At 68.5% G+C, this 227,471-nt stretch carries 199 protein-coding genes, 1 other RNA gene and 1 riboswitch (1 of these 201 running past the window's edge); of the genes, 82 read left to right on the top strand and 118 right to left on the bottom strand.

Annotated features, from left to right (window positions below; genetic code table 11):
- The 4 genes from ML539_RS08815 to leuS all read right to left on the bottom strand — a co-directional run.
- Positions 1-188, bottom strand: the start of a protein-coding gene (locus tag ML539_RS08815) for a cob(I)yrinic acid a,c-diamide adenosyltransferase (protein ID WP_243322631.1). The gene continues 370 nt to the left of window position 1, outside the view; only the first 188 of its 558 coding nucleotides appear in the window; the start codon lies at positions 186-188; the stop codon falls past the left edge of the window.
- Between the two features lie 169 nt (positions 189-357).
- The gene (pyrE, locus tag ML539_RS08810) at positions 358-999 is read right to left on the bottom strand and encodes an orotate phosphoribosyltransferase (protein WP_243322629.1); all 642 of its coding nucleotides are present in this window, start codon (positions 997-999) and stop codon (positions 358-360) included.
- Positions 999-1,937 carry a cysteine synthase family protein gene (locus tag ML539_RS08805; protein ID WP_243322627.1) on the bottom strand — a complete coding sequence of 313 codons (939 nt, stop codon included), beginning with the start codon at positions 1,935-1,937 and terminating at the stop codon, positions 999-1,001. The genes pyrE and ML539_RS08805 overlap by 1 nt, the downstream gene beginning before the upstream one ends.
- A 4-nt stretch (positions 1,938-1,941) precedes the next feature.
- Positions 1,942-4,368 carry a leucine--tRNA ligase gene (gene leuS, locus ML539_RS08800; RefSeq protein WP_243322624.1) on the bottom strand — a complete coding sequence of 809 codons (2,427 nt, stop codon included), beginning with the start codon at positions 4,366-4,368 and terminating at the stop codon, positions 1,942-1,944.
- Positions 4,369-4,515: 147 nt separating this feature from the next.
- Here leuS and ML539_RS08795 point away from each other — a divergent pair, with 147 nt between their 5' ends.
- Together ML539_RS08795 and ML539_RS08790 are read left to right on the top strand one after the other, a co-directional pair.
- A complete protein-coding gene (locus tag ML539_RS08795) occupies positions 4,516-5,790 on the top strand; it encodes an amidohydrolase (RefSeq protein ID WP_243322622.1) in 1,275 nt (424 codons plus the stop codon).
- The gene (locus tag ML539_RS08790) at positions 5,783-6,406 is read left to right on the top strand and encodes a trimeric intracellular cation channel family protein (RefSeq protein WP_243322620.1); all 624 of its coding nucleotides are present in this window, start codon (positions 5,783-5,785) and stop codon (positions 6,404-6,406) included. Before ML539_RS08795 ends, ML539_RS08790 begins: the two co-directional genes overlap by 8 nt.
- A 6-nt stretch (positions 6,407-6,412) precedes the next feature.
- On the opposite strand, the gene ML539_RS08785 is transcribed toward ML539_RS08790, so the two are convergent.
- The 3 genes from ML539_RS08785 to ML539_RS08775 form a co-directional block, all read right to left on the bottom strand.
- Entirely contained in the window at positions 6,413-8,680 is a 2,268-nt protein-coding gene (locus ML539_RS08785) for an aconitate hydratase (RefSeq protein WP_243322618.1), read from the bottom strand.
- Between the two features lie 46 nt (positions 8,681-8,726).
- Positions 8,727-10,439: a sodium:solute symporter gene (locus ML539_RS08780; RefSeq protein WP_243322617.1), complete on the bottom strand. Its 1,713-nt coding sequence runs from the start codon at positions 10,437-10,439 to the stop codon at positions 8,727-8,729.
- A gap of 102 nt (positions 10,440-10,541) precedes the next feature.
- Positions 10,542-13,136, bottom strand: a complete 2,595-nt coding sequence (locus ML539_RS08775; protein WP_243322614.1) for a PIG-L family deacetylase — start codon at positions 13,134-13,136, stop codon at positions 10,542-10,544.
- Positions 13,137-13,308: 172 nt separating this feature from the next.
- Here ML539_RS08775 and ML539_RS08770 point away from each other — a divergent pair, with 172 nt between their 5' ends.
- Positions 13,309-13,692, top strand: a complete 384-nt coding sequence (locus tag ML539_RS08770; RefSeq protein ID WP_243322612.1) for a BlaI/MecI/CopY family transcriptional regulator — start codon at positions 13,309-13,311, stop codon at positions 13,690-13,692.
- Positions 13,689-15,719, top strand: a complete 2,031-nt coding sequence (locus tag ML539_RS15500) for a M56 family metallopeptidase (RefSeq protein ID WP_279341573.1) — start codon at positions 13,689-13,691, stop codon at positions 15,717-15,719. The genes ML539_RS08770 and ML539_RS15500 overlap by 4 nt, the downstream gene beginning before the upstream one ends.
- A 46-nt stretch (positions 15,720-15,765) precedes the next feature.
- On the opposite strand, the gene ML539_RS15495 is transcribed toward ML539_RS15500, so the two are convergent.
- Both ML539_RS15495 and ML539_RS08750 read right to left on the bottom strand, forming a co-directional pair.
- Positions 15,766-17,814: an ATP-dependent DNA helicase gene (locus ML539_RS15495; RefSeq protein WP_279341572.1), complete on the bottom strand. Its 2,049-nt coding sequence runs from the start codon at positions 17,812-17,814 to the stop codon at positions 15,766-15,768.
- A 124-nt stretch (positions 17,815-17,938) separates the two neighbouring features.
- Positions 17,939-18,397, bottom strand: coding sequence for a 23S rRNA (pseudouridine(1915)-N(3))-methyltransferase RlmH (locus ML539_RS08750; protein WP_243322611.1), 459 nt, complete (start codon positions 18,395-18,397; stop codon positions 17,939-17,941).
- A 90-nt stretch (positions 18,398-18,487) separates the two neighbouring features.
- On the opposite strand from ML539_RS08750, the gene ML539_RS08745 reads away from it, so the two are divergent.
- From ML539_RS08745 to ssrA, 7 genes are all read left to right on the top strand, one after another.
- Complete coding sequence (locus ML539_RS08745; RefSeq protein WP_243322609.1) at positions 18,488-19,108, top strand: hypothetical protein; 621 nt, start codon at positions 18,488-18,490, stop codon at positions 19,106-19,108.
- Between the two features lie 94 nt (positions 19,109-19,202).
- Positions 19,203-20,450: a Glu/Leu/Phe/Val dehydrogenase dimerization domain-containing protein gene (locus ML539_RS08740; protein ID WP_243322607.1), complete on the top strand. Its 1,248-nt coding sequence runs from the start codon at positions 19,203-19,205 to the stop codon at positions 20,448-20,450.
- Positions 20,451-20,568: 118 nt separating this feature from the next.
- Positions 20,569-21,624 carry a hypothetical protein gene (locus ML539_RS08735; protein WP_243322606.1) on the top strand — a complete coding sequence of 352 codons (1,056 nt, stop codon included), beginning with the start codon at positions 20,569-20,571 and terminating at the stop codon, positions 21,622-21,624.
- A gap of 209 nt (positions 21,625-21,833) precedes the next feature.
- On the top strand, positions 21,834-22,313 hold the full coding sequence (locus ML539_RS08730) for a YcxB family protein (protein WP_243322603.1): 480 nt from the start codon (positions 21,834-21,836) through the stop codon (positions 22,311-22,313).
- Positions 22,310-22,888 (top strand): DNA-3-methyladenine glycosylase, encoded by a 579-nt coding sequence (locus ML539_RS08725; protein ID WP_243322601.1) that lies wholly within the window; start codon positions 22,310-22,312, stop codon positions 22,886-22,888. The genes ML539_RS08730 and ML539_RS08725 overlap by 4 nt, the downstream gene beginning before the upstream one ends.
- Positions 22,889-22,921: 33 nt before the next feature.
- Positions 22,922-23,125, top strand: coding sequence for a 4-oxalocrotonate tautomerase family protein (locus tag ML539_RS08720; RefSeq protein WP_243322599.1), 204 nt, complete (start codon positions 22,922-22,924; stop codon positions 23,123-23,125).
- 117 nt (positions 23,126-23,242) lie between these two features.
- Positions 23,243-23,633: a transfer-messenger RNA gene (gene ssrA, locus ML539_RS08715) on the top strand.
- A gap of 71 nt (positions 23,634-23,704) precedes the next feature.
- Here the strand turns inward: ssrA and ML539_RS08710 are convergent.
- The 7 genes from ML539_RS08710 to ML539_RS08680 all read right to left on the bottom strand — a co-directional run bounded on the left by ML539_RS08710 (position 23,705) and on the right by ML539_RS08680 (position 36,195).
- A complete protein-coding gene (locus ML539_RS08710) occupies positions 23,705-27,130 on the bottom strand; it encodes a hypothetical protein (RefSeq protein WP_243322596.1) in 3,426 nt (1,141 codons plus the stop codon).
- Positions 27,127-28,101 (bottom strand): glycosyl hydrolase family 17 protein, encoded by a 975-nt coding sequence (locus tag ML539_RS08705; protein ID WP_243322594.1) that lies wholly within the window; start codon positions 28,099-28,101, stop codon positions 27,127-27,129. Before ML539_RS08705 ends, ML539_RS08710 begins: the two co-directional genes overlap by 4 nt.
- Positions 28,098-29,558 (bottom strand): MFS transporter, encoded by a 1,461-nt coding sequence (locus tag ML539_RS08700; RefSeq protein WP_243322592.1) that lies wholly within the window; start codon positions 29,556-29,558, stop codon positions 28,098-28,100. Before ML539_RS08700 ends, ML539_RS08705 begins: the two co-directional genes overlap by 4 nt.
- Positions 29,559-29,599: 41 nt before the next feature.
- Positions 29,600-30,187: an outer membrane beta-barrel protein gene (locus ML539_RS08695; RefSeq protein ID WP_243322590.1), complete on the bottom strand. Its 588-nt coding sequence runs from the start codon at positions 30,185-30,187 to the stop codon at positions 29,600-29,602.
- Between the two features lie 24 nt (positions 30,188-30,211).
- Positions 30,212-33,637 carry a TonB-dependent receptor gene (locus tag ML539_RS08690; protein ID WP_243322588.1) on the bottom strand — a complete coding sequence of 1,142 codons (3,426 nt, stop codon included), beginning with the start codon at positions 33,635-33,637 and terminating at the stop codon, positions 30,212-30,214.
- A gap of 24 nt (positions 33,638-33,661) precedes the next feature.
- Positions 33,662-34,432 (bottom strand): hypothetical protein, encoded by a 771-nt coding sequence (locus ML539_RS08685; RefSeq protein ID WP_243322587.1) that lies wholly within the window; start codon positions 34,430-34,432, stop codon positions 33,662-33,664.
- A gap of 149 nt (positions 34,433-34,581) precedes the next feature.
- Complete coding sequence (locus tag ML539_RS08680; protein WP_243322585.1) at positions 34,582-36,195, bottom strand: Ig-like domain-containing protein; 1,614 nt, start codon at positions 36,193-36,195, stop codon at positions 34,582-34,584.
- 303 nt (positions 36,196-36,498) lie between these two features.
- On the opposite strand from ML539_RS08680, the gene ML539_RS08675 reads away from it, so the two are divergent.
- The 6 genes from ML539_RS08675 to ML539_RS08650 all read left to right on the top strand — a co-directional run bounded on the left by ML539_RS08675 (position 36,499) and on the right by ML539_RS08650 (position 49,090).
- Positions 36,499-37,686, top strand: a complete 1,188-nt coding sequence (locus ML539_RS08675; protein ID WP_243322583.1) for a XylR family transcriptional regulator — start codon at positions 36,499-36,501, stop codon at positions 37,684-37,686.
- A gap of 88 nt (positions 37,687-37,774) precedes the next feature.
- Complete coding sequence (locus ML539_RS08670; RefSeq protein ID WP_243322580.1) at positions 37,775-38,620, top strand: glycoside hydrolase family 16 protein; 846 nt, start codon at positions 37,775-37,777, stop codon at positions 38,618-38,620.
- A gap of 45 nt (positions 38,621-38,665) precedes the next feature.
- Positions 38,666-40,306: a hypothetical protein gene (locus ML539_RS08665; RefSeq protein ID WP_243322578.1), complete on the top strand. Its 1,641-nt coding sequence runs from the start codon at positions 38,666-38,668 to the stop codon at positions 40,304-40,306.
- Positions 40,307-40,488: 182 nt separating this feature from the next.
- Entirely contained in the window at positions 40,489-42,444 is a 1,956-nt protein-coding gene (locus tag ML539_RS08660; protein WP_243322576.1) for an Ig-like domain-containing protein, read from the top strand.
- Between the two features lie 158 nt (positions 42,445-42,602).
- Positions 42,603-44,267: a hypothetical protein gene (locus ML539_RS08655; RefSeq protein WP_243322575.1), complete on the top strand. Its 1,665-nt coding sequence runs from the start codon at positions 42,603-42,605 to the stop codon at positions 44,265-44,267.
- A 1,025-nt stretch (positions 44,268-45,292) separates the two neighbouring features.
- Positions 45,293-49,090 carry a hypothetical protein gene (locus ML539_RS08650; protein WP_243322573.1) on the top strand — a complete coding sequence of 1,266 codons (3,798 nt, stop codon included), beginning with the start codon at positions 45,293-45,295 and terminating at the stop codon, positions 49,088-49,090.
- 86 nt (positions 49,091-49,176) lie between these two features.
- Here the strand turns inward: ML539_RS08650 and ML539_RS08645 are convergent, their stop codons facing one another.
- From ML539_RS08645 to ML539_RS08625, 5 genes are all read right to left on the bottom strand, one after another.
- Positions 49,177-50,139: an AraC family transcriptional regulator gene (locus tag ML539_RS08645; protein WP_243322572.1), complete on the bottom strand. Its 963-nt coding sequence runs from the start codon at positions 50,137-50,139 to the stop codon at positions 49,177-49,179.
- A 16-nt stretch (positions 50,140-50,155) separates the two neighbouring features.
- Positions 50,156-50,920, bottom strand: a complete 765-nt coding sequence (locus ML539_RS08640; RefSeq protein ID WP_243322570.1) for a carboxymuconolactone decarboxylase family protein — start codon at positions 50,918-50,920, stop codon at positions 50,156-50,158.
- A 40-nt stretch (positions 50,921-50,960) separates the two neighbouring features.
- The gene (locus ML539_RS08635) at positions 50,961-51,956 is read right to left on the bottom strand and encodes an aldo/keto reductase (RefSeq protein WP_243322569.1); all 996 of its coding nucleotides are present in this window, start codon (positions 51,954-51,956) and stop codon (positions 50,961-50,963) included.
- Between the two features lie 24 nt (positions 51,957-51,980).
- Entirely contained in the window at positions 51,981-53,042 is a 1,062-nt protein-coding gene (locus ML539_RS08630) for an NAD(P)-dependent alcohol dehydrogenase (protein ID WP_243322567.1), read from the bottom strand.
- Positions 53,043-53,211: 169 nt separating this feature from the next.
- Positions 53,212-54,495: a 4Fe-4S dicluster domain-containing protein gene (locus tag ML539_RS08625; RefSeq protein ID WP_243322565.1), complete on the bottom strand. Its 1,284-nt coding sequence runs from the start codon at positions 54,493-54,495 to the stop codon at positions 53,212-53,214.
- Positions 54,496-54,635: 140 nt separating this feature from the next.
- Here ML539_RS08625 and ML539_RS08620 point away from each other — a divergent pair, with 140 nt between their 5' ends.
- The 3 genes from ML539_RS08620 to ML539_RS08610 all read left to right on the top strand — a co-directional run bounded on the left by ML539_RS08620 (position 54,636) and on the right by ML539_RS08610 (position 61,355).
- Positions 54,636-56,654: a molybdopterin oxidoreductase family protein gene (locus ML539_RS08620; RefSeq protein ID WP_243322563.1), complete on the top strand. Its 2,019-nt coding sequence runs from the start codon at positions 54,636-54,638 to the stop codon at positions 56,652-56,654.
- Positions 56,655-56,896: 242 nt separating this feature from the next.
- Complete coding sequence (gene gdhA, locus ML539_RS08615) at positions 56,897-58,246, top strand: NADP-specific glutamate dehydrogenase (protein ID WP_243287336.1); 1,350 nt, start codon at positions 56,897-56,899, stop codon at positions 58,244-58,246.
- A gap of 94 nt (positions 58,247-58,340) precedes the next feature.
- Positions 58,341-61,355, top strand: coding sequence for a PEP/pyruvate-binding domain-containing protein (locus ML539_RS08610; RefSeq protein ID WP_243322560.1), 3,015 nt, complete (start codon positions 58,341-58,343; stop codon positions 61,353-61,355).
- A gap of 21 nt (positions 61,356-61,376) precedes the next feature.
- Here the strand turns inward: ML539_RS08610 and ML539_RS08605 are convergent, their stop codons facing one another.
- Entirely contained in the window at positions 61,377-61,910 is a 534-nt protein-coding gene (locus ML539_RS08605; protein WP_243322558.1) for a DUF1579 domain-containing protein, read from the bottom strand.
- Positions 61,911-61,991: 81 nt separating this feature from the next.
- Here ML539_RS08605 and gmk point away from each other — a divergent pair, with 81 nt between their 5' ends.
- The 4 genes from gmk to ML539_RS15490 all read left to right on the top strand — a co-directional run bounded on the left by gmk (position 61,992) and on the right by ML539_RS15490 (position 67,561).
- Positions 61,992-62,606: a guanylate kinase gene (gene gmk / locus ML539_RS08600; protein WP_243322556.1), complete on the top strand. Its 615-nt coding sequence runs from the start codon at positions 61,992-61,994 to the stop codon at positions 62,604-62,606.
- A 65-nt stretch (positions 62,607-62,671) separates the two neighbouring features.
- Positions 62,672-64,252: a S41 family peptidase gene (locus ML539_RS08595; protein WP_243322554.1), complete on the top strand. Its 1,581-nt coding sequence runs from the start codon at positions 62,672-62,674 to the stop codon at positions 64,250-64,252.
- 12 nt (positions 64,253-64,264) lie between these two features.
- A complete protein-coding gene (locus ML539_RS08590) occupies positions 64,265-65,422 on the top strand; it encodes an acyl-CoA dehydrogenase family protein (protein WP_243322551.1) in 1,158 nt (385 codons plus the stop codon).
- Positions 65,423-65,533: 111 nt separating this feature from the next.
- A complete protein-coding gene (locus ML539_RS15490; RefSeq protein ID WP_279341571.1) occupies positions 65,534-67,561 on the top strand; it encodes a S9 family peptidase in 2,028 nt (675 codons plus the stop codon).
- A gap of 79 nt (positions 67,562-67,640) precedes the next feature.
- Here the strand turns inward: ML539_RS15490 and folK are convergent, their stop codons facing one another.
- The 8 genes from folK to ML539_RS15485 form a co-directional block, all read right to left on the bottom strand.
- Positions 67,641-68,120, bottom strand: a complete 480-nt coding sequence (gene folK, locus ML539_RS08580; protein WP_243322549.1) for a 2-amino-4-hydroxy-6-hydroxymethyldihydropteridine diphosphokinase — start codon at positions 68,118-68,120, stop codon at positions 67,641-67,643.
- A gap of 76 nt (positions 68,121-68,196) precedes the next feature.
- Complete coding sequence (queF, locus tag ML539_RS08575) at positions 68,197-68,556, bottom strand: preQ(1) synthase (RefSeq protein WP_347710752.1); 360 nt, start codon at positions 68,554-68,556, stop codon at positions 68,197-68,199.
- Between the two features lie 56 nt (positions 68,557-68,612).
- The gene (queC, locus tag ML539_RS08570; RefSeq protein ID WP_243322546.1) at positions 68,613-69,311 is read right to left on the bottom strand and encodes a 7-cyano-7-deazaguanine synthase QueC; all 699 of its coding nucleotides are present in this window, start codon (positions 69,309-69,311) and stop codon (positions 68,613-68,615) included.
- Positions 69,304-70,023 carry a lysophospholipid acyltransferase family protein gene (locus ML539_RS08565; RefSeq protein WP_243322544.1) on the bottom strand — a complete coding sequence of 240 codons (720 nt, stop codon included), beginning with the start codon at positions 70,021-70,023 and terminating at the stop codon, positions 69,304-69,306. The genes queC and ML539_RS08565 overlap by 8 nt, the downstream gene beginning before the upstream one ends.
- Positions 70,020-70,844 (bottom strand): Hsp33 family molecular chaperone HslO, encoded by an 825-nt coding sequence (locus tag ML539_RS08560; RefSeq protein WP_243322541.1) that lies wholly within the window; start codon positions 70,842-70,844, stop codon positions 70,020-70,022. Before ML539_RS08560 ends, ML539_RS08565 begins: the two co-directional genes overlap by 4 nt.
- 2 nt (positions 70,845-70,846) lie before the next feature.
- Entirely contained in the window at positions 70,847-72,634 is a 1,788-nt protein-coding gene (locus ML539_RS08555) for a M2 family metallopeptidase (RefSeq protein WP_243322539.1), read from the bottom strand.
- 47 nt (positions 72,635-72,681) lie between these two features.
- A complete protein-coding gene (locus ML539_RS08550; RefSeq protein ID WP_243322537.1) occupies positions 72,682-73,812 on the bottom strand; it encodes a hybrid sensor histidine kinase/response regulator in 1,131 nt (376 codons plus the stop codon).
- A 14-nt stretch (positions 73,813-73,826) separates the two neighbouring features.
- The gene (locus tag ML539_RS15485; protein WP_279341569.1) at positions 73,827-76,421 is read right to left on the bottom strand and encodes an ATP-binding protein; all 2,595 of its coding nucleotides are present in this window, start codon (positions 76,419-76,421) and stop codon (positions 73,827-73,829) included.
- Between the two features lie 185 nt (positions 76,422-76,606).
- Here ML539_RS15485 and modA point away from each other — a divergent pair, with 185 nt between their 5' ends.
- From modA to ML539_RS08525, 3 genes are read left to right on the top strand one after another with little or no spacing between them, the layout of a single operon-like run.
- Positions 76,607-77,401 carry a molybdate ABC transporter substrate-binding protein gene (gene modA / locus ML539_RS08535; RefSeq protein WP_243322535.1) on the top strand — a complete coding sequence of 265 codons (795 nt, stop codon included), beginning with the start codon at positions 76,607-76,609 and terminating at the stop codon, positions 77,399-77,401.
- Positions 77,401-78,075, top strand: coding sequence for a molybdate ABC transporter permease subunit (modB, locus tag ML539_RS08530; protein ID WP_243322532.1), 675 nt, complete (start codon positions 77,401-77,403; stop codon positions 78,073-78,075). Before modA ends, modB begins: the two co-directional genes overlap by 1 nt.
- On the top strand, positions 78,060-79,166 hold the full coding sequence (locus ML539_RS08525) for an ATP-binding cassette domain-containing protein (RefSeq protein WP_243322530.1): 1,107 nt from the start codon (positions 78,060-78,062) through the stop codon (positions 79,164-79,166). The genes modB and ML539_RS08525 overlap by 16 nt, the downstream gene beginning before the upstream one ends.
- A gap of 12 nt (positions 79,167-79,178) precedes the next feature.
- Here the strand turns inward: ML539_RS08525 and ML539_RS08520 are convergent, their stop codons facing one another.
- Positions 79,179-80,249, bottom strand: coding sequence for a S41 family peptidase (locus tag ML539_RS08520; protein ID WP_243322528.1), 1,071 nt, complete (start codon positions 80,247-80,249; stop codon positions 79,179-79,181).
- 93 nt (positions 80,250-80,342) lie between these two features.
- Here ML539_RS08520 and ML539_RS08515 point away from each other — a divergent pair, with 93 nt between their 5' ends.
- Entirely contained in the window at positions 80,343-80,783 is a 441-nt protein-coding gene (locus ML539_RS08515; RefSeq protein WP_243322525.1) for an Lrp/AsnC family transcriptional regulator, read from the top strand.
- A gap of 58 nt (positions 80,784-80,841) precedes the next feature.
- Here ML539_RS08515 and gcvPB read toward each other — a convergent pair whose 3' ends face one another.
- The 5 genes from gcvPB to rpiB form a co-directional block, all read right to left on the bottom strand.
- Positions 80,842-82,371: an aminomethyl-transferring glycine dehydrogenase subunit GcvPB gene (gene gcvPB / locus ML539_RS08510; RefSeq protein ID WP_243322524.1), complete on the bottom strand. Its 1,530-nt coding sequence runs from the start codon at positions 82,369-82,371 to the stop codon at positions 80,842-80,844.
- Between the two features lie 11 nt (positions 82,372-82,382).
- Positions 82,383-83,735, bottom strand: coding sequence for an aminomethyl-transferring glycine dehydrogenase subunit GcvPA (gene gcvPA / locus ML539_RS08505; protein ID WP_243322522.1), 1,353 nt, complete (start codon positions 83,733-83,735; stop codon positions 82,383-82,385).
- A gap of 110 nt (positions 83,736-83,845) precedes the next feature.
- Complete coding sequence (locus tag ML539_RS08500) at positions 83,846-86,671, bottom strand: patatin-like phospholipase family protein (protein WP_243322520.1); 2,826 nt, start codon at positions 86,669-86,671, stop codon at positions 83,846-83,848.
- Positions 86,668-87,387 carry a ribonuclease PH gene (gene rph / locus ML539_RS08495; protein WP_243322518.1) on the bottom strand — a complete coding sequence of 240 codons (720 nt, stop codon included), beginning with the start codon at positions 87,385-87,387 and terminating at the stop codon, positions 86,668-86,670. Before rph ends, ML539_RS08500 begins: the two co-directional genes overlap by 4 nt.
- Entirely contained in the window at positions 87,387-87,818 is a 432-nt protein-coding gene (gene rpiB, locus ML539_RS08490) for a ribose 5-phosphate isomerase B (RefSeq protein WP_243295167.1), read from the bottom strand. Before rpiB ends, rph begins: the two co-directional genes overlap by 1 nt.
- Positions 87,819-87,904: 86 nt before the next feature.
- On the opposite strand from rpiB, the gene ML539_RS08485 reads away from it, so the two are divergent.
- From ML539_RS08485 to ML539_RS08475, 3 genes are read left to right on the top strand one after another with little or no spacing between them, the layout of a single operon-like run.
- On the top strand, positions 87,905-91,030 hold the full coding sequence (locus ML539_RS08485) for a DEAD/DEAH box helicase (RefSeq protein ID WP_243322516.1): 3,126 nt from the start codon (positions 87,905-87,907) through the stop codon (positions 91,028-91,030).
- On the top strand, positions 91,027-92,001 hold the full coding sequence (locus ML539_RS08480; protein ID WP_243322514.1) for an SWIM zinc finger family protein: 975 nt from the start codon (positions 91,027-91,029) through the stop codon (positions 91,999-92,001). Before ML539_RS08485 ends, ML539_RS08480 begins: the two co-directional genes overlap by 4 nt.
- 18 nt (positions 92,002-92,019) lie before the next feature.
- The gene (locus tag ML539_RS08475) at positions 92,020-92,394 is read left to right on the top strand and encodes a RidA family protein (protein WP_243322511.1); all 375 of its coding nucleotides are present in this window, start codon (positions 92,020-92,022) and stop codon (positions 92,392-92,394) included.
- A 314-nt stretch (positions 92,395-92,708) separates the two neighbouring features.
- On the opposite strand, the gene ML539_RS08470 is transcribed toward ML539_RS08475, so the two are convergent.
- The 5 genes from ML539_RS08470 to ML539_RS08450 all read right to left on the bottom strand — a co-directional run bounded on the left by ML539_RS08470 (position 92,709) and on the right by ML539_RS08450 (position 96,840).
- Complete coding sequence (locus tag ML539_RS08470) at positions 92,709-93,419, bottom strand: response regulator (RefSeq protein WP_243322776.1); 711 nt, start codon at positions 93,417-93,419, stop codon at positions 92,709-92,711.
- Positions 93,416-94,561, bottom strand: coding sequence for a histidine kinase (locus tag ML539_RS15480; RefSeq protein WP_279341568.1), 1,146 nt, complete (start codon positions 94,559-94,561; stop codon positions 93,416-93,418). The genes ML539_RS08470 and ML539_RS15480 overlap by 4 nt, the downstream gene beginning before the upstream one ends.
- A 26-nt stretch (positions 94,562-94,587) precedes the next feature.
- Positions 94,588-95,103 carry a Spy/CpxP family protein refolding chaperone gene (locus ML539_RS08460; RefSeq protein WP_243322509.1) on the bottom strand — a complete coding sequence of 172 codons (516 nt, stop codon included), beginning with the start codon at positions 95,101-95,103 and terminating at the stop codon, positions 94,588-94,590.
- Between the two features lie 135 nt (positions 95,104-95,238).
- Positions 95,239-96,219 (bottom strand): substrate-binding domain-containing protein, encoded by a 981-nt coding sequence (locus ML539_RS08455; protein WP_243322507.1) that lies wholly within the window; start codon positions 96,217-96,219, stop codon positions 95,239-95,241.
- Between the two features lie 147 nt (positions 96,220-96,366).
- Positions 96,367-96,840 carry a hypothetical protein gene (locus tag ML539_RS08450; protein ID WP_243322506.1) on the bottom strand — a complete coding sequence of 158 codons (474 nt, stop codon included), beginning with the start codon at positions 96,838-96,840 and terminating at the stop codon, positions 96,367-96,369.
- A gap of 85 nt (positions 96,841-96,925) precedes the next feature.
- Between ML539_RS08450 and ML539_RS08445 the strand changes: the two genes are divergently transcribed.
- The gene (locus tag ML539_RS08445) at positions 96,926-97,294 is read left to right on the top strand and encodes an Hpt domain-containing protein (RefSeq protein WP_243322505.1); all 369 of its coding nucleotides are present in this window, start codon (positions 96,926-96,928) and stop codon (positions 97,292-97,294) included.
- Positions 97,295-97,297: 3 nt separating this feature from the next.
- On the opposite strand, the gene ML539_RS15475 is transcribed toward ML539_RS08445, so the two are convergent.
- The 3 genes from ML539_RS15475 to ML539_RS08425 form a co-directional block, all read right to left on the bottom strand.
- Positions 97,298-98,155, bottom strand: a complete 858-nt coding sequence (locus ML539_RS15475; protein ID WP_279341567.1) for a transglycosylase SLT domain-containing protein — start codon at positions 98,153-98,155, stop codon at positions 97,298-97,300.
- Between the two features lie 209 nt (positions 98,156-98,364).
- Positions 98,365-101,778, bottom strand: coding sequence for a methylmalonyl-CoA mutase family protein (locus ML539_RS08430; protein ID WP_243322503.1), 3,414 nt, complete (start codon positions 101,776-101,778; stop codon positions 98,365-98,367).
- A gap of 73 nt (positions 101,779-101,851) precedes the next feature.
- Complete coding sequence (locus ML539_RS08425) at positions 101,852-103,393, bottom strand: hypothetical protein (protein WP_243322501.1); 1,542 nt, start codon at positions 103,391-103,393, stop codon at positions 101,852-101,854.
- Positions 103,394-103,514: 121 nt separating this feature from the next.
- On the opposite strand from ML539_RS08425, the gene ML539_RS08420 reads away from it, so the two are divergent.
- Positions 103,515-104,720: a trypsin-like peptidase domain-containing protein gene (locus ML539_RS08420; RefSeq protein WP_243322499.1), complete on the top strand. Its 1,206-nt coding sequence runs from the start codon at positions 103,515-103,517 to the stop codon at positions 104,718-104,720.
- Positions 104,721-104,752: 32 nt separating this feature from the next.
- On the opposite strand, the gene ML539_RS08415 is transcribed toward ML539_RS08420, so the two are convergent.
- Positions 104,753-105,790, bottom strand: a complete 1,038-nt coding sequence (locus ML539_RS08415) for a hypothetical protein (protein ID WP_243322497.1) — start codon at positions 105,788-105,790, stop codon at positions 104,753-104,755.
- Between the two features lie 149 nt (positions 105,791-105,939).
- Here ML539_RS08415 and ML539_RS08410 point away from each other — a divergent pair, with 149 nt between their 5' ends.
- The 3 genes from ML539_RS08410 (at position 105,940) to ML539_RS08400 (ending at position 109,037) form a co-directional block, all read left to right on the top strand.
- Entirely contained in the window at positions 105,940-107,793 is a 1,854-nt protein-coding gene (locus tag ML539_RS08410) for a PKD domain-containing protein (protein WP_243322495.1), read from the top strand.
- Positions 107,794-107,852: 59 nt separating this feature from the next.
- A complete protein-coding gene (locus ML539_RS08405) occupies positions 107,853-108,287 on the top strand; it encodes a secondary thiamine-phosphate synthase enzyme YjbQ (protein ID WP_243322493.1) in 435 nt (144 codons plus the stop codon).
- A 132-nt stretch (positions 108,288-108,419) separates the two neighbouring features.
- Positions 108,420-109,037, top strand: a complete 618-nt coding sequence (locus tag ML539_RS08400) for a flavin reductase family protein (RefSeq protein WP_243322491.1) — start codon at positions 108,420-108,422, stop codon at positions 109,035-109,037.
- Here ML539_RS08400 and ML539_RS08395 read toward each other — a convergent pair whose 3' ends face one another.
- The 9 genes from ML539_RS08395 to ML539_RS08355 all read right to left on the bottom strand — a co-directional run bounded on the left by ML539_RS08395 (position 109,038) and on the right by ML539_RS08355 (position 117,772).
- Entirely contained in the window at positions 109,038-109,940 is a 903-nt protein-coding gene (locus tag ML539_RS08395) for a cation diffusion facilitator family transporter (RefSeq protein WP_243322489.1), read from the bottom strand.
- Between the two features lie 34 nt (positions 109,941-109,974).
- A complete protein-coding gene (locus ML539_RS08390; protein ID WP_243322487.1) occupies positions 109,975-111,204 on the bottom strand; it encodes a Mur ligase family protein in 1,230 nt (409 codons plus the stop codon).
- Complete coding sequence (gene accD / locus ML539_RS08385) at positions 111,204-112,058, bottom strand: acetyl-CoA carboxylase, carboxyltransferase subunit beta (protein WP_243322485.1); 855 nt, start codon at positions 112,056-112,058, stop codon at positions 111,204-111,206. Before accD ends, ML539_RS08390 begins: the two co-directional genes overlap by 1 nt.
- Before the next feature lie 8 nt (positions 112,059-112,066).
- Positions 112,067-112,936, bottom strand: coding sequence for a ParB/RepB/Spo0J family partition protein (locus ML539_RS08380; RefSeq protein ID WP_243287377.1), 870 nt, complete (start codon positions 112,934-112,936; stop codon positions 112,067-112,069).
- A complete protein-coding gene (locus tag ML539_RS08375; RefSeq protein WP_243317956.1) occupies positions 112,936-113,715 on the bottom strand; it encodes a ParA family protein in 780 nt (259 codons plus the stop codon). Before ML539_RS08375 ends, ML539_RS08380 begins: the two co-directional genes overlap by 1 nt.
- Before the next feature lie 127 nt (positions 113,716-113,842).
- Positions 113,843-114,304, bottom strand: coding sequence for a hypothetical protein (locus ML539_RS08370; protein WP_243322483.1), 462 nt, complete (start codon positions 114,302-114,304; stop codon positions 113,843-113,845).
- Between the two features lie 334 nt (positions 114,305-114,638).
- A complete protein-coding gene (locus tag ML539_RS08365; RefSeq protein WP_243322481.1) occupies positions 114,639-114,941 on the bottom strand; it encodes a septum formation initiator family protein in 303 nt (100 codons plus the stop codon).
- Positions 114,942-114,963: 22 nt separating this feature from the next.
- Positions 114,964-116,241, bottom strand: a complete 1,278-nt coding sequence (gene eno / locus ML539_RS08360) for a phosphopyruvate hydratase (protein WP_243322479.1) — start codon at positions 116,239-116,241, stop codon at positions 114,964-114,966.
- A gap of 82 nt (positions 116,242-116,323) precedes the next feature.
- Positions 116,324-117,772 (bottom strand): indole-3-glycerol phosphate synthase TrpC, encoded by a 1,449-nt coding sequence (locus tag ML539_RS08355; RefSeq protein WP_243322477.1) that lies wholly within the window; start codon positions 117,770-117,772, stop codon positions 116,324-116,326.
- A 480-nt stretch (positions 117,773-118,252) separates the two neighbouring features.
- Here ML539_RS08355 and upp point away from each other — a divergent pair, with 480 nt between their 5' ends.
- Entirely contained in the window at positions 118,253-118,879 is a 627-nt protein-coding gene (upp, locus tag ML539_RS08350) for a uracil phosphoribosyltransferase (protein WP_243322476.1), read from the top strand.
- Between the two features lie 24 nt (positions 118,880-118,903).
- On the opposite strand, the gene ML539_RS15690 is transcribed toward upp, so the two are convergent.
- The gene (locus ML539_RS15690) at positions 118,904-120,325 is read right to left on the bottom strand and encodes a tetratricopeptide repeat protein (RefSeq protein ID WP_243322474.1); all 1,422 of its coding nucleotides are present in this window, start codon (positions 120,323-120,325) and stop codon (positions 118,904-118,906) included.
- A 158-nt stretch (positions 120,326-120,483) separates the two neighbouring features.
- Between ML539_RS15690 and ML539_RS08340 the strand changes: the two genes are divergently transcribed.
- Genes ML539_RS08340 through queA form a run of 10 tightly spaced genes read left to right on the top strand, consistent with a single transcriptional unit; the run spans position 120,484 to position 131,513 of the window.
- On the top strand, positions 120,484-122,160 hold the full coding sequence (locus ML539_RS08340) for a serine/threonine-protein kinase (protein ID WP_243322472.1): 1,677 nt from the start codon (positions 120,484-120,486) through the stop codon (positions 122,158-122,160).
- 2 nt (positions 122,161-122,162) lie between these two features.
- Positions 122,163-122,870 (top strand): ribonuclease III domain-containing protein, encoded by a 708-nt coding sequence (locus ML539_RS08335; RefSeq protein WP_243322468.1) that lies wholly within the window; start codon positions 122,163-122,165, stop codon positions 122,868-122,870.
- Positions 122,871-122,914: 44 nt separating this feature from the next.
- Positions 122,915-123,631, top strand: a complete 717-nt coding sequence (locus ML539_RS08330; protein WP_243295195.1) for a HisA/HisF-related TIM barrel protein — start codon at positions 122,915-122,917, stop codon at positions 123,629-123,631.
- 11 nt (positions 123,632-123,642) lie between these two features.
- Positions 123,643-125,427: a hypothetical protein gene (locus ML539_RS08325; RefSeq protein WP_243322466.1), complete on the top strand. Its 1,785-nt coding sequence runs from the start codon at positions 123,643-123,645 to the stop codon at positions 125,425-125,427.
- A gap of 42 nt (positions 125,428-125,469) precedes the next feature.
- Positions 125,470-126,495 carry a hypothetical protein gene (locus ML539_RS08320; RefSeq protein WP_243322464.1) on the top strand — a complete coding sequence of 342 codons (1,026 nt, stop codon included), beginning with the start codon at positions 125,470-125,472 and terminating at the stop codon, positions 126,493-126,495.
- Positions 126,492-127,082, top strand: a complete 591-nt coding sequence (locus ML539_RS08315) for an RNA polymerase sigma factor (RefSeq protein ID WP_243322462.1) — start codon at positions 126,492-126,494, stop codon at positions 127,080-127,082. Before ML539_RS08320 ends, ML539_RS08315 begins: the two co-directional genes overlap by 4 nt.
- Positions 127,079-127,765: a hypothetical protein gene (locus ML539_RS08310; protein ID WP_243322460.1), complete on the top strand. Its 687-nt coding sequence runs from the start codon at positions 127,079-127,081 to the stop codon at positions 127,763-127,765. The genes ML539_RS08315 and ML539_RS08310 overlap by 4 nt, the downstream gene beginning before the upstream one ends.
- On the top strand, positions 127,762-128,583 hold the full coding sequence (locus ML539_RS08305) for a tetratricopeptide repeat protein (RefSeq protein ID WP_243322458.1): 822 nt from the start codon (positions 127,762-127,764) through the stop codon (positions 128,581-128,583). The genes ML539_RS08310 and ML539_RS08305 overlap by 4 nt, the downstream gene beginning before the upstream one ends.
- A gap of 49 nt (positions 128,584-128,632) precedes the next feature.
- Entirely contained in the window at positions 128,633-130,438 is a 1,806-nt protein-coding gene (locus ML539_RS08300; RefSeq protein ID WP_243322457.1) for an ABC transporter transmembrane domain-containing protein, read from the top strand.
- A 10-nt stretch (positions 130,439-130,448) separates the two neighbouring features.
- Entirely contained in the window at positions 130,449-131,513 is a 1,065-nt protein-coding gene (queA, locus tag ML539_RS08295) for a tRNA preQ1(34) S-adenosylmethionine ribosyltransferase-isomerase QueA (RefSeq protein ID WP_243322455.1), read from the top strand.
- 109 nt (positions 131,514-131,622) lie between these two features.
- Here queA and ML539_RS08290 read toward each other — a convergent pair whose 3' ends face one another.
- The 3 genes from ML539_RS08290 to ML539_RS15685 form a co-directional block, all read right to left on the bottom strand.
- Positions 131,623-131,970 carry a hypothetical protein gene (locus ML539_RS08290; RefSeq protein ID WP_243322453.1) on the bottom strand — a complete coding sequence of 116 codons (348 nt, stop codon included), beginning with the start codon at positions 131,968-131,970 and terminating at the stop codon, positions 131,623-131,625.
- A 62-nt stretch (positions 131,971-132,032) separates the two neighbouring features.
- Positions 132,033-132,821, bottom strand: coding sequence for a sulfite exporter TauE/SafE family protein (locus tag ML539_RS08285; protein WP_243322451.1), 789 nt, complete (start codon positions 132,819-132,821; stop codon positions 132,033-132,035).
- Positions 132,818-133,663 carry a PHB depolymerase family esterase gene (locus ML539_RS15685; RefSeq protein ID WP_243322449.1) on the bottom strand — a complete coding sequence of 282 codons (846 nt, stop codon included), beginning with the start codon at positions 133,661-133,663 and terminating at the stop codon, positions 132,818-132,820. The genes ML539_RS08285 and ML539_RS15685 overlap by 4 nt, the downstream gene beginning before the upstream one ends.
- 60 nt (positions 133,664-133,723) lie before the next feature.
- Between ML539_RS15685 and ML539_RS15680 the strand changes: the two genes are divergently transcribed.
- Positions 133,724-134,494, top strand: coding sequence for a hypothetical protein (locus ML539_RS15680; protein ID WP_243322447.1), 771 nt, complete (start codon positions 133,724-133,726; stop codon positions 134,492-134,494).
- Positions 134,495-134,499: 5 nt separating this feature from the next.
- On the opposite strand, the gene ML539_RS08270 is transcribed toward ML539_RS15680, so the two are convergent.
- Complete coding sequence (locus ML539_RS08270; protein ID WP_243322445.1) at positions 134,500-134,979, bottom strand: DUF192 domain-containing protein; 480 nt, start codon at positions 134,977-134,979, stop codon at positions 134,500-134,502.
- Positions 134,980-135,097: 118 nt separating this feature from the next.
- Between ML539_RS08270 and ML539_RS08265 the strand changes: the two genes are divergently transcribed.
- A complete protein-coding gene (locus tag ML539_RS08265; protein WP_243322443.1) occupies positions 135,098-137,533 on the top strand; it encodes a DUF5916 domain-containing protein in 2,436 nt (811 codons plus the stop codon).
- 22 nt (positions 137,534-137,555) lie between these two features.
- On the opposite strand, the gene ML539_RS08260 is transcribed toward ML539_RS08265, so the two are convergent.
- Both ML539_RS08260 and thyX read right to left on the bottom strand, forming a co-directional pair.
- Positions 137,556-138,764: an aminotransferase class V-fold PLP-dependent enzyme gene (locus ML539_RS08260; RefSeq protein WP_243322441.1), complete on the bottom strand. Its 1,209-nt coding sequence runs from the start codon at positions 138,762-138,764 to the stop codon at positions 137,556-137,558.
- Positions 138,761-139,441 carry an FAD-dependent thymidylate synthase gene (gene thyX, locus ML539_RS08255; RefSeq protein ID WP_243322439.1) on the bottom strand — a complete coding sequence of 227 codons (681 nt, stop codon included), beginning with the start codon at positions 139,439-139,441 and terminating at the stop codon, positions 138,761-138,763. The genes ML539_RS08260 and thyX overlap by 4 nt, the downstream gene beginning before the upstream one ends.
- Positions 139,442-139,605: 164 nt before the next feature.
- Here thyX and fsa point away from each other — a divergent pair, with 164 nt between their 5' ends.
- The 5 genes from fsa to ML539_RS08230 all read left to right on the top strand — a co-directional run bounded on the left by fsa (position 139,606) and on the right by ML539_RS08230 (position 145,925).
- A complete protein-coding gene (gene fsa / locus ML539_RS08250) occupies positions 139,606-140,253 on the top strand; it encodes a fructose-6-phosphate aldolase (protein WP_243322437.1) in 648 nt (215 codons plus the stop codon).
- 113 nt (positions 140,254-140,366) lie between these two features.
- Complete coding sequence (locus tag ML539_RS08245; RefSeq protein WP_243322435.1) at positions 140,367-142,226, top strand: aspartate ammonia-lyase; 1,860 nt, start codon at positions 140,367-140,369, stop codon at positions 142,224-142,226.
- Positions 142,227-142,371: 145 nt separating this feature from the next.
- Positions 142,372-143,910 carry an acyl-CoA carboxylase subunit beta gene (locus ML539_RS08240; protein WP_243322434.1) on the top strand — a complete coding sequence of 513 codons (1,539 nt, stop codon included), beginning with the start codon at positions 142,372-142,374 and terminating at the stop codon, positions 143,908-143,910.
- Positions 143,911-143,918: 8 nt separating this feature from the next.
- On the top strand, positions 143,919-144,995 hold the full coding sequence (locus ML539_RS08235; RefSeq protein WP_243322432.1) for a hypothetical protein: 1,077 nt from the start codon (positions 143,919-143,921) through the stop codon (positions 144,993-144,995).
- Positions 144,996-145,055: 60 nt separating this feature from the next.
- Complete coding sequence (locus tag ML539_RS08230; protein WP_243322431.1) at positions 145,056-145,925, top strand: CPBP family intramembrane glutamic endopeptidase; 870 nt, start codon at positions 145,056-145,058, stop codon at positions 145,923-145,925.
- Here ML539_RS08230 and ML539_RS08225 read toward each other — a convergent pair.
- Complete coding sequence (locus ML539_RS08225) at positions 145,891-146,391, bottom strand: GNAT family N-acetyltransferase (protein WP_243322429.1); 501 nt, start codon at positions 146,389-146,391, stop codon at positions 145,891-145,893. The two genes, ML539_RS08230 and ML539_RS08225, sit on opposite strands and share 35 nt — an antisense overlap.
- 28 nt (positions 146,392-146,419) lie before the next feature.
- Here ML539_RS08225 and ML539_RS08220 point away from each other — a divergent pair, with 28 nt between their 5' ends.
- The 5 genes from ML539_RS08220 (at position 146,420) to ML539_RS08200 (ending at position 151,259) form a co-directional block, all read left to right on the top strand.
- Entirely contained in the window at positions 146,420-147,199 is a 780-nt protein-coding gene (locus tag ML539_RS08220) for an MBL fold metallo-hydrolase (protein ID WP_243322427.1), read from the top strand.
- Between the two features lie 16 nt (positions 147,200-147,215).
- Positions 147,216-147,911 (top strand): outer membrane lipoprotein carrier protein LolA, encoded by a 696-nt coding sequence (locus tag ML539_RS08215; protein ID WP_243322426.1) that lies wholly within the window; start codon positions 147,216-147,218, stop codon positions 147,909-147,911.
- 34 nt (positions 147,912-147,945) lie between these two features.
- A complete protein-coding gene (locus ML539_RS08210; protein ID WP_243322424.1) occupies positions 147,946-148,590 on the top strand; it encodes an FHA domain-containing protein in 645 nt (214 codons plus the stop codon).
- Between the two features lie 35 nt (positions 148,591-148,625).
- The gene (locus tag ML539_RS08205; protein WP_243322423.1) at positions 148,626-150,521 is read left to right on the top strand and encodes a hypothetical protein; all 1,896 of its coding nucleotides are present in this window, start codon (positions 148,626-148,628) and stop codon (positions 150,519-150,521) included.
- A gap of 108 nt (positions 150,522-150,629) precedes the next feature.
- The gene (locus tag ML539_RS08200) at positions 150,630-151,259 is read left to right on the top strand and encodes a flavin reductase family protein (RefSeq protein WP_243322421.1); all 630 of its coding nucleotides are present in this window, start codon (positions 150,630-150,632) and stop codon (positions 151,257-151,259) included.
- Positions 151,260-151,290: 31 nt separating this feature from the next.
- Here ML539_RS08200 and ML539_RS08195 read toward each other — a convergent pair whose 3' ends face one another.
- The 11 genes from ML539_RS08195 to ML539_RS08145 all read right to left on the bottom strand — a co-directional run bounded on the left by ML539_RS08195 (position 151,291) and on the right by ML539_RS08145 (position 161,867).
- The gene (locus ML539_RS08195; protein WP_243322419.1) at positions 151,291-152,127 is read right to left on the bottom strand and encodes a methylated-DNA--[protein]-cysteine S-methyltransferase; all 837 of its coding nucleotides are present in this window, start codon (positions 152,125-152,127) and stop codon (positions 151,291-151,293) included.
- Between the two features lie 62 nt (positions 152,128-152,189).
- Positions 152,190-153,377 (bottom strand): hypothetical protein, encoded by a 1,188-nt coding sequence (locus ML539_RS08190; protein ID WP_243322417.1) that lies wholly within the window; start codon positions 153,375-153,377, stop codon positions 152,190-152,192.
- 19 nt (positions 153,378-153,396) lie between these two features.
- A complete protein-coding gene (locus ML539_RS08185) occupies positions 153,397-154,512 on the bottom strand; it encodes a pyridoxal phosphate-dependent aminotransferase (RefSeq protein WP_243322416.1) in 1,116 nt (371 codons plus the stop codon).
- A gap of 28 nt (positions 154,513-154,540) precedes the next feature.
- A complete protein-coding gene (locus ML539_RS08180; RefSeq protein WP_243322414.1) occupies positions 154,541-155,362 on the bottom strand; it encodes a 2,3,4,5-tetrahydropyridine-2,6-dicarboxylate N-succinyltransferase in 822 nt (273 codons plus the stop codon).
- The gene (gene dapA / locus ML539_RS08175) at positions 155,362-156,264 is read right to left on the bottom strand and encodes a 4-hydroxy-tetrahydrodipicolinate synthase (RefSeq protein WP_243322413.1); all 903 of its coding nucleotides are present in this window, start codon (positions 156,262-156,264) and stop codon (positions 155,362-155,364) included. Before dapA ends, ML539_RS08180 begins: the two co-directional genes overlap by 1 nt.
- Entirely contained in the window at positions 156,261-156,989 is a 729-nt protein-coding gene (locus tag ML539_RS08170; protein ID WP_243322410.1) for a dihydrodipicolinate reductase C-terminal domain-containing protein, read from the bottom strand. Before ML539_RS08170 ends, dapA begins: the two co-directional genes overlap by 4 nt.
- Complete coding sequence (gene lysC / locus ML539_RS08165; protein ID WP_243322408.1) at positions 156,986-158,326, bottom strand: lysine-sensitive aspartokinase 3; 1,341 nt, start codon at positions 158,324-158,326, stop codon at positions 156,986-156,988. Before lysC ends, ML539_RS08170 begins: the two co-directional genes overlap by 4 nt.
- The gene (gene asd / locus ML539_RS08160) at positions 158,323-159,378 is read right to left on the bottom strand and encodes an aspartate-semialdehyde dehydrogenase (RefSeq protein WP_243322407.1); all 1,056 of its coding nucleotides are present in this window, start codon (positions 159,376-159,378) and stop codon (positions 158,323-158,325) included. The genes lysC and asd overlap by 4 nt, the downstream gene beginning before the upstream one ends.
- 3 nt (positions 159,379-159,381) lie before the next feature.
- Positions 159,382-160,416 (bottom strand): M20/M25/M40 family metallo-hydrolase, encoded by a 1,035-nt coding sequence (locus ML539_RS08155; RefSeq protein WP_243322404.1) that lies wholly within the window; start codon positions 160,414-160,416, stop codon positions 159,382-159,384.
- Between the two features lie 61 nt (positions 160,417-160,477).
- A riboswitch (Lysine riboswitch) is annotated at positions 160,478-160,653 on the bottom strand.
- A gap of 37 nt (positions 160,654-160,690) precedes the next feature.
- Positions 160,691-161,215 (bottom strand): alpha/beta fold hydrolase, encoded by a 525-nt coding sequence (locus ML539_RS08150; protein WP_243322402.1) that lies wholly within the window; start codon positions 161,213-161,215, stop codon positions 160,691-160,693.
- 46 nt (positions 161,216-161,261) lie between these two features.
- A complete protein-coding gene (locus ML539_RS08145; protein ID WP_243322400.1) occupies positions 161,262-161,867 on the bottom strand; it encodes a TetR/AcrR family transcriptional regulator in 606 nt (201 codons plus the stop codon).
- Between the two features lie 93 nt (positions 161,868-161,960).
- Here ML539_RS08145 and rhlP point away from each other — a divergent pair, with 93 nt between their 5' ends.
- Genes rhlP through ML539_RS08130 form a run of 3 tightly spaced genes read left to right on the top strand, consistent with a single transcriptional unit; the run spans position 161,961 to position 164,129 of the window.
- Entirely contained in the window at positions 161,961-162,821 is an 861-nt protein-coding gene (gene rhlP, locus ML539_RS08140; RefSeq protein WP_243322398.1) for a rhombotarget lipoprotein, read from the top strand.
- Positions 162,821-163,315: a rhomboid family intramembrane serine protease gene (locus tag ML539_RS08135; RefSeq protein WP_243322396.1), complete on the top strand. Its 495-nt coding sequence runs from the start codon at positions 162,821-162,823 to the stop codon at positions 163,313-163,315. The genes rhlP and ML539_RS08135 overlap by 1 nt, the downstream gene beginning before the upstream one ends.
- 37 nt (positions 163,316-163,352) lie before the next feature.
- Complete coding sequence (locus ML539_RS08130; RefSeq protein ID WP_243322393.1) at positions 163,353-164,129, top strand: thiazole synthase; 777 nt, start codon at positions 163,353-163,355, stop codon at positions 164,127-164,129.
- A gap of 58 nt (positions 164,130-164,187) precedes the next feature.
- Here ML539_RS08130 and ML539_RS08125 read toward each other — a convergent pair whose 3' ends face one another.
- Positions 164,188-164,796 carry a hypothetical protein gene (locus tag ML539_RS08125; RefSeq protein ID WP_243322392.1) on the bottom strand — a complete coding sequence of 203 codons (609 nt, stop codon included), beginning with the start codon at positions 164,794-164,796 and terminating at the stop codon, positions 164,188-164,190.
- A 247-nt stretch (positions 164,797-165,043) separates the two neighbouring features.
- Positions 165,044-165,952 (bottom strand): LysR substrate-binding domain-containing protein, encoded by a 909-nt coding sequence (locus ML539_RS08120; RefSeq protein ID WP_243322390.1) that lies wholly within the window; start codon positions 165,950-165,952, stop codon positions 165,044-165,046.
- Between the two features lie 144 nt (positions 165,953-166,096).
- Between ML539_RS08120 and ML539_RS08115 the strand changes: the two genes are divergently transcribed.
- The 4 genes from ML539_RS08115 (at position 166,097) to ML539_RS08100 (ending at position 169,234) form a co-directional block, all read left to right on the top strand.
- Positions 166,097-166,516 (top strand): rubrerythrin family protein, encoded by a 420-nt coding sequence (locus ML539_RS08115; RefSeq protein ID WP_243287429.1) that lies wholly within the window; start codon positions 166,097-166,099, stop codon positions 166,514-166,516.
- 114 nt (positions 166,517-166,630) lie between these two features.
- Positions 166,631-168,025 (top strand): heterodisulfide reductase-related iron-sulfur binding cluster, encoded by a 1,395-nt coding sequence (locus ML539_RS08110; protein WP_243322387.1) that lies wholly within the window; start codon positions 166,631-166,633, stop codon positions 168,023-168,025.
- The gene (locus tag ML539_RS08105; RefSeq protein WP_243322385.1) at positions 168,022-168,594 is read left to right on the top strand and encodes a DUF3501 family protein; all 573 of its coding nucleotides are present in this window, start codon (positions 168,022-168,024) and stop codon (positions 168,592-168,594) included. Before ML539_RS08110 ends, ML539_RS08105 begins: the two co-directional genes overlap by 4 nt.
- Before the next feature lie 7 nt (positions 168,595-168,601).
- Positions 168,602-169,234 carry a YceH family protein gene (locus ML539_RS08100; protein WP_243322384.1) on the top strand — a complete coding sequence of 211 codons (633 nt, stop codon included), beginning with the start codon at positions 168,602-168,604 and terminating at the stop codon, positions 169,232-169,234.
- Between the two features lie 12 nt (positions 169,235-169,246).
- On the opposite strand, the gene ML539_RS08095 is transcribed toward ML539_RS08100, so the two are convergent.
- The 3 genes from ML539_RS08095 to ML539_RS08085 are packed head-to-tail and all read right to left on the bottom strand — an operon-like array spanning position 169,247 to position 171,498.
- Positions 169,247-169,705 (bottom strand): barstar family protein, encoded by a 459-nt coding sequence (locus ML539_RS08095; RefSeq protein ID WP_243322381.1) that lies wholly within the window; start codon positions 169,703-169,705, stop codon positions 169,247-169,249.
- Positions 169,705-170,130, bottom strand: a complete 426-nt coding sequence (locus tag ML539_RS08090) for a ribonuclease domain-containing protein (protein ID WP_243322379.1) — start codon at positions 170,128-170,130, stop codon at positions 169,705-169,707. The genes ML539_RS08095 and ML539_RS08090 overlap by 1 nt, the downstream gene beginning before the upstream one ends.
- A 48-nt stretch (positions 170,131-170,178) precedes the next feature.
- Entirely contained in the window at positions 170,179-171,498 is a 1,320-nt protein-coding gene (locus ML539_RS08085) for an MFS transporter (protein WP_243322376.1), read from the bottom strand.
- Between the two features lie 239 nt (positions 171,499-171,737).
- Here ML539_RS08085 and ML539_RS08080 point away from each other — a divergent pair, with 239 nt between their 5' ends.
- Positions 171,738-173,408, top strand: a complete 1,671-nt coding sequence (locus ML539_RS08080) for a M4 family metallopeptidase (RefSeq protein ID WP_243322375.1) — start codon at positions 171,738-171,740, stop codon at positions 173,406-173,408.
- 98 nt (positions 173,409-173,506) lie between these two features.
- Positions 173,507-174,226 (top strand): FYDLN acid domain-containing protein, encoded by a 720-nt coding sequence (locus tag ML539_RS08075; RefSeq protein ID WP_243322373.1) that lies wholly within the window; start codon positions 173,507-173,509, stop codon positions 174,224-174,226.
- Positions 174,227-174,251: 25 nt separating this feature from the next.
- Here the strand turns inward: ML539_RS08075 and ML539_RS08070 are convergent, their stop codons facing one another.
- From ML539_RS08070 to ML539_RS08060, 3 genes are read right to left on the bottom strand one after another with little or no spacing between them, the layout of a single operon-like run.
- On the bottom strand, positions 174,252-176,183 hold the full coding sequence (locus ML539_RS08070; protein ID WP_243322372.1) for an APC family permease: 1,932 nt from the start codon (positions 176,181-176,183) through the stop codon (positions 174,252-174,254).
- A gap of 21 nt (positions 176,184-176,204) precedes the next feature.
- Positions 176,205-178,094 (bottom strand): APC family permease, encoded by a 1,890-nt coding sequence (locus ML539_RS08065; protein ID WP_243322370.1) that lies wholly within the window; start codon positions 178,092-178,094, stop codon positions 176,205-176,207.
- A gap of 16 nt (positions 178,095-178,110) precedes the next feature.
- Positions 178,111-178,521 carry an EamA family transporter gene (locus tag ML539_RS08060; protein ID WP_279341239.1) on the bottom strand — a complete coding sequence of 137 codons (411 nt, stop codon included), beginning with the start codon at positions 178,519-178,521 and terminating at the stop codon, positions 178,111-178,113.
- 158 nt (positions 178,522-178,679) lie between these two features.
- Between ML539_RS08060 and lipA the strand changes: the two genes are divergently transcribed.
- On the top strand, positions 178,680-179,606 hold the full coding sequence (gene lipA, locus ML539_RS08055; RefSeq protein WP_243322368.1) for a lipoyl synthase: 927 nt from the start codon (positions 178,680-178,682) through the stop codon (positions 179,604-179,606).
- A 27-nt stretch (positions 179,607-179,633) separates the two neighbouring features.
- On the opposite strand, the gene ML539_RS08050 is transcribed toward lipA, so the two are convergent.
- The 3 genes from ML539_RS08050 to purB are packed head-to-tail and all read right to left on the bottom strand — an operon-like array spanning position 179,634 to position 182,593.
- Complete coding sequence (locus ML539_RS08050) at positions 179,634-180,281, bottom strand: 4Fe-4S dicluster domain-containing protein (protein ID WP_243322367.1); 648 nt, start codon at positions 180,279-180,281, stop codon at positions 179,634-179,636.
- Positions 180,282-180,288: 7 nt separating this feature from the next.
- Positions 180,289-181,119, bottom strand: coding sequence for a hypothetical protein (locus ML539_RS08045; RefSeq protein ID WP_243322366.1), 831 nt, complete (start codon positions 181,117-181,119; stop codon positions 180,289-180,291).
- 22 nt (positions 181,120-181,141) lie between these two features.
- Positions 181,142-182,593 carry an adenylosuccinate lyase gene (gene purB / locus ML539_RS08040; RefSeq protein ID WP_243322365.1) on the bottom strand — a complete coding sequence of 484 codons (1,452 nt, stop codon included), beginning with the start codon at positions 182,591-182,593 and terminating at the stop codon, positions 181,142-181,144.
- Between the two features lie 117 nt (positions 182,594-182,710).
- Here purB and glyA point away from each other — a divergent pair, with 117 nt between their 5' ends.
- Together glyA and ML539_RS08030 are read left to right on the top strand one after the other, a co-directional pair.
- Complete coding sequence (gene glyA, locus ML539_RS08035) at positions 182,711-183,949, top strand: serine hydroxymethyltransferase (protein WP_243322364.1); 1,239 nt, start codon at positions 182,711-182,713, stop codon at positions 183,947-183,949.
- Positions 183,950-184,023: 74 nt separating this feature from the next.
- A complete protein-coding gene (locus ML539_RS08030) occupies positions 184,024-184,452 on the top strand; it encodes a gamma-glutamylcyclotransferase family protein (RefSeq protein WP_243322362.1) in 429 nt (142 codons plus the stop codon).
- A gap of 52 nt (positions 184,453-184,504) precedes the next feature.
- Here ML539_RS08030 and gyrA read toward each other — a convergent pair whose 3' ends face one another.
- From gyrA to dnaA, 4 genes are all read right to left on the bottom strand, one after another.
- Positions 184,505-187,111 carry a DNA gyrase subunit A gene (gyrA, locus tag ML539_RS08025; RefSeq protein ID WP_243322360.1) on the bottom strand — a complete coding sequence of 869 codons (2,607 nt, stop codon included), beginning with the start codon at positions 187,109-187,111 and terminating at the stop codon, positions 184,505-184,507.
- 54 nt (positions 187,112-187,165) lie between these two features.
- Positions 187,166-189,730, bottom strand: coding sequence for a DNA topoisomerase (ATP-hydrolyzing) subunit B (gyrB, locus tag ML539_RS08020; RefSeq protein ID WP_243322357.1), 2,565 nt, complete (start codon positions 189,728-189,730; stop codon positions 187,166-187,168).
- Positions 189,731-189,779: 49 nt separating this feature from the next.
- On the bottom strand, positions 189,780-190,913 hold the full coding sequence (gene dnaN / locus ML539_RS08015) for a DNA polymerase III subunit beta (protein WP_243322355.1): 1,134 nt from the start codon (positions 190,911-190,913) through the stop codon (positions 189,780-189,782).
- 214 nt (positions 190,914-191,127) lie between these two features.
- Positions 191,128-192,513, bottom strand: a complete 1,386-nt coding sequence (dnaA, locus tag ML539_RS08010) for a chromosomal replication initiator protein DnaA (protein ID WP_243322353.1) — start codon at positions 192,511-192,513, stop codon at positions 191,128-191,130.
- A gap of 233 nt (positions 192,514-192,746) precedes the next feature.
- On the opposite strand from dnaA, the gene rpmH reads away from it, so the two are divergent.
- From rpmH to thiS, 9 genes are all read left to right on the top strand, one after another.
- Complete coding sequence (rpmH, locus tag ML539_RS08005; RefSeq protein ID WP_026852422.1) at positions 192,747-192,881, top strand: 50S ribosomal protein L34; 135 nt, start codon at positions 192,747-192,749, stop codon at positions 192,879-192,881.
- A gap of 10 nt (positions 192,882-192,891) precedes the next feature.
- Entirely contained in the window at positions 192,892-193,260 is a 369-nt protein-coding gene (locus ML539_RS15675) for a ribonuclease P protein component (protein WP_243322351.1), read from the top strand.
- On the top strand, positions 193,257-194,828 hold the full coding sequence (locus ML539_RS07995) for a YidC/Oxa1 family insertase periplasmic-domain containing protein (protein WP_243322348.1): 1,572 nt from the start codon (positions 193,257-193,259) through the stop codon (positions 194,826-194,828). The genes ML539_RS15675 and ML539_RS07995 overlap by 4 nt, the downstream gene beginning before the upstream one ends.
- 9 nt (positions 194,829-194,837) lie before the next feature.
- The gene (locus tag ML539_RS07990; protein ID WP_243318026.1) at positions 194,838-195,302 is read left to right on the top strand and encodes a R3H domain-containing nucleic acid-binding protein; all 465 of its coding nucleotides are present in this window, start codon (positions 194,838-194,840) and stop codon (positions 195,300-195,302) included.
- 9 nt (positions 195,303-195,311) lie between these two features.
- Positions 195,312-196,613: a tRNA modification GTPase gene (locus ML539_RS07980; protein WP_347710749.1), complete on the top strand. Its 1,302-nt coding sequence runs from the start codon at positions 195,312-195,314 to the stop codon at positions 196,611-196,613.
- A 33-nt stretch (positions 196,614-196,646) separates the two neighbouring features.
- A complete protein-coding gene (gene gatB / locus ML539_RS07975) occupies positions 196,647-198,131 on the top strand; it encodes an Asp-tRNA(Asn)/Glu-tRNA(Gln) amidotransferase subunit GatB (protein WP_243322346.1) in 1,485 nt (494 codons plus the stop codon).
- Positions 198,128-198,418, top strand: coding sequence for a hypothetical protein (locus tag ML539_RS07970; RefSeq protein ID WP_243322345.1), 291 nt, complete (start codon positions 198,128-198,130; stop codon positions 198,416-198,418). The genes gatB and ML539_RS07970 overlap by 4 nt, the downstream gene beginning before the upstream one ends.
- 72 nt (positions 198,419-198,490) lie before the next feature.
- Entirely contained in the window at positions 198,491-199,684 is a 1,194-nt protein-coding gene (locus ML539_RS07965; RefSeq protein WP_243322342.1) for a PLP-dependent aspartate aminotransferase family protein, read from the top strand.
- Positions 199,681-199,881, top strand: coding sequence for a sulfur carrier protein ThiS (thiS, locus tag ML539_RS07960; protein WP_243322339.1), 201 nt, complete (start codon positions 199,681-199,683; stop codon positions 199,879-199,881). The genes ML539_RS07965 and thiS overlap by 4 nt, the downstream gene beginning before the upstream one ends.
- Position 199,882: 1 nt before the next feature.
- Here the strand turns inward: thiS and ML539_RS07955 are convergent, their stop codons facing one another.
- From ML539_RS07955 to ML539_RS07920, 8 genes are all read right to left on the bottom strand, one after another.
- Positions 199,883-201,559, bottom strand: a complete 1,677-nt coding sequence (locus ML539_RS07955; protein ID WP_243322338.1) for a hypothetical protein — start codon at positions 201,557-201,559, stop codon at positions 199,883-199,885.
- Positions 201,560-201,627: 68 nt separating this feature from the next.
- A complete protein-coding gene (gene ribD, locus ML539_RS07950) occupies positions 201,628-202,791 on the bottom strand; it encodes a bifunctional diaminohydroxyphosphoribosylaminopyrimidine deaminase/5-amino-6-(5-phosphoribosylamino)uracil reductase RibD (RefSeq protein WP_243322336.1) in 1,164 nt (387 codons plus the stop codon).
- Positions 202,784-203,701, bottom strand: a complete 918-nt coding sequence (gene ftsY / locus ML539_RS07945) for a signal recognition particle-docking protein FtsY (protein WP_243322334.1) — start codon at positions 203,699-203,701, stop codon at positions 202,784-202,786. The genes ribD and ftsY overlap by 8 nt, the downstream gene beginning before the upstream one ends.
- 73 nt (positions 203,702-203,774) lie before the next feature.
- Entirely contained in the window at positions 203,775-204,155 is a 381-nt protein-coding gene (locus ML539_RS07940) for a hypothetical protein (protein WP_243322332.1), read from the bottom strand.
- A gap of 47 nt (positions 204,156-204,202) precedes the next feature.
- Positions 204,203-205,057 (bottom strand): tetratricopeptide repeat protein, encoded by an 855-nt coding sequence (locus ML539_RS07935; RefSeq protein ID WP_243322330.1) that lies wholly within the window; start codon positions 205,055-205,057, stop codon positions 204,203-204,205.
- A gap of 7 nt (positions 205,058-205,064) precedes the next feature.
- A complete protein-coding gene (gene lon / locus ML539_RS07930; RefSeq protein WP_243322329.1) occupies positions 205,065-207,488 on the bottom strand; it encodes an endopeptidase La in 2,424 nt (807 codons plus the stop codon).
- A 27-nt stretch (positions 207,489-207,515) separates the two neighbouring features.
- Positions 207,516-208,163, bottom strand: a complete 648-nt coding sequence (gene nrdR, locus ML539_RS07925) for a transcriptional regulator NrdR (protein ID WP_243322327.1) — start codon at positions 208,161-208,163, stop codon at positions 207,516-207,518.
- Positions 208,164-208,182: 19 nt separating this feature from the next.
- Positions 208,183-208,629: an OsmC family protein gene (locus ML539_RS07920; RefSeq protein WP_243322325.1), complete on the bottom strand. Its 447-nt coding sequence runs from the start codon at positions 208,627-208,629 to the stop codon at positions 208,183-208,185.
- A gap of 78 nt (positions 208,630-208,707) precedes the next feature.
- On the opposite strand from ML539_RS07920, the gene ML539_RS07915 reads away from it, so the two are divergent.
- Entirely contained in the window at positions 208,708-209,871 is a 1,164-nt protein-coding gene (locus ML539_RS07915; RefSeq protein ID WP_243322323.1) for a CsgG/HfaB family protein, read from the top strand.
- A gap of 35 nt (positions 209,872-209,906) precedes the next feature.
- Positions 209,907-211,193, top strand: a complete 1,287-nt coding sequence (locus tag ML539_RS07910; RefSeq protein ID WP_243322322.1) for a transcription antitermination factor NusB — start codon at positions 209,907-209,909, stop codon at positions 211,191-211,193.
- A 27-nt stretch (positions 211,194-211,220) separates the two neighbouring features.
- Here ML539_RS07910 and ML539_RS07905 read toward each other — a convergent pair whose 3' ends face one another.
- The 22 genes from ML539_RS07905 to ML539_RS07800 all read right to left on the bottom strand — a co-directional run bounded on the left by ML539_RS07905 (position 211,221) and on the right by ML539_RS07800 (position 226,899).
- Entirely contained in the window at positions 211,221-211,436 is a 216-nt protein-coding gene (locus ML539_RS07905) for a hypothetical protein (protein WP_243322320.1), read from the bottom strand.
- Positions 211,433-212,035: a metal-dependent hydrolase gene (locus tag ML539_RS07900; protein ID WP_243322317.1), complete on the bottom strand. Its 603-nt coding sequence runs from the start codon at positions 212,033-212,035 to the stop codon at positions 211,433-211,435. Before ML539_RS07900 ends, ML539_RS07905 begins: the two co-directional genes overlap by 4 nt.
- A gap of 71 nt (positions 212,036-212,106) precedes the next feature.
- Positions 212,107-212,385: a hypothetical protein gene (locus tag ML539_RS07895; protein WP_243322316.1), complete on the bottom strand. Its 279-nt coding sequence runs from the start codon at positions 212,383-212,385 to the stop codon at positions 212,107-212,109.
- Positions 212,386-212,557: 172 nt separating this feature from the next.
- Positions 212,558-212,902: a cupin domain-containing protein gene (locus tag ML539_RS07890; RefSeq protein WP_243322313.1), complete on the bottom strand. Its 345-nt coding sequence runs from the start codon at positions 212,900-212,902 to the stop codon at positions 212,558-212,560.
- 130 nt (positions 212,903-213,032) lie between these two features.
- Positions 213,033-213,494, bottom strand: a complete 462-nt coding sequence (locus ML539_RS07885; RefSeq protein WP_347710751.1) for a GNAT family N-acetyltransferase — start codon at positions 213,492-213,494, stop codon at positions 213,033-213,035.
- A 117-nt stretch (positions 213,495-213,611) separates the two neighbouring features.
- Complete coding sequence (locus ML539_RS07880) at positions 213,612-214,022, bottom strand: nuclear transport factor 2 family protein (RefSeq protein ID WP_243322310.1); 411 nt, start codon at positions 214,020-214,022, stop codon at positions 213,612-213,614.
- 78 nt (positions 214,023-214,100) lie between these two features.
- Positions 214,101-214,763: a dihydrofolate reductase family protein gene (locus ML539_RS07875; protein ID WP_243322308.1), complete on the bottom strand. Its 663-nt coding sequence runs from the start codon at positions 214,761-214,763 to the stop codon at positions 214,101-214,103.
- A gap of 172 nt (positions 214,764-214,935) precedes the next feature.
- Positions 214,936-215,475 (bottom strand): DinB family protein, encoded by a 540-nt coding sequence (locus ML539_RS07870; protein WP_243322307.1) that lies wholly within the window; start codon positions 215,473-215,475, stop codon positions 214,936-214,938.
- A gap of 148 nt (positions 215,476-215,623) precedes the next feature.
- Positions 215,624-216,208 (bottom strand): YdeI/OmpD-associated family protein, encoded by a 585-nt coding sequence (locus ML539_RS07865; protein ID WP_243322304.1) that lies wholly within the window; start codon positions 216,206-216,208, stop codon positions 215,624-215,626.
- 191 nt (positions 216,209-216,399) lie between these two features.
- Entirely contained in the window at positions 216,400-216,885 is a 486-nt protein-coding gene (locus tag ML539_RS07860; RefSeq protein ID WP_243322302.1) for a methyltransferase, read from the bottom strand.
- A 702-nt stretch (positions 216,886-217,587) separates the two neighbouring features.
- A complete protein-coding gene (locus ML539_RS07855; protein ID WP_243322301.1) occupies positions 217,588-218,139 on the bottom strand; it encodes a hypothetical protein in 552 nt (183 codons plus the stop codon).
- A gap of 459 nt (positions 218,140-218,598) precedes the next feature.
- Entirely contained in the window at positions 218,599-219,453 is an 855-nt protein-coding gene (locus tag ML539_RS07850; RefSeq protein ID WP_243322298.1) for an alpha/beta hydrolase, read from the bottom strand.
- Between the two features lie 188 nt (positions 219,454-219,641).
- Positions 219,642-220,097 (bottom strand): hypothetical protein, encoded by a 456-nt coding sequence (locus tag ML539_RS07845; RefSeq protein ID WP_243322296.1) that lies wholly within the window; start codon positions 220,095-220,097, stop codon positions 219,642-219,644.
- Between the two features lie 148 nt (positions 220,098-220,245).
- A complete protein-coding gene (locus ML539_RS07840) occupies positions 220,246-221,055 on the bottom strand; it encodes a hypothetical protein (RefSeq protein ID WP_243322294.1) in 810 nt (269 codons plus the stop codon).
- A 181-nt stretch (positions 221,056-221,236) separates the two neighbouring features.
- A complete protein-coding gene (locus ML539_RS07835; protein ID WP_243322292.1) occupies positions 221,237-221,686 on the bottom strand; it encodes a hypothetical protein in 450 nt (149 codons plus the stop codon).
- A 139-nt stretch (positions 221,687-221,825) separates the two neighbouring features.
- A complete protein-coding gene (locus tag ML539_RS07830; protein ID WP_243322291.1) occupies positions 221,826-222,155 on the bottom strand; it encodes a hypothetical protein in 330 nt (109 codons plus the stop codon).
- 153 nt (positions 222,156-222,308) lie between these two features.
- A complete protein-coding gene (locus tag ML539_RS07825; protein ID WP_243322289.1) occupies positions 222,309-222,563 on the bottom strand; it encodes a hypothetical protein in 255 nt (84 codons plus the stop codon).
- 605 nt (positions 222,564-223,168) lie between these two features.
- Positions 223,169-223,879 carry a hypothetical protein gene (locus ML539_RS07820; RefSeq protein ID WP_243322287.1) on the bottom strand — a complete coding sequence of 237 codons (711 nt, stop codon included), beginning with the start codon at positions 223,877-223,879 and terminating at the stop codon, positions 223,169-223,171.
- Positions 223,880-224,068: 189 nt separating this feature from the next.
- Entirely contained in the window at positions 224,069-224,467 is a 399-nt protein-coding gene (locus ML539_RS07815; RefSeq protein ID WP_243322284.1) for a hypothetical protein, read from the bottom strand.
- A 125-nt stretch (positions 224,468-224,592) separates the two neighbouring features.
- Positions 224,593-224,889, bottom strand: a complete 297-nt coding sequence (locus ML539_RS07810) for a hypothetical protein (RefSeq protein ID WP_243322282.1) — start codon at positions 224,887-224,889, stop codon at positions 224,593-224,595.
- Between the two features lie 159 nt (positions 224,890-225,048).
- Positions 225,049-225,711: a uracil-DNA glycosylase family protein gene (locus tag ML539_RS07805; protein WP_243322280.1), complete on the bottom strand. Its 663-nt coding sequence runs from the start codon at positions 225,709-225,711 to the stop codon at positions 225,049-225,051.
- Between the two features lie 819 nt (positions 225,712-226,530).
- Positions 226,531-226,899 carry a hypothetical protein gene (locus tag ML539_RS07800; protein WP_243322278.1) on the bottom strand — a complete coding sequence of 123 codons (369 nt, stop codon included), beginning with the start codon at positions 226,897-226,899 and terminating at the stop codon, positions 226,531-226,533.
- Between the last annotated feature and the right edge of the window lie 572 nt (positions 226,900-227,471).

Below are 227,471 nucleotides of genomic sequence, written 5' to 3'. Positions count from 1 at the left end.
TGCTGGATGCGCTGCAGGGTCTCCTGCGTGGCGCAGGGAGCCGTGGCGTGGAGCAGCAGCAGGCCCATGACGCTGTTCAGCTCGTCCAGTGTGCCGTAGGCCACCAGCCGCAGATGGGACTTGCTGACCCGCTCCCCCCCGAAGAGACCCGAGGAGCCGTCATCGCCGGTGCGTGTGTAGAGCTTCATGACTGGACCCCAAAAAACAGGACAGGATGAACAGGATTTTGAAGGATGAACAGGATTCAAAAACAAATGACGGAAGCAACATCAGAACTGTTTTTCTTCATTCATCCTGTTAATCCATCTTTCCATCCTGTTAATCCTGTCCGCGACTTTCGCCGATGCGGGTCGGCGCCTACGCCCCGCCACGGGCGCGGCTCCAGGCCACAGTATCCATCCGCCAGTCCGCCAGGTCGGCCAGGCCGGCGGCATCCAGGATGCCGCGGTGTTCGGCTTCCTCGGACAGCACCTGGAAGGAGCCGAGCACCTCGAACGGAATGTGAGCCGAGGCGAAGGCCTGTTCCGCCTGGGGCAGGCCGTAGCTGAAGAGGGCCAGCACCGCCGGCACCTCCGCGCCCTCGGCCCGAAGTGCGTCCGCGCACTTGAGGCTGGACATGCCCGTGGAGATCAGGTCCTCGATGAGCACCGCGCGGTGTCCCTTGGCCAGGGGGCCCTCCACCTGACGACCCATGCCGTGGTTCTTGGGCGTGGGGCGTACGTAGGCCATGGGCAGGCCCAGGCGGTCCGCCACCATGGCCGCCCAGGGCACGCCTGCGGTGGCGGCGCCGGCCACGAGCGTGGGGGTGAAGCTGGCGGCCCGCTCCGCCAGGGCCGCCACGATCTGGCCGCGGGCCTCGGGAAAGCCCAGGAGCTGGCGGTTGTCGCAGTAGATGGGCGCCTTCAGGCCGCTGGCCCAGGTGAAGGGGTCCAGGGGCTGGAGGCGCACCGCGCCGGCGTCCAGCAGGCAGGCGGCGAGGTCTCGGGGCGAGAGCGACATCAGAGCTCCAGGTCGGCCACGGGCTGCTTGGACATGTAGCGCTCGGCCCCGTCTGGGAAGAGCGTCACCACCCGGGAACCGGCGGGCAGGGTATTCGCATACTCGCGGGCCGCCCAGGCATTGGCGCCGGCGGAGGCGCCCACCAGGCAGCCCTCGGTGGCGATGAGCTCCCGGGCCGTGGCCAGGCTGTCGGCGTCCGCCACGTCGATGATCCGGTCGGCGATGGAAAGGTCGAGGCTGGCGGGAATGAAGCCGTTGCCCACGCCCTCCACCACCCACTCGCCCACGGGAGCGCCGCAGTAGACTGAGCCCACGGGCTGCACCACCACGGCCTTGAGGGCGGGGTTCTTCTCCTTGAGGTAGCGGGCGATGCCTGTGAAGGTGCCGCCGCTGCCGGCGCCCAGCACCACGGCGTCCACGCGGCCCTCCATCTGCTGCCAGATCTCGGGGCCCGTGGTGGCGTAGTGGCTGTCGGGGTTGCTGGGGTTGTCGAACTGCTGGGGCACGAAGGCGTGGGGAATGCTCGCCGCCAGCTCCTGGCACTTGGCGATGGCGCCCTTCATGCCCTGCTCCTTGGGGATGAGCACCAGCTCCGCCCCCAGGGCCTTCATGAGCATCATCTTCTCCCGGCTGTACTTCGTCGGCACGCAGAGGATGCAGCGGTAGCCCAGGGCCTTGGCGGCGATGGCCAGGCCCACGCCGGTGTTCCCGGCGGTGGGCTCGATGATGGTGCTCACGCCGGGCTTGATCTGGCCGAGCGCCTCCGCGGCCTTGATCATCCCCACGCCGATGCGGTCCTTCACGCTGCCGCCGGGGTTCAGGTACTCGAGCTTGGAGAAGAGCTGGAGGCCCGGCGCGAAGCGGGTCAGGCGCAGCAGGGGGGTGTTCCCCACCAGGTCAAGGACGGTATCGACGACGGAAGGGAGGGTCTTGGTCACGGGATCAGCCTTTCACCACGATGCTCACGAGCTTGCCGCCCGGAGGAAGAACCACTTTCACGATCTCCTTGCCCGCCAGGTGGGGCTGGGCCTCGGCGCAGGCCAGGGCGGCCTCGCGGCGCTGCGCCTCGCCGGCGTGGGCCGGCACGGTGATGCGGCCGCGCACTTTGCCGTTCACCTGCACCACCACCAGCACCTCGTCGGCCTCCAGGAAGGCCGGGTCAGCCTCGGGCCAGGCCGCCTGCATGCAGAGGCCCGCCTTCCCGAGCTGATTCCAGAGCTGCTCGGCCAGGTGGGGCGCCACGGGCGACATCATGCGCACGAAGGCGTCGAGGGCGTGTTGCATGACGGCCCGGCGGTGCGGCGCGTCCGCGGGCAGGTCACCCAGGGCGTTGGACAGCTCCATGAGGCCCGACACCACGGTGTTGAACTGGTAGCGTCGCTCCAGGTCGTCCGTGAGCCGGGCAATGGTCTGGTTGAGCTTGATGAGGAGGGTCTTCTCCGCAGGGGCGAGCTGATCCTTGGCCGGCATAGCATCCGCGGTCACCTCGTGGTCTTCCACCATGCGCGTGACGCGCTTGAGGAAGCGGCTGGCGCCTTCGATGCCCTCGAAGCCCGTCCAGTCGATCTCCTTCTCGATGGGGGCGGCGAAGATCATGAAGAGGCGCAGGGCGTCCGCACCGTATTTGGAGATCACCTCGTCGGGATCGACGATGTTGCCCTTGGACTTGCTCATCTTCGAGCCGTCCTTCAGCACCATGCCCTGGCAGATGAGCTTCTGGAAAGGCTCAGGGCCGCTGGCCAGGCCCAGGTCGCGCAGCACCTTGTAGAAGAAGCGGGCGTAGATGAGGTGCATGGTGGCATGCTCGATGCCGCCCACATACAGGTCCACGGGCATCCAGGCGTCGCTCTCGGCCTTGGCGAAGGGCAGCTCCGTGTTCCTGGGATCCAGGTAGCGAAGCCAGTACCAGCTCGAGTCCACGAAGGTGTCCATGGTGTCGGTCTCGCGCTTGGCCGGCTTGCCACAGCTTGGACACGTCGTGTCCAAGAAGGAGGAAGACGTCGTCAGGGGCGAGGGACCAACGCCGGTGAAGGCCACATCCTCGGGCAGACGCACAGGGAGGTTCTCGGGCTTCTCGGGAACGACCCCGCAGGCCGAGCAGTGTACCGTCGGGATGGGCGTGCCCCAGTAGCGCTGGCGACTGAGGCCCCAGTCCTTGAGCTTGTAGGTGGTGGTCTTCTCGGCGCGGGCGCCGAGCTTGGCGATCATGGCCGCGACGGCATCCTCGCTCTTCATGCCCGTGAACTCGCCGCTGTTCACCAGGGTGCCGAGGTCCCATTCGCTTTCCGATTCGATGACCTGGGGAATGGGCAGGCCGTACTTCTTCGCGAAGTCGTGGTCGCGTTCGTCGTGGGCGGGCACGCCCATGACGGCCCCGGTGCCGTAGTCCATGAGCACGTAGTTGGCAGCGAAGACCGGGACCTTCTCGCCCGTGAACGGGTGGATGGCGGAAAGCGACGTGCGGTGGCCCAGCTTCACATCGCTGGTGAGGCGCTCCTCGCGGCTCACCGAGGCCACCTGATCGCAGAAGGCCTTCAGCGCCGCATCGGTCTCGGCGGCCTTTTCGATGGCGGGATGCTCGGTGCTGAGGGCCATGAAGGTGACGCCGAAGAGCGTGTCCAGGCGCGTGGTGAAGACCTCTATCCGGCCATCGCCTTCGAGGTCGAAGGCCAGGCGCGCGCCCTCGGAGCGGCCGATCCAGTTGCGCTGCATCGTCTTCACGTTCTCGGGCCAGTCCAGGCCGTCCAGGCACTCGAGCAGCTCGTCCGCGTACTTCGTGGTCTTGAAGAAATACTGCTCCAGGGGCTTCTGCACGACGGGGAACCCCGTACGTTCGTCCTTGCCGTCCACCACCTGCTCGTTGGCCAGCACGGTGCCCAGCTCCTCGCACCAGTTCACGGTGCGCATGGCGCGGAACACGTCGCCCGCCTCCCACATCTTGAGGAAGAGCCACTGGTTCCAGCGGTAGTAGTCGTCCTGGAAGCTGGCGATCTCACGGTCCCAGTCGTAGCTGATGCCCATCTTCTGGATCTGGCCCTTCATCTCCTCGATGTTCTTGCGAGTCCAGATGGCGGGGTGAATGCCGTGCTTGATGGCAGCGTTCTCCGCCGGCAGGCCGAAGCTGTCCCAGCCGAGCGGATGCATGACCTCGCAGCCCCGCATGCGGCGGAAGCGGGCCGTGACGTCGCCCAGGGTGTAGTTCCGCACGTGGCCCATGTGGATGCGGCCGCTGGGGTAGGGCAGCATCACCAGCATGTAGAAGGTCTTCGACCCGGGCAGCAGCTCCGAGGCCCGCTTGGCGCGGAAGGCGCCGGACTCGAGCCAGCGGCGCTGGATCTCGGGTTCCTGGGTCAGGGGCTGGAAGGGCATGGCGAAACTCCGCTAGAACCCTTGATTCTACAAGGAAACCCTCCTGCCTCCAGCCACGGCTTGCCGCAGGCAGGACAACCGCTTCATCTCACGGAATTCCCCACCTGGATCTGGAATCAGGGCAGGATACTTGCCCACGGAGGCTCCATGGACCCGCTGGCCAAGGCGCTCGATTCCCATCTGGAGGCGCTCCTGCCGGAGCTGGAGGCCATCTACAAGGACCTGCACAGCCATCCGGAGCTGTCCATGCAGGAGGTGCGCACGGCGAGACGGGCGGCCGCGCACCTTGCCGAGCAAGGCTTCGAGGTGACATCCGGGGTGGGCGGCACGGGCGTGGTGGGCCTCCTGCACAACGGGCCTGGGCCCACGGTGATGCTGCGGGCGGACATGGACGCCCTGCCAGTCACAGAAGCCACCGGCCTGCCCTACGCGAGCACGGCCCGGGCCACGAACGACGAAGGCGCGGACGTGGGGGTCTCGCACGCTTGCGGCCACGACCTGCACGTGACCTGGCTCATGGGCGCGACCCAAGTGCTCAGCCAGCACCGGGACCTTTGGAGGGGGACCCTCCTGGCCGTGTTCCAGCCCGGCGAGGAGGTCGGCCGCGGCGCCCAGGGCATGGTGGACGACGGCATGACCACGCGCTTCCCCCGGCCCGACGTCATCCTGGGCCAGCACGTGATGGTGGGAGCGGCCGGCACCGTGGGCACCCGCAGCGGCACCATCCTTTCCGCCGGGGACAGCCTCCAGGTCCGGCTCTTCGGGCGGGGCTCCCACGGCTCCCAGCCCCAGACGTCCATCGACCCGGTGGTCATGGCGGCCTCCACGGTCCTGCGCCTTCAGACCATCGTCTCCCGTGAGGTGGGGCCGCTGGACAGCGCGGTGCTGACCATCGGCTCGCTCCAGGCCGGCACCAAGGAGAACATCATCCCCGAGGACGCCACCCTCAAGCTGAACATCCGCACCTACGACGAGGGCGTCCGCGACCATGTCCTGTCCGCGGTGAAACGGATCTGCTGCGCGGAGTGCGCGGCCTCGAACGCGCCGCGGGAGCCTGAGTTCACCCCCCTGAACAGCTATCCCATGACCGTGAACGACGCCGCCGCCACGGCCCGGGTGACGAAGGCCTTCCAGGCCCAGTTCGGCGAGCGGGCCTACGAGACGGCGCCCGCCGCCGCCAGCGAGGACTTCAGCCTCTTCGGCCGTGCCTGGAAGACGCCCTACGTGTTCTGGATCGTGGGCGGCACCGATCCTGAGGTCTACGCCGAGGCGAAAGCCGAGGGACAGGTCAACCGCATCCCCAGCAACCACTCCTCCCGGTTCGCCCCGGTGCTGCATCCCACCCTGAAGACCGGACTCCAGGCCATGCTGGCGGCCGCCGGGGCCTGGCTCTGTGATGGGGAGTCCGCCGACCATGCCTGAGCATGCGATCTTCGAGTTCCTCGACCTGGGGGGCATCTTCGTCTTCGCCATCAGCGGCGCGGCCGCGGCTCGGGAACGGGACCTGGATCTGTTCGGCATCGTGGCCCTGGCCTTCGTCACCGCCTGCGGTGGGGGCATCGTGCGCGACCTCTGCCTGGGCGCGCTGCCCCCCGTGGGCCTGGCGGACTGGCGCTACCTGGCCTGCGCCACCCTGGGCGCCCTGGCCACCATCGGCGCCTACAGCTGGGTGCGGCGCCTGCGCTACCCCGTGCTCCTCTTCGATGCGCTGGGCATGGCCATGTTCGCCGTGGCCGGCACCCAGAAGGCGCTGGGAATGGGCCGCAACGCCGAGACCGCTATCCTCCTGGGAATGATGACTGCCGTGGGCGGGGGCATCCTCCGCGACATGCTGCTCAACCGGGTGGCCGTGGTGCTGGAGCGCGAGATCTACGCCTCCGCGGCCCTGCTGGGCGCCCTGTTGGTGGTGCTGGCGCACCACTTCCACGGAGGCCCGGCCTGGGCCACCTGGCCCGGCCTCCTGGCCTGCTTCGGGTTGCGCTACCTGTCGCTGCGGTTCGGGTGGAACATGCCCCGCTTCGGCCGGCGGACTGCCTGAGCGGGCCTACGTCCGGGCTTTGCCCATGAGGTTCAGGGCCGAGCCCGCCTTGAACCAGGCGATCTGGCCCTCGTTGAAGGTGTGGTTCAGGGTGATCCGGTCTTCGGTTCCATCCGCGTGCGACGCCACCAGGGTGAGGGGCTGGCCGGGCGAGAAGGCGGTGAGGCCCTGGATGGCGAGGCGGTCGTCCTCCTGGAGCTTGTCGTAGTCCTGGGGGTCCGCGAAGGTGAGGGGCAGCATGCCCTGCTTCTTGAGGTTGGTCTCGTGGATGCGGGCGAAGCTCTTCACGATGATGGCGCGACCGCCCAGGTGCCGCGGCTCCATGGCCGCGTGCTCGCGGCTGGAGCCCTCGCCGTAGTTCTCGTCGCCGATGACCACCCAGCCGCCCATTTCTCCGCGTTCGGCCGCGGCCTTGTAGGCCCGGGCCACCTTGGGCACCTCGTCGGTGTCGCCGGTGAGCAGGTTCTTCACGCGGTTGACGGAGCCGTTGAAGGCGTTGGTGGCGCCGATGAGGAGGTTGTTGCTGATGTTGTCCAAGTGCCCCCGGAAGCGCAGCCAGGGTCCGGCGGCGGAGATGTGGTCGGTGGTGCACTTGCCCTGGGCCTTGATGAGGATGCGCAGGTCCGCCAGATCCTTCCCTTCCCAGGCCTTGAAGGGCTCCAGCTTCTGGAGGCGCTGGCTGGCGGGATCAATCTTCACCTCGACGCGGTGACGGTCCGCGGGGGGCGCCTGGTAGGTGGCCTGGCCGGGGTCGTAGCCCTTCTTCGGGAGGCTGTCGCCGCTGGGCGGCTGGAGCTTGAAGGGCTTGCCATCCGCGCCCGTGAGCGTGTCCGTCTCGGGGTTGAAGGTGAGGCGGCCCGCCAGGGCGAAGGCCGTGACGATCTCCGGCGAGGCCACAAAGGCGCAGGTCTCGGGGTTGGCGTCGTTCCGCGCGGCGAAGTTCCGGTTGAAGCTCGTGATGATGGAGTTCCGCTCGCCCTTCTGGATGTCGTGGCGCTTCCACTGGCCGATGCAGGGCCCGCAGGCGTTGGCCAGCACGGTCCCGCCCACCTGCGTGAAGACGGCCATCTGCCCGTCGCGCTCGATGGTGGCTCGGATCTGTTCGCTGCCCGGTGTGATGGTGAAGGTGGATCTGGCCTTCACGCCGTGGTCCAGGGCCTGCCGCGCCACGCTGGCGGCCCGCTCCATGTCCTCGTAGCTCGAGTTGGTGCAGCTGCCGATGAGGCCCACCTTCAGCTCCTCGGGATAGCCCTTCTCCTTCACGGCCGCCGCGAACTTGGACAGTGGCCAGGCCAGGTCCGGCGTGAAGGGGCCGTTGATGTGGGGTTCCAGGGTGCTGAGGTCGATCTCCACCACCTGGTCGTACTGACAGCCCTCGTCGGCCCGCAGGTGCTCAGCGAAGCCCTCGGCCAGCGCCGCAAGCTCGCCTCGGCCCGTGGCCCGCAGGTAGTCGGCCATGCGGTGGTTGAAGGGGAAGAGGCTGGTGGTGGCTCCGATCTCGGCGCCCATGTTGCAGATGGTGCCCATGCCCGTGCAGGAGATGGCGTCCACGCCGGGGCCGAAGTACTCCACGATGGCGCCGGTGCCGCCTTTCACCGTGAGGATGCCCGCCAGCCTGAGGATGACGTCCTTGGGGGAGGTCCATCCGCGGAAGGCGCCGGTCAGCTTCACGCCGATGAGCTTGGGCGCCTTCAGCTCCCAGGGCAGGCCGGCCATGACGTCCACGGCGTCCGCCCCGCCCACGCCGATGGCCACCATGCCCAGGCCGCCCGCATTGGGCGTGTGCGAGTCCGTGCCGATCATGAGGCCGCCGGGGAAGGCGTAATTCTCCAACACCACCTGGTGGATGATGCCGCTGCCGGGGCGCCAGAAGCCCAGGCCGTACTTGTCGCACACGGACGACAGGAAGTCGTAGACCTCCTGGTTCTCGGTGTTGGCCCGCACCAGGTCCGGCCCGGAGCCCACCTCGGCCTGGATCAGGTGGTCGCAGTGGACCGTGGAAGGCACCGCCACCTCGGGCAGGCCCGAGGTCATGAACTGGAGGAGGGCCATCTGGGCCGTGGCATCTTGCATGGCCACGCGGTCCGGGCGCAGCTCCAGGTAGCTCTTCCCCCGGACGATCTCGGCCGCCTCTGGATCCTCGAGGTGGCCGTAGACGATCTTCTCGGCCAGGGAGAGGGGCCGGTTCAGCCGCCGGCGCACCACCGCCAGGCGGGCGGCCATGCGGTCGTAGACGGCCTTCGCGAACGTGGGGGTGGATTCGATCTGCGCCATGGCGGAATCCTCCGGGGCCAGTAGTGTAGTCCTTCCACCTGGGAGGTCACGCGGTTTCGAGCGGATCTCCCGGTGCCTCGGCCGACGGCTGAAGGAAGCTGAACGCATATGCGAGTCCCACCACCGCCACACAGCCGACCACGTTGTACCAGAGGAAGGAGATGGAGGTGAACGCGAAGCAGAGCAGGACGGCGGCCTCGGCCGCCAGGGCCGCGTAGAACGCCGTGCCGCCGCGGGCCCGCTTCACGTAGAAGGCCGTGATGAAGATGCCCAGGATGGTGCCGTAGAACAGCGACCCGAGGATGTTCACGGCCTCGATGAGGGAGCCGAGGCGGGCCGCGTATTCGGCGAAGGCCATGCCGAAGCAGCCCCAGGCGAACGTGGCGGCGCGGCCCACCCACACCTCGCGCACGCCACGACTGCCGCCGATGAGGCGGCGCCAGAAGTCCACCACCGTGGTCGCGCCCAGGGCGCTGATCTCCCCCGACATGGAGGACATGGAGCCCGAGAACACGGCGGCGAGCACCAGGCCCACCAGGCCGGCGGGCAGGCTGCTCAGCACGTAGGCGAGGAAGATGTAGTTGACGTCGCTGGGGCGGGTGCCCGGATTGGCCTTCTCGATGAGGGCCAGCCCCTTCTGCCGTACCGCCTCGCTCTCCGCCTGCGCCTGCTGGAGCTGCCGTTTGGCGGCGGCGATCGCCCCTGCCTCCCCGGCGTGCCGGGCGGCCACGAAGGCCTCGGCCCGCTGGCGCTGCAGGTCCCTGGCCTTCGCGTAGTCGGTCTCGAGGGCCCGGTAGGCCGGGCCCTCCGGGCCCGCCAGGGCCTGCTTCACGGGCCCCGGGTTGAAGAAGAGCGGCGGCGCGTGGAACTGGTAGAAGGCGAAGACCATCACGCCCAGCAGCAGAATGAGGAACTGCAGCGGCACCTTCACCATGCCGTTCAGCAGGAGCCCGAGGCGCCCCTGGGTGAGCGAGCTGCCCGCGAGGTAGCGCTGCACCTGGGACTGGTCTGTGCCGAAATAGGAAAGCATGAGGAAGAAGCCTCCGATGAGCCCCGACCACAGGTTGTAGCGGTTGTTCAGGTCGAAGCGCAGATCGACGGCGTTCAACCGCCCAAGGCCTCCCGCCACATGCAAGGCGTCGCCGAGGCTCACATGGGCGGGCAGGCGGTGGACGGTCATCACGCCCGCCAGGATCATCCCGAAGGCGATGATCACCATCTGCGAGCTGTGGGCCCAGGCCACGGCCCGGGTGCCGCCCGCCACCGTGTAGGTCATGACCAGCACGCCCACCAACAGGATGTTGGCATGGATGCTCCAGCCCAGCAGCACCGAGAGGACCAGGGCCGGGGCGAAGATCGTGATGCCGACCGAGAGGCTGCGCTGGATCAGGAAGAGGCCGGCGGCGAGGAGCCGGGTCTTCAGGTCGAAGCGGGCCTCGAGGATCTCGTAGGCGGTGGAGACCTTCAGGCGGTGGTAGAGCGGAAGCGCCGTCATCGACAGCACGATGGCGGCCAGCGGCAGGCCAAAGTAGAACTGCACGAACCGCATGCCGTCCACGTAGGCCAGGCCCGGCGTGGAGAGGAAGGTGATGGCGCTCATCTGCGTCGCGATGATCGAAAGGCCGATGAGCCACCAGCGATGATCGCGCCCGCCGCCGATGTAGGCTTCGCCCGAGGTGGCGCCACGGCCCTTGTAGAGGCCCCAGCACACGACGACCAGCAGGGCGCCGCCGAGAACGAGCCAGTCGAGCCGGCTCACGAGAAGGCCCAGGCGAGGAGGCGGAGGCCCAGGATGCAGAGCAGCAGCTCGCCGAGAACCATCAGGTAGAGGCGCTTCCAGGTGCCCAGGAGGGGCGGGGCGTCAGTCATGGGCATGCCCCAGGGCCAGCAGGTTGGCGAAGAGCCGGGTGGCGCCGGGCACGCCGTCCGGCAGCTGGCGGAAGAAGGAGAGCCCCGTGTAGACGTAGTGACCCTTCCCGTGCCGCGCCACGATCAGGGCCCCGGCGTCCTCGGCCTCGCCGGGATCCGCCATGCCCAGCAGGGGCGTGTAGCGGGCATCCCAGCCCTCGGCGTGGTAGAGGCTGCGTTCCTGCACCCAACCGTCGAAGTCCGCCGCTCTGATTTCGTTGGGCCAGTGGAACACGGGATGGTCGGGCTTCAGGAGGCGCACCGGCACCGTCTCCACGGTGACGCGCTTCCGGCCCACCTTGAAGGGGTAGGGGCCGATAGCCTCCGTGACCATGGCGGCGTTGATCCCCGGGAAGCCGGTGTTCACCGTGTAGAGCACCAGCTCGGTCCCGCCTGCGGCGACGTAGGCGTGGAGCCGCTCCTTGAGGGTCTGGAGGGCCGGACGGGTGTTGAAGGCGCGGATGCCCAGCACGATGGCGTCGAAGCGAGCCAGGTCCTCCCGCGCCAGCGCCTCGTCCGTGAGGAGGTCCACCTCGTAGCCGATGCGGCGCAGCGCCTGGGGGATGTCGTCGCCTGCCCCCATGACATAGCCGATGCGCCGGCCGTCGTGCTTCAGGTCGAAGCGCTCCAGGCGCACGCGCGCCTCGGGCAGCAGCGTCTGCAGGGGAATGTGCGGGTGGTCCACCACCACGAGGCCGCGGGCGCCCGAGAAGCCAGCGCCCAAGTCCACCTCGGCGAGGAGCGCGCCGGACGCGGCCGAGGCCGGCGGCGTGATGCGGAAGCTCAGCTCCTTCTTCTCGCCGGCATGGGCCAGGGCGAAGGTCTGCTCGGACGGGTCCACCGCCCAGCCCGCGGGCACCCGGAGGCGCACGCGCCCGGTGGCGGCCGCGCCGCCAGCGAGCACCTGGAGGCGCAGCTCCTTTGCGGCCTGCGTCTCGAAGGCCAGGACCGGGTCTGCGAAGGTCACGAGCGCGGCCGGCACCACCGCCAGCGGCTGGTACCGCTCGCCCAGGACCGGATCCCGGAACCGGTACTGCACGGGCACCGTGACCTCGAAGGAGCCGTCAGAGGTCTTCAGACGGGCCCGGAGGCGGAAGGGCGCCGGGGATTCGGGCAGGCCCGCCCAGGCCTCCGCGCCCGGCCCTCCCAGCCAGTGGGGCTGGCTCAGGGGCGTGTCCGCCGGCACGGCGAAGGAGAAGGCCGCCTTCCAGGGTGCATTGCCGGGCAGGATTGCTCCCTCCCTCCGGGACTCCAGGACACGGCTTCCCTCCGGCCGGACCGATTCCAGCGCGAGGGACTCGAGTGCCAGGGCACCGTCTCCGCGCGCCAACAGGGCGGCATGCACCGTGAGCCGGTCACCGGGCGCCAGGCGCTGGCGGTCGGCGATGGCCTCCACCCAGAGCCCGGCCGCCGCGCGGATCGCGTCCTCCAACTCCGCGGCCTTGGCCTGGACCAGGGGCTCGGCCAGGGTCCCGGCCGGCAGCGCGCCAAGGGCCTGCCGGGCGCGGATCAGCGGCGAGAGGACGCCGGCGGGATGCTCCGGACGGAAGCCCTCGCGGGCCTCGCGCAGGAGGGTGGCGAGGCCGCGGGTCCCCCGGAAGCGGGACCAGGTGAGGTCGATCCCCTCGAAGAGGTCCGCCGTTGCGGGGCGGCCCTCCAGGCGTTCGAAGGTCTCCAGCCGCCGGCCCCGCTGGGCCAGCACCCCGAAGCCCTGGCTACGGTGCTGGCTGCGGCTCTCGGCGGCCAACTCGCCGTACGATCGCCCCAGCAGGGGGTCGTAGGCGCCGACCTCCAGGGTCAGGCTCCCGGCTGGCGGCGCGGGGGCCTCGTCGGTGAAGAGGTAGTGGTTCCACAGCAGGCGCGTGGCCTGCCAGGGGCGGAGGCCGGCCGCGATCTGTTCTGGGAAGCGGTCCGGATCGGCGGCGGCCTTGAAGGCCTCGATGGCCAGCAGGGCCGAGGCGGCGTGGTGCCCATGCCCCGCCCGCGCATCCGGCGGGAACCGCGTGAGGATGACGTCCGGCCGGAAGGTGCGGATGGTCCGCACCACCTCGGCGAGGATCCGGTCGTGGCCCCACATCCGCAGGCTCTCCTCCGCCGTCTTGGAGAACCCGAAGTCCACGGCCGAGGTGAAGTACTGCTCGGCGCCATCGATTCGGCGCGCGGCCAGCAGCTCCTGGGTGCGGATGGCCGCGAGGCCGTCGCCCAGCTCGGGGCCGATGAGGTTCTGCCCGCCCCCGCCCCGGGTGATGGCCAGGTAGGCCGTGCGGAGGTTGCGCCCCTTGGAGAGGGTGGCCAGCACGGCGGTGTTCTCGTCATCCGGGTGAGCCGCGAGGTAGAGGACGCTGCCCACGGTCTGGAGACGATCCAGCTGTTTCTCCAGCTCCGCCGCGTCCCGCACCGGCACCTGGGCCGAAAGTCCGGGCCCCAGTCCCACGCCCAGCGCCAGGAGGGGCGCCAGGAGGAGCGCCCGGCCCAGCGCCGAGGACGCGTTCCGCCATGCGGCGCCGTGGACAGGAAGGGTCGGGCGCAGGGCGGCAGGACGCGGCATGGGGCTCCTCGATCAGGACGGCCAGCATACCGCCGGGCCAGGGAAGGGCGGGGACCCGGGGCATGGGGGGAGTGTTTTTCAGCCGAGCGACTAAACCGAGTACGACAATCTTCGTTGACAGCTACGAAACTTGTCGTATCTTTTCCGCATCCCCCTTCCGGAGCCCCTTCCCATGACCTCTGCCCCCAGGCCCACCGACGCCGAGCTCGCCATCCTCCGGGTGCTCTGGGAGCGGGGGCCCAGCACGGTTCGGCAGGTCTTCGAGGTGCTGGCGGCGGAGCGGGAGCTGGGCTACACCACGGTGCTGAAGATGCTCCAGATCATGCATGACAAGGGCCTGGTGGCGCGGGACGTCACGGACCGGACCCATGTGTTCTCCGCCTGCGAGACCCAGGTCCAGACCCAGCGGCATCTGCTGGACGACCTGCTGGACAAGGCCTTCGGGGGCTCCTCCCTGAGCCTCGTCATGCAGGCCCTGGCCACCCGCCGGGCCAGCCGCGAGGAGCTGGCGGAGATGCGGAAACTGCTCGACCAGGCCGAAGGAGGGAAGCGATGAACCCCCTGCTCTCTGTCGTCCACGAGCCCTGGGCCCAGGCCCTGGGCTGGAGCCTGATCCACTTCCTGTGGCAGGGCGCCGCCCTGGGCCTGCTGGCCTGGCTGGCACTGGCCCTGCTGCGGGGCGCCAGCGCCCGGGCCCGCTACGGCGTGGCCTGCGCCGCCCTCCTCCTGATGGCGGCCGCACCCGTGGCCACCTTCCTGGTCCTTCAGCGTCAGATCGTCCCGGCGGAGCCCCTCCGCCTGGGCGCGGAGGCCTCCGCGGTCCTGGTTTCCGACGCGCCGCTGCCCCTGCGGCTGAAGATGGCCCTGGATCCCGCCCTGCCCTGGCTGCTGGGCGTTTGGGCCCTGGGCGTGGTCCTGCTCTCCGCCCGGTTCCTCGGCGGCTGGGCCCGCGTGCAGCGCCTGCGCCGCGAAGGGATCACGCCGGCTCCTGCGGAGTGGCACCTGGTGCTGTCGCGGCTCTGCCGGGAGCTGAAGCTCTCCCGCACCGTGCGCCTGCTCCGGTCCGCGGCGGTGGAGGTGCCCACGGCCCTGGGGTGGCTGCGCCCTGTCATCCTGCTGCCCGCCTGCGCCCTGGCGGGCCTCGCGCCTCAGCAGCTGGAGGCCATCCTGGCCCACGAGCTGGCCCACATCCGCCGGGGCGACTTCCTGGTGAACCTGCTCCAGTCCCTGGTGGAGGTCGCCCTCTTCTACCACCCCGCCGTGTGGTGGCTGTCGGCCCGTATCCGGCACGAGCGCGAGCTCTGCTGCGACGACGTGGCGGCCGCCCTCTGCGGCGATCCCCTGCTCCTGGCCCGCGCCCTCACCGATCTGGAGGCCTTGCGCGAGGCCGCGTCCCCCGCCCCCCACCTCGCCCTGGCCGCCAATGGAGGTTCCCTCATGCACCGTGTCCGCCACCTGCTCCAGCCCGCCCTTCCCGCCTCCAACGCCGCCCGGGCCGCGGCCCTGGCCCTGCTGGCCGCCTCGATCCTGGGCGCCGGCGTGGTCCTCCAGGACAAGGGTCAGGAATCCACCCCCAAGGCCGAGCCGGCCACCCGCATGAAGGTCATCGACGGGGACCGGAAGCTCGATCTCCAGATGAAGGGTGACGTGAAGCTCGATGCGACCGCCAAGGACCCCGTGGCCGTGCCCGGCGACGGCAGCTTCCGCGTGGAGGAGAAGAAGGCCGGAAAGACCCGTGCCTACAGCGCCTCCAAGGGCCAGCGCACCTACACCGTGGACGGCAAGGCGCAGCCCCTCGACGCCGAAGGCGAGGCCTGGCTGCGCGAGGCCGTGAAGGATGCCGCCAAGGCCCAGAAGGCCCGCGACAAGGCCCAGCGCATCGAGATCCGCACGCGGCATCTGGATGCCCAGACCCGCGAGCTGGACACTCACCTGAAGGACCTGGACGTGCACCTGAAGGACCTGGACCGTCTCCCGGAGCTGAGCCCCGAGGAGCGCGCCAAGGTCCGCGCCGACATTGACAAGGCGCGGGCCGAGATCGAGAAGGCCCGGGCGGAGCGCCGAAAGGTGCGGATGGAGGTGATCCGGAGAAAGTCCGAGGGGGGAAACAACGTGGAGATCCTCACCGAGGACGTGGGCTCAGGCACCGTCGTGATCCACAAGCGGGTGGACGGCAAGGACGTCATCGAGAAGCGCGTGAAGGTTCGAGGGGAGAAGAAGGGCGAGGGCGGCACCTGGACCTTCGTGGGCCCCGATGAGGAAGACATGGTCGTGGGAGTCCCCGGGGACATCGACATCCCCCCCATCCACATCCCCGAGATCCACATCAACCACCCGGGTGTCGAGGCCGATCCCCAGGCGGAGATCCGCGCCCTGCAGGCGGCCATGACGTCCATGCAGAAGCGCCTGGATCAGCTCCAGAAGCAGGTGGCCACCACTCCGAAGCCGCCCAAGACCCCCATGGCACCCAGGGCCCCCGAGGCTCCACCCCTTCCCCCGCCGCCGCCCCCGGCGCCCGAGGCCCCGCCGGCACCGCCCGCGCCGCCCGCGCCGCCCGCGCCGCCCGCGGATCCCGGACACTGACCAGATCTGCCTCCACCTGTGAATCGGGCCCGCATGCGGGCCCGATTCACAGCAGGCGCAGGAACGCTTCCACCCGCTCCCAGTCCCGGGTCACCGGGAAGGGCGGCAGGGCCGCGCGGACCTGGGCGGCGTAGCGCTTCCCCAGGCGGTCCTCGCTGGGCAGCATGAGGCGGGGGTCCAACACGGCCACCACGCCGCGGTCGCCTCGGGTGCGGATGAGGCGGCCGATGCCCTGCTTGAGCTTCAGGGTCATCTGGGGGACCTGGATGCCGATGAAGCCGAGACCGTCGCGCTGGGCGTCCGCCTCGCGGATGCGGGCCTGGAGCACCGGATCGTCCGGGGGCGCGAAGGGGAGGGCCGAGACCACCACCAGGCTGAGCGCGTCGCCCGGCAGGTCCACGCCCTGCCAGAAGCTGGCCAGGCCCAGCAGCACGGCCGAGGGCGTGGCCCGGAAGCGGTCCAGCAGCTGGGTGCGGGAGAGGCCGTCGCCCTGCACGAAGAACGTGAACTCCGGCAGCGCGTCCTCCAGCCGGGGGCGGAAGGCCGCCAGCATCTTGCGGCTGGTGAAGAGCAGGAGGGCCCGGCCGCGGCTGGCCCGCAGCATGCGCTCCATGGCGGAGAGCGAGGCTTCGATCCAGGCGGGATCGCCCACGCCGCCCCCGGAGGCCCGGCGTTCCGGCAGATCCGGCGGGACGAAGAGCAGGCCCTGCGCCTCGAAGTCGAAGGGGCTTTCCACGTGCTCGGCCTGCTCCACCTCCGGCCGCGTGAGCCCCAGGCGCAGGCCCAGGCCGTTGAAGCCCCGGCCGTCGCGCAGGGTGGCGCTGGTCAGCACCACGCTCTCGAAGCCGCGGCGCACGTGCTGGTGGAAGAAGGGCCGCACGTCCACCGGGTTGGACTTGAAGTGGACGAGGTGCGAGCCCTCCCGGTTCACCGTGGACACCCAGCCCTCGGGCTGGGCGAAGATCTGCTCCATGCGCGAGAACGCCGTCCCCACGCGCTCCGCCAGGCGCATCCACAGCGGGTTCTCGGGATCGGCCCCCGCCAGGCGCCGCGCCTCCATCCAGAGGGGATGCCCCGCCTCCACCCAGGCCCCCACGGCGTCCGCGAGGGCCTTCATCTCCGGGCCCGGCGAGAGCAGGGGCAGCACGCCGCTTTCGAGGGGAACCCAGGTGAGGAGGTCTCCCCAGGCGCGTTCCCAGGGCTCCAGGAGCGCCATCAGGCCCGCACCCGATCCCTTGGCCGCGTCGCGCAGATCCGTGAAGAGCAGCTGCATGGCGCGGCTGGACCAGGCCTCGGCGCAGCTCTCCGTGAGCTGCTCCTCCAGGTCGTGGGCCTCGTCGAGGATGAGCACCGGCGCGTCCGGCAGCACCTGGCCGAAGGCGGATTCGCGGAGCACGCGGTCCGCCAGCAGCAGCGCATGGTTGACGATGATGAGGTCGGCCTCGGCCACCTCCGCCCGCAGTTTCGTGAGGTAGCAGTCCTCGAAGCGGGGGCACTGGCGGCCCGTGCAGCGCTCGGCCCGGGCGTTGATCTTGTCCCACAGGGGCGACTCGCCCTCGCCGAAGCGGCCCAGGCCCTCCCGGTCGCCGTCCTGGGTCTCGCGGGTCCAGCGCTGGAGCGCCAGCCAGAGCTGCTGGTCGGCGCGGGTGAACTCCAGGTGCGCATCCGTGGAGACCGCCTCCCAGGCCGTGCGGCAGAGGTAGTTGGCCCGGCCCTTGGCGAGCACGGCCTTCACAGGCCGGCCCAGGATGCCCGAGGCCCGGGGCACATCCTCCTCCAGCAGCTGGCGCTGGAGCTGCTTGGTGCGGGTGGCCACCAGGATGGGGTGGCGGCCGGCGGCCAGGGCCGGCACCAGGTAGCCCAGGCTCTTGCCCGTGCCCGTGCCCGCCTCCACCGCCTGGATGACGGCCTCGGGCCGGTCCTCAGGCTCGCCGCCCTGGTTGCGCCAGGCCTGGAATCGGGCGCTGCCCTCCACCACCGCGTTGTGGACCAGCTCCGCCATGCGCCGCTGTCCGGGCCGGTCCTCGGCCCCGGGAAAGCAGGCGAAGATCCGTCCCTCCGGCGGGGCGAAGTAGCGGTCCATGGGATGCGCCATCTTCCCAGTGTCCCTCAAAGGCGGAAAAAGGGCGAATGGCCTTGCTCGTGTGGGTCGCAGGGATCGGCTATGCCTCGGCGCCCGAGACAGGCTCGCCTGGACCGGGCGCTGCGTCCCCCCTTGATTATTTGTGATACTCCTTGCCGCGAAGGATCGTGAAGGCCCGGTAGAGCTGCTCCAGGAGCATCACCCGGCTCAGCTCGTGGGGGAAGGTCAGGGGCGAGAGGCTGAGCTGCTCTTTCACCTCGGCCTTGAGGGCCGGGTCGAAGCCGTGGCTGCTGCCGAGGACGAAGGCCAGGCTCTCGCCCCGGTCCATGCGCTCGCCCAGCCACCTGGCCAGGGCCTCGCTGTCCCGGAGTTTTCCTTCCGGCGTGAGCAGGACCGGACAGGTCACCGCCTTCAGCTTCGGCCGCAGGCGCTCGGCCTCCTCCCGGAGCCCCCGGACCGGATCCCCCTTCCCCTCCGCCAGTTCCGTCACGTCCATCCGGGCGTAGGGCCGCAGCATATCCAGGTAGTGCCGCTCCAGCCCCCGGCAGGGTTCCAGGCGCAGGCGTCCGAAGGCGATGAGACCGATGGGATACACGATCCCATTGTGATGAATTTCCCTTGGCAGCGCAGTGGGAAGACTGCATCCTCACAATCATCCAGACCACCCCGTTCCGGAGGCTTATCCATGCGACGTACCCTGATGCTACCCCTTGCCAGCCTGCTCCTCGTGCCCGCGTTCATCAGCTGCGGCGGTGACGAAATCCCCACCACGCCCCCACCCGCCGCCACCGAACCCGCCGACATCCTCTATCACCTGCAGTACCTGGCGGTGCGGAAGGACTACAAGCACGTGACCCTGATCGCGCCCATCACGCCGGACGTGGTGTTCCCCTCCGCGCGGCAGATGCACATGGACGCCAAGGCCCTGGGCCTCACGCTCACCCCCGAGGAACTGAAGGGCCTGGGCGTCGAGCACCTGGCCGACAAGCTCGATTCCCTGCCGGGCGGTCCCGACCCCGTCAACTTCCCGGACTACACCATCAAGGACGCCCGGCTGGCCTACAACGCCGGCATCTACCGCCTGACCAAGGGCCTCACCGCCAAGTCCTGGGGCAAGATGCGGCACATGGGCATCGTGGACAACACGGCCGCCCGCCAGTTCGGCTCCCAGACCATCGTGAAGGACATGTCCCTGGGCTTTGACGGCAACAAGATCCTCTCCGTCAGCTGCCTCAAGAAGCCCGATGGCACCTACGGCGTCTCCTTCATGCGCTACCTGGTCTCCCTCCAGGGCCTGAAGCAGTAGCCCCTGCGCCGGTCCCTTTCGTGCGGCCCCGGTCCCCCGGGGCCGCGCTATGCTTGGGGCGGCCCGGCGTCGGCCGGGCGCGAGAGGGGCACCCATGGCCGGGCAGACCAACCTCTTCGAGAACGTGAACCGGCAGTTCGACGAGGCCGCGGACATCCTGGGCTTCTCGCACGAGCTCCGCGAACTCCTCAAGACGCCCTACCGGGAGATCACCGTGGCCATGCCCATCCGCATGGAGGACGGGACGCTGCGCGTGTTCAAGGGCTACCGCGTGCAGCACAACGGCGTGCGCGGCCCCCAGAAGGGCGGCATCCGCTTCCACCCGGACCTGGCCCTGGACGACGTGCGGGCCCTGGCCAGCCTCAACACCTGGAAGACCGCCGTGGTGAACATCCCCTTCGGCGGCGCCAAGGGGGGCATCCAGTGCGACCCCTCGAAGATGTCCCCGCACGAGCTGGAGATGCTCACGCGCCGCTACATCTCCAAGATCTCCATGGTGCTGGGCCCCACCCGGGACATCATCTCCCCCGACCTGAACACCAACGCCCAGATCATGGCCTGGGTCATGGACGAGTACGGCCGGAAGAACGGCCACCAGCCCGCCTGCGTGACGGGCAAGCCCCTGGAGCTGGGCGGCAGCCAGGGCCGCGAGGCCGCCACCGGCCGGGGCGTGGCCCTCTGCGCACGGGAAGCCTGGACGCGCGTGCTGGGCCGCGACCTGAGGGGCGCCCGGGTGATCCTCCAGGGCTTCGGCAACGTGGGGGGCCACAGCGCGCGCTTCCTGCACGAGATGGGCGCCCGCGTGGTGGCCGTGGCCGATCTCGGCGGCGCGGTCCGGCGCCAGGAGGGCCTGGACGTGCCGGCCCTCCTGGCCCACGCACGGCAGAACCGGGGCACCGTGGCAGGCTTCCCGGGCGGCGAACCCTTCGATTCCGTCGAGATCTGGGCCCAGGAGGGCGACATCCTCGTCCCCGCGGCCCTCGGCGGGGTGCTCACCGAAACCACAGCCCCGACCGTGAGAGCCAGCCTCATCGTCGAGGGCGCGAACGCCCCCACCACCCCGGAGGCCGACCGGATCTTCCTCGAGCGGGGCATCCTGCTGATGCCCGACATCCTGGCCAATGCCGGCGGGGCCACGGTGTCCTACTTCGAGTGGGTGCAGAACCTCCAGCACCTCTTCTGGGAGGAGGCCGAGATCTTCGAGAAGGAAGAAAAGGTCCTCCTCCAGGCCTTCCGCGACGTCGAGGAGCAGGTGCGCCGGCACCACTGCACCTGGCGCACCGGGGCCCTGGTCCTGGCCCTGGACCGCGTCCGGAAGGCCAACGAATTGAGGGGATGGTAGGGATTCCCCGTCACAAGGGATCCGCATCCGGCGTTTGCGGGTGGCTTTTCCTACGGCCGCCTGGGAAAATCCTCAGTTGGGCCGGGGGGCGTCCCGAAAATCCGGCCAGGGAGGACCCATGTCCAAGAAGAACATCGTGCACGTGGTCGGCACGGGCACCATCGGCGAGCCGCTGATCGGCCTGCTGACCGAGTACAAGAAGGAACTGGGCATCGATGACGTGACGTTCCACAAGAACAGCGTCAGCGACCGCCCCAAGGTGAAGGCCCTGCTGCGCCGCGGCGCGAAGCTGGTGGTGGACGCCGACAAGGTCGACGGCTTCAAGGCCTGGGGCATCGAGCCCGCCATGCTGCACGACCAGGCCCTCAACGACGCCACGGTCGTCATCGACTGCAGCCCCAAGGGCCTGGACATGAAGGAGAAGCTCTACACCCACTACGAGCACAACACCAAGGGCTTCATCGCCCAGGGCAGCGAGTTCGGCTTCGGCACCATGTACGCCCGCGGCATCAACGACGACGTGCTCAAGAAGAGCGGCCAGTACGTGCAGGTCGTGAGCTGCAACACCCACAACCTCTCCTGCATCATCGACACCCTGGCCCTGGCCGAGGGCGACGACAACCTGCTGGAAGGCAGCTTTGTCTGCATGCGCCGCGCGAACGACATCAGCCAGGTGAAGGACTTCTGCCCCGCGCCCCAGGTGGGCACCCACAAGGACGGCAAGTTCGGCACCCACCACGCCCGGGACGCCTACCACCTGTTCCAGACCCGCGGCCTGGAGCTGAACCTCTTCAGCAGCGCCATCAAGCTCTCCACCCAGTACATGCACAGCCTCTGGTTCGACCTGCGCCTCAAGCGCCCCACCACGCTGGAGAGCCTCAAGGCCCGCATCAAGGCCAACGACCGCATCGCCATCACCGAGAAGAAGGACGCCAACACCGTGTTCTCCTTCGGCCGCGACCAGGGCCACTACGGCCGCATCCTCAACCAGACCGTGATCCCCCTCAGCACCCTCACCATGCCCAGCGAGACCCGCGTGGTGGGCTTCTGCTTCACCCCCCAGGACGGCAACAGCCTCCTCTCCAGCGTGGCCGCCGCCCTGCACTTCATCCACCCGGACGACTTCGAGCAGCGCATCCAGGTGCTGAAGCCCTACTTCTTCGACGAGGTCTGATTCGATGCGGGTCGCGCAGTGAAGCCCGGGGGGCTTCACGAAGCGGGGCCCCGCACGGATCAGAATCATGCCGGCGTGGGTCGCCACGCCCGCAGTCTCGAATCGCTTCGCGGTTCGACTAAGGGAGAAAGGGCCCGCTTGCGGGCCCTTTCTCGTGGAATCCTTTCTCTGCTAGGGCCGCGCAGCGGCCCTAGCCTTCCGGGGCGCCCATGCAGATCACGGCCACCTACACCCTGACGCCCGATGAGGCCCTGCGGGGCACCCGCGCCTTCAAGCGCCTCTGGTACGCCCTGTCGGTCCTGTGCGGCGCCCTGCTGCTGATGGGGGGCCTCGGCCGGATCGGGCTCGCGCCTGGACAGCCGGGCCCGGGCCTCTTCCTGGCCTTCAACGGCCTGCTCCTGATCGCCCTTCCGGAGGCGGTGCTCCGCTGGGGACGCCGGCGCCGCGGCAGCCAGCCCTACCCGCCCATGGAGGTGCGCCTGGACGACGAAGGCCTCTCCCTGAGCACGACGGCCACCGAGGGCGGCCTGCCCTGGGGCGCCTTCACCCGGGTCGTCCGCCGCAGCGGATTCTGGATCTTCCGGGTTGGCCCCTCCCAGGCCGTGCTTGTGCCCGAGCGGGCCTTGGAGGCCCCAGCCGCCGCGGACCTGGAGGCCTTCCTCCGGGGCCGCGGCCTGATGGGGCGATGAACCTCGCCGGCCCTGTCCAGGACGCGGCGCCCGGCCTGCTGGGCGCGCACCTCGCCCGCGAAGGCGTCGTCCTGCGCATCACCGAAGTGGAGGCCTATGGCGGGCCCGGGGACAGCGCCAGCCACGCCCGCCACGGGCGCACGCCCCGCAACGCGCCCATGTGGGGGCCGCCGGGTCGGGCCTACCTCTACTTCTGCTACGGCATGCATTGGATGCTGAACGTGGTGACGGGCCCCGAAGGCGAGGCTTCCGCCGTGCTCATCCGCGGGGCGGAGGTGGTCTCCGGGCTCGAGACCGTGCTGGCGCGGCGTCGGGCGGCCAAGGCCTCGCCCCAGCTCTGCGCGGGACCCGGCAAGGTGGCCCAGGCCCTGGGCCTCGACCGCGCCTTCGACGGCCACGACCTCCTGGCCCCCGGCGGCCTGGAGCTGCGGCCCGGCCCGGCCCCCGCAGCCATTCTCAAGGGCCCGCGCCTGGGCATCGCTTTCGCCACCCCCGAGGATCAGGCCCGCCTCTGGCGTTTCGCCGACGGGGACAGCCGGGCCGTGCTGCAGCGGGCCGCCCTCCTCCCTCGCTGAGGTGCCTATCTTGGAGACGTCCAGGAGGCCGCCATGCCCTACGTGAACATCCGCATCACCCGCGAAGGCGCCACCGCCGACCAGAAGGCTCGGCTCATCCAGGGCGCCACCCAGCTCCTCGTGGACGTGCTGGGCAAGAATCCCCAGACCACCCTCGTCGTCATCGACGAGGTGGAAACGGACAACTGGGGCATCGGCGGCGAGACTGTCACCGCCCGGCGGAAGCAGGGGCACTGAAGCGGAGCCTTGTGCAGGCGCTCTCCCGCCCCCATACTCAGGATCCGCCCGATTCGCACCCTTGAGGGGGAACGAGACGACGGCACCGCCCTTCCTCGGGAGGTGATCACCACACACGGGGGTGACCGGTTTCGACAGGTCGTGATCCGGGTGCCTGGTGCAGGCGGGGGTTGGACGGCTGGCCCCCTCATCAAGCCGCCCAAAACAAACTGCCAACGATAACTTCGAACTGGCTCTCGCTGCCTAGGGCAACCTAGGTTCCGAGCGAGTCCCCGGGATCTCTGGGTACCGGGCTCGTTAAACCTCTGAAAGGGTGGCTTCGGCCTGCCGGACAGAGGCACCAGATGGGCCGCCGCGACGCCCCCTGACGGCGGCCGAGACCAGGGGGCACACGTCCCGAGCGGCTCGTCCGTTCCCCGCCGGGAGGTTTCAAGAGCGGACCAAGCCTGTGGAAGAGCCGCCATCCGGCATGTCTTGGACGTGGGTTCGAGTCCCACCACCTCCACCACAAAAAACCCCCGCTCGCGGGGGCTTTTTTGTGGTGGGAAGCATAAGAATCGTGGGACGAGCCCGATAGCCTCAACCTACCTCGAGCCGCGCCACACGGCCGGTTCGCATGAATACGGCGGCCGAGTCCACGGTGCTGAGCCGACACTCGTCGAGAATCCGGCTGGTCCCGTCGGCTTCCACCAGACGGAGGCGCCCGGCGGTGAGGGACCTCACGACCACCAGCACCTGGCAGATCGTAAAGGCCAGCGACCCCGGCGCCAGTAGCTCCTCCTGCCACTGGCCCCTGACGTCCTGCCAGCGGAAGGGGCGGGCGGCGGAGAGCAGGAGGCCAGGCGGGATGCGGTGTGGATGGAGACCAAGTCGCCCATCCTCCACAGACACCCCCAGCTCGAGGAACCGGGCGAGGAAGTCCTCCTTCACCTGCCCGGTCATGCCCGGCTGCTGGGCCCCGGCGAACCCGGGGGTGTGGGAGTAGGGATCCGTCGGGATGGCGCCGTACTCCGCGGGGCCACGATGGACGCCAAGCCCTTCGCGGATGTCCTCGGCGTGGGCCTCCAGGCGGGCCCGGAGTGCAGGGGTCAGGTCCGACGCAAGCAGCGCCTCGTCCACGGCCAGCCGCAGCTTGGACACCATGTGCCAGTAGATGCAGCCCAGGCCCTCGTACTTGTAGAAGGTCCCAGACCGGCCGGTGAACGACTGGTGGTCGAAGGTTGCTTCGTACAGGTCCAGGAGGAGGTCGCGCTCCCGCACCGCCAGGGAGCCGAACTCCGAGGTGGCGAGCCGGTCCAGCGCCTCAGCCAGGCTCCGTGCGCTCCGGAGGTCTGCGTTGAACCGCAGGCGCCCCTGGGGATCCCGCTTCACGAGCCGGGTGTCGCCGCCGCGCAGCATGGCCCGGATCAGCTCTGATCGACCCTCCGCATCCGGAGGCAGCTGATTCTTGTCGAGGAAGGAGGGCAGGGTGCGGTCTGGATAGAGCAGGTAGCTCCCTAGATCCTGCCGCCGCAGGGGGCTGGCCCGAAGGGAATCCAGGAGGTCCGCAGCCTCCGAGCCTCCCAGAAGGCCGGAGCTCAGCACGGCCACCTGGCCCTCGAGCATGGGATAGAGGCGCCGAAGCACGATGGCGTCCCCCTCAAGCCTCAGGAGGTTGTAGGCGTGGTAGAGGCCGTCCTCCCGGCGGTTGGCGCGGAGACTGTGATCCACGTGGGCCAGGGCGGAGGAGAGGAAGGCCTGGACCTCACCAGCCTGCAGCAGGGTGCGCTCACCCGAGAAGCCAGAAGTGTAGATGCCGCCGCGGTACGCTGAGGCGGCCTGCCCGACCAGGTCGAGCAGGACCTTGCGGCCATGGTCGTCCACGGGAACGCCGGGTGCCGGCCGGTAGGCCTCCAGGGCCTCGCCCACCCGCCGGAAGAACCGCCCGAGTTCGGCGGAGACCTCATAAGGTCCCACCCCAGCCAGAAGGGCTTGGCAGAAGGTCAGGTAGCGCCGGAGGTAGGCCAGGGTGACCACGGAGACACCGGAGCCCACCAGGGCGTTGTTGGCGTCGTTCCACTCGGGGCGCTGGGTGTTCAGCCAGATGCCGGCTCCGGGAATGAAGTTGGCCAGCTTGGCGAGGGCCACCAGCAGCAGCTTCTCCGCCAGGGTGGCGCGCTCCAGCCCCTGGCGGCCTGGAAGGAGCTTGCCGTCGGAACCCAGCTGGGCGGCCCTCGCCAGAATCACCCGGTGGGCCTCCGCGTCGAAGTCGATGGTGGCCCTGGGATCCGCCAGCAGCGCCTCATAGGGGCGGATCCGGTAGGGCACGTCGGCGTAGGTGAAGAGCCGCCGCCCAAGCAGCCCCGCCAGGGCGCCCGGGCGGTACCGCTCCGAGGCCTCCAGCAGCTTGAGAAGGTAGATCACTTGGTGATCCCCCCAGTACCCGATGAAGCTCCAGGGATCGTGCGGATCCACCGTCTCCCAGTCGAAGCCCTCGCGCAGCACCCGGTAGGGGTTATGCCCATCCGCGGTGGAGGCATTGAGGAACTTGAAGATCATGCCCTCGAGGTAGCCGGGAAAGGAGAAGGCCAGCGCCTCCCAATTTTGGAAGAGGTCGCGCCAGTTGCCCTGGTAGGCGAAGATGGGCCGGCCGTCTGGGTGGCGCACCTGGATCGAGAAGATGTTCCAGGGGCGGCTGGGATCGCCGTGACGCCGACTGAAGGTGAAGGGGAGATATTCCCGCGCCAGGCGCTCCAGGTCCGGATCCCCGGTGGCGGCAAGGCGGGCCAGCCAAATCTCGCGGTCCATCCGATCGGGGAGGTTCCCGAGGAAGGCGTCGTGGCTGCCGGCAACCTCCTGGTTCGAGGCGGCCAGGAACGCCTGGAAGTCGCTCCGGGGCATGCCGTAGCCGTCCGCGGGCATGCCTCCCCTCATGAGGTTGAAGAGGGTGTTGGAGATGTGGCGGACATCCATGCGCTCGTCGGCAGTGGCCTGGAAGCCGTCGGCCGCGGCCACGCGTCGGGCCAGCCCGGCCTCTCCCCTGGCCTGATCCGCCAGCACCAGCGCGGCGGGATCCTCCGCCCCCTGGATCGTCTGGCGGAGGGCGATCACGTCCGCGGCGTCCAGGTCCACATCCGCCACCACCAGCCAGGATCGGGCCTTGCCCGCGGGTAGTTCCAGGGACGCCTGTTGCAGGAAGGCGCCTCTGCGGCCCAGCAGGTCCTGCTCGGAGATCAGCGACTTCCCTCGGCGGAAGGCTCCGATCTGGCCACTGCTCAGGAGGCGGGCGCCGGCCTCCAGGCCCGTGGACCAGGCTACGTTCACGCGCAGCGCCTCGGCGGGCTCGGGCTTGTCCGCAGGAAGGGAACTGAGCCGAAAGAGGGCCAGCCCCCCTTCCGCCAGCCACTCGGTGCGCTTGTACCCGTCGCCGAGGGTGCTGTACTCCAGCTGGAACCGCCAGCCCAGGCCTGCGGGCAGCACGTTCTGGATGCCGTCCAGGAGGTCCAGCTCCACCGCCTCGGTGCCCAGGTTCCTCAGCTCCGCCTGGCGGACGAAGCCGAAGCGCTCGCTGGTGGTCCAGCCAACGCGGAAGGACAGGCCGAGGTCCTCGTTCACCTCCTCGAAGAGGATGCGGTTCCCGAGCAGGCTCTTGTAGAGGTTCCGCCGGACCCGCCAGAGGCCCTCGAGCCGCTGCGATAAGGGTTCCCACAGCTGGAAGCCTCCGCCGGCCCGGACGCGCACCACGGTCTTACTGCCGGTGTGCTCCTGGCTGTCGTGGATGCGGTCATCGGCGTGGTAGGGGAAGAGGGCGTGGTCAGGATCCCGTCGGCCGGCTGTGAGCGCACCGTTGCTGGAGACGAAGAGCCAGTGGTCGCTGTCGCTCACCAGGCTCATGAAGAAGGGGGGCAGGCCGTCCAGGTTGGCCACCCGGAACCAGCGCACGCCATCGAGTTCCACCAGTTCGCCCGTCACAGGCGCTTCGGCTGGCCTCCCATTCACCCGGGCAACGGCACCCGGAAAGGTCATGGTGCCTCCTTGGGGTACGTGGGGGAGGTCGGCCCTTCCGGCTTCAGGTCGGGGTAGAGGGCCTGAACGGCGGGCTTGGCCTTCCGGTCCACCGTGAAGAGCCCCCAGTGGCCTTCGGTGCCCTCTCCCTTCCAGGGTTCGTCGAAGGCCTCGAAGAAGAATGTGGTGACGCCCTCGCGCCGGGCCCAGGCTTCCATTTCCTGGAGGTAGCGGGCCTGCTTGGCCTCGCTCCCGGCCCTGGGCGTGTGCTTGGCGCCCACGGTGTAGGTCGCCCAGCCCACCTCGCCGAAGACCACGGGCTTGCCGGGATAGAGGCGCTGGATCTCGGCGTGCTTGTCGATGGTGCCGCTGAAGCCCTTGTCGATGTCCTGCCGGCCCCAGATGGGGTAGCTGTGCAGGGTGATGAAATCCAGGTGCGGGACGAGGCGGTTGCCGGGCTTGCACCAGTAGAGGTAGTCATCGGCGACGGTCACCGGGCAGGGCACGGCAGCCTTCACCTCCTTCACGAAACCGATGACCTCCGGCTCCGTGAGGCGGTGATCGGACCACTCCACGAGGGTCTCGTTGCCCACGCTGACGGCGATCACGACCTCGGGATAGGCCCGGGCGAGGCGGATGCCCTCGGCCACCTGCTGGCGGTTGGCCGCCGCCTTCCCAGGCTTGCCGCTGAGCCAGATGCCGAGCATGACCTTGAGCCGGATCCCCTGCGACCGGATCACCTCGAGCACGTCCCGGCTGTGCTGGTCGGAGCCGTAGAGGCGGATGATTTGCCAGTGGCGCTCGAGGATGCGCAGGTCCTCCAGCACCTGGGCCTGGGTGGGGAAGCGACCCTTGTCAGGATCCTGGCCACGCCGGTACCCGGAGTAGCACAGGGCGCGCCCCTGCCAGCCCGGCTTGGCGAGGTCGGGTCCGCCGGCCCGCAGGGCCCCGGACAGCACGAGCGCGACCGCGAGGAGGGTCCGCCTGATCATGACTTGCGGCCCTTCAGGTCCTGCTCGATGCGGACCATGGTGGCATCGTCCAGGGGGTAGGCCTTCATCATCAGCGCCGCGGCCACCAGGAGAGCGGCCGGAATGAAGCTCATGGACAGGCGGATGCCCGTGAGGGAGCGCGCGGTCTGCTCCACGTTCGCGACATAGCCGAAGGCGGTGAGGATGATGCCTGTCACCCAGGCTCCCATGGCCAGACCGATCTTGGTGCCGAAGATGGCCGAGGCGAAGACCAGTCCTGTGTTGCGTCGACCGGTGCGCCATTCCGCATCGTCGGCGGTGTCGGCGAACATGGCCCAGAGCAGGGGCGAGTTGAATCCGATGATGAAGCTAGAGGCGATCTGGAGGAGGAACATCGCGGGGATGTCCCCGGGCCCGGCGAACCAGAACCCCGCGATGACGGCCCCCCCGATGCCAATGGAGGCCATGAACAGGGCCTTCTTGTCGAAGCGCTTGGCCAGCGCCGGGGCCAGCATGACCGCCCCCAGGAAGGCCAGCGCGTTGCTCACCAGGAAGGGCCCCAGCAGGTCGTTCCGGTGCACGAAGTACTTGAAGTAGTAGGCGGAGACGGAACCCTTCAGCACGAAGGAGGTGATCATCACCACGCAGACCGCCAGCATCACCACGAAGGACCGGCTGCCGAGCAGCGCCTTGAGGTCGCCCTTGAAGTCGGCGCCCTGATTCGCAGGCGGGGCCACGCGCTCCCGGGTGGTCAAGAAGCAGAGCAGGAACAACAGCACGGCCAGGATCCCGTAGAGGACCATGGTGAACTGCCAGCCGCGCGCCGGGTCCGAAGGCAGTGCCAGGAACTCCTTGGACAGGACCCATCGCGTCCAACCGATGGGGTGGGACAGGAAGGACTGCTGGGCCCGGAGGGCCGGCGCCATGCCGAACCACTGGGCGAGGCTGGGCGTGCAGTACTGGACGACGACGGCCACGGAGAAGGCGCCCACGAAGCGGTAGGAGGCCAGCGAAGTGCGCTCCTTGGAGTTCGGCGTCATCACGCCCAAGAGGGCGCTGTAGGGGATGTTCACGGCCGTGTAGAGGATCATGAGCAGGCAGTAGGTGACGTAGGCATAGGCCACCTTCCCGCCGGGCGCGAGGTTCGGGGTCGTGAAGGTGAGGACGCCTGCCGCCGCCAGGGGCACGCTGAACCAGATCAGGTAGGGTCGGAAGTGGCCCCAGCGCGTGCGGGTGCGGTCCGCCACCATACCCATGAGCGGATCGGCCACCGCGTCCACCACCCGGGTCACCAGCATCATGGTGCCCACGGCGGCCGCGGAGATGCCGAAGACATCCGTGTAGAAGAAGATGATGAAGAACTCGAAGGTCTTCCAGTAGAAGTTCGAGGCGGAGTCACCCAGGGCATAGCCCGCCTTCTCGCGGAAGGAGAGGCGGCCGTCGGTCGCCGATCCCGTGTCCGGGGCCTGTCCAGTCATGTCGTCCTCCCAGGGGTGGCGGGTGGGGGGGGTCCCCCTCCTCAGAAGCGGTAACGGACCCCGAACTCCAGCCACGCGGGATTGATGCCGCCCCTCCGGATCAGGGGATCGTTGCGGTCGCGCCCCGACAGCTCGGTGGTCTGGAGCAGCACCTGACCGGACCAGTGGCTCCCGGTGGCGTATTCCAGGCCGAGGCGCAGGCCGCCCTTCAGGCCCTTGGCGTCATGGAAGGGGAAGTGGTGGTCCACGTCGTAGACGGCGGGGCTCTCCTGGCCCGAGAACTTGGCGGTGTAGCTGTTCAGGGAGAGCCCGATGACACCCCGGAGGTTGCGGGCCCCGGTGTCCACCAGGATGTCCCCGGCCAGCTGGTACAGGGTGAGGGAGGTCTTCAGCCCGTTGGTCTCCTTGCCTGGCATCAGGCTGAGGCCGAAGCTGATGCGGGCAGGCACCCCGGACTTCAGCAGGTTCGTGTCGTAGCCCGCGTTGAGGGTGAATCCGGTGCTGCTGTTGACGGCCTTCTTGTAGCTATCCAGGCCAAGGATGAGCCCGCCGCCGACCGAAAACGGCGAGGATTGGGCGAGCGCCGGGAGGGCCAGGAGGCCGAGCAGGCAGGTGCGTGCGAGGTTCATGGGTGGCTCCTTCTCGTCGACTGGTTAGAACTTGAACCCGATGCTGAAATCCCCGACCCGGCGTCCGCCGTACCCGAGGTTGTAGTCACCGTACTTGGCGCCCACATCCCCAGGTGTCTGCCCGTAGTAGCGGTTGCTGATGAAGAGGGCCATGGGACTGCCGGGGGCCACGTTGGCGTTCTGGTTCGGCGAATCGCCGGTGAAGTAGCCGTACACGTTGGTCATCACCATGTGGTTGAAGATGTTGTCCACCTTCACATAGCCGATCAGGTGCACCTTCCCGACCCCGAGGGGGATGTCCCACTGCAATTGGGCGCCCACCTGGTAGTAGTCCACGCCCGTCTTGAAGGCCCCCATGTCGCCGTAGTAGGTGGGGAAGAAGGTCTGCCAGTTCCCGGTGCGCTGGTCCACATCTATGACGCGCTGCCCGCCGATCGTCGTGGGCAGCTGCAAGTTGGCGAAGCCCGGGAGGGTGCGGTAGTCCGTCCAGCCCTGGGCCTGGATGACGCCGCCGGTCCAGGTGTCGGCCTTCAGGGAGAAGGAGACGTTGCCCTTCCCGACCGGCAGGGTGTAGGTCAGGAAGAGGTGGGAGATCTGGTTGCGGCTGAGGACGCCCTGCCCCACCGCGGCCTTCTGCTGCGCCGGCGTGAGCAGCTTCTCCCGGAGCGTCTTGTAGTTGTAGTAGTCCAGGTCGTTGGTACCGGTGGACTGGTCCCAGGTGTAGGACCCCATGACGCTCCAGCGCGAGCTGAGCTGCTTCTGGAAGGCCACCTCGAGGCCCGTGTAGATGCGGTTGAACTCGGAATTCAGCCACATGGTCTTCTGCTTCCACATGCGCAGGGGATCGCCGGGAGCGGGGCTCACCATGTGCACCATGCTGTCCATCCCGTAGTCGTGGATGGGCCCGACGATGTTGTCCTTGTAGACGCGCCGGGTGGCGTTGAGGCGGAAGTATCCCGTGTCGTAGTTCCTCAGGTAGCCCAGGCCGACCTCGATGGCGTAGGGCGCCCTCAGCCCCGGGGCCAGGTAGGTCTGCCGGGCATCGAGCATGTCGTAGGCCGGTCCGTAGTTGTCGGGGTTGGTGAGGGTGGCGTAGTCGACGAAGCGCACGCCGTTCATGTTCTGGCCAGTGTAGGTGTAGCCGTTGTAGGTTCCGACCGGGGCGTCCGAGGCGGCGCCAGGGGTGTCGAACCCGGGCTGCAGGGTGCCGAGGGCGGCGCCGCTCCAGAGGTGCACGGTGCGCACTTCCCAGGCGTTGCCCCGGAAGTTGTTGGCGATGGCATCTGAGTATGCGGAGGCGAGCTTGGCCACCGAGATGGAGTAGACCTCCTTGTTCTGCCCGTCGGGGTTGAACTTCAGGAGGAAGCGGGGCTCGAAGATGGTCATGTCCTGGAGCTTGTTGCCGCCCTGGTCCTCCATCACGAGCTTGTTGAACCGGGCGCCCACCATGAGGTTCCAGTTGGCGTTCACGGTCCAGTTGTCGTTCGCATAGAACGAGGTGGTACTGTTCCTCGAGTCGCCGGGGTTGTCGAAGAACCGCTCCATGTGGGCGCTGGGGCCGCGGATCGCTTCCCAGTGGATGAAGGGGGCCTGGGTGCCCAGGCCGTTGGGCATGTTGCCCCAGGCCGCCCAGCCGTTGGCCACGGGATCCTCCCCTGGACCGATCTGGAGGATCTCCGTGGGATCCGTTCCGGGTTCGCCACGGCGGAACACGGGGTAGAGGTACTGACCCGTGGAGGGGTCGAGGTACCAGCCGCCCGTGAAGACGCCGCGGTTGCCGTACTTGGTCCGGCCGAAGTTGTAGAGGGTGGCCACGCGCTCAATGCCCAAATCGATGTCGTGGCTTCCGTGGAAGTCCTGGATGGTCTTCACGTTCACAGAGACGGTGTCGTTCCCCCGCTTCAGAGGGTTGATGTAGGTGCTCATGTTGGTGAGCAGCGGGCCGAAGTCGTAGCTGTCCGGGGAGCCCAGCCAGGAGTGCGGGCCCGTCTCGCCCCGGAGCATGAGGGTGGGATCGCCGGTGGAGAAGTAGCCGGCGACGGCCACTCCGGGCTTGGGATTGGGCACGTCATAGGCCGACACATCCGCATGGGTCGCCCGGGCTTCCACGGTCCAGTTGGGTGCCAGCACGCCGTTCCAGGAGAGGGTGTAGGCCTTGGTTTCCGTGGTCATCGAACCGATGCCCCGCAGGATGTTGCCTTCCCAGGGATCGGTGTTCTTCTGGCCCTGGACACCACCCTGGGTGGTCTTCTCCGTGAGGTAGGTCACGCTGAGGGCGTGGTTGGGCGTGACCATGCCCGTGAGCTTGCCCTCGAGCTTGCGGAACCGGATGGATGAGCTGAGCTGGGTGCCCGCATCCTCCGGGCTCACGATGTAGTTCCCGCCAGGGCCGGCGTTCACGGCCGAGTCCACGCCCGGGTTGAGGCCGTAGGTGGACATGGGATGGAGCATGGTGCTGACGGTATTCCATGGGATCGGGCTGGACTGCCCGGCCCGGATCCCCGTCACCGTGTAGCCCAGCAGGCCGGTGGTGGCCTGGGAGGGGGTGAACCGGGTGCCGAGGGTGAACCAGAGGCGGTCCTTGAGGATGGGCCCGCTCAGGAGCACATCGAGGGTGTGGGTCAGGTCTTCCCGGAGCAGGTTGCTGTTATTGGACGCGTTCGTGAGGTAGTAGTCGGCCCCCATGGAGGCGCGGGACATGTTGGCCCGCACGGTGCCTTCGAAGCTGTTGGAGCCGCTCTTGGTGACCATATTCACCTGGCCGCCGGACACGAGCCCGTTTCGCGCATTCAGGGCGGAGGAGACCACCTGCACATCCTCGATGGAGTCGGGCAGCGGCGCGTACAGGGAGGCGGCCAGGCCCGAATCGTCCTTCACGTTGATGCCATCGATGCTGTAGAGGATCTGGTTCGCGTCCGAGCCGCGGACGCGAGCTCCAGTGCCATAGCCGGCCACGCCGGGCGCCATGTTGGTGATGTCGTCAAAGCCCCGCATGGACACGGGCAGCTTCAGCAGCTGCTCCGCGGAGTAGTTCACCGAGACCTTGTCACTGGTCTTGGCCTCCGCGGCGGTGGTGGTGCTCGTCACCTCGACCACTGCCGAGGCGGTCTCCTGGGACTTGAGGACGAACGGAAGGGACAGGTCGGAGCCCACGCCCACGCGGAAGTCCTTCACGGTCTTACCGAGCTTGCCCTCGGCGCTGACGCGGATGGTGTAGTTCCCGACCGGCAGCAGCAAGGCGTGGTAGGCCCCACCCGCCTCGGAAACCACCGTGCGGGTCTGGAAGAGGGCCGGGCTCTCGAAGGCGATGCGAGCGCCGGCCACCGGGCGGCCGGCCTCATCGGTGACGCGCCCGCGAACGGCCCCGGTGGTCGTCTGGGCGACGAGGCTCACGCCACCGGCGAGAACCGCCGCCAGGACGGGGAGCTGGAGGGTGTATCGCATCTTCATGGTCGATCTCCTGGGTGCGGGGGCCTAGAAACGGAACACGTAGGCGAGTTCGAAGTGCGGCACGACCCTGCGGGTCTTGTCGAGGCGGTCGTGGGGGTAGACCGTGGTCCCATCGGAGTAGGGCCCTGAGGCGCTGTTCGCGTAGACCGTCCCGGTTCCCGCGAAGTGGTGGTACTCAAGGGCCGTGTAGTTCAGGAGCATGAGGTTCAGCTCCACGCTCGAGTCCTTGTCCACCTTCCAAGTGACGCCCCCGAAGGGCGAAGGGTTCAGACCACCCTTGGTGGGAACGCCCAGGTAGAAGTCCCGCCAGCCCGCGGCACCTGTGGTCGCGTCCCAAGGGCTGCTCTGGGTGTCGCCCACGTACTGGTGGGTGAAGGTGCCACCGAACTGGACACCGGCCTGCCACCGCCAATCCCCTCCGAGGTCCCGGCTGAAGGTCGTGCGCACGGTGAACCCGGCAAACTGGTTCCGCTTGTCCTCCATGGACTTGGCGGGATTCGCAGGCAGCTGGGAGGAGGAGAGCAGCGACCGATCGGCCTGGGTGAAGTAGTTGTCGCCGGTCTTGTAGATGTAGCCCAATTCAAGACCGATCCGCCCCAGACCCAGCCCGTAGCCCAGGTCCAGGCTGAACCCGGAATAGGGCGCGCGGAGATGATCCTTGGGACTCGGGGCGTACCCGAGGCGGAACTTGAAGGCCTTCGAGAACCCCGTCTCCTCCTGGGCGGCCAGGGGCATGAGCGAGCCGCACATGCACACCAGGAGCCCACTGCGGAGCGCGTTCAATGCCTTGGTCATGTCTTCCTCCCGTGGTTGCCCAGGCGCGTGGCCCCTGGACGAAACTTGAATGCGGTTCTGGAATCGGTTCAGAGCGGTCGGCGGCAGGCAGCCTTCCCCAACCGGCCGGAGGCTGGCGGTCCGGAATCGCCGGGCCGCCAGCCTCCGGCCTACTTGTGGTAGTAGACGTTGGTGAGGAAGACCGTTCCGGCCTGGTAGGGCTCGCCCACGATGACGATCTGGGCCTGATTGCGGAAGTTCATCCCGGTGAAGGAGCTCAGCGGCAGGTCGATGCTCTGCCACTGCTTCAGGGCCGTGACGGGAACGGTGATCTCAAAGGCGGTGTCATCCACAGAGGGTGAGTAGATGCCATCGGCCCCGAAGTCGACGAGCTTGACGTGGAAGGCACTCATGTCGGGGGTCCAGATGTCCACGTGGAAGTAGCCCATCTGGCTGGCGTCGACCTGGTGGTTCGTGAACTCGATGCCGGCGTAGCCGAGGTTGGCGTACTTCTGCATGGTCTGCCCGACGATGACCATCTCGGAGTGGCCGCCCACCACGCCCCAGGAGGCGCTCCAGGTGTCCACGGGACTGTTCGGGTAGACCTTGGTGAGCAGGGAGATCACGCTGCTGGCCGGGAGGGTGGGTGCAGGCGGGAGGGTGGTGGGCGTCGCAGGCGCCACTGTCACGGTCCCGACCCCGGCAGGCACGCCGCCCAGAGTGGCCGTCAACTGCGCGGTTCCAAAGGCCAGTCCCTTCACCGTGCCGTCCGTGCCCGGGAGGGCGATGCCAGGGTTGCTCGAGGTGAGGTCGAAGTACCCGATGCCGAGGTTGGTGAGGGTCACGCTGGGAAGGGTAAAGGTCGCGGTGTTTCCGCTGCCGTTGCCGCTGGGCAGCTTGGCGGTGCGGCCGAGGTCGATGTTGATGGGCGTCCAGCCCACAGCTGCGGCCGTGGGAGCGCCCAGCTCGGAAGCGGGAAGCGCTTCGTACTGGATGTCGTCGAACCAGATGGCGTAGGCGGATCCGGAGCTCCCCTGGGCGAAGTGGAAGAGGGCAGTGTTCCCACTGAGCTTCGCGGGCGCGGGGATGGGCAGCACGAACTTGGCCCACTCGGTGGAAAGCGGAAGGCCGGATAGCTCGGCCTTGAAGCGCACGTCGCCCGCCGCGTCATCCCCGAAGCCCGCCACCGCCAGAGAGGTCGGCGTGCTGGCCTTGGCCCAGAAGGTCACGGCGTTGTACAGGGACATGTTCTGGGGGGAAGCGACCTTGAGCGTCCCACCGGTGTAGCCGGAGGCGGGCACGGCCACCTTGAGGGAAGTGGCCCAGGAGTGGTGTTCCAGGGGATCGACGCTGAGGCTGTTCGTGGAGCCGCCAAAGGGCGCGAAGGCAACTCCGCTGGCATAGTCGTCGATGAACACGGGTCCGGGGAACAGGGGGGTCACCTTCACCACGGCATCAGCGGACTTCCCGTCCAGGGTGGCCGTGACGGTCCCGATCCCGATCGCGACCCCGGTCACGATGCCCGAGGCGCTCACGGTGGCCACGCCGTCCGCGGAAGCGCGGAAGGAGACCCCCGAGCTCACCTGGGAGCTCGATCCATCCGGGGCGTGCAGGGTGACCCGGAGCTGGGTGGCCTGTCCCGGATACAGGGTCTGGGTCACGGGATCCACCGAGAGGTAGGCCGAGGAGGTATTGGGCTTGGTGGTCCCGCCGCAATCGACCGTCAGGGCCAGGGCCGTGGTTACCAGAAGTGCCAGAACGCCTCGGAAGTGCTGGGTCGTCATGTTGCTCTCCTTGTGAGGGGCGCGATGGGGCAGGGATCAGAAAAGCTGCTGGGGGGGGCGGGGACAGCCTGGGGGTCCATGGCGCCTTCCGACCGGGTCTCCGGGAATCCTGCCCAGTCCGACCGGGAGGCCAACGGTCGTCGGCGAGCCCCAGGTGGGACGGTCACAATCCCCTGAATCAAAGAAGACTGGGCAAGCCTGTATTCTAAAATTGGACTTGTATATGGTCTTTTTTGGTTTCCTTAGCGCCAATTTTCCGGTGCCCCTCCGCCCGGGCGGGAACACCTGGGGGCCGGAGGTAACATGATCGCCATGCCTCCCATCCGTCACATCGCGCTGCTGGTGCCCGCTGGAGGCGGGTACAGCCGGGGCATTTGCCGTGGGGTGGCCACCTATGCCCTGGAACGGGACGACCTGCTGATCTTCCCCTACGAGCGCGCCGAGTTCATGCGCCTGCCGTCCTGGCTGAAGAAGGGGAACATCGATGGGGTCATCGGCTTCATCACCACGCCCGACCTGGGCCGCCAGATCACCGCCCTGGGCGTGCCCCTCGTGGATGTGCAGGGGGAAGGAAACTGCCCCGGCTCCCCAGTGCTCGACACCGACCCCAACGTGGTGGCCCACATGGCGGTCGACTTCTTCCTCCAAGCGGGGTTCATCCATCTTGCGTTCTGCGGCTACCCGGGACTCTTCTTCTCCGACCGGCGTTCGGACGCGTTCTCTGCGATCCTCCAGCGGCGGGGCCGCAGCCCGCATGTCTACCAGCCCTCCACCAAGGTATCCGCCAGCATCAAGGCCCAGTTCAAGGAGCGGCGGGGACTCGAGTACGAGCCCGAGCTCGCGGCCTGGCTGGCCCAGCTTCCCAAGCCCGTGGCCATCCTGGCCTGCAACGACAGCCGGGGCCAGCAGATCATCACCGCCTGCCGGGACCAGGGCATCGCCATGCCGGCGGAGGTCTGCGTCATCGGCGTGGACAACGACGACATCCTCTGCCGCCTCTGCCGCCCGACCCTGACCAGCATCGCCCCTGATACCGAGGGCATCGGGCAACGGGCCGCCGACATGCTCATGCGCCTGCTGGACGGCGAGGTGATCGAACCCAAGCTGTACTACCATCCCCCCCTCCGGGTGGTGGAGCGCCAGTCCACCGACATCACCACCGCCGAACACCCAGTCGTGGTGGCCGCATCCCGGGTCATCCGCGACCGGGCCTGCCAGGGCATCTCGGTCGAGCAGGTCTGCGAACTGTCGGGGTGCTCCCGTTCGACCCTCGACAGCCTCTTCAAGAAGCACCTGGGTCGCCCCGTGGCGGGCGAGGTGCTGCGGGTGCGCCTCAACCGGGGTCAGCGCCTGTTGGAGAACACCAGCCTCTCGGTCGAGGAGGTGGGCCGGGCCTGCGGGTTCACGTCGGCCACCTACTTCTGCCGGTTCTTCAAGCGGGAGACAGGGGTCACGCCCGCCCTCTACCGGTCCCGGGTCTTCAAGCGTTGAAAACGGACCGCAGAAAACTAAAAAAGACTATTTAATCGCCTCTTTTTGTGACCTCATGCTGGGGCCTGTCGGTTCCAACGGAGGTTCCATGAAGCCCATGCACCTGCTCTCCATGGCCGCGGTGCTCCTTCTCCTGGGCTGTGGCGGCAGTTCCACGCCCCAGGTGGCGGGCCCGCCCCCATCCGGCGGCACCTGGGTGCTGAGCTGGAGCGACGAGTTCAACGGCGCCGATGGCAGCGCCCCCGACCCCACCAAGTGGACCTACGACCTGGGCGCCGGAGGCTGGGGGAACGGCGAGCTGGAGTCCTACACCAATCGTTCTCAGAACGTGGTGGTCCAGGGAGGGAACCTGGTGATCACCGCCCTGAAGGAGAACTACACAGGCGGCGATGGGATCCCCAGCAGCTACACGTCGGCCCGGCTCAAGACCCAGGGCCTCTTCTCCCAGTCGAGCGGCCGGTTCGAGGCGCGCATCAAGATCCCCTCGGGGCGCGGGATCTGGCCGGCCTTCTGGCTACTCGGCACCGACATCAGCTCCAACGGCTGGCCCACCTGTGGCGAGATCGACATCATGGAGAGCATCGGCTCCCAGCCGTCCTGGATCTACGGCACCATCCACGGCCCCGGCTACAGCGGCGCCTCGGGCCTCAGCACTGGCAGCCAGCTGGGAACCGGGACCTACGCGGATGCCTTCCACACCTATGCGGTCGAGTGGGAGGGCACCCAGATCCGGTTCTACGTGGACAATTTCCTGTACGTCACCCGCACTCCGGCGGACCTTCCGAAGAACGGAGCGCTCTGGGTGTTCGACCATCCGTTCTTCATCCTGCTGAACGTCGCGGTGGGGGGCAACTGGCCCGGTTCCCCGGACAGCAGCACGGTCTTCCCCCAGCAGATGCTGGTGGACTACGTGCGCGTCTACCGCCGCTCCTAGGACGGGCCGCCCTCAGCCCGCGGGCCTCCCATCCGGAGGATGTCCATGCCGCGTCTCCTCGCGCTCCTGCTCGCCCTCGCCTGCCTGCCCTGGACATCCGCCCGGGCCTCCAGTCCACCCCGAATCGAGCTCAAGGACGGGTGGTACTACCTGGACGGCCGCCGATGGCTGATCAACGCCCTGGGATATGAGTCCGGGGCGAGACCAGGGGAAACCCCCTACGGGACCGCCACCCGCGACCTGGGCCAGGTGGCGCGGGATCTGGCGCGGATCAAGGCGGCGGGCTTCAACGGCATCCGCACCTGGTCCCAGATGTCCGAGGCCGAGCTCAAGGTGGTTCAGGCCTCCGGCCTCAAGATGGTGTTCGGGATCTGGCTCAAGCCTGATGAGGATTTCTCAGACGCGGCCGTGGTGGCCAGGGACCTGGCCCTCATCCAGCGCGTGGTGGCCTACACCAGGAAGTACGACTGCGTGATCACCTACCTGATCATGAACGAGCCCATGCCCGAGCACCTCCGCAAGGTGGGGGCCGGCGCCACGCGCGACCTCTGGCGGAAGGCCATCGAGCTCATCCACCGGCTGCACCCGGGCGTGCCTGTGACCATCTCCGGCAACACGGCCATCACCGAGTGGCTGGACATGAACCTCTTCGACGTGTACGGCCGGAATGCCTACGACTACAAGGACGGTGCCAACTTCACCGTGGGCTTCGCGCAGGCTCAGCGCGCCATCACCGAGGCCCTTGGCGGTTCCAGGCCTGTTCTCCTGACCGAATTCGGCCGCTCCGTATCGCGCCGGGGGGGCGGCCTTTACGGCGGCAACACCCTGCAGGAGCAGGCGGAGGCCCTGGTGCGGAACACGCGGGACTTGCTGGACGCGGGGGTCACCGGGCTGTGCCCGTTCTACTACGCGGACGGCTGGTGGAAGGCCGGCGAACCCGGGATCCACAACGACGAGGCGGAGGAGTGGTTCGGCCTCCTGGGCTTCGCCAGCCTGGCCGACGAGGAGGGGCTCCCGCGGCCCGCCTGGCACGCCATCCGCCAGTACAACCAAGCCCTGGTGACCTCTCCCAAGAACCAGACCTTCTACCGCAACGAGGTGCCCATCGAGGCGTTCTGCCAGCCTTCCGTGAGGCGCCTCCGGGTGATCCACGAGGACCGGGTGATCCTGGAGCTGACTCCCGACCGCCACGGGCATGCGGAAGGCCGCGTCTCATTCGCGGGCCAGCCCCTCCTGGATCGTGAGCTGGTGCTGGAGGCCCGGGACGGGAGGGGACGGGTGCTCAAGGTCGAGACCCTGATGGTGCTGACGGGCCCGGAACCCCTCCAGTGGCCCACTCTGGAGCTCGCGACGCCTGTCACCAACCTCGAGGGGGTCCGGAACCTTCCCGTGACCTTTCGGGTGCGCCAGCAGGGACCGTTCACCCTCGGTTCGGAACTCCGGGTCGCCTACGCCTTCCACAAGGGCTGGGACCGGGCGGAGGCCCGCGTCCACCCGCTGGCTCCGGGGCGGTCCGAGCAGACGATCCCGGACGAATGCACCCTGCCTGACGGCTGTCCCATGGTGGCCATCTACGCGGGAGTCGATCTGCGATTCGGACGGTTCGTACGCACCCTTGGCGCCCAGCGCTTCCTCTATCCCGGGACCTGGGCCGACCCCATCCGGATCGGTGGCGGAACCCCGTAAACTTCGCCTCCGAAAAATCAAAAAAGACCATTGATCCACCAATTTTTTGAGAACAGCCTGGGAGCACTTTTCGCGATGGCTCCGCCTTTCGGCCTGGCTTGCGGCTGAACGTGCCACAGATTCCCAACACATGTTTCCCGTTCCCGTTCGGCCTTCAGCCGAACCCGACAGAAGGAGAGCACATGAAGACCGATCGCACTCGGAGCATGCTCCTGGCTGGATCGCTCCTGGCCGTAGCCGCCTTCACCGCCCTCTCGGTGGGATGTTCCAGCAAGTCCAAGAGCCCGGCCCCGGCGCCCACGCCGGCCGACACGACCCCTCCCACTGTCACCCTCAGCGGCACCAGCGCCTCCGCGGTTTCTGCCCCCATCACAGTGACTTTCACCTTCAGTGAGTCCGTGGGCACGAGCTTCACCCTGGGCGATGTGGTCGTCACCAACGGCACGGCCGCGACCTCTCTGGTCCGAGTCGATCCCACCCACTACACCCTCCTCGTGAGCCCCACGCCCGACAGCAGCGGCACCATGGACATCAGCGTCCCAGCCGGCTCCTTCAGCGACCTGGCCGGGAACCTCAACACGGCCGCCACCGCCACCTCCCAGGCCTTCAACACGGTGAGCGTGCCGGTCCAGTACGCCGTGCTGGACTTCAACACCGCCGGGCTCACCTACAAGGCCACGGACTTCGGCGGGACCGTGTCCACCTTCCCCGCCTCCGCCCCTCCGGCAGGCGGGCCGTCCACACCGGTGCTGCAGGTCAACAAGACCGCGGGCTCGCAGTTCTGGGCCGGCACCACCCTTTCGGTGGGCTACCTGGACTCGGTGGGCGCCATTCCCTTCTCCAGCCTCCACACCAAGCTGACCGCCGTGGTCTATGCTCCCGTCGCCGGCGCGAGCATCAAGCTCAAGGTCGAGGATGCGAGCAACGGCGGGCACTCCGTGGAGAGCGACGCCACCGCCACGCTCGGCTGGCAGACCCTCACCTTCGACATGGCCCTCCCGTCCGCCGGCACCAATCCCCTCGACTTCAGCTACACCTACAACAAGGTGTCTCTGTTCCCCAACTTCGGGGATGTACCGGGCTCCGACCAGGTCTTCTTCGTGGGGCCCGTCTGCTTCCTGGGCACCTCGCAGCCCTCCGCCCCGCCCCTGGCCTCACCGGTGGCCGTGGCACCCACGGACGCGCCGACCGCCCCCACCCAGCCCGCAGCCCAGGTCCTCTCCCTCTACAACAGCAGCGCCACCTACACCAACGTCCCGGTGGACAACTGGAACCCGAACTGGGGTCAGGGCGGTTCGATCACGGACACCACCATCAACGGGATGACGCTCAAGCTGATGAACCTCGTGAACTACCAGGGCGTGGCCATCTCCTCCAACGGCGGGGATCCCGGCGGCACCGGCGTGCTGAACATCACTGGCAGGAACATCCTGCATCTCAGCTACTGGACCGCCGACGGCACCAACCTCCAGATCTTCCCCATCAACGCCTCCGCGGAGTACGGCATCGACGCCGGCACCCTCACCCAGGGCGGCTGGACCGACCTGGACATCGCCATCGACCAGCCCGGCTTCGACCTCACCACGATCCGCCAGCTCAAGTTCGTGGCCTCGGCACCTGGCCAATTCTACCTGGACAACATCTACTTCCACGCCCCAACCGTCCCCACCACCCTGCCGCCCGCACCCAGCCTGGCCGCCGCCAGCGTCATCTCCCTCCTGAACAGCAGCGGCACCTATACCAACATCGCCGTGGGCGACTGGAATCCCAACTGGGGCCAAGGTGGATCCATCTCGGACGCCACCGTCGCCGGCAAGACCATCAAGCTGATGAACCTCGTGAACTACCAGGGCATCAACGTCTCCCCCACGGGAGGCGTGGCCGGCGCCCTCGACATCACCGGAAAGAACACGCTCCACATCAGTTACTGGACCCCCGACGGCGCCAGCATCAACGTCTACCCCATCAACGCCGCGACGGAGTACGCCATCCCCTCGGGGCCGCTCACCCAGGGCGCCTGGGCGGACCTGGAAATCCCCATCACCCAGAGCGGCTTTGACCTCACCACGATCCGGCAGCTCAAGTTCGACACCACCTCCGGCGGGCGCTTCTACCTGGACAACATCTATTTCCATTGAGCAAGGCCGGGCCCTGTGAATGCCCCCTGCACGCCGTTCTGGAGGCACCCTCCAGGACGGCGTGTGGGTTTAACCCCTCAGGCCGCGCCGCCCCTGGCCATGGCCGCCGCATCCCAAGGGCGCCTCCCCGGCGGGCATTGATGAAAGGAGCAGGCGGCATGCCCTCCTCCAGGTTCCTCCTCCTGTTGGCCTTCGGTGCGGCCTCGGCCAGCCTGCTGGTGGCCGGGACGCCCCGCCCCGCCACCGAACAACCCGCGCCCCTCGGCCCCAGGCTGGCTGAGTTCGTCCAGACCAGTGCGGCGGGTGACCGCTTCCGGCAGATGCCCCGCTTGAAGTTCACCAAGGGCAGTCCCTCCAGGGGTGTCACCGTCACCGTGGATCCTTCCGTCCAGCGCCAGACCCTCGAGGGCATCGGCGGCGGCCTGACGGAGTCCTCGGCTTACGTCCTGGCTCACCTGGCGAAGCCGGCCAGGGGCCGCATCCTCGACCGGTTCTTCGGCCCCACCGGTGCCCGCTTCACCATGGCTCGCACCCACATCGGCGCCTGCGACTTCTGCCTGACGGGCCGCTATTCCTACGACGATGTGCCCGAAGACTCAGCCCTGGAACACTTCAGCATCGCCCCCGACCAACGGGGGTTCAGAGAGGCCAGGGATCCCGAGTACGCCCTTCTTCCACTCATCAAGGACGCCCTGGCCCGGAACCCCGGCCTGAAGGTGGTGGCAAGTCCATGGACCGCGCCCGCCTGGATGAAGGACAACCGCGATTGGTACGGACAGGGCCGTGGCGGAACCCTGCTTCCCGAACACTGGGATACCTTCGCCCGCTACATGGTGAAGTACCTTCAGGCCTATCGCGCCGAAGGCGTGCCCATCTGGGGAGTCACGCCGGAGAATGAGCCGGTGGGCAACGGCGGTCAGTGGGAGAGCATGGAATTCACTGCCGAGGGCCTGCGCGACTACATCAAGCTCCATCTGGGGCCTCAGTTCGCGAAGCATGGGCTTGCCGGGGTGAAGCTCATCCAGTTCGACCACAACCGCGACGCCAACGCCCTCCGGTTCAGCGAGGCGGTGCTGGGCGATCCGTCCGCCGCCGCCTTTGTCTGGGGCACCGGCCTCCACTGGTACAGCACCACCAACAGCGTCCGGACGGAACTCCTGGATCACCTCCGGGCCAGCTACCCCACCAAGGCCCTGCTCCACACGGAAGGGTGCATCGATGCCATCGGCACCGAGGACAGCTCACCCGGCGGTGCCTTCCGGGGCTGGAAGAACGAGGCCTGGTGGTGGGGGGCTTCCGCCACGGACTGGGGCTTCTACTGGGCGCCACCGGAGGAGCGGCCTGCCCACCCGAGGTACTCCCCGGTACATCGCTACGCCCTGGACCTGCTGGAAGGGCTGAACCACGGCTTCGTGGGGTGGATCGACTGGAACATCGTGCTGGACCGCCGCGGCGGTCCGAACCACGTGAACAACTTCTGCGCAGCGCCGATCATGGTGGATACGACCAGCGGCGAGACCCACGTCACCCCCCTCTACTACGTGCTGGCGCACTTCAGCCGCTACCTCCAGCCTGGGGACCGGGTGGTGCGGGTTTCAACCTCCCCGCAGGGCCCTGATTCCGAGGGCCTCCACGCCACCGCCGCCCTCCGCCAGGACGGGAGGCACCTGATCGTCATCGCCTACAACCCGACTCCACGCGCCATCATCTACACCCTCCAGGTGGGCATCCTCCGGGCTCCCGTGGTGATTCCTGGTCAGGCGCTGCAATCCTTTTGCATCTCCATGGACCACTTGAGGCGGGGAACGATGGAAGTTCGTTGACGCTCCCCCCACATGATCAGCCACCGATTCCGGGGATTTGGATCTATTGAATCATCGCGGTCTTTGGCATTCCGGGGAACCAGCAGCCAATCGGAGGGCATCCGCATGCATCCGGTTCCCATCCATGACTACCAGCCGTGTATTGCGTAGATCCCCAACGGCCTTGAGGGTCCCCTTGGATTAACACCAGATCCGCAGCCGTCCTGCCCTGAATGAATCCAGTCTTCCGGCCAGCTCCAACAAGGCGAACTGAAACAGTTGTGGCCGATGCGAAAGCCTCCGCGGGAGTGAAGCCAGTCTGCGCATAGAGCTCAAGCTCACGAATCAGCTCAAGACCTCTGCCTTCTGTACCGGCCACCATCGGAATCCCGGCCTTGTGCATGGCCCGACCAATGTGACCAGGTTGTCGAAACTGCATTCTGCCGGGGTCAAGCCCTTCGGGATGCATCGCTTGAGGTGTGGGTACTGGTGCACTCATCCAGCAGCATCAGCTACTCAGCTACGAGAACCCGGCTGGGAGATATCTTTCAGCACGAAGCTAAGGTGGATTAAGCCTTCGGGTCAGGCATTTCACTTTATCTCACCACTACACCAAGAAAGCTCGCTCTCAATTTGAATAATAATTCAGTTTATGATGTTTATGCACAACCAGACAGCTTATGCTTCCGACTTTGCACGATCGGACAAATTTTGGTTCCAACACCGGATCTGTTCGGTCGATTTTTGACCCTCAAAAGGGGGTGAAATCGGCTCCATGTGGACAGATTATGCTTCCTGGATCGGACAGTTTTTCATTCACGACACACCTTTTTTAGGTGGAATGGATGATGTGTAAATCTGGTGCCTCGACTGGTGATGGCTGTAAATTTAATGGAACCCATCTCAGGACACTTCCAGGAATGAGCAGGCCTATCGCTCTGGACGCGATCATGCAAAGGTTGGACCCCAACTCTTCCCCGCTTGAATCCATCTGTGGTCTTCCCGCAATCCGGTGCCTGCGGCGGCGGTTTTCATTCAGGTGCCCCATGGACTCGAACCATTCCCTCGCGTGGCGTCAGATCGCAGGTGCGGTGCTGCTTGCAGGTCTCATCTCCTGCGGCGGTGGCGGTGGCTCGGCACCCGCCGGAAGCACCTCGGGCGGAGGGGACACGCCCCCTCCCCCGCCCCAACCCCTTGCGGCCCCCGTAGCGGTCTATCCGATCCCGCACCCGTACAAGGGGGCAAGCTGGAACGACACCGTCGTTCCCTCCACGTGGGAGCTGGCGGCCGGCAGCGGGCAGCTCTTCTTCATCAACAATGGCAGTGTCCAGACCTTCAACCCCGCGACCGGCGAAACGCCCTTCGGGCCCAGGACCACCGGCCGCTGGCTGGTCTACGAGAAGGGTCTGTGGGCCGTCGGAGGGGGAACCTGGCCCATGGCGGAAACGCTCGTGAACGGCGCCATGGTCCAAGTGCCGCTCGGGGGGTACTACGGCTGGGCCAACTCCACGGCGTCCGATGGGCGGGGCAACCTCTACGTCGTGGCCGAAGGTCACCGTGGACAAACCACCGATCCGGCGGTCGCGGCGATGGGGGCCAACCTCCTCAAGGTCAATGTGGACACCCATGCCGTCACCCCCATGCTGTTCCGTCCATGGGGTCCGGATGACGAGGCCCGGAGCGTGGCCTTCCCCTACTCCGGATTGGTAGTGGATCCGGCGCGCAACGCCGCCTGGATTTTGAGCTACTTCCACCACGACATCACTCGGATCGATCTGAACACCGGGGGGGTCACGCGTTATGCGGATGCCAGGCTAAATGAGTCCACCCAGCTCCTCCTGGATGCCCAGGGCGGCGTCGTGTTCGATCACACCTCCGGCTTAGTCCGCTTGTCACCCACGGGCGAGTTCAGCCAGCGGGTCTGGCCGAGCGATTTCTCTCCCTACCGAGGGCCCAATGGAGCCCAGCGGCTCATGGCGCTCGACGACAAGGGCAGGATCTGGGTGGCAGGGTACGGTGGGAGGCTGGTGTGCTTCCCAGAATCAGGAACCGCCAAGCTCTACAGCTTCAGCTACACCGCGGGCGGCGGCGAAGGGTGGGTCTATCCGGGAACCCTGGTCTGGTCACAGGGCCGGCTGTGGCTCTCGAACAACAACTATTCCTGGGACGCCGTCGGGAACCTGCTCGAATTCCAGGTCCCTCCCGAGGGCAGTCGGGATCTGCCGTCCGCCCCCGCGATCCTCACTCAGCCTCAGGATCAGAGGGTGGGCCAGTACCGGGCCGCCCAGCTGAGCCTGGAGGCCTCCGGCAACGGCACGCTGACCTACCAGTGGGCCCGGAACGGCGTGCCCATCCCATGGGCCACCACCCGGAATCTCGATGTCTCCTTCATGACCGAGGCCGAAGCCGGGAACTACGTCTGCCAGGTGACCAACGCCCTGTACGGTCAGGAGCAGTCGGGTGTCACCCGATCCGCTGTCCTCGGGCTGATTCCCGACCCGGTCATCGGAGGCTTCTCGGCCTCTTCGTCCATCACCCGTGCCGGGCAGCCCGTGTCGCTGTCACCCTGGTTTTCCGGAGGCACCGGGCGGGTGGATCCCGGCGGGTGGACGGTCACCTCGGGGATTCCTCTGGCCGTGGCGCCTTCCGCCACCACCACCTACCGGCTGAGCGTCGCAAATGACCTCGGGGTGACCCTGGCGGCGGAAACCACCGTCTCCGTGGAGGATCCAGGCACCGCGATCTCAGCGTTCAGCGCGGTGCCTCCGGTGGTGGATTTCGGCCAGACCACCTCCCTGGCCTGGCTCACGCAGTGGCCTTTGACCGGCTTGACGCTTCAGGATGACCTGGGCCTGGCGGGGCCGCTGGATGTCCTGGGCCGTTCAGCCTTGCAGCAAGTCCCCACGCGACGACAGTCCTTCTTGTTGACCGCGGAGACCGGCGGCGCCAAGGCCACGGCTTCCGTGAGCACCGCCGCGCGCGGGCTGGACGGCCTCGCGGGTTGGCCGGGTGGGCAGGGTGCGCTGGATGGCAAGGGCAGTGAAGCCCGCATGAGCCATCCAGGGCCCATGACCGTGCGGGCCGACGGAACCCTGATCTTCGCCGAAGAATTCGACCCGGTCATCCGGCAGGTCACTCCAGACGGTCAGGTAACGACGCTGTGCGGGGGCTACGGCGCGGTGGGCGACGCGGATGGGCCGGCGGCCTCCGCCCGGTTCTCCAAGGTGGCAGGACTGGCGCTCACCCAGAACGGCCTGCTGTACATCCTGGATGAAGTTCCGGTTCCCGGCACCCTCCAGGGGCAGGTCAAGCTGAAGCAGATGGATGCTTCCGGTCAGGTCACCACCCTTCAGATCCTGGGTGTCTGCGGATCGGGCGGACGGGGCGACATGACCTTCGACCTCACAGGCAACCTCCTGGTTCCCCTTCAAGACTCGAACCAGGTGCTCCGGGTCTCGCCATCCGGCGTGGTTTCCGTGGCGGCCTCCGGGGTGACCTACCCGAGGGCCCTCGGGGTCAAGCCGGATGGCCGGTTGATCGTCCTGAGCGGCATGGGCTGGCTGTATGAGGTTGGCACCGATGGGGTGGCCATCGAACGGTGGCCCACGATCGCTCCCGGAGACCCTCAGTCCGGCAAGCCTTTCGGCGCCCTGATGGGGCTGGCCGCCTCGGCCGCGGGCGACGTGTACCTCGCCTGCTCGACCGGCGTCTACACGCTGGATGAGGCATTCCAAGCACGCTCTCTGGCCCAGAGCCAGGGCAGCGTCTATGGGAGCGGGTACTACACGAGTGTCACGGTGACGCCGCAGGGCGACCTCTGGGCGTCCCATGAGGGGATGGGCGCCGAGCTGGTCAGGATCTCCCCGGGTTCGGCCCCCGTGTCGCTGGCCGGGCTCATCCGCCCCTACCCTGATCAGGCCGACCCTGTGGCCCCGGATGTCTTTGCCACGCCGTCTGGACTTGCACTCGGTCCCAACCGGACGGTATTCGTGGCGGACGGATGGTTGGGGAAAGTCCGCCAAGTGACACGGTCGGGCCAGTCCACGGACGTCCCCCTCGGAACGATGGTGTCCGGTCTCTACAAAGCGCCGATCTACTGTGACACCGCCGGAAGACTCTACTTCAGCAGCCTGAATGACCTCCGGCGGTTCGACCCGGCCACGGGCCTCACCACGGCGATCACCCATTTCTCCCTGATGAGTGGCATCCGGGATGGCGGACTTCAAGACGCGAGGACCGGAGAGATCCGGGGCATCGTGGGGGATCGGCAGGGGACCCTCTACTTCCTGGACACCGTCTCGGAGGGGGACTACACCATCGCGGAACTGTATGTCCGGAAGGTCACCCCGGGCGGCATGGTGGTGACCCTCGCCGGCGGCCGCTACGGCCATGTGGATGGCACAGGCTCCTCCGCGCGATTCAAGGCGCTGCGCGGGATCACCCTCCATCCCAGCGGCGACCTGATCATCGTGGATCAGGGGAGCCATGCCATCCGGAGAATGACGCCCGAGGGTGTGGTGTCCACGGTCGCCGGGGGTGCGGGGGCAGGTTGGGTCGATGGGCCGGCCTCCGAGGCCCGCTTCCGTTCGCCCGGTGGCGTGGCGGTGGATTCGAAGGGAAACATATTCGTCGCGGACACCGAAAACGCGGCCATCCGCCTGGTCACGCCGGACGGCCAAGTGAGCACCCTGCTCGGGAATCCGTCCCAGCCGGGGACGCGGGCCGGTTCCCCCGCACATGCCGGCCTGTACCGCCCCCAGGACATTGTCGTGAACGCCGACGGCGATCTGTTGGTCACGGATTCAGGTCAGGTGCTCCAGTTCACCGCTCCCCTGGGGCCTTGACGCAACCCCGCGGCCATCCGGCTGGGCCCCGGTCACAAGGCTGTGCAGCCTCATCGTCAACAACCGCCCCGCCACCTACCGGCGGTTCAGTCTCCCGGCCCCAGCCCCTCCGCCTGCTCCCGCAGCCGCGCCACATCCTTGGTGGGCGCATGGCCGAAGTATCGCCCGTACTCCCGGGCGAACTGGGAGGGGCTCTGGTAGCCCACGCGGCGACCGGCGGTGCCCGCGTCCAGGCGGGCGAGCAGCATGAGGCGCCGCGCCTCCTGGAGGCGGATGGCCTTCTGGTACTGCAGGGGGCTCATGGCGGTGACGGCCTTGAAGTGCTGGTGGAAGGAGGAGGGGCTCATGTGCACCAGGGTGGCCAGACGCTCCACGTCCAGGGGCTGGTCGAAGTGGGCGCGGACCCAGGACACGGCCTTGGCGACGCGGTGGAGCTGGCTCTCCTCCTGGCCGATCAGGGCCACCCGGGGCCCCAGCGGGCTCCGCAGGAGCCGGATGAGGATCTCGTCGAGGACGAGGGGGGCCAGGAGGTCCGCCTCGTCCGGCCGGGAGGCCAGCTCCATCAGCCGCACCACCGCGTTGATCACCGGCACGTCCAGCTGATCCACGCAGACCGCCCGGCCCTCGCCCCGACGGGGCAGGCCGAGGGGGTAGACCTTGGCCGTCAGGTCGGCGATCCGCGCCGGATCCAGGTCGATCCGGAGGCCAAGGTAGGGCGCGTCCAGGCTGGCTTGCGTGACCTGGGCCGACACGGGGACATCCACGGAATAGACCAGCACCCGCGAGGCGTCGTACTCGTAGAGCTCCTGCCCCAGCAGCACCCGCTTCGCGCCCTGGGCCACCAGGCAGAGCGCCGGCCTCTGCACGGCGTGGTGGAAGTCCGCGTGGGCCCGGGAGGCCCGGGAGACATGCACCCCCGGAAGCCGCAGCTCGAAGGTGCCGTCGTAGGGGGCGAGCGCCTTCAGCAGATCCGCGAGCCGGGCCAGGTCCGGCCGAAGGGGCTCCGGTTCGAGGCTGTCGGAGGAGGGTGGCTTTGGGAGGCGGGCCATGGACCATTGTCTCCTTTCAGGCCAATCCGGAGGCGGGCAGGACCTCATTCAGGGCCTGCAGGGCATTGAGGGTCCTCGGGTAGCCGAGGTAGGGCAGCAGCTGCGTGATGACGCCCAGCAGGGTGGCCCGATCGTTGCCGACCTGGAGGTTGCCCCGGATGTGCCCCTTCACCTGGGCCTCGCAGCCGCGCTGCGCGAGCAACATCGAGAAGGTGAGCAGCTCCCTCAGGCGCAGGTCCAATCCCGTTCGGGTGTAGTAGTCCCCGAAGCAATTGGCGGAGAGGTGATCCTGAATGTGGCGCTGATCGACCGGCGCGGCCTCGCGCATGCGGTCGATCGCCTCGCCGAAGATCGCCTTCTGCAGCGCCACCCCACGTTCCATCCGCGTCTCCCGCGTGGTCGTGGACTGGCCTTCCAGCGGCAGCTGCACCCCGGCGCCCGCGAGGATCTCGTTGGTGGCGTGGAGGAAGTCGAAGACCACGGCGATGCCGCAGTACGGCACCGCCTGGTAGACGATCTCCTTCACCTCAGCCGGCGTCACCCCCACGGTCAGGGCGGCCCGGAGCATGATCTTGTATTCCCCTAGCGCCTGTCCCGCGATCAAGGCCGCCAGGATGACCATCAGGCGGGTCCGGTCGTCCAGGTGGACCTGGGCATCCACCTCGTCGAAGGCGAAGCCGTCGAACAGCTCGATGAATTCCGGATCCGTGACCTTCAGCGTGGATACGTGGCCCGGAAACCAGCGCGCGTGGTTCCGCTCAGCGGCTTCTGAAAGGGCCATCACATCCTCCTTGTCCGCAGGGATGCCAGTCGCAGGCCCATCAGCGGCCCACCAGCTTCTGCAGGTGCTCCGGGTACCGGGCGCCCTGGAGCTCGACCTGGGAGGCGGCGCTCTCGATGGCCTTCAGGTCTTCAGCCTTGAGTTCGAGGGCGGCGCCCCCCAGGTTCTCCTCCAGCCGATGCAGCTTGGTCGTGCCCGGAATCGGTACGATCCAGGGCTTCTGGGCCAGCAGCCAGGCGAGGGCGAGCTGGGCCGGGGTCACTCCCTTCGCGGTCGCCAGGGCCTTCAACACCTCCACCAGGGCGAGGTTCGCCTTGCGCGCTTCCGGCGTGAACCGCGGAACGATGCTGCGGAAGTCCGTGGGATCGAAGGTGGTGGTCTCGTCGATCTTGCCCGTGAGGAAGCCCTTGCCGAGGGGGCTGAAGGGCACGAAGCCGATGCCCAGTGCTTCCAGCGTGGGGATGATCTCCGCTTCCGGCTCCCGCCAGAACAAGGAGTACTCGCTCTGGAGGGCGGTCACGGGCTGCACAGCGTGGGCCTTGCGGATGGTGGCGGCGCCGGCTTCGGAGAGGCCGAAGTGCCGGACCTTGCCCTCCTGGATGAGCTCCTTGACCGTGCCGGCCACGTCCTCGATGGGCACCTCGGGGTCCACGCGGTGCTGGTAGAAGAGGTCAATGGCGTCGACGCGCAGGCGCTTCAGGGAGGCCTCGGCCACGGCCCGGATGCGCTCGGGCCGGCTGTTCAGGCCGCCTGGGTTCTGGCCCGTGACCTGGTCGATGGCGAAGCCGAACTTGGTGGCGATGGCCACCCGGCCCTTGAAGGGGGCCAGGGCCTCCCCCACCAGTTCCTCGTTGATCCAGGGTCCGTAGACCTCGGCCGTGTCGAAGAAGGTGACGCCGCGCTCCACGGCGGCCCGGATGAGGGCGATGCCTTCCTGCTTGTCGACGGCGGGGCCGAGGCCGAAGCTCAGGCCCATGCAGCCCAGGCCGAGGGCGGAGACATTCAGGCCGCTGGTGCCGAGTGTTCGCATCTTCATGTGAATTCTCCTTGTGGGGCGGGTTCAGGCCTTCGTCTTCAGCGAGGCCATGTCGATGACGAAGCGGTACTTCACGTCGCTCTTCAGCAGGCGCTCATAGGCCCCGTTGATGTCCTGCATGCGGATCACTTCCACGTCCGAGGTGATGCCGTGCTCGCCGCAGAAATCCAGGAGCTCCTGGGTTTCCGGGATGCCGCCGATGAGGGAGCCAGCCACGGACTTGCGGCCGAGGACCATGGGCACGGTGTTGAGCATGGGTTCCAGCCCGCCCAGGTAGCCCACCAGCACGAGGGCACCGTTCGTGGCGAGGGTCGGAACGTAGGGGTTCAGGTCGTGGACGTAGGGCACGGTGTCGACGATGAGGTCGAAGCGGCCCGCGACCGACGCCATCTGGGCGGCATCGGTGGACAGCACCACGCGGTCGGCGCCCAGGCGCCGGGCGTCGGCCTCCTTGCCTTTGGATCGCGTGAAGAGGGTCACCTCGGCGCCCAGGGCCTTGGCCAGCTTCAGGCCCATGTGGCCCAGGCCGCCCAGGCCCACCACGGCCACCTGGCTGCCCTTCCCCACCCTCCAGTGCCGCAGGGGCGACCAGGTGGTGATGCCGGCGCAGAGGAGGGGCGCGGCGCCCCGGAGGTCCAGGCTGTCCGGCACCTTCAGCACGAAGCGGTCGGAGACCACGATCTGGTCCGAGTAGCCGCCCTGGGTGGGCCGGCCGTCGTGGCGGTCCGTGCCGCCGTAGGTGCCGGTGAAGCCGTTCTGGCAGTACTGCTCTTCGCCGTGCTCGCAGGGCTGGCAGTGGCGGCAGGAGTCCACCAGGCAGCCCACGCCGACGGCGTCGCCGGCCTTGAATCGGGTGACGGCGGCGCCCACTTCGCGCACGCGACCAATGATCTCGTGGCCGGGGACGATGGGGTACGTGGTCCAGCCCCAGTCGTTGCGGGCCGTGTGCAGGTCCGAGTGGCACACCCCGCAGTACAGGATGTCGATCACCACGTCATCGGGCCGGGGATCACGGCGCTCGAAGGGAAAGGGCGCCAGGTCCGAGGTGGGGGACTGGGCGGCGTAGCCGAGAACGTTCAGAGTCATGCATTCCTCCATGCCAGGGGCGAGGGTCGTCCACCCTGCCCGCGGACTTTCTTATGCGGGGCCGCCTGGTTCGGGGACGGCATGGGCAAGTCTAGGAAGCGGGCGGCCGGCCGACTTGCCTGATGCTCCGAACTTCTAGCCCAATCCTCCGGGATCGGTTGTCCGACCCTCACCGCCCCGCCATCAGGCGATCCAGGTAGCGCGACTTGACCTGCCTGGAGGCGAGGGCCCGCTGGAGGGGCGGGAGCTTGAGAACGGCGCCGAGGATGGCGGCCACGGCCCGGTGCCCGTGGGTGGATTGCCCGTCCACCAGGAGCTCCGCCAGCTGACCGCGCTCGAGGGCCATCACCACGGTGCGGTGGGCGGTGTTCGCCGGGGTCAGCACGCGGGCCTTGCGGGGCCTGAGCCGGATCGCCGCCGGAGCGCAGGTCCGCACGCACACGCCGCAGCCCAGGCAGCGGTCCTCGTCCAGCCGCGCCCGCCGGGCGGCGGGACGGCGGGGATCGTGGGCCGAGACGAGGGCGAGCGCCTCCACAGGGCAAGCGCCGACGCACTTCCCGCAGCCGGTGCACCGCGCCTCCTCCAGCTCCGGGAGGAAGTTCGTGGTGTGGACGGGTTTCATGAACGCAAAGCGGCGGGCCGCGACCATGGCCTCGCAGCAGCAGCCGCAGCAGTTGCAGATGAAGCTCACCTGCTCGCGCACGTTCTCGCCGAACTGCACCAGGCCCCGCTCACGGGCCTGATCGAGCAGGTCGAGGCACTCCGCGGCCTCCACGCGCCGCGCCACCTGGTGGCGCGTCAGGGAATCCGCGCAGGTGCCGAAGGTCATGCAGATCTCCATGGGCGCGTCGCAGGCCCGACCCAGGCGGGCCATCTTGTGCCGGCAGTAGCAGGCGCCGATGCCGATGGCCCCCGCCGTGCGCACCACCTCGCTGGCCCGCTCGTGGTCGAGCACCACGAGGGCGTCCTCCCGGGGGAGCGCCGTCTCGTCCACGAAGACCCGCCCCAGCTGCGTCTCGCCGTTCGCGAACAGGGCCCGGAGGAAGTCCTCCTCCACGTTCAGGTACTGGTGGAAGAGCTCCGCCAGGGCCGCCTGGTCCGCATCGCCCCGCACCCGCATCATGGAGAACTCGAAGAAACCGGCCATGGGCGGCGGCACCACGTAGCGCGTCTCGCCGTCCTGCTCCCAGTCCAGCAGCATGGCGCGCCCGGCCAGGGTCTCCAGGATCGCGCGGGCCCGCGCCTCCGGGAGCTTCCAGATCGCCGCGGCGCGTCGGGCCGTGAAGGGGCGGATCGGCACCTGGGCCAGCAGGCCGGCCTCCTCCTCGCTCACCAGGAGGCGGAGGATCTGGAAGAGGCGCTCCGAGGGCGGCGCGCCCTGGGGGAAGCGGTTCAAGCGGGCCGCGAAGCGCGCGTAGGCGCCGTGGCCGGGGCGGAGGGTGGCGTGGGCCATGGGGGGTTCCCGCCCCCAGGATAGTCCCGGAGCCGGCCGGATCGTCCGTCTCAGGGAATAAAACCGCTGACCCCAGGTCCAGGCGGGGCTGGGATTCTCTCCAGAAATGGTGACAATGGAGCCTTCCGCCGGGGGTGCCCATGCCGTCCAGCCTCCATCGTTCCGTCTGCCCCTACGACTGCCCGGATGCTTGCGGCCTCCTGATCACGGTGGAGGATGGCCGCGCCGTGGCCGTGGCGGGCGATCCCGAACACCCGTTCACCCGCGGGGCCCTCTGCCCCAAGATGAACCGCTACCAGGACACGGTGCACCATCCCGAGCGGCTCACCACACCGCTGCGGCGCACCGGCCGGAAGGGGGAGGGCGCGTTCGCGCCCGTCTCCTGGGAGGAGGCCATCGGGGAGATCACGGACCGCTGGCGGGGGATCATCACCGCGCACGGCGCCGAAGCCATCCTGCCCTACTCGTACGCGGGCACCATGGGCCTGATCCAGCGCAATGCCGGGCACGCCTTCTTCCATCGGCTGGGCGCCTCGAGGCTGGACCGCACCATCTGCTCGCCGGCCAAGAACGAGGGTTGGGCCCTGGTGATGGGCGGCACGCCCGCGCCCCACCCGGACGCCTGCGCCGCCAGCGACCTCATCCTGCTCTGGGGCATCAACGCCGCGGCCACCAACGTCCACGGCCTCCATGCCGTGCGCGAGGCCAAGCGGAAGGGCGCGCAGGTCTGGCTCATCGACACCTACGCCCACGCCACCGCGCCCCTCTGCGACCGCGTGGTGCTGGTGCGCCCGGGCACGGACGGCGCCCTGGCCCTGGGAATCCTCCACCTGCTGGACCGGATGAAGCTCTGCGACGAGGCCTTCCTCGCGGCCCACGTCCAGGGCGCCGCCGAGCTGCGGGAACGCATCCTCCCGGACTATCCGCCGGAGCGGGTGGAGGCGATCACCGGCGTGCCCGCAGCCACGGTCCGCGAGCTGGCGGAGGCCTACGGCCGCGCCCGCGATCCGCACCTGCGCCCGGGGAACGGGATCTCCCGCTACGGCAACGGGGCCATGACCCTGCGCACGCTGGCCTGCCTGCCCGCCTTCGTGGGGGCCTACGCCAAGCCCGGCGGCGGCGCCTTCGCCTCCACCAGCACCGGGGGCATCTTCCCCATGCGCCTCATCGAGCGCGAAGACCTGCTGCCCCGCCCCGTCCGCACCCTCAACATGAACCAGCTGGGTCGCGCCCTGAACGAGCTGCAGGACCCGCCGGTGGCCTCGCTCTACGTCTACCACTCGAATCCCGCCGTGGTGGCGCCGGACCAGAACGCCGTGCTGAAGGGCCTCGGCCGCGAGGACCTCTTCACCGTGGTGCACGAGCGGTTCATGACGGACACGGCCCTGTTCGCCGACCTCGTCCTGCCCGCTACCACCTCCCTGGAACACAGCGACCTCTACCGCGCCTTCGGGCACTACGCCATCCAGCGCGCGCGCCCCGTGGTGCCGCCCGTGGGGGAGAGCCGCTCGAACCTCGAGGTGTTCCAGGCCCTGGCCCGGGCCATGGGCTTCACGGAGGAGGTGTTCTCCCAATCCGCGGACGACCTCATCGACGCCCTCCTGGCCGAGCCCCATCCCTGGAAGGCGGGCGTGGACGCAGGCCGGCTCGCCGAGGGCTTCGCCGTGGAGCTGGACCCTCACCGGCAGGCGCTCCAGTTCGGCACGCCCAGCGGCAAGGTGGAGGTCCTCAACCCCCGTGACCCGGAACCCCTGCCCCGCTTCCTGCCGCCCCACAGCGATGCCGACCCGCATCCGCTCCAGCTCGTCACGGCGCCTGCCGTGCAGGGGCTCAACTCCACCTTCCACGAGCGGGAGGACCTGCGGCGGCGCATGGGCCGGATGGCCCTCCGGGTGAACCCCGCCGAGGCCGCGGCCCGGGGCCTGGCGGACGGCGGTCCGGTGACCGCGTTCAACGGCCTGGGCGAGGTGGCCTTCACCCTGGAGGTGACGGACAAGGTGCCCGTGGGCGTGGCGGTGGCGGAAGGGGTGTGGTGGCGCCGCCACGCTCCCGGCGACCGCACCGTGAACGCCCTGACCTCCCAGCGCCTCACGGACCGCGGCGGCGGCAGCACGTTCTACGACAACCGGGTGGACCTGCGGGCGGGTCGGCCCTTTTAACGAATCGTCAACAAAATGCCCGATGCCCCAGGCAAATGGCCCTCTTTTAGTGCTTCGCATCACCTCTTGATACTCCGCCCTCCCTCGGGGCAGCCCGTGCGGCTAGAGTCATGTCGTCCTGTTTTTGCCCCTGCATCGCGCCGCGGACGCCTCGGGACGGCCCCGCGGGATCTCAGCACGAATGCTTTTCCCGGCCGGAGCCCCGCTTCCGCCTCCACACCCCCTTCCTTCCCGGAGGAACCATGAGCCAGTACGTCAATGAAGTCCTTGAGGGCCTCAAGAAGAAGGCCCCCTGGGAGAGCCTGTTCATCCAGGCTGCCACCGAAATCCTCCACTCCCTGGCCCCGGTCCTCGAGAAGGAGCCCAAGTACAAGAAGAACGCCATCCTGGAGCGGCTGATCGAGCCCGAACGCGCCATCGGCTTCCGCGTGCCCTGGGTGGACGACAAGGGCCAGATCCGCGTCAATCCGGGCTGGCGCGTGCAGTTCAGCAGCGCCATCGGGCCCTACAAGGGCGGCATCCGCTTCCATCCCAACGTCACCCTCGACACCCTGAAGTTCCTGGGCTTCGAGCAGATCTTCAAGAACAGCCTCACGGGCCTGCCCATGGGCGGCGGCAAGGGCGGCTCCAACTTCGACCCCAACGGCAAGTCCGACGCGGAGGTGATGCGCTTCTGCCAGTCCTTCATGATGGAGCTCTTCCGCCACATCGGTGCCGACACGGACGTGCCGGCCGGTGACATCGGCGTGGGCGGCCGCGAGGTCGGCTACATGTTCGGCATGTACAAGAAGCTGCGGAACGAGTTCACCGGCGTGCTCACGGGCAAGGGCCAGTACTGGGGCGGCAGCCTCATCCGTCCCGAAGCCACGGGCTACGGCGTGGTCTACTTCGCGGAGGAGGCGCTGAAGACCAAGGGCGAGTCCATCGGCGGGAAGAAGGTGGCCGTCTCCGGCTTCGGCAACGTGGCCTGGGGCGCCGTCACCAAGGCCACCCAGCTGGGCGCCAAGGTCGTCACCATCTCCGGTCCCGACGGCTACATCTACGATCCCGACGGCATCTCCGGCGAGAAGATCGAGTACATGACCGAGATGCTGCGCATCGACCGCATGTCCGTGGCCCCCTACGCCCAGAAGTTCAAGACCGCCCAGTTCCACGCCGGCAAGCGCCCCTGGGAGCAGAAGGTGGACGTGGCCCTGCCCTGCGCCATCCAGAACGAGCTGAACCTCGACGAGGCCAAGAACCTGATGGCCAACGGCTGCATGGCCGTCATCGAGGGCGCCAACATGCCCAGCACGCTGGATGCCGTGGAGTTCTTCCAGGCCAACACCGGCAAGATCCTCTTCTCCCCCGGCAAGGCCTCCAACGCCGGCGGCGTGGCCACTTCGGGCCTGGAGATGAGCCAGAACTCCATGCGCCTGGGCTGGACCGCCGAAGAGGTGGACGCCCGCCTGCACCAGATCATGATCAACATCCATAAGTCCTGCGCCGACGCGGCCGCCCGCTTCGGCACCCCCGGCAACTACGTGAACGGCGCCAACATCGCCGGCTTCATCAAGGTGGCCGACTCCATGATCGACCAGGGCCTTGTGTAGTTCCCGATCCTTTCCGTCCGAAGAAAAGGGGGGCCGACTGCGGCCCCCCTTTTCTTCGCAGATCGCTACACTGCCTGAAATCGCCGGGGCCCCGATGATCAGCCGCGACTTCAACGAGATCTTCCACAAGTACGCGACGGACAAGGAGATCTTCCATGAGCTCATGCCTCTGCGCACCCGGGAGATCCTCCTGGTGGCCCCGGCCTTCGACGCCTTCACGCTGGAGCAGGACGGCCTGCTGACCGAGATCCTCTTCGACGGCTACTACCAGCTCAACATGAGCAACCCGCCCCGGGTGACCAACGTGTCCACCGTGGACGAGGCCCTGGATCGCTGCGCCAGCCGCCACTTCGACATCATCATCGTCATGAGCCGCCTGGGCCAGGGCGGCCATGTGGAGCTGTCACGCGCCCTGCGGAAGGCCGCCCCGCGGATCCCCATCTACCTGCTGCTCAACGACAATGTGGAAGTGGGCGTCATGGATCGTCGGCGCCAGGAGCTGCTGCGCCACTACGACCAGATCTTCGTGTGGAACGGGAACCCCGAGATCTTCATGGCCATGGTGAAGTTCATGGAGGACCGGGCCAACGTCCTCAACGACACCAAGGTGGGCCTCACCCGCGTGATCCTCCTGGTGGAGGACAGCATCCGCTACTACTCGCGGTACCTGCCCATCCTCTACAGCGAGATCCTCAAGCAGACCACGCGCCTGGCCAAGGAACAGAACATGGACCGCATGACGCGCACGCTGTCCATGCGCGTCCGCCCCAAGGTGATCCTGGCCACCTCGTACGAGGAGGCCATGGCCTTCTGCGACCAGTTCCAGGACTGCCTGCTCTGCGTCATCTCGGACCGCAAGTTCCCCAAGGACGGCACCCTCGACCGCGAGGCCGGCATCAAGCTGATACGGGCCCTGAAGGAGCGGATCCCGGACCTGCCGACCCTGCTCCAGTCCTCGGATCCCCTGAAGGAATCCTGGGCCACGGCCCTGGGCAGCGGCTTCCTCAACAAGAACTCGTTCACCCTGGGCGCGGAGCTCTCGAGCTTCTTCTACGAGCGCCTGGGCTTCGGCGACTTCATCTTCCGGAACCAGGCCGGCGAGGAGATCGCCCGGGCCACGGACATGGAGGACCTGCGGGAAAAGCTGCGCACCGTGCCCGCCGAGTCCCTGGTCTACCACGCCCTGCGCAACCACTTCTCCTCCTGGATCATGGCCCGCGGCGAGGTCCAGGTCGCCAAGGTCCTGGCCCGCTTCCGCATCTCCGACTACCGGGACCCGGAGGACATGCGGACCTTCCTCATCGACGTGGGCGACTACGTGCAGCGCATGCGAACCCTGGGCAAGGTGATCCCCCTCACGGAATCCACGCCCCGGGACGAGCCCAACATCCTCCGCCTGGGCTCTGGCTCCATGGGCGGCAAGGCGCGGGGCGTGGCCTTCACCCACTCCCTGCTCTCCCGGCTGGACCTGGAGAGCCTGATCCCCGGCGCGAACATCCGGATCCCGCGCTCCGCCATCATCGGCACGGAGGAGTTCACCGGCTTCATCCACCGGAACGGCCTGAGGCAGATGGTCCAGAGCGACGCCGACGACGACGCGATCAAGCGGCGCTTCCTCATGGGCTCGCTGTCGCCGGAGCTGATCGGCAAGCTGCGGCTCTTCCTCACCAAGCACGCCAAGGTGCCCCTGGCTGTCCGTTCCTCGGGCCTGCTGGAGGACAGCCTCTCCCATCCCTTCGCGGGCCTCTACAGCACCTTCTTCCTGCCCAACAACGACGCCGATCCCGCCGTGCGCGAGGTCCAGCTCATGGAGGCCATCAAGCTGGTCTACGCCTCGGTCTATTCGAAGGCCTCCCGCGCCTACTTCCAGGCCATCGACTACAAGATCGAGGAAGAGCAGATGGCCATCCTCATCCAGGAGGTCTCGGGACGCCGCTTCGGCAGCCGCTTCTACCCGCACATCTCCGGCGTGGCCCAGTCCTTCAACTACTACCCGGTGGCCTACACGCTGCCTCAGGACGGCATCGCCAGCATCGCCGTGGGGCTCGGCAAGTACGTGGTGGAGGGTGAGAAGGCCTACTGCTTCGCGCCGCCCTATCCCGAGATGGACATGCTGCCCCCCAAGGAGCAGCTGCGCACCACCCAGAAGCGCTTCTACGCCCTGGACATGAGCCGCACCTCCGTGGACCTCTACGCCGGGGAGGACGCCACCCTGCTCAGCCTCGACATCCAGGAGGCGGAGGCGGATGGGGCCCTGCAGCACTGCGCCTCCGTCTGGGACTGGAACGACGACCGCATCCAGGACGGCCTCGACCGCCCGGGGCCCCGCATCGTGAACTTCCGCAACATCCTCAAGTACGACCAGTTCCCCCTGGCTCCGATCCTCCAGCGGCTGCTGGAGCTGATCCGCGGGGCCATGGAGACGCCCGTGGAGCTCGAGTTCGCCGTGAACCTCGACCCCGATCCGCACAACGGCAAGCCCACCTTCACCCTCCTCCAGATCAAGCACCAGCTCATGGAGACGGGGGACGTGAACCTGTCCCCGGCGGACCTCGACCCGGCGGACCTCTTCCTCTTCTCCGAGAAGTGCGTGGGGAACGGCATCGTGGAGGGCCTGCGGGACGTCGTGTGGGTGGACCCTGAGGGCTTCGACAAATTCGAGACGCCCGCCCTGGCGGCGGAGATCGAGAAACTCAACGACCGCTTCCGCACCGAGGGCGGGAAGTACGTCCTGCTGGGCCCCGGGCGCTGGGGCAGCAACGACCGCCACCTGGGCATCCCCATCGTGTGGTCCATGATCTCCTGCGCCCAGGTGATCGTGGAGTACGCCATGGAGAACTTCCAGGCCGACGCCTCGCTGGGCTCGCACTTCTTCCACAACGTGACGTCCCTGAACATCGGCTACTTCACGGTGCCCTACCCCCGGGGCACGAGCCTGCTCGACTGGGACTGGCTGCGCCGCCAGCCAGAGGTCTGGCGCTCGGGCTGCCTGGTGCACACGCGGCTGGACGAGCCCGTCCACATCGTCATGGACGGCCGGCGCAGCGCCTCGGCCATCTTCAAGCGCGCGCCGAAACCCGCGCCCGAGGAGCCGGAGGAGTTCCAGTAGAAACGTCGAGGAGCGTCGCGCCTACTTCGCCCGGGTGTACTCCATCTCCATGAGCTTCACGAAGGCACCGTCCTTGCCCTTCACGAACATCGACGCGAAGCGGTGGTCGTGGTCCGGCTGGGTGTGGACCTCCTTGAAGGTGAGGGGCTTCCCGGCCTCGTCGTAGCCCTCGAAGTAGAGGGTCATCTCCCGGCAGTCCTTGGTGCAGGTGCCCTTGCTGACGGCCATCCAGGTGCCGCCGTTGTCCACCCAGCTGCCCACGTGGGCGTTCTGGTGGGTGTCGTAGCCGAAGAGGCCGTGCCCCTCGAAGGCCTGGCCCATCATCTCGGCGCGCATCTCCGACTTCAGCCACAGGCCGCCCGACACGAGCGTGTTGGTCTCCGTCCCCTTGGACACCACGGGCGGCTTGGACGGGTCCATGTACATCTTCGCCACGGCGATCCAGGTGCCGGCCTGCTCCTTCATGGCCAGGTGATGGGCCGTGGGCTTGGGAAGGGGGCTTTCCTGGGCGGACAGGGCCAGAACACAGCCGAGCGAGAGGATCAGGGCGCGCATGGAACCTCCAGACGCCCATGCTACCCCCGCCGGAACCCGGCGCCAGCCCGGCTTCCGCTAAAGTGGGGGAAGGAGGGGCCCTTGATCCAGCATCCCGGCAACGTGTTCGTGGTCTCCGCGCCGTCGGGCGCGGGCAAGTCCACGCTGACCCAGCGGCTGGTGCAGAGCGTCCCGGACCTGATCTTCTCCATCTCCTTCACCACCCGGAAGCCCCGGCCCGGCGAGGTGGACGGCCGGGACTACTTCTTCATCGACGACGCCCGGTTCGATGCCATGGTGGCGGAAGGCGGCTTCGTGGAGTGGGTGCAGGTCTACGGCCACCGGTACGGCACGGGCCGCGCCTGGCTGGAGGAGGTACTGGATACCGGGCGCGACGTGCTGCTCGACATCGAGACCACCGGCGCCCTGAACGTGCGCCACGCCATGCCCGAAGCGCGGATGATCTTCATCCTGCCTCCCTCCGCCGCCTCCCTGGAGCAGCGGCTGCGCAGCCGAGGCAAGGACTCGGACGAGCAGATCCGCATCCGCATGGAGCATGCCCGCCACGAGCTGGAGCTGTATCCCGCCTACGACTACCTGATCCTCAATGACGACCTTGAACTCGCCTACCAGCAGTTCGAGGGCATCGTCCACGCCGCCCGGGCCAGCCGGGAGCGCATGGCCCCCACGGCCCGGCGGATCCTCGAGGGGTTCTGATAAAACCGCGCTTCGTCCTCCCTGCGGGCGGGGCGTATCCTGGAGGGACACTCCCCGGGAGCCTCATGGCCCGTTTCATCAAGCGCAATTGGATGTGGATGGTGGTGGCCGCCACGGTCGCCGTGGCGGGCCCCCTGCTGGCCCGGTCCGGCGCCGAGAGCGCCCGCCAGCGGGGCCTGGACACCCTCACCGAGGTCATGGACCTGGTGCAGAAGCAGAGCCCCGAGCCGCCCACCCCCCGCCAGATCACCCACGCCACCATCCAGGGCATGCTCCACACCCTGGACCCCCACTCGAACTACATGGACGAGAGCGAGTTCCGCCTGCTGCGCGAAGAGCAGAAGGGCTCCTTCTTCGGCATCGGCGCCATCATCCAGCAGCACGACCAGGGCATCGCCATCATCAGCCCCATGAAGGGCGGCCCGGCTGAGCGCCTGGGCGTCCGGTCCGGCGACATCATCAAGGAGATCGACGGCACGAGCACCGAGGGCATGACCTCCAACGCCGCCCTCCAGAAGCTGCGCGGCGAGAAGGGCACCCTGGTGGAGATCGCCGTGCAGCGCTCGGGCATCGCCGACCTGCTGCGCTTCTCCATCCCCCGTGCCGAGGTCCCCACCAACAGCGTCTACTACAGCTTCATGCTCAACCCCACGACGGGCTTCATCCTCATCAAGGACTTCGGCGAGACCACCTCGGACGAGTTCGAGAAGGCCGTGTCCTCCCTGAAGAAGCAGGGCATGAAGCAGCTCATCCTCGACCTCCGCGGCAATGGCGGTGGCGTCCTGGATTCGGCCATCGGGATCTGCCGCCAGCTCCTGGGCCCCGACCAGCTCATCGTGAGCCAGAAGGGCCGGGACGGCCGGGACGAGAACCAGACCCGCACCAGGAAGGGCGCGCAGCTCGACCCCTTCCCCCTGGTGGTCCTCATCAACCGCGGATCGGCCAGCGCCAGCGAGATCGTCACCGGCGCCGTCCAGGACCACGACCGCGGGGTCGTCGTCGGCCAGACCAGCTGGGGCAAGGGGCTCGTCCAGAGCGTGCTGCCCATCAACCGCTCCCGGGGTCTGGCCCTGACCACCGCCCGCTACTACACCCCCTCGGGCCGCAGCATCCAGCGGGACTACACCCATGGCCTGGACGACTACTACAACCCCGAGGACGAGAAGGACCCCAAGCCCCAGGGCCCGGCTTTCAAGACCGACCTGGGCCGCACGGTCTACGGCGGAGGCGGCATCAATCCCGACTACCCCATGCCCCTCGTCCGCCTCGACGAGTTCATGATCAACCTCCGCTTCCGGTACTCCGCCTTCTTCCGGTATGCCGTGCAGGAGAAGGAGCGCTTCGGCATCCGGCCCGGCGAGCGCGCCGACGACGCCGTGATGGCGCGGTTCCGTGCCTGGGCCCAGGAACAGAAGCTCACCATCAGCGACAAGGACTGGGAGACCCACCTGGAGGCCATCCGGGAGCAGCTCTCCATCGAAATGCAGAACGTCGCCTTCGGCGTGGAAGCCGGCTTCAAGCTCCAGTGCGAGAAGGATCCGGTGATCCTCAAGGGCCTGGAAGTGATGCCGGAGGCCGAGGCTCTGCTACGCAAGAAGCAGCTCCTGAGCCGCGCCCCCGCCCCCAGCACAGCCACCCTCCGCTGAATCGAGGCTCCCATGGATGTCACGCTCCCCGAGCACGTTGAGGCCCTGCGCCAGGAAGTGCGCCGGTTCGCCGAAAAGGAGATCCGCCCGCACGTCATGGCCTGGGACGAGGCCAAGACCTTCCCCATGGGCGTGGTGAAGCAGCTGGGCGAGATGGGCATGATGGGCGTCATCTTCCCCGAGGAGTACGGCGGCGCCGGCATGGGCTACCAGGAGTACGCGGTGGTGGTGGAGGAGCTCTCCCGGGTGGACGGCTCCGTGGGCATCACCGTGGCCGCCCACAACAGCCTCTGCAGCAACCACATCTACGCCATGGGCGACGAGCGCCAGAGGCAGGCCTACCTGAAGCCCCTGGCCAGCGGCAAGGCCATCGGCGCCTGGGGGCTCACGGAGCCGGGATCGGGCAGCGACGCGGGCTCGCTGCGCACCTCCGCCAAGAAGGAGGGCTCGCACTACGTCCTGAACGGCACCAAGACCTTCATCACCCACGGCACCGTGGGCGACATCTTCGTGGTCATGGCCCGCACCCGGCCCTCGCTTCCGGGCCGCAGCAGCGCCGACGGCATCAGCGCCTTCGTGCTTGAGAAGGGCATGAACGGCTTCCGGGCCGGCAAGCAGGAGAACAAGCTGGGCCTCCGGGCCAGCGACACCTCCGAGCTGATCCTGGAGGATGTGAAGGTGCCTGAGGCCAACCTCCTGGGCGAGGAGGGCGTGGGCTTCAAGCAGGCCATGAAGACCCTCGACGGCGGCCGCATCAGCATCGGGGCCCTGGGCCTCGGCATGGCCCAGGGCGCCTTCGAGGAGGCCCTGCGCTACAGCAAGATCCGTCACACCTTCGGCCGCCCCCTGGCGGACCACCAGGGCATCCAGTTCAAGCTGGCGGACATGGGCATGGAGATCGAGGCGGCCCGCCTGCTCATCTACCGCGCCGCGGGCCTGAAGGACGCCGGCCTGCCCTACGCCAAAGCCGCCAGCATGGCCAAGCTCTACAGCTCGGAAGTGGCCTGCCGCGTGGCGGACCAGGCCGTGCAGATCCTCGGCGGCTACGGCTACATCAAGGACTACCCGGTGGAGAAGTACTACCGGGACGTGAAGCTCTGCACCATCGGCGAAGGCACCAGCGAGATCCAGCGCACCGTCATCGCCCGTCACCTCCTCTCTGAATACTGACATGAACAAGGGGGACCGCCCGGCCGCTTCGCGTCCTCTGCGTCCCCCCTCGTGCACCCCCACGCGGTGTCCGGGCGAAGCCCGGCCACCACGTCTAATCCCGGAGTCCCCATGAAGGCCCAGCTCCTCCTCCTCGCCGCAGGCCTGCCCCTCCTGGCCGCCCGCCCCCTCCAGGTGGACGACCTGTTCAAGGTCAAGCGTGTCACCGATCCCCAGCTCTCCGTCACGGGAGCCCTGGCCTACCAGGTGGGCGCCCCGGACGTCGCCGCCAACAAGAGCACCACCCACGTCTGGTACAAGCCCGCCGGCGGCGAGGCGAAGGCCCTGGACCTGGGCGCCGGCAGCCAGACCCGGCCCCGTTTCAGTCCGGACGGGAAGAAGCTGGCCTACCAGTCCGGCGGCCAGATCTGGGTCGTGGACCTCGGCACCCATGAGAAGCGCCAGCTCACGAAGCTGAGCGGCGGCGCCGAAGGCCAGGTGTGGAGCCCCGACGGCAAGTGGATCGCCTTCCTCTCCACCACCGTGCCCTCGGGGAACGAGGCTGAGAACGCGGCCTACCTGAAGCGCCAGGAGGAGAGCAAGGTCAAGGCCCGCGTCATCACCCACCTCATGTACCGCCACTGGAACGAGTGGAAGGACGACCAGCAGGTGAGCCACCTCTTCGTGGTGCCCGCCGACGGCAGTACCGCGCCGCGGGATCTCACCGCGGGCCTCACCACGGACGTGCCCAACTTCGCCGACGTGGCGGCCGGGGACGGCTTCGACTGGGCCCCCGACAGCAAGGCCCTGGCCTTCGAGACCCACCCCGAACAGACCAAGGCCACCAGCACCAACGGCGAGATCTACGAGGTGGCCCTCTCCGGCGGCCCCGCCAAGAAGCTCTCCGACAACCCGGCCATGGACACCACGCCCCGCTACTCGCCGGACGGCAAGGCCCTCGCCTGGCGCGCCCAGCGCCGGCCGGGCTTCGAATCCGACAAGTTCGAGCTGTGGGTGTTCGATCGCACGGCCGGAAAGGTCGTGCGCACCACCCAGGCCTTCGACCAGAGCTTCGGCGACTTCCAGTGGCAGGGCCAGGACCTGGTGGCCGTCAGCGACCAGCAGGGCCACGCGGACCTCTTCCGCTGGAACGACCAGGGCCTCCAGCGCCTCAGCAAGGGCCTGCACGTCGAGGGCTTCGCGCTGCCCCCGAGCGGCTCCGCCGCGGCGAAGGACCACGCCGTGCTGGTCTCCACCAGCCTCGCCACGCCCCAGGACCTCTACGCCCTGGACCTGAAGACGGGGACTGTCGCCCGCGCCTCCCACCACAACGAGGCCCTGGCCAGGGAGCTGAGCCTCAACCCCGGCGAGGACCTCTGGGTGGACACCCTGCCCGTGGACGGGAAGCCCACCAAGGCCCACGCCTTCGTCGTGAAGCCCGTGGGCTTTGATCCGAAGAAGTCCTATCCCGTGGCCTTCGTCATCCACGGCGGGCCCCAGGGCGCCTGGGCCGACAGCTGGCACCCCCGCTGGAACGCGCAGGCCTGGGCCGGTCGCGGCTTCATCACCGTGCTGCCCAACCCCCGCGGGTCGACGGGCTTCGGCCAGGCCTACTGCGACGCCATCAGCGGCGACTGGAACGGCGCGGTGATGAAGGACCTCATGACCACCCTGGACGCCGTCCTCAAGCAGTTCCCCAACGCCGACCCCAAGCGCGTGGTGGCCTGCGGTGGCAGCTACGGCGGCTACGCCACCAACTGGCTGGCCGGGCACGAGGCCGACCGCTTCGCCGCCTTCGTGACCCATGCGGGCATCTTCAACACCGAGAGCATGCAGGTGGGCAGCGAGGAGCTGTGGTTCCCCCGCTGGGAGTTCAAGGGCTGGCCCTGGGAGAGCGCCGAAACCAAGGCCCGCTGGCAGTCCCAGAGCCCCAGCAGCGCCGCCGCCAGCTTCAAGAAGCCCATGCTCGTCGTCCACGGCGAGCTGGACTATCGCGTGCCCGTGGGCGAGGCCTTCCAGCTCTTCAACACCCTCCAGCTTCGCGGCGTCCCCAGCGAGCTGCTCTACTTCCCCGACGAGTTCCACTTCGTCCTCAAGCCCCAGAACAGCAAGCTCTGGTACGAGACCGTCCTCGGCTGGTGCGAGCGCTGGACGAAGTAGAAAAGACTGGTTAACCGCAGAGGCCGCAAAGGGCGCAGAGAAGGCATTCCTCTCTCTGCGATCTCTGCGGCCTCTGCGGTTAAGGTTTTTTTTCTTTCGGAATGACTCCACCGCACGCGCCCGGATCGGACAGGGCCCGCCAGGGCTCGAGGACGAAGGGACGGCTGAAGGCGCGGGGGTGGGGCAGCTCCAGGGTCAGCTCAGGCCCGAGGGCCCGCAGGTCCTCCGGCGCCTCCCAGGCCCAGCGCCCCGGCGGGCCGTCCGTGGTGATGAGGTCCAGGTCCAGGGTGCGGGGTGCGTTCTTTCCGGCGCTGCGGTCCCGGCCGTTGGCCAGCTCCAGGCGCAGCAGGGCCTCCAGCAGGTGACGAGGATCAGCCTCCTCCGTCACCAGGATGGCCACGGTGTTGAGGTAGGCGGGCCCCCGGCCCGACTCGTCTGGCGTCTCCATCACCAGCGGCGAAGGCAGCACCACCCCCAGCGTCCGCAGGGCCGCCAGCCCGGCCGTAAGGTGCGCCCTGCGGTCGCCGAGGTTCGAGCCGAGGGCGATGACGGCCTTCATGGGACCCGCGAAATCACGTGTAAAGGCGCGAAAGCAAGACACACCCTTTTCGCAACATTTCGCGTCTTTCGCGGTTTCATTTCTTTTTCCCGTGTTCTGCCACCACCAGCGTGCGAATGCCCCCGCGAATGAGGAAGTCGCCCTCCACGCGCATCCACTGTGGTTTCGTGGCCTTCACGAGGTCGTCGAGGATCTGGTTGGTGACGGCTTCGTGGAAGGCGCCCTGGTCGCGGAAGCTCCAGAGGTAGAGCTTGAGGGACTTCGACTCCACGCAGAGCTGGTCTGGCTGGTAGAGGATGCGGAGCTTGGCGAAGTCCGGCTGGCCCGTGAGCGGACAGAGGCAGGTGAACTCCTCTGTCTCGAAGGTGATCGTGAACGGCCGCCCCGGACGCGGGCTGGCGAAGGTGTCCAGCTTCCCCGTGGGGCGAGTCACCACGAACGTCGGCAGCGGATTCGGCAGGGAGGGCTTGGAGGGCTTTTTCGTGGCCATGGTCATACCTTCAGGTGGTCGGGAATGTGGGCGTACGGGATGGGGTCGGCCACGCCGGCCTCCTTGAACCCGCGCAGACGCAGGTGACAGGAGTCGCAGTGGCCGCAGGCCTCGGCCTCGCTCTGGTAGCAGGACCAGCTGAGGTGGAGCGGGGCCTGCAGCTCGAGACCCTTCCGAACGATCTCTGACTTGCGCAGGTGCAGCAGGGGCGCGTGGAAGGCCAGGCGCGTCTCAGGCTTCGTGCCCAGGTTGGCGGTCTGCTCGAAGCTCCTCAGGAAGGCTTCGCGACAGTCGGGGTAGCCGCTGCTGTCCTCCTCCACGAAGCCCACGAAGATGGCCGTGGCGCCCAGCACCTCGGCCCAGCTCACGCAGGTGGCCAGCAGGTGGGCGTTGCGGAAGGGCACGTAGCTCACGGGCACGCCCTGGCGCTCTGGGTCGCCCTCGGGCAGGGCGATGGTGGGATCCGTCAGGGCGGAGCCGCCGATGGCCTTCAGGGAATCGAAGCCGATGATGAGGCGGCGGGAGGCGGGGACGCCGTAGAAACTCGCGATGTCGCGGAAAGCCTGCTTCTCGCGCGCCTGGGTGCGCTGGCCGTAGTCGGCATGGAGCAGCGCCAGCTCAAAACCTTCGGCCCTGGCGAGGGCGGCGGTGACGCAGCTGTCCATGCCGCCGGACAGGGAGACGACGGCAAGCTTAGTCACGGCTGAATCCCTCCGCCCACGCTTCCAGGCCATCCATCTCGCCTTGAAGGCGCACGGCTTCCGCGCCATCGTCCGCCTTCGGCGGGATCTGGTAGGGCGCTCCGTACCGGATCACGCAGGTCGCGAACGGAAAGGGGATCACCATGCGGTCCCAGGTCCCCAGCTGGAAGCTGTGATCGTAGGCGAGGCTCACGGGGATGATCCAGGCGCCGGTCTTGCGGGCCAGGGCGACGGTGCCGGGCTTGAGCTGCATGAGCGGGCCCCGGGGGCCGTCGGGGGTGATGCCGAAGTCCCAGCCCTGCTTCACGGCCTGAATCATGCGCACCAGGGCCTTGGCGCCGTCTTCGCTGGCGGTGCCGCGCACGGCGTGGATGCCGAACCAGCGCCAGGTGGCCGCGCTGCGCTCGCCGTCCTTGCTGTCGCTGGAGAGGATGGCCACGCCCCGCGCCTCGCCCTGGGCATTCCGCCGGTGGAAGGGGTACGAGAGGGGCATCATGAAGAGGCGGCGGTGCCAGAAGGCCAGGATGATGCGCTGGTCCCGGGTCACGAGATCCTCGACGGGACCGAAGCCCTCGCGGCGCACCCGCAGGGTGTAGGACCAGAGCTTGGTGAGGCCGGCCACCAGGAAGGGCACCACGCGGAAATTCAGCCACACGGACAGGGGCGAGCCCAGGGGGCGGCCCCGCTCGGCGATGGCCACGCGGGTCTTCATGGCAGCAGGTCCTCGCGGGTGATGGGGTACATCGTCCCGCAGTAGTCGCAGCGGACTTCCAGGGCCCCCGGCTCCTTGAAAAGGTCCTCTTTCTGGTCCTCGGGGAAGCGGCGCAGGGTCTCCAGCAGGGCCTCGCGGGTGCAGCGGCAGCGGTAGAAGAGGTCGGTGGCGGCCAGCTCGTCGGCCCCTTCGCCCTGGGACACCCACGCGGCCAGGAAGTCTGGCGTGCGCTCCCAGAGGGGCACCACCTCCAGGCCTTCGATCGCCTGGACGAGGCGCGCGAGGCGCTCCGGCGGACAGTCCGGCAGGGGCTCCACCAGCAGGCCCCCGGCCTCGCCCGTGCCCGCGTCGCACCAGAGGGTGAGGCTGGCCTGGATCTGCTCCGACTGCTGGAGGTAGTGCTCCACCTGCACCTGGATGCCGCCCTCCACCACGGGGAGGTGGCCCACGTAGGGCTGGCCCGTGGCGTTGGAGCGCATCACTTGGAAGACGCCGGGGCCCTGGATCCATGCCGACACGTCCTCGGGCCCGGGGTCGAGCACGCCCCGGATGGTGCCGTCGGGCCAGCTGTCCGAGACCACGGCCTTGGCCCGGCCGGATCCCTTCACGAGCAGCTGCAGGCGCTCCGCGAAGAACGTGCGGCTCTGCAGCAGGGCGGTGGACGTGAGCAGTTCCGTGAGGCAGCCGCAGGCCGCGGGCTCCAGATGCGGATGCCCCCGCCGGACGCCGTCCCACAGGGGGCTGGCGTCCACCGAGGACAGGCGGATGTGGCGGTCCCGGGTGAGGGACTTGACCACGCGGGCCTTGGGAACCTCTGCCATCGCTACTCCCAGCCGATCTGCCGGCCCTTGTTCTGCTGCTCCAGCCAGGCCATCAGGGGCTTGAAGTAGTCCATCATGGCGCGGGTGGAGAGATCCTCGCCCGTGGCCTCCTTCAGCACCTTCCGCCAGTCCTCGGTGGCGCCCTTCTCGAGGATCTTCTTCAGGAAGGCGCCCACCTCCTTGTTCCCGGCGTAGTTGCAGCTGCGGGGGTCCTGGTGGAGGATCTTCCGCGCGATGTGGTCGTGCATCTGGAACTTGAAGACCGTGGCCCAGCCGTAGCTGTAGTAGTAGGCGGGGTTGTCGTTGATGTGGGTCTTGGTGGCGGCGTCGCAGAACTGCTCGCCGCGGGGGCTGGGGGGCTCCACGCCCTGCTCGTCGCGCACGAGCTTCCACCAGCGGGCGTTCATCTGGTCAGCGGGCATCTTCTTGCCGTAGAACTCCGCCTCCCACTCGGGCATGGTGCCGCAGGCCCAGTACATGAAGGGGATGGCCACCTCCAGGGCGTCGTTCAGCAGCACCTGCATCTGGTCGGCCTTGTAGTCCGCCGGAAGCACGCCCGCGGTCTTGAGGTACGGGATCTGCCGGGTGGCCATAGCGATGAGCTCGCCCACCCCCTCATGGAAGCTGGGGTTGGCGCCGTCGCGCAGGAGGGGCGGAACGTCGGGGCGGGTGTAGCTCATGAAGTAGTAGCCGTGGCCCAGCTCGTGGTGGACCGTCTCGAACCACTCGGCATTGGGCTCCACGCTCATCAGCGAGCGGATGTCGTGGTCCAGGTCCAGGTGCCAGCAGGAGGCGTGGGCGTTCTTCTTGCGCGGGTCGCCGGCCTTCACGGGGTAGAGGTCGGACTTGGCCCAGAAGCTCACGGGCAGGGGATCGAAGCCCAGGCCCACGTAGAAGGCCTCGGCAGTCTTCACGATGCGCTCGGGCTGCCAGCCCTTGAAGTAGGGATCGAAGTCCACGGCGCTGACGAAGCCGGTCCAGTTCTGGCTCCAGCGGTTGTTGATCCAGTGGGCGGGAATGGCCTTGGGCACGGGCTGGCCGTACTTCTTCGCCATCTCGTACTTCACCCAGGTGTGGAGCTGGAGGTAGAGGGGCTTCAGCTCGGCCAGGAACTTCCGGTTGAAGGCCATCATCTCGTCGGTGGTGAGGCCGTAGCGGGCCACCTGGAGGGCGAAGTAATCGGGGTAGCCCAGCTCCTGCGCCACCCCGTTGCGCAGATCGCGCAGGCGCACCAGGCCGTCCTTCAGGGGCACGCCGATCTCCTTGCTGGCCTCCCACCACTGCCGACGCTCCGCCAGGTCGCGGCTGGAGGCCAGCTTGTTGTCGATGTCGTTGGCGCTGACGGGTCGGCCGCCCACCTTGAACTGGTAGCCGTTCATGATGGAAACCTGCTTCGTTTCCGCCTCGATGCGGGCGGCCACGAGCTCGGGCTTGGTCATGGGCCCCTCGGCGCCGTAGGGCATGAGCAGCACCCGCTCCAGCTGGCGCACAGTCTTCTCGTCGAGCTGGGCCCGGGATTTGAGCAGCTCCTTGGCCTCGGTGATGACCAGCGGATTGCCGTTGAAGGCGGCGAAGGCCTTGCCCGCCCACTCGGCCGCGGCGTCGTGCTCGGGCTTCACGTCCGTGGAGGCGGCCCAGGTGGCCTGCTGGCTCACGTAGTAGAGGGACTGGTAGCCGGCGTTCACCAGCTTGAGGAAGCGGTCGGCCCGTTCCTGGACGGGCGAGAGGGCCTGGGCCATGAGGGGGGCACCAAGAACAAGGGCGGGGAGAAGGGACGGGAGGAGGCGCATGCGGGGCTCCGGGGAACCCTCTATTGTGCCTTCGGGGCGGGTGGGCGTCAGCAGGGGAGGAGGATGCTGAAGCTGGAACCGAAGCCAACCTGGCTCTGGGCCCGGATCTGGCCCTTGTGGGCCGCCACCAGGCGCTGGACGATGGCCAGGCCCAGCCCGACCCCCTTGCTGGCGTCGCTGCGCTCGGACTGGCGGAAGGGGTCGAAGATGTAGGGGAGGTCCCCCGCCGGAATGCCGCGCCCGGTGTCGATGACCGACAGGCGGAGGAAGCGCAGGCCAGCCTCCACGCCGGAACCGAACTCGATCCCGGCCTCCACCCGGACGGCCCCGCCCCTGGGGGTGAACTTGAAGGCGTTGTCCACGAGGTTCACCAGGACGCGGTCCAGCTTCGAAACGTCCGCGCGGATCATCGGCAGGCCCTCGGGGATCGCTACCTGGAATTCGAGACCGGCCGAGGCGGCCCGCAGCGGGTACGGAGACATCAGGGCCTTCAGCCAGGGCCCCGGCTCGATCTCTCCGAATTCCATGGGGAGCTGCCCGCTTTCGCTGCGGTAGATCTCCAGCATCTCGTCGAGCAGGGTCTTGATCCGCCCGACGGAGGCCTCGGCCTTGTCCAGCGTGCCGTCTCCCGCCGAGCCCTCCCGCAGCCGCTCCAGGACGAGCCCCAGCACGGTCAGGGGTGAACGGAGGTCGTGGACCAGCATGGTGGTGAAGTTGGTCTTGAGGGTGTTCACTTCCTTGAGCTTGAGGTTGGCGTCCACCAGGTTCTGGTTCTGGATCTCCAACTCGCGCTGGAGCCGGCCCAGGTTGACCTGGTGCTCCACCCGCACCAGCACCTCCTCCGCGCTGAAGGGCTTGGTCACGTAGTCGCGCCCTCCCACCTGGAAGGCCCGCACCTTGTCCAGCGGGTCGTCCAGGGCGCTGATGAAGATGATGGGGATGCGGGCCAGCACCGGATCCTGCTTGAAGGCCTCGCAGGTCTCATAGCCGTCCATGCCCGGCATGTTCACGTCGAGCATCACCAGTTCGGGCGGGTGGCGGCGGGCGGCCGCCAGGGCCATGGCGCCGGAAGGCACGGCCCTCACCCGGTACTGGCGCTCCCGCAGGACCGCCCCCAGCAGGTCGAGGTTGGCCGCGTTGTCGTCCACGATGAGGATGTCGCCCTGGGGCACCAGCATGTCGGTCTCCTGATTCATCGGTTCAGCGCGTCAAGCAGTGCCTCGAGCTTGTAGGCCTTGAGCAGCCGCCGCAAGTCCTCCGCCAGCGCGCCGTGGCCCAAGCCCTCCACCAGGGCCAGGGCCACCTCGGTATCGCCCGTGACGACCGCCTCCTTCAGCGAAGCCCGCCAGGATTCCGGCTGGAGCTGGAGGCCGGCCAGGTCGCCGGGCGTTGACGGGGCTTCGGGTTCCCGGGTGAGGAAGCGAAGGCCGAGCAGGCGGCCGGCCACCTCGAAGAGCTGCGCCTCGCGGAAGGGCTTGCCCAGGAAGTCGTCGAAGCCCGCCTTGCGGAGGGTCTCCCGGTCCAGGTCGATGACGCTGGCGGAGATGGCCACGACAAAGGTGTGCGGGAGCCCCTGCTCCAGCTCCTTTCCGCGGAGGACCTGCAGGGCCTCGAAGCCGCTCATGCGCGGCATCCGGAGGTCCATCCAGATCAGGTCGGGATGGTGGCGCTCCCAGAGCTCCAGGGCCTCGACGCCATCGGCCGCGGTGCGCACCTGGAAGCCGACGGAGGCCAGAAGCTGGGCCAGGAGGTCGCGGTTCTCGGGCCGGTCGTCCACCACCAGCACAGCCGGGCGCCGCTGCCCGCGCGCCAGGCCCACCACCTGCCCGCCTCCCGTCAATTCCAGGGGGGGCTCCGCCTCCTCCATGGGCAGCTCGAAGCTGAAGCGGCTGCCTTCGCCGAGCCGGCTCTGGAGGTGCAGCTCGCCGCCCATGAGGTGGACCAGGGAACGGCTGATGTGGAGGCCCAGGCCCGTGCCCTCGGCCGCCAGCGGCTGGGTGGAGGCCTGGAAGAAAGCCTGGAAGAGCTGCCGCTGGTCCTCCTCGGAGATCCCCGGGCCCGTATCCTCCACGGCGAAGGTCGCCCGCCCCGCGACGTAGCCCGCCCGGAGGGTCACCGATCCCTGCCGGGTGAACTTCACGGCGTTTCCCAGCAGGTTCACCAGCACCTGCCGGAGCTTGGGCGCGTCCCCCTCCAGGTGGGGCGGCAGGGCCGGATCCACCTCCAGGCGCAACGCCAGCCCCTTCGCCTCGGCCCGAATCCGCTGCATGTCCACCACGCCCTCCAGAAGGGCGGCGGTGCCGAAGGGCTCCGGGCGCAGCTCGAGACCGCCGGATTCGATCTTGCTAAGGGACAGCACATCGTTGATGAGGGACAGAAGGTGCTCGCCGGCGGCCAGGATACGGCCAAGCTGCTCGTGATCCTCCGGGCTGCGCGCGGACCGCCGGGCCATCAGCTGGGCGTAGCCGAGAATGGCGTTGAGCGGCGTGCGGAGCTCGTGGCTCATGTTGGAGAGGAAGGCGCTCTTCGCGCGGTTCGCCGCCTGGGCCTTCGCTTCGCTCGCCCGAAGGCCGGCTTCCAGGGCCTTCCGCTCCGACAGGTCCGAGGCGACGCTCAGGTAGCCCATGGGCTCCCCCTCGGGGCCCGTCACCTGGGAGAGGGCCACCAGCATGGGGATGCGCCGCCCGTCTCTGGCCCGGAAAGTCCATTCCCGCTGGTCAGGCCCCGCCTCCGTGAGCAGGCGGATGATCTCGAGGTCACTGACCACCGGCCGGCCCGCGGTCCGAGCCAGTTCCCCGGCCCGGGCCGCCACTTCCTCCGGATCGAGCCAGTTCGCGGATGGCTGGCCCAGGACCTCGTCGGCGCGGTAGCCCAGCAACGTCTCCGCATAGGGATTGAACCGGCGCACCAGGCCATCCCGGTCGCGGACGATGACGGCTACCTGGGCGTTCTGCAGCACCGCGCGCTCGCCGGCCTCCTGTTCGGCCAGGGCCTGGATGGTCTCCCGGAGCCGGGCGACCATGCGATTCAGCTCGTGCCCCAAGTCCGCGAGCTCGTCCCGCCCCCGGACTTCGACCCGCGCCGTGAGATCGCCCTCGGCGGCGCGGCGCACCTGCGTCAGCATCCCCCGGATGCTGACGGAGAGGTCGCGGGCGATCAGGTAGCCCAAGCCCAGGGCCGTGACCAGGCCGGCGAGGATCATGGCGTAGGACAGCACCCGGGTCCGGCGGGCCCGCGCCGCCATGGCCTCCAGGCTCTGCTGGGCCGCGTCCTCCTGGGCCTGGACCAGCCCGGCGAGCAGGTTGGTCATGGGCAGGATCTGCGGCAGCAGGTCGTCGTCCACGAAGCGCCCGAGCTCCGGCAGCCGGCTCTCGGCCAGGAGCCCCTCCAGCCGGTCGAGGTCCGCGGCCAGGTAGAGCGAGAGGTGGTCCACGCGGGCCAGCGCCTCCGCGTCCGTCTGGGCCGGCGCTGAGGCCTTGAACTCCGCCCAGTGGCGACCCGCCTCCCGCCGGGCGGAACGCACCTGCGCGAGCCCTTCGGCGGGGTCCAGGGTGCCTCCCCGCACCTGGCGGGCGGCGAACAGGATGCGGATGCTGTAGGCGTCCGACACCACCTTCAAGTGCCGAACGGGCACCATGCGGTTCTCGAAGACCCGGATGGCCTGCTGTTCCTCCTGGTGGAGCAGTCCAAGCTGGATCAGCGCCAGGCCGGTCAGGATCGCCGCCACGGCGCTGTACCCCAGCCAGAGTTTGGTGGCGATGCGAAACCGGCTGAGGAACACGGTCATGCGGCCTTCCCCCGGGGTCCGATGGCCTGAACGGCCCAGGATGGGAACCCCCGGGGTCCGGCCAGTGGTGTGGCGGTGGTTCCGTGGAATGATGACGGGACGCCCCGCTGGCGGCAATGCTTCCAGTCCCGCCGGCTTAGAATCGACCCAGCGCCCCGGCGTCCGCCGCCCAGCCCGGAAACACCATGACCACCCTCCGCCTCCGTCTGCGCTCCGTCTTCATGGCCCTTGGCATCCTGGGCTTCGGCAACGCGGCACACGCCGCAGCCCCGCCCCCACCGCTTGCCATCGCCGCCGCGGCAGACCTGCAGTTCGCCCTGGCCGAAGTGAGGACCGCGTTCATGGCTGCCCATCCGGGCCAGGAGGTGGCCATCACCTACGGCTCCTCCGGCAACTTCTACACCCAGCTCACCAACAAGGCGCCCTTCGACCTCTTCCTGTCCGCGGACCTCGCCTACCCGAAGAAGCTGGTGGAGGCGGGCCTGGCGGACGGCAGCACGGAATTCCGCTACAGCCGGGGCCGCCTGGTGCTGTGGGTGCCAAACGGCTCGCCCATTCCCGTGGAGCAGGGCCTGTCGGCGCTCCTGCATCCCGCTGCCCGCAAGGTGGCCATCGCCAACCCGCGCCACGCGCCCTACGGCCGCGCCGCCGAGGCCGCCCTGGCGAAGCTCGGCCTGCTGGAGACCCTGCGGCCCCGCCTGGTCTTCGGGGAGAACATCGCCCAGACCGCCCAGTTCGTGCAGACCGGCGCCGCGGACATCGGCATCCTCGCGCTCTCCCTGGCCAAGGCCCCGGCCATGACGGCCACAGGCCGCATGTGGGAGCTGCCCCTGGAGGCCTACCCCGCCCTGGACCAGGGCGGAGTGATCCCCAACCACGCCCGGAACCGCGCCGCCGCCCTGGCCTTCCGGGAGTTCATGCGGTCCCCGGCGGGGAAGGCCATCCTGCGGAACTACGGCTTCACCACGGACGCCCCCTGATGGACTGGCAGGCCATCCGCCTGAGCCTCTGGCTCGCCTCGCTCACCACGGTGGCGCTGCTGGTCCTGGGCCTGCCCCTGGCCTACTGGCTGGCCTTCTCCCGGCGGCGCTGGAGGTTCCTGGTGGAGGCGGTGGTGGCCATGCCCCTGGTTCTGCCGCCCACGGTGCTGGGCTTCTACCTGCTGCTGGCCATGGGTCCCCGCAGCCCCCTGGGCCGCGCCTGGGAGAGCCTCTTCGGCAGCACGCTGCCCTTCTCCTTCGAGGGCCTGCTCATCGCATCCGTGCTCTACAGCCTCCCCTTCATGATCCAGCCCCTGGCGGCGGCCTTTGCCTCCGTGGACCGCGGGCTCATCGAGGCCTCCTGGTGCCTGGGCGAATCACGCGCCCGTACCTTCTTCCGGGTGATCGCGCCGCTCTCCTGGGCCGGCATCCTCACAGGCCTGGTGCTCACCTTCGCCCACACCCTGGGGGAGTTCGGCGTGGTGCTCATGGTGGGCGGCAACCTGCCGGGCCGCACCCGCACCGTGAGCATCGCCATCTACGACCAGGTGCAGGCCATGGACTACGCCCCGGCGGGACGCACGGCCGCCCTGCTGCTGGGCGTGTCCTTCCTGGTCCTGGCCTTCACCTACGCCCTGCAGCGCCGCCAGAGGAAGCCGTGGACACTCACCTGACTTCCGGCCGCCCCTTCCTCCAGGCGGAAGCCGAGCGCCGCTATCCGGGAGGACCCACCGTCGAGGCGCGCTTCGAGATCCCCGAGCCGGGCTTCTCCATCACCGTGCTCTTCGGGCCGTCGGGCTCGGGCAAGACCACCGCCCTGCGCCTGCTCGCGGGCCTTGAGCCCGTGGACCGCGGGGTCATCCGGGTGGATGGCGAGATGTGGTCCGATGCCGAGACCCGGATCCACCGCCCCCCCCAGGCCCGCCGCCTGGGCTTCCTCTCACAGACCTACGACCTGTTCCCCCACCTCACGGTGGCCGCGAACCTCGGCTATGGCCTGACGGTGCCGGAGCGGCCCGCCCGTGCGGCGGAGCTCCTCCCCCTCCTCGGCCTGGAGGGCCTCGGCGACCGCCTCCCCGGGGAGCTCTCCGGAGGCCAGCAGCAGCGCGTGGCCCTGGGCCGGGCTCTGGCGAGAAAGCCCCGGCTGCTGCTGCTGGACGAGCCCCTCTCGGCCCTGGACCGGCCTTCGCAGCAGCGCCTGCGCAAGGAGCTCCGCGAGCTGCTGCGGACGCTCGACATCCCCACCATCCTTGTGACCCACGACCGCACGGAGGCCCTCCAGCTGGGCGACCGGCTGGTGGTGATGGACCAGGGCCGCGTCTGCCAGAGCGGAAGCATCCAGCAGGTCTTCAACCGCCCCACAGATCCCGCCGTGGCGCGCATCCTGGGCGTGGAGACCGTGGTGCTGGGCCGCATCGAATCCATCGCCGACGGCATGGCCACCCTCTCCGTGGGCACCGCGCAGATCCATGCGGCCGATCCGGGCAGCCTCGGCTGGCAGGTCTTCGTCTGCATCCGCGGCGAGGATGTGGCCGTGGAGCGCGGCTGCGGCCCCGGCCCCGGGTCCACCGTCCGCAACCGCCTGCCCTCCCGCATCACGGGGCTGAATCCCGAAGGTCCGCTCATGCGGATCGGCCTCGACTGCGGGTTCCCTCTGGAAGCCCTGGTTACCCGCCAGGCCTGCCAGGATCTGGGCCTGCGGGAGGGGGATGAGGTCTGCGCCATCCTAAAGGCCGCCGCCGTGCATCTGATCCCGCACGACTGAGGGCCGAATCCGCTAGCGGCTGTACCGCGCCGGCTCGGATTCGCCTTTCTCCACCCGGCCGAGGATGGCCTCCAACCGCTTGCGGTAGTCGGCATCCTTCTCCTTCGCCAGGATGTCCTTGAGGATGGCCAGGTGTGCCGCCTTCAGGGCCTCGGCGGCCGGCACGGCCAGGTCAGGTTTCACGCCGACGTGCTCCCAGTTCGTCTGGGTCACGGGGTTGACCGCGCGGCCCGTGGGAATGAATGCGTTGAAGCCGTGGGCCAAGGCCACCGCATGGCCGGGATTGGCCCCGCCGCCAGTCACTTCCCCCACCAGGGTGGCCCGTTTCTGAGTCTGGAAATCGTAGGCGCACTCCTCGCCGCCGGAAAAGGTGCGCCGGGAGGTCAGCACGTACACCGGTCGCGTGTAGCGCACTGCCACGGGGCTGGTCCAGTACTGCCGCGTGGCGTTCCTGGGCCGGTTGTAGATGGAGTTGAGGTGGCGCACATCCCCCTCCCCGAAGAAATGGCTCACAAGGAACGCCACGCTCTCAGGGTCGCCACCGCCATTCCGCCGCAGGTCGAGAATGAGCGCCTCGGTGCCTGACAGGATCTGCATGGCCGCCGTGAAGGCTGGGCCCACGAACTCCGTGGGGCCGAAGCCCAGGATCTCCAGGTAGCCCACGTTGCCGGGCAGCTGTTCCACCTTGGCGATGCCGTACGCGCGGCGGGCCGACTGCTGCCGGGCCTCGGCCACTTCCGCCGGCGTCGGGACGTGGTCCTCGTCTTCATCCCTGGGGTTGAAGGCGGGATCGAAGCGCACGCGGAAGTGGCCGTCCTTGCCCTGTTCCCGCAGATCTCTGGTCAGGGCCTCGGCGAAAGCGCTGACCGTGACCGCACCGTCGTACCCGCCCCGCTCGACCTTGGCTGCCAAAACCTTCCCGAGGTCGTCGGCCACTTCCGGAAAGACGTACTGGGCCTTCAGCTCCCGGGCCAACGCCGTCACCACGGCCTTGCGCTGGCCGGGGGAGACCGCGGGAGCCGCGTCCTGGGCGGCCAGGCAGATCATGAGCGCGGGGAGGAGGAAGGCGGTTCTAAGCTGCATGGGCACTCCGGCGGATGTTCAAGTTTCGTCCGGGCACTCCAATGGTCTAGCCGGCAAGATGCCGGAAACCCGGCGAACTGCCAGAATGCCGGAATGCCCAGGCCTGACCTCGATGACATGGACCGCCGGCTCCTCACGGAGCTGAGCGCGGACGCGCGCCTCACCCAGGTGGCGCTGGCGGCGCGGGTGGGGCTCTCGCGCTCGGCCGTGCAGGAGCGCATCAAGCGCCTGGAGCGCGAGGGCGTCATCCAGGGCTACACGCTGCGGCTGGGCCTGGAGCCGAAACCCGGCGTCCGCGCCTACCTGATGGTGAAGGGCAGCGGGCCCAGCCACGAGCGGGCCGTGCGCATCCTGGAGGCCTTTCCGGAGGTGCGCGTGGCCGATTCCGTGGGCGGCGACATCGACCTGGTCCTGCAGCTGGAGGGCGAGCGCCTCGAAGACATCAACCGCGTCCGCGACGAGGTGGCGAAGCTGCCGGGCATCGCCTCCACCCAGACCCTGCTGGTCATGTCGCCCCGCTTCGACCGGCGCTGAGAGATCCCCCAAGGCGAAGGGCCCCGGAGGGCCCTTCGAGCGGCGAGGTTGGCGCGGCCTAGGCCTTCGTCCACCGCAGCACGGGCTTGCGAGCCGCTGTGGTCTCATCCATGCGGCGCATGGGAGCCAGGGTCGGCGCCTGGTGCAGGGCCTCGGCGTCGGTCTCGGCCTCCTTCGCGATGGCGAGCAGGGTGTCGCAGAAGGCGTCCAGCTCGTCCTTGCCCTCGCTCTCCGTGGGCTCGATCATGAGCGCGCCCGGCACGATCAGGGGGAAGTAGATCGTGGGCGGGTGGTAGCCATGGTCGATGAGGCGCTTGGCGATGTCCAGGGTGTGGACGTCGTGCTTGGCCTGGAGCGTGTCGCTGAAGACCACCTCGTGCAGGCTGGGCGAGTCGATGTGCAGGGCGTAGGCGTCCTTGAGGCGGGCGCGGATGTAGTTGGCGTTCACGATGGCGCGCAGCGTCGCCTCGCGCAGGCCGTCGGAGCCGTGGCTCAGGCAATAGGTGAGGGCGCGCACCAGGATCCCGAAGTTGCCGAAGAAGGTGTGCACCTTGCCGATGCTCTGGGGGCGGTTCCAGTCCCAGCGATACGAATGCTTGGGCACCTCGCCCTCGCCCACCTTCACCGTGTCGCGCACGACCACCGGCACGGGCAGGAAGGGCAGCAGCTTCTCGCCCACGCAGACCGGACCGGCGCCGGGGCCGCCGCCTCCGTGGGGGGTGGAGAAGGTCTTGTGCAGGTTCAGGTGCATGACGTCCACGCCGAAGTCGCCGGGACGGGCCACGCCCACGAGGGCGTTCATGTTGGCGCCGTCCATGTAGACCAGGGCGCCCACGCTGTGCAGCAGGTCGCTGATCTCCTTGAAGCGGTACTCGAAGACGCCCACGGTGTTGGGGTTGGTGATCATGGCGCCCGCGATCTCGGGGCCCAGCTCACCCACCAGGGTCTTCAGGCCTTTGCGGACCTTGCCGTTCACGGGATCGGTCACGTCCTCGAAGCTGATGGTGCCGTCGGGACGGGAGGGCAGCTCCACCACGTCGTACCCCGCCATGGCGGCGGTGGCGGGATTGGTGCCGTGGCCGCTGTCGGGGATGAGGATCACGCGGCGCTTGGCGCCCTGGGCCACGTGGTAGGCCCGGATCAGCATGACGCCGGTCAGCTCGCCGGCGGCGCCCGCGCTGGGCTGCAAGGTGACGCCGGGCAGGCCGGTGATCTCCTTCAGCCACTCCTGCAGGGTGTAGAGCAGCTCCAGGTTGCCCTGCACGAGGGCGTCCGGCGCCATGGGGTGGCTGTCCGTGAAGCCGGGCAGTCCGGCGACCTTCTCGTTCAGCCGCGGGTTGTGCTTCATGGTGCAGGAGCCCAGCGGGTAGATGCCGTCGTCCACGCCGTAGTTCCACTTGGAGAGGCGCGTGAAGTGGCGGATGACCTCCACCTCGCTCAGCTCGGGAAGGGCGTCGAAGCCGCTGCGCTTGAGGTGGGCGGGCCGGGTGTCCTGGGCGGCGGGCACGTCGAGCTTGGGCAGGTCCATGCCCCGCTTGCCGGGGACGGAGCGTTCGAAGGAGAGGGGTTCGCGCTGACGAAGGAACATGGGACCTCTCCTTAAACCGTGGCGGGGACGCGGGCCAGGATCTCGACGAGGCTCTCGATCATCCGGCGGGTGTGGAGTTCGGTGGCGCACCAGAGGATGCAGCCCTGGTACTCGGGATAGAAGCGGCCCAAATCCAGGCCCGGCAGCAGGCTCTCCGCGAGGCAGGCCTCCTGCAGCGCGGCCAGATCGCCCTTGTAGCGCAACACGAACTCGTTGAAGAAGGGCGCATCGAAGACCGGCTCCATGTCCGGCAGGTCCAGCAGCCGCTGGCGCAGGTGCTGGGCCTTGGCCACGTTCTGCGCCGCCAGGCCCTTCAGCCCCTCGGGGCCGGCGAGCTGCAAGAAGAGGTTGGCCCGCAGGGTCACGAGGCCCTGGTTCGAGCAGATGTTGCTGGTGGCCTTGTCGCGGCGGATGTGCTGCTCGCGGGCGGTGAGCGTCAGCACGTAGCCGGTCTTGCCGTCCAGGTCCTTGGTCTGGCCCACCACGCGGCCGGGGATCTCGCGCTTGTGCGCGTCCTTCACCGCCAGGAAGCCGAGGTAGGGGCCGCCGAAGGTGGGCCGGTTGCCGAAGCTCATGGCCTCGCCGCAGGCCATGTCGGCGCCCACCTTGCCGGGCGCCTCCAGCCATCCGAAAGCCAGGGCCTCCTGGGTGACGCTCACCAGCAGGGCGCCCGCCGCGTGGACGGGGCCGGCCAGGGCCGTGAGGTCCTCCACGGCGCCCAGGAAGTTGGGGTAGCCCACCATCACGGCGGCCACGTCGTCATTCAGCTTGGCCTGCAGGTCGGCCAGGTCCGTCACGCCATCCTTGAGGCCCACTTCGACGAGGTGCAGATCCTGGTGGGGCGCGAAGGCGGTCTGGAGCACGTCGCGGTAGAGCGGGTGGATCCCGCGGCTCACCAGCACGGTGTGGCGCTTCTTCTGGACGCGCACGGCCATGAGGGCGGTCTCGACGCAGGCGGTGCCGCCGTCGTAGAGGCTGGCGTTGGTCACGTCCAGGCCCGTCAGGTCGCAGATGAGGGTCTGGTACTCGAAGATGTGCTGCAGGGTGCCCTGGCTGATCTCCGGCTGGTAGGGCGTGTAGGCCGTGAACCACTCCTGGCGGCTCACCATGGCGTCGATGGCCGAGGGCACGAAGTGGTCGTAGGCACCGGCGCCGAGGAACTGGGCGCAGAAGCGGGTGTTCTTGTTGGCCAGATCCAGCATCTGCCAGGCCACTTCCTGCTCGGAGCCCTGGGAGGGCAGGTCCAGCGCCCGGTTCAGGCGCAACCCCTCCGGAATGCCCGAGAGGAGATCCTCGGCGCGGGCGGCGCCGATCGTGTCCAGGAGGGCTCGATCTTCGGCAGGAGAAGAGGGCAGGTAGCGCATGACGGCCTCGGTGAGAGCGGATGAAATCCCAGCACTTCAGGGTATCAGCCCGGGGCGGGAGCCCCTCCTGTGCAGGCGATCACAGACCACCCAGGCGCAGACCACCACCCTCACCTTCGCTTCCATAAGTCGAACGACTGGGTCCCGATGACCACGTCGAAGCTGCCCGTGGCCGGGCGGGTTCCCTGGGGAGCCCTCAGCTTGAGGAACCCATAGGACAGCTCCACATAGAACTTGGACAGGAGGGTGGTGCGCACCAGGAGCCCCTTGCCCTCCGCCCGGTAGTTCATGTCCGCGTGGAAGAGGGTGCTCGCGTCCCGGGACATCCAGGCCAGGTCGAAGCGGGGCACCACTTCCAGGGTGAGGCCCAGGCCGCTGTACAGGCGGAAGGGCACGCCGAACCTCGCCACCCCGAAATTGGGCGCCACGAGGCCCGAGGCCCGGGAGCCGAGGACGAAAGAGGGGCCCCCCAGCACCCACCAGCGGTCCAGGGGCAGCCGGCGGCCCTGGCCCCACTCCAGGTCCAGGTCGGCCCCCACGAACTCGGTGAACGAATGCAGGCCCCGGGCCCGGAAGTAGGCCTGCTGGAAGTCGCCGCCGGGAAGGGTCCCCGCCTTCGTCCGGCCCGCGCCGCCCCGGAGCCTCAGGAGCAGCCCCTCCCGGGGCAGGGTGTGCCGGTCGAAGTTGTCCCATTCGGCGGATAGGAACGCCGCGTCCTGGGCCTGGGTCTGGCGCAGCCCTTCCTCCAGGAAGGCCACGTTCCGCCGCTCCAGGTCGAAGCTCACCTTTCCCGTCCCCAGGTTGCTGAACCGGAAGTAGGTCCGCAGCACCAGATCCGAGGCGCTGATGCGCCCCTCCACACCGCCGACGGGCAACTGGGGGACGGGCCACAGCGGGGGCACCTCCAGGCGCTGCTGCCAGTAGTTCCCGCTGAGCTCCAACCCGGCCCCCGGCGAGAAGCTGAAGGGGGCCCGCAGGGCCAGGGTGGCCTGCTGCTGCAGCCGGTTGCGGGCCGCGCTCAGCTCCAGTTCCGAACCCGTGAAGCCGAGGTTGAGGGCCTGATAGGTCAGGCCCAGCTGCCCGCCCAGCGTGCTCTCGTAGCCCAGGGACAGGTCGAGCCGATCCTGCCGCTGGGGCACGGGGATCAGGGTCAGGACGGTTCCCCCCTGGCCGTCGGGGCGGGTGAGGTAGCGCAGCTCGGCCAGGTGGAGCCGGTGTTCGGCCAGGGCGATGCGCTGCTGGAGGGTGACCGGCCGGAAGGGCGCGCCCTCCAGGCGGCCCAGGATCCGCAGCAGGTGGGCCTCGTCCACCGCCGGGCCGGACGCGGGCCACACGTTGACCTGGGTGATCAGGGGCTCCCGGAGGACCACGCTGAGGCGGCCGGATTCGGGGTCGAAGCCGGATCCGCGCGCATCCACCAGGGGACTGCCGTCCATCAGGAGGCCGTAGATCACCTGGGAGACCACGTCTCCGAAGGTCTTGGGATTGAAGGCGGCACCGACCTTGATCCGTCTGGCCAGGGCCCGCTCGACGCGGGGGATCCATGCCGGCGGCGCGTTCACGGCGAGCTCGGTCACCGGCGGGTAGGGCCGCAGGTGGACGGTCAGGGTCCGGTCAGGCTCCACCGTGGCCCAGGCTTCCCGCGCGAGTCCGTGGACCAGGACCTGCTGGAGGAGGATCCGCACGTCCTGCAGAGAGAACCCCCCAACCCCTCTCCCGCCGCCAGGGCCGGCGCCGGGGACGGTTTTCAGCGTCGCGGCCAGGATCCCCTCCAGGGTCTCCCCGACCGGAAGGGGGCTCTCGAAGACCACCCGGTCCGCCGGCAGGATCTCCTGCCCCGGAGTCTTCCCGCGCAGGAAGGTCGCGAGCTCCTCCAGGCGGGCGTCGAAGGCCTCGCGGCCCTGCAGCACCAGCTTCGGCGCCAGGCTCCCGTACTCCAGGAACGGGGCGTCGCGGATGTCTGGGCGGATGAGGAAGTCGGCCGCCGCGCGGCTCTCCCACTGGCGGCGCTCCACCACCAGGTCGAGGCTGCGGGAGGCCACGGAGAAGATGCTGGTGGCCTGGCGGTGCTCCAGGGGGCTGCTGATGTCCACCGCGATGACCACGTCGGGGTGGAAGGCTTCCTTCGCCGTGGTCACGGGCAGGTTTTCCACCAGGGCGCCATCGACGTACTGCTGCCCTTCGATCAGCACGGGCCGGAAACCCCCGGGCACCGCCATGGAGGCGCGCACGGCCTCCACCAGGTCCCCGTTTCCGAAGACGCGCCCCTGGCCGGTCTCCAGGTTCGTGGCCAGGATCCGGAGGGGCCGCCGCATCCGGTCGAAGTCCCCCTCGGAGAAGTAGGCGCCCCGGGCCAGCAGGCCCTGGAGGGTGCGCTGCACCTCCAGGCCGCTCCGCAGGCCCTGGGCGAAGGTCGTCTGGCCATTCTTGCGTTCGATGGACATGAGGGTGGACTCCCGGTCCTCCTGCTCGTCCAGCGTCTCGCCCGGGTTGCGCAGCAGCGGCTCCAGGAAGGCGCGGGTCAGGTCCAGGCGCCGGAAGAGATCCTCGATCTCGCCGCCCGAGAAGCCGCTGGCGTAGAGGGCCCCCACCAGGGCCCCGGCGCTGGTGCCCGTGACGCTGTCCAGGGGGAAGCCGACCTCCTCGAACCGCTGCAGCACCCCGATGTGCGCCAGGCCGCGCGCTCCCCCGCCGCTGAGGGCCAGGGCCACCCGCGGCATGCCGGGGATCTCCACCCGGGGCACGAAGCGGAACACCATGTCCGGCGGCTGGACCGGCACTTCGATGCGCCGGGGAAGGACGGGAGGCTGGGCAGGCAGTTGGACAGGCGGCTGGGCGGGCGGCAATGCGGCTGGAGCGGCCTGGGCCGCCAGCAGAGCCGGCACGGCCAGGGCCGCCAGGAGCGGCACGGCCGGGGCCCGCAGCTTCCGCCTCATGCGAGCGCGGCCCGCTGCGCCTCCATCAGCGCCGCGCATCCCGCGAGACCCAGGTCCACCAGTCCATCGGCCTCGGCCCGGCTGAAGGGACGGCCTTCGCCCGTGCCCTGGAGCTCCACCAGCATCAGCTCGCCGGTCCCGGTCACCCCACGAGCCGCCACCAGGTTGCAGTCCACCGCGGCCAGGTGGTCCTCTTCGTATTCGAGATCCAGCACCAGGCCCCGGCGCCCGTCGCCAGCTTCCACGATGCCCGCGCTCACCGCGGCCACTTGGCGAGCCAGGGCCGCCTCCAGCCCCCGGGACCGCAGCGCCAGCGCCGCGGCCACCCAGGCCCCGGTGATCGAGGCGCAGCGGGTGCCCCCGTCGGCGTTCAGCACGTCGCAGTCCACGGTGAGGGTGCGCTCGCCCAGGGCGGCCAGGTCCACGGCCTGGCGGAGGCTGCGGCCGATGAGGCGCTGGATCTCCACCGTGCGGCCCTGCTGTTTGCCCCGGGAGGCCTCGCGGTCAGACCGGGTGTTCGTGGCCGCGGGCAGCATGCCGTACTCCGCCGTAAGCCAGCCGGTGCCTCGGCCCTTCATCCAGCCCGGCACTTTTTCCTCCAAAGAGGCGGCGCAGAGCACGTGGGTGCGGCCCATGCGGACGAGGCAGGATCCGGCCGCGTGGAGCTGGACGCCGGTTTCAAAATCCAGGCTCCGGAGCTCGTCGCCGCGGCGCATCAGCAGCCCTTCCACTCGATCTTTTCGACGCGGCGCTGGTGCCGCCCCCCTTCGAAAGGTGTTTCCAGGAACAATTTCAGGTAGTATTCCGCCTTGAGCGGATCCGTCAGCCGCTGGCCGAAAGCGATGGCGTTCGCGTCATTGTGCTGCCGTGCCAGTGCCGCGTGCTCAGGGGAGGTCACCAGCGCGCAGCGGATGCCGGCATGGCGGTTGGCCGAGATGCTGATGCCGATGCCGGAGCCGCAGACCAGCACCAGGCGCTCCCATTGATCCATGCCCTGTGCCGCCCGGTGCGCGAAATCCGGGTAGTCCACCGAGGCGGTCCCGTCCGTGCCGAAATCCACCACCTCATGTCCCTGACCCAGGGCCCACGCCTTCAGCCGTTCCTTCAGGTCGAACCCCGCATGATCGCTTGCAAAGCCGAGTCTCATCGTCCTGCTCCCTGGGCCGCGCCCCATAGCCCCAAGCCTACATCGGCCAGCGCGCGCGCCGTCCGATATCTAGGGTCCGTCTCTTCATGCTGAACCCCTTCCTCCAGTACCGCCCCCAGGATCGGGGCTTCCTGCTCTGCATGCCCGAGGCGGTGGAACCCGCCGAGTGGGCGCGCGCCCTCCGGACCCTCCCGGGCGAGCTGCAGGGCCGCGAGCGCCTCACCCCCGCCAAGGCCCAGATCTTCCTGCCGGACGCCGCCCTGGTGGAGATGCACGCGGTGCCCCTCCGCTGGCAGCGGGCCTACCCCTGGCTCTCCTCCCTGGCCCTCCGCCCGGCCCATGCCGGGCCCACCCTCCGCTACTGGGCCACGGCCCTGCGCCTGCTCCAGTCCCTGGTGGTCCGCGGCGCCCTGCTGCCCCAGCTGGACACCCGCGGGAACCCCTGGAAGGCCCGCTGGGGCGTGAGCCTCACCAGCCCCTCGGACCGCACCGCCCTGCGCCAGCTGGCGGAGGCCATGCCCCCCGCGGCCCTGGCCTTCCCCGAGAACGACACCTGGGCCTTCACCAAGACCGTGGCCCTGGGCGAGCTGGACGCCTTCGACATCGAGGACGACCTCGCCATGCCGCCCTCCGTGGACGCCGTGCTGTCGGCCTTCCTGGAGGACGGGGCGGACTTCATCATGCGCTTCGTGGCCGGCGGCCTGCGGGCCGGCGATGATCCCCGCCTGGGCCTCATCCACCGGCTGCGGGGCCACAAGCGGGACCGCCTGCCCTGGGACGAACGGCTCATGGTGGCCCTGTCCCATCAGCTGCCGGAGTTCCCCACCATCGGCATCACCGAGCGCACCCTGGGCGAGCAGCTGGCCCAGTGGAGCGAGGGCGCCCGTCCCCAGTGGCTGCGGCCCCGCCTGGCCCTGGAGGCCCCGCCCGTGCCCACCCACAGCCAGGCCGTGCAGGAGGCGGACCGGCTCGTGGAGGAGGGGTGGATCCTGAAGGTGGGCCTGGAGACCGAAGCGGGCGTGGACATCGGCGTCGCCAAGCTCTGGGAGCCCAGCACCGAGCCCGAAGTGCTCCAGGCGCGCCAGGTCCTGCTGCGGGGCCTGGCCCGCGCCGTGCCCTTCTTCCCCGCCCTGGAGCGGGCCCTCTCGGGCCAGCGCCCCGAGGACCTGCTGCTGCGCCCCACCGAGGCCTGGAGCTTCCTGACCCGGGGCGCGGCCCAGCTGAAGGAGGCCGGCTTCCTCGTCCACATCCCCGAGGCCCTGGCGGACTTCGGCGGCGCCAAGCGGCTGCGCGCCAAGGTGCGCCTGGGCGCCCGCAGCGTCATCGAATCGGCCCCCGCCACCCAGGTGGGCCTGGAGGGCAGCGTCAGCGCCGACTGGTCGCTCATGCTGGGCGACGACGCCCTGAGCGTGGAGGACTTCGCCCAGATGGCGAGCCTCAAGCACCCGCTGGTGGCCTGGAAGGGCAAGTGGGTGGCCCTGGATCCCGAGACCCTCAAGCAGATCTCCACGGTCCTCCAGGCCAGCCGGGGCGCCGGCTTCGAGAGCATGACTAAGGGCGAGGCCCTGGCCGCCGCCCTCACGGGCACCGCCCGGATTCCCGGCGTGAGCGAGGCCATCGAGGTGGAGGTGGCCGGCGACTTCGGCGCCGCCCTGGAGGACCTCAAGATCCTCCCCGACAAGCCCATCACCCAGCCCGCCAGCTTCCAGGGACAGCTGCGCCCCTACCAGCTGCGCGGCCTGGCCTGGCTCGAGGGCCTGTCCCGCCTGGGCCTGGGCGGCATCCTGGCCGACGACATGGGCCTGGGCAAGACGATCCAGGTGCTGGCCCTGCTGCTGCACCGCCAGGAGCAGAGCCCCCAGCACGGCCCTGCCACCCTGCTGGTCTGCCCGACCTCTCTGCTGGGCAACTGGGAGCGGGAGCTGGCCAAGTTCGCGCCCAGCCTGCCGGTCTTCGTGCACCACGGCAACAACCGCGACCCGCTGCCCGGCACCTTCAAGCCCCACACCCTCGTGCTCACCACGTACGGCGTGGTGCGCCGCGAGGAGGACACGTTCTCCGCCCGCGCCTGGGGCATGGTGGTGGTGGACGAGGCCCAGGCCATCAAGAACGCGGGTTCGGCCCAGGCCAAGGCCGTCCGGCGCCTGCGGGGCAGCTTCCGCCTGGCCCTCACGGGCACGCCCATCGAGAACCGGCTCACGGAGCTCTGGTCCATCCTCAGCGCCGCCCTGCCCGGCTACCTGGGCAGCGAGTCCCACTTCAAGGAGGGCTTCGCCACGCCCATCGAGAAGTACCGGGATCCCGACGCCGCCCAGGAGCTGCGCCAGCGCATCGGCCCCTTCATCCTGCGCCGCCTCAAGAGCGACCGCGCCATCATCCAGGACCTGCCGGACAAGCAGGAGATGAAGGTGTTCACCACGCTCAGCCGCGAGCAGGCGGAGCTCTACCAGTACCGCGTCGAGAAGATGGACGAGGAGCTGACTGCCGCCAGCGGCATCGAACGCCGGGGCCGCATCCTGGCCCTGCTCACCCACCTCAAGCAGATCTGCAACCACCCCAGCCAGTTCCTGAAGGCCCAGGGGCCCTACCGCGGCCGAAGCGGCAAGCTGGACCGCCTCACGGAGATGCTCGAGGAGGTCGTCGAGGCCGGCGAGCGCGCCCTCGTCTTCACGCAGTTCAAGGAGATGGGCGACCGCCTGCAGATCCACCTGCAGGACGCCCTGGGCTTCGAGCCGCCCTTCCTCCATGGCGGTACCACGCGGGAGGGCCGCGACGAGCTGGTGCGCAGCTTCCAGGAGGATCCCGACTCCTCGCCGGTGCTGCTGCTGAGCCTCAAGGCCGGCGGCGTGGGCCTCAACCTCACGGCGGCCACCCATGTCTTCCACTTCGACCGCTGGTGGAACCCGGCCGTGGAGGACCAGGCCACGGACCGCACCTACCGCATCGGTCAGACCAAGAACGTGCAGGTGCACAAGCTGGTCACCATCGGCACCCTGGAGGAGAAGATCGACGCCCTGCTGGAGTCCAAGCGCGACCTCGCGGACCGCGTGGTGGGCACGGGCGAAGGATGGCTCACGGAGCTGGACGACGACGCCCTGCGGCGCCTGGTGGCGCTGGATCCCGACGCCGAGCTCATGGATGCCGATGAAGGCGGCGGGGAGGACCAGGCCCCCAGGCCGGTCCGCCGCAAGGCGAAGGAGGTGGCGCCATGATGAGCCACGCCGACCGCTTCGGCACCACCTGGTGGGGCCGCCTCTGGATCCAGGGCCTCGAGAAGCTCGGGGACGACTACGAGAACCGCCTGCCCCGCGGGAAGAAGTACGCGGAGGACGGCCACGTGTCGCACTTCAGCGTCCAGCCCGGCGAGATCCAGGCCCGGGTCCACGGCCGCAAGACCTACAACGTGACCCTGGGCCTGCCCGCCCTCACGACCGCCCAGTGGGACAAGGCCCTGGCCCGCATCGCGCAGGAGAGCCGTTTCGTGGCCTCGCTGCTGGCCGGTGAGATGCCCCAGGGCCTGGACGAGACCTTCCGCGAGGCGGGCGCCAGCCTCTACCCCCGCGTGCCCAAGGAGCTGCAGACCCACTGCGACTGCCCGGACTGGGCCAACCCCTGCAAGCACGTGGCCGCCGTCTGCTACGTGATGGCCGAGGCCCTGGACCGCGATCCCTGGCTGCTCTTCGACCTGCGCGGCAAGAGCCGCGACGAGGTGATGCAGGCCCTCCAGGCCGCCCTGGAGGCCGCCGCCGTGGCCGCCCCCAAGAAGCGCGGTCGCCCTCCCAAGAAGCAGACGACGGTGGCGGATCTCCTCAAGCGGGAGCAGGCCCAGCCCGAGCCGTGGCGGCACCTCCCCGAGGAGGCCTATGACGCCCTGCCCATGCCCCTTCCCGAGATCGCCATCCCGCGCGTGATCCCGCCCGACCCGTCCGTGTTCACCCAGCTGGGGCCCCTGCCCCACGCCCGCATCGAGACCAGCCTCTGCCTGGCGGCCCTCATGCATCGCACGGCCCAGTGGGTGCTGCAGCAGATCGAAGAAGGCCCGCGCCGCCTCGATGACGGCGAAGGCGAGGGCGAGCCTGAGCAGCCCGCCTCGCCCTTCGACACGCCCCTGCCGCCCCCGGCCAAGGCCGGCCGGAACTGGCGCCACAAGAAGCGGCGCTGGGGCAAAAAACAAGGACAATAGTCTGTTCCAGGAGTTCCCATGCGCGCCATCTCCACGTCGAACGCTCCCGCCGCCATCGGCCCCTATAGCCAGGCCCAGATCTCCGGCGGCCACCTGTTCACCTCCGGCCAGATCCCCCTCATCCCGGAAACCATGGAGATGGTCACCGGCCCCATCGAGGCCCAGGCCGAGCAGGTGCTGAAGAACCTCAGCGCCGTGCTCGCCGCCGCCAACACCGGCTGGGACCGGGTGGTGAAGACGACGGTCTTCCTCACGGACATGGGCGATTTCGCGGCCTTCAACGCCGTCTACGAGAAGGCCCTGGGCGCCGCCAAGCCCGCCCGCAGCACCGTCGCCGTGGCCGCGTTGCCGAAGGGGGCGAAGGTCGAGATCGAGCTCATCGCGGAAGTCTAAGGGTCGGGCTCTCCCTTGGCCGCTGGGCGCTCGGCTGCGCCTCGGCGCACGCGGCCCTGGCAGCCCACGAACGCACAGGGCCCCGCCCTGTGCTCCCACTCGCCTTCGGCTCGCGGAGTGGGACCCCCGGTCGAGATCGAGCTCATCGCGGAAGTCTAAGGGTCGGGCTCTCCCTTGGCCGCTGGGCGCTCGGCTGCGCCTCGGCGCACGCGGCCCTGGCAGCCCACGAACGCACAGGGCCCCGCCCTGTGCTCCCACTCGCCTTCGGCTCAGGGAGTGGGACCCCCGGTGGAAATCGAACTTATCGCCGAGGTCTAGCCCAGCCCCAGCCTCGCCTTGAGGGCCGGCGCTGCCCCGCGGCTCACTTCCACCTCGAAGCCCCCCGTCAACCGGACGAGGAGGCGGCCGGAGTCGCCGATGCGAACGCCCACCACGGCTTCGGGCCGGATCAGCAGGTGCCGGTGGCCGCGCACCACCCGGGCGCCCAGGGCCGTCTCCGCCTCGGCGAGGGTCTTCCAGGTGGTGCGCAGGCGATCCCCGGCGTAGGCCCACACGGCCTCCTCCTCGAAGGCGAAGTGGGTGGTCTTGGCCAGGTCCACGAACACCAGGCCGTCCCCCGCGCGCACGGGGAAGCGGAAGGGTCCGCCCGGGCGGGGGCCCTCCCGCTCCACGCGCGTCCGCAGGCGCTGGAGGGTGGCGCCGAGCCGCTCGGCGGTGACGGGCTTGAGCAGGTAGTCCGCCGCGGCCTGCTCGAAGGCCTTCACGGCATGCTCGGCGTAGGCCGTCACGAACACCACGGGGAGGTCCCGGGGCAGGTCGGCGGACACGTCCAGGCCCGTGAGGCCAGGCATCTGGATGTCCATGAAGAGGGCATCCACGGCCTCGCCGCGGTCCAGCCAGGCCAGCACGGAGGGGCCGTCCTCGAGCTCGGCGACCACCTCGCAGCCCGCCTCACGCAGCAGCCGTGAAAGGCGCTTCAGGTTGAAGGGCTCGTCCTCGGCCACGAGCACGCGCAGGGGCTTCACGGCGCCACCTCCAGATCCAGCTCGGCGATGGTCCAGTCGCCCTCCCGGCGCAGCCGCAGAGCCTCCGGTCCCGCCCCCAGCAGGTCCAGGCGCTCCCGCAGGTTCGCCAGCCCCACGCCCTTCCCCTCGCCGTCCGGCGCCGGGCCGGTGTTGGCCACGCGGATGTGGAGGCGGGTCCCCTCGCCGCGCACCACGACCTCCAGCTCGCCGCCCCCGACGGCCTTCGACACGCCGTGCTTCAGGGCGTTCTCGACCAGCGGCTGGATCATGAGGGGCGGGACCTCCGTGGCGTCCAGCCCGGCGGGCCAGTCCCAGCGCTCCCGGAGGCGCCGGCCCAGGCGGATGCGCTCCAAGGCCAGGTGCCGCTCCACCAGGCGGCGCTCGTCGCCCAGGGGGACCCGCAGGCGAGAGCCCTGGTCCAGCAGGGCCCTCAACAGGTCCGACAGGTTCACCAGCGCGGCTTCCGCAGCCGCCGGATCCTCGCGCACCAGCTCCGTGAGCCCGCTGATGGCGTTGAAGAGCACGTGCGGGTTCATCTGACCCTGAAGGGCACGGGTCTGGGCCTCCTTCGCCGCGCGGCGTGCGGCCGCCTCCTGGAACTCGGCGCGCTCGCGATCCGCCAGCACCCAGCCCAGCAGGAGGCCGAAGCAGAGGTGCGCGACGCCGAGGGCCCAGAAGCGCGGATGGATGGGGAACCCATGCCCTTCGGCGCCCGGACCCATCATTGAGCCGGGCATCGGGCCCGGTCCTCGGCGGGGGCCGCCGTGCTCCATCATGCCCATGCCCCGGCCCGGCCCGGCCCCCGGCCCCCGGCCCATGGGCATGGGCGAGGCGCCCGCGGCCGTCAGGGCCAGCAGCGCCACCAGAGTGAGGGCCGCCATCCAGGGGAGGGCCTGGACGGCCCCGCGCAGGGGACCGGCCATGGGCGCCTCGTCCCCGCTCCACTGCCAGGGCAGCGGCGCGAGCACCAGGAAGAGGACCACCCACAGCGAGGGCGCCAGCAGGTCCAGGAGATCGGGACCGGGCCATCCCAGGAGCAGCCTCGCGCCGTTCCAGGCGAGGCCGAACAGCAGCGCGGCGCCCCAGGTCCGGGGGCGCCGCGTCCGCTGCCAGGTGGCCTGGAGGACCGCAGAGGCGCGCATCGCTGGTCAGGATAGCGGCTGGCCGGTCACTTCCCCATCGGACAGTCAGGGTTCATCCCCGGGCCGCGCCCGTGGCGAGGCCCCATGCCGGCGCCGCGTCCCATGCCGGGACCCATGCCGGGACCCATGCCGGGACCTTGGGGCATCTTCTCGAACTGGGCCTTCTGCTCGGGCGTCAGCAGAGGGACGATCTCCTGCCGCACGGCGCGGTGCTCCAGCATCACGGCGAACTGGGCGGCGGAGGCCTTCTCGTGCAGGGCCTGGAGCGTCTTGGCATCGGTGCCGGCGTTGGCCATGGCCTCCCGCAGGGCCTGGCGGGCGGCCTGGGCGGTTTCCACCTTGGCCTGGATGGCCGCCTGGTGGCGCTCATGGATGGCCTTCACCTGGGTCTGCTGGGCCTCGGTGAGGTGGAGGGCCCTGAGGCCCCGACCAGACGCAAATCCGGGTCCGAAGCCTGGGCCCCGGCCCTGGGCGGCCAGAGAGACGCCGAGAACCAGCACGGCGGCGGCGAGCGTGGTGAATCGGAAGGGATGGGAGGTCATGGGAAGCTCCTGGAGGGTCGGGGACGGATCATCCGTCCACACCAGGAGATGCCCACCACAGGGGAAAGGTGGAGCCGGGTTCGCGAATGGCAGAAGCAGGGGGCCGAATCGCAGCTTCAGGGGGTCGAACGGCGCTCAGTTGCTCCGCAGCCGCTTCCGGTAGAGCTGGGCGATCTCCGCGGGCAGCGGGTAGAGGGAGGCCTGCGTCACGGCCGTCTGGCCCTGGCGGGACAGGATGAACTGCAGGAACTCGGAGAGGGCCGGCGCGAGGGCCTTGCCCGGAGCCCGGTTCAGGTAGAAGTAGTAGGTCCGGGACAGGGGGTACTTGCCCGACACCACGTTCTCCTGGGTGGGCGGCACCGGGTCCTTGGCCTGCAGGGGCGTCACTGCCAGCGTCTTGTTCCGCGACAGCCAGTTGGAGAGCGTGGCGATCCCGAGACCGTTGCCGTCGGTCATCACGGCCTCCGCGATGCTCGGCCAGTCCACTTCGTCATGCACGGTGGGCTTGTACTTGCCCTTCAGGAGCACCAGGTCGCGGATGGCCGAGCGCGAGGCCGTGCCCTCCGCGCGCATGTAGGGGTGGATGGGGCGCTTGGCGTAGTCGCCCCGCACGCCCAGGTCGCCCCAGGTGTCCACGGCCGAGTCCTTGTGGTAGCCGGCGTTGCGGGTGGTGGAGAAGGCCGCGTCCAGCTGGTCCATCCCGATGTCCTTGATGGGATTGCCAGCGTTCACCAAGACGATGAAGGCGTCGTAGCAGACCACCAGCTTGGTGGGCGCATAGCCGAACTTCTTCTCGAAGGCCTGGTACTCGTCGAGGGTGAGCTCCCGGGCCATGTGGATCATGGGAACCGTGCCGTCCATCAGCGCCTTCACGGCGGTGGTGGACAGGCCATTGACGACCCGGAACTGCACCTGGGGCTGCACCGCCCGGAACCCGGTCTTCCACTCCTCCCAGACATCCGTGAGGGAGTCGGCCCCGACGCTTTCGATGGTCGCGTTCACGTTCTGGGTGGCGGCATAGGAGGACAGGCCTGGGTCCAGCTTGGAGGCGTGCTGGGCCACCCCCTGGCCGAGAAGCAGGGTGCTGGTGGCGATGGCGAAGAAGAACGGGCGCACGGAAACTCCTGCCTAGACAAACACGGAACTCATGAAGCAAGTCGACTTGTAGGGTCCTGGTAAGGCCCCGGAAAGCTCCAGCTTACTGTATTTCATGATTATTCTTTTAGCTTTTTACCAAGCCAGGCCGGGACCGCAGACCGGAGATCACCCTTCCTCGGTTTCCCCGATGTCCTCCTCGATGCCCTCCCACCGCCGGTGCGCCTGGAAGGCGGGATCCTCCAAGCGGGTCATGAAATCCGCCATGCGAGGACCCCAGGTCGAGCCGGACACGCAGCCTTCCGGGGCGTGGGGCAGCAGGTCCGCCGGAGCCTCCTCCAGGCAGAGCTGGGTGAGGATCAGGCTCTGGCGGTAGCTTTCCCCCACCGGGGTGAGATTGGCGGCCAGGGTCTCCAGCACCTCTGCCAAGGGGGCGTCCTCGGCCAGCCCTTCGAGTTCCGCCTCCAGGAGCGCCACGGTCTTCAACCGCGCCGCGAGGAGCTTGAGATGCAACCGCTCCAGGTCCCGGCGGGCGGCACCCCGGGCCAGGGCATGGGCCGCGTCCTCCAGGTGCGGGTGGAGCTTGCGGAACAGCAGGGACAGGGCGGTTTCCGCCGCAGACAGGGGCACAGCTTCGGTCATGACCCCAGCCTACTACCGCCGCCTCCGGACGCATCCCATTGGACGGATGGGCCTCCCCTGGTTCAGCATGAGGGCAGGAGTTCCTGTGGCCCTATCGGACCTGCTCGATCTGACGACGCTCCAGAATCTGGTGGAGCTGGACGACGGCCAGCATGGGCTGGTGGTCGAGATGATCGGCATCTTCCGGGACGATACCCAGGGGCGCATCGAGGACATCCTCGCGGCGGCAGGCCTGGACGATGCCGAAGCTTTTTCCCGGGCCTCGCACGCCCTCAAGGGCGGGGCCGGCGCCCTGGGCGCCAAGGCGCTTCGGGCCCTGGCGGCGGACCTGGAGGCGCTGGGCCGCAAGGGCTCCGTGGAGGCCGGCCCCGATCTGCGTCCCCGCCTGGAAGCCCTGTTCCAGGAGAGCCTCGCGGCCCTGGAGGCCTATGTGCGCGAGGGTCAGGCCAAGTAAGGTTCAGGGCTCGCCGAAGGACTTCACGCCGACGGTGCCCTTGGGCGGTGGCTGATCGCTGATCTGCACGCGGCCCGTGGCGTCGGTCCACTGGTAGATGCGCGTGGCGGCCCGCTGCTGGACCGTGGGTTCGGATACGGTCTTCTCTTCCTCCACCTTGAATCCGCCGCGACCCTTCTTGAGCAGGGCCATGCTGCCCGCCAGCTTCGGATCGGGCTGGACGGCCTTGCGCTGGTAGAGGTCCAGCACCTTGGGCACGTAGGCCCGGGTCTCGCGGAAGGGGGGGATGCCCTTGTAGCGGTTCACGGCGCCCTCGCCGGCGTTGTAGGCCGCCACCACCTTGTTCAGGTCGCCCTCGTAGTAGCCGTGGAGCCACTTCAGGTACTTCACGCCGCCGCTGATGTTCTGGCGGGGATCGAAGGGATCGAGCACACCGAAACGCTCGGCCGTGGAGGGCATGAGCTGCATGAGCCCCAGGGCCCCTGCCTTCGATCGGGCCTTGTAGTTGAAGGCGCTCTCGGCCTGGATGATGGCCCGGGCCAGGTGGATGTCCACGCCCTCCGCCTGGGCGATCTCGTCCACCAGCGCGATGAGCTCGGGGCTCCGGAGCGCCTTCGCCATCTCCGCGGAGGTCACTGCGAGGCGCACCTTGCCCACACCCACATGCTTGAGCACCAGGCCCTGGCTCTTGACGTAGCTGGGCGGCAGGTTGTTGATCACCAGCCGGCCCTGCTTGTCGTAGTAGGTGTAGAGGTAGGTGACGCCGGGCTTCGCGGCCCTGGAAGCCTTCGGCATCCCGGCGCCGAGCATCAGGGCAGGCACCAGGGCGGCGAAGGGGAGGATGAGGAACGGGCGGACCATCGAACTCCATGATACGTGCACGGAAATCGACAAGCCCGCTTTTGGGGGCGGGCATCCTCGGCCTCCTGGCATAAGCTCCTCGCCGGGTCCCGACTTCGCAGGCTGCCCCGCAGCCTGCTCCGTCACCCGGCGGTCGTGTGGCATAAGCTCCTCGCCGGGTCCCGACTTCGCAGGCTGCCCCGCAGCCTGCTCCGTCACCCGGCGGTCGCTTACATATTTCTCCGGTACTGCCCGCCCACCTCGTAGAGGGCGCTGCTGATCTGGCCGAGGCTGCAGACCTTGGCGGCGTCCAGCAGGGCCAGGAAGAGGTTGCCGCGGGCCTGGGCGACCTCCTTGAGTCGGGCCAGGGCCGCGGGCGCACGGTCGGCGTTGCGGGCGTGGAAGGCCTCGAGGTTGCGGATCTGCTGCTGCTTCTCGGCCTCGGTGCTGCGGATCAGCTCGGGCGCGCCCAGCTCGGCGGGCTTGGGGTTCAGGAAGGTGTTCACGCCCACGATGGGCAGCTCCCCGCTGTGCTTGAGGTGCTCGTAGTGCATGGACTCTTCCTGGATCTTGCCGCGCTGGTACATGGTCTCCATGGCGCCCAGCACGCCGCCGCGGTCCGCGATGCGGCGGAACTCCGCCAGCACGGCCTCCTCCACCAGCTCCGTGAGCTGCTCGATGAGGAAGGAGCCCTGGAGCGGGTTCTCGTTCTTCGCCTCGCCCAGTTCGCGGTTGATGATGAGCTGGATGGCGATGGCCCGGCGCACGCTCTCCTCGGTGGGCGTGGTGATGGCCTCGTCATAGGCGTTGGTGTGCAGGCTGTTGCAGTTGTCATAGATGGCGTAGAGGGCCTGCAGCGTGGTGCGGATGTCGTTGAAGTCGATCTCCTGCGCGTGCAGGGAGCGGCCCGAGGTCTGGATGTGGTACTTCAGCTTCTGGCTGCGGTCATTGGCGCCGTACTTCTCCTTCATGGCCACGGCCCAGATGCGGCGGGCCACACGGCCGATGACGCTGTACTCGGGATCGAGGCCGTTGCTGAAGAAGAAGCTGAGGTTCGGCGCAAAGTCGTCGATGTGCATGCCGCGGGAGAGGTAGTACTCGACGAAGGTGAAGCCGTTGGCCAGGGTGAAGGCCAGCTGGCTGATGGGGTTCGCCCCCGCCTCGGCGATGTGGTAGCCGCTGATGCTCACGGAGTAGAAGTTGCGGACCTTCTCCTCGATGAAGGTCTGCTGGATGTCGCCCATGACCTTGAGGCTGAACTCCGTGCTGAAGATGCAGGTGTTCTGGGCCTGGTCCTCCTTGAGGATGTCGGCCTGAACGGTGCCACGCACGGTCTGGAGGGCTTCGGTCCGCAGCTTGGCGTAGACCTCGGGCGGCAGCACCTCGTCGGCGGTGGCGCCCAGGAGCGCCAGGCCCAGGCCGTCGTTGCCCTCGGGCAGCGTCTCGCCATAGCGGGGGCGGGTCATGCCCTTGGCCGCGTACAGCGCGTCGATCTTCTTCTGGGCCGTCTCCAGCTGTCCGTGTTCCTTCAGCCACACCTCGGCCCGCTGATCGATGGCGGCGTTGAGGAAGAAGGCCAGCATGGTGGGCGCTGGCCCGTTGATGGTCATGCTCACGCTGGTGGTGGGGCAGAGCAGGTCGAAGCCGGAATAGAGCTTCTTGGCGTCGTCCACGGTGCAGACGGAGACGCCGCTGTTGCCGATCTTGCCGTAGATGTCGGGGCGGACGTGGGGGTCCTCGCCGTAGAGGGTCACGCTGTCGAAGGCGGTGCTGAGGCGCACGGCCGGCTGGCCCTTGCTCACGTAGTGGAAGCGCTTGTTGGTGCGCTCGGGCGTGCCCTCGCCGGCGAACATGCGGGTGGGATCCTCGCCCACGCGCTTGTACTCGAACACGCCGGCCGTGTACGGGAAGCGGCCCGGCAGGTTCTCCAGCAGCTGCCAGCGGAGCAGCTCGCCCCAGCCCGAGAAGGGCGGCAGGGCCACCTTGGGGACCATAGAGCCGCTGAGGGACATCGTGTAGTTCTGGGTCCGGATCTCCTTGCCGCGCACCACGTAAACGTTCTCGGGCTCGGTGTAGCTGCGCTTCAGCTCGGCCCAGTCGTGGATGAGGCGCCGGCTCTCGGCGTGCAGCTCGCCCAGGTGCTCCTGGTAGCGCTGGCGCAGCACCAGGATGGCTGTGCCCTGGTCTCCCTCGCCAGCTTCCGTGAGGTGCACGGCGTCGTAGAAGGCGCCCGCGGGCGGCACTTTGTCACCCAGGGCGCGGAGGCTGGTCCAGAGGGCGTGGGCCAGCTCGGCGGTCTCCGCCTGGCGACGGGCCCAGGCCTTGAAGCCCTGGACGGCGTCGGCGATCTCCGCCAGGTAGCGCACCCGCTCCGGCGGGATGATGGCGGCGCGGCGCGGGTTCCCCGGCTCGGCTTCCAGCGTCGGGGCCCAGGCCACGCCCGTCTTCGCCGCCAGGGCCTTCACCAGGTTCACGAAGAGCCAGTTGGTGGCGGGGTCGTTGAACTGGCTGGCGCAGGTGGCGTAGACCGGCATGTCGTCGGCGGGCTCGCTGAAGCGCTTGTGGGCCCGCTGGTACTGCTTCCGCACGTCCCGCAGGGCATCCTCGGCCCCGCGCTTGTCGGCCTTGTTGAGCACGACGAGGTCGGCGAAGTCCAGCATGTCGATCTTCTCGAGCTGGCTGGCGGCGCCGTATTCCGGCGTCATCACGTACATCGAGAGATCCACCAGGTCCGCGATCTCGCTGTCGCTCTGGCCAATGCCCGCGGTCTCGACGATGACCAGGTCGTAGCCCTCGGCCTTGGCGGCGGCGATGCTGGCCACCAGCGCCTCGCTGGTGGCTCGGTGGGCCGCGCCGCGGGTGGCCAGGCTGCGCATGAAGACCCGGTCCCGCAGCTGGGGATGGTAGAGCGAGTTCATGCGGATGCGGTCGCCCAGCAGGGCGCCGCCAGTCTTGCGCTTGGTGGGATCCACGCTGAGCACCGCGACGCGGTTCTCGGGGAAATCCACCAGGAAACGGCGGAGGAGCTCGTCGATGAGGGACGATTTGCCGGCGCCTCCCGTACCGGTGATGCCGAGGACGGGCACCTTCTTGGAAGGCGCTTCGAACCTGCCCGCGGCGCCCGCCTCGACCTCGGTGATCTTCCGCGCCAGCGGCAGCGCCGCGGGCTTTTCGCGCGGATCGAAGTCGCAGCGCGCCACCATGTCGTCGATCATGCCCTGGAGGCCCATGTGGCGTCCGTCCTCGGGGCTGTAGATGCGGCCCACGCCGTAGGCCTCCAGCTCGCGGATCTCCTCGGGGACGATGACGCCGCCGCCGCCGCCGAAGACCTGGATGTGGCCGGCGCCCCGCTCCCGGAGCAGGTCCACCATGTACTTGAAGAACTCCACGTGGCCGCCCTGGTAGCTGGAGAGGGCGATGCCCTGGGCATCCTCCTGGATGGCCGTCTCCACGATGTCCTGCACCGAGCGGTTGTGGCCCAGGTGGATCACCTCGCAGCCCGTGGCCTGGATGATGCGCCGCATGATGTTGATGGCCGCGTCGTGGCCGTCGAAGAGGCTGGCGGCCGTGACGAACCGGATCTTGTGCTTGGGCGTGTAGCCCTCCGTCGCGTGGGCGGCTTCGGGCATGGCGAGTGTGGACATGGATCCCCCCATCGGGCGAACCCTCAGTCTACCCGGGGCCTGCGCCCCTCTCGAAGGGCTGTTCACCTGGAGGTCAGTTGTCCTCGAGCAGGCCGATGGGGAAGCGGTCCTCCATGAGGCTCTGCCGCTCCTTCAGATGCTGCAGGAGGGCCTTCCACTTGGGCAGGCCCCGGAGCGGCTCCAGCATGGGGCTGCGCTCATACCAGGCTGTGCAGCCGAACCCGCGGGCGAAAGCCCGTCCCGCCATGTCCATGGCGCTGGCCCGGTCGCCGATGAGGGCATAGGCCTCGGCCAGCCGGAGGGTGAACTCGCCGTCGGGCTCGCGCATGCCGATGCGCTCCTGGTCGTATTCCCGCAGCCGCTTCCAGGCCTCGTCCTTGCGGCCCTCCAGGATCAGGTCGTAGATCTGGCTCAGGCGGACGATGTTCGGATAGCCGTTGGCCAGGGATGCCGCGGCCTTGAACTCCCGCTGGGCCTTCGTCTGGTCCCCCAGCACCAGGGCCAGGTAGCCCCGGTAGAAGGGCAGCACCCCGGAGGTGCTGCGCAGGTGGCCCGGCTGCTCCTGGAGGCTGGCCTCGAAGCGCTGGATCTCCCCGGTGTACAGGCAGGTGATGTCCACGGCCTGGGGCTGCAGATGGGCGAAGGCCAGCTGGTCCCGGAGGTCCATGGCGCGCCGCGCCAGGGGCAGGAGTCCGGCTCCTCGGGCCGCATAGGCGATGCCGGTGAGCAGCGTGGGGTTGTAGGGCTGCCGGCGCCGTGCCTGCATCAGCAGGTCCAGGGCCTCGCCCTGATCGCCGCCGTCCGTCTTCAGCAGCGACAGCAGGAAGAGCCCTCTGGGATGGTAGGGGGCCAGGTCCAACCCGCGCTGGATGAGGTTCTCCGTCTCCGCCTGCTCCTGGCGGAAGGCCGCCGGGTTGTTCAACATGCGCCGGTAGCGGAGGTTGCCGATGAGGATCCAGGCGCTGGCGCAGGACGGCTCCGTCGCGGCGGACCGCTCCGCCAGCGCCAGGGCCTCCTCCAGGTGCTCGTTCTTGAGCCGCCAGGCGCCGGCCTTGATCAGGTCCCAGAAGCTGGCGGGCTGCCGGGGGACCAGCGGAGAGGCCGAAGGCACGCGGATGCGCTTCGGGAAGCCGCCCAGGAAGGCTTCGAAGGCCTCCGCGGGCTTCAGCGGCGGCGCCTGGACGCGCTTCCAGACAGGGGGCGCACCCTTCGTCAGACCATCCCCCCAGACATAGCGATAGGAAAGCGCCAGCGCCTCTCCCTGCCGGGAGGGCTGCAGCTCCACCACCAGGGTCTGGGCCTGGGTGCGGAGGTCCTCCAGGTCCGCAGGCAGCTCCGTGACGCTGGTGACGGCCGCCTGGCCAAAGGCCTCCAGGTGGTCCTGCACCAGGGCCCCGATGGCCCGGCAGGAGGCAGGGTCGAGGCTTGCGCCCGGGTCCAGGCCTGGGTCCGCGCTCAGCCCGCTGCCCGGCGTGACCAGAAGCACGCGGAGAGGGCTGCGGAGGCCCCGGGCGGCCAGCCACCAGGCCAGGCCTCCCCCCGCACCGAGGATGGCAAGGAACAGCAGGCCCAGGACCAGGGCTGGGCGGCGGGGATGGAAGGTGGATTCACGCATCGGGTCATTCAAGGTTACGGGTTTTTCATGATCCCCCAAAGGAGGAAGGTGGTTCGGCGACCCCCACGTCTGCGCTTGGCCCCATATCCCCGCAAAGCCGCATAATCTCCGAGGAGCCGCCATGAACCCCAGCCCCCGCCGCCTCCTATCGGTCCTGGCCACCCTCCTGGCCTGCCTCGCGGCCACCCTCGCGGCTTGGCCCCTCATGGCCCAGTCGACGGCCCAGGCACCCAGCGAGGAGGCCACCATCCAGCGCTTCCGCGCCCACGCGGCCCCCCGCGCCGTCGCGAAGCGCCCTCCCCTCAGCGCCGAGGAGCAGAACACCATCCGGCGCTTCAAGGAGGCCAAACCCAGCGTGGTGTATGTCTCCGCCATCGCCCCCGTCCAGGACCTGCGGACTCGGGACATCACCAAGATCCCCACGGGCACGGGCACCGGCTTCGTGTGGGACGAGTGGGGGCACGTGGTCACCAACCACCACGTCATCACTGTGGAGGACCAGGGCAAGCGCATCGGCGATGTGGACGAGGTGGAGGTCACCCTCGCGGACGGCAAGACCTACAAGGGCCGGGTCATCGGCACCAGCTTCGCCTACGACATCTCCGTGCTTCAGGTCTTCGCGCCCCTGGGCGCCATGCGGCCCATCCCCATCGGGCGCAGCTCCGACCTCCAGGTGGGGCAGGCCGTGATGGCCATCGGCAATCCCTTTGGCCTGGACCACACCCTCACCCGGGGCGTCATCTCCGCCCTGGGCCGGGAGATCGGCACGGGCTACAACACCCATATCCTGAACGTCATCCAGACGGACGCCGCCGTAAATCCCGGCAACTCCGGCGGGCCGCTCCTGGACAGCGCCGGGCGCCTGGTAGGCATGAACACCGCCATCGCCGCCGCCACGGGGGCCTCCGTGGGCATCGGCTTCGCCATCCCCGTGGACACCCTGAACCGGGTGGTGCCCCTGCTGATCGCGAAGGGCCGGCTGGAGCCGCCCCGCATGGGCTTCGAGACTCTGGGCAGCTACGAGGCCCAACAGATCTTCGGCATCACGCGCGGCCTGGTCGTGAAGGTGGTGGATCCGGATTCGCCCGCCGGCCGGGCTGGCCTCCGCGCCCTTGAAGTGGACGCCTCAGGCCGCGTCAAGACCATGGGCGACATCCTCCTGGGCTACCAGGGGAGGCAGATCGAGAACGAAGGGCAGTTCATGGCCATGTTGGAGCTCGAGTCCCCGGCCGACGAGGTTGTCTTCGATGTCCTGCGTGATGGGCGGGTCATCAAGGTGAAGCTGAACCTCAAGACTTCGAAGAAGAAGGAGCCCACGAGCATCTGACCCCGAGAACCCGCCTTCAGACGAGCGCGGGTCTAGTGATGGTGGTGCTCCTCCACGACCTGCGGCGGCGGTACAGAACCCTTGGCCGGGCGGGCCTTGGGGTCGAGGTAGAACAGGGGCACCCGGAGAGGCTCGTCCAGGTTGGCGCAGTGGACCAGCAGCAGGGCCTCCGGCGTGATCCCGGTGCGCCGGATCCGCAGTACCTGCCGCGCCGCCTCGCCTTCGGGCGCATCCAGCACCTGGAATCCGCGACCCTGGACCTCCGTCTTCAGGATGCGGAAGGGCTTCCCGTCCCGGGCCTTCAGCTCCAGGGCCAGGAGCGTGGTCTTCGGCTCCGTGAACACCACGCGCGAAGGCTCGGGCACCACGGGCAGCGCGATGCGCCAGTCCAGGTAGAGGGTGAAGAGGGGCTGCTTCGGCGCGTTGGTGGCCACCTTGAGCACCTCCAGACCCGCCGTGACGCCGGGCTTCAGGCGCCGGGGCCGCAGGGTCAGCCGCAGGTCCTCCCCGCTGTCCCCGGGCAGCAGCTCCGCGTCGAGGTAGTCCGGAACCTCCGAGGCCAGCACCAGCTTCAGCGGGTCGCCGCCTTCGCGCCGGAAGCGGAAGTCCAGCTCGGGGCTCTCGTGGGGGGCCACGTCGCCGAAGCTCTTGCGCTCGGCGTCCACCGTCACCTCGGGCCGCACCATCATGTCGTAGCGCAGGATGTAGTTCGGCTGGCCCGGATCGTCCGTGCCCAGGCGCACCGCCCCCTTGACGGGCCCCACCAAGCCCGTGGGATCCACCTTCACCTTCACCAGGCGGACCTCGCCGGGCTGCAGGGGCGTGGCCAGCTGGGCCTCGTCCAGGCTGAGGCCCAGGGACAGGTCCAGCACCCGCAGGTGGAAGGGCCGATCGTGGAGGCTCTTGATGCCGTAGGCCGCCTCGCGGATCTCGCGCGGGCCCACGCTGCCCAGGTGGACCGGGAAGGGCGTGGTGAGCTCGATGCGGGCGGGCGGCACCGGATCCGGCTTGGCCGGCGCGGGCGCGGCGGGCAACTGCGTCAGGAGGAGGAGAGCGGGCGGGAACAGCATGTCGAGTCCTGGAGGCGTTCCTCCAGTGTGCCGCGCCGGCGGCGTCGACCCGAGATGTTAATTGTTGTTAAGTGCATCAATTTCACCTCGCGGTCACACCCCGTCCGGATGGAATGGGGAGGATTCATTTTTCTTTCGACGAGGTGATCATGCCTGCCTTCCGCGTCCTCTTGAGCCTGGCCCTGGCCGTGGCGCTCGGGGCCCAGACCCCCAAGAAGATCCTGTTCGACCACACCCGCCACGAAGAGGCCGGCACCTCCGCCGAGTGGGTGATCTGCTCCGCCAGCGAGCCCGACCCCAGCCCGGTGGCCCCCGCCTCCGAGACCGACTGGAACGGGGGCATCAGCGCCTGGGCCTTCGACCTCTACAAGGCCGGGTACAAGGTCCAGTCCCTGCCCCCGGCGGGCCGAGTGACCTACGGCGACGCCACCAACGCCCAAGACCTCTCCAGCTACGCCGTCTACGTCATTCCCGAGCCCTACCTCCTGTTCACGGCGGCGGAGAAGCAGGCCATCCTCAGCTTCGTCCAGAACGGAGGCGGGCTGTTCATCGTGTGCAACCACCCCGGCGCCGCACGCTACAGCGGCACCGGCGGCACGGACGCCTACACCGTGTTCAACGACCTGGTGGCCGTGAACGGCGGCAACCCCTACGGCTTCACCTTCGTGCCCGGCCACGGCCCCGGCGACACCCTGGCGAACACCACCAGCACCGCCTTCGCCACGGGCACCACCCCCGCCGAGCAGGCCATCATCCACGGCGCCTACGGCGGCCTGGGGCTGATGGACTTCCACTCCTACTCGTACCTGAACTTCAACACGGCCCAGAACCCCAACGTGCAGGAGATCCTCCACACCCAGATCAGCGGGGACACGGGCTCCTTCATCGTGACCTGCACCGTGGGCTCCGGTCGTGTGGTGGCCATCAGCGACAGCGCCCCCTCGGATGACGGCACCACGACCACCGCCGGCAAGTCCCTGCACAACAGCTACACCATCAACAGCAACAAGGCCTTCTTCCTGAACGCCACCGCCTACCTGGCCGGCGACGCGGGCTCGACGGCACCCACGCCTGTGGTGGGCATCACCTCCCCCAGCGCCAACGTCACCCTGACTGCCGGCGGCTCCGTCAGCTTCCAGGGCAGCGCCACCATCGCCGACGGCAGCGCCATGACCTACGGCTGGTCTTTCGGTGACGGAGGCACCGCCTCCGTGCTGGGCCCCGTCAGCCACACCTACGCGACCGCGGGCACCTACACCGCCACCTTCACGGCCACCAGCAACCAGGGCAAGTCCGCCTCCGCCAGCCGCACCATCACGGTGACGCCGGCCTCCTACACGATCACGGCCAGCGCCGGGACCGGCGGCACCATCACCCCCTCGGGCGCCGTCACCGTGACCTCGGGCGGCAGCCAGGCCTTCACCATCAGCCCCTCCACCGGCTACGTCATCAGCAGCGTCGCTGTCGACGGCGTGAACCAGGGCGCCCTCGGCTCCTACACCTTCAGCAACGTCACGGCCGGCCACACCATTGCCGCCGCCTTCGCCGCCAGCGCCGGCAGCAGCCTGAAGGAGACCTTCGACACGGGCACGAAGGGGGCCTATGCCGTAGGCAGCGTCGCCCTCGCCACTGGCTCCTGGACCCTGGATGACGCCCTCCTGGGCAACACCACCGCCGATCGCAAGGTGGGCGCCCAGAGCGTGCGCACCCGCAACAGCGGCAAGGTGACGATGGCCTTCAACTTCGCCACGGGCGCCAAGACCGTCTCCGTGAAGCACGCCAAGTACGGCAGCGACGGCAACTCCACCTGGGGCCTCTGGTACTCCACCAACAGCGGCTCCACCTGGATCCAGGCCGGAAGCAGCGTGACCACCACCTCCACCACCTTGGCCACCGCCACCTTCACCGTGAACGTGGCGGGCGCCATCCGCTTCCAGATCCGCAAGACCGACGGATCCGCCAACCGGGTGAACTTCGACGACTTCCAGATCGCCGGCTACTGATCCACCCGCGCCCCGTGAACCCCGGGCCCCGGCCCGGGGTTTTTCGTTATGCTCCCCCCATGAAGAGCCATCGGAAGGTCCTCACCCTCCACCTGCCCGGCCGCACGGGCTTCGTGAACATCACGGCCGAGGTGGCTGCCGCGGTCCGGGAGAGCGGCGTGCGGGAGGGCCTCTGCCTGGTGAACTCCATGCACATCACCTCCAGCGTCTTCATCAACGACGAGGAGTCCGGCCTGAAGCAGGACTACCTGCGCTGGCTGGAGAAGCTGGCCCCCTTCAACGCCGGCAGCGACCCCGCCACGGGCGGCTACCTCCACAACCGCACGGGCGAGGACAACGGCGACGCCCACCACAAGCGCCAGATCATGGGCCGCGAGGTGGTGGTGGCCATCACCGGCGGGCAGCTGGACTTCGGCACCTGGGAGCAGATCTTCTACGGGGAGTTCGACGGCCGGAGGGACAAGCGTGTTCTTATCAAAATCCTCGGAGAATGACTCCATCTATCGAACGCCGCACTGCGGCGTCCTCCCAGGATCCGCTATCGCAGATCCTGGAGATGGAGCCTCTGGCGAGTTCGACGGCCGCCGGGATAAGCGCATCCTCATCAAGATCATCGGGGAGTGACCATGATCAGCCGCGACCTCACGAGCCTTCCCAGGCGCGACGCCTACCGCATCCTCTCCAGCCTGGTGATCCCCCGCCCCATCGCCTGGATCACGACGGTGGACGAGACGGGCCGGGTGAACCTGGCCCCCTTCAGCAGCTTCATGGGCGTCTTCGGGCCGCCCATTCTGGCCTTCACGGTGGGCCGCCGTCGGGACGGCTCCCTCAAGGACACCCACCGGAACCTGCGGGCGAACGGAGAGGCTGTGGTCCACCTGGCGGACCTGCCCCTGCTGGAGCCCCTTCACGCCAGCGGCGCCGAGGCCGATCCCGAGGTCAGCGAGGTGGCCCGGCTGGGTCTGGCCACGGAGCCCTCCCTCCTGGTGGCCCCGCCCCGCCTGAGGGATGCCCCGGTCGCCCTGGAGTGCCGGCTGAACCGCGAGCTGGACCTGGGGCCCACCACCACCCTGGTCCTGCTCGCCGTGGTGATGGCCCACGCCGCGGAGCGCATCTGGAATGCCGAGCATGACTGCGCGGATGCCAGCCAGTGGACGCCTGTCGTCCGGTTGGCCTCCGTGGTGGGGCCCAACTATGGCGCCCTGGGGGCGACCTTCCGCCTCGGCCCCTCCGAGCTGCCCTGATCAGGCCTCGTCCGGTTCCACGAACAGGTGCTGGATCTGGGGGAAGCGCTGGTGGAGGTCCCGCTCCAGGGCGTTGATGGCCGCCACCAGGGCCGCCCCGCTGGGCTGGTCGTGGAACTTCACCTTCAGGGCCACCATGAGCCGGTCGCTGCCCACGACGACGGCCACGAGGCCCAGCACCTGGTCCACGGCGGGTGCTTCCTCCACGGCGCTGCGGAGAGCTGCGCGCAGGGCCAGGGGCGGCGCCTCGTTCATGAGCAGGCTCGCCACCTCGACGCCCACGAAGAGGGCCACTGCGATGAGGAGGAGCCCGATGGCCACGCTGCCGATGCCATCCCAGACAGGGTTGCCCGTGGCCAGAGTGAGCAGCACGGCCGCCAGGGCGAACACCAGGCCCAGCAGGGCGGCGATGTCCTCCGCCAGCACCACCACCAGCTCCGTGCGGCTGGATTGGCGCAGGTAGCGCAGCAGGGACCGGCCGCGGCGTTCCGGCTCGGCCGCGCGGAGGGCGCCGCGCAGGGAGGCGCCCTCCAGGAGGATGGCGAAGATCAGCAGGGCCACGGCCCAGCCCAGGTGGTGGGGGTGCTCGGGATGCCGGATCTTGTGGACTCCCTCCACCAGCGAGTAGAGGCCGCCCACGCTGAAGAGCAGCAGGGCCACCAGGAAGCTGGCCACGAAGGCCGCCTGGCCATGGCCCAGCGGATGCTTCGGCCCCGCGGGCCGAGTGCCTTGGCGCAATCCGATGAAGAGCAGCACCTGGTTCGCGCAGTCGGCGGTCGAATGGATGGCTTCGGTGAGGAGGCTGGAGCTGCCGGTCAGGAGGAACACGCCGAACTTGGAGACGGCGATGCCCCCGTTGGCGGCGAGGGCCAGGGCGATGGCGCGGGAGGATCCGGTGGACATGGCTCCAGCATAGGGCCGGATCAGGAGGCCCGGTTCAGAAGGCCCGGATGTCCAGCTCCCGCAGGAGGTCGCCCAGGAGGTAGAGGGAGCCCGTCACCAGTCGCGGGGCCTCCGTGGGCCTCCGCAGCACCTCCGCCGCCTCCCGGAGGTCGAGCATCGGCGCCTCGAGACCCCAGGCCTCCCGCAGGGATTCGGCCGTGGCATAGCGGGGAGCCTCCCCCCGGATGAAGGTGACGGACAGAGGGCGCATGCGCTTCATCTCCCGGGCGACGCCAGACAGGTCCTTGTCGCCCATGGCGCCGAAGAACAGGTGGGGGCGCACGCCGCAGGCCAGGGCATGATCCGCCAGGACGCGGGCGCCATCCGGGTTGTGGGCGCCATCCATCCACACGCCCTGGAGTCCCGGCGGAGCCCAGAGCCGGCCGGGCCAGCGGGTGGCCGCCACCCCCTCCCAGAGCCGGTCCTCGGGCACGGGGAAACCCAGCCCCCGCAGCTGGTGGATCGTCTCGAAGGCCGTGGCGAGGTTGTCCAGCTGGTGCAGCCCGGCGAGACCCACGCGCCGGCCCGTCACGCGGGAGTGGTCCCAGCGGATGTCGGCGGGACCGAGACGCGCGGCCGGGCAGAGCACCGGCTCGCAGGGCAGCAGGGGGCGGATCCATTCCGGGTCCAAGGTCGGCCCCAGCACCAGGGGCCGACCCTCCCGGGCGGTGCAGAGCTTCTCCCGGGCGATGGCCTCCCGGGTGTCCCCCAGGTACTGCTGGTGGTCCAGGCTCACGCTGGTGAGCACCGTGAGGATGGGGTCCGTGGCGTTGGTGGCATCCCAGCGTCCGCCCATGCCCACCTCCAGGATGGCCACTTCCACGCCGGTCATGCGGAAGGCGGAGAGGGCCGCCGTGATCATCAATTCAAAGTAGGTGGCGTTCACGCCGGTGCGGGCTTCGGAATCGAAGGCCTCGCCCAGCAGCAGCTCCAGGGCCCCTTCGCCGATGGGCTCCCCGTCCACCCAGATCCGCTCGGTGACGTCCACCAGGTGGGGCGAGGTGGTCCATCCCACCACGAACCCCGCGGCCTTCAGCATGTGGGCCAGGAAGGCCCCGGTGCTGCCCTTGCCGTTGGTGCCGGCGATGAGGATGACGGGGAAGTTCGCATCGGGCCGGCCCAGCCCGTCGAGCAGGGCGTGGATGTTCTCCAGGCCGCACTTGATCCCCATGTGGCCGCGCGCCTGGAGGCGCGGGATGAAGACGGGCTCAAGACCTTCGCGCATCAGTCCCTGGGCGAGGGCGTCATCCAGGCCAGGCAGGCGGCGATGAAGTCCTTGAGGTGATCGCGCGTGACGACCTTGTCCACCATGCCGTGGGTCTGCAGGAACTCCGAGCGCTGGAAGCCTTCCGGCAGGCTCTGCTTGATGGTCTGCTCGATGACGCGGGGCCCGGCGAAGCCGATGAGGGCCTTGGGCTCGGCGATGTTCAGGTCGCCCAGCATGGCGTAGCTGGCGCTCACGCCGCCGGTGGTGGGATCTGTCAGGATGCTCAGGTAGGGCAGGCCCGCCTTGTCCAGCTTGGCCAGGGCGGCGCTGACCTTGGCCATCTGCATCAGTGACAGGGTTCCCTCCTGCATGCGGGCGCCGCCGCTGCAGCTGACGATGAGGTAGGGGCACTGCTTCGCCAGGGCCCGCTCGGCGCCCAGGCGCAGCTTCTCGCCCACCACGCTGCCCATGCTGGCGGCCAGGAAGTCGAAGTTCATGATGGCCGTCACCACGGGCTGGCCGGACAGGGTGCCCTCCACCACCACCACCGCATCCTCGGTCTCGCCCGCCTGCTCCAGCTTCTTCAGCTGCTCCTTGTAGCTCTTGGTGGAGACGAACCCGAGGGGATCGCCGCTCTTCAGGTCGCTGAACAGCGGTACCCATCCCTCGTCCATGAGGTTCTCGAGCCGCTCCTCCACACCGATGCGGAAGTGGTAGCCGCACTTGGGACAGACGTTGTGGGTGTTGACCAGCTCCTTGCGGTAGATCAGCTCCTTGCAGGCCTCGCACTTGATCCAGAGGCCCTCGGGCACCCGGACGGTCTTTTCTTCGACGGCGGTCTTCTGCTGACGCTTCTTCACGAACCAGGACATGACGACTCCTACCGGCCCTTGACCGGACCTTGCTTGAGGGCCTCGAAGAGCCGATCCAGCTCTGCTTCGCTGCCGTAGTGCATGACCAGGGTGCCCGTCTTGCCCTTGGCCTTGATCTCGATGCGGGTGCCCCAGGACTGGGTCAGCTCCTCCGCAGCGGCCTTGATGAACAATTCCTGGGGGTGCTTCTTCTTCCCCCCCTTGGCCTTGGCCTGCTTCTGGAGCTGCTGGATGCGGGCCTCCAGGGCGCGGACGCTGAGCTGCTGCGCCACCACCTCGTGGGCGAGCTGCTCCTGCATCCGGGGGTCGGGCACGCCCAGCAGCACCTTGGCGTGCCCGGTGCTGAGGCGGCCGTGGGCCACGTCCGCCTTCAGCTCGGCGGGCAGCCGCAGCAGGCGCAGGGTGTTGGCCACCTGGGGACGGGACTTGCCCACGCGGTCGGCCACCTGCTCCTGGGTGAGGCGCAGGTGCTCGCCCAGCTGCCAGTAGGCCGTGGCCTCCTCGATGGGGTTCAGCTCCTGGCGCTGGATGTTCTCCACCAGGGCGAACTCCAGGAGGCGGTCATCCGGCACTTCCTTGATGACCACCGGGGCCATGGCGAGGCCAGCCAGGCGGGCGGCGCGCCAGCGGCGCTCGCCGGCGATGATCTCGAACTGCTCCCCCACCTTGCGCACGACGATGGGCTGGACCATGCCGTGCTGCTTCAGGCTCTCCGCCAGCTCGGCCAGGGCCGTCTCATCGAAGTGGGTGCGGGGCTGGGCCCGGTTGGGCACCAGCTTCCCCAGGGGCAGCTCCCGCTGGTTGGCATCCTCGGGGGCCATCTGGCTCATGAGCGAGGTCAGTCCCCGGCCCAGGGCCGGACGCTTCAGCTGGGTCATCAGGCTTCCCTCCTCGCGGGCATCTCCAGTCCCAACCATTCCTTGGCGAGGTTGAGGTAGGCCTGGGCACCCTTGGAGCGCAGGTCATAGAAGGCCACGGGCTTGCCATGGCTGGGCGCCTCGGCGAGCCGGATGTTGCGGGGGATCACGGTCTCGAACACCTTGCCCGGGAAGGCGTGGCGGACTTCGCTGGCCACGGCGGCGCCGAGGTTGGTGCGCTCCTCGGCCATGGTGAGCAGGATGCCCCCGAGCTGCAGGTTGGGATTGGGGCCCGCCTGGATGCGGCGCAGGGTCTCGGTGAGCTCCGCCAGGCCGTCCAGCGCGAAGAACTCGCAGGGCATGGGCACGATGACCTCGTCCGCGGCGCTAAGAGCATTGAGGGTGATCATGCCGAGGCTGGGAGGCGGGTCGATGAGGATGTAGTCGAAGCGATCCATGAGCGGGGCCAGGCCCTGCTTGAGCACCTGGAGCTGGGGCAGCTCGAAGAGCTCGAACTCCAGCTGCGCGAGATCCTTGCCCGCGGGAATGACCTGCATCATCGGGACTTCGGTGCTCAGCACCAGGGCCTCGGCGGGCGCGCCCTTCATCAGCGCGTAGGCGCCGGCCCGGTGGTCAGGCTTCGGAAAGCCGAGCCCCGTGGTGCTGTGGCCCTGGGGATCGAAATCCACCAGCAGCACCATCTTCTCCATCATCGCGAGGGACGCGGCGAGGTTGATGGCCGTGGTGGTCTTGCCCACCCCGCCCTTCTGGTTCGCGAGAGCCACCACCCGGGCGCGCATCAGGCGGCCCTCATCGTCGCGCAGGCGCTGGTCAAACCACGCATCTCGGCATCCCCTCGGGTGTGGAACACGCCAGTCTAGCAGGTCGGGTTCCACGGCCAAGAGAGCCCGGGAGAGCCTTGAGGGTTCAGGGGTGGAGCGAGGAATCGGGCTGCACGTGCCCCAGCCGCCGAACCGGGCCGGAAAGCCACAAGTCGTGCCAGCCACCACCTGCGTCGGGAAGGAAGGTCACGGTGACGTCCTCTCCGCTGGCGGTGCGCAGCCGCCACGCGCGGGGTCCACCGTCGCGGGCCAGCCAGACCGCGGCGACGGCGCACCCGGTTCCGCAGCAGAGGGTCTCCCCTTCGACGCCGCGTTCCCAGGAACGGATCCTCGCTTCGCCGGGGACGATCACCTCGACCACGTTCACGTTCGTGCCGCCGGGCAGCGCGGCATGGTGGCGCAGCGGTGGGGCGTAGTCGCGGAGGTCCACGGCCGCGACCGAAGGCACCTGGAGCACCAGCTGGGGATTGCCGATCCAGCCAAAGCCCGCGGGATGGGGCGTCGGCATGGGCACCTCACGCAGTGTGAAGCCCTCGCCCTCGGGCATGCGGATGCCGACATCATCCTCGTGATTCTTTCTGAGGAGGATTCGCTCGCCGCTGGAGACGGCTTCGACTAAGGGCCCTTCCGGAGCCCCAGGAACCGCCAGGGCCGCCCTACTACCATTGGAACAAAAGGACTTGGATCCATCCGTATCCCAGTGCTCCAGAACCCAGGGACCCGTTCCGGGCCTTTGCATCAAAAAAAGGCCATCTAAACCGAATCCCGCCCCCCGTGGGCAAAGGATTTTTGCCCAATCCGAGCAACTGCAACCTTTAGCCTCCTCCTCCCAGAGGTAGCCAAAGACGTTGCCAGCCGCGGAGGCGAGGAAGAGGTCCAACCTACTTCCCGCGGGTTCCGAAGGTGTAGACGGTCTCACCGGGGCGCGCGTAGCCCTGGCGCCGCGCCAGGGCCTCCATCAGCTCGGGGTCCTTCGCGGCGAGGCGCTGGACCTCCTCGAGCAGCTCGCGGTTGCGCTTGTTGAGCTCCAGCAGCCGGGCGCGGGTGGCGGCCAGCTCGGCCTCCTGCTTCCGCAACTCAGGCAGCCCCCCCTGGGAGAAGAGCAGCGCCATGAGGGACAGGAAGGCCGAGGCCCCGAACACGCCCCACAGGGTGGAGGACTTCAGGAGCCAGTTGGCGTTCATGGAGCCTCCTAGATGGTGCCCCCTAGAGGCGGGACCCGAAGGCCTCCCGGCCGGCATAGCGGGCCGCGGCCCCCAGCTCCCATTCGATCTGGAGCAGGCGGTTGTACTTGGCGATCCGGTCCGTGCGGCAGGGGGCGCCGGTCTTGATCTGGCCCGCCCCGGTGGCCACGGCCAGGTCGGCGATGAAGCTGTCCTCGGTCTCCCCGCTGCGGTGACTGATGACCGCCCGGTAGCCGGCCTTGTGGGCCAGGTCCACGGCCCGGAGGGTCTCGGTGACGGTGCCGATCTGGTTCAGCTTGATCAGGATGGCGTTGGCCACACCCTCCTGGATGCCCTTGGCCAGGATGGCTGGGTTGGTCACGAAGAGATCATCCCCCACGAGCTGGGTCTTGGCGCCCATGGCCTCGGTCTGGAGCTTCCAGCCCTTCCAGTCGCCCTCGGCGAAGCCGTCTTCGACGGAGATGACGGGATGCCGGGACACCAGGCCCTGGTAATAGTCCACCAGCTGGGCGGCGGACTTCTTGGCGCCGTCCAGGGCGTAGGCCTTGCCGTCGTGGAACTCGCTGGCGGCGCAGTCCAGGCCCAGGAAGACGTCCTTGCCGAGCTTGTAGCCGGCCTTCTTCACGGCCTCCCCGATGAGCTCCAGGGCCTCCTCGTTGGAACCGAGGTTCGGGGCGAAGCCGCCCTCGTCGCCCACGCCCGTGGACAGCTTGCGGGCCTTCAGGACCCCCTTCAGGCTGTGGTAGACCTCGGCGCCCCAGCGGAGGGCCTCCCGGAAGGTCGGCGCACCCACGGGCAGCACCATGAACTCCTGGATGTCCACGTTGTTGTCGGCGTGGGCACCCCCATTGAGGATGTTCATCATGGGCACGGGGAGCAGGCGGGCCGAGGCGCCGCCGAGGTAGCGGTAGAGCGGAAGGCGGGAGGCCTTGGCCGCGGCGTCCGCCATGGCCATGGAGACACCCAGGATGGCATTGGCGCCCAGGCGGGCCTTGTTCTCGGTCCCATCCAGGTCGCACATCAGCTCGTCGAGCTCGGCCTGCTGGAAGGGATCCATGCCCTGGAGGGCCTGGGCCAATTCCACGTTGATCGCGTCCACGGCCCCGAGCACGCCCTTGCCGAGGTAGCGCTTCTTGTCGCCATCCCGGCGCTCGAGGGCCTCGCGGCTGCCAGTCGAGGCGCCGGAGGGGACGAGCGCCTGGCCCACCGTCCCGTCGGAGAGCTCCACCCGGGCGAGCACCGTGGGGTTCCCCCGGCTGTCGAGGACTTCGAGGGCAGAGACCCGTTCGATCGTGATCATGTCGTCACCCGGCTCAGAGAGGCGCGCTGGCGCGCCTCTCTGATGTTAGCCAGGTTGCGCAGATGGATCCGGTGGAATCCGTCTACTTCTTCGCGGCCTTCTTCGGCGCGGCCTTCTTCACGGTCTTCTTGGCGGCCGGCTTCTTGGCGGCGGCCTTCTTCGGCGCGGCCTTCTTCACGGCCTTCTTGACGACCTTCTTGGCGGCGGCCTTCTTCGGCGCGGCCTTCTTGGCGGCGGCCTTCTTCGGCGCGGCCTTCTTGGCGGCGGCCTTCTTCGGCGCGGCCTTCTTGGCGGCAGCCTTCTTCGGCGCGGCCTTCTTGGCGGCAGCCTTCTTCGGCGCGGCCTTCTTGGCGGCAGCCTTCTTCGGCGCGGCCTTCTTCACGGCCTTCTTGGCGGCCGGCTTCTTGGCGGCGGCCTTCTTCGGCGCGGCCTTCTTGGCGGCCGGCTTCTTGGCGGCGGCCTTCTTCTTCGGCGCAGCCTTCTTCGCAGCCGGCTTCTTGGCGGCGGGCTTCGCGGCCGCGGGGGCGGCAGGGGTGGCGACCATGTTGGTCAGTTCGGCCATGGGTGGCTCCTTTACGCCCTTTTGGGCGAGGTTGGAAGGGGTCGTGCGGGAAGATGGCTTGCCAGTAGCACCTTTCGTGCCGGATTGGCTAGCGGCTTCCCGCTGGGAGGATATGCGTTCCTTGGCTGCGGCAGCAGCCGCGGGGGGATGCGCCGCATCGGCGGCAGAGCCGGTCTTGCCTTTGGGCTTCGCGGCTTTTTTCGGGGGCTCCACGCCTGCCAGGATCTGCGCCAGGCGCTTGCCGGGATAGTAGTCATCGAGGAGGGCGTCGCCGATCAGCAGCCCGTGGACGCCCAGGGCCTCCATCTGCTTGATCTGGTCCAGCCGGTGGATGCCTCCCTCGACCAGCTTCAGGCAACTCTTGGGGATCTTCTTGACCAGGGACACGGCCTGGTCCCAGGAGGCCTCCCAGGTGTCCAGATTGCGGCCCACGGCGCAGATGATGTCGGCCCCTGCATCCACGGCTCGCTGGAGCTCGGCCTCCGAGGTCACCTCGACCACCACGTCGAGCCCCTTGCTGGTGGCGAACTTCAGCAGTGTCTCGAGCCGCTCCTGGCCCAGGAGGGCGGGCATGAGGAAGATCGCGTCGGCACCGAGGATCTTGCTTTCCTCGACCTGGTACTCCTCGAAGATGAAGTCCCGGCGGATCAGAGGCAGCTTCACCTGGGCCCGCACCTCGGACAGGTGCTTGTCGTCGCCGTGATAGAGGAACTTGTCCGTGGCGACCGAGAGGACCCTGGCGCCGTTTTCGGCGAGACTCTTGGCGTGAGTGGAGGCCTTGTAAGAATCCCGGACCTGACCCCGGCCGGGATCCCCCCCGGCAACTTCACCCAAGATCGTGATTCCAGGCTGGCTGAGTTCTTCCTTCAGGGAGTGGTGACCCTTGTAGGCATCTTTCACCGCCACAGGGCCCCTCTGCTTTTTGATTTCCACGTCGAGGGCCTTGAAGATGGCGACTTTCTTTAGCATTTCCCACGCTCCAAATCTCAGATACCTCGCTGCTGGCCCTATGGGGAAGATGATCGGTCGTTTTTCCTCTGATTCAACATCAAACCAGTGATTCGGATGAGGTCAACAGAGAAATCAAAAAAATCTTCATTTTTTTTGACGCTACCTCCCCACCTGCTCCCCATTCGTTTCCGCCCTCCCGGACCCCCTCTCGGGCGATCTCCGGGGCCACTGTGGAAGCCGCCATGCGCGCATCACGCGCTCCGACAGCTGCGAGGCCGTCTTCTGAAACCCGCGCCACCAGCCACGATCCGCCCACCATCGAATCGCGCACCTTCGCCGCCTGGCGACCGGGTCGAGTCCTCCCGGGAGACCCCCGGAACCCGAGGGGTTCGTGTCCCTCATCCGGGTCCGCGCCTGCTACGCTTCAACTCGCGCCTTCCGCCCCGGGCCCTGTGCAAGCGGCATTCGCGGTCCCGCCGGAAGCGACGAGAGGCCCCCATGACGATCCACGTGCTCGACCATCCGTTGGTGCATCACAAGCTCTCCCTCATCCGCGACCGCAAGACACCCGGCATCCTCTTCCGTTCGCTCATCGAGGAAGTGGGGCTGATCCTCGCGACCGAATCGACCCGCAGCCTCCCCGTGGAATCGATGGTGGTGGAGACCCCGCTCGAGCGCACGAGCACGCTGCGCCTGAAGTCCCTGGACCCTGTGCTGGTGCCCGTCCTGCGCGCAGGCCTCGGCCTTCTCCCTTCCTTCCTCAAGCTGCTGCCGACGGCGAAAGTTGGGCACCTGGGACTCTACCGGGACCACGATTCCCTCGTGCCCGTTCCGTACTACCGGAACTTCCCCCCCCTGCTTGAGGACCGTCCCGTCTTCGTCCTGGATCCCATGCTCGCCACCGGGGGCAGCGCTTCCGAAGCCGTGCGCCAGCTCAAGGCGGCGGGCGCGGTGAACCTCTCCCTCGTCGCGCTCCTCGCGGCGCCCGAAGGCCTGGAGCGGTTGAACGCGGACCACCCGGACCTCACCATCGTCGTCGCCGCGGTGGATCGCCAGCTCAACGAGAAGGGCTACATCCTTCCCGGCCTCGGCGACGCGGGGGACCGGCTGTTCGGAACCGCCTAGGCTCTTCGGACCCGCACGAGCCCATCAGCCCTTTTCGCGTCCGAGCATGGAGCGCAGGCGCCCCATGAGCCCCCCCTCGCCCCGGCTTGCGTCGGGGGCGTCCTGACCACCGTAATCGGAAGGCACCGCAACCGAGGGATCGAGCTCGAGGGCCCGGCGGAAACAGCCCTGCGCGTTGGCGCGGAATCCCTTCCGGTGGTAGAGCTCGCCCATGAGGGCCCAGGGTTCGGCCGCCCTGGGCCGGATGCGCGAAGCCACCTGGAGCGCCTCGACGGCCCGGGTGGACCAGGCGGGATTGGTCAGCCTCAGCCGGCCTAGCAGCAGCCAGGCTTCGTAGGCGGCCGGCGAATCGCCATCCAGCTTGATGGACTGCTCGAGGGCCCGGATGGCCTCGCTGGTGCGGTTCTGCATCACGTACGACTTGGCCTTCACCAGGAGGTGGTGGGCCCGGTCCGTCGAGGGAAGGGATTCCTCATCCATCTTCGAAGGGAGCAGGGGGAGCACCGAGGGCGTGGGTTCATTGAAGGCCCGCTCCAGGGTCTCCGGCGGCGGCGGCGGGAGGGAGCGCGGCGTGTGGGCCCGGGGCGGCGGGAAGTCCTCCTCTTCGAGCAGCAGGATCGGCTCCGACGGCGCTTCGGGCTCGAGGACCGGAATGGACTCGAACACGGGTTCGGGCGGTTCCAGGGGTTCGGGAGTCGGCGCGGGCGGGGCGGATTCGCGAGGGAGCAGCGGCAGGTCCCCCCGGACCAGGTTCAGGCCGCCCAGGGCCCAGAGCGTGGCCACCAGGCGGGCCGACTCCCCCGACGGGAGCCCCGAGAGAGAACTGATGGTCTCGTAGCCGAGCGGCTCGGAACCCAGCAGTGACAGGGCATAGGCCAAGGTCGGCGTGAGGGACAGGTCGCTGAGGGACTCCAGGAGGTCCGGCCTCGCCTCCCACCGCCAATCCGGCTCGCTCTGGAACATCTCCACCAGCTCGAGATCCACCTTGGCGCTCTGGAAGGTGTCCCACACGAGCCGCCGATGATCCAGCCAGAACTGGAGATCCCCGCTCAGGTTGTCCTCGAGCCCGCCGGGCATCCAGGACATCTTCAGGATGGGGTGCTCCATGGCGTGGAGCAGGACCGAGCCCAGCAGCTCGTGCAGGCGCTTGTCCCGCTCGGCGACTGTCATGAGCCCGCTCTGCACCACGCGGTCGCCCATGCGGGAGCCTTCTCCGTCGGCCAGCAGCTCCTTGAGGGAGGCCATGTCCAGCACGCCGCGGCGGATGAGGAAGTTCCCGAACTGCTCTCCGACGGCGTCGCTCCGCAGGTAGACCAAGTCCCCTCCCCGCCAGTACAGCCTGCGGGTGCCGTCGTTCTGCTCGAGCACAAGCTCCCCCTCGGCCCGCTGCTGGTGCAGCGAGCCCATGAGGGCTGGCAGGAAATAGCGAAGACGGACTTCGGGCACCGGAGGCTCCGGAGGGTGGATTCTAGTTTGCATGTTCCCTGCCCGGATGCCAGTCCAAACGGGGTTTCCGGATGCCGAATTATCCCAAGTCCTTGGACCTGCGCGGGACAGGACCTATGCTGTCCCTCCATCCTCATCCCATCCGGGGGGACCTTCCCATGTTCGAGAAGCTCGGGAAATTCGAGATCAAGCGCGTTCTCGGCAACGGCGCCATGGGCGAGGTCTACCTCGGTGTGGACCCCTCCATCGGCCGCGAGGTGGCCATCAAGACCATCCTCCCCTCGGCCGCACAGGGCGGCGAGGCCAAGGAGCGCTTCGCCCGCGAAGCCCGCGCCGCCGGCGTGCTGAACCACCCGAACCTCGTCACCATCTACGAGTTCGGCGAGGACCAGGGCGTGCTCTACATCGCCATGGAGTTCGTCAAGGGCCACGACCTGGACGAGCTGCTGCGGGACCAGTCCCTCACCCGCTCCGAGGCCCTGGAGGTGTTGGCGCAGGTCTGTGACGGCCTGGGCTTCGCCCACCGCCAGCACATCGTCCACCGCGACATCAAGCCCACCAACGTGCGGGTCCAGCGCGACGGCCGCCGCCTCCACGCCAAGGTGATGGACTTCGGCGTGGCCAAGATCAGCAACTCGGATATGACGGCCACGGGCATGGTCATGGGCACCGTGAGCTACATGGCGCCGGAGTACATCCGCACCGGCAAGCCGGATCCGCGCAGCGACCTCTTCGCCGTGGGCGTCATGCTCTACGAGTGCCTGAGCGGACGGAAGCCCTTCGCCGGTGACACCACGCCCACGGTCCTCTATAAGATCGTCAACGAGGCTCCCGAGCCCCTCGAGGTGGAGATGCTGCGTGGCATCAGCCCCGCCATCCGCTCGGTGCTGGACCGATCCCTGGCGAAGGATCCGGATGCGCGGTTCCAGACGGCGGAGGACCTCGCCAAGGCCCTGCGCGCCGCGAAGGATCCCTCCTGGACGGGCCAGCTGGAGGAGGCGACCGCCCTTCTCCAGGCCGCCTCCCCCACCGCGCCGGTGACGCCACCCGCACCTGTTTCAATGTCCGCTTCTTCGGCGCCCACGACGCAGGCCCCGGCCGCCCTGCGCCCGCCGGTCGCGGCCCAGCTGCCGGCCCGCCCTGCGGGAGGCAAACCGGCCCTCTGGATCGGCCTCGCGGCCCTTGCTCTGGCAGGCGCTGGCGGTGCGGGCTGGTGGGCCCTCCATCGGAACGCCGCCCCCGTCCTCTCTGTGGAAACCCGGGAAGCGGCGCCTCCTTCGCCCGCCGGAGCGCCCCCCTCCACCAGCATCCCGGCTGTCGCGGGGGCGAAGCCCGAGCCTGCCTCTTCGCGCGCCTCCCAGATGGCCGAGCCCGCGCCGGCGCAGCCGCGCGGGCAGGACCCGGCGCCCACCGGGCCGAGCGCGGACAATGCCAGGGCCAGCGAGTCCCGGCCCCAATCCCAGGCCGAACCCCGGTCCATCGACCGGCCCGAGCTCTACCAGCCCGAGAAGCTCGACAAGCTGCAGACCCACGAGCGCCTGAACCTCGGCAACGTCTCCATGAGCGAGGCCATCCAGCTGGCGGACAGCCAGCCCGACAAGGCCATCCACGGGTTCCGGCAGGCCATCAAGGCCGACCCGGGCAACATCAACGCGCACGCCTGGCTGGCGACGGTGCTCTACGACCAGGGCCGCCACGCCGAGTTCGTCCAGGAGCTGCGCGAGGCGCGGCGCCAGGGCATTCTCGGCCAGATGGCCGCCCGGAATGTCCGCTTCCGGGCCGTTCTCAACCAGGCCCGCTTCAACCGGAAGCTCCCTTCGGATCTGGCGGACTGACCATGGCGAAGCAGGCCGAAGGACGGGCCGCCCTGGAGGCCGCGCTGGGCTACCGGTTCGCGGATCCCGCGCTGCTCCAGGAGGCGCTGACCCACACCTCCGCCGCCCGGGGCCGGGACAACCAGCGGCTGGAGTTCCTGGGCGATGCCCTCCTGAACTTCTCCGTGGCGCTGCTCCTCCACCGGGAGCGGCCGGACTGGCAGGAAGGCCCCATGAGCAAGTTCCGGGGCGTGCTGGTGTGCACGGACTCGCTCCACCGGTGGGCGCTGGATCTGGGCCTGGATCGCGCCCTGAGCGCCGCGCACCCCCGAAAGGCCCCCCCCATGGGGCCCAAGCCCCTGGCCGACGCCCTGGAGGCCCTGCTGGCGGCGGTCTACCTGGACGCCCAGGCTTCGGGGAGGGACGGGCACGCCGCCGCCTTGGCCCTGGCCGAAGGCCGATTCCTGGGGCCCATCCGCCAGGCCCATCCGGATGCGTGGTCCCGCCTGGATCCCAAGACCTCGCTCCAGGAGACTGCCGCCCGGCTAGGATTGCCCACTCCCGCCTACACCCTGGTCTCCCAATCCGGTCCCGGCCACGCCCCGCTCTTCACCGTGCGGGTGGCCGTGGGTGACCGCAGCGTCGAGGCCCGGGGATCCTCCCGGAAGCGGGCCGAGAGTGATGCCGCCCGCCACCTCCTGGATCTGCTGACGGGATCCTCACAGGCGTAACCCTTGCGTTACACTCCCATCTACCGGTCTACCGGGGTGTCCGCTTGAAGATCTACCCAACCTTGAACCTCCAGCATGGCCGCGTCATCCCCACCACGGGGCAGGGCGAGCCTTCGGCGGAGGCTCCGCTGGACCTCGCCGCCCGGCTGCTGGACGAGGGCGCCACGCGCATGGCGCTGGTGGACGTGGATGCCGCCATGGGCAAGGGCAACAACCGCGAGCTCATCGCCCAGATCCTCGAGCGCTGCCATGCCCGGGGCCGGAAGGTCTGCATCCAGGTGGCCGGCGGCATCCGCAGCTCGGACCAGGCCCAGTTCTTCATCGATCACGGCGCGGTCTGGCTGGTGGCGGGCACGATCCTCCACAAGTCGTCCCTCGTGTCGGAACAGCTCATGGCCCGCTTCCAGCCCTTCCTCACCGCGGCCATCGACGCCCGGGGCGGGCGGGTGCATCGCTCGGGCTGGGTGGACACGGCCAACCTCAGCGCCCTCGACCTCGCCCTTCGCGCCAAGGCCTACGGCTTCAAGCGGCTGCTCTTCGTGGACATCCCCGAGGTGCCCGGCGCCGATCCCGACTTCGAGACCGCCACGGCGCTGGCCACCGCCACCGGCCTGCCGCTGGTCATGGGCGGCAGCATCACCTCCCTCCGGCATCTGGACGCCGCGCCCGCCCACCTCGGCCTCAAGGGGGCCCTGGTCGACGCCCTCCTCTTCCGCGAAGATCCCGGACTCCTGGCCCTCCTCCAAGCCGCCTGCGCCTGACCGGAGGACCCGTGACGGAACCGAAAGGCGCGTTCCTCGCCAGCCTAACGGAACCTGAACGGATCCACTTCCGCCACCTGGCCCTGGTGCGCCCGCAGCTGCCGTCGGAAAGCCAGATCCTCATGCTGGAGGGCCTGGCCCGGTCCCTGGACTCGCCGCGCCTGCTGACCCTCATGGCCCGCACGCCCCACTGGCTGGCCCACTGGCCCATCCTCCTGGGGCTGGCGGAAAACGAGGCCACCCCCGAGGCCATCCGCCGCGACCTGGAGATGGTGGTCTCTCTCTTCGGGCAAATGCGGGAGATGGACCAGGCGCCCACCGCCGAGAAGGAGGACCGCTCCGAGGCGGTGAAGGCGCTCTACGCCCAGCTGAATCCCGAGTTGAAGCCCGTGGCCAAGCTCTTGGCGAAGCAGATCGCCAAGTCCGTCTCCGCCACCGGCTCCACCCAGGAGCTGCCTCCGCTGCCCGGGGAGGATCCCGATTGGGAGACCCTCACGGCCCTGCCGGAGGCCCCCGCCACGCCCGCGCCCGCGCCTGTGGCGAACAAGGGGGATCGGCTCGCCCGGGCCCAGCAGACCGCCCAGCCGGATGAGCTGGTGGGCTTCCTCGTGGACCCGGACGCGGACCTCCGCCTCGCCGCCCTCCAGAACCCGCTCATCTCGGAGGAGCTCCTCCTCCAGGCCCTGGGCCAGAGCGCCGTGCCGGAGCTCTTCGAGGAGGTGTACGCCGAAGCCCGCTGGTACTTCCGGGAACCCGTGCGGGAGGGCATCCAGGAGGCTCCGGGCTGCCCCGCGGGACTGTCGCGACGCCTGGCCCTCTCCCGCCTCCTCGTGACGACCCTTGAGCGGGGCACCTCGAAGCCCGCCTCCCTGCGCCGCATCGTGAGCCTCTTCTCCCAGCTGGAGGAAGGCGAGTACCAGTTCGTCACCTACTGGGCCAAGCGGCAGTCCCCGCACCTGCTCCGGGTGGTGAAGTACTTCTACGACCGCCTCCTGCGCCAGCGGTCGGGGCTGTCCACCGCCCTGCCCGAGCGCGGCGAGGACGGCCGCTGGGCCAGCCTCGAGGAGCGGGTGTTCCTCGCCACCCAGGCCACGCAGGAGGACCAGCTCATCCAAGTGCTCAAGGATCCGGATCCCCAGGTGTTCCGCCTGTCCCTGGACAACCCGGCCCTCACGCCGCGGATGCTCGCCTCCACCCTGCCCACCCTGGACCGGGACCGGGCCGAGCAGGTGGCCGCGCACGCCAGGTGGCAGATGGACCCGCTGGTGGCGGAGACCCTGGTGCACCATCCCCACCTGACGGAAGCCACGGCCCTCCGCCTCCTCGCGAACCTGCCCGGCCTCAAGCCCGCCATCGAGATCCTGCGGGACCCGCGGCTCCAGCATCTGGAGGTCAAGCGCCGGGCCCTGGAGACCCTCCGCACCCTCTACCTGGCCATGGACGTCTCCGACCGGATCACCGCCCTCCGAACCTCCGGCGGCGAGCTGATGCGCCACCTGCCCCAGGAGGTGCTCCAGGACGAGGAGACCCTCCGGCGCATGGTGTCCGACCGCCAGCTGGATCCCGGAATCCTCCTCCGCCTCGCCCGGAACAAGCTGACCCCTCGCGCCGTGCTGGAGCAGATCGCCGGGCATCCGGTGCTCATGGCCCACGCCGCGATCATGTCCGAGCTGCTGCTGAACCCCAAGACGCCCCGGGAGGCTTCGGCCCGCATCTGGGGTCTGCTGTCCGATGCCGAGCAGCAGCAGCTCCTCCGCAGCCCGCACCTGCCCGTGACCCTGCGGACCCTCGGGTAAACGGGGGCAGGACCGGCCCGTAACCCAGATCCAGGAGCTCCCATGCACCGCCCCGCCGCCATTCTGATCCCCGCCGCGGTGGCGCTGGTCTGCCTGCCTTTCGCCACGGCCTGCCGTCCCAAGCCCCGCGTTCCCGGCTGGGTGCAGTCAGCGCCGACCGACAGCGTGGCCTCCTTCTCCGGCGAAGCGGCCTGGATGCTCACCCACAAGGAGGTCCAATCCCTCATCTCCAGGGATCCCTCGGTGGAGCGCGCCCTCGACCTCTTCCTCCAGAAGGCGCGCATCAACCCGCGCACGGAGACGGGCCGGGTGACCTTCCATGTCATCGGTGTGCCGCAAGAGGGCGAATCGAACATCCAGAAAGGTCTTGAGCACGTCCTCATCCAGCTGAACCAGTTCTCCGATCCGACCTCGCTCGTGGCGGCCCTCTCCGAATCCTTCCCCCAGGAGGGGAGCCTGCGCCTCCAGGGCCGGGACTGGCCGCTCCACGTGATCCTCGATCTGGAGGCCGGCGGGGCCAAGGCCCACATCCGGGCCGCCAGCGACGAGAAGGGCCAGATCTGGATCGGCTCGCTGGAGGCCCTCCAGCGCATGGCGGCCAAGGACAGCCTCGCCACCCGGCAGGACGCGGCCCTCGCCGCCGAGTGGATCAACCCCCGGGCGCCCTTCCAGGGCTACCTCCAGCCCGAGGCCCTGCTGGGCGGGCTGCGCCGCAACCTGGAGGGGACCCTCGTGAAGGACCTGCCCCAGGGTGTCAATGCCCTCTTCTGGAGCATCACGCCGCCCGCCGCGAAGGATGCGGCCGGAAAAGAGCAGGCCATCCGCTTCGAGCTGGCCCTGGCGGGCACGCCCGAGGGGATCAACCAGGTCACGCCGTGGCTCCAGCGGCTGGTGGCCGCCGCCAACGCCGTGCAGGCGGCCCCCGGCGCCGCCCCCCAGCTCCTGCAGGAGCAGCGCCGCGTGGGGCTGCGCTGCTCGCTGACGCCCGAGCAGCTCAAGCTGGTGATGGAGAAGCTGGGGCAACCGGAGGTCTCCTTCACCCTCCCCGCCCGAGCCCCCAAGGCATGAGCGCGGCCTTCCCCCAGCCGCCGGTTGACGGCCCCCTCTCGCCGGAGACGGAGTCCCCCGAGTTCTGGATGGCCCAGCTCAAGTCCGGCCGGGAGGAGGCCCTGGCCCACCTCATGGCCCGCTTCGAGCGCCCCCTCTGCGCCTTCCTCCACCGGCGCCTGCAGGGCGAGGCCGGGGTGGTCCAGGAGCTGGTCCAGGAGGTTTTTCTCAAGTGTCTCCAGCATTGTCAGCGATTCGAGGAAGGCCGCCCGGTGGCTGCCTGGCTTTTTACGCTGGCGGCTAATGCGGCGACCGACCACCTCCGTAGACGGGGGAGAGAGGTACCCCCTCCCGAGACCTTTGACGCACCGGATCCCCAGCAGACATCACCCTGGGAATCCGTGGACCAAAGCCGGCGCATCCAGGCCCTCCGCGGGGCCCTGGAGGGCCTCACCCCCCGCCAGCGGGCCATGGTGCTCGCCTACTACGTCCACGAACACCCGGTGAAACGCATCGCCCAGGACCTGGGCTGCGCCGAAGGCACCGTGAAAGCCACCCTGTTCCAAAGCCTCCAGAAGCTCCGCAAGACCCTTGGACCCCAGCCATGACCGCCGCCCCCGACCCCAACCGCCTTGATCCTCAGGAAGAGGCCCGCCGCTTCGAGCTGCTCGAGCAGCCCGAGCTCTGGCCTGACGATCCGGCGCAGCAGGCCGAGCTGGCCGAGCTGCTGGAACTCCACCTCGCCCTGGAGAGCCACGGCCCCGGCCTGGCCGAAAGCCTGGCCCCGCCTCCCCGCCTCCGCTGGACCGGATCCTGGACCCTGGCGGCCGCCGCCGTCCTGCTGGTGGCCCTGATCCCGGCCACCTACACCGTGCTGCACACCCAGAACCTCCGCGCCCAGGCCCGGGACACGGCCCGACTGGAGCAGCTGGCCCGCAAGCGCACCCAGGACCGCGCCTGGATCGCCTTCTTCCGGCAGAGCACCACCCTGCTCCAGGATTTCGAGCAGGACCCGACCCTGTGCAAGAAGGGGGAGGAGGACCGGCGCCAGGAGCGGGAGATGGCCCTGACCCTGCTGGAGGCCAGCCACCAGCTCGCCGCCCAGGGCGCGCCCATCCAGGAGGCCGAGGCCATCCGCGCCAACCTGCACGCCTGGCTCTCCGAGGTCGCCTTCGAGGACGACTGCCTCAGCACGGAGCGGGCCCGTGAGCTCCGGCAGTGGGCCGCGGCCCACGATCTGGAGGGCGCGTCCGAGCGCATGGAACGGCGCCTGAGGGGAGACGGCGCATGACCTTCTCCCTCCTCGTGGCCGTGCCGGCGCTGATCGCGCCCGCCGCCCCGGAGCCCGCCGTCCCCCTCACCCTGGCGGGCCCGGAGAGCCCCGCGGACGCCCTGTTCCGGCAGGGCCGCGACCTCCGCTACGCCCAGCGATGGTACGAGGCGGCCCAGGCCTACCGCTCGCTCATCCGCGAGTTCCCCCGCTCCTCCCGCGTGCCGGACGCCCGCTACTGGCTGGCCTCCAGCCTGGAGCAGGACCAGCGGTGGGACGAAGCCGCCGAGGCCTACACCGAGTTCCTGGCGAAGCACCCCGACCAGCGGATGCTGGGCAAGGAAGCCCGGCTGAACCGCGTGCGCTGCTGGGGCATCCGCCAGTGGAACAGCCCCGCGGCCCAGGCCGGCCTGGCCGGCGCCCTGTCCGATGACCGCGAGGAGGTCCGCATCGCCGCCGCCCTCCAGCTGGCCAAGCGGCGGGACGCCCGCGCCGTGCCCGTGCTCCAGGCCGGGCTCCGGGTGGACGCCTCCTCCGAGGCCTGCCGCCTCGCCCTGCTGGCCATGGGGGTCCAACCCCAAGCCGCGGGCCCCGCCCAGGGCCGGTTCCTGGTGATCCGCGTGAAGGAGCGGGCCAAACCCGAGGCCCTGACCGTGCGGCTGACCGTGGGACTGGCCCGGGCCGTGGGCGGCTACCTCTCGGACGAGCAGCTGCGCCAGGCCAAGAAGAAGGGGGTGGACCTGGAGCGGCTCATGGACCAGGCCCTGAACGCCCCCAAGGGCACGGAACTCTTCAGCCTGGACGACGGCAAGAGCACGGTGACCGTGACCGTCGAGTAGCCGCCCGTGACGGAGACATGAGCCAGAGCGGCTAAGCTGGTCGCTGACCATGTCGCGACTCCTGCGCTTCTTCAACGACCACCTGCGGGTCCACGCCCCCCTCATCGCGGGGGCCTCCCTGCTCCTGCTCCTGGCGGGCCTCTGCCAGGGGGCCCTCATCGCCTCCATCAAGTTCGTATTCGACGATGGCAAGGCGCACGCCCTGAGCGGGGCCCAGACGGGTCTTTTCGGCCAGCTCGAACACCTCCGGGCCTGGGTCCTGGCCCGCCTGCCCGAGGCCTCAGCCCTGCGCGCCGGCCTGCTGGTGCCCCTGGTGCTGGTGCTGCTCTTCGCCCTCAAGGGCCTCTTCACCTACGCCGGCACGCTGCTCATGGTCCGCAGCGGCATCCGCGCCACCCAGGCCTTCCGGGAGCGGCTCTTCGCGCACCTGCTGACCCAGGAGCCCGCCTTCTTCCAGAAGCACCCCGTAGGCGAGCTCATCACCCGCAGCATCAGCGACGTGGGCGCCGTGCAGGGCATCGCCAGCAACCAGCTGGCCGAGGCCGTGCGCGAGACCTGCGTGGCGCTCACCATGCTGGCCACGGTCCTCTACATGGACTGGAAGCTGAGCCTCACTCTGTTCCTGGCCGGCCCCCTGGTGGTGCTGCCCGTGAAGAAGCTCAGCCAGCGCATCCGGCGGGTGAACCACCGGAACCAGGAGGCCTCCAGCCGCCTGCTCCAGCGGCTGAAGGAGGTCTTCAGCAACATCCGCGTGGTCCAGGGCTTCGCCCGCGAGTCCTACGAGGTGAGCCGCTTCCAGCTCCAGAACCAGGAGCTCTACCGGCTGGGCATGAAGAGCGCCCGGGCCTCGGCCCTCTCCACGCCCATCATGGAGCTGGTGGGGGGCTTCCTGCTGGCGGGCCTTGCCGCCTATGCCGCCGGGCGCTTCAAGTCCGGCACCCTCACCACCGAGAACTTCCTGACGTACATCCTGGCCATCTACGCCCTGTACGACCCTCTGCGGCGGCTCACCAAGCTCAACAACGAGATCCAGGTGGCCTCCGCCAGCCTGGACCGGGTCTATGCCATGCTCGACCGGAAGCCGGAGCTGCCCGTGAATCCGGAGCCGGTGCCGGTGCCCGCACGCCCGGCCCTCCTGCGCTTCGAGGGCGTGGAATTCGCCTATGACGAGAAACACACCGTCCTGCGCGGCATCGACCTCGAGGTGCGCGCCGGCGAGACCGTGGCCCTGGTGGGTGGCAGCGGCGGCGGCAAGACCACCCTGGTGAACCTGGTGCCGCGCTTCTTCGATCCCACGGCCGGGCGCCTCACCCTGGACGGCCTCGACCTCCGCGACTTCGACCCCCGGGAGCTCCGCAAGCTCATCGGCATCGTCACCCAGGAGACCCTGCTCTTCATGGACACGGTGCACGACAACATCGCCTACGGCAAGCAGGCCAGCCGCGAATCCGTCATCGCCGCCGCGAAGAAGGCCCATGCCCACGACTTCATCCAGGGGCTGGCCCGGGGCTACGACACGCCCCTGGCGGAGACGGGATCGAGCCTCAGCGGCGGACAGCGCCAGCGCCTCGCCATCGCCCGGGCCCTGCTGCAGGACCCGCCCATCCTCATCCTCGACGAGGCCACCAGCGCCCTCGACACCGAAAGCGAGCGCGCCGTGCAGGCCGCCCTGGAAACCCTCATGCAGGATCGCACCACGCTGGTGATCGCCCACCGCCTCAGCACCATCCAGCGGGCCACCCGCATCTGCACCATGAAGCAGGGGCGCATCGTGGAGCAGGGCACCCACGACGAGCTGCTGGCGCGCCAGGGCGAATACGCGCGGCTGCACAAGCTGCAGTTCGCGGAAGCGTGACGCCTCTCTGATGCTCCGCTCCGCCTTCCACTTCGACCTGCCCCCGGACCTCATCGCGCAGCACCCGGCGCCCGACCGCGACGGCGCGCGGCTGCTGGTGGTGGATGCACGGTCCGGAGCCTGGTCCCACCGCGCCATCCGCGACCTGCCGGACCTGGTGCCCGCGGGAAGCCTTTGTGTCCCCAACGACGTGCGCGTCCGCCATGCGCGCCTCTTCCTGCGCCGCGGCGGCGGCGGGGCGGGCGAGGCGCTCCTGCTGCGGAGCCTCGGCCAGGGGCGCTTCGAGGCCATGGTGAAGCCGGGGGCGCGTCTCAAGCCTGGAGCTTCCGCCGCCGTGGTGGACCCGGTCACCCACGCCGAGCTGGCCCGCCTGGACATCCTGGACACCCTTCCCGAGGGCCTGCGGGCCGTGCGGGTGCACGCCGACCACGGCCTGGACTGGGACGAGATCGACCGCATCGGCCGCTTGCCGCTGCCGCCCTACATCGACCACCTGGCGGAGGCCGAAGACGAGACCCGCTACCAGACGGTCTTCGCGGCCCGGGAGGGCGAGGCCGTGGCGGCCCCCACGGCGGGCCTGCACTTCACGCCGGAGCTCATCGGCGCCCTGGCGGCCCGCGGCTGCGGCTGGCACCCGGTCCGGCTCCACGTGGGTCTGGGCACCTTCCGGCCCATGACCGCCGAGCGCCTGGAAGACCACCCCATGCACGAGGAGCGCTTCGAGATCCCCGAGGCCACGGCCCGGATCCTGGAAGCGGCCTTCCGCGATCGCACGCGGCCCGTGCTCTGCGTGGGCACCACATCGCTGCGCACGCTCGAAGGCGCCTGGGACGGCGCGCGGCTCGCGCGGGAGGGCGCCACGCGCCTCTTCATCACGCCGGGCTACCGCCTCCGCACCGCCGACCACCTGCTCACCAACTTCCACCTGCCGGAAAGCACCCTGTTCGTCCTGGTGTCCGCCCTCCTGGGCCTCGACCAGGCCCAGGCCGCCTACGCCGAGGCCGTGCGCGAGCGATACCGGTTCTTCAGCTACGGCGACGCCATGCTGATCCTGAACGCCGGGCCCGCCTGCTAGTGTCCCTCCACTCGAGGCGGCGACGAGAAGCGCCGGCTCCGTCGGCGCTTCTCGTGGGGGCCCGGGGGGACGCAGAGGCCGCCTGCGGCCGGGCGGTCCCCCCGGAGAGCTATAGATAGTCGATGAACTGGTGGATCACCGGAATGCGGTGCCGCTTGCCCTTGGTGGCCTGAAGGATGCTCGTCACGGACATGCCCAGGCACCAGAGGAGCCAGAGGGGCAGGAAGAAGCGGATGGAGACGGCTCCGAAGATGGGGAAGAGGCCCAGGATGAGCATGGCCAGGGTGACGGTGCACTCGGCGAAGGCCAGGATGACGCCCTGGCGCGCGTGCCAGAGCAGCTCCGGGTCCTCGCGGTTCCGCATGTAGGGCAGGAATGCCCAGGGCCCCGCGTAGCACAGGATCAGGTCTCGCAGGCGCTCCCCCACGTAGAGGGGGGTCGGGGCATCCAGGGGCACGGCAACCTCCGGGTCGAGGATAGCGCAAGGCCGCGCCGTGCGTCCCCTGGACGGGCTTCCGGTCAGTGCCCCCGCAGGACCACCAGGAGGGCCATGAACAGCACGATCACCGCGTAGATCTGCTTCAGCTTCGCCCCCCGCATGCGCGTGGCCACCCGCGCCCCGGCCAGCGCGCCGGTCGCGAAGCCCACGGCCACGCCGGCGATCACCATCCAGGGGAGCCCGCCCTGGGCCTGGGCATAGACATAGACGCCGGGCAGGCCGATGGGAGGCAGCAGCATCATGAGGCTGGTGAGCTGGGCCTCGTGCTGGGTCATGCGGAAGCGGGTGGCGAGCAGGGGAATCACCACCACGGCGCCCCCCAGCCCCGTGAGACCCGAGACCACCCCCGCCAGCAGGCCGATGGGAAGCCCCGCGGACCAGAGGCCCGAGGACAGGTCCAGAGGTTCCGCGGTCCGGTCCACAGCCGGGGGCTCGTGCCGGAAGTAGGTCTTGAAGGCCAGGAGCACCAGGAACGCCGCGTAGCCCCAGCGCAGGGGCCCCGAAGGGATGAAGTTCGCCACCCGGGCCCCCCCGTAGATGCCGAAGAGGAAGGCCAGCACCAGCACGCCCACCAGGCGCAGGCTGGTGTGGATGCCTCGGCTGCGGTACTGCAGCACGGCGGGCAGGCCCGTGGGCAGGAGCATCGCCGCCAGGGTGGCGCCCTGGGCGCGGTGCTGGTCCAGGTGCAGGAACAGGCCCAGCAGGGGCACCATCACCACGCCCCCGCCCACCCCGAAGAGGCCCGACAGCACGCCGCCGGCCAGGCCCGTGCCCAGGCCGGGTATGAAATGGTTCGGATCCGCGATCAAGGCGCCTCCAGGGGGTGGGCCTCGAAGAAGGCCCAGATGAGGTGGCTGGCGGAGAGATCCGGGGCGGGCCGGTCCGCACCCGGCGCGTAGGGCCGTCCGCCCGGCCAGGCGTGGCCCATGCCGGCCACCGTCCAGAGGCCCACCTCGCACCCGCCGCCGGACCAGAGGTCGAGGTGGTGGGGGTCCATGGCCTCGCAGACGGACCCCTCGCCGCACCCCATGAGGGCCGCCCAGCGGGCCGCGGCCTCACGCGCCGGCAGGACGGGCACCCGCCGTCCCTGCGGCCCCACGCCGCCGAGGTAAGGAATGTGGCCGTCCTCCGTCCCATGAAAGGCCAGCGTGGGCACGGGACGGGCCGGGGGAGGGCCCCAGATCGGCGCCCCCGCCACGGGCGCGATGGCCGCCACCCAGGACGCCTCCAGGGCCAGGCGATAGGCCATGCGGGCCCCATTGGAGAAGCCCGCCACGAAGATCCGCCGGGCATCCACATTCCCGCGGTGGACGAGGCGATCGACCACGGCCCCGAGGAACCCGACGTCGTCCACCTCGGCATGGCGGGGGCATCCCAGCCCCGGCCCCACGTTCCAGGCCGCGCCGAGGCCGGGATCCTCCGTACCCGGCTCGCCCAGGGCCTGGGGGTAGGCCACGCGGAAGCCCCGCTCGTCGGCCAGGCGGCCCAGGCCCGAAAAGGAGGCCATGAGCCGCGCCGTTCCGCCGGTCCCGTGGAGGGCCAGCACCAGCGGGAGCTCCTGATCCGAGGCCACCGGAGGGTCGTGGACCAGGACCCGCCGGACCTCACCCTGCCAATCCAGCTTCAGGTAGTGGCTGTGGCCGTGCCGCACCGATCCCCCATTCCCGGATTCTGGCCCCTGCCGTGTTCCAATGGAAGGCGGGAGGCGCCGGTGCAGGTCCAGCTCAACCAGGATGTGATTCTCGACAGCCGGCGGGCGATCTGGCTCCCCCGGCAGAAGACGCTGGTGCTGGCGGACCTCTTCTTCGGCCTGGGCGCCGCCCGTCGCCGCCGCCCGGACCCCCTGCCCCCGCCCCAGCAGACCGAGATCTGGGAGCGGCTGTTCAGCCTCATCGACGACTACGCCCCCGCCCAGATCGCCCTGCTGGGCGACCTGAAGCCCAGCCAGGGCACGGTGGAGGGCGACGAGGCCGAGGAACTGCGCACCATCTTCCGCAAGCTCCAGGCCGGGGGGCGCCAGGTGGTGCAGGTGGTGGGCCACCCGGACCGCAGCTGCGGCCCGGCCCTGGACGGCACCGGCATCCAACCCGTGGAGCAGCACCGGGTCGGCCCCTTCACCCTCATGCACCGCCGCCGCATCTTCGTCTATCCCCGCCATGATTCGCCCCAGGGCTTCTGGATCAACGGCGGCGTGCACCCCCTCTTCGCCGTGCCCGGCCTCGGGCCCTCCGGAGACCCGGACTGGATGCGGCTTCCCGCCTTCCTCTACACGGGCTTCGCCCTGGTCCTGCCGCCCTTCGTGAGCTATGCCCAGGGCTTCGAGGTCATCCAGGCCGAACGCCTGCCTCGCCAGGCGCGCGCCTGGAAGCTGCTGGCGGATCGCCTGAGCCCCCTGGAGCTCACGGAACTCCCCCCGGCTCCCGAGGCCCTGCGCACGCTCACCCGTCCGCCCCGCAAGGGTGCGCCGAAGAACGGGGACTAGGCCGCCTACTTCTTCTTCGCCTTGGCCATCGGCGCGCCGCCGCGCACGGCCCGGCCGTCGTCCAGGACCAGGTCCCAGCCGAGGCGATCGCCCTTCTTCAGGCCGATGCGCTTGAAGGTGCCCGCGGCGAACTCGATGAAGTGGCGGGCCGGCACGCTTCCCCCGTAGGTGGGGCAGTCATCGCCGCGCATGGGGCTGCACGGGGGCACGTGCTCCGCCGTCTCCACCACCTTGCCCTCCGCATCCACCCAGGCCACGTCCAGGGCGATGAGGCAGTTCTTCATCCAGATGGCGTGGTAGCCCTCCTCGCCGTAGACGAAGAACATGCAGCGGTCCTTGGCCAGGCTCTGCCGGTACATCAGACCCTTCGCCTTCTCCTGGTCCGTGGCGGCCACCTCGGCCATGAAGGCCGTCTGCTTGAAGGCCACGGTGCCTCCGCCCGCCCACAGGGGCAGGGAGAGCAGGATGGCGAAGATCGTGCGCATGTCGACTCCTTGGATTCCATTATCCGTAGAAGTGCCTGGAGGGGACGGAAGGCTTCCAGAATCCACAATACCTCGCATAATGTGGCAACATGGAGCTTCCCGCCGGCCCCGGAGGATCATGCGCGCTCCCATCTGCTCCGCCCTCCTCCTCGGCGCGCTGGCCATGGCCTCGCCGGGTCCGGAGACCGGGCTCCAGGCCCTGCGGATCGGCGCGGCCGTTCAGCTTGACGGCCGCCTCGACGACCCCGCGTGGAAGCGGGCGCCGTTCGCCTCGGGGTTCACCGAGGAGTGGCCCCAGCGCGGGCGCCCGGCCCGCCAGCGCACGGAAGTGCGGGTGCTCTACGACGCCCGGTACCTCTATGTGGGAGCCCGGATGCTCCACAACCGCCGGCTGGAGGGCGGTCGGGCCCACGTGGTGCGCCGCGTCCACCGCCGCGACCAGGACAGCCCCAGCGACTGGTTCGGGGTGGCCATCGACTCCAGCCACGACCGGCGCACGGCGCTCCTGTTCGAGGTGAACGCCGCCGGCGTGCAGAAGGACCAGATCATCTACAACGACAACACCTTCGACCCGAGCTGGGACGGCGTGTGGGAGAGCGCCGTGTCGGTGGATGCCGACGGCTGGACCGCGGAGCTGAAGATTCCGCTGTCCCTGCTCCGGTTCAAGGAGGGCTCCGAACCCCAGACCTGGGGCATCAACTTCAGCCGCACGGACCAGGGCGTGGTGCGGGAATCCAGCCGGTGGATGGTCGTGCCGCGGGGGGACAACGGCTTCGTCAGCCGCTTTCCCGACCTGAGCGGCCTGGCGGGGCTGGCCCCCCAGCCGCGCCGGGAGTACGCGCCCTACCTGGGGACCGTCCGGAAGTTCGAGACTGCCCGGAGCTATGACGACCGGGGCTGGGATACCCGCGCCGGCCTCGACGCCCACTGGAGCCTGAACTCCCACGCCCAGGTGGACCTCTCGATCCGCCCGGATTTCGGGCAGGTCGAGGTGGACCAGACCGTGCTGAACCTCGGCACCGTGGAGACCTTCTTCCCGGAGAAGCGCCCCTTCTTCCTGGAGGGCATGGACCTCTTCCGGGTGGCCGGCCCCGACCTCTTCTACAGCCGACGCATTGGACACGGTCTGTCCGATCCGGATCTCGCCCCCGGCGAGACCCTGCAGGATCGCCCGAACGCGACGGACATCACCGCCGCCGCGAAGTACACCGCCACGTACGATTCGGACACCAAGGTGGGCCTCCTGGGCGCCAGCGTGGAGCCCGCCCGGGCCACGGTGGCCGACGCGGCCGGAACCCGGTCCCGGCGGGAGATCTCGCCGCTCACCAACTTCGGCGTGGTGCGGATCCAGCAGCTCCTGGACGACCGGGGGAGCTACGTGGGCACCTTCGCCTCGGAGATGGACCAGGCGGGCGCGGCGGGCCGGTCCGCCCATATCCAGGCGCTGGACGGGGTCTACCGCACCGAGGATCGGGGCGGGACGCTGGAGACCACCCTCAGCCGCAGCCAGACCGGCCCCGCCGGTGCCCAGGCCCAGGGCTGGCGGGCGCGGCTCCGGGCCCACCAGGAGTGGCGCAGCGGCTGGAGCGCGGAGTTCCAGGCCATCGACGCGGGGCGCGACTACAACCCCAACGATGTCGGCTACCTGGGCCGCGCCGACGAGCAGCGCCTGTATGGCGAGGTCTCGCGCCGCTGGGACCAAACCTGGGGTGCCTTCCGCAACTGGGCCTGGGGGCTGGGCCACACCTATGCCCGCGACCAGGCCGGCCAGACCTTCATCCGCAACCTCAACACCTGGGGCCGGACCGACCTCACCAGCTTCTGGGGCCTCTGGGGCGGCGGAGGCGTGGACCTGCCCGCCGAAGACGACCGGGAGCTACGCACCTATTCGGACCCGCAGAAGAAGTACCTGGCCCGCTCCGCCGTGCCCTACGCGAACCTGGGCTTCGATACGCCCGGCAACCGGCCCTGGTACCTCCGCCTCAACACCAGCCGGGCCTGGGAAGAGGGGGGACCCTCCACCGACACGACGCTCTTCCAGACCCTCCGGCCTGCCCCCAACCTCGAGATCCAGGTCACGACCTCCGTCACCCGGGACGAGGGCGAGCTGAAGTGGCTGGAGACCCCGACGGCCACGCCCATCGTGGGCCTACGCCGCCTCAGCCAGCTCAACCAGACCGTGCGGGTGGCCTACGCCTTCAACCCCACCCTCACGCTCCAGCTCTTCAGCCAGTGGCTGGCCGCGAACTGGAACTACCGGGACCTGAAGCACTACGTCGACGACGAGACCCTCGAGCCAGGGCTCCCGGAGGACCAGCCTGCGGGCACCACGCCCCAGACGGCTTTCAGCTACCGGACCTGGAACCTGAACCTCATCACGCGCTGGGAGTTCCGTCCTGGCTCCACCTTCTTCCTTGTCTACACCCACGGCGCCAGCACGGACGCCCTCATCAACGACCGCGCCAGCCTGGCCCCCCGGCCGGATCTCGCCCTCCTGCGGCACCTGCCCTCGGACGACGTGGTGCAGGCCAAGGTGAGCTGGCTGTTCCGCTAGGGGCGTCCACCAGGCACGCGGATCAGGCCTCCAGGAGCCAGGCGGCCACCCGGTCCGCGTCCTCCTCGGTATGGAACCCGTGGAAGGCCACCCGGAGGTAGCCCTCCCGCACGGAGGCGAAGATCCCCCGGCGGGCCCCCGCCTTCAGCAGGGCGTCCATTCCGCCGGGTCCGCGGCCGCCGTGGTGGAAGGCCAGGAAGGATGCCACCCGCCCCTCCTTCCGCAAGGCATCGAGGCGGTCGTGCTCGGCGGCCCAGCGCGACCCCCGGAGCGCCTGCAGGAGTCGGGCCTGGAGGGCCGCGCCGTGGGCGGCGATGGCCGAGACGCCCGCCCGGTTGATCAGGCGCAGGGATTCGAGCAAAGCGGAGAGGTGGAGCAGGTTGGGCCCCCCGGGCTCCAGCGCCCGTCCATCCGGCAGCCAGGCGCGGTGGAGGTCCGTGGACGGCCGCGAGAAATCCGTCGCTTCCTCCACGGAGAGCCAGGAGCCCGAGGGGGCCAGCGACCGGCGGAAGGCCTCGTCCGTCCACAGGAACCCCATGCCCTGGGGCGACAGCAGGCCCTTGTGCCCGCTGGTGGCGAAGGCGGCGAGGCCCTCCAGGTCCACGGGCACGGTGCCCGCGGCCTGGACGCCGTCCACCACCAGGTGGACGGCCCGGGCGCGGCAGGCCCTTGCGAGGCGCGTGAGGTCCAGCTTCAGGCCGTCCTGGAAGCGCACCCAGGACACGGCGAGGATCCGCGTGCGCGGTCCCAGGGCCTCGATGAGCCGGGCCTCGGGATCCGCTTCCGCAGTGGGCGGCCGGCTCGCCCAGGCGGCGGCCCCGGCGAGATGCCCCTCCCACAGGGGCACCTCCCGGAAGGCCACGCCGCGGGCTTCAAGGGCCAGCCAGGGCCAGGCGTTGGCCGGGAACTCCCCCAGGGGCGCCACCACTTCGTCGCCGGATCGCCAGGGGAAGCCCTGGGCCACGGCCACCAGGCCCGAGGAGGTGCTGTGGGTGAGGGTGATGTCCTCGGGCCGGCCGCCCAGCAGCGACGCCGCCTCTGCCCGGGTGGCGGCCGGGATCCCCTGGAAGTCCTCCTCCCAGCGCACCTCCCAGGGCCGCAGCTCCTTGCGCATGAAGGCCTGCACGGCGTCCAGCGCCGCCCGGGGGACCGGCCCCTCGCCGCAGTGCATGATCCAGAGGCGCTCCGGGTCCAGGTGGAACAGGGCGGGATCGAGGGGCGGCACGCTCATCCCTGGCGGTCCGCGAGCAGGGCCTTGAGGCCCACGGGGAAGAGGGGCTCCACCACCTGGCGCACCGCGGCGGCGTACTGCTGGATCTCCCACTGGGCATGGCTGTCCGTCCGCAAACGGATGAAGTGGGCCACCGCCTGGAGGCTCACGGTCCAGTAGACCTCGGAGTAGAGGCCCACGGGCAGCACGCATCGGGCCTGCTCGCGGCAGACGCCCAGGGAGAGCAGCTCCTTGTAGTGGGTCACGGCCCCCCGGCAGCTCTCCAGGTAGCTCTCCATGGCCCGGGCGCGGTTCGCCGCGTCGATCTCCCCCTCGCTGCCCTGCTTGTTCACCTTCGCCTGCTTCCGGAAGGCCGCCGGCACGAAGAACTCGTCCTCGGGGAACTCCACGTAGCGGCCGCTGATCTCGTTGAACTCCGAGCCGATGCGGTGCTTCATCCACTGCCGGAACACGAAGATGGGCGCCTTCACGTGCAGGGTCATGGCCGTGTGGCGGAAGGGCGAGGTGTGCTCATGTTCCGCCAGGTAGCCGATCAGCTTGGCGTCCCCCGCCTCGAAGGCCTCCTTCCGCTTGCCGAAGGACACCCGCGCCGCGTTCACCACCGACAGGTCCGACCCCATGTGGTCGATGAGGCGGACGAACCCCTTGTCCAGCACCTTGATCTCGATATGTGTCATGGAAGACTCCGCGCTTCCAGCTTCCCGCCATGCCTGGGAGAATGGAAGGTCCGCCGGGAGCCCCCACGCCGTATTTCTTCGCCCCATTCGGGGCACAGGGCTGGAAGGGCGTGAACTTCACTGGCGCCGGTCCCTCATTCGACCCACCTCTTTCGGAGAAGACCATGCAGTTTTTCATCGACACCGCCAACATCGACGAGATCAAGCGCATCAACGCCCTGGGCGTGCTGGACGGGGTGACCACCAACCCCAGCCTCATCGCCAAGGAGACGGGCAAGCCCTTCGAGGCGATCATCGCCGAGATCTGCGACATCGTGGACGGCCCCATCAGCGCCGAGGTCATCGGCCTGGAGGCCCCCGCCATGATCCAGGAGGGCCTGAAGCTGGCCAAGATCCACGAGAACGTGGTGGTGAAGCTGCCCCTCATCGCCGAGGGCCTCAAGGCCTGCAAGGCCCTGACCTCCGAGGGCATCAACACCAATGTGACCCTCTGCTTCAGCGCCACCCAGGCCCTCATGGCCGCCAAGGCCGGCGCCACCTACGTGAGCCCCTTCGTGGGCCGCCTGGACGACATCAACCTCGACGGCATGGAGCTCATCCGCGAGATCGTGGCCATCTTCGAGAACTACGAGTTCGACACCCAGTGCCTGGCCGCCTCTATCCGCCAGCCCCGCCACGTCACCGACGCGGCCCTGGCCGGCGCCCACGTGGCCACCATCCCCACCAAGGTCTTCGACCAGATGCTGAGGCACCCCCTCACCGACAAGGGCGTGGAAGGCTTCCTGGCGGATTGGAAAAAGAGCGGGCGATAGTTTCCCGATTCGTTCGTCAAGCGGAGCGTTAAGTCGTTCCGTCAATTCGTGACCGAATCGTAAAGAGGCCTCGATACCATGGCCCCTGGCCCCACTCGGGCCGGAGGTCCTGTATGGATGCCATCACGTCTGTCCTGCGCCGCTGCGAAATCTTCTCGGGCCTGTCCGACCCCGACCTGGGCCTGATCGCCAAGGCCGCCCGCCGGAGGGAAGTGCCCGCGGACACCCGCCTCTTCACCCAAGGCGACCCCCGCAAGGGCGCCACGGTCATCGCGGAGGGCCGCGTCGAGATCACCCGGGACAACGGCGACGGGCCCGAGCCCGTCGTGATCTTGGGCCCCGGCGACGTGGCCGGCGAGCAGTCCTTCCTGGCGCCCAGCCCCCACTCGGCCACGGCCACCGCGCTCACCCCGGCCGTGCTCCTGGACCTGGACCGCGAGACCGTCCTCCAGAGCCTCGGCCAGGACGGCGCCGCGGCCATCGCCGTGCTCAGCAAGGTCGCCAACGTGCTGCATCGGCGGATCCTGTACTCCGCCACCCCGCGCACCGGGCGCGAGCAGGCCTACGCCAGCGGCCAGACGCGGCGGGAATCGGACCTCCTCGGCCCCCTGGACGTGCCCGAGGACGCCCTCTTCGGCGTCCAGACCCTGCGCGCCGTCCACAACTTCCCCATCACGGGCACGCCCACCAGCCACTTCCCGGCCATGATCCGCGCCCTGGCCATGGTCAAGCAGGCGGCGGCTCGCGCCAACGCGAAGCTGGGCCTGCTGGACCTGGCCATCGCGGCGGCCATCGACCGCGCTTCGCAGGAGATCATCGACGGCCACTGGCACGGCCACTTCCCCACGGACATGGTTCAGGGCGGCGCGGGTACGTCCACCAACATGAACGCCAACGAAGTCATCGCCAACCGCGCCCTGGAGCTGCTGGGGCACAAGCGCGGCGAGTACGCCCACTGCCATCCCAACGACCACGTGAACCTGGGCCAGAGCACCAACGACGTCTACCCCACGGCCCTGCGCCTGAGCACCATCTTCATGCTGCGCAACCTGCTGGACGCCATGGAGCGCCTGAAGGCCGCCCTGCACGCCAAGGGCCACGAGTTCGCCGATGTCATCAAGATGGGCCGCACCCAGCTCCAGGACGCGGTGCCGATGACTCTGGGCCAGGAGTTCGAGGCCTTTGCCGTCACCACCGGCGAGGATATCCTGCGGCTCCAGGAGTGCGCCCGGCTCTTCCTCGAGGTGAACATGGGCGGCACGGCCATCGGCACGGGCATCTGCGCCGACCCGAGCTACCCGGAGACGGTGGTGGAGGAGCTGCGGAAGATCACGGGCCTGGAGATCGTCCTGGCCGAGAACCTCGTGGAGGCCACCCCGGACACCGGCGCCTTCGTCATGTTCTCCGGCGCCGTCAAGCGCGCCGCCGTGAAGCTCAGCAAGATGTGCAACGACCTTCGCCTGCTCAGCAGCGGCCCCCGCTGCGGCTTCGGTGAGATCAACCTGCCCCCCATGCAGCCCGGCAGCAGCATCATGCCCGGCAAGGTGAACCCGGTGATCCCCGAGGTGGTGAACCAGGTGGCCTACTCGGTCATCGGCAACGACCTGACCATCACCCTGGCGGCAGAGGCCGGCCAGCTGCAGCTCAACGTGATGGAGCCCGTGCTGGCCTACAGCCTGGCCACCAGCCTCCGCACCCTGACGGCCGCCGTGAACGTCCTCACCACCAAGTGCATCGTGGGCGTCACCGCCAACCGGGACCGCTGCCGCGACCTGGTGGAGCACAGCATCGGCATCGTCACCGCCATCATGCCGGCCATCGGCTACAAGCGGGCCACCGAGGTGGCCAAGGAGGCCCTGGAGACCGGCGTGGCCGTGCGCGAGATCATCCTCCGCAAGGCCTACCTGAGCCCCGCCGAGCTGGACGAGGCCTTCAGCCTGGAGGCCATGACCCGGCCCCGGCCCATCCGCTAGGAGCTTCCATCCCCCTGGCATGACCCTCCTTGGGGCCCCGAGGGCCCAGGCCCGGCCTGCGGGGCCCCCTCGCGGTCGGTTAAACTGGCAGCCGATCCCCACGCGATCCGTTGCCCGCTGCCCGTTGCCCGAACCTGGAGCCGCCATGTCCCTCGAAAAGAAGATCGAGATCCTGAAAGCCAAGCACGCTCAGGCCCTGGCCGGCGGCGGCGAGGCGCGGATCCAGAAGCAGCATGAGGGCGGCAAGCTCACGGCCCGGGAGCGCATTGCCGCCTTCCTGGACGAGGGCTCCTTCGAGGAGATGGACGCCCTCATGGTCCACCGGGCCTGGGGCGTGGAGAAGATTCCCGGCGACGGCGTGGTGACCGGCTTCGGCCGGGTGGATGGCCGCCCGGTGGCGGTCTTCGCCCAGGACTTCACGGTCTTCGGCGGGTCGCTCAGCGAGGCCTACGCCAAGAAGATCTGCAAGATCATGGATCTGGCCATGAAGGTGGGCTGCCCCGTCATCGGCCTCAACGACAGCGGCGGGGCCCGCATCCAGGAGGGCGTGGTGAGCCTGGGCGGCTACGCGGACATCTTCCTGCGCAACACCCTGGCCTCGGGCGTCATTCCGCAGATCAGCCTCATCATGGGCCCCTGCGCCGGCGGCGCGGTCTACAGCCCCGCCATCACGGACTTCATCACCATGGTGAAGGGCACGAGCTACATGTTCGTGACCGGGCCGGACGTCATCAAGGCCGTCACCCACGAGGAGGTCACCAAGGAGGACCTGGGCGGCGCCAGCGCCCACGCGGCCAAGTCCGGCGTGGCTCACTTCGTCACCGCCAGCGACCTGGCGGCCCTGGCTCACACCCGGGAACTGCTCTCCTTCCTGCCCAGCAACAACCTGGGCGAGGCACCCCGCCGCGCCCCGAAGCGCGAGATGCCCCTGGAGAACCCGGACCTGGACAAGGTGGTGCCCGACGATCCCGGCAAGCCCTACGACATCCGCGACATCATCCGCGGCGTGGTGGACGACGCCCACTTCTTCGAGGTGCACGAGGCCTTCGCGCCCAACCTGGTCGTGGGCTTCGCCCGCATCGACGGACGCAGTGCGGGCATCGTGGCCAACCAGCCGGCCTTCTACGCCGGCGTGCTGGACATCGCCTCGAGCGAGAAGGGCGCCCGCTTCGTGCGGTTCTGCGACGCCTTCAACATCCCGCTCATCACCTTCGAGGACGTGCCCGGCTTCCTGCCGGGCGTCACCCAGGAGCATGGCGGCATCATCCGCCACGGAGCCAAGCTGCTCTTCGCCTTCTGCGAGGCCACGGTGCCCAAGATCACCGTCATCACCCGCAAGGCCTACGGCGGCGCCTACTGCGTGATGGCCAGCAAGCACATCCGCACGGACTTCAACTTCGCCTACCCCACCGCCGAGATCGCCGTCATGGGCGCCGAGGGAGCCATGAACGTGCTGCACGGCAAGTCCATCGCCATCGCGCCGGATCCGGCGGCCCGCAAGGCGGAGCTGGTGGCCGAGTACAACGAGAAGTTCGCCAACCCCTACATCGCCGCCGAGCACGGCTTCGTGGACGAGGTCATCCTGCCCCGCGAAACCCGCCAGAAGCTGGTGAAGGCCCTGGCCTTCCTCGACACCAAGCGGGACACCATGCCCCCCAAGAAGCACGGGAACATCCCGCTCTAGGAGCCGCCATGCGCCCCATCCTCCTGGCCCTGGCCACCCTCGCCCTCGCCGCCCAGGACGAGCGGGCCTTCCTGGAATCCATGGCCCGGCTCGAGAAGCAGGACCCGGCCGGGAAGAAGGACCTGGAGGTGGGCAGCCCGCTACGCGCCGCCGCGCTGGCCATGGATCCCGCCAAGGAGCCGGAGAAGGCCCGCTACGCCGCGGCATCCTGGCTCTGGGCCACCAGCCTGATCCGGGGCCTCAACCACGGGATGGATGGATCCTACTTGAAGGCCGCGCAGGGGCAGGCCGAACTCCAGAAGGCCTGGACGCTGCTGGAGACCGTGGGCGGCGACCTGACGCGCCCCCGGAACGCCATGCGGCTGGAGCTGGCCTGGCGCCTGCTGGACCCGGTCCGGATGAAGGCCGCCTACGCGGCCGTGGCGGACCAGCCCGCCCTGAACCCCCGCGAGCTCATCCACTGCTTCTTTGTGTCGGCCCACCTGGGCGAGTGGGACGCGATGAAGCGTCATGCGCAGGCCGTCCTGGCCCAGGGCGGGAAGCTGGAGAGCCTGCATGCCTCCGCGGAGGACACGCCGGCGATGTTCGACTACGAATCGCTGCTCAAGGCCGTCGAGACTGGCCGGCCGGAACGGGTCACCGAGCCCCTGGCCGCCCGGAGCTTCCGGATCACGAAGACGCGGGTCAAGATCCGGCGCATCTCCGGCCACGACAAGACCCTCCTGAAGGAATCGGAAACCTGGCCCAGGGACTGGGTGGCCAAACCCGACCCGACGGCGCCCCTCCTCCAGGTGGGCGCCGCCGCCCACTGGGTGGAGGGCCCGGCCCTGCCCCCGGTGTCCGGGTTCATGCAGAAGGACCGCCTCTACCTCGTCGGGTACAAGATCGCCCAGGGGGATGCCCCGGAGGCCGGCCGGCAGGACCAGGCCTGGGACATGCGGCCGGACAGCGGCACTCCGGGTCGCTGGCGGGGGCTCAACACGCTCACGGTCTGGCGCGCGGGCGTGGATCCCAAAGCAGGTCCGGCCCTCCAGGTCACCTTCGATGCGGAGTGGGACCTGCGGCCCCTGGAGACCCTCCCCTAGACGCTGGACCCGGTTCGGCGCGGGACCCACCCGCGCCCTGCCTCGATCCCCAGGAGCCCCATGCGCAGTGTGTTCATCGACAGCCGCGGCACGGTCCGCAACGGCTGGAAGGTGCTCGGATTCGTGGCACTCTTCGCCCTCGCCGCCTCCGGCGCGGCCCCCCTGGCCCGGCTCTGGCCCGCCGCCTGGGGGACCCTGCTCCCGGGGCGATGGCTCGATGTCGCCCTCCTGCTCGCCGTCACCTGGCTCTGCCTCCGCGCCGAGCGGGCGTCCCTCGCCGAGGTGGGCCTCCACCCCGACAGGCGTTTCCTGCGGGGGCTCTTCGTGGGCACGGCGGGGGGCTGCCTCCTGATGTTGGCGACCGCGGGGCTCATCCGCGGGCTGGGCGGCTTCCACTGGGTCCGGACGCCCGGAACGGGGGCCGCCGACCTGGCGGCGGGAGCTTGGCTCTTCCTGGCCGTGGCCTGTTTCGAGGAGGTCCTCTTCCGCGGCTATGCCTTCCAGCGCGCCGTCCGGGGCCTGGGCTTCGGCCTCACACAGACCCTCTTCGCCCTGGCCTTCGCCCTCGTGCACTGGGGGAACCCGGGCATGACCGGGGCCACGAAAGCCTGGGCCACCCTGAACATCGCCCTGGCGGCCCTGCTCCTGGGCCTGTGCTGGAAGCGCACGGGCAGCCTGGCCCTGCCCATCGGCGTGCACCTGGGCTGGAACTGGACCCAGGGCAATCTCCTGGGCTTCGGCGTGAGTGGCACCGAGACGCCGGGCTGGTGGACGCCGGTCTTCCATGGCCGGCCGGAGTGGCTGACGGGGGGCGCCTTCGGCCTGGAGGCCAGCGCGGTCTGCGCCCTGGTCTGCGGCGCGGCCGTGCTGGGATTGTGGCGGTGGAAGGGCTGGCCTAGTGGCGATGCTTCCACTGCTTCGGCGTCTTGATCCCGGCCCCCATCACCAGCCGCATCTCGCTGGTGGGCACGAAGCCCATGCGCTGGTAGAGGCCCTCCGCCTCGATGCTCGCGTGCAGTTCCATGATCTCCAGCCCGCACTCGCGGGCCAGGTCCAGGGCCGCGTCCGTGAGGCGGGCGGCGAGGCCCTGGCGCCGGTGCGACGGCTCCGTGTAGATGTTGAAGAGGTAGCCCCGGACGGAGAGCGGCGTCACGGGCGTGGGGAGGGACTCCTTCATCAGCATGAGCACCCCGGCCACGGGCCGGCCGTCCTCCTCCATCAGGAAGCCGCGGCACTGTCCCGACACCATCCAGTTCCGGAGCAGGACGCGGAACGTCTCCGCCATGCGCCGCAGCCCGTCCTCGGAGGCTTTCTCCATGTCACGGAACAGGGCCACGCGATGGGCCACGTGAATGTCCAGGTCGGCGGTGGTGGAGGGGCGGAGGGAAGGGCTCATGCGGTCAGTGTAGGCGTTATCCTGGGCCATGCACTACGCGGCCCTGGCCTCGGGTTCCAAGGGGAACTGCCACGCCCTCTCAGAGGGAGGACGGACGTTGCTCATCGACGCGGGCATCTCCCTGCTCCAGATCCGCCGGCGCCTGGAGGCCCTGGAACTGGACTCAGGCTCCGTTCACGCCCTTGCGCTCACCCACGAGCACTCGGACCACATCGCGGCGGTGGGCGTGATCCTTCGGCGCACGGACTGGGCCATCCTGGCCACCGCCGCCACCCGCGAGGCCGTCGAGCGGATCCAGGGGATCGAGATCCCGGCCTCCCGCTGGATCGAGGTGGAGGCCGGCCGGCCCCGCGACTGGGAGGGCTGGCGCGTGCTGCCCTTCACCCTGCCCCACGATGCCGAGGATCCCGTGGCCTACCGCATCGAGGCGGGGGCAGCCGCCGCGGCCGTGGTGACCGACCTCGGCCACCCCACGGCGCTGGTGGCGGACCACCTCCAGGACCTGGACCTGCTGGTGCTGGAGGCCAACCATGACGTGGACATGCTGCGCGAGGGGGACTATCCGCCTCAGCTCAAGGCGCGCATCCTCAGCCGCGTGGGTCATCTGAGCAACGCCGCCATGGCCGAGCTGCTGGGCCGGGTCCTGTCGCCCCGCCTCAAGCAGGTCGTGCTGGCGCACCTGAGCGAATCCAACAACGATCCCGGCCTCGCCCGCTTCGCCGCGGAGGAGGTCCTCCGGGGCACCGCTGTGGCCCTGCACCTGGCCCACCAGCGGGATCCCCTCGCCCTGCCCCCGGCCGTGGCCTGAGGCCCCAAGGAGACCGATGCTTCGACGCGCCCTGGCCCACCTCCTCCTGGTCCTGCCCGCCCTGGCCCCGTCCCTGGGCGCCCAGGGGGCTCCTCCTTCCCTGCGCGAGGCCGTGGAGCGCTTCGACGCCGCGCAGGCCCAGGTGCAGACCCTTCAATGCCCCTTCACCCTGACCCTGCGGCGGGCCCTGCTGAAGACGCCCTCGGTGACGAAGGGGACCCTCTACCTGCAGGGGTCCGACTTCGTCCACTTCGCTTTCCAGCCGCCGGAGGACCTGATCCTCCATCTCACGCCCAAGGCCCTGATCTCCTACAGCCCCGAGGCCCGCGCCGGCGAGCTGATGAAGATCGGCCTCATCAAGAACGCCAACCGCAAGTTCCTGGGCCTGGGCCAGAGGCTCAGCTACTTGTCGGAGTACTTCCAGATCCAGCTCGGGGAATCCAAGGATCCCGCCGGCACCTGGCTGCTGGCCATGACGCCCCGCACCCTCTCCATGCGCAAGCGGATGCATGCCCTGAACCTCTGGGTCGACAAGGAGACCTGGCTGCCCCGGCAGGTCCAGTGGGTCGAGCGCAGCGGGGATTCCTGGCTGGTGGAGCTGGGCCCGCTCCGGATCAACCAGGCCCTGCCGGCCGCGGTGACCGGCTTCAAGCTTCCCGAGGGCATTCCCCTGAAGAGCGACTTCAGCTTCTTCGCCACCCGCAAGAAGTAGCGGTAGACTGCACAGGAGATCAGACGGGGGCCCGATGATTGTGGTTTGCTCGGCCTGCCAGGCCCGCTTCCAGTACGACGACAGCCGGTTCGGCCAAGCCCGGACCAAGCGGTTCAAGTGCCCGAAGTGTGCCCATGTCTTCGAGGTGGCGAACCCGGCGGTGCCGGCGGTTCCCGCCCCGCAGCCGGCGCCCATTCCCGCCCCCGCGCCGCCGACCCGGCCCCTGGTCATGACCGCCCCCCTTCCCGAGCAGGATCCCGCCATGGAGGCGACGCTGGCTTCCGCCCGGTCCACCGCCCGCCGGGACCGCGACTCCCTCCTGGCGGCCGCCGGCATCCAGCCCGGTGGCCTGCCCGCGGGGCTCAAGTTCAGCCTGGCCTTCCTCACGGGCCCCCAGGCCTCCACCGTTCAAGTGCTGGAGCGGCCCCTCATCGTCATCGGGCGGGAGGAGGGCGACGTCATCACCCAGGATCCCGAGACCTCCCGCCGCCACGCGTTGCTGGAGATCCGGGCGGACGGGTCGGTGTGGATCACCGACCAGGACTCCACCAACGGCACCCAGGTCAACGGCGAACGCATCACAGGTCCGGTCCAGCTCGTCAGCCAGCAGGAATTCACCTGCGGGAACAGCACCTTCATGCTGCTGGTGCGCAACACCTCCGAGTACCCGCTGCACTGAATTCCGCCATCCCACGACCTGAACCGAGCCAAGCCATGACGCCAGATCCCTACGCGCCCTATCTCCGCCAGGCGGACCAGCTGTTCGCCCAGGGCGAGATCGTCAAGGCCGGGCAGATCTGGCAGGCGATCCTCAAGCAGCAGCCCGCCCACGCCGAAGCCCGGGAACGCCTTCTGGCCGTTCGCGACCGCCTGCTGGCCCAGCGGCAGGAGGAGGAGCGGGTCGTGGCCCAGGCCGTTCCGCCCCAACCCCCCACACCCCTTCCCGAGCCGGTCCAGCCCCCGTCTCCCGCACCCCCCTCTCCCGTGCCTGCGCCCGCGCCGGCCGTGGTCACGGCGCCGCCAACCCCGCTTCCTCCACCTCCCGCCCACCCTCCCGCGCCGGCTCCGCCCGCACTGGGTCCGTCCACGCCGGTTCCGTCCACGCCGGTCGCCCCGCCGCCCCCCCCTCACGTGGAGCCCGAACGCCTGGTCATCGAGGGCTGCACGCTCTACGACATGGGCCAGGTGGCTGACGCCCTCCAGAAGTGGGAACAGGCCCTGGCCCTCGATCCCACCCAGAGCCTGGCCCTGGGCTACGCCAATGGCGCCCGCCGCGAGCTTGGGCTCCCGCCCCTGCAGGGAACGGCTCCCGCCGCTCCCGCCGAGGAGCCGGCCCCCCAGGCCGACGAGGACGTGGACAAGCTGCTTCGCGAGGCGGTGCAGCTCTACGACATGGGACTCACGGAAGAGGCCATCTCCAAGTGGGAGCACGTGCTCGCCCTGGAACCCCACCGGGAGGAGATCCGGGGGTACCTCCGCCAGGCGCGGAAGGAAGTGACCCAGGCCGCGGCCCAGCCCGCGCCGGTCCAGCCCCCACCTCCCGCACCAACCCCTGCGCTGCCCCCGGCGTCGGCCGTGAGCCCCGCCGCCCCTGCCCCGACCCCCGAGGCGGAGGCCCTGGCCCTCAAGCTCCGGCAGGCCGAGCACCTGTTGACCCTCCAGCGTCCCGATGAGGCCGCCTTCACCTATCAGCAGGCCCTCCGGCTGGCGCCCGGAAACCCCGAGGTCCTGGCGGGGCTCGAGCGCTGCCGGCGGCCCCAGCCCCGGGCCGGAACCTCCAGCTCCGGCATCAGCCTGGACCTCCCGGACCGCATCGCCATGGTGGAGGAGGAGCCCACCCTCATCGTCACCGATCCCGGCCGCGTGGAGCCTCCCGCCTCCATGACCCGGAGCGCCCCGGCCCCGCGGGAGGGCCTGAGCCTGCCGGCCCGCCTCCAGGAAGCCTCGTCCAACCTTCCCTGGCTCCGGGAGCCGAAGGTCTGGGCCATCACCGGGGGGAGCGCCCTGACGCTGACGGTGGCCCTCTACGCGATCCACTCCTACCGCAGGGACCAGGAGCTGAAGGAAGCCGTCAAGGCCGCCCGCCAGGCGGCCATCGCTCCCGTCGCCCAGCAGGCCCAGTCGCCCGACCTCACCGAAACGCCCGCTGCGATCCTCCGCGAGGGTGAGTCGGCCCTGGAGGCGGATCCGCTCCGGGCCTATTTCCGGGCCCAGTACATCCTGGCCCAGAATCCCGGCGACGCCGCCGCCGCCCAGCTGCTGGAGAAGGCCAAGGCCGCTCTGCCCGGCGGGGCCGTCGGGGCGACCCTCCCCGAATTCCAGAAGCACCTCCAGGCCGGCGATCTCGAGGCCGCGGCCAAAGTCATGGATGCGCTCCTGCGGGCCCAGCCCGACGATCCCGCCCTCCGCGCCAAGGCTGCCAGTCTGCACCTGGCCTTCTGCGCGGCCCATGCCGGCCAGGCCAAGTGGGACGCGGCCGCCGAGGATCTGCGCCAGGGCCGGGCCCTGTTCCCCAGCGACAAGTCCTGGCAGGCGCGCCTGCTCCTGCTCGAGCGCGTGAAGACCCTGCCCAAGTCGCAGCAGGCGGCCTGGCTTCCGCTGTTGGGGTAGACAGCCCCGCCGGCACATCACGGCAAGAACCGGGTCGCCCGGGGGCGCCTGCGCGCCGGATGCTGGGCCCACGGGAGCGCCCGACGCCTCCCGCCCGGGAGGTGGGCCATGCACAAGGTCGTCCGTCCAAAGATGCTGTACTTCGGGACCCCGGTGGTCCTCATCAGCACGCTGAACCCCGATGGCTCGCCCAACCTGGCGCCCATGTCCTCGGCCTGGTGGCTGGGGGACACCTGCCTGCTGGGGATGAGCAGCCGGTCGCGGACCGTGGAGAACCTCGCCCGCGAGGGAGAGTGTGTCCTCAACCTGCCTTCCCCGGCGCTGGTGGCCGCCGTGGATCGCCTGGCGCTCCTCACGGGGAGCGACCCGGTGCCGCCCTACAAGGCCGCCATGGGCTACCGGCACGAGCCACGGAAATTCGAGGCCGCGGGCCTCACCCCGGTCCCCGCGGACCTGGTGAAGCCGCCGAGGGCCCTGGAGTGCCCCGTCCACCTGGAGGCCCGGGTCCGCGGCATCCACCCGATCGGCAGCGAGGATAGCCACCTGGCCGCCATCGAGACCCAGGTCATCCGCGTCCACATCGACGAGGCCCTGATGATGCCGCGGGAAGGGGACTACATCGACCCCCAGCTCTGGCAGCCCCTGATCATGAGCTTCTGCGATTTCTTCGGCCTGGGCGGGACGCCCCTCCTGCCCTCCCGGCTGGCCCGGGCCTGGCGCCCGCCGGTGGCCTCCTGAGGCCTCGGCTCGGCAGGGGTCCGGGAAGCCTTCAGGCCGTCCTCGCCCGCTCAAAGGCGAGGATGGCCTGCTTGCGCGGGGCGCCCCAGTGGTACCGGCCCAGGGCTCCGGTGGCCTGGATCACGCGGTGGCAGGGGATGAGCCAGGCGATGGGATTCTGCCCCACGGCCGTGCCCACGGCGCGCATGGCGCCTGGGGCCCCGGACAGGGTGGCCAGGTCGCGGTACGACACGGCCTGGCCCGGTGGGATCCGGAGCAGGGCCTCCCACGTCCGGAGCTGGAAGGGCGTGCCCTTGAGAACGAGGCTGAGGGGCTGGCCCACGCCATTCCGCATGCGGGCCTCGAAGGCCTCCGCATAGAGACGGATGAGGGCCTCCCCCCGTTCCAGGCGCGCCCCCGGCCAGCGCGCCCGGAGCTCGGCCAGGGCGCCGTCCAGCCCCTCGTCCTGGAGGAAGGCCAGACCGCAGAGGCCCCGGTCCAGGGCCGCGAAGAGGGCCGGGCCGAAGGACGTCTCCGCCACCCCCCAGCGGATCGTGAGGCCCCCGGCCTGGGCCTTGTACTCCCCGGGGGTCATCCGCTCCAGGCGGAGGAAGAGGTCGTGCAGGCGGCCCGGGCCCGAGAGGCCCACCGCGTGGCTCACCTCGAGCAGGCTCCGGGACTCGGCGAGCATGCGCTTGGCCTCTGCCAGGGTCAGGACCTGGAGGAAGCGCTTGGGGCTCACCCCGGCCCACCGCTGGAAGAGCCGCTGGAAGTGGAAGGGGCTGAGGCCCACCTCCTCCGCCACCCGCTCCAGGCTCGGCTGCTCCTCCGCGTGATCGGCGAGGAAGCGGATGGCCCGCTCCACCCGGCTGTAGTCGCTGCTGGCCATGGGGACCTCCCCTGCCAGGGTGGGTCCGGGGGCGCTCCGTTCCCACCCGGATCTTGCGGGGATCAGCCCGCCACCCAGACCTCCGGCGGCACAGGGTGGCTGAGGAAGTGGGTCATGCCCTCGTTCAGGCCGTACGCGCCGGCGGTGCCAAAGGCGAGCAGGTCTCCGGCCGCCAGCTCCGGCAGGCGCACCTCGCCCAGGCGGTCCAGGCTCGTGCAGAGGGGACCAGCCAGGGTGTAGGACACGGTCCCCCCGGCCTTCCCCGAGCCCTTCTCCGCGCCCTTCTCCGCGCCCTTCCCCACGGCCTTCACCGGAAACGGCTGGCCTGTGAGCAGGGGCCGGATGAGGTGGTTGATGCCGCCCTCCAGGATGGCGAAGCGCGTGCCCCGGCTCTCCTTGAGGCGCACCACCCGGGCCAGGTAGACGCCGCAGGGGCCAGCCAGGAAGCGGCCGGGCTCCAGGATCAGCTCGCCCTTGAACCAGGCATGCCGCGCCAGCAAATCGGACAGCCCTTGTCCGAAAGTCGCCAGGTCCAGGGGCGCTTCATCGGAGGCGTAGGGCACGCCCAGGCCGCCCCCCAGGTCGATCTGCTCGAAGGCGAGCCCGTGGGCCTCATGCAGGCGCTTCGCCAGGTCCAGCACCGCGCCGTGGATGGCCTTCAGCTTGGCGGCATCCCGCTGGTTGCTGGCGGCGAAGACATGCAGACCCTTGATGCGCACGTTCGCCAGCCCCGCGGCCTTCTCGAGCAGGACCGGCACGTCCTCTTCGTCCACGCCGAAGGCCGAAGGCCCCGTGCCGCCGATGATGCGGTTGCCCTCGTCGAGGTCGAAGGCGGGATGCACGCGCAGATTCACGGCCGTCTCGCGGGTGGCCAGGGCGTCGATCCGGGCCAGGTCCTCGAAGCCCTCGGCCTGCACCCGCACCCCCATCTCCAGGGCCTTTCGAAGTTCCACCTCCCGCTTGCCCGGCCCCGCGAAGAAGGTGCGGCCCGCCGCCAGGTCCAGCGCCTCCACCCGCGCCAGTTCCCCGATGGACGCGCAGTCGAAGCTGGCGCCCAGGGCCGCGAAACACGCCAGCAGCCCCGGGTGCGGGTTGGCCTTCACCGCATAAGCGAGGCGCACCCGCGGGGGCAGCACCCCACGCAGCGTGGTGAATTGTTCCGCCGCGACGGCGGCGGAGTAGGCGAAGCAGGGCGTGCCGTGGGCCTCCGCGAGGGATCGGCACCGGGCATCGTCGAAGGCAAAAAGCATATGGGCCTCTAACCGCGGATCAGTTCTTCCAGTACGGCGCCAGCCGCCGCACGCCCTCTCGCAGCTGCTCGGGGGTGGCGGCGAAGCTGAGGCGGGCGTGGCCGCGGCCGCCTTCGCCGAAGGCCAGGCCGGGGATGAGCACCACCTTGGCCTCGTCGCGCAGCCTCAGGCAGAAGGCCACGGGATCCGCATGCGCGGCCTCGGGCAGGGCCATGAAGTGGTAGAAGGTGCCGTCCGGCGGGGCCGGCGTCTGGCCCAGTTCCTCGTGAAGAGCCGCGGCCAGAGCCTCCCAGCGCTCACCCACGGCGGCCCGGGCCTCGGCCAGCACGCTGTCCGAGTGCTCGATCAGCGCCAGCGCCGCCCACTGGGCGGGCGTGGCCGTGCCCGTCACCGCATAGCCGTGCACCGTGCGGGCCGGCACCAGCCAGGCGGGATCGCCCACAGCCCAGCCCACGCGCAGGCCCGGGGCGCCCCAGCCCTTGCTCACGGAGCTGGTCACCACGCCGCGGTCGGTGACGTCCCGCAGGCTGGGGCAGCGGGTGCCGAAGTGCAAGTCGCGGTACACCTCATCGGAGATGAGCAGCACGCCACGGGCGAGGCAGGCGTCGGCCACGCGCTTGAGCGCCTCCAGGCTCCCGCCGCCCCCCGTGGGGTTGGAGGGCAGGTTGAGGATCACGGCGGACACGTCCGGTGTGGCGTCCAGGGTGCGGATCAGCGCGTCCGCATCGAGCCGAAACCGGTCCTTCGACAGCGGATAGGGCACGACCTCGGCGCCCGCCATGAGGGCCAGGGCCGGGTAGGCCACGAAGCCGGGATCGGGCACCAGCACCTTCGTCCTTGGATCCACCCAGGCCTGGAAGAGGGAGAACAGCGCCCCCTGGGAGCCGGTGGTGATGAGCACCTCGTCCACGTGGGCGCCGTGGAAGGCGGCCACGGCCTTCCGCAGGTCGAGCAGGCCCACGTGCGGCACGTAGGGACAGGGACCTGGGTTGCGCAGCAGGGCCTTCCGGCCCACCTCGGGCAGGTCCCAGGTGGGCTCGCCCAGGCCCAGGGGGATGGCCCCGGGCGGCGTGCCGTCCGTGATGGCTCGGATGGGCGAGGGCTTCAGCAGGGATAGGCGGGAGGCGGGCTTCATGGCTTCTCTCGGTCGGGCCGGACTGGGGCTACCTCAGCGCCCGTTCCAGGGCGGTGGCCGCGTCGGTCCTGTCGTCGCGGTACTTCACGATACAGGGGGCCGATACCTGGAGTCCGTGAGCCTTGGCATAGTCGCCCGAGGCCGGGCGCGAACCCGGCACCACCACGGCGCCTTCCGGCACCTCCTGGCGCAGCTCGCGGCCATGCACCAGGTCGTAGATCACCGTGCTGCCGGTGATGACCACGCCCGAGGCCAGGACAGCCCGCTTCCGCACGACGATGCCCTCGAAGAGGCCCACGAGGCCGCCCACGAAGGCGTCGTCTTCCACCACCACGGGCCGGGCGCCCGCGGGCTCCAGCACGCCCCCGATCTGGGCGGCGGCGCTGAGGTGCACCCGCTTGCCAATCTGGGCACAGCTGCCCACCAGGGCGTGGCTGTCCACCATGGTGCCCTCGTCCACGAAGGCGCCCACGTTCACATAGGCCGGCGGCATGATCACCACGCCCTTGGCGATGTGGGCGCCGCGCCGCACGGAGGAGCCACCGGGCACGAGTCGCACGCCGTCCTCCAACCCGAAGTGGCGGGCCGGATAGGCGGTCTTGTCGAACATGGGAAAGCCGGGCCCGGGCATCTCCACGATGTTCGTCCGGCGGAAGCCGCAGAGGATGGCCTGCTTCACCCAGGGGTTGGCCTGCCAGCTGCCGTCGGGCTGCTGCTCGGCGGCCCGCACGATCCCGCTCTCCAGGGCGGAGAGAAGCACCTGGTGCATGGCCGGCGCTTCGGGATCGGCGGCCAGGTCCTCGGGGGGCCGGCTGAAGAAGCGGTGGATGGTACCGAGGTCGACGACCATCAGATCACTCCGGGGAAGGTGCCCTCGGTGGAGAGGCAGAGGGCCTCGGCCAGGCGGGTGCGCGTGGCGGCGACGGCGGGGACCAGGGGCAGGCGCAGGCCTTCCCCGCAGAGGCCCAGCATGCGGAGGGCGGCCTTCAGCGGGATGGGGTTGCTCTCGAGGAACAGGGCGTCCATGAGGGGCAGCAGCTGCTGGTGGAGGCGGAGGGCCTCCTTGCGATCCCCCCGACGGGCGGCGGCGACCAGGGCCGCGGTCTCCCGGGGCAGCGCGTTCCCAAGCACCGAGATCAGGCCCGAGGCCCCCACGGCGATGGAGGCCACGGCCAGGTTGTCGTCGCCCGACAGCAGGACCTTCCCCTTGGGCAGCTGGCGGACGATTTCCGCGATCTGCGCCAGGTTGCCGCTGCTCTCCTTCACGGCCACCACTTGGGGGTTCTCCCAGAGGCGCGCCAGAACCGGCGGAGTCACGTTCAGCCCGGTGCGGCCCGGCACGTTGTAGGCGATGATCGGCAGCCCTGGCGCAGCCTCGGCCACGGCGGCGAAGTGGGCCACGAGGCCGTCCGGCGTGGGCTTGTTGTAGTAGGGCGTCACCACCAGGGCCCCCTGGGCGCCGAGAGCCTGGGCCCGCTTCGTCATCGCCGCGGCCTGGCGCGTGGCGTTGTGGCCCGTGCCCACCACCACCGGGCGGCCCCCGGCCTCCTCGAGGCAGGCCGAGATGATGGCGTCCCGCTCGGCGTCGAGGATGGTGGCGGCCTCGCCCGTGGAGCCCAGGGGCACGAGGAAGTCCGCGCCGCCGGCCGCCACGTGGCGCACCAGCTTGCGGTAGGCGGGCAGGTCCACCTCGCCCGAGGCCGTGAACGGCGTGGCCAGGGCGACGGCAAGGCCGGAGAGGTCGAGGGTCATGGTCTGTCTCCAAACACAAAGAGGGGGTCGAGCAGATCGGCGGCGAGGTCGTCCATGGTGAAGACGCCCTTGCGGCCATGGAGCCACTGGGCGGCCGCCAGGGCGCCCTGCGCGAAGGGTACGCGGGAGCGGGCCCGGTGCGTGAGCTCCAGCACCTCGGCCGGGGCGTCCAGGCCCACGGTGTGTGTGCCGAACTCGGCGCCGGCCCGCACCACGCCCAGGCTCAGCTGGTGGGCCGCCGGGGCGCCAAGGGTCCACTCGGTCTTGCGGGGGCAGCCGGCCATCAGGGCCGCCGCCAGGGTCTTGGCGGTACCCGACGGCGCATCGGCCTTGAGGCGGTGGTGATGCTCCGCCAGGTAGGGATCCCGGGCGGGATCCAGGGCGGCGAAGCGGCCCAGCACGGTGGCCATCCGGGCCATCAGGGCCACCGCCAGGGAGAAGTTCGAGGCGGTCAGCACGCCGATTCGGCCGGCGACCCGGGCCTCGAGATCGGGCATGGACCAGCCGGTGGTGCCGATCACCAGGTCCGTGCCTGTCTCCAGGGCCCAGGCCAGGTGCGCCTCCACGGCCTCGGCCACACTGGCATCGATGACCACATTGGCCACGCCGGCCCCGGCGTCCGGGGTCTCGCCCCGGCCGGCGTGCCAGGCCAGGGCCGGCCCGGCCTCGGCGGCGATGGCCGAGCCCAGGCGGCCCTTCCCGAAGAGCCCGAGGCGGAGCGTCACGGCGCCCCTCCCACCAGCACTTTGTGGAGGCGGCGCAGGGCCTCGTCGCCCTGCTCCCGGCGCACCACGAGGCTCAGGTTGATCTCGTTGGCGCCCATGCTGATCATCTCCACGTTGATGTCGCCCAGGGCCGAGAGCAGGCGCGCGCCCAGGCCCGGCGTGGACTTGAGGCGCTCGCCCACGGCGGCGATGATGGCCCGGTTCTCGTTCACCTCCACCGTGGCGAAGGCCGAGAGGTCCTTGATGAGGGCCTTCAGGGGCATGTCCGCCTCCACCGTGAGGGAGACGCTCACCTCGGCGGTGGCCACCAGGTCGACGCTCACGCCGCGCCGCCCGAACACCTCGAAGAGGCGGGCCAGGAAGCCGCTCTGGGCCAGCATGCGGGAGCTGCTCACCGTGAGCACCGTCACGGGGCCGCGGCTGGCCAGGGCCGTGATGGGCCGGCCCGTGCGGACCTCGGCGGAGATGGTGGTGAAGCGGCCCTCTGGCTTCTGGGTGTGCCGCACCGTGACGGGAATGCGCGCTTCCACGGCGGGCTGGATGGTGGCCGGGTGGAGCACCTTGGCGCCGAAGGCCGCCAGCTCGGCGGCCTCCGCGAAGCTCAGCTCAGGGATGGGCAGGGCCTCGGGGACGATGCGGGGATCGCAGGTGAGCACGCCTTCCACGTCCGTCCAGATCTGGACCTCGGCCGCCCCCAGGGCCGCGCCGAAGAGTGCGGCCGAGAAGTCACTGCCGCCGCGGCCAAGGGTAGTGGTGAGGCCGTCCTCGGTGGCGCCGATGTAGCCCTGGGTGATGACGGAGCGGCCGGGCCCCACGCGGGGCTTCAGATGGGCCTCGGCCAGGGCCCGGATGGCTTCCGGCTGGGGCGTGGCCTCGCCGAAGGTGGCGTCGGTGCGGAGCACCGTCCGGGCATCCACCCAGGCGCCGTCCACGAAGGCCGCGAAGATCCGCGTGGACAGCCGCTCGCCGATGGAGGCGATGGCGTCCATGCTGCGGGGGCTCAGCTCGCGCAGCATGGCGACGCCGCGGAGCAGCAGCTCCAGCTCTCCGAAGAGCTCCGTCAGGTCCGCATCCAGCGCCTCGGGCACCTCCCCCGCGAAGAGGTCCTCCGCGGCCTTGCGGTGATGGGTCATCAGCTTCCGCTGCCGCTCCATGGCGCCGCCCAGGTCCCCGGCCTCCGCGGTCTTGGCGGCATCGAAGAGCCCGTTGGTGGTCTTGCCCATGGCCGAGAGAACCACCAGGGGCGACTGGGGAAGGGCCGCCTTCACGAGCGTCGCCACCTGCCGCATGCAGGCCGCGTCGGCCACGCTGCTTCCGCCGAACTTGAGGACGATCATCGGAGGTACCCCTTCGCGTGCGCCAGTTCGGCATTCAGGATGCTGCCGCCGGCCGCCCCTCGCTCAGTGTTGTGGCCAAGGAGCGCGAACTTCACGCCCAGGATGGGGCAGGGCCGCAGGCGGCCCACGTGGACGCTCATGCCCTCGTCCTTCTCCACGTCGCGGCGCACCTGGGGGCGGTCCTCCAGGGTATGGACGTGGATGGGCACCGCCGGCGCGGAGAAGAGCTTGAGCTGCTGGGGTTCCGGCCGCCAGTTCAGCCAGGCGTCGCGCACGGCCTCCAGGGACGGGTTGCCCTTCAGCTTCACGCTCACGGCCTCCGTGTGGCCTTCGATGACGGGGACGCGGTGGCAGAGGGCGCTCACCAGCATGGGCGCCAGCTCCACCTCCTTGCCCGTGAAGCGGCCCAGCATCTTCGGGGTCTCCTCCTCCACCTTCGGCTCCTCGTTGCGGATGAAGGGGATGACGTTGCCCAGGATGTCCAGGCTGGCCACGCCGGGATAGCCGGCGCCGCTGATGGCCTGCATGGAGGTCATCAGCACGGCCTCGATGCCGAAGGCCCGCTGCAGGGGCGCGAGCGCCATCACCAGCACCGTGGCCGTGCAGTTGGCGTTGGTGACGATCCCGCCGCTCCAGCCGTGGTGGTGGCGCTGCACGTCCAGCAGGCCCAGATGGTCCGCGTTGACCTCGGGCACCAGCAGCGGGACCTCCGGCGACATGCGGAACGCCGCGGCGTTGGAGAAAACCATGGCCCCGGCCCGGGCGAACTCGGGCTCCAGCTCCTTGGCCGGGCCCGTGTCCAGGGCGCTGAAGATCACGGGCGAGAGGGCGAACTCCGGCGTGCCCTCGGCCATGACCTGGTCGCCCAGGCCGCCGTAGGGTTCGCCGTCCAGGCGCCAGGCGCAGGCATCGCGGTAGCGCTTGCCCGCGCTGCGCTCGCTGGCGGCCAGGTGCTCCACGCGGAAGAGGGGATGGTTGGCCAGCCGGCGCACGAAGCGCTGGCCGACGACGCCAGTGGCGCCCAGGACGGTGACGGGGATTTTGGCGGTCATGGTTCAGTCTCCCAGGAAGTGCAAGGCCAATCGGTGGTTGAGCGCCACGCCCGCCTCGAGGTCGGCGAGGCTGAGGCGTTCCTCCAGGGTGTGCGCCACGCGGATGCTGCCGGGCCCCGCCAGCACCACGGTGCGGTCGGGCACCAGGGCCCGCAGGGTGGGGGCGTCGGAGCCGAAGGGCATGGGGGCCCGCTCGAAGCCGGGGATCTCGGGATAGCGGTCCGGCGGCTCGTCCAGCGTGAGGGCCAGGGAGCCCTCGGGCGGCGCCAGGCGCCGGGCCTCGTCCACGAAGGTGCTCCCGGGCAGGGTGCGGATCATGAGCCGGGCTTCTCCCGCCGCAGGCACCGAATTGAGGGCCTCGCCCGCGCGGAGGATGCCCAGGTTCCAGACCTCTGGGCCCAGGGCCGGGTCCACGGGTCGCGGCTGGGCGCGCAGGCGCTGGAGCCAGTCCAGCAGGGGCCAGGCGGCGTCGTGGCCCAGCTCCGGGCTGCCGCTGTGGGCGGCCCGGCCCGCGCAACGGAGGTGCAGGTGCTGGGCCCCGCGCTGGCCCGTGGCCAGCTTCAGGTCCGTGGGTTCGCCGTTGATGAGTACGCGCAGGTCGCGGAGCCGGTCCGCCAGACCCAGGGCCGCCGTGGCCCCGGCACTGTCCGTCTCTTCGCCCACCACCCCCAGCCAGGCCAGGCCTTCGCGGCCCTCGGCCAGAAGCGTCTTCACGGCGCCGAGCTGCGCGGCGATCTGGCCCTTGGCATCGCAGGCCCCGCGGCCGTGGAAGACCTCGCCCTCCAGGCGCAGCGGCAGGTGGGGCGGCACCGTGTCCAGATGGGTAGAGAAGAGGACCTTCGGCCGGCCCCAGGTGGCCAGCACGTTGGTGCGGCCTTCGGCCACGGGCTGCTCCACCACCGTGGCGCCGAGCTCCCGGAGGAGCTCCCGCAGCTCCGGCAGGCCCGCGTCCTCCTGGCCCGAGGTCGTCTCGCGCGCGCAGAGCCGCTGGAGGCTGCCGGTGAGCCAGCTTCGGAGATCAGCGGGGGTGGCGTTCATGGAAACCTCGGCGGGCCGACGGTGCCATTAGGAACGCGGGGGGAAGGATCCCACCGCCGCGCCTCAGGCCCTCCGCGCCGGGTGACCGGCACGACAGCCGCCGGGCTTTCGCCTCGACGTCCAGGGGCCGCGCCGATGAGTCGCGAACCCTTCGGCGATCCTCCCCTTTCCCACCGGGTCATCGGGTTCATCGCCCTCGCCGCCGGTACTGATGGGGACCGCTCCTCCATCGGAACCTCCACCTTCCCACGCCGGGCCCCCCTTCCGCAACCCGCTAACGGATGTCGGCCAGCAGGCCCTCGCCCCGGGGCCAGGGGCCGTGGCCCGAGGCCAGGTTCAGGTGCCCGCAGGGTCCCAGGTCCACCAGCCGGGCCCCCCAATCCGAGGCCAGGGTGTGTGCCCGGGCCGGGGCCAGGAAGGGATCATCCGACGAGGCGGCCAGGATGGCCGGGAAGGGCAGCCGCTGACGGGGGATCGGCGCGAAGCCCCGCAGAACCGGCAGCACGTCCGGACGCTCCACATCCGAAGGGGCCGCCAGGAGAGCCCCGCGGATCTCACGGTCATGGTCCTTGGCCCAGTGGATGATCGCCAGGCAGCCCAGCGAGTGCCCCACGAGGATGGGCGGTTCTGTGCAACCGGCGATGGCCTCGTCCAGGGCCTCCACCCAGTCCACCTTGTGGGGGAACTCCCAGTTGGGCATCTCCACCCGCTTCGCGTCCCTCAGGCTGCCCTCCCACAGGCTCTGCCAATGGCCGGGGCCCGAGTTCTGATAGCCGGGGACGATCAGGATGGCGGCCATGGATCACCGTGGGATGGCTCCATGGGACGCCCACTGGAGCCGGAGTTCAAGCCCTCCTTGGGGCCCGCGCGGGCACCAGGGCGTCCGCCAGCTGGCGCACGTAGCCGCTGAGGTCCGTCACTTCCTTCACCGCCTTGGGCGTGGCCCGCAGGAGCTGGAAGTAGCCCGCGTAGGCGGCGTAGGCCAGCAGGGCCCGCTGGCGCGCCTCCGTTTCCGTCAGCCCCAGCGCCATGAAGGCCTCGGCGCCGAAGGCCAGGCGGCGCTCCGTGGCGCGACGGAGGAAGGGCGCCACCCTGGGATCTTCTCCAGAGAGCGCCAGGGCCGCGAAGAAGAGACCGTTCTCCACGTCCTCGAAGGCCGCGAAGAGCAGGACCCGCAGGCGCCGCCGCGGGTCGGCGATGCCCCCATAGCGGCTCACCACATCCGCGCTCTGGTCCTGCTCCCAGTCCGCCAGGGCCGCCTTGATGAGGGCGTCCCGGCTGTCGAAGTGCCAGTAGAAGCTGCCCTTCGTGACCCCCAGCCCCTGGGCCAGCGGCTCCACCGCCACGGCCGACACGCCCTCCCGGATGATCAGGGCCTGGGCCGCCTTCACCCAGGCCTCGGGGGACAGGGGTTCAGTGAGTCGGCGGGGCTTCTTGCGGGGAGCGGGCATGGCGGCCTTGACAGGTGACCGGGCCAGCTTACCATACCATACCGTATGGCATCCATACGCATGCGTATTGAACGCCACCCCCAAGGAGTTCCAATGTCCCGCCGTCCCTTCATCGCCGCTGCCCTGGCCCTCATGGCCTTCCTCGGCTGCAACACGCCGGAGACCCACGTGCGCCGCAGCAGCCTCATGGACTACCTCTACCCCAAACAGAAGGCCGCACCGATGCCCGATCCCGCCGGGGCCCGCCTCAAGCTGCCCCTGAAGCTGGGCGTGGCCTTCGTCCCCGGCGGCTCGGCCTCCTGGCGCGTCCAGAACCTCATGGCTCCTGGCCAGGAGAAGCAGCTTCTGGACGTGGTGAAGCGAAGCTTCCAGGACCGCCCCTGGATCTCGGAGATCAAGCTCATCCCCAGCGCCTACCTCCGGGCGGGCGGCGGCTTCGAGAACATGGACCAGGTGGCCCGGATGTACGGGGTGGACGTGATGGCCCTGGTGAGCGTGGACCAGGTGCAGAACACGGATCCCCGCTGGTACAGCTTCACCTACCTCTCCATCGTGGGCGCCTACGTGCTGCCCGGCGACGCCAACGACACGAACACGCTCATCGACGCCGCGGTCTACGATGTGGCCAGCCACACCTTCCTGCTGCGCGCGCCCGGCCAGAGCCAGGTCAAGGGCAGCTCCACCTGGGCCTACCGCGAGAAGCAGCTCCGCGAGCACTCGGCGAAGGGCCTGGAGCTGGCCATGACCGATCTGGCCAAGAACCTCGACGCCGAGGTGGGCGCCTTCAAGGCCGAGGTGGCCCGGGGCGAGCGCAAGGACGTGGACGTGGTGGACCGCCAGGGTGTGTCCCTGCGCCAGAGCGGCGGTCGCAACTTCGGCGGCAGCACGAGCTGGATCGAGGTCCTGGGCGCCTTGGCCCTGCTCGGCTTCGCCCTGCGGCTCCGGCGGGCCTGATGGACGTCCTCACCCTCACCGCCGAGGCCCTGCGGGAGCCCTGGCGCCTCTGGACGGGGCACCTGGTCCACTTCGGCTGGGAGCACGCGCTGGCGAACGCTGTGGCCCTGGCCGTGCCCTGGATCCTGGTTGCCCCCCGTGACCGGCGGCGGCTGGCCCTCGGGACGCTCATCCTCCCGCCCCTGCTGAGCGTGCTGCTGCTGCCCTCCCTGGGCGGTGGCGAGTACCGGGGCGCCTCAGGCCTGGCCTGTGCCCTCTGGGCCCTGGTGGGCCTGCGGCTGGCCGTCCGGAATGAGTCCGCCCTGGGCCTGATGATGCTGGCGGGCCTTCTCGTCAAGCTGGCCGCGGAGACGGTCGTTGGCGGGGGGGTCTTGTTGCGCGCGGGTGGCTGGTCCACCCTGCCCGCCGCCCACCTCTGGGGCTCGGGACTGGGCCTGGCGGCGGCCCTGCCGGTCCAGGCGTGCATCCGGCACTTCCACCCGCGCCGAACCTGAGGCGGGGCCGGGGTACACTGGAGGCTCGGAGCGCCCCATGTCCCTCGTCATCGCCGGCAAGACCTTCAGCAACCGCCTCGTCCTCGGCACGGGCAAGTACAAGGACTTCGCCACCATGCAGGCCTGCTACCGGGCCGCTCGGGTGGAGATGGTCACCCTGGCCGTGCGCCGCTTCGATTTGAACGCCAAGGGCGAGGACAACATCCTCACCTGGATCCCCAAGGACATCACCCTCCTGCCCAACACCGCCGGCTGCTACACCCGCGAGGAGGCCCTGCGCGTGGCCCGCCTGGCCCGCGAGGCCCTGAACACCCCGTGGGTGAAGCTGGAGGTCATCGGCGACCAGAAGTCGCTCTACCCCGACAACGAGGAGACCCTGGAAGCCGCGAAGATCCTCGTGAAAGAGGGCTTCACGGTGCTGCCCTACGTGAACGCCGATCCCATCCTGGCCAAGAAGCTCTGCGACGCGGGCTGCGCCGCCGTCATGCCCCTGGGCAGCGCCATCGGCTCGGGCCTGGGCGTGCAGAACCCCATGACGCTCCTGCTCATCAAGGAGGTCGTGGAGGCCTACCAGCTGCCCATGATCGTGGACGCCGGCGTGGGCACGGCTTCGGACGCCACGCTGGCCATGGAGCTGGGCGCCGACGGCGTGCTGCTCAACACCGCCGTGGCCGAGGCCGGCGAGCCCACCAAGATGGCCCAGGCCATGGACCACGCCGTGCAGGCCGGCCGCCTGGCCTTCGAGAGCGGCCGCATGCCCAAGCGCCTCTACGCCAGCGCCAGCAGTCCCGTGGCGGGCGTCGTGGGCCGCTAGGATCAGCTTTCAGGTTCGCGGTCGCAATGGAGTCAGAGGCCGGCGCGGCGGAGCGCGCTCACGGGCCCGGGTTCGGGTTGTTGGGCAGCGACGGGATCGCGCTCAGGTACTCATAGATGGCCGTCAGGTCGCGATCGGTCATCTTGCCGAAGGCTGGCCACGGCATCACCTGGAGAATTTGGGGACGACCCGATGCCGGACTCCAATCCGGGTCGACGCCGGTATGCATGAGGTTCAGGAATTCGCTCAAGCTCAAGCCAGCCGGGCGTCCCGTGCTGTCCGGCGTCAAGTTGCGCGAGGTGAACGGCCCGAACTGTCGACCTCCCGTCAAGTACTGGGCGCTGTTCACGAGCTCCGACTGACCGGCAAAGGGGTCGCCGCCGGGCAGGTACGAGGGGTGCGTATGGCAGTCGTTGCAGCCGGACGTGTTCACGATGTAGCTGCCCAATCCGACCAGCGCGCGGTTGCGGCCCTGGAGGTTGAGCGTCACGCCCGGCGGTACGATGGCGAAGCCGCGCGCAACCTGGCTCTCGCCTTGTTCGCCAGCCGCCTGGCCCGAAGCCGGCACGCAAATCCCAATGCCGATCGCCAAGGCGGCGGCCAGTGCGAAGCGCCCGAGCATGCGGCTGGTGCCCGATGGGGTGGTAAGGCTTGGAGTCTGGCTCACGGCGTTCTCCTCTGAGCTGGATCACTTATCGAAAAATCAACCTCCATGCCGTAAATATGCATGTTTTTTCAATATAGGTGTATTGAGTCTCAGTGCAACTTAATGCGGCGCGATGAACCGTGGGTTGGCATGGCCCAGGAACTTGACCATCACGGCAAGGCTGTTGGTGTCCGCCACATGGGTCGGCCCTCCCGGTGAAAAGGCACCACGAGAAAGCCACCTGCGGTGGCGAAGGCGAATGCACGCCCTAGCGGGTCTCCGGCCAAGCCCTCCGCAGGTCCTCCGCGAAGGTCCCCATGGCCTCGGCCAGGGGTGATTCCTTCCGCCACGCCAGCACCAGGGTGCGTCCAGGCACCGGCCGGCCGAAGGGGCGCAGAATCAGCGGCGCGCGGCTCGCCTCCACCGGGATGCAGAGGCCGGGCAGCAGGGTGAGGCCCAGGCCTGCGGCCACCATCTGCACCAGGGTGGGCAGGCTGGAGGCCCGGAAGTCCACCTCCCGCGCCCCGGCCTCCCCGCAGAAGGCCAGGGCCTGGCCCCGAAGGCAGTGGCCGTCCTCCAGCAGCAGGAGGGGCTGGCCCTCCAGGTCCCGGAGGCTCACCTGCGTCTTCCGGGCCGCGGGATGGTGGAGGGGCGCCGCCAGCAGGAAGGGGTCCTCCCGCAGGGGCGTGCGCACCAGGTCGCCCAGGTCCGCCCCCTCCGCCAGGATGGCCGCCTCCAGGCCTCCGGCGGCCAGCTCCGCCAGCAGGACGGGCGTGCGCTCCTCCCGGAGCTTCAGGCGCAGATCCGGGTGGGCGGCGGTCACGGCGGGCAGCACCTCCGGCAGCAGGTAGGGCGCCACCGTGGGGATGACCCCCAGGCGCCAGGTGCCCTGGAAGGGATCCCGCCAGGCCTGGGCCGAGGCCAGGAGGTCCTGGGCCTCCCGCAGGATGCGGCGGGCCCGGGCCACCACCGCCCCGCCCGCGGGCGTGAGGAGCACCCGGCGGTGGTCCCGCTCGAAGAGGCGCAGGCCCAGCGTGGCCTCGATCTGCTGGATCTGGGCGCTGAGGGAGGGCTGGGAGACGTGGACGCGCTCCGCAGCCCGATGGAAGCCCAGGGTGTCCGCCAGGGCCACCAGGTACTCCAGCTGCCGGAGGGAGAGGTCGGAAGGGCGCGCCATCGAGGGCGAGCATGGCAGCCTCGATTGGCCTCGCCAAGGTCCGGAGAAGGCGCCGATAGCCCTGTACTATCAAGGCGATCCGGAAGAAGTATCGGCCCCGCGGCGCCGCCGGACCTACCTTGGGGACCCGATCCCGGAGGAGCCATGACCAAGCTCAAAGGCACCCGCACCCACCAGAACCTGAAGGACGCCTTCGCGGGCGAATCCCAGGCCAACCGCCGCTACCTCTACTTCGCCAAGGTCGCCGACATCGAGGGCTACCCGGAGGTGGCCGGCAACTTCAAGGAGACGGCCGACGGCGAGACCGGCCACGCCCACGGGCACCTGGACTACCTGAAGGCCGTGGGCGATCCCGCCACGGACCTGCCCATCGGCGACACCGCCCTGAACCTCAAGTCCGCCATCGCCGGCGAGACCCACGAGTACACGGACATGTACCCGGGCATGGCCAAGACCGCCCGCGAGGAGGGCTTCGCCGAGATCGCCGACTGGTTCGAGACCCTGGCCAAGGCCGAGAAGAGCCACGCCGGCCGCTTCCAGAAGATGCTCGAGTCCATCAGCTGAAAGAAGAACGCGAAGGGCGTCAAGGAAGCGAAGAACGCCAAGCAGTCATTTTTGAATTCGTGGTTCTTCGCCCCATTCGCGCTCTTCGCGTTCCAGATCCTTTCGAGGTGACGCATGGCCGAGCGCTACTCGGTGGGTGACCACGACCGCCCGCACACCACGCCCGGTGAGCGCATCAGCTATCTGGCGGGAAAGAGCACGGTCTACGACCCGGCGGATCCCCGCTACTGGGACGAGGCCTTGCTGAAGGAGGAGGTGGAGCGGGCCTTTGAGATCTGCCACGGCTGCCGCATGTGCTTCAAGTACTGCGACGCCTTCCCGGGCCTCTTCGCCCTGCTGGACGAGACGCACCACGGCGACGTTCGCGCCCTCTCGAAGGCGGAGCGCGACGGCGTCATGGACGACTGCTTCCAGTGCAAGCTCTGCGAGGTGCAGTGCCCCTACACGCCGCGGGAGGGCCACGCCTTCGCCCTGGACTTCCCCAGGCTCGTCCACCGCTACCAGGCCCAGCGCCGACGGCGCGAGGGCGGCACCCTGCGCGACCAGCTCCTGGGCGACCCGGATCTCTCCGCCAAGCTGGCCCGAGCCTCCTTCGGCCTGGCCAACACCATGAACCGGGTGGCGATCCACCGCTGGTTCATGGAGAAGACGCTGGGCATCCACCGGGAGGCTCACCTGCCGGACTTCGCCTCCGCCACCTTCGAGGCCTGGGCCGAGAAGAGCGGCCGCATCCAGGCGCGGCCCGGCGCCGAGGCCGTGCTCTTCCAGACCTGCATCGTGCAGAACAACGAGCCCCAGCTCGGCAAGGACACCCTGGAGGTGCTGGAGAAGAACGGCTGCCGGGCGGGCTGCGTGAAGGGCCTCCAGTGCTGCGGCATGCCCGCCTGGGAGCACGGCGACCTGGACAGCCTCCGGAAGCAGGCCCACGCCAACCTGGACGCGCTCATGCCCCACGTGGAGGCGGGCTCGCTGGTGCTGGCCATCAACCCCACCTGCGCCATGATGCTGCGCCAGGAGTACCCGGAGCTGTTGGAGGGCGAGGACCGCGAGCGGGCGAAAAAGCTCGCCGCCGCCGTGCGGGACCCGGCGGAGTTCCTCTGGTCCATCCGGAACGAGCCCCGGGCCAACTGGAGCTTCGAATCCAGCCCGGGCCCCATCGCCTACCACGCCCCCTGCCACCTGCGCGCCCAGCGGGTGGGCTTCAAGGGCCGCGACCTGCTGAAGAAGATCCCCGGCGTCTCCATCGTCTCCGTGATGGAGTGCTGCGGCCACGACGGCACCTACGCCATGCGCGCCGAGACCTACGAGGCCAGCCGCCGCGTGGGCCAGAAGGCCTTCACAGGCATGCAGGCCGCGGCGGAGGCCGAGGTCTGGGCCACGGAGTGCCCCCTGGCGGGCATGCAGTTCGAACAGCACGCCGGGCGGCGGGCCCTGCACCCCATGACGATCCTGGCCCGGGCCTACCGCAAGGACGGCTTCCCGAACCCCGCGGCCCGGGAGGCGCCATGAGGGCGAAGGTCGAGCGCGCCGAGATCCTGGACTTCCTCACCTACGCGGACCGGCGGGACGCCATCCGGGCTTCCGCCATGGCTGCCAAGGACCTACGCCGGGTCCACCTGGGCGACCACCTCACGCTGCTCTTCGAGAACCAGGAGACCATCCGCTACCAGATCCAGGAGATGGTCCGCGCCGAGCAGATGGTGCGCGAGTCGGACATCCGGCACGAGCTGGACACCTACAACGCGGTTCTCGGCGGCGAGGGGGAGCTGGGCTGCACCCTGCTCATCGAGATCCCCGATGCCGCCCTGCGCCCCGTGCTCCTCCGCCGCTGGCGGGGCCTCCCGGGCCACCTGCACCTGACCTTCACGGACGGAAGCCGCGAGTCGGCCCGCTTCGACGCGGCCCAGATGGACGAGGCGCGCCTCTCCTCCGTCCAGTTCCTCATCTTCCCTGTGGGCGACCGCACCCCCGTGGGCGTGCTGGTGGACCTGCCGGAGCTCGCGGTCGGCACCCCCCTCAGCCCCGCCACCCGGCGGGCCCTGCTGGAGGACCTGGGTCGGCTCCCGGCGGAGGCATAATGCCTCCATGCCCGACCTCGACCTTGCCCCCCTGGAGTGCCGCGTCCTCGGCTGCCTGCTGGAGAAGCAGCTCAGCACGCCGGATGCCTACCCGCTTTCGTTGAACGCCCTGGTGAACGCCTGCAATCAGTCCAGCAACCGGGACCCCGTGCTGGCGGTGTCGGAGGCCGAGGTACAGGCGGCGGTGGATGCGCTCATGGCCCGGGGTTTGGCGGAAACCTGGCCGGGCCGGGTGACGAAGTTCGCCCACACGGCCAAGCCCACCTGGAACCTCTCCGTGCAGGAGGCGGCCCTGCTGGCGGAGTTGCTGCTGCGGGGCCCGCAGACGCCCGGCGAGCTGCGCACGAACACGAAGCGCATGTACACCTTCCCGGACCTGACGGAGCTGGAGGGCTGCCTCGCGGCCCTGATGGAGGCCGAGCCCCCCCTGGCCGTGCGCCTGACCCGGGCCCCGGGCGCGCGGGAGGCGAGGGTGGCGCACCTGCTCGCGGGTCCGGTGGCGGCCGAGGCCGCTCCCGCCAAGTCCACCCTTCCCTCGGCGCCAGGCCGGGTGGAACAACTGGAGGCCGAGGTCGCCTCGCTGCGCGAGGAACTGGCGAACCTGCGCCAGGCCTTCGAGGCCTTCAAGGCCCTGTTCTAGGACCGTCAGGCCCTAGAGATCCCCGTAGGCCACATTCAGGGCCCGGAGGCCGGCCACCAGGTCGCCCCGGCGGGCGGGATCCACCTGGAGCACCAGGTGGAAGGGCTGGGGGGCCAGGTCCTCGGCGACGTCGGCCAGGACGGCCATCAGCGTGACCCCATCCTCAGGCGAGGCGTCCTGAAGGAGCTGGTCCGCCTCCAGCACCAGGAAGGCGCCGCCCTCGGGCAGGTCCGAGAGGCAGTCCCGCAGGCTGTCCCAGGTGCCGCCGAAGTGGGGGGGGAACTGGGCCGCGGCGGCCCATTCGTCCAGGAGCCCCGCCCGGGTCCGCATGCGGTCGCCCCGCAGCCAGCGGAGCAACCGGCCGGTCTCCGCGGGCGCGGCATCCACCAGGGCGGAGGCGGACCCGGACCACACGTGCACGCGGGGCCGCTGGGTCGAAGCCAGAAAGGACCAGTCCAGGCGGCCAGCCATCACTTCACCTCGGTGAAGGTGCGGTAGTGGTCCGCTGTGTACCAGGCCCGGCCGTCGCTGCCGGTCACCAGGCGCTCGGCGCCGCGGTTGCGCCCCTCGGCCTTCGGATGCACGTCCCACTCGCGGTACTCGATGCGCTTGCGGCGGGCGTCGTAGCGGGGCAGCACGCCTTCGTAGTTCCCGAAGACCCGCCCCCCAATGTACCCGGGTGCGGCGTAGCCGTGCTTCCGGATGTAGGCCAGGGTCTCCCGGGCCGACGCGGGAATCATGTCGTTCGGCGAGGCCTGACGCACCTGGGCCGGGGGCTGCGCCGCTGGCTGGGCTGGGGGCACCGCCCCCGGGCCGCAAGCCAGCGGGGCCATCAGCGCGGCCAGGAGCGCCAAGCCACCGGCCAGGTGTGCGAGGGTCCTCCGCCAGCGGGTCATGGGGACTCCGGAAAGGGTTTCCAGTCTACTCCGGCTCTCCCGAGCCGATTAGGCCTTGGAGGACCCGGCCTCCAGGACGCCGCCATGCCGCTTGTCCGCTCGCAGCAGAAGGAAGGCGAAGACGAGCCCCGCCAGGCCCAGTCCCGCGAACATGACCTGGGTGGAGGTGTAGGTGCCCGTCACGTCCCGCAGCTTGCCGTTGAGGTAGGGGAACAGCGCCAGCCCCAGGTTCTGGATGGCCGTCATCAGGCCGAAGGCCGTGCCCACCCGGTTCTCCTCCACCACCAGGGGCACGGAAGGCCACATGGCGGCGGGCACCAGCACGAAGGCCGCGCCCAGCATCACCATCATCGGGATGGGGTTCCAGTGGGTGATGCCCATCAGGAGGTGGGCCGGGATCATCAGCAGGGAGCCCACCACCATCAAGGAGGCGCGCCGGCCCAGGCGATCCACCAGGTCCCCCGCGAAGGGCGCGAAGAACATCGAGGCGGCGATGGCGATGCTCGTGATCCCAGGGGCGGTGCTGAACATGTGGGTGAAGTTGTAGAAGACCCGGGTCAGGAACCCGCCGTTCGAGGCGCTGACCAGGGGGATCCCCCACTTGTCGTGGAACATGTCCGTGGAGAGGGCGGTGAACGGGAAGATGGCGCTGTAGAAGGTCACGCAGAGCAGCACCACGAACCAGTAGGACGACGTGAACTTCTTGAGGTCGGAGAAGACGATCTTGTCGCCGGCGCCGGCCTTCGGCAGGGACAGCTCGCGTTCGCCGTGCCGGTCCATGGCCACGAAGACCAGGTTGCAGACCACGGAGAAGAGGCAGAGCAGGGCCGCAGCCCAGAGGGCCGTGCGGAAGCTGTGGAAGTGGTCCGCGATGAGCTCCTCGGTGTTGAAGGAGAACAGCGTGCCCACCCGGCTGAGGGTCAGCGCGATCCCGAAGGCCATGGCCATCTCCTTGCCCTTGAACCAGCGGCTGATGATGGCGCTCTGGACCACGATGAGGGATTCGGAGCCGGCGCCGAAGATCAGCCGTCCGAAGATGAGCATCCACTTGCCCTTCGCCACTGCCACGATGACCGCGCCCAGGAAGACGAGGGTGCTGAACAACAGGCTGGCCTTGCGGGGCCCCAGCTTGTCGTAGAGCATGCCGCCGAAGAACACGATGGCGATGGCGGCCACGGAATAGGCCGTATAGAGGTTGCCGATGGTGCTCCGGTCGAGGTTCAGCTCCCGCATCAGCGTGGTCTCGAGGGCCCCGATGCTGTCGTAGGCGAAGTAGCTCCCCAGCACCAGCAGGCTGATGAAGATCAGGATCGTGAACCGGTAGAGCCGGGTGCTCGGATGGAAGGCACCGGGAATCGCGGAGGTCATCGTGGGGTCCTCAGGTGGGCCGGGGTGTCAGCGGAAACAAAGGGGGGAAAACCGGAGTGGCTCGATCCCCCGATGGTGACAGGGGCCTCCCCAAACCTCTCAAATAGAATTGATTCTCATAAAAATTCATAACTCTTAACAGGGATGATTTGCCTTCTGCCACCTAGGATTCATTCACGCACCCCAGTCCTTGTCATCCCCATCCACCCATCCGGAGCTTAGACTCCCTGGAGGTCATCATGCCATCCCGTCTCACCCTTCGCCTTGCCGCCGCCGCCCTTCTGGTGGTCCCGGCCTTCGCCGCCCGTCCCGTGGACAGCTCTCTCGCCAACGAGGCGGCCCGTCACCTGGACGCCCGCGTCTTCCAGCTGGGCCTGGACCGGAATGCCGGCTTCGCCACCAAGAACGTCTTCGAAGAGGCCACCGGCGAGGCCCACGTCCGCATGAACCAGTTCTACAAGGGCGTGCGCGTGTTCGAGGGCGAGACCATCGTCCACATGAAGGGCGGCGCCGTCACGGGCCGCACGGACGCCCTGGTCCGCGGCCTCAACCTGAACGTCACGCCCACCCTCGGCGCCTCCGAGGCCCTGGCCGTGGCCCACCAGTCCCTGGCCCCCAAGGGCGCCTACGCCCACACGCCCACCTCCGAGCTCGTGGTGGTGACCGTCGGCCAGCCCACCCTGGCCTACCACATCCACACGGAGCTGGAGAACGGCGCCGAGGAGACCCGCCACACCGACTTCCTCGTGGACGCCCACAGCGGCGCCATCCTGGAGCAGTGGAGCACCCTGCACACCGCCGCCGCCAACGGCACCGGCAACAGCCAGTACTCCGGCGTGGTGGCCCTGAACACCAATAGCCTGGCCAGCGGCTACGAGCTGCGGGACACGGTCCGCGGCATGAACTTCGACACCCGCGACCTGAACCACGCCACCACCGGCAACGGCACCACCTACACCGATGCCGACAACACCTGGGGCGACGGCGCGAACTACGTCTCCGGCGCCAGCACCACCTCCGCCAACGGCCAGACCGCGGCGGTGGACGCGCACTACGGCGTGGGCCTCACCTACGACTTCTACAAGAACATCTTCGGCCGCAACGGCATCGACGGGAACGGCACCGCCACCTACAGCCGCGTGCACTACAGCAGCGCCTACGACAACGCCTTCTGGTCCGACAGCTGCTTCTGCATGACCTACGGCGACGGCTCCTCCTTCAAGTCCCTCGAGTCCATCGACGTGGCCGGCCACGAGATGAGCCACGGCGTCTGTGCCCGCACCGCCAACCTCACCTACCGCGGTGAGTCCGGCGGCCTGAACGAAGCCAACTCGGACATCTTCGGCACCATGGTCGAGTTCATGGCCCACGGGGGCGGCACCACCACCGTGCCCAACTACAGCAACATCACCTCGACCATCAACGTCTACTGGACCGGAACCACCACCCCCACGCCTTCCACCAGCAAGGCCGTGCCCGCCGCCAACTACTACATCGGCGAGCAGCTGGCCACCGCCAGCTACTACCGGCCCCTGCGCTTCATGCACAAGCCCAGCCTGGACGGCAAGAGCCCCGACGCCTGGTCCAAGTCCCTCGGCCGCCTGGACGTCCACTACAGCTCCGGCGTCGCGAACCACTTCTTCTTCCTCCTGTCCCACGGCAGCCAGATCGACACCTTCTCCGACGGCATCCAGTCCCCCATGGCCAACGGCGTCACCAGCATCGCCGGCCTGGGCAACGACAAGGCCTCCCGCATCTGGTATCGCGCCCTCACGGTCTACATGACCAGCAGCACCAACTACGCCGGTGCCCGCACCGCCACCCTGAGCGCCGCCGCCGACCTCTACGGCGCCGCCTCCGTGGAATACAACACCGTGAACACCGCCTGGAAGGCCGTCAACGTCCTCTAGGACCACGGCTCCATCCCCCACAGCGCCCCGGGTTCCCGGGGCGCTGTTCGTTCCGGGCGGCTTCCCTCACGGGAGCCCCTGCCTGATAGTGGTGCTTGATGACCGTCTCCACCCGGCGCACCTGCCCCAGCTGCCAGACCCGCCTCTCCCCCCTCGCGGCGGAATGTCCGGAGTGCGGCCTGGCCCTGGCGCCGCCGCGGCGGGGGCGCCCCATGCTCTTCCAGGCCTCGGCCCTGGCGCAGGTGCCCCTCGAAGCCTCCCCCCGGGCCCTGACCGCCCCCGCCCTGGGCCGGGTTCCGGAAGTGGCGGTGGAGGTGGCCCCCGAGGAGCTGCAGCGAACCGACGCCGGCGATCCCCTCCCCGCCCCCGGGTTCCACCCCCAGGCCGTCCTCGGGATCCAGGATCCCAGCTCCAGCTTCTGGCCCCTGGTGAAGGTAGAAGCCGCCGAGGCGCTCCTGCTCGCCCTCGTCCAGGGCCTGACCCTGGTCCTCCCGGCCTGGGCCCTGGGCATCTCCCCCCTGCGGCTTCTCGCCGGGGCCTGGCCCTTCGTGGTGCCCTATCTGTTCGCGACGTCCTGGATCCTCTTCATGGCGCCCCTGGTGCTCACGGGCCAGTCTCCGCTCATGGCGCCCTTCGGCGTGACCCTGCCCGAGAACGCCCCGGAGCGGCGCATCACCTTCTCGCTCGTGCATCTCATCTCGGTGGCCTGCTTCCCCCTCAGCTTCCTCTGCATGGTGCTGAGCCCCCGGCACCAGACCCTGGGAGAGCTGCTCAGCGGCCAGGAGCTGCTGACGCGCCCCACGGGCCGGATGCGCTGAAGGGCGCTCCCTTCCTGCTTGGGGCCTACTGGGGCAGATGCATGGGCACGGACGTGACGATCACGCCGGGCTTCACGAGCAGGGCGGCCTTGATGCGCAGGGCGCTCTGGTTGTGCAGGAACTGCTGCCACCACTTGGGGGCGATGAACTCCGGCAGGATGACCGTGAGGACCAGCTCAGGCTCCGCGAGCCGGATGCGGTCCACCTCCGCCAGGATCGGCTCCACGACCTTGCGGTAGGGGCTTGGGATGCAGCGCAGGGGCACGCCCATGCCGTAGATGGTCCAATCCGCCCGCAGCTTCTCCATGGCCCTGCTCTCCCGGACGCCGTCGGAGCCCAGGTCCACCGTCAGGGCCTCCACGCGGTCCCCGGCGACGTGGCGGCCGTAGAGCAGGGACTGCACCACCCCCCGGTGGATGCTGTTCACCAGCACCAGGGCATGGTGCTTGGTGGGCAGGGTGGCGTCCGTTCGGCTGGCGGCCAGCTTGCCCTTCACGCCGACATAGTGGCGGCGGATGTTGAAGTGCACCACCACCAGGGCCGGCACCAGGAGGATCACGATCCAGGCCCCGTGGATGAACTTGGTGACGGCAATGTCGAGCAGCACCACGAAGGCGGTGATGGCCCCCAGGCCGTTGATGGCCGCCTTCAGGTGCCAGTGCCGGCCCCTCACCTTCCTCCAGTGGGCCACCATGCCTGTCTGGCTGATGGTGAAGCCCATGAACACGCCCGCGGCGTAGAGGGGCAGCAGGATGTCCGTGTTGGCATGGAAGACCCAGACCAGCACCCCCGAGAAGAAGAAGAGGATGAGGATGCCGTTGGAGAACACCAGGCGGTCGCCCTGGCTCGCGAACTGGCGGGGCAGGAACCCGTCCCGGGCCTGGAGCGCCGCCAGGCGGGGGAAATCCGCGAAGGCCGTATTGGCCGCCACCACCAGGATCGCGAAGGTGAATCCCTGGACCACGTAGTAGACCAGCTTCGGCAACCCGTGGCTCACGTCGCCCAGGATGGCCTTGTTCAGCTTGGACAGGAGCGTCTCGGCCACCACCGCGGGATCCGCACTGTGCTGGTAGGTCACGCCAAACCGGTGGGCCAGGAGCGTGATCCCCAGGAACATGACCGCCAGCAGCCCCACCATCCACAGCATGGTCTTGGCGGCATTGGGGCCGGCGGGGTCCCTGAAGGCCGTCGTGCCGTTGCTGATGGCCTCGACGCCGGTCAGAGCCGTGCATCCGGCGCTGTAGGCCCGCATGAACACCCAGGCCATGGTGAGGCCCGCCAGGTGCGTGCCTTGCTCCATGGCCGCCTGCGCCTGGACCGGCGTGGGCCCGCCCGCGATCACCAGCTTCAGCGTCCCGTAGCCGAGCACCACGAGGATGCTGATGACGAAGCCGTAGGTGGGGATGGCGAACAGGCCGCCGCTCTCCTTGACCCCGCGGAGGTTCATGAGGGCGATGAAGCCGATGGCCGCCAGAGTCAGGGAGACGTTGTGCCCCTCCAGGGCCGGAAGGGCCGCCGTGATGGCCGCCACGCCCGAGGACACGGACACGGCCACCGTCAGGATGTAGTCCAGGAGCAGGGAGGCTCCGGCGGTCAGGGCGGCGAGGTCGCCCAGGTTCTCCATGGCGACGATGTAGGCCCCGCCGCCGCCGGGATAGGCCAGGATGGTCTGCCGGTAGCTGACGGCCAGGATGGCCAGCAGGGCCACGATGCCCAGGGCCACCGGGATGGACCAGCCGAACAGGGCATAGCCCGCGGCTCCGGCCAGGGCCCCGGCTCCGAGGGCATGGCCCACCGTGCTGGACAGGGAGGCCATGATCTCCTGGGTGGCATAGGCCACCGAGGACAGGGCGTCGGAACTGAACACCGCCAGGGCGACAGGATTGCTGATCTTGGTGTGCTGCGTCTCTTCGCTGGAGAGCCGACGTCCCAGCAGGATCCGCCTCAAGCTCTGCATCCGTGTCTCCCGGACAGAACGCTACTCCAGTATGGGCTCCAGGTGGTAGGGGATCGAGATCACCACAGTCTTGGGCTTCATGAGCAGGGTGCCCTTGATGCGCCAGGCGGTCTGGTTGTGCAGGAGGTTGGCCCACCAGTGGCCCGTGACGAATTCCGGCAGGATCACGGTGATGGTGTACTCCGGCTCCACGCGGCGCATGCGGTCCAGCTCCTCCACGATGGGCTCCACGATCTTGCGGTAGGGGCTGCGGATGGACCGGAGGGGGATGCCCTCGCAGTACCGCGGCCAGTCGGACCGCAGCTTCTCCAGGGCGGCGCTGTCGCGGCCGTGCTCATCGGGGAAGTCGACGGTGAGGGCCTCGACTTCGCCGTGATCCGCGATGACCTTGGCATAGTTCAGGGACTGCACCACGCCGGAGTGGATACCGGAGACGAGCACCACCACGCGGTTCTTGCGGGGCGTGATGAAGTCCGCCCGACTGCCGGCCAGGATGGACTTCACGCGGATGTAGTGCCGGTGGATGTTGAAGAAGGTCATCACCATGAGGGGCAGGACCAGCACCACCACCCAGGCCCCATGGGTGAACTTCGTCAGGATGATCACCGTCATGACGACCAGGGTGGTGAGGCCCCCGGCGCCGTTGATCAGCGACTTGAAGACCCACCGGCGGCCGCGGAGCTTCAGCCAGTGCCGGACCATGCCCATCTGGGACAGCGTGAACCCCAGGAAGACGCCCACGGCGTAGAGCGGCAGCAGGTGGTGCTCACGGGCGTTGAAGATCCACAGGAGGACGCCCGAGAGGAAGGACAGGATGAAGATGCCGTTGGAGAACACCAGGCGATCGCCCTGGCTGGAGAACTGGCGGGGCAGGAAGCCGTCGCGGGCCATCATGGCCGCCAGGCGCGGGAAGTCCGCATAGGCCGTGTTGGCCGCCAGGCAGAGGATCAGCATGGTGAAGGCCTGCATGAGCAGGTAGGTGATGTGAGGAAGCCCCGGCCCGTTCCCCAAAATCCGGTGCTCCAGCATGGACAGCAGCGATTCGCCCTCGCCGGTGTACATGATGCCGAAGTGGTTGGACAACCAGGTGATGCCCAGGAACATGGCGCCGAGCATCAGCACCATGGCGATCATGGTCTTGCCCGCGTTCCGCGCCGTGGGCTCCCGGAAGGCCGATACCCCGTTGGAGATGGCCTCCACGCCCGTGAGGGCCGTGCAGCCGGCGGCATAGGCCTTCATGAACACCCAGATGGCGATCCAGCCCGGCAGGGGCGGCGCCACCACCGCGTGATGTTCCCCCGCGGCCACGCCTCCCGCGAAGTAGCGCCAGAACCCGAGCCCGATGATCGCGAACATCGAGATCACGAACCCGTAGGTCGGAACGGAGAACACCGCCCCGCTCTCCTTCACCCCCCGCAGGTTCATCAGCCCGATGAAGGCCACCACGGCCAGGGCGAGGGCCACCCGGTGGGTGTCCGCCCCGGGAAAGGCGCTGGTGATGGCGGTGACGCCGGCGGAGACGCTCACGGCCACCGTCAGCACGTAGTCCACCAGCAGGGAGGCGCCCGCCACCTGGGCCGGGAGCTCGCCCAGGTTCTCCTTGGCCACGATGTAGGCGCCGCCACCGCTGGGGTAGGCGAAGATGGTCTGCCGGTAGCTGATGGTGAGGATGGTCAGCAGCAGCACGATGCCCACGGCCACGGGCCAGGACCAGGACAGCACCGCCGGCCCGAAGGCTGCCATGGCCATGTAGGGGCCCAGGGCGGCCATGATTTCCCCGGTGGCATAGGCCACGGAGGAGAGCGCGTCGGAGCTGAACACCGCCAGGGCGACGGGGTTGCTGATGCGGGCCTCGTGGCTTTCCTCGCTGGCGAGGCGGCGGCCCAGCAGGAGGCGTCGGACATTGGCCATGTTCAAGGCTCCTGGTTCAGCGGGCCATCAGCCAGAGGCCGGAGAGGGTGGCCGCGAGTCCCACCAGCTTGGAGGGCTGGAGCTGCTCGCGGAAGAGGAGGAAGGCCATCAGGGCCACGAGGATGAAGTTCGCATTCATGATGCCCACGCCCACGGCGGCCTTGGCGCCCCGAAAGAAGCTTTCGTTCACGGCGATCAGGGCCGCCGCGGTGGCGATCCCGGCCACCAGGGCCCAGGCCGTGGCTCCGGCGGGCGCGCCAGGGCGCCCGCGCCACAGCCAGTAGGCCAGCGCCAGGGGCACCTCGCCGGCCACCACCCAGAAGAGCACCGCCGCCGGAGGCAGCCCGTGGTGACCCGCGGCCTTCATGCCCAGGTTGCCCAGGCCCATGAGGACCATCGCCGCCATTGCCCAACCCAACCACGCCATACCCGGCACACCCCAAAGGAACCCATTATGGGGGCAGGCGCAGGCTGTGGGGACAAGGGTTGACGGACGCCACAGGCGCCGGGGTCCTTCCGCCTGGGGGCGGACGGGTTGGAGATTCCGGTCCGCTACGGGAAACTGGAGGTTCGCAAGGAGGGCGGATGCCCCGATTCTCGAAGCGCGTGGGCCGCGAAGTGCTCGAAGGACACCCCCGCCTCCCCGAGTGGATCACCAAGGAGCGGGTGAAACTGGGCGACCTCCACGGCATGAAGGCGGGCCTGCGGGATTCGCACCTGCACACCGTCTGCGAGGAGGCCCGCTGTCCCAACCGGACCCACTGCTTCACCCATGGCACGGCCACCTTCCTCCTCATGGGCGAGGTCTGCACCCGCGCCTGCGGCTTCTGCAGCATCCAGAGCGGCAAGCCGAGGGCCCTGGACCCCCACGAGCCCGCCGAGACGGCCGAGCGCGTGGCCGCGCTCGGCCTGCGCTTCGCTGTGCTGACCTCCGTGAACCGGGACGACCTGCCGGATGGCGGCGCCGCCCACTTCGCCGAGACCGTGCTGGCCATCAAGCGCCGCAACCCCGGCGTGGGCGTGGAGGTGCTGGTGCCGGACTTCCTGGGCGATCTCGACGCCGTGGCCCGGGTGGTGGCCGCGGGCCCCGCTGTCTTCAACCACAACACGGAGACCGTGCCCAGCCTCTACCCCGAAGTGCGGCCCGCGGGGCGCTTCGAGCGCAGCCTCCGCGTGCTGGCGCACGCGAAGGAGATGGGAAGAGCCCTGTACGGTGAGGCATTCCGCACCAAGAGCGGCCTCATGCTCGGCCTGGGCGAGACCGAATTCGAGCTGATGACGACCCTCGAGGCCCTGGCCGCCCATGGCGTCAACATCCTCACCCTGGGCCAGTACCTGCGCCCCACCCGCCACCAGCTGCCCGTGAAGCGCTACGTGCATCCGGACGAGTTCGCCGCCCTGGGCGCCAAGGCCAAGGCCTTCGGCTTCCAGACCGTCTACGCCGGACCCCTCGTGCGCTCCAGCTTCAACGCCCACGAAGTCGCAGGCATGGAAGGCATCAGCATCGCCTGAGGCTTGCTTCACCGCGGGATTTCGGACTCAGTCCCGCCGCGGATCCACCACGATGGCCACGGGCTCGGCGGGGCAGGCGAAGACGCAGAGGCCGCAGCCCGTGCAGGCCTCCGCCTCCACCACCGGATGCCCCACGGCCTCGCCCTCGGCCGGCGGGGCGATGCGGATGGCCTCCTCCGGGTAGGGGCAGCGGTCCACGCACACGCGGCAGGCGCGGGGCTCCCGGTCCACGTCGCCCCAGGTGACGCAGAGGCTCGGCTTCACGCGGGCCGTGCCCATGCGGACGGCCTTCGGTCCCTCGATCACCGTGCCGTCCCGGAGGGTCCGCGTGGGCCAGACCAGGGCCTCGTCGTCGCATTCGGCCACGCAGGGCAGCGTGGTGCAGAGGAAGCAGGGGATGCTGCGCGGGTCGAGGTAGGGCGTCTTCAGGCCCAGGCCCGCGTTGGGGCCCGCCTTGAGGATGGCGTTCTCGGGACAGGCCCGCATGCACTTGTCGCAGCGGGTGCACTTGGTGAGGAACTCCAGCTCGTCCAGGGCCCCGGGGGGCCGCAGCAGCTTGGGCCCAAGGTTCGTCACCGCCTCCTCGACCCTATTGGCCACGAAGCCGGCGAACAAGGTGCCGAGGGACTTGAAGAAGTCGCCTCGTTCCTGGGGTTCGTCCAGCTTCTTCGCCATCGCCGCCTCAGTCCATGAGTCCCAGTACCCGCATGGTGGGCCGCAGGGTCCCCCAGAGCACGGGGTCGAAGCCCAGGGTGAGGACGGCGGCCTTCCCGTCCCCCGCGAGGTCCAGGTGGGCCAGGAGGTCCGCGCTTACGGCCACATCGCGGGAGCTGGGCGCCGCGTCCACCCAGGCCACCCCGACCGGAGCCGCCTTCTTCGCCAGGGACTGCCCCTCCGCGGCGCGGATCTGAAGGACCAGGAGGTCCCCGTGGAACGAGGGCACGCGAATCTCCATGAGCCGGCCCTTGCCCGCGACCGGAGGGACCGGCACCACCTCGAAGGCCTGGCGGTAACCCAGCTTGGCGAGGTCCGGATCCTCGCCGTTGAGGACGGCCAGGGTCTGCTCCACGAGCCCATCCAGGCCCCGGTCGCCCATCCAGGCCACGGACCGCAGGTGGGTGCCGCCGACGTCGCCGATGCCCTCCAGCAGGGACGGCAGAAGCGCCAGCACCTGCTCCAGGGCCGGGCGCCCCCTGAGGGACTTCACCCCCTGGGGCCACCGGCCCGCCAGGGGCACGGGGTCGACCCGGGCCTCGGGCTCGGCCCGCAGGTCCAGGATGCGCCCCGGGAACCCCTCCAGGAAGGAGGGCTCGGGTGTGTCAGCGAGGATCACCGCGTCCAGGCCCTCCAGCAGCGCGGGATCGGGGGCGAAGACCACCAGGTCCCCCTCCTCCTCCGCCAGGGTGAGCGGACCGATGGACAAGGGCACCACCGAGGCATCCTGCGCCTCCAGCGCGTTCACGAGTTCGCGACCCAGCAGTGTCTGGGCGCCGATGACGGCGAGCTTCAGCATGTCGTACCTTTCGATGTCGGTGTCAGACGCGGACGGCGGCCTCGTCGGCCGGAGCGTGATCCTTCAGGGCGGCGGCCACCGGGCCCGCCAGGAAGGTCCGCACCTGGTCACCGGCCCGGCCCGTGAAGCGGCCGGCATCCAGCAGAGCGGCCAGCTCGGACTCGGTCATGGCCCAGGCGGGATCCGCCGCCAGGAGCTTCAGCAGCTCGTTGGGACGGCCCTCGGCCTTGATGCGGCGGCCGGCCTCCAGGGCGGCCACGCGGAAGCGCTCGTGCAGGTCCTGGCGGTCCCCTCCCCGCTTCACGGCCTCCATGAGCAGCACCTCGGCGGCCATGAAGGGCAGCTCCTGGGCCAGGCGCGCCTCGATCATCTTCGGGTAGACGACGAGGCCCGAGGCCACGTTGCGCAGCAGCACCAGAATGGCGTCCGCCGCCAGCAGGCCCTGGCTGATGGTGAGGCGCCGGTGGGCGCTGTCGTCCAGGGTGCGCTCCATCCACTGGCTGGCGCTGGTCTGGTAGCTGGAGGGCATGAGGCCCAGCACGAAGCGGGCGAGGCTGTTGATCCGCTCGCTGCGCATGGGGTTCCGCTTGTAGGGCATGGCGGAAGATCCGATCTGCTTCGACTCGAAGGGCTCTTCCACCTCCTTGAGGTGCTGGAGCAGGCGCAGGTCGCAGGCGAACTTCGAGGCGCTGGCCGCGATGCCGCAGAGCACCTGGCCGATGCGGTCCTCCAGCTTGCGGGTGGCGGTCTGCCCGCTGACGGGGATGGCCGGGAAGCCCACCTTCCCGCAGAAGCGCCGCTCCAGGGCTTCGACCTTGTCGCCGTCGCCCTCGAACAGCTCGAGGAAGCTGGCCTGGGTGCCCGTGGTGCCCTTCACGCCGCGCACGGGCGTGGTGTGGATGAGGTGGTCCAGGTCCTCCAGGTCCAGCAGCAGATCCTGGATCCACAGGCTGGCCCGCTTGCCCACGGTGGTGGGCTGGGCGGGCTGGAAGTGGGTGAAGCCCAGCGTCGGCTGGTCCTTCCACTGGCCCGCGAAGGTGGCCAGCGAGGCGATCACGTCCTGGAGGCGGCGGCGCAGCAGGGCCAGGGCCTCCTGCACGATGAGCAGGTCGCCGTTGTCCGTCACGAAGCAGCTGGTGGCGCCCAGGTGGATGATGGGCCGGGCACCGGGCGCCTGCTCGCCCCAGGCGTGGATGGCGGCCATCACATCGTGGCGCAACGCGGACTCATGCCTCGCGATGGCGTCCAGGTCCACCTCGTCCTGGGTGGCCCTCAGCTCGGCAATCTGGGCCGCCGTGACCGGAAGGCCCAGCTCGGATTCGGCCTCCGCCAGGGCGATCCACAGCCGCCGCCACACCCGCTGGCGGTAGAGGGGCGAGAGCAGGCGCACCATGGCCTTGCTCGCGTAGCGGCTGGCCAGGGGATGCTCGAAACGCTCCAGGTCGGATCCGTCGTGGGGCGGGAGGAAGGGCATGGGAACTCCGGCCTTCCAGTGTCTCACAGGCTCCGACCTGTGATTCCGCTCACGAAGAGGCTTCCATGCCCTGCTCGAAGCGCGGCTAGGATAGGGCATCACCCTGGAGCCTCCGCCATGTACGAAGTGATCCGAACCTCCGATCCCGCTGTGTTCCAGGCCCTGGAGCTGGAGGTGCAGCGCCAGCGGCATCACCTGGAGCTCATCGCGTCGGAGAACTACGCCTCCCGCGCGGTCATGCAGACCATGGGATCGCACTTCACCAACAAGTACGCGGAGGGCTACCCGGGCAAGCGCTACTACGGCGGCTGCAGCCAGGTGGACATCGTGGAGAACCTGGCCCGCGACCGCGCCAAGCAGATCTTCGGCGCCGAGCACGCCAACGTGCAGCCCCACAGCGGCGCCCAGGCCAACATGGCGGTCTACCTCGCCGCCTTGAAGCCCGGCGACACGGTGATGGGCCTCGACCTGGCCCATGGCGGCCACCTCACCCACGGGCATCCGCTGAACAGCTCCGGCATCCTCTACAAGTTCGTGCCCTACCACGTGCGCCAGGAGGACGAGCGCGTGGACATGGACGAGGTGCGCGCCCTCGCCAAGCAGCACAACCCCAAGATGATCGTGGTGGGGGCCTCGGCCTACAGCCGCACCTGGAACTTCCCCCTCTTCCGGGAGATCTGCGACGAGGTCGGCGCCATGCTCATGGTGGACATGGCCCACATCGCCGGGCTGGTGGCCACGGGACATCACCCCAACCCCGTGCCGCACGCGGATTTCGTCACCACCACCACCCACAAGACCCTCCGGGGCCCCCGCGGCGGCATGATTCTCTGTAAATCCCAATATGCCAAAGATTTGGATCGTTCCGTCTTCCCGGGTGTCCAGGGCGGCCCCCTCATGCATGTCATCGCCGCCAAGGCTGTGGCCCTGCACGAGATCATGCAGCCCGAGTTCAAGGCCTACAGCGGCCAGGTGATCCGCAACGCCCACGCCCTGGCCAAGGGCCTGCAGGAGCGCGGCTGGCGCATCGTCAGCGGCGGCACGGACAACCACCTCTTCCTCGTGGACCTGCGGGACCACGACCTCCTGGGCCACGAAGCGGAATCCTGCCTCCACCGGGCCGGCATGACCACCAACAAGAACGGCATCCCCTTCGACCCCAACCCGCCCCTCAAGCCCTCCGGCGTCCGCCTGGGCAGCCCCGCCCTCACCACCCGCGGCATGAAGGAGGAGGAGATGGACCAGATCGCCCGCTTCTTCGACGTGACCCTGCGGCACCGGGCCGACGAATGCACCTTCGCCCGCATCCGCCAGGAAGTGTTCCATCTGACGGACCAGTTCCCCATTCCCGAGTAATCCGTTCCATCACGGACCCTGGACCGCCGCCAAAACGCCTCGCGTTTTGGCGGTATGTTTTTGGAGGAGGAAACGTGCTCGCCGATGGGTTGTTCGTTTATGGCTCCCTGCGGGAGGGTGGGTCGAACCACGCCTGGCTGGTGCGGACCCATCCCGAGGGACTCACCCGGGCCTGGGTGGCGGGGCGGCTCTTCCACCTGCCGGCAGGCTACCCCGCCCTGGTGCCGGAGCCCGATCCTGCGGAGCCGCCGCCGGGTCCCGGCTGGGTGCGAGGCGACTTCGTAGGGTACGAGGACGAGGGGGATCTCGATTCCGCCCTGGCCGACTTGGACCCCCTGGAAGGTGTGGAGGAGGGCCTCTTCACCCGCGAAATCCGCCCCGTGGTCCTCGAAGGAGGCCACCACTACCGCGCCTGGGTCTATGTGTTCCATGTGGAACGCCTGCCCCGATTAGAACGAGAGGCCATCGAGCTGCCCGATGGGGACTGGGCGTCTTACCTCTGACGAAAAACGGCGCGAACCGCGCCGTTTTTCGCATGTCTAAAGCCAGGGGTAACTATAACCCCAGCTTCGGCTGTTCGCCGCCCTCGTCGGGGCCGGGATGGGCGGCCTCGCTTTCGATCAGCTCCTCCTCCTCGTCCAGGGCCATGGCGCTGGCGTCGATCTTGGCCAGGCCCACCACGCGGTCCTCGGCGCTGGCCAGCTTGAGGAGGCTGACGCCCTGGGCGTTGCGGCCGGTCTTGCGGACCTCGTCGATGAGGAAACGGATGACCATGCCCTCCTGGCTGATGAGGAGGCAACCTTCCCCAGGCTTGACGAGCTTGAAGCCCACCACCTGGCCGTTGCGGACCCCGGCCCGGATGTTGATGACGCCCGTGCCGCCTCGGCCCTGGAGCCGGTAGTCCTGGAGGAGGCTACGCTTGCCGTAGCCCTTCTCGCAGACCGTGAGCAGCATGCCGTGGTCTTCGGTGCTTTCGTCGGGCTCCACGCCCTCCGGCAGGTCCGGCAAGGGGTCCGCCACCTCCATGTCCACGATGTGGTCGCCCTTGGCCAACTTCATGCCCCGGACGCCGGTGGTGGCGCGCCCCGTGGCCCGGACGTCCTCCTCCGGGAAGCGGATGGCCTTGCCCTGGGCCGTGGCCAGGACGATCTGCTGCTGGCCCGTGGAGCGCCGCACGGCGACCAGCGTGTTGCCGTCGTCGATGTTGAGGGCGATGAGGCCGTTGGACCGGATGTTGGCATAGGCCGCCAGGCTCGACTTCTTGACCGTGCCATCGCTGGTGGCGAAGACCAGGTTCTCCCCCTCGGGGAAGTCCCGCAGGGCCATGAGGGTCACCACGTTCTCCCCGTCCTTCAGGGAGATGAGGTTCCGGATGTGCTTGCCCCGGGTGGAGGCGGCGGCCTCGGGCAGGTCGTAGACCTTCAGGGCATAGACGATGCCCTTGTCCGTGAAGGCCATGAGGGTGTCGTGGGCCTTGGTCATGAAGAGCTGCTCGACGAAGTCCTCGTCCTTGGTCTTCATGCCCACCTTGCCCTTCCCGCCCCGCCGCTGGCGGCGGTAGGCGGTGAGGTCCGTGCGTTTGATGTAGCCGGCCTTGGACATGGTGACGACCATGGGATCGTCGGGCACCACGTCCTCCATGCGGATCTCGCCGGAGTAGCCGGTGATCTCGGTGCGCCGGTCGTTGCCGAACTGCTCGGCCACCTGCTGGAACTCCTCCTTGATGACCTTCAGGAGCAGCTTCTCGTCGGCCAGGATGGCCTTGAGCTTGGCGATGAGCTTTTCCAGCTCGGCCAGCTCGTCGAGGATCTTCTCCCGCTCCAGTCCCGTGAGGCGCTGGAGGCGCATGTCCAGGATGGCCTGGGCCTGCACGGCGGACAGGCAGAGGCTGGGATCCTTCTTGAGGGCCGCGGCGCTGGCGAAGGCGCCCGCCATGAGGCCGGCCTTGGCCTCCTCGGGGGTCTTGGCGGCCCGGATGAGCTTGATGACGGCATCCAGATGGTCCAGGGCGATCTTGAGGCCCAGCAGGACGTGGTGCCGCTCCTCCGCCTTCCGCAACTGGAAGAGGGTTCGGCGGGTGACCACCTCGCGCCGGAAGCCGATGAACTCCTGCAGCACCTCCCGGAGGGTGCAGATGCGGGGCTGGCCGTTCACGATGGCCAGCATGGTGATGGGGAAGCTGTTCTGGAGCTGGGTCAGCTGGTAGAGCTGGTTCAGCACGATGTCGCTGGGCTCGTTCTTCTTCAGCTCCACCACCAGGCGGATGCCCTCGCGGTCGCTCTCGTCCCGCAGGTCGCTGATGCCGTCGATCTTCTTCTCGCGGACGAGGTCGGCGATCTTCTCAATGAGCGTGGCCTTGTTCACCTGGTAGGGCAGCTCGGTGAAGACGATCTGCTCGCGGTCGCCGGCCCGACGGATCTGCTCCACGTGGGACTTGGCCCGCACCACGCACCGGCCGCGGCCCGTGCGGTAGGCATCCACCACGCCCTCGGTGCCCAGCATGAGGCCGCCGCCGGGGAAGTCCGGCCCCTTGATGTGGGCCATGAGGCCATCCAGGCCCGTCGCAGGGTGGTCGATGAGGGTCACCAGGGCCGAGCAGCACTCCCGCAGGTTGTGGGGGGGGATGCTGGTGGCCATGCCCACCGCGATGCCCTGAGAGCCGTTCACCAGCAGGTTGGGGAAGCGGGTGGGCAGGACGAGGGGCTCCTGCATGCTGCCGTCGTAGTTGGGGCCGAAATCCACCGTGTCCTGGTCGATGTCGCCCATCATCTCGTTGGCCAGCCGGGAGAGGCGGGCCTCGGTGTAGCGCATGGCCGCGGCCGAGTCGCCGTCGATGGACCCGAAGTTGCCCTGGCCGTCCACCAGCACGTGGCGCATGGAGAAGGGCTGGGCCATGCGGACGAGGGTGTCGTAGATGGCCGAATCGCCATGGGGGTGGTACTTACCCATCACGTCGCCCACGGTGCGGGCGGACTTCTTGTAGGCCCGGTTCCAGTCGTTCCCCGCCTCGCCCATGGCGAACAGCACACGGCGGTGCACGGGCTTGAGGCCGTCCCGCACATCGGGCAGGGCCCGGCCCACGATGACGCTCATGGCGTAGTCCAGGTAGGACTTCCGCATTTCCTTTTCGATTTCCAGGGGCTCGATGCGATTCAGGTTCATGTGTTTCCCGGTGTTCTACGTGGAACGCAGCTCGACATCCTGCAAAAACAGGACTTAGATGTCGATGTTCTCCGCGAGGAGGGCGTTGGTCTCGATGAAGCGGCGCCGGGGTTCCACGGCATCGCCCATGAGGACGGTGAAGATCTCGTCGGCCTCCACCGCGTCGTCGACGCGGACCTGCAGCAGGGTGCGGCGCTCGGGGTCCATGGTGGTCTCCCAGAGCTGCTCCGGGTTCATCTCGCCCAGCCCCTTGTAGCGCTGGATGCCCAGGCCCCGCTTCCCCTCCTCCAGAACCATGGCCAGCATGGCCTCGGGGTCCGAGAAGACCTGCTCCTTGCCGAGCTTGGGGGTGCTCTCCTCGGCCTCATCGTCGGCGTCCTTGTCCTTCTGGGCTTCCTTGACGTCCTTGAGGCGCCGGAGGCGCAGCTCGCCCCCCCGGAATCCCGCCAGCTCCACCTGGAGGGTGGCCAGGCGGCGGAATTCGCCCCAGTGGGCCACCTGGCTGTCGATCCAGAGCGTGATGGGGCGGCTCATGTGCATGCGCACCAGGCGAAGGCGGTGGGAGGCCGGCACGGACACCGGGGCCCCGCCCTCCTCGTCCGAGGGCACTTCCATGGCCTCGATGGTCTCGATCTCGCAGGTGCCCAGTTTCTGGCGGGTGATGGCGGCGGCCAGCTCCTCCAGGGCCTCCCGGGTCTGGAACCGCTCGGGGTCCAGCAGGCCCTCGGCCAGGAGGGCGCGCACCAGGGGCTGAGCGTAGCCGCGGCGGTCCAGCTTGCCGAAGAGCTGCTGCACCTCGCCCCACTTCTTCATCTCGCGCACCAGGGTGGCGCCCTTGTGCTCGGTGCCGTCCGGAAGGCTGAGGGTCCAGCCGTCCAGGGCCTTCTGGAAGAGGAACTCCTCCAGGGCCCGCTCGTCCTTGAGGTACTTCTCGGTCTTGCCCTTCTTCACCTTGTAGAGGGGTGGCTGGGCGATGTAGAGGTGGCCCCGCTCCACCAACTCGGGCATCTGCCGGTAGAAGAAGGTCAGCAGGAGGGTGCGGATGTGGGAGCCGTCCACGTCGGCGTCGGTCATGAGCACGATCTTGTGGTAGCGGAGGCTCTCGACCTTGAACTCCTCCTTGCCGATGCCCGTGCCCAGCGCCTGGATGAGCACGCGCAGCTCGTTGTGGCCGAGGATCTTGTCGAAGCGGGCCTTCTCCACGTTCAGGACCTTGCCCTTGAGGGGCAGGATGGCCTGGGTGGCCCGGTGGCGGCCCTGCTTGGCGCTGCCGCCGGCGGAATCGCCCTCCACCAGGAAGATCTCACTGAGGGCCGGGTCCTTCTCCTGGCAGTCCGCCAGCTTGCCAGGCAGGCCGCCCCCGTCCAGGGCGCCCTTGCGGCGGGTCAGCTCGCGGGCCTTGCGGGCGGCCTCGCGGGCCCGGGCGGCCTCGATGGCCTTCTCCAGGATGGCCTTGGCCTCCCGGGGGTTCTCCTCGAAGAAGCTGGAGAGCTTGTCGTAGACGATGGTCTGGACGATGCCCTTGACCTCCGAGGACACCAGGCGGTCCTTGGTCTGACTGGAAAACTTGGGATCAGGAACCTTGGCGCTAATGACCGCCGTGAGGCCCTCGCGGATGTCCTCGCCCGAGAGGCTCACCTTGGCGCTCTTCAGCAGGTTGTTCTTCTCGGCATAGGCGTTGATCACGCGCGTCATGGCGGCCCGGAAGCCCTCCAGGTGCGCGCCGCCGTCCCGGTTGCGGATGTTGTTCGTGAAGCAGTAGAGGGTCTCCTGGTAGGAGTCGTTCCACTGGAGGGCCACCTCCACGGTGGTGTCCTGCTTCTCGTCCTTGATGAGGATCGGGGGCTTGTGGAGGACCGGCTTGTTGCGGTTCAGGTGCTCCACGAAGGCGCTGATGCCGCCGGCGTTCATGAAGTCGTGGGTGCTGCCCGAGCGCTCGTCCGTGATGCGGATGTGGACGCCCTGGTTCAGGTAGCTCAGCTCCCGCAGGCGCTGGCTGAGGATCTCGAAGCTGAAGTCGAGGACGTTGTTGAACACCTCGGGATCGGGCTGGAAGCGCACGCGGGTGCCGCGCCGGGCCGTGGGCCCCACCACCTTCAGGGGGGCGTCCGCCTTGCCCTGGGAGAAGGTCATGGCGTGCTCCTGGCCCTCCTTCCAGACGGTGAGCCAAAGCTTGCTGGAGAGGGCGTTCACGCAGGACACGCCCACGCCATGGAGGCCGCCGGAGACCTTGTACGCGTTCTTGCCCTCGGTGCTGGTGTTGTCGAACTTCCCGCCGGCGTGGAGCACCGTCATGATCACTTCCGCCGCGCTGCGGCCCTCCTCCTTGTGGATGTCCACGGGGATGCCGCGGCCGTTATCCTCCACGCTGCAGCTGCCGTCGCCGTGCAGGACCACGTCCACGCGCGTGCAGAAGCCCGCCAGGGCCTCGTCGATGGCGTTGTCCACCACCTCGTAGACCATGTGGTGCAGGCCACTGCCGTCATCGGTGTCGCCGATGTACATGCCGGGCCGCTTCCGGACGGCCTCGAGGTCTCTCAGGACCGTGATGTTGTCGGCGGTGTAGGTATCGGATTCCTGGGGGGTGTGGACACGGGCGCGGGAGACTTCTTCAGACATCAAGACTCACTTGGTTGGGTACGGTGGAATGCGGTGGTGCGGGCGCCGTTCAGGCGGTGGCGCTGGTGGCGAAGCGGACGGGCATAAGGACGTAGCGGAAGCTGAAGTCCTCCAGGCTGGGCGACATGAAGACGCCCTGGCCCACCTCGTCCTTGAACTGGTAGACCACCTCTTCGCCGGGGAGCCGCTCCAGCAGTTCCGTGAGGTAGTCGATGTTGAAGGCCAGCTCGAAAGGCTGTTCCTCGCCCGTGAAGGGCAGCGTGGCCTGGTTCACGCCCTCGTCCGGGTGCTGGAAGACCGTGCGCAGGTTGGGGAATTCGTAGAACAGGCGCACGTTCTTGTTGTAGTCGTCCTTCTTCAGGCCCACGAAGCGCAGGGTGCGGAGGAAGACCTCGCGGTCCATGATCACGCGCTTTGGCAGCTCCGCGGGCAGCACCTTCTCGTAGGCGGGGTAGTTGCCGGTGACGAGGCGGGTGCTGAACTTCAGGCCCGGCTGGTCCAGGAAGAGCGTGGTGCCGTCCCAGCAGAGCTCCACCTCGCCCTCGTCTCCCAGCAGGGTGGGGATGAGGTCCAGGGCGCGCTTGGGCACGATGAGCCGCACCTCGTCCTTGAGCTTGGTGTCGCAGGGGACCTCCGCCACGGCGAGCCGGAAGCCGTCCGTGGAGACCACGCGCACATGGTGCTTGGAGAGGTGCACCAGCACGGCCGAAAGGGTGGGCTTGGTGGCATCCTTGCTCACCGCGATGGAGCCCAGCTGGATGGCCCGCTTGAAGCGCAGCACGGGGATCTTCACCACGGGCAGCTGGTTTCCGGGCCCGGGGAGCTCCGGGAAGCCCTCGCCGGGCTGGATGTTGTGCTCGGAGTTCATGCCCTTGGCCCGCAGCCACAGGCGACCGCCGGCATCGGGGCACTCCAGGCTCAGGAGCCCCTCGGGAAAGACCCGCACGGTCTCGATGAACTTCTTGCCGGGCACGGCCATGGTCCACTCGCCCTGCCCCTCGCCGGGCACGGTGGCTTCGAAGGCCAGCTCCATGTCCGTGGCCTTCAGCACGACCTCCTTGGGGCGCACGTCCATCAGGATGTGCTGGAGGATGGGCAACGTGACCCGACGGTCCAAGGCGTGCTTCAGAATCCCCAGGGTGCGATCCAGACGATCCTTGGAAACCTGTAACTGAAGACTCATGTATCACCCTTGATGATGCTGAAGCCCAGGACAACCTGTGGAATGACGTCTCAAAGCCCTATCCTACCGGAGTTTCCCCGCTCGGGACAGGCTGTGGAGAGGCTCCGGGGAGGTGCGGAATCCAGGGCCCGGGACCCCTCCGCGCGGCCTGGTCGGCTGGTTTGCGGATTCCCCGGAGGGACCCTGTGTTGAAAACACATTAACAACAATTAAATCAATGAATGCTATTCAAGAGGGCCTGGACCATCCTGTGGAATTCCGGATCGCGCTTCATGCGCTCCCGCACCGAGTCGATGGCGTTCATGACGGTGGAGTGGTGCATGCTGAAGGAGCGCCCGATGTCCGTGAAGGGCGCGGAGGCGATCTCCCGAGCCAGGTACATGGCCACCTGCCGCGGCACGAGGATGACCTGCTGACGGGAGCGCTTCTTCATGAGGTCCACGAAGGAGACGTTGAAGGTCTCCGCCGTCATGCGGTAGATCCGTTCGGGCGGCACGCCGGCCGTGGGCTCTTCCCCGCTCTGGCCCTGGAAGGCCGCGTGGGCCACTTCCAGCGTGGGGGGGACACCGATGAGGCTGGCCTGGAAGATGACGCGGGTGAGAAAGCCCTCCAGGTCGCGGACGCTGCCCTTGGCCTTGTGGGCGATGAAGGTGAGCACGTCCTCGGGGATGGGGGGCACGTTCTTGAAGTCCGCGTCCTCCAGCTTCTTCTTCAGGATGGCGATGCGGGTCTCGAAGTCCGGAGGCTGGATGTCGGCCGTGAGGCCCCACTTGAAGCGCGTGATGAGCCGCTCGTGGCAACCCTCGAGCCGCTGCGGCGGCTTGTCCGAGGTGAGGACGATCTGCTTTCCGTGCTGGAGCAGGTACTCCAGGATGTAGAAGATCTCTTCCTGCGTCCGCTCCATCTTCCCCAGCGTCTGCACGTCATCCAGCAGCAGCACGTCGTTCTGCTGGTACTTCTTCCGCATGGGCTCGGTGTTCTTGGCCTTGATGGCGACCGTGAGCTCGTTGAAGAAGTTGTCCACCTTGAGGTAGGCCACACGGAGCTTCGGATTGCGCGCCAGCAGGCCCTTCCCGATGCCCACCATGAGGTGGGTCTTGCCGAGCCCGGCGCCGCCGTAGATGAACAGGGGATTCATGCTGAGGGGCGTGGCGGCCTTGCCGTAGCTGTCCACCACGGCCTTGGCGGCGGCGAAGGCCAGCTGGCTGCCCGGGCCCACCACGAAGCGGTCCAGGGTGTAGCGGTTGAAGAGGTAGGGGAAGGAGGTGGGCGCCTCGGCGGCGGCATAGGCGGCATGGGAGCCGGACTCGCTCTTCCTGGGCGGGGCCGCGGGCTCCACGGGCGGGGCGCCGGTCACCTGGAACACCAGGTGGAGGTCCGCCAAGCCGCCCTGGGCCAGCGCGTCGTTGAACTCCTCGGGCAGCTGCTGCTCGATCCAGAGCTTGGCGGCGGCGCTGGGGACCCGGATCCACAGGGTCCCGTCCTCGACCTTCAGGGGGGCACAGGGCGCGATCCACTCCTTGAAACTGGCTTCCGGGAGCTGTTTGGACAGGCTGAGTCGGATGGTGTCCCAGAGGGCGGCGGGATCGGTGGAGCGCATGTGTTCACCGGGGGCGGTGGGTGGGGCGGCTGACGTGGCGGAAGCGCGTGGGCACGCAACCTCGGGGGCGGGCTTCGCACGCCACCGGCCACGGAAGACTCGCGGGGAGGATCCCAAATCTAGCACCCCCGAGGGCTCCTGGGAGGATGGAAATGGCCTTGAGCGGCGCGCCCACCGCTGATACCCTCGAAGGTTCGTCCTCCTCCCCGGGAGGGGACCCCCGAGGTGGAACCATGAAGCGCACCTTCCAGCCCAACAACCGCCGCCGCGCGAAGACCCACGGCTTCCTGAGCCGCATGAAGACCAAGAACGGCCGCCTGGTGCTCAAGCGCCGCCGCGCGAAGGGCCGCCACGTCCTGGCGGTCTGACGCCGGTCCCGTGATCTTCAAGGGCCGCTACCGCACGGTCCGCCAGCGGGACCACGCCGTGCCCACGCCCCCGCCCCGGCCCCTGCTGGGGCAGGAGGCGTTTCTGGACATCCGGGCCTGGCGCCGCCCCAGCGGCGCCCTGCCGCTCCTGCTTGTGACCTCTCCGCGGAAGACCGGTCCCGCCGTCCGGCGCAACCGCTTCCGCCGGCAGGTCCGCATGGCCTTCCTGTCGCTTTCCGGGCGCCTCGCCGGCCAGCCCTGGGTCGTCTGGGTGCGCCCCGCCCGGAGCGCGCCCCCCCTTGATCGGCTCACCTTCCGGGATATCGAGGTTCAGCTCGGGCTGGCCCTGCGCCGTCTCCTCCCCTTGGACACGCCATGAAAAACCGCAATGTCCTCTACTTCGTCATCGGCAGCATGATCCTGCTGGGGGCCCAGTTCTGGCTCAGCTCCCGGTATGCCAAGCCGGTGCCGCCAGCCCAGGCGCCCGCGCCCGAGGCCCCGAAGGCCCAGCCTGCCGCCGCGCCCGCCCAGGCCCCTGCGGCCGCCCCTGCCGCCTCCGTGGCTCAGGTCGCCGCGGCGAGCGTGCCCGCGGGCGTGAAGGCCGCGGACCCTGCCGCCACGTACACCCTGGCCACGGCGGACTTCCGCCTGACCTGGCAGGTGGCCACCGGCGCCCTGAAGCAGGCCATCTGGCTCCAGGACGGCACCTCCTTCTTCCCCGACGCCTTCCCGGGCCTGGGTGCCCTGCAGGGGCCGGGCTTCGAGACGGCACGCGAGGAGAAGGCCGCGACCGGCGTCATCACCGTCACCTTCGAGAACGCCGCGGGCGACCGCCTGAGCTACCTCGTGCCCCAGAAGGGCCTCGAGATCCGCGTCGAAGGCCTCTCGGCCCGGAACGCCGCGCTTCAGCTGATCGCCAACCCCACCAGCGATGACCCCGTGAAGCACCTGGGCCGCGTGTTCACCCTGTCTGAGAAGTCCATCCAGGCCGTGACCTGGACCGAGATGCTGCACGATCCCTTCTTCAGCTTCCTGGGCGCCAAGCGCAAGGAGCTGCCGCCCTCCTCGAGCCGCCTGGGCCTGGACGCGGGGGTGGAGAAGGACGCCAAGAGCCAGCGCAACCACTACTTCGCCGCCCTCTGGAAGCTGCCCCGCCCCGCGGGCCGGGATGCCTCGGGCTACCAGCTGCTGCCGGAGAACGGCCGCCTGGAGGCCTCCCTCTACCTGGGCCCCAAGCAGGCGGAGCCGCTCCTGGCCTTCGAGAAGCCCTTCACCCGGGTCATCGACTACGGCTTCTTTGGCGCCGTGGCCCAGCTGCTCTTCTGGATGCTGCGCATGGTCTACCGCGTGGTGGGCAACTGGGGCTGGGCCATCGTGCTCTTCACGGTGATCATCCGCCTGGCCACCTGGCACCTGAACACCAAGCAGACCATCTCCATGCTGCGCATGAAGGACTTCGAGCCGCACCAGAAGGCCATCCAGGCCAAGTACGAGAAGTTCGGCGGCGACATGACCAAGAAGGCAGAGATGCAGAAGGAGCTCATGGAGCTCTACAAGAAGAACGGCCACAATCCCATGGGCGGCTGCCTGCCCATGCTGCTCCAGATGCCCATCTTCCTGGCCCTATGGTCCATGCTGAACGCCGTCTTCGAGCTGCGCCACGCCCCCTTCTTCGGCTGGATCGTCGACCTCTCCGCCAAGGATCCCTACTTCATCTACCCCGTGCTGATGGGCGCCTCCATGTTCGCCCAGCAGTACATGACCCCCGCCGTAGGCGATCCCGCCCAGCGCAAGATGATGCTGGTGCTCATGCCGGCGATGATGACCTTCTTCTTCGCCCAGAGCCCGGCCGGGCTCGTGATCTACTACTTCGTCTTCAATCTCATCGGCATCGCCCAGACCTGGTGGATCATGAAGTCCTACCAGCCCCAGCCCATCAAGGTCTAGGAGACAGCCATGCGTAAGAGCGGCGCCAGCCTGGAGTCCGTCCCTGAGCTCATCACCCGGTGGATGAGCCACCTGGGCCTGTCCGTGGAGGCGAAGTCCGCCCCCTCGGGAGACGAGGAGGCCTTCCCCAATCGCCTGTCCGTGTCCGGACCCGACGCGGGCTGGCTGGCGGCCAATCGGGGCGCGGGCCTGGACGCCCTCCAGTTCCTGGTCCACGAGGCCCAGGGCGAGCGCGAGGACGCCAAGCTGGCCTATCTGGATGCGAAGGGCGCCCGCCTCTTCCGCATGCAGGAGGTCATGGCCATGGGGCGCTTCGCCGCCGAGCGGGCCCGGGAGCTGGGCAGCCACACCCTGGGCGCCCTCAGCCCCCGCGAGCGCCGCTGGGTGCACCTGGTGGTGAGCCGCGAGGAGGGCCTGGGCACCGAAAGCGAAGGCACCGGCACCTTCAAGCCCGTGAAGGTGTTCCGGAAGTAGACTGGCCCGGTGACCCCGGAACCGATCTGCGCCCCTGCCACGCCGCTGCTGCCCGCGGCGGTGGCCGTGGTGCGCGTCTCGGGGACGGGCCTGCCGGCCCTCCTCGCGCCCCTGCTCGCGCTGCCGGAACCGCGAGTGGCCTCGCTGCGCACGCTGCGCTGGGGCGGCTTTGCCGAGCGGGCCCTGGTGCTCTTCTTCCCGGCCCCCGCCAGCTACACGGGCGAGGACCTGGTGGAGCTCCAGGTCCACGGCAACCCGCTGCTGGTGCGCCGGCTCCTGGAGCACCTGGGCACCCTGGGCGTCCGCCTGGCCGAGCCGGGCGAGTTCACCCGGCGGGCCCTCCTGAACAGCAAGCAGGGCCTGCTGGAGGCCGAGGCCCTTCGGGACCTGGTGGCCGCGGAGACCGATACGCAGATCCGGCTGGCCCAGGCGCGGGCGGGGGCGCTTCCGCCCTGGATTCTGGCCGCCAAGGCAGCCCTCGCGCCCTGGGTGGCCCGGGCCGAGGCGGCCGTGGACTACGGGGACGAAGAAGACATCCTGTTGGATTTATTGGCCTTGCGTCGAGCGCTGGAGCCCGTTCGGCAACGGTTCCACGTGGAACAAGTCCGCTGCCGGGCCGCCCGGCACCTCCAGGATGGCCTCCGTCTGGCCCTGGTGGGCCGCCCCAACGCCGGGAAGAGCACCTTGTTCAATGCCCTGGCCGGCGAGGACCGAGCCATCGTCACCGACATCCCCGGCACCACCCGCGACGTGCTGGAGGTCCGCTGCGAGTGGCGGGGACTGCCCCTCCGCCTTTACGACACCGCGGGCCTGCGGGACACGGAGGATCCGGTGGAGCGGCTCGGCGTGGCCCGCGTTGCCCCCGTCCTGGAGGGGGCCGACCTGGTCCTGCACCTCTGGCCGGCCCCGGACGCCGCACCTGATCCGGCCCTCCAGGCGGCCCTGGCCCCCTTCGCCGGCAAGGTCCTGGAGGTCCGCACCTTCGGGGACCTGGCCGCGGTTCCCGGTGTGGCCATTGCCGCCCACCGCGGCGAGCTGGACGCCCTGGAGGGCGCCCTAAAGGACCGCATCCTGGGAGGACTGGCGCCGGACGCCTGCCTGGGGGCCCTGGCCACCCAGCGGCAGGCCGACCTCCTGGAGGACCTCGCCCGCCAGATGGACCTGCTGGCCGGCCTGGAACCCGGCTGTCCACCCGAGCTGCCGGCCTCGCTCCTCCAGGGGGCCTGGGGCCTGTTGGCCCAGCTCACGGGGGAGGACCGCGCCGAGCGCACCCTGGACGAACTCTTCAGCGGCTTCTGCCTCGGAAAATAGGCCCGGCGAAGTAGACTGGCCCGAGGAGGGCGCGTGAAGCCTGGGTTTGAAGCCATCATCGGTCTCGAGGTCCACGTCCAGCTGCGGACCCGGTCCAAGCTCTTCTGTGCCTGCCGCAATGCCTACGGGGCCTCCCCCAACACCCAGACCTGCCCTGTCTGTCTTGGCCTGCCCGGAGCCCTCCCCGTCCTCAATGGCGAGGCCGTGCGCCTGGGGATCCGCCTGGGCCTGGCCCTGGGCGCCCGCATCCAGGAGCGCAGCACCTTCTACCGGAAGCAGTACTTCTACCCAGACCTGCCCAAGGGCTATCAGATCACCCAGGGCCCGGTGGCGCTGGTGGAGGGCGGATCCCTGGAGCTCGCCGGCGACCCCGCCGTGCGCGGGGGGGACGGACCCGTGCGCATCCGCCTCGAGCGGGCCCACCTGGAGGAGGACGCCGGCAAGAGCCTCCATGACCAGCGACCCGACGCGACCCTGGTGGATCTCAACCGGGCCGGGGTTCCGTTGCTTGAAGTGGTGGGAATGCCGGACTTGAGGAGCCCGCAGGAGGCTTCGGACTACCTCAAGGCTCTGCACCGCCTGGTGGTCTTCCTGGGCATTGGCGACGGGAATCTGGAGGAGGGCGGCTTCCGCTGCGACGCAAACGTGAGCCTCCGGCCATGGGGTACCCAGGCCCTCGGGACCCGGGTGGAGGTGAAGAACCTCAACTCCTTCCGGTTCGTCAAGCAGGCCCTGGCCCACGAGGTGGCGCGGCAGACGGCCCTGCTGGAGGCGGGCGGCGCCGTGGTCCAGGAGACGCGTGGCTGGGACGCGGAGGCCGGCGAGACCCGGGCCCAGCGGACCAAGGAGGCCGCCATGGACTACCGCTACTTCCCCGAGCCGGACCTGCCGGCCCTGGAGGTGACGGAAGCCGAGATCACCGCGGTGCGGACCTCCCTGCCCGAGCTCCCGGAGGCCCGGGCCCAGCGCTGGCGGGCCGCCTTCGGCCTCGGCGGGGAGGAGGCCCTCACCCTGCTCCAGGACCCGGCCTTCGCGGACTACTTCGAGGCGCTGGCCGCCGCGTCGGGCGAGGGCAAGGCCGCGGCCAGCTGGATGCTGGGCGAGGTGAGCCGCACCCTCAATGAGCGGGGAGGCGGCATCGCGGCCTTCCCCCTCCCGCCGGAGGCCCTGGCGGAGCTGGTGCGCCTCGTCGGGGAGCGCCGGATCAGCTTCGGCACGGCCAAGGAGCAGGTGTACCCGGCCCTGCTGGCGGGGGAGGGCCGGGCCGGCGACATCGTGACCCGCAAGGGGCTCGCCCAGGTCAGCGACCGGGGCGCCATCGAGACGCTCGTGGCCCGGGTGCTGGCCGACCACCCGGGGCCGGTGGCCCAGTTCCACGCGGGGAAGACGAACCTCCGGGGCTTCCTGGTGGGCCAAGTGCTGAAGGCCGGCGGCGGCCGGCTGGATCCCGGCGTGGTGAACGAAGTGTTGGCCGAAGGGCTGGCCAAGGGCGGAACCGCACCGCATGCTGGGCCATGAGCAACGAGATCCCCCCTTCCCTCTCGGCCTACCTTCCCGGCGTGGGCCATGTGTGCCAGGGCTGCGGGCGGGTGATCGTGGATGCGGTGGAGACGCCGGGCGAGCCCTTCCTCTGTCTGGATTGCCAGGCCCCCGCGCCGCCCTCGGACATGGACGAGCTGACCCGCGCGGCCCTGACGGACCAGGAGCCCAGCGGGCGCCCGACGGGCAAGGCTCCGGTCTGGCGGTTGGTGGCGGTGATCGGCCTGGCGGTGGTGGCCCTCGCCCTCGTGTTCTGGAAGTGGTAGGCCGGAGGAGGCTTCCGCGCCTATGCTGGGAACCAGGAGCCAAGGCGCTCCCGCGCACCTGACGAGGCCCACATGCCCACGCCCTGGGGACCCACGACCACCGCCATCCACGCCGGGAAACACCACAATCCGACGCGGGCCGTGACCACGCCCATCTTCCAGACCTCCGTGTTCGAGCTGCTGGAGAACCGCGAGGGCGCCGAGTTCGCGGCGGCCGTCGAACCCCCGGCCTTCTACACCCGCTGGGGCAATCCCAACGCCAGCGAGGTCGAGTCGGTGCTGGCGGCCCTGGAGGGGGCCGAGCGCGCCCTGGTGGCCGCCTCGGGCATGGCGGCCTTCGCCCTGGTCTTCGAGGCCTTCCTGAAAACGGGGGATCACCTCGTGGCACCCGCCGCCATCTACCTGGGAACCGAGCAGCTCATCCGCCGCTGGGAGGCCGAGCGGGGCCTGAGCGTCACGTGGATCCAGAACACGCTGGACGGTGCAGAATGGGAGGCAGCCATCCGCCCGGAGACCCGGATGCTCTGGGTGGAGACACCCTCCAACCCCACCCTGGCCGTGACGGATCTCGCCGCCGTGGCCGCCCTGGGGAAGAAGTACGGCATCCGCACCGTGGCCGACAACACCTTTCCCAGCCCCTTCCACACCAAGCCCCTGCGGCTCGGCATCGACCTCAGCGTGGCCTCGGCCACCAAGTACCTCGCGGGGCATTCCGATGTGGTGGCGGGCGTCATCGCCGGATCGGACGCGGATGTGGTGGCCTGCTGGCACCTCACCAAGGTGATGGGGCCGACGCTGGATCCCATGGCCGCCTGGCTCCTGCACCGCGGCCTCAAGACCCTGCCCCTGCGGGTGCACCGCGCCTCGGACAATGCCCAGGCCCTGGCCCAGTGGCTGCTGTGGCAGCCTTCCGTGGCCCGGGTGGACTACCCCGGCCTGCCCACCCATGCCGGCCACGAGGTCGCGGCCCGGCAGATGGACAAGGGGTTCGGTGCCATGATCAGCTTTGAGCTGCGGGCGGGCCTCCTGGCGGGCCAGCGCTTCTGCGAGGCCCTGGAGGTCATCACCCGGGGCGTGAGCCTGGGCGGCGTGGAGAGCCTCATCCAGCATCCCGCCAGCATGAGCCACCTGAGGACGCCGCCGGACGTGAAGGCCCGACTGGGCATCACGGACGGCCTCCTGCGCTTCTCCGTGGGCATCGAGGACCAGCCGGATCTCATCGCCGACCTGGAAAAGGGCTTCCAGGCGGCCGCGGAGGCCCGGTGAGGCTGCGCATCAACGGGGAATTCCGCGACACCCCGGCCCTGGCCACGGTGGCGGACCTGGCGATCTGGCTGGACCTGCCGGCCTTCGGCAGCGCCGTGGAGTTGAACGGGGAGGTCATCCGCCGGGCCGACCACCCGGCCACCCCCCTGAAGGAGGGCGACCGGCTGGAGGTGGTGCGGCTGGTGGGCGGTGGCTGACTCAGTTCACGCTGATCGAGTAGGTGTTCATCCCCGTGGCCGTGGTGGCGCCGGCCCGCACGCGGGCCACGTAGGTGCCTGCGGGCAGGTTGCTGAACGTCAAGGTGCGGGTGCTGCCGGGATTGCTGTAGCTGCCCGCCACCCAGCCGCCGGGACCGATGAGCTCGAGGTAGAAGTCCTGGCCGCTGGTGGGCGTCATGGTGATGGTGCGGGCGCCGCCGATGTGGACGAACCGCCAGGCCTGGCTCTGGTCGCGGTCGTAGTAGTAGCCCAGGCTGGGGGCGTAGGTCTGGAGGCTGCCGGAATCCGCGAAGGGGAGGCTCCGGGTCAGCCAGAGGGCCGTGCCGGCGAAGTAGTTGGCGTCTGGATTCGACACGGACTCCAGGGCCAGCTCGGTGAGGGCCGATTGCCAGGTGGTGGCGGTGGTCCGGCTCGCCACGCCCTGGAGGTAGGTGGGGTAGCAGCCCAGGGTGGCCTGCTCGTACTCGCCGGTGCCGTTCGGGTAGGCCTGGGTCGAGCGCACGGCGGCCCAGAGGGTGTTCAGGCCCGTGGAGCCACCGCCCAGCACGTTCTTCCAGAGACCCCAGAGGCTCACGGCCACGGAGCCCCGGGCGAACTCGCCCTTGGCGGCCGCAGGCACGAAGGCGTGGTCCGTGAGGTCGAAGACGTCCACCTGGGCCACGCCCGCGCCGTCCACATAGCTGTCGAGGATCTGGCTGTTGTTCCGCACGGCGCCAGCCAGGAAGTCCGAGAAGCCGGCGACGAAGGCGGCCGTGGATTCGCTCTGCACCCCCCGGTCCACCCAGACATTGTCGTTGTCCCGGCGCAGGAGGGAGAGGCTGCTGCTGCCATCGGGCTTGAAGCTGTAGTCCGCGAAGAGGAGGCGGGCGAAGGTCTCCTGGAGCACCCCATCGTCCCATTCATCCGTTTCCGTGTTGGGGGCGCCGCTACCCAGGCCGTAGACCTGATGGCCGAAGAGGGCCCGGTTCTGGCCGGAGACCAGGATGGTGGACCCTGAGCCCGTCAGGACGGCGGGATAGGTGCGCTGCTGGTCGGCGCTGCTGGCGCTGGTGGTCCAGAAGGTGTGGAGGTCCGGCAGCCGCAGGTTGGTGGAGCCGTCCATGTCCCGCACAGCGGCTCCGAAGGTCACGGCCTGGTCGGCGATGTTGAAGGCCCCGGCGATGCGATTGCTGGTCCGGGCCGTGACCGCCAGGGTGCCGTCCCGGTCCGCCAGGAAGGTGCTGCTGGTGACGGACCACTCGGGGAGGGCGTCGAAGGCCGCGTTGGTGAGGGCGGTGGCCGGCAGGGGCGCGTTCCTCACGCTGCCCCGCATGAAGAAGCTGGCGGGATCGGCGCTGGGCACCTGGTAGTCCGCGAAGACCTGCACATAGACCTGGAGGCCCTTGGGCACCGTGGTGCGGCCGGTGCCATCGCTCCCCAGGTAGCCTGAGGCCAGAAGGCTGCCAGAGGAGGCGTCCCGCACCTCGGCCCAGCAGTAGCGGGCGGGGCGCAGGGTCGTGGCGCCGGGGCCCGCGGAGGTGAGGGACAGCTTCTCGAACTGGGCCTGGAGGGTGATCACCGCGTCGGGGCTGACGTTGGAACCGGACCCGCCGCCGCACGCGGCGAAGGGCAGGAGAAGCAGGAGGCCGAGGAGGAATCGCCAGGATCGGGGAGGCATGGGAACTCCTGAGGTGGGTGAACGAGCGGGCTTTTCAAAGGTCGTGCCAGGAAACGGCAGAGGCCAGTCTAGCGCCAGACTTCCCACCGTCCCCCCGACCAGCGGCCGGCGGCGCGGAGGGCCCAGGCTGGCGGAAGGTCCAGCGGGAGCGGGGCTCCGCCGGCTGGTCGATCGCTCTGGAAGCGGTGGAACTCGTCCACCAGGTCCTGTTCGAGGAAGGCCTGGGCCAGCGTGCCGCCACCTTCCACCAGCACCCGGCCCACCCCGCGGGCGGCGAGCTCGTGCAACAGGTGGCGCAAACTGCATCCCCGGGGGCCCGGGGGCAGGTGCAGGTCCTCCACGCCCCGCAGGGGCTCGGGGTCCCCGGTGACGGCCCGCAGCGCGGGCTGCCCGGCCACCGGCAGCCAGACGCGGGCCCCGGCGGGCACCTGGCCGGCGTTGTCCATGACCACCCGGTGGAAGATCCGGTGGGGCGCCGTGGGGGCGGGCCAGCGGTCCGTGAGCTGGGGATCGTCCACCTCCGCCGTGTGGCGCCCCACGACGATGGCCTCCGCGGCCCGCCGCAGGGCGTGGCCCAGGCGCTGGACCTCAGGCGGGGTGATGGGGGTGGTCCGTCCGGCGGGGCCCAGGGCGCCATCGGACCCCAGGGCCAGCTTGAGGCTCACCCAGGGCAGGCCCGTATGGATGAGCTTGAAGAAGGGGGCGTGGAACCGGGTGCAGGCCTCGCCCAGCACGCCCTCCTCCACGGCCACGCCCTGGGCCCGCAGGATGGCCAGGCCGCCGCCGTCCACCCGGGGGTTGGGATCCCGCACGCCCACCACCACCCGGGCCACGCCGGCCTGGAGGAGGGCCAGGGTGCAGGGGCCCGTGCGGCCCTGGTGGCAGCAGGGCTCCAGGATCACGTAGGCCGTGGCGCCGCGCACATCCTCGTCCCGGGCCTCGGCGTCCCGCAGGGCCATGATCTCGCCATGGGGGTCGCCGGCCCGGGTGTGGACGCCGGCGCCGATCACCCGGCCCTCCTTGACCAGGACGCAGCCCACGGGCGGGTTGGGGCTCGACAGGCCCACGCCCTTCAGGCCCTCCGCAAGGGCCAGGGCCATGAAGCGGGCATCTCCCGACAGGGCCTCCGGATCCGGCCAGGGGCCGCCCGTGGCCAGGGCCCAGGCCAGCCCTGGGGTCAGATCCGGGGTCAGGCCCTGGGTCAGGTTTGGGGTCAGGTCCGGCTCAGGCATCCAGCAGCCCGTCGACAAAGGCCTCGGCATCAAAGGGGATGAGGTCGTCCACGCCCTCGCCCACGCCCACGAAGGCGATGGGGAGCTTCAGCCGGTCCAGGATGGGCACCACCACGCCGCCCTTGGCGCTGCCGTCCAGCTTGGTGAGCACCAGGTCCGTGACGCCGGCCGTGCGGGCGAAGACCTCCGCCTGCTGCAGGCCGTTCTGGCCCGTGGTGGCGTCCAGCACCAGGAGCACCCGATGGGGCGCCTCGGGGATCACCTTCTGGAGGCTGCGGCGGATCTTGTCCAGCTCCTTCATGAGGTGGTCCTTGGTGTGGAGCCGCCCGGCCGTGTCGATGAGCACCCAGGGCGTGCCCTTGGCCTTGGCGCTGGTGGCCCCGTCGAAGGCGATGGCGGCCGGATCGCCGCCCATCTGGTTGCGGATCACCGGCACCCCGGCCCGCTCGCCCCAGCGCTCCAGCTGGTCGATGGCCGCGGCCCGGAAGGTGTCCCCGGCCACCACCAGGACCTCCTCCCCCCGGGCCTTCAGGTGGGCCGCCAGCTTGCCCAGGGTGGTGGTCTTGCCCACGCCGTTCACGCCCACCAGCAGCACCACCTGGGTGCCCGAGGCCAGGAAGGGCTTCGCGGGGCGCTGCCGGAGCAGCTTCAGCAGCTCGTCCTTCAGCACGGCTTTGGGGTCGATCTCGGACCCACCCCGCAGCTCGAACCGGAGACGGGCCATGAGCTGGTCCACGGCCCGCACGCCCAGGTCCGCCTGGAGCAGCAGGTCCTCCAGCTCCTCCAGCTGGTCCTCGTCCAGGCGCCGCAGGCCCAGGAGGCGGCCCATGGGCGCCAGCACCAGATCCTGGGTGCGCTTCAGTCCCTGCTTGAACTTGTCGAACAGACCGCCCAGAAGCCCCACGCCCACCTCGCGGATCCAGTCTACCGAAGGGCCCCGGTTTCCGGCCCTCTTTAACGGCGTTCCACGTGGAACAAGCGGACTAGAATCCCGGATTTGCCGGCAACCCAGGGGGTGTGTAGACCGGCGCCAGGGGGGCGGCCAGGAAAGGATTCCGCTCCGCCGGCGGTCGGAAATCCACCGTTCCCCCCGTGCTGGAAGCCCAGCCGGCCAGGGCGAACAGGAGCAGGATGTCCGTCAGCGGGTTCACCAGGGGTTCAGGGGCCCGGTAGCGGAGGTTCCGGGGATCCACGGCGACCCGCGCACTCCGGATCGGAAGGGAAAGGGGCGGAGACCAGGGGCGGCCGAGATCCTGGACCGGGCAGGTCAATACCCGCGGCCGAGGCAGCGGCCGCGGGAGGGCGGCCGGGCTGAAGGCCAGGGGCGGGAGCTGAAGGGCGAGCGCGAAGGTTTCGAGGAGCATGGGGCCTCTTCCGGAAGGATGGTTCCCGGGCCGGCCGGTTCAAGGCCTCAGGGCTGGTCCGGGTAGGCGGCGGCCATCTTTTCCGCCTGCCGGAGGTTCTCCTTCAGGACGGGGTCCCCGGGCCGCAGGGCCAGGGCTGCCTTGAAGTCGTCCCGGCTGGCGGCGTACTGCTTCAGGTTGAAGCGAGCGATGCCCCGGTTGAACAGGGCCTCCATCTGCTTGGGGTCCACGGCGAGGGCCTGGTCGAAGGCGGCCTTCGCATCGCCCCAAGCCTTCTGCTGCATCGCGGCGCGGCCCAGGTTGTTCCAGGCATAGGCGGCCTTGGGATTGCCCTTCACCGCCTGCTGGAGTGCCTCCTGGGCCTCGCGGAAGCGCCCCAGGTGGGCGAGGGCCTCGCCCTTCGAGCCCAGGGCCTCGGGATCGATGGGCTTCCGGGCCAGGATGGCCCCGGAGTAGGCCAGGAGGGCCTTCCAGTCCCCGGCCAGCCGCGCCTCCGCGCAGGCGTTGGCGTAGCCCTCGGCCTGGCCGAGCCGGCCGTTCTCGGCGTGGGCGGCCATGGCCTCCTTGTGGCGCCCCAGCTGGCTGAGGGCCTGGGCCCGGTAGAGCCGGTACGTGCCCAGGCGGGGTTTCCCCTTCCCTTCGATCTGCGGGGTGAGGGCCTTGCAGGCGTCCGCCAGGCGCGCCCAGCGCCCGCTGCGGTTGAGGGCCTGGAGCCAGTATTCGTAGTACTGCCGCCGGACCTTGGGCGAGGCCTTCTCGAACCAATCCGCCAGACCCGGCCAGTCGTCGGCCTGGATGAAGGCCTCCATGGCGGGCGGAAGTCCCTGGGTTCCCACCTCGAGGACCTGGGCCTGGACAGCCGGGGGCTTGGGCGGGGGGACCGCGGCGAACAGCAGCAACATGGGAACCTCAGCGGGAGGGGCGGGCCTTGGCGGCGGCCTTGGATTTTGATACCACGGCTTCCGGTCTTTTCCAACCCACCAGGGCCTGCTCGAAGACCTCCTCCACGTGCATCACCGGGTGGAAGTGCAGCTGGTTCCGAAGCTCGGGATCGATCTCCTCGAGATCCTTCTGGTTCGCGTGCGGGATGAGGATGTCCTTGATGCCCAGCCGGAGGGCCGCCAGGGCCTTCTCCTTGAGGCCGCCGATGGCCAGGGCCTCGCCGCGCAGGTCGATCTCGCCGGTCATGGCGAGGGTGTTCTTCACGGGGATGTCCTTGAGCACGGACAGCAGCACGGTGGCGATGGCCAGGCCCGCGCTGGGGCCATCCTTGGGGATGGCGCCCTCGGGGAAGTGGATGTGGAGGTCCTGCTTCTGGAACACCTCGGGGTCGATCTGGAAGGCTCCGCCTCGGCTTCGGATGTAGCTGAGGGCCGCCTGGGCGCTCTCCTTCATCACGTCGCCCAGCTGGCCTGTGAGGATGAGCCCCCCCTTCCCCGGCATCTTCAGGGCCTCGACGAACAGCACGTCGCCGCCTACGGAGGTCCAGGCCAGGCCGGTGACGACGCCCACCCGGGGCGCCTTCAGCCGCTCGTCCTGGAGGAGCTTCACGGGGCCCAGCAGCTCGTGGATGGCGTCGTCCGTGAGCACGAGCTTCTTCTTCAGCGCGTTCTCGGCCACCCGGCGCGCCACCTTGCGGCACACGGCCCCGATCTCGCGCTCCAGCTGGCGCAGGCCCGCCTCGCGGGTGTAGCCCGTGATGATGGCCTTCAGGGCCTTCTTCGAGATGGACAGCTGCTGGCGCGTGATGCCGTGCTTCTCCAGCTGCTTGGGGATCAGGTGCCGCTCGGCGATGCCCAGCTTCTCCTCCAGCGTGTAGCTGTTGAGGTAGATGATCTCCATGCGGTCCTTGAAGGCCGGATGGATGGGCTCCAGCTCGTTGGCGTTGGCCAGGAAGAGCACCTGGCTCAGATCGAGCGGCACGTTCAGGTAGTGGTCGCGGAAGGTGTGGTTCTGCTCGGGGTCCAGCACCTCCAGCAGGGCCGCGCTGGGGTCGCCGCGCATGTCGCGGCCGATCTTGTCGACCTCGTCGAGCATGATCACGGGGTTCATGCTCTTCACCTGGTGGAGGGCCTGGACGATGCGGCCGGGCATGGCGCCCACGTAGGTGCGGCGGTGGCCCCGGATCTCGCTCTCGTCATGCACGCCGCCCAGGGAGATGCGCGAGTACTTGCGGCCCAGGGCCCGGGCGATGGACTTGCCCAAGGACGTCTTGCCCACGCCCGGGGGGCCCACGAAGCAGAGGATGGTGCCGCGGAGATCGGGCTTGAGCTTGCGCACGGCCAGGAACTCCAGGATGCGGTCCTTGATCTTGGCCAGGCCGAAGTGGTCCTCGTCCAGCACTGTCTGGGCCTGCGCGAGGTCCAGGTTGTCCTCGGTGAAGGTGCCCCAGGGCAGCTCGGTCATCCACTCCAGGTAGGTCCGCGTCACGGCGGTCTCGCTGGAGTCCGGATGCATGCGCTCCAGCTTCTTGAGGTTGCGCTCGATCTCCGTGAGCGGGTCCTCGGGCACGGTCATCTTGGCCAGCTTGTCGCGGAAGGCCTGGATCTCCTCGGCCAGCTCCGAGCCCTCGCCCAGCTCCTGCTGGATGGCCTTGAGCTGCTGGCGGAGGTAGTACTCCCGCTGGCTCTTGTCCATCTCGCCGCGGGCCTCCATAGTGATCTTCTGCTGGACCTCCAGCAGCTGGATCTCCCGCTGGAGCAGCTCGTTCACGCGCTTGAGGCGCAGGCCCGGGTGGGCGATCTCGAGGACCTCCTGGGTCTGCTGGAGCTTGAGGTCCAGGTTGGAGGCCACCAGGTCCGCCAGGCGGCCCGGGTTGTCCAGGTTGCCCGCGATGACCAGCACCTCCTGGGGCAGGGTCTTGCCCAGGGCCACGGCCTTCTCCAGCGTCTGCTTCACGCTGCGCAGGAGGGCATCCTGCTCCAGGTCCGGCACCTTCAGCTCGGGCTCGGCCAGGGGCTCCACCCGGGCCTTGAAGAGGGCCTCGGTCTCGGTGAAGTACTCCACGCGGACCCGCTGCAGGCCCTGCACCAGAGCGCGGATGCGGCCGTCCGGCAGCTTGAGCACCCGCATGATGAGGGCCGCCGTGCCAACCTGGTACAGGTCTTCGGGCTTGGGGTTGTCCATCTCCACCTGCTTCTGGGAGAGCAGGAGGATCATGCGGTTCTCCACCAGGGCCGTGTCCACGGCGCGGATGGACTTCTCGCGGCTGACGCTGAGGGGCAGGATCACGTAGGGATAGACCACCACGTCCCGCAGGGGCAGCACCGGCAGCTCTTCCGGCAGCTTGGGCTGTTCGTCGGGAGGGGGGGGCAGGAGAACGTCGTCGGCCACGGAAAAACCTCGGCCTTCAGGATACCCCTACTTTTTCCGGACCTTCGGGGGCGGAGGCGCGGCTTCGCCAGGGAAGAGGGCCTGGGGCACGGGCTTGGGGCCCTGCGTGGAGGCTGGCGTGGAGGCTGGCGTGGAGGCCGGCGCGGGGGCTGGTGTGGCGGCGGGCGTCGAAGCCGGGGAGGCTGGCATGGCGGGGCCGCCGCCGTTCCGTCCGGTGGCCGCCTCCTTGTGCATGAGCCCCTCCAGGGCCTTCACGAAGTCCGGCAGGTCCTTGAAGTCGCGGTACACGCTGGCAAAGCGCACGTAGGCCACCTGGTCCAGTCCCTTCAGCTCGTCCATGATCAGCTCGCCCAGCTCCCGGCTGCGGATCTCCCGGTCGGGCCGTTCCATGAGCCGGGCGTGGAGGTCGCCCACCAGCTGCTCGATGCGGGCCAGGGAGACGGGGCGTTTCTGGCAGGCCAGCAGCAGGCCCTTCATGAGCTTCTGCCGGTCGAAGGGCTCGCGCCGGCCATCCTTCTTGAGGATCACCAGGGGCACCTCCTCCACCCGCTCGTAGCTGGTAAAGCGGCGGGCGCAGGACAGGCACTCCCGGCGCCGCCGGATGGAATCCCCCTCGCGGGACTCCCGGGAGTCCACCACCTTGTCCTCGAGGTGCCCGCAGAAGGGACAGCGCACGGATGCTCCGGATCAGCGTCTAGACTTCGACCACCCGCGGTTCCATCACCACCTCGCAGGTCACGGAATTGCTCACGAAGCAGTACTTGTGCGCCTTCTCGAAGAGCTCAACCACCTTGGCCATGCCGGTGCCCCGGGGCACGCGGAGGGTCGGGCGCAGGTGCACCTGGGTGATGCGGGTGACCTTGTCGATGGTGTCCAGCACGGCCTCCGCGTGGTCCTCATAGCCCACGATCTCGACCTTGGCCTTGGCGCAGAGGGCCAGGAAGGTGAGCATGTGGCAGGTGGCGAGGGCCGAGCCCAGCAGGTCCTCGGGGTTCCAGCGGCCGGCGTCGCCCGCGTACTCCGGGGCGCTGCTCACGGCCAGGGGTTGCTTGCCGGCGGTGGTGACCGTGGCGTTGCGGGAGTAGGTGGCGTCGTGGGTGCTGCCGGTCCAGGAGAGGGTGAGGGGATAGCGGTGGGCCATGGGGTTCTCCTCGGAAAGCCTGCGCCCAGGATGCCACACACCCCTGCTGCTAACCTGGAACGACGTTCCGGAGTCCCCATGCGCCTGCTGATCCCCGCGACCCTGGCCGCGCTGTCGCTGCCCGCCCAGGCCCAGTTCTGGAGCGAGATCGCCAACCCCAAGGTGGAGGTCACTCTCGTCCATCCGCCGGGCCTGGGCCTCAAGGTGGAGCGCCTGGCCTTCGCCCCTTCCCGCGACCTCAACTCCCGGGAGCTGGCGGACGCACTCACCGCCGACCTGGTGCAGAGCCGCCAGGTGGAGGTGGTGGACCGGGCCCACCTGGATGCAGTACTGAAAGAACAGGAGCTGGGCGCCAGCGGCTACGTGGAGCCCGCCACCATCGCCAAGCTCGGCAAGCTCCTTGGCCCCAGCGTGCTGGTCATCGTGAACGTGAACCGGTCGGACCTCAGCCGCACCCAGTCCGCCAAGGAGGAGCGCAGCACCGACTCCAAGACGAAGAAGGAGCTCGTCCGCCTCAAGCGCACCGCCACCGCCAGCCTGGATTTCAGCGCCACCGTGCAGGTCGTCGATCTGAGCACGGGCCGCGTCTTCGGCGCCCAGCGCCTGGAGGATGCGCCCAGCCTCAGCAACACCTCGTACGAGGGCTACCCCGCCTATCCCCGCGATTCCGATGTGCGCCGCCTGGCCTTCGAGGCCGCCAAGGTGAAGGTGCTGCGCCTGCTCCTGGCCTGGAGCGAGGTGCGCAAGCTCACCTTCTTCGATGATGATGTCTTCGGCATGGGCCGGGCCCACGAGCGTCTCAAGGCCCGCGACGTCCGGGGCGCCCTGGACCTGGCCCTCGAGGGTCTCGACCAGTCCCGCCAGGACAAGGGCCAGAAGCCCAAGTACTACCCCCGCGCCGAGTACAACGTGGGCATCATCCGCTTCATCCTGGGCCAATACGACGACGCCCTGCCCCACCTGCGCGCGGCCCTGGACATGCAGCCCGACGCCAGCATCTTCCAGACCGCGCTGAAGGAATGCCAGGAGGCCATCGCGCTCCAGGAGGCCCTGCGCCGATCCGAACGCCGCTCGGAGCCCGCCCCGCCCGCCGTGGAGACGAAGCCCACCTCGACCGCCCCGGCCGCGGGCAAGGCCGGCCCCGAAGAACGCCTGCAGAAACTCCAGGATCTCTATCGGAAGGGCCTGCTGGACAAGAAGGACTACGAGGCCAAGAAGGCCGAGATCCTGAAGGAGCTGTAACGGGGGATAATCGGGGTTCTGTCCTTCGGAGCCCCATGCCCACGCCCGCCCGCCTTCACGTCGCCCACGCCCTCCACGAAGTCTTCGGGGAGAGGGGCCGGGTGCCGGACATCTGGGACCGCGACCTGGGCGAGGACGCGCACCTGGCCCAGGCCCTCCTCGGCCTCTGCCTTCGCCGCTGGGGCCGTCTCCAGGCCTGGGTGAAGCCCCAGCTGAAGGATCCCGCCCGGGGGGTGCCCCTGGGCACCCAGGTGGCCCTGGCCATGGGCCTCGCGCAGCTGGCCTGGCTGCCCGGCGTCAGCGACCACGCGGCGGTGAACGAATCCGTGGCGCTAGCGGGAGACCGCGACCTGGGCTTCCATCCCCACAAGGGCCTGGTGAACGCCCTGCTGCGCCGGGCCGCGAAGGACCGCGCCGCCCTGGCCGCGGCGCTGGACGCCCTCCCCTCCGCCCTGGACCGGCCTCCCGCCGCGGAGCGCGCCCTGAAGGCCGTCCTGGCGCCGCACGGGGCCCTGGACCAGGTCGAGGCCCTGTGGTCCCGCCTCCAGCAGCCCCCCCGCCCCGCCTTCCGCCTCGTTCGGGGCGAGGTTCCCGAAGGTCTGGCGCCGGACCCCGAATGGCCGGGCTGCCTGCGGCTGGAAGAGGGAGCCCCCTTCCCCCGGCCCTGGCTGGAATCCGGCGCGGGCATGGTGCAGGACCTCAGCTCCCAGGCCCTGCTGGCCTACGGCTGGGACCGCCCCGTGACGCGGATCCTGGACGCCTGCGCCGCCCCCGGCGGCAAGACCACCACCCTGGCCCTGCGCCACGCCGGGGCGGCACTCACGGCCCTGGAGGTGCATCCCCGGCGCGCGGCCCGGTTGCGGCAGACCCTCCAGCAGCGGGACGTGGCGGCCCAGGTGATCCAGGCCGACGCGGCGGAGTGGCTGGAGGCCAGCGACGCCACCTTCGACCTCATCCTACTGGATGCCCCCTGCTCGGGCAGCGGCACGATTCAGAAGCATCCCGAGTGGCCCTGGCTGGCCCATGACGACTTGCCCCGCCTCACCGGGATCCAGCGCCGCCTCCTGGCCGCCGCCGCCGGGCGCCTGGCCCCGGGCGGGCTGCTGATCCATGCAGTCTGCTCCTGGCTGCCCGAGGAAGGGATCGCCCACCGGGACTGGCTGGCGGAGGCCCGCCCCGACCTTCGCCCTGCGGAGGTCTGGCCGGCGGCCCTGGGCGTGGCCGATGGGACGGGCCGCGAGGTCACGGACCTGTTCCGCCCCCACCCCCTCCGCTGGGAGGGCGAGGGATTCCAGGCCTTCGCCGTCCAGCGTTCCAGCTAGTCAGGTGGCTCCGCGCCCGGAGACCGGCTACTGGCGGGATTTTGCGAGCAGCGACCGTAGCACCCAACCGAGGTACGCGAACACATTCCTCCGGCGACGGTCCCGCCGTCTCGGGTCCGGGGGAAGGACCGGGAGGTCCTCCTGGCGCCGCTCGGAGCGCCGACGCTCCTCTTTCTGGACCAAGTGGATCGCCAAGGCGAAAAAGAGGACCACGGCGATGGCGGTGTAGGCGAAGACCTTCATGGGTTCCCCCGGGGGAGGTCGGGTGGCGAGGGCAGGCCGGGCCGAATGGGGTCAGGACAGGGCCCGACGAGGGGGCGGCGCCCTCGGCGCAGGGTCCAGAGCCCGAGCGCCAGGACGGCGGAAGGGAGCCAGACCCACAGGATCTCGGACGACAGGACCGCTAGGCCCCGTGGAGAGAAGAGCCGCGCGGCGCTGAGGGGCGACACCCGGATCACCTGGAGCGGCCAGAAGAACCGCTGTTCCGTGAAGGGCCAAAGCAGGGCGATGCCACGGCCGCCGGTGGTGAGGGCATCCAGGAGGCCGTGCGAGGCCATGGAGAGGAAGAGGAATCCGAAGGCGGCTGGGAACGGGGACCGGGCTTTGCGGAGGGCCCAGGCGCCCCCCAGGGCCATCACCGCCGCCAAGCCCAGGGAGTGGCTGAATCCCCGGTGGCCGAGGGCCGCCGAGTCGGGGATCCCCAGGCGGAAGGCGATCACGTCCAGGTCCGGGAGCACCGAGGCGACGATTCCGGCGACCAGCAGGGGGCGGGGGATGGCCTTCGGGCCGAAACCCACGCCCAAGGCCAGGGGAACCGCCGGGTGGGAGAGGATGGTCGGCATCGGGAAGGCCTAGCGGCACAGGGCGCCCGGCCCCGGAGGGGACCAGGGGGAACAGAGTGCCGGGCCGGATCTCACCTGATGGAGTACCAGGGGGAGGACCCGGCGCCATCCGGATTGCCCTGGTCGGGGTACAGCTTGCCCTTCTCGATCCTGAACCAGGGCGCGGGTCCGGCCCCATCGGGGTGGCCAACATCGGGGTACACCTTGTCGCCGCGAACGGAGAACCAGGGCCTCGTTCCCGCCCCCTCGGGATGGCCGACATCGGGGTAGAGCTTCCCGTCCCGCAAGGAGAAATAGGGCGAGGGGTTCACCCCGTAGGGATGCCCCTGATCAGGGAACAGCCTTTCCATGTCGAGCCTCCAGTTGGTGTGGCCTTACGATGGGGGGTAATCGGACCGTCCGCAACCACTTGGTGGATGGACCCGAGTATCGGGGCCCGGAAGGCCGTGCGGGCGGGCGCCCAGGTGGGCGCGAGGGTCGGCCCGGCCAGGTTCGAGGCCAGGCCCGAGGTCGGGCCCGAGGTCAGGGTTGCCGGACGATATCGACCGAGATCTCCACCGCCTGGATCGTTCCCCTGTTCTCCAGCCAGTGGGTCGTGTTCCGATCCTCCGGCCAGCCCACGCCCGGCCCATAGTCCGTGGCGACGCCATTCCGATGGTCGGTGATCGTGCCCTGGAGGATGTAGACGGTGCCGGGCCTGTCCTTGTGGTCGTGTACCGGGCCAAAGACCCCCCCGGGCTCGATGGTCACCATGCGCATTCGAAGCTGGCGCCCCGCCATGCCCTCGATTTCCGGGCCGAGGTCGACCGAGGCAAGGTGTTTCACCGTGACGCCCTTCGTTTCCGGCGCAGCCTGCTCGTGGTCCATCGTGTCCTCCGTTCTGCCATGTCGGGATCTGACGAATGACGGTAACCGGACCCGCTGGCACCGGGGCGACGGGCGCAAGGTTGGGCCGGCCTGATCGAATTTGAGGCATCCACGCCAGGCCAGCGCGTGGCTAGAGCCATTTTCGGTAGACGATGAAGCCGGACCTCTCGGCCAGGCTGTCATAGAGCTTCATCGCCGCGGTGTTGGTTTCCTGGGTCTGCCAATACACGCGCTTGATGCCCGCGCCCCGGGCAAACTCGCACACAGCCTGGATGAGCGCACGGCCCACGCCCCGGCCTCGTGAGGCCTCGGCGGTAAACAGGTCCTGAAGGTAGCAGTTCGGAACCATCTGAATGGTGCTTCGGTGAAGAAGGAAGTGCGCCAGGCCAAGCAGGTCGCCGGAGCTTTCTGCGACAAGCGCATGTATGGGTTCATAGGGGTCGAAGAACCGCGACCAGGTCATCCGGGTGATGTCTGGGGACAAGGCCGTTCGCCCCGCCCGACCATAAAAGGCGTTGTACCCATCCCAGAGGGCCGACCAGGCATCGAAATCGCGCTCCTCCACGGTTCTAATCCGAATGGGGTTGGTCAAGGCGGACTCCCGAAAAATCAGGAACGCGGCATGCATTCCTGTCATTCATGCAGCGGCCGGATGCGTGACGCCAACCGGACCGGGCCCGTGCCGAAGTGACGATCGCCGTCGAGGAAGCTAGGCCAGGCGCTCCGGAATCGGCTTGAGCTTGTAGATCTCGTGGAAGAAGAGATCCGCCCTGTGCTGGTCTTCGCAGAAGTTGGTGACTTCCTTGATCTTCCCGCCCTCAAACCGGAAGACGAGGCACCACATCAGGTCGAGACCCGACCCCGCCGTGCTCCATCCACGGTGGTGATCCACGACGAAATCGCCCTGTTCCACCACGACGATGGGCTGAGCCTGGAATCCGGCCTTGGCAAGCTGGTCAAAGAAGGCGAGAACCTCGGTGATTCCGCGCTTGTCACCCGCGAGAGGATGGTGGCCCGGAATGCGCCAGATGATGTCTTCGGACAGGGCATCCTTCACGGCCGAGACATCCTTGCTTGCGTAGGCCGCGAAGAAATCCTGGATTTTGGACAGGTTCGACATGTGGGCTCCATGAGGGAAAGGGGCGCGGGCTAACGCCAGATTGATCCGCCCGCGAACCGGCACGGCCGAAAGGGCGGGTCAGGCGTCCGTGCGCGCTTGGCGGCGCAGGACGACATGCGTGGCCTTCTCCGACGCGATGAAGTCCACGCATTCGTATCCCAGGGCCCGGAGGTCGACCCCTTCGAACAGCGGTTCTCCCCGGCCGAGCAGGACCGGCGCGATCGCAAGGTGCAGTTCATCGATGAGCCCCTCACGAAGGTACTGCCGGAGGGTGTCCGGCCCACCGCCGATCCGCACGTCCCTTCCGGCAGCGGCCTCGCGGGCACGGTCGAGCGCCTCGCGAATGCCCCCTGTGATGAAGTGGAACGTCGTGCCGCCCGCCATCTCGATGGGGGAACGGGCGTGATGGGTCAGAATGAAGACCGGCACGTGGTAGGGCGGATTGTCCCCCCACCATCCCTTCCAGCTGGTGTCCGGCCAGTCCCCGCGAAGGGGCCCGAACATGTTCCTCCCGAGAATCCAGGCCCCGACATTCTGAAAGCCGCGGGCGGCGAAGTCATCGTCAATCCCGGTCGTGCCGCCGTCCTTGCCGAACAAGGCCCGCTGGAAGGTGCGTGTCGGGAGCAGCCACTGATGCAGCTCCGTCCCCCCGGCGCCGAGTGGATGGTCGAGGTCTTGATCCGGACCCGCTCCGTATCCGTCGAGCGAGATGGTGAAGCCTTCCACGCGAACACGTGTCATCCGGTTGCCTCCGTGTTGACGCCTGACGAATGAAGCCGGGTGGCCCCGCCTGCAACGAGGCGCTGAGTGGAGCCGAGGATGCGGGAAGTTGAGAGAGAGCGCAAGGCAGCGCAGGCGGAGTTCGAGTTGGGGGGAGGGCCAGGCCCGAGCGGAATGTTCGCAATAAAGCGCCTTAACGCTGACGATCTTTCAAAATCGATAAGTAGTTTGCCCACGGGCCTACGGCACCGGCACAAACCTTCGCCATCGCACGGGCAATCTGTCCAAGATGGTCAAGGTCATGGACGGCCCACGTCGCCAATAGCTGCGCCAATGTGACATTCCCGAGTTCAGGGTGCTGACCGATACGATCGAGATCTGCGTTCGTAAGGTTCATTCCATGTAGAACCGAGACGTTATTCCGTCGAAGGGCTTCGAAAGTCGCGAGCAATTCTGAAAGCTGCTTGCCTCGACTTTGATGGAACTGCGCAGTTCTATCGAATGGATCAAATGGCCGTGTCTCCCCGGCCAGGATGTGTCGCACCCGTGGAATCCAGTTGGCTCTTTCGCCATGGATGAGGTGACCGACGACGTCGTATGGAGACCACGTGTGATCGCCCTCGGTCGCTGCCACCCAAGTTTCAGGCAGCCCTTCAAGCAGCTTCGCGAGACTCGTGGGCGTTCGTTCCAGCACCGCCACAAGTTCTTCAAGAGTGGGTTTGGATGGGCTCATGCTAATCATTCTACTGCTGCTGGATATCGAGGAATAAACGCTGGTTTTGAGTCGCCGAGGAAGGCCAAACGACGGAAAAAGAGAGTGGACGGCACGGGCGGTAGGGTCTGGGTGGGGCGTAGGGTTGGGCCAGTCGGGAACGAGAGGGTCACTTTCGCACTTCCCCAGGACCCAGACCGAGCCGTTTGTTTGCTCTGAGAAGGTCGATCGCTTCGGAGATTCGTTTTCCACGTGTATCGTCGCGCTTGGCCGAGGAGATCCATCCGACGTACCGACGTTGGTGCGATGGGGGCAAGTTCTGGAAGTTGGTCAATGCAACTGGATCAGCCTGAATAGCGGTAATAAACCAAACAGGCGGGAAAGATTCAGAGTGATTTCCCGAATCAACTTGAGGAGATTTCGCATGGTCGAGTGAAGCAACTCCTGGAGGCGCGAGAAGGCCAGCAGCTTGCAGTTCTTTGGCGAGCGAGAGATTGACCGCAGACCATCTTGAAGCCTTTGTTCGTGGGGAAAAACGTTGTGCATACTTTTCATCGTCTATTCGCTGGCGCACACCATCGATCCAACCGAAGCAAATAGCCTCTGATAGAGCATCTTTATAAGAAAAGGTTGGTCGACCCAACTTGACTTTCGTGAAAATCAGCCAAATTTCCTTTTCTTTGGCGTGATGCTGTTCAAGCCAGTTGCGCCAGGCTTTCCGGTTTTTAGGCTCAAGGGTGGTCGTGAGTAGCATGGTGAGGCCTACCGTATGAAGCCAAGCGGTCGCGCCCGAGCCGGGGCGATGAGCGGAGCCGGGGAAGCAGGGATTTGAGAGAAAACGGAGGGTACTGCAGGCGGGGTCCGGGTTGAGCTGAGGGTTAGGTGTACGGAAGGCCTGCGAGGAAGGAATCCAGGAGGGCAGTGAACTCGGGATTGTGTAGTCACTTAGAACAAGCCCCAACGGTTCACGCGGGATTGGTATGTTTCGTAATCCGAACCGTGGGCAAGCAGGAGGCGTTTTTCTTCAGCAGGAACAACGTAGAAATTCAGAAACAAGAAAAAGAGCGGGAAGTGAAGGAGCAGTGGATCGAGGGCGCCAAGAAGAACGGTAAGCCCCAGAAATGGCAGGAAATCAAAAAGGTAGAAGGGATTGCGAGCAACAGAAAAAGGGAACTCGGTGATCAGTTCTTGTGCGTGCTCTTTGAACATGGGGTTTGCCTTATGCTTCGAGAAGAACCTGACCATCCATATCTTGCTTAGAAGGAATACCACGATGCATAAAACAAACAAAGTCCAACGGAGAGGCCCTATGTAGGGCCCTTTTCGTAACACAGGCCATAACCAGGCTTCAGAGACCCATTGGGCGAGAATGATCAACAATTGGATGAAAAATGCCTGGGGTGGCTGGATTCTGACCTCTTTTGTCCCCATGACCACTCCTATGAACAAGGACGCCTGCGGACGAAGAAACGCCTGACGAAGGAACCTAGGCGGACCAGTATCGCTTCGGTTCGAAGCCGTTTGCGCTACGGATGTACCGGAGTCCCGGGAACCGGGGCTCCACCTGTGACGGGCAGATAGAGGCCACCCCCTAGGGGGGTTGCCAGGACAGGTGCACCCCCAGTAGCTGGGATGATGAGCCGCGGGGAATTGGGGTCGGTCGGTGCGGTGGGCGCTTGGGAACCATGCCCTGGCTTTTCGTTAGGGTTGGGCGCCGCATCTACGGGCACACAGCCGAGCGCCATCATCAGCAGCATGGAAGAAAGAATGGTTCCGAGAAATCGCAGGAAACCTCCGTGAATTTTGAGGCGCTATTTGAGTGTAGGCATGAATTGAGCCTCGGCTAGCGGGGCCCAACGAAAGAAGCTAAGTGGCCCCGCCTGAACTGAGGTGCTGAGCGAAGCCGAGGAACCGGGATGCTGGGTACGTGCAGAAGGCAAGGAGGACGTGGTCCGAGTTGAGCGGAGGGTCCGGTGTTGATTGGGATCGCCCCATTGTGATGCGGTCGTGATGCAAAAAGGCATGGAACTGGAAATAGGGTTGCCCTGACCTAGAACCTCTGGGCTTATCGAGCGAAGAAAGAGTAAGCCTTTATCCTGCGGATTGGGCGCTGGGGGGAGGATTGCTATTTTGCTAAGGGGAAACACGAGCGTGGAATCGATCGTTTTCGCGTTCAAACAGTTGTTTAATGCTCGCACCATCCGATGGTTCCCTTTTGAGGGTCTCGGGATCCCATTGACTGCGAGTTGTTTCAAAGAAGTCGCCACCATAGATATGAATCCCGCCGGTGAAGCGGGGGAGGGGGTTTGTTACTGAGTGAATGACATCCGCAGGTAGCGCGGTGACATCGCCAGCAAACAGTGCCTTGGCGTCAAAGGCTTCAATCCTGTCGTTGGAGTGGTGCCATAGAATATTGTCTTCCCTGCCGGTATAGATCCCGATGTTTGCCCACATAAGGTGATTGTGTGGCATCAAGTTCATTTGTGGGGTCCAGGCTGCATTCAAAATCGTCAGAGACTTGGAGCGATACAGGAGGGTGATCCCGGCTTCAGTGGGGTTCCCAAGAGCGGTAACCAGGTCTGCCGGATGGCTCATGGCCCGCGCCAAAACCTCTAAGACAGCTCCTTGGGGGTTGTCGCTGCGGTTCGCCTCAACACAATCCTCGATGAATCGGTCAATCTCCATTTGATTACCCTCCCGAGTTAGGTCACATCTATGGGCAGTCCAGATGGAACTTCGAGGGACCGAATTTAATAAGGTCACGGCAGCAACGGCCAATGCCCTCCACCAAGATTCACTGAACTGTGGGACATCGGGCCGTCTCCTTCTAATTCACGCCGATGATAAACAGTACCGCCCCCAAACCTAGTGTCTAAGTGACGGAAAATCAATGGCGGGCAGGCGTTAAAATTGGGCAGATCGCCTGGCGTTGGTTTAAATTTGAGGAAGGAATTAGGCTTACACCTGACGAATGAAGCTAACCGGCACCGCCTGCACCGAGGCGATGAGCGGAGTCGAGGAAGCGGGATGTTGAGAGAGAGCGGAAGGCAATGCAGGCGGGGTCCGAGTTGAGCCGAGGGTTAGGCTGCGAGATGGTATCGAGGTGAATATCTGGACCAAGTGGTTTTAGGTGCGGGACTTCTCTTATGGCTTTGGTTGCTTGGCGTCGAGAAAGTCATTCACCATCGGGACGATGACGGACATGCGCTGCATCAGCGTCACGTGCGTCGTGGCGGGCAAGATGGCCAATCGGGAGGCGGGGAGCGGCTTAATGTCGCCGTGGATCCCGCCGCCTTTCAGGCGAAACATTTCCGCGACGTGCTCGAGCCGTACACCATCCGAGTCGCCGTGGATGAAGAACATCGGCGCTGTGGTGGCCTTCAGTTGATTGTCGCCAATGTCGCGCCCTTTCGAATCCATGGTGAGGACCCGCTTGACGAACTTCGGGAAATCGTCCGGATTCGGGTTCAGCCTTTTGTACTCGACTTCAATGGGCGAGCCTTTAAAGGCGTCCGCGGTGAGTGTCGCGAGGGCGTCCTGCCCTTCCTTGACCACGCCGTCCCGGTGGAGCATCGACGAAATGACGACAACCTTTCGCACCTTGTCCGGATGACGGATCGCGCATTGCATGGCCACGCCGCCACCCATGCTGTACCCGAGGAGGTCCGCGCGTGAGATTTTCAGGTAATCGAGCAGCGCCGCCACATCGTCGGCGAGGTTCTCGGAGGTGATGTCGCGTGGGATGTCCGCCGTGCGCCCATGGCCTTGCATCTCGACGGCGACCACTTTCCGCGTTTTGGAGAGCTCGTCGATCCACCCGGTCCAGTTGTTGGTGATCGTCATGAACGCGCCGTGGAGCAGGACCACCGGATCGCCGCTCCCGTGGATCTCGTAGTACATCTTGAGACCGTTCACTGGGGCGTAACCCGCCGCGGGTTGATGCTGCGCGACTAAGGCAGCTGGCAGAAGCATCGTCAGGAGAAAAGCCGTCGTCTTCATGTCGGACCTTTCCTTTGGGTGAGGTTGAACACGCCGCGCAGCCTAACGTAGGAAGCTAACCGGGCCCCGCCTGCACCGAGGCTATGAGCGGAGCCGAGGAAGTGGGACGTTGAGAGAGAGCGGGAGGCAATGCAGGCGGGGCCCGAGTTTAGCGGAGGGTTAGGGGGCCAGGCAAAACACTACAGTTCTTAACCGATTGGTTTATCAGAATCTTTGAGTTGAGCCAGGTAATCATCTGGGTTCAGCTTTGTGAAGGTCATTCGGGAGCGCTCGCTCAGAGCATTTCTGGAACCGAAGGTTAATTCGAGAGGCCCTTCTATTTCTAAAACAAAACGAATAACGCCATTATTCATGAGAACAAAATCCGTTAATGCATCACTTCCATACATAGTGCCTGAAAACGAGTCAGAGCTAATATATTTGAGTTCAGTAGAGATGTGAGTAAAACAAGTGGTTTCCTCCCAAGGGCAGTCGAAATCTGTAACCAGGAGGTAGCCCTCTGGGATTTGAATTTGATGTAGGAGGCTATAGCCGCTGATGTTCAGGCCAGTGGGGACCCCATCGAGGAGCAATTTCGATTTCCCACCCCAAGAATCATAGGGGCCCTTATGTTCTTCGAGAGTGAACCGGTCGATTCGTTGCAAGTAAGGCACCCTAACGAATGAAGCTAACCGGCCCCGCCTGCACCGAGGCGCTGAGCGGAGCCGAGGAAGCGGGAAGTTGAGAGAGAGCGAGAGGCAATGCAGGCGGGGTCCGAGTTGAGCGGAGGGTTAGGCATGACAGGGATAGCGCTCACTTAATCGGCTTTATTGATTGGATAAGGTCTTTGAATGACTGGAGCGTAGGAAAATAGGAACTATCAGAATACTTATTGAGTGTCTGCTCTGCTCGGGTGAAATACGAATCAACGATTGGAGGAGCGGCTGATTCAAGCCCTGGAGCAGGCATAGGCAAACTGGGATGAGTGATCGGAATTTCGATTGAAATATAAAACTGTTCGTCACGGCTGATGCCCTCAAATTTATAGTAGAGGCGATCGTTATCTAGTTGAGTAGCCTCTTGGAGGCAGGTAGAGATGTACTGTAGCCCAACACACCAAGGTGTTTCGATGATTGCCGACTTGGCGTGGATGGACTGAATACAGTCTCCTTGATTCCAGTCGGGGAGATCGTGATTCACTGAAATCTTAAAGTCCTTGAGCCTGAGGATAGATTTCAGACTTTGATAGTTTTTGTAGAAATATGGGTATGCCGTTGCGTAATCCTTTACCGCTCCATCCTTCAACGGGATGAACCTGATTGAAGCTTCGTCTTGCCGCCATTTGGGTGAAGCCTTTAGGAAGGCTGGTGCAATCGGGACAAGCGTGAACTTGGTTCGTTCAGGGGCGATGCCATCCGGGAAGTCAGTACCGTTTTCTTCGTGTGTCAATCTTGGTTCTACCAAAATGGAATGATTTGAATAGTACGCCTTGCTGTACGAAAGGATGAATCCATGACCTGTTGCTTGAATTCGGTCACCCGGAAGGGATTGAGCAACGACAAATCCGGAATGAGTAAGAAGAGCCAGTGAAGCAACTTTGCATATGGATTGAAGAATGCTCATGGAGATTTCCTTTGAATTCTGAATCACCTTGCAGGCATGCCTAACGAATGAAGCTAACCGGCCCCGCCTGCACCGAGACGATAAGCGGAGCCGAGGAAGCGAGATGGAGAGAAAGAGCGGAAGGCAATGCAGGCGGGGTCCGAGTTGAGCGGAGGGTTAGGCCAATTCGGAACGCTGGGATTTAGTGCATCGGAGTGGGATCTACATAGAGCATTCTGCCCCACACAACGATCGTAGACGTGTCGAAATCAACCTCAGACCGACCTTCGTCAGTAGCCTCTTCGGATAGGCGGAAGTCGAAGACAACGGTGAACTCACCACTCGGCATTGGCCGTTGAGGGGAGAGCAACCAATTGCTGATGGCGGTAAGAATTGAATGATCGAAGTACTTGTTGCCGCCCTTCATTTCAACGACGGCAAGCTTGTTTTCACGCACCACCAATTTGGCTGTGACCTGCCTTGAATCGTGAGCAATCCTGGCCAGTTTGGGGTAGACCGGGCTAACGATGCGCTTAAGGCTGATCAATGGCAGCGGTTCGGTGACCAGTGGCTTAGGCGAGGTCTGGCAATACCCTGCTGGGCCGCCAATGAACAGAGATCCAATTAGGAATGCCTGGAATATGCGGCGCATGGAGTTCTCTTGGTTGGTAGGGCCTAACGAAGGAAGCTAAGCGGCCACGCCTGCACCGAGACGATGAACGGAGCCGAGATAGCGAAATGTTGAGAGAGAGCGAAAGGCAATGCAGGCGGGGTCCGACTTGAGCGGAGGGTTAGGCATGCCAGTTACCCAGATGGCGTTTCATGATCTCTTGAGTTTGTTGAGTGAAGCCTGCAAATTCGTTTTTCGTGAGTAGCCCTAAAGAGAGTTGAACGCCAAGATGAGCGATGGCGCGCGAACGGCTGGGATCATCAAAGGCCATAGCTATGTCTTTGTTTCGATGATTGATGAGGTCGAATGATGCCAAAAACCGCTCATGAAAGTTCTTCGAGGAGTCAGCTCTTATTTTGTCGAGTTCTTCGAGGATTTGCTTTGAAAACCTTTCCAGCGCTACTTTGTGGAGTTGCCTAAGGTGTTTCCAATCTGATTCATCAATGGTCACGGGCATATGGAACTCCCATGGATGCCTAACGAATGAAGCTAACCGGCCCCGCCTGCACCGAGGCGCTGAGCGAAGCCGAGGAAGCGAGAAGCTGAGAGAGAGCGAAAGGCAATGCAGGCGGGGTCCGAGTTGAGCTAAGGGTTAGGCCGACAGTCATGGGATGGATTCGCCTGGCCGCATAGCAAGACTGGTCAGGAAGAGGTTGTCTGGTTCGGAGGGATCTTGGACAGAGATTTCAATATCACCAAGGCCGGATTCAGCCTTGTAATCGGAGCCAATGTGAAAGTGTTGGCCATTGTCTTCGAGCAGCTCCTGTAGCTGAGTAATGAGTTGCTCAATCTCCTGGGGGCTAGCTGCAAGTCGAAGCCCAAACCAACCGTTCTTCCAGTCTTCGAGCTTTGCGTGCATAGGGCGGCCTAACGAATGAAGCTAACCGGCCCCGCCTGCGCCGAGGCGCTGAGCGGAGCCGAGGAAGCGAGAAGTTGAGAGAGAGTGAAAGGCAATGCAGGCGGGGTCCGAGTTGAGCGCGAGGTTAGGCCGAGCCCTAAGCGGTAGCGCCCCGAACACGCGCCGCGCTTAGATTTGAGCCTGCTTGTGTGAGTGCGGAAGTTCATGCTGACGAACCCAAAGGAGAACGATGGAGTTATCGCGTGAACATGAAGGCCGAGATGCTGAAGCGGCCTCGATGATGGCAGAAATCCATGGGCCGACGGGTGATGAGTAAGCGATAACCCTATTAAGTGAACGCTGAAGACCGAGAACTGGCGGGGCTTTGCCGCTGGAGTGAGCCAATCTGATGAAGCTGAACCAGCGCCCCACCACCCAGCAGATCGAAAGAGAAGGGCGAACGAGGCCTAACGAATGAAGCTAACCGGACCCGCCTGCGCCGAAGCGCCGAGCGGAGCCGAGGATGCGAGTGGATGAGAGAGAGCGGGAGACAATGCAGGCGGGGTCCGAGTTGAGCGGAGGGTTAGGCGGCTGCTGACGAAAAGAATGAATAGAGCACATGGCTTTTATGCAGGGTGGGTTTCTTCAAGGGTGGAAGATTGGGGGGCACCAAAGGACCCAAAACGACCCTCAATTGCGTTGATCTTATCTACTATCTGCTTGAGGCTTTTGTGATGAATTTTTACGACCTCTGCGATGGTCGATTTCAAATTCAGCAGGTTATCTTCGCTGATTGATTCGTTATATGTTAATTTTAGATATTCAAAGTAGGGATCAACATTCTGGTTGGCTGCAGCCATTCGGATGTGAATCTCGAGGAGCTCATTCTGGAGCTCACTTTCTAGCCCAGATAGATGACTCAGCCGAGATTCTAGAACAGGAAAGAAATATTTCTTAATTCCAGGAGTGGACCCTGGCTTGGTGGTTATGGCCGCATTGCACAATTCAATATTTGGGTCATCGAGCTTCAACATCATTTCGATTGGCTCGATGATTTTGATGTATCGGCCTGAGCCTTGGTACCGAGTTAGGTTATTTTTGAGCCACTGTAATGACTCTCGAGTAAATAGGCCTTTGTTGCTTTCGATCAAGTGGATGGCACAGATGAATTGATACCTGAGTTCATAAAGTTCTTTGAATATGACCTTTTTGTTGGCCTCTGCCTCTCGGCTGTTTCTAATTTTGTCTGTGATAGAAGGACCAATCCAACTGAGAAGCCCGCCGAGAATCACGGGAACCAAAATTTTCAACACCGCGTTCCACGATAATGGTTCCAAGTTAGACCTCGCATTCTTTCACGGTAAATCGATCCTGGTGATGAGCCGCCTAACGAATGAAGCTAACCGGCCCCGCCTGCACCGAGGCGCTGAGCGAAGCCGAGGAAGCGAGAAGTTGAGAGAGAGCGAAAGACAATGCAGGCGGGGTCCGAGTTGAGCGGAGGGTTAGGAGCTGATGGATATGCCGTTTCAATCTGCTGGACGCTGATCTATTGCCTCTTGATCGGTACAGAGATAGGCCAAAGGAACTTCGAGCCAACCTGGTTTGAAGTCAAAAGCCCAATTGGCTGCAAAGCAAGTGCAGTCTTGCGCCAAATCGGTGGCGTGAAAAATCATTAATTCGGTTGGAGGGGTGACCATCTTGCCCTTGGATTTAAGCAGCCGTTGCTGAGCACGGGTGAGCTTTAGCAGCATTCCGGGTTCAAAATGGTTTGAGACCGACTTGGCTTGAGACTTGGTGAGTTTCATCTCGATAACTGGGCCGCCAGCGTATCGGCCATCCTTCAGTGGAAATCCATCTGCGAGGAGAGGCGGTGAGCAAAGGAGGACCAGCGCCGCCAGTAGCATTTGGCCGAATCGTCTGATCAATGGATGCTCCTAACGAAGGAAGCTAACCGGCCCCGCCTGCACCGAGGCGCTGAACGGAGCCGAGGAAGCGAGATGAAGAGAAAGAGCGGAAGGCAATGCAGGCGGGGTCCGAGTTGAGCGCAGGGTTAGGCAGGCGGGTATGCACTCTGGATGGCCGATTTTAGTTTTTGTAGGTCAGCAAGCATGATGCCTTTTAAGTGATCGTAATCCCATCGTTGCCACTTTCTTGGGCTAAACCATATTTCAAAGTGCCCAACAACCGCCAACATCTTTTCGCCAAGATATGTGTTGTAGTTCGGGTCATAGGAAAAGTTAATTCGCGCCTTTGTGGCGCAGTCAATTGCGCCGGGATTGTTACCAGCCTCTTCTCGTGCCCATTCGCGAAGCTCGTTCCATGTGGCAAGCGCCTGTTCTCTATCCATCTGCGGGCTCCTGGGCTGCCTAACGATGGAAGCTAACCGGCCCCGCCAGCACCGAGGCGCTGAGCGGAGCCGAGGAAGCAGGACGTTGAGAGAGAGCGTAAGGCAATGCAGGCGGGGTCCGAGTTGAGCGGAGGGTTAGGCCGCGTGGGAGAAGTGAGTTCATTGAAAGCCCAATCCGTAGCGACGAAGGGAATTTTTGATGGCCTGGCCTTGCTCATTAATTCGGTGATCGCGGGTGATAAGCGGTTTGAATTCACGAGCCGATGGGTGCATTGCCGAATGCAGGGAGACAGATAGGGGTGCTTTATCGACTCGTTTGTAGGCATCAACACCAAGAGTGATAATGAAGCGTGGCCGAACCGTTTGAATTTGTTTGACGAGAAATTGAAGACACTGGCTCTCGAAGATTTTCGAAGAAGGCATGGGCCCAGTGGCGCTTCCGGGTTTCAGGCCCATCAGAACATTTGTGAAGAAACAATCAAATGGACTGAGTTCTGCTGACTTGAGGTATGCGAGGAGTACACCCCAGAAAGTGTGTGGTGCCTGCAATTCACCACCGCGTATTTTTGAATTTTTGTAGCCGGTTTCGCTGTCGAAGTTATGACCAATGATCATAATTGGCGAATCGGGAAAATTCTCTGGGAGTGCACCATGAAATCCTGGACCACGCCATAGGCCCGACCCGCCAGGGAATACAGCCGTTCCATCGATAAGGTCCTCAATACGATTACCAGTATCAGCCACGAGGGGGTGGAACTGTGTAACGATCCGCTGTTTCTCTGCGAGCAACTCTGAGATGACCTGGCGTGCTTTTCGTACCATGGGGTTTGCACCTAAAGTTGGAATCTTGTGAATTCAGCGGCCTAACGAAAGCAGCTAACCGGACCCGCCTGCACCGAGACGATGAGCGGAGCCGAGATAGCGAGAAGCTGAGAGAGAGCGGGTGGCAATGCAGGCGGGGTCCGAGTTGAGCGGAGGGTTAGGCTACGATGCGGACCGAAAATGTTTGCTGTAGAGGAAGTAAATCGGAACAAGGAAAAGGCAGAACACGAATGTTTGGATAACTGACGTTTTCAAGAGAATTCCTGTGGTATCTAGCCAGGAGATGTGTAAAAAGATTTGGGGCGATGTGATTATAAGATACGTTATTGAAACAATTTGGAAAGCAATGGAAAGAGCGGCTGCCCATACCAAACCTCCAAGGACTGTCCAAATGGAATAGCCCATAAGTGAGTTCAAGGTGGAGGTGAATTTGGCAAGCTTATTGAAAACAAAGCCAAGGGGTATTGAGAAAAAGAGACACGATGCGACGATCACAAACTTGTACCCAGGAATTGGCTTGAACCTCCCTATGGCATTTTTTGCTATCCCCGCGAGCAATGCGAGAAGGATGAAGAATGTTGGCGCCTGGAATAGATAAACTCCAATTTTAATGGAATTACTTGAGTTCCGTTTCCCATTCTTTGAAATTGTGGTTTGGTCTGGGGTATCTCGAAGTTCCATAGGTAGCCTAACGAATGAAGCTAACCGGCCCCGCCTGTACCGAGGCGACGAGCGGAGCCGAGAAAGCGAGAAGCTGAGAGGGAGCGGAAGGCAATGCAGGCGGGGTCCGAGTTGAGCGAGAGGTTAGGCTGCCCGCTGTCATTGGACCACCCAGTCAGCGGGAAATGAAATGCGCCTGCCTTCGATTGAGAGAGTGCCTTTGCTGCCTTTGACGGACACCTTGAATGACTTTGGAAGGGCAGGATCGCCTGGATTCACAAACTCGGCCTCGAATCGCTGCTTATTGGTATCGCACCTGAGGAATTTGAACTGCCGTTGCTGAAGAACTGCTGACTCTTTGGCTGACGGCGAGGTGAATCGAATTGGCCCCACGATGGAATGGGATTCCAGTGAAACGGCCATGCTGAGCCCATATTCGCCAGCTTTGAAATCCAACGAACCAGTTGCCATGGCTGTGCTGGTGGCCAAGACCGAGAAAGCCACAACCTGGACGATTCGTGTGTGCATGAGCAGCCTAACGAATGAAGCTAACCGGACCCGCCTGCACCGAGGCACTGAGCGGAGCCGAGGAAGCGAGAAGTTGAGAGAGAGCGGCGGGCAATGCAGGCGGGGTCCGAGTTGAGCGCGAGGTTAGGCCGAGCCCTAAGCAGTAGCGCCCCGAACACACGCTACGCCTAGATTTGAGCCTGTTTGAGTGGGAGTGAATGTTCATGCCGACGACCCCAAAGGAAAACACCGGAGTTATCGCGTGAGAATGAAGGCCGAGACGCTGAAATGGTTTCGATGATGGCAGAAATCCATGGGCCGATGGTTGATGAGTAAGCGATAACCCTATTCCTTGAACGCCGAAAGCTGAGGAACGGTGGGGCTTTGCCGATGGAGTGAGCCTGACTGACAAAGCTGAACCAGCGCCCTATCACCCAGCAGACAGGAATAGGCGGGCGAACGAGGCCTAACGAATGAAGCTAACCGGCCCCGCCTGCACCGAGGCGACGAGCGGAGCCGAGATAGCGAAATGCTGAGAGAGAGCGGAAGGCAATGCAGGCGGGGTCAAGGTTGAGCGTAAGGTTAGGCCGTAC

This window comes from Geothrix sp. SG200, assembly GCF_022808935.1.
Classification (GTDB): Bacteria; Acidobacteriota; Holophagae; order Holophagales; family Holophagaceae; genus Geothrix; species Geothrix alkalitolerans.
Note: the sequence above shows the minus strand (reverse complement) of the source record. Positions and strands in the feature narration are given on the sequence as shown.

Excerpts from the sequence above, each read along its gene's own strand:
- ML539_RS08560 (WP_243322541.1), bottom strand. The coding sequence starts at position 70,844 with ATGGCAGAGGTTCCCAAGGCCCGCGTGGTCAAGTCCCTCACCCGGGAC.
- ML539_RS08045 (WP_243322366.1), bottom strand. The coding sequence starts at position 181,119 with ATGCTGAAGCTCGCCGTCATCGGCGCCCAGACACTGCTGGGTCGCGAA.
- rpmH (WP_026852422.1), top strand. The coding sequence starts at position 192,747 with ATGAAGCGCACCTTCCAGCCCAACAACCGCCGCCGCGCGAAGACCCAC.
- ML539_RS08730 (WP_243322603.1), top strand. The coding sequence starts at position 21,834 with ATGCAGATCACGGCCACCTACACCCTGACGCCCGATGAGGCCCTGCGG.
- ML539_RS08670 (WP_243322580.1), top strand. The coding sequence starts at position 37,775 with ATGAAGCCCATGCACCTGCTCTCCATGGCCGCGGTGCTCCTTCTCCTG.
- ML539_RS07955 (WP_243322338.1), bottom strand. The coding sequence starts at position 201,559 with ATGCCTCCCCGATCCTGGCGATTCCTCCTCGGCCTCCTGCTTCTCCTG.
- ML539_RS08735 (WP_243322606.1), top strand. The coding sequence starts at position 20,569 with ATGTCCAAGAAGAACATCGTGCACGTGGTCGGCACGGGCACCATCGGC.
- leuS (WP_243322624.1), bottom strand. The coding sequence starts at position 4,368 with ATGCCCTTCCAGCCCCTGACCCAGGAACCCGAGATCCAGCGCCGCTGG.
- ML539_RS08380 (WP_243287377.1), bottom strand. The coding sequence starts at position 112,936 with ATGACCCAGCTGAAGCGTCCGGCCCTGGGCCGGGGACTGACCTCGCTC.
- ML539_RS08225 (WP_243322429.1), bottom strand. The coding sequence starts at position 146,391 with ATGAGCCCTTCCCTCCGCCCCTCCACCACCGCCGACCTGGACATTCAC.
- ML539_RS08660 (WP_243322576.1), top strand. The coding sequence starts at position 40,489 with ATGAAGACCGATCGCACTCGGAGCATGCTCCTGGCTGGATCGCTCCTG.
- ML539_RS08080 (WP_243322375.1), top strand. The coding sequence starts at position 171,738 with ATGCCATCCCGTCTCACCCTTCGCCTTGCCGCCGCCGCCCTTCTGGTG.
- ribD (WP_243322336.1), bottom strand. The coding sequence starts at position 202,791 with ATGCCTGAGCCGGACCTGACCCCAAACCTGACCCAGGGCCTGACCCCG.
- ML539_RS07990 (WP_243318026.1), top strand. The coding sequence starts at position 194,838 with ATGCGTAAGAGCGGCGCCAGCCTGGAGTCCGTCCCTGAGCTCATCACC.
- eno (WP_243322479.1), bottom strand. The coding sequence starts at position 116,241 with ATGATCACGATCGAACGGGTCTCTGCCCTCGAAGTCCTCGACAGCCGG.
- ML539_RS07940 (WP_243322332.1), bottom strand. The coding sequence starts at position 204,155 with ATGCTCCTCGAAACCTTCGCGCTCGCCCTTCAGCTCCCGCCCCTGGCC.
- ML539_RS08300 (WP_243322457.1), top strand. The coding sequence starts at position 128,633 with ATGTCGCGACTCCTGCGCTTCTTCAACGACCACCTGCGGGTCCACGCC.
- ML539_RS08395 (WP_243322489.1), bottom strand. The coding sequence starts at position 109,940 with ATGTCCACCGGATCCTCCCGCGCCATCGCCCTGGCCCTCGCCGCCAAC.
- ML539_RS08675 (WP_243322583.1), top strand. The coding sequence starts at position 36,499 with ATGATCGCCATGCCTCCCATCCGTCACATCGCGCTGCTGGTGCCCGCT.
- ML539_RS08515 (WP_243322525.1), top strand. The coding sequence starts at position 80,343 with ATGCCCAGGCCTGACCTCGATGACATGGACCGCCGGCTCCTCACGGAG.
- ML539_RS08050 (WP_243322367.1), bottom strand. The coding sequence starts at position 180,281 with ATGGCGAAGAAGCTGGACGAACCCCAGGAACGAGGCGACTTCTTCAAG.
- ML539_RS08745 (WP_243322609.1), top strand. The coding sequence starts at position 18,488 with ATGCGACGTACCCTGATGCTACCCCTTGCCAGCCTGCTCCTCGTGCCC.
- ML539_RS08310 (WP_243322460.1), top strand. The coding sequence starts at position 127,079 with ATGACCGCCGCCCCCGACCCCAACCGCCTTGATCCTCAGGAAGAGGCC.
- rpiB (WP_243295167.1), bottom strand. The coding sequence starts at position 87,818 with ATGAGACTCGGCTTTGCAAGCGATCATGCGGGGTTCGACCTGAAGGAA.
- ML539_RS08710 (WP_243322596.1), bottom strand. The coding sequence starts at position 27,130 with ATGACCTTTCCGGGTGCCGTTGCCCGGGTGAATGGGAGGCCAGCCGAA.
- ML539_RS08475 (WP_243322511.1), top strand. The coding sequence starts at position 92,020 with ATGCGCGCCATCTCCACGTCGAACGCTCCCGCCGCCATCGGCCCCTAT.
- fsa (WP_243322437.1), top strand. The coding sequence starts at position 139,606 with ATGCAGTTTTTCATCGACACCGCCAACATCGACGAGATCAAGCGCATC.
- dapA (WP_243322413.1), bottom strand. The coding sequence starts at position 156,264 with ATGACCCTCGACCTCTCCGGCCTTGCCGTCGCCCTGGCCACGCCGTTC.
- lysC (WP_243322408.1), bottom strand. The coding sequence starts at position 158,326 with ATGATCGTCCTCAAGTTCGGCGGAAGCAGCGTGGCCGACGCGGCCTGC.
- ML539_RS08645 (WP_243322572.1), bottom strand. The coding sequence starts at position 50,139 with ATGGCCCGCCTCCCAAAGCCACCCTCCTCCGACAGCCTCGAACCGGAG.
- ML539_RS08590 (WP_243322551.1), top strand. The coding sequence starts at position 64,265 with ATGGATGTCACGCTCCCCGAGCACGTTGAGGCCCTGCGCCAGGAAGTG.
- ML539_RS08565 (WP_243322544.1), bottom strand. The coding sequence starts at position 70,023 with ATGAAGACCCGCGTGGCCATCGCCGAGCGGGGCCGCCCCCTGGGCTCG.
- ML539_RS08795 (WP_243322622.1), top strand. The coding sequence starts at position 4,516 with ATGGACCCGCTGGCCAAGGCGCTCGATTCCCATCTGGAGGCGCTCCTG.
- gcvPA (WP_243322522.1), bottom strand. The coding sequence starts at position 83,735 with ATGCGCTACCTGCCCTCTTCTCCTGCCGAAGATCGAGCCCTCCTGGAC.
- modB (WP_243322532.1), top strand. The coding sequence starts at position 77,401 with ATGGACTGGCAGGCCATCCGCCTGAGCCTCTGGCTCGCCTCGCTCACC.
- ML539_RS07920 (WP_243322325.1), bottom strand. The coding sequence starts at position 208,629 with ATGGCCCACCGCTATCCCCTCACCCTCTCCTGGACCGGCAGCACCCAC.
- ML539_RS08185 (WP_243322416.1), bottom strand. The coding sequence starts at position 154,512 with ATGAAGCCCGCCTCCCGCCTATCCCTGCTGAAGCCCTCGCCCATCCGA.
- ML539_RS07850 (WP_243322298.1), bottom strand. The coding sequence starts at position 219,453 with ATGAAGACGACGGCTTTTCTCCTGACGATGCTTCTGCCAGCTGCCTTA.
- pyrE (WP_243322629.1), bottom strand. The coding sequence starts at position 999 with ATGTCGCTCTCGCCCCGAGACCTCGCCGCCTGCCTGCTGGACGCCGGC.
- ML539_RS08065 (WP_243322370.1), bottom strand. The coding sequence starts at position 178,094 with ATGGCCAATGTCCGACGCCTCCTGCTGGGCCGCCGCCTCGCCAGCGAG.
- ML539_RS08550 (WP_243322537.1), bottom strand. The coding sequence starts at position 73,812 with ATGCTGGTGCCCCAGGGCGACATCCTCATCGTGGACGACAACGCGGCC.
- ML539_RS08070 (WP_243322372.1), bottom strand. The coding sequence starts at position 176,183 with ATGCAGAGCTTGAGGCGGATCCTGCTGGGACGTCGGCTCTCCAGCGAA.
- upp (WP_243322476.1), top strand. The coding sequence starts at position 118,253 with ATGACGATCCACGTGCTCGACCATCCGTTGGTGCATCACAAGCTCTCC.
- ML539_RS08375 (WP_243317956.1), bottom strand. The coding sequence starts at position 113,715 with ATGCGCGCCCGGGTGGTGGCTCTCGCGAACCAGAAGGGCGGGGTGGGC.
- ML539_RS08790 (WP_243322620.1), top strand. The coding sequence starts at position 5,783 with ATGCCTGAGCATGCGATCTTCGAGTTCCTCGACCTGGGGGGCATCTTC.
- ML539_RS07910 (WP_243322322.1), top strand. The coding sequence starts at position 209,907 with ATGCCCACGCCCGCCCGCCTTCACGTCGCCCACGCCCTCCACGAAGTC.
- ML539_RS08700 (WP_243322592.1), bottom strand. The coding sequence starts at position 29,558 with ATGACTGGACAGGCCCCGGACACGGGATCGGCGACCGACGGCCGCCTC.
- ML539_RS07800 (WP_243322278.1), bottom strand. The coding sequence starts at position 226,899 with ATGCACACACGAATCGTCCAGGTTGTGGCTTTCTCGGTCTTGGCCACC.
- ML539_RS08485 (WP_243322516.1), top strand. The coding sequence starts at position 87,905 with ATGCTGAACCCCTTCCTCCAGTACCGCCCCCAGGATCGGGGCTTCCTG.
- ML539_RS08150 (WP_243322402.1), bottom strand. The coding sequence starts at position 161,215 with ATGGCCGCCATCCTGATCGTCCCCGGCTATCAGAACTCGGGCCCCGGC.
- modA (WP_243322535.1), top strand. The coding sequence starts at position 76,607 with ATGACCACCCTCCGCCTCCGTCTGCGCTCCGTCTTCATGGCCCTTGGC.
- queA (WP_243322455.1), top strand. The coding sequence starts at position 130,449 with ATGCTCCGCTCCGCCTTCCACTTCGACCTGCCCCCGGACCTCATCGCG.
- ML539_RS08725 (WP_243322601.1), top strand. The coding sequence starts at position 22,310 with ATGAACCTCGCCGGCCCTGTCCAGGACGCGGCGCCCGGCCTGCTGGGC.
- ML539_RS08305 (WP_243322458.1), top strand. The coding sequence starts at position 127,762 with ATGACCTTCTCCCTCCTCGTGGCCGTGCCGGCGCTGATCGCGCCCGCC.
- ML539_RS08450 (WP_243322506.1), bottom strand. The coding sequence starts at position 96,840 with ATGACCGAAGCTGTGCCCCTGTCTGCGGCGGAAACCGCCCTGTCCCTG.
- ML539_RS07935 (WP_243322330.1), bottom strand. The coding sequence starts at position 205,057 with ATGTTGCTGCTGTTCGCCGCGGTCCCCCCGCCCAAGCCCCCGGCTGTC.
- ML539_RS08665 (WP_243322578.1), top strand. The coding sequence starts at position 38,666 with ATGCCGCGTCTCCTCGCGCTCCTGCTCGCCCTCGCCTGCCTGCCCTGG.
- ML539_RS08085 (WP_243322376.1), bottom strand. The coding sequence starts at position 171,498 with ATGACCTCCGCGATTCCCGGTGCCTTCCATCCGAGCACCCGGCTCTAC.
- ML539_RS07835 (WP_243322292.1), bottom strand. The coding sequence starts at position 221,686 with ATGCGCCGCATATTCCAGGCATTCCTAATTGGATCTCTGTTCATTGGC.
- ML539_RS08155 (WP_243322404.1), bottom strand. The coding sequence starts at position 160,416 with ATGAACGCCACCCCCGCTGATCTCCGAAGCTGGCTCACCGGCAGCCTC.
- dnaN (WP_243322355.1), bottom strand. The coding sequence starts at position 190,913 with ATGAGTCTTCAGTTACAGGTTTCCAAGGATCGTCTGGATCGCACCCTG.
- ML539_RS07905 (WP_243322320.1), bottom strand. The coding sequence starts at position 211,436 with ATGAAGGTCTTCGCCTACACCGCCATCGCCGTGGTCCTCTTTTTCGCC.
- ML539_RS08625 (WP_243322565.1), bottom strand. The coding sequence starts at position 54,495 with ATGGCCCACGCCACCCTCCGCCCCGGCCACGGCGCCTACGCGCGCTTC.
- ML539_RS08095 (WP_243322381.1), bottom strand. The coding sequence starts at position 169,705 with ATGGCTGGCCGCCTGGACTGGTCCTTTCTGGCTTCGACCCAGCGGCCC.
- ML539_RS08075 (WP_243322373.1), top strand. The coding sequence starts at position 173,507 with ATGACCGTCTCCACCCGGCGCACCTGCCCCAGCTGCCAGACCCGCCTC.
- ML539_RS15500 (WP_279341573.1), top strand. The coding sequence starts at position 13,689 with ATGAACCCCCTGCTCTCTGTCGTCCACGAGCCCTGGGCCCAGGCCCTG.
- ML539_RS08145 (WP_243322400.1), bottom strand. The coding sequence starts at position 161,867 with ATGCCCGCTCCCCGCAAGAAGCCCCGCCGACTCACTGAACCCCTGTCC.
- ML539_RS08320 (WP_243322464.1), top strand. The coding sequence starts at position 125,470 with ATGCACCGCCCCGCCGCCATTCTGATCCCCGCCGCGGTGGCGCTGGTC.
- rhlP (WP_243322398.1), top strand. The coding sequence starts at position 161,961 with ATGTCCCGCCGTCCCTTCATCGCCGCTGCCCTGGCCCTCATGGCCTTC.
- ML539_RS08480 (WP_243322514.1), top strand. The coding sequence starts at position 91,027 with ATGATGAGCCACGCCGACCGCTTCGGCACCACCTGGTGGGGCCGCCTC.
- ML539_RS08425 (WP_243322501.1), bottom strand. The coding sequence starts at position 103,393 with ATGCGTGAATCCACCTTCCATCCCCGCCGCCCAGCCCTGGTCCTGGGC.
- gyrA (WP_243322360.1), bottom strand. The coding sequence starts at position 187,111 with ATGAACCTGAATCGCATCGAGCCCCTGGAAATCGAAAAGGAAATGCGG.
- ML539_RS08410 (WP_243322495.1), top strand. The coding sequence starts at position 105,940 with ATGCCTGCCTTCCGCGTCCTCTTGAGCCTGGCCCTGGCCGTGGCGCTC.
- ML539_RS08180 (WP_243322414.1), bottom strand. The coding sequence starts at position 155,362 with ATGGTCGTCGACCTCGGTACCATCCACCGCTTCTTCAGCCGGCCCCCC.
- ML539_RS07915 (WP_243322323.1), top strand. The coding sequence starts at position 208,708 with ATGCGCCTGCTGATCCCCGCGACCCTGGCCGCGCTGTCGCTGCCCGCC.
- ML539_RS07860 (WP_243322302.1), bottom strand. The coding sequence starts at position 216,885 with ATGGGGACAAAAGAGGTCAGAATCCAGCCACCCCAGGCATTTTTCATC.
- ML539_RS08740 (WP_243322607.1), top strand. The coding sequence starts at position 19,203 with ATGGCCGGGCAGACCAACCTCTTCGAGAACGTGAACCGGCAGTTCGAC.
- ML539_RS08420 (WP_243322499.1), top strand. The coding sequence starts at position 103,515 with ATGAACCCCAGCCCCCGCCGCCTCCTATCGGTCCTGGCCACCCTCCTG.
- ML539_RS08610 (WP_243322560.1), top strand. The coding sequence starts at position 58,341 with ATGATCAGCCGCGACTTCAACGAGATCTTCCACAAGTACGCGACGGAC.
- asd (WP_243322407.1), bottom strand. The coding sequence starts at position 159,378 with ATGACCGCCAAAATCCCCGTCACCGTCCTGGGCGCCACTGGCGTCGTC.
- glyA (WP_243322364.1), top strand. The coding sequence starts at position 182,711 with ATGTACGAAGTGATCCGAACCTCCGATCCCGCTGTGTTCCAGGCCCTG.
- accD (WP_243322485.1), bottom strand. The coding sequence starts at position 112,058 with ATGTCCTGGTTCGTGAAGAAGCGTCAGCAGAAGACCGCCGTCGAAGAA.
- ML539_RS15490 (WP_279341571.1), top strand. The coding sequence starts at position 65,534 with ATGAAGGCCCAGCTCCTCCTCCTCGCCGCAGGCCTGCCCCTCCTGGCC.
- ML539_RS08640 (WP_243322570.1), bottom strand. The coding sequence starts at position 50,920 with ATGGCCCTTTCAGAAGCCGCTGAGCGGAACCACGCGCGCTGGTTTCCG.
- ML539_RS08355 (WP_243322477.1), bottom strand. The coding sequence starts at position 117,772 with ATGCTAAAGAAAGTCGCCATCTTCAAGGCCCTCGACGTGGAAATCAAA.
- ML539_RS08405 (WP_243322493.1), top strand. The coding sequence starts at position 107,853 with ATGAAGAGCCATCGGAAGGTCCTCACCCTCCACCTGCCCGGCCGCACG.
- ML539_RS08210 (WP_243322424.1), top strand. The coding sequence starts at position 147,946 with ATGATTGTGGTTTGCTCGGCCTGCCAGGCCCGCTTCCAGTACGACGAC.
- ML539_RS08680 (WP_243322585.1), bottom strand. The coding sequence starts at position 36,195 with ATGACGACCCAGCACTTCCGAGGCGTTCTGGCACTTCTGGTAACCACG.
- ML539_RS07855 (WP_243322301.1), bottom strand. The coding sequence starts at position 218,139 with ATGGAGATTGACCGATTCATCGAGGATTGTGTTGAGGCGAACCGCAGC.
- ML539_RS08705 (WP_243322594.1), bottom strand. The coding sequence starts at position 28,101 with ATGATCAGGCGGACCCTCCTCGCGGTCGCGCTCGTGCTGTCCGGGGCC.
- ML539_RS08110 (WP_243322387.1), top strand. The coding sequence starts at position 166,631 with ATGGCCGAGCGCTACTCGGTGGGTGACCACGACCGCCCGCACACCACG.
- ML539_RS08270 (WP_243322445.1), bottom strand. The coding sequence starts at position 134,979 with ATGCGCACGATCTTCGCCATCCTGCTCTCCCTGCCCCTGTGGGCGGGC.
- ML539_RS07895 (WP_243322316.1), bottom strand. The coding sequence starts at position 212,385 with ATGGAAAGGCTGTTCCCTGATCAGGGGCATCCCTACGGGGTGAACCCC.
- ML539_RS08265 (WP_243322443.1), top strand. The coding sequence starts at position 135,098 with ATGCGCGCTCCCATCTGCTCCGCCCTCCTCCTCGGCGCGCTGGCCATG.
- purB (WP_243322365.1), bottom strand. The coding sequence starts at position 182,593 with ATGCCCTTCCTCCCGCCCCACGACGGATCCGACCTGGAGCGTTTCGAG.
- ML539_RS08130 (WP_243322393.1), top strand. The coding sequence starts at position 163,353 with ATGTCCCTCGTCATCGCCGGCAAGACCTTCAGCAACCGCCTCGTCCTC.
- ML539_RS07900 (WP_243322317.1), bottom strand. The coding sequence starts at position 212,035 with ATGCCGACCATCCTCTCCCACCCGGCGGTTCCCCTGGCCTTGGGCGTG.
- ML539_RS07870 (WP_243322307.1), bottom strand. The coding sequence starts at position 215,475 with ATGAGCCCATCCAAACCCACTCTTGAAGAACTTGTGGCGGTGCTGGAA.
- ML539_RS08220 (WP_243322427.1), top strand. The coding sequence starts at position 146,420 with ATGCACTACGCGGCCCTGGCCTCGGGTTCCAAGGGGAACTGCCACGCC.
- ML539_RS08215 (WP_243322426.1), top strand. The coding sequence starts at position 147,216 with ATGCTTCGACGCGCCCTGGCCCACCTCCTCCTGGTCCTGCCCGCCCTG.
- ML539_RS08100 (WP_243322384.1), top strand. The coding sequence starts at position 168,602 with ATGCCCGACCTCGACCTTGCCCCCCTGGAGTGCCGCGTCCTCGGCTGC.
- ML539_RS08105 (WP_243322385.1), top strand. The coding sequence starts at position 168,022 with ATGAGGGCGAAGGTCGAGCGCGCCGAGATCCTGGACTTCCTCACCTAC.
- ML539_RS08635 (WP_243322569.1), bottom strand. The coding sequence starts at position 51,956 with ATGAAGATGCGAACACTCGGCACCAGCGGCCTGAATGTCTCCGCCCTC.
- ML539_RS08690 (WP_243322588.1), bottom strand. The coding sequence starts at position 33,637 with ATGAAGATGCGATACACCCTCCAGCTCCCCGTCCTGGCGGCGGTTCTC.
- ML539_RS07995 (WP_243322348.1), top strand. The coding sequence starts at position 193,257 with ATGAAAAACCGCAATGTCCTCTACTTCGTCATCGGCAGCATGATCCTG.
- ML539_RS08260 (WP_243322441.1), bottom strand. The coding sequence starts at position 138,764 with ATGAGCGTGCCGCCCCTCGATCCCGCCCTGTTCCACCTGGACCCGGAG.
- ML539_RS15475 (WP_279341567.1), bottom strand. The coding sequence starts at position 98,155 with ATGGTCCGCCCGTTCCTCATCCTCCCCTTCGCCGCCCTGGTGCCTGCC.
- ML539_RS08230 (WP_243322431.1), top strand. The coding sequence starts at position 145,056 with ATGCGCAGTGTGTTCATCGACAGCCGCGGCACGGTCCGCAACGGCTGG.
- ML539_RS08205 (WP_243322423.1), top strand. The coding sequence starts at position 148,626 with ATGACGCCAGATCCCTACGCGCCCTATCTCCGCCAGGCGGACCAGCTG.
- ML539_RS08520 (WP_243322528.1), bottom strand. The coding sequence starts at position 80,249 with ATGCAGCTTAGAACCGCCTTCCTCCTCCCCGCGCTCATGATCTGCCTG.
- gdhA (WP_243287336.1), top strand. The coding sequence starts at position 56,897 with ATGAGCCAGTACGTCAATGAAGTCCTTGAGGGCCTCAAGAAGAAGGCC.
- gyrB (WP_243322357.1), bottom strand. The coding sequence starts at position 189,730 with ATGTCTGAAGAAGTCTCCCGCGCCCGTGTCCACACCCCCCAGGAATCC.
- ML539_RS07970 (WP_243322345.1), top strand. The coding sequence starts at position 198,128 with ATGAGCAACGAGATCCCCCCTTCCCTCTCGGCCTACCTTCCCGGCGTG.
- ML539_RS08430 (WP_243322503.1), bottom strand. The coding sequence starts at position 101,778 with ATGTCCACACTCGCCATGCCCGAAGCCGCCCACGCGACGGAGGGCTAC.
- thyX (WP_243322439.1), bottom strand. The coding sequence starts at position 139,441 with ATGACACATATCGAGATCAAGGTGCTGGACAAGGGGTTCGTCCGCCTC.
- ML539_RS07805 (WP_243322280.1), bottom strand. The coding sequence starts at position 225,711 with ATGGTACGAAAAGCACGCCAGGTCATCTCAGAGTTGCTCGCAGAGAAA.
- ML539_RS08460 (WP_243322509.1), bottom strand. The coding sequence starts at position 95,103 with ATGACCTCCCATCCCTTCCGATTCACCACGCTCGCCGCCGCCGTGCTG.
- ML539_RS15495 (WP_279341572.1), bottom strand. The coding sequence starts at position 17,814 with ATGGCGCATCCCATGGACCGCTACTTCGCCCCGCCGGAGGGACGGATC.
- ML539_RS07965 (WP_243322342.1), top strand. The coding sequence starts at position 198,491 with ATGCCCACGCCCTGGGGACCCACGACCACCGCCATCCACGCCGGGAAA.
- ML539_RS08060 (WP_279341239.1), bottom strand. The coding sequence starts at position 178,521 with ATGGCGTGGTTGGGTTGGGCAATGGCGGCGATGGTCCTCATGGGCCTG.
- ML539_RS08235 (WP_243322432.1), top strand. The coding sequence starts at position 143,919 with ATGCGCCCCATCCTCCTGGCCCTGGCCACCCTCGCCCTCGCCGCCCAG.
- ML539_RS08115 (WP_243287429.1), top strand. The coding sequence starts at position 166,097 with ATGACCAAGCTCAAAGGCACCCGCACCCACCAGAACCTGAAGGACGCC.
- ML539_RS08245 (WP_243322435.1), top strand. The coding sequence starts at position 140,367 with ATGGATGCCATCACGTCTGTCCTGCGCCGCTGCGAAATCTTCTCGGGC.
- ML539_RS07865 (WP_243322304.1), bottom strand. The coding sequence starts at position 216,208 with ATGCTACTCACGACCACCCTTGAGCCTAAAAACCGGAAAGCCTGGCGC.
- ML539_RS08120 (WP_243322390.1), bottom strand. The coding sequence starts at position 165,952 with ATGGCGCGCCCTTCCGACCTCTCCCTCCGGCAGCTGGAGTACCTGGTG.
- ML539_RS08195 (WP_243322419.1), bottom strand. The coding sequence starts at position 152,127 with ATGGCCAGCAGCGACTACAGCCGGGTGGAGCGGGCCATCCGCTTCCTC.
- ML539_RS15485 (WP_279341569.1), bottom strand. The coding sequence starts at position 76,421 with ATGACCGTGTTCCTCAGCCGGTTTCGCATCGCCACCAAACTCTGGCTG.
- ML539_RS08650 (WP_243322573.1), top strand. The coding sequence starts at position 45,293 with ATGGACTCGAACCATTCCCTCGCGTGGCGTCAGATCGCAGGTGCGGTG.
- ML539_RS08090 (WP_243322379.1), bottom strand. The coding sequence starts at position 170,130 with ATGACCCGCTGGCGGAGGACCCTCGCACACCTGGCCGGTGGCTTGGCG.
- ML539_RS08775 (WP_243322614.1), bottom strand. The coding sequence starts at position 13,136 with ATGCCGCGTCCTGCCGCCCTGCGCCCGACCCTTCCTGTCCACGGCGCC.
- ML539_RS08315 (WP_243322462.1), top strand. The coding sequence starts at position 126,492 with ATGAGCGCGGCCTTCCCCCAGCCGCCGGTTGACGGCCCCCTCTCGCCG.
- gcvPB (WP_243322524.1), bottom strand. The coding sequence starts at position 82,371 with ATGTTCCTTCGTCAGCGCGAACCCCTCTCCTTCGAACGCTCCGTCCCC.
- ML539_RS08135 (WP_243322396.1), top strand. The coding sequence starts at position 162,821 with ATGGACGTCCTCACCCTCACCGCCGAGGCCCTGCGGGAGCCCTGGCGC.
- ML539_RS08770 (WP_243322612.1), top strand. The coding sequence starts at position 13,309 with ATGACCTCTGCCCCCAGGCCCACCGACGCCGAGCTCGCCATCCTCCGG.
- ML539_RS08335 (WP_243322468.1), top strand. The coding sequence starts at position 122,163 with ATGGCGAAGCAGGCCGAAGGACGGGCCGCCCTGGAGGCCGCGCTGGGC.
- rph (WP_243322518.1), bottom strand. The coding sequence starts at position 87,387 with ATGCGCCGCGGCGACGAGCTCCGGAGCCTGGATTTTGAAACCGGCGTC.
- ML539_RS08595 (WP_243322554.1), top strand. The coding sequence starts at position 62,672 with ATGGCCCGTTTCATCAAGCGCAATTGGATGTGGATGGTGGTGGCCGCC.
- dnaA (WP_243322353.1), bottom strand. The coding sequence starts at position 192,513 with ATGCGCTCCACCGATCCCGCCGCCCTCTGGGACACCATCCGACTCAGC.
- ML539_RS08190 (WP_243322417.1), bottom strand. The coding sequence starts at position 153,377 with ATGCTTTTTGCCTTCGACGATGCCCGGTGCCGATCCCTCGCGGAGGCC.
- ML539_RS08370 (WP_243322483.1), bottom strand. The coding sequence starts at position 114,304 with ATGCCCGAGGGCGAGGGCTTCACACTGCGTGAGGTGCCCATGCCGACG.
- ML539_RS08340 (WP_243322472.1), top strand. The coding sequence starts at position 120,484 with ATGTTCGAGAAGCTCGGGAAATTCGAGATCAAGCGCGTTCTCGGCAAC.
- ML539_RS08655 (WP_243322575.1), top strand. The coding sequence starts at position 42,603 with ATGCCCTCCTCCAGGTTCCTCCTCCTGTTGGCCTTCGGTGCGGCCTCG.
- ML539_RS07825 (WP_243322289.1), bottom strand. The coding sequence starts at position 222,563 with ATGCACGCAAAGCTCGAAGACTGGAAGAACGGTTGGTTTGGGCTTCGA.
- ML539_RS08400 (WP_243322491.1), top strand. The coding sequence starts at position 108,420 with ATGATCAGCCGCGACCTCACGAGCCTTCCCAGGCGCGACGCCTACCGC.
- ML539_RS08415 (WP_243322497.1), bottom strand. The coding sequence starts at position 105,790 with ATGCTGTTCCCGCCCGCTCTCCTCCTCCTGACGCAGTTGCCCGCCGCG.
- ML539_RS08500 (WP_243322520.1), bottom strand. The coding sequence starts at position 86,671 with ATGAGGCGGAAGCTGCGGGCCCCGGCCGTGCCGCTCCTGGCGGCCCTG.
- ML539_RS08240 (WP_243322434.1), top strand. The coding sequence starts at position 142,372 with ATGTCCCTCGAAAAGAAGATCGAGATCCTGAAAGCCAAGCACGCTCAG.
- ML539_RS08620 (WP_243322563.1), top strand. The coding sequence starts at position 54,636 with ATGCCGTCCAGCCTCCATCGTTCCGTCTGCCCCTACGACTGCCCGGAT.
- ML539_RS08685 (WP_243322587.1), bottom strand. The coding sequence starts at position 34,432 with ATGACCAAGGCATTGAACGCGCTCCGCAGTGGGCTCCTGGTGTGCATG.
- ML539_RS08785 (WP_243322618.1), bottom strand. The coding sequence starts at position 8,680 with ATGGCGCAGATCGAATCCACCCCCACGTTCGCGAAGGCCGTCTACGAC.
- folK (WP_243322549.1), bottom strand. The coding sequence starts at position 68,120 with ATGAAGGCCGTCATCGCCCTCGGCTCGAACCTCGGCGACCGCAGGGCG.
- ML539_RS08200 (WP_243322421.1), top strand. The coding sequence starts at position 150,630 with ATGCACAAGGTCGTCCGTCCAAAGATGCTGTACTTCGGGACCCCGGTG.
- ML539_RS07880 (WP_243322310.1), bottom strand. The coding sequence starts at position 214,022 with ATGTCGAACCTGTCCAAAATCCAGGATTTCTTCGCGGCCTACGCAAGC.
- ML539_RS07875 (WP_243322308.1), bottom strand. The coding sequence starts at position 214,763 with ATGACACGTGTTCGCGTGGAAGGCTTCACCATCTCGCTCGACGGATAC.
- ML539_RS07810 (WP_243322282.1), bottom strand. The coding sequence starts at position 224,889 with ATGGATAGAGAACAGGCGCTTGCCACATGGAACGAGCTTCGCGAATGG.
- ML539_RS08365 (WP_243322481.1), bottom strand. The coding sequence starts at position 114,941 with ATGAACGCCAACTGGCTCCTGAAGTCCTCCACCCTGTGGGGCGTGTTC.
- ML539_RS15480 (WP_279341568.1), bottom strand. The coding sequence starts at position 94,561 with ATGCGCGCCTCTGCGGTCCTCCAGGCCACCTGGCAGCGGACGCGGCGC.
- ML539_RS08630 (WP_243322567.1), bottom strand. The coding sequence starts at position 53,042 with ATGACTCTGAACGTTCTCGGCTACGCCGCCCAGTCCCCCACCTCGGAC.
- ML539_RS08605 (WP_243322558.1), bottom strand. The coding sequence starts at position 61,910 with ATGCGCGCCCTGATCCTCTCGCTCGGCTGTGTTCTGGCCCTGTCCGCC.
- ML539_RS08555 (WP_243322539.1), bottom strand. The coding sequence starts at position 72,634 with ATGCGCCTCCTCCCGTCCCTTCTCCCCGCCCTTGTTCTTGGTGCCCCC.
- lipA (WP_243322368.1), top strand. The coding sequence starts at position 178,680 with ATGCCCCGATTCTCGAAGCGCGTGGGCCGCGAAGTGCTCGAAGGACAC.
- ML539_RS08720 (WP_243322599.1), top strand. The coding sequence starts at position 22,922 with ATGCCCTACGTGAACATCCGCATCACCCGCGAAGGCGCCACCGCCGAC.
- ML539_RS08390 (WP_243322487.1), bottom strand. The coding sequence starts at position 111,204 with ATGCGCGAAGGTCTTGAGCCCGTCTTCATCCCGCGCCTCCAGGCGCGC.
- ML539_RS07840 (WP_243322294.1), bottom strand. The coding sequence starts at position 221,055 with ATGAGCATTCTTCAATCCATATGCAAAGTTGCTTCACTGGCTCTTCTT.
- ML539_RS08695 (WP_243322590.1), bottom strand. The coding sequence starts at position 30,187 with ATGAACCTCGCACGCACCTGCCTGCTCGGCCTCCTGGCCCTCCCGGCG.
- ML539_RS07890 (WP_243322313.1), bottom strand. The coding sequence starts at position 212,902 with ATGGACCACGAGCAGGCTGCGCCGGAAACGAAGGGCGTCACGGTGAAA.